Below are 230,686 nucleotides of genomic sequence, written 5' to 3'. Positions count from 1 at the left end.
TTACGACGGCGAGACGTACTACTTCTGTTCGAAGCGGTGCGAGCGATCGTTCGCGAACAGTCCCGCTGCGTTTGCACAGCACCACCCGCAGGTGTCAGGGGCGGAAGCTTCGCAAAGTCATGAGCATCACTGAACGCCGTGGGTCGGTCCCCGTTCGCGTGGCGGGGGTGAACGGAGTCTTGCCCCGAATAATCACAACTGGTACAGCGCTGTCTCGCCAACAAGCGGGTATGACCAAGCAAGCCAGAGTGAGGTGGGGAGAATGAATCGACGCCGGGCCGACACAGTCGTCGGACTTCTCGTTACTGCCATCCTCCTCGTCGGCGGTGCGCTCAGCTGGCAGGCGTACCAGCAGCAGCGAGCCTTCGAGCAGATGGGCTCGATGATGGGGACGTCGATGGGAGCAGTCCACGGGACTAATCCGCTCTGGTACGTCCTCGGGACACTGTTCGTCGCCGCGGTCGTCGGGGGTCTCTATCTCACCGTCCGTGACGATCTCTCGGTAACTGATGCGAGTGCCCAACCGGAGCTGAACGAGTCATCGAGCACGGCCAGCGAGGAGGTCGACGGCTCGCTGCAGCGTCACGCCCAATCGGATGGCGCAATCAATCCAGAAGAACAGCCTCGAGCCCGTGTTCTCGACCTCCTGCCGGACGACGAACGCCGAATTCTCGAACCCGTCCTCTCCTCGCCCGGCATCACACAGGTCGAACTACGGGATCGCTCGGATTTCTCGAAGAGCAAGGTGAGCCAGACGGTGAGTGCCCTCGAGAAGCGCGGCCTGTTGTATCGCGAGCGGCAGGGACGGACGTATCGTGTCTATCCGAGTGACGACTTGCAGCAGAATCAGACGCAGTAGCATTCGTCACTGCAACTCCACATCGCTTGGAACCGTGGTGTCGTGGGTACTGAACGCGAGGCGGGATACGTTCATGTGGCCCCGTTCTTACCACGAGGCCTATACCGGACGACCAAAAAACGGGTATATGCCCTCCTCAAAGCTCTCCCGCCGACGTATGTTGAGATCGAGTCCCATCGCACTCGTCGGACTCGCAGGCTGTCTGTCCCAGCCCAGGTCGTCAGACCCATCGACGAACACCTCACTACGGTCACCGACTACTGGCGGGACGAACACCAGGACGCCTCATGACGACAACGAAACGAGTGTCGCGTCCGTAGACGTCGTCGACTTCGTACTCTCTCCACTCGCGGGTGTCCATCCCCACGTTCATCGCCAGGCCCACATCCAGTACGTTGTCGTCCGGCTGACAACCTCGAAATCGGGGGACGCGCTCCGAAATCGACTGGCGCTCACACTCGACGGGGGGACCGTTCCGCTGGCTGAACGCCAGCCTGTCCCACGGGAACACGATACCGTCGATCTCGCGTTTGCCGTCCCGAAAACCCAGACGTTCGACCAGGGACGAGTCGTGTTCGAGCAGACAGAGCTTTGCTCACTCTCGGAATCGACAGTCCGTCGTCTGAACAGCCCACCTGCGTTCGAGGTCTCGGATGTATCCGCCTCTCCCTCCGAGATTCAGGCCGGAGAACGTGGGACTGCGACGGTTCGGTTCGTCCTTGCGAACACCGGTGAAGGACGTGGAACCTTCGGTGCCAGCCTCAACGGGAACTTCGTCTCGGGATATCATACAGTGACCGCAACACTCGACAGCGGGGCACACCGCGATGTCACTGCGTCGACCGAAATTGTAGGAAATAGCGACGAAGCGGCGGTTCGTCTGGACTGGGGCTCTGACGAGTGGTCAACCCGCATCTCGGTAGTTGAAACCCCGACCACTACTGAATCGGCAAGCGAAACATCCTCTTCGTGAGCGGGATGGGGTACGAATCGGACGGACGCTCAAAGGTAGACCCGTTTCGACTCGAAAGAACAACTGCAATCAACCCTACCGTCGTAGTGGATGCTATGAGAACGGACTCCCTCCTGCCCGTTACCACGGACAATAGCCGTGGTGAAACAGGTCCTCAACACGGGTTACCAGCAGCACTCGTACGGATAACGACCTGGTGCGTGTACGCGCTCATCACGGGAATCGTCCTTATGGGACTGTCCTTTCTCACGAATCCGGTCCCCGATCCGTCATTCCCATGGGCGACTCTTCCCGACTCTCTCAGAATCGCCTACACGCAACCCCGAATCGAACACTGGCCGGTCACCTACACCGTAGGCCTGTGGGCGATCGTCTTTACGCTCCCGCTCGTGCTGTTGCACGCCTACCACTGTTGCGGGTCACGGCTCTCGCTTCGGCCGAGTACGTGGCTCGCAGCGCTCCCCGTGACGGTGATGCTCGCGCTCACCACCTACTGTCGGTTCTTCTGGCCCAAACTCCGGCCACCGACGTGGAACGCCCCTTCCTACACGCTCGTCTGCTGGGGCTACTGCTCGACGTACGATCCGTTTTGGAGCAACCTTGCGTACGCAGCGACAGTCGTCGGTGTGGGTGCCACGTACCTAGCCTATCGAGAGTCGTCGTACGCGAAACACGCACTGGCGACGTTCGGAGTTCTCTCGTTTCCACTCGGTGTACCCGCCCTCGTGGACGCCTATCGTCGGCACGTCTGACCGACGTGTATCAGCGAATTCGAGCACCCAACTCCAAAATCGGTGAGCCACTGACAAGAAACGTACTGGGATGTCATTCAGCGGCGTGAGCGTGTTCGGTCGAGGAATCGGCTTCCGGTCTCTGGAAAACCGAACTGGGGAGATGGTCAAAAGTGGAGGTGGAGTCCGGAGACGCGTATCACGTCCGTCGCTCGTCGTGCGCGGAGAAACTCGTCGAGCAGTACGAATCCCCGAAACAGGCAGCCGACGAATAGACGCGTTCGTCTGAATCGGGGCCGTGTCCGCTGTTACAAACCACGGATTGCTCAGCCTGCTACTTCGGATTGTGAAACGACTGGAGCGCCAATTCGCTCCGACGTGAGGTCATACGCTGATTCCTCTACGCACCAGATGACCAATATCTGCCTTTTCGGGCCCCTGAGCGGACAGGACAGAATCGCTCGTTCCTCGCTTGGATCGGTAGCCACAACTCACGAAAAGGAGTCGGTCGTAGTACCGAACGCGATGGCTCAAATCAACGAGTTGCTCGACGATTCGACCCGCGAGTGTATCGACAACTGTCACGAAGCCGTGAAGGCCTGCGCCCACTGCGCTGACGAGTGCATCGGTAAGGGCGAGGAGATGGCGGAGTGCCTCCGGCTCTGCCGCGACGTAGTCACGGTCGCGTCGACGTGCGCTCAGCTCTGTGCATCGGGCTCGCAATTCAACGGCGACATCGCGGAGACGTGCGCAGACGTGTGTGAGTCCTGCGCCGATGAGTGTGAACAGCACGACCACGACCACTGTCAGGCCTGTGTCGAGCCGCTCCGCCAGTGCGCGGAGTCCTGCCGCTCCATGGCCTGAGCCACCCAGCGCAGTACACATCCGACGTCGATATTTTTAGTCGGTCCACGACGATGGCCGACGGATTCCCGATACGACAGTCCGACCGGTGGTCCGCAGCCGAACTACCTACCGTCGTGGTGGCCCTTCCTCTGACGCGATGCCGCCGATATTCCGCATTGCACGCGCGCTTCACGGCCCACAACTTCAACGACAGCGCCCACCTGGCCGCAGCCTGCGCCGGTGCCTGTGAGGAATGCGCCGAGGAGGGTGAGCGTCATGACGCCGACCACCGACAGACCCGCGCTACAGCCCGAAATTCGCCGAGAGCTGTCGGAGCGTGGACGCCGTATTCAGCCCTAAAAAGCGCTCAATCCAGTATCGAGCCACGGATACCACTCACTATAGAGTGTGGCAGCAGAGTTCCCGAGAGAACGTGCTGGAACCGGAACGAATCAAAATAGCAGAACTGCGTCAGAGCTCAGGGATTGCTGTGAAGAGCAACACGAATGCGTTCACAGTCAGCAGTCCAAGCACGACCCATTGGAAGATACGTTCGGGGATGTTGTCGAAGATGTAGACGCCAACCCAGGCGCCAAGAAACACCATAGGGACCGCGACTACAGCTTCGAACATTAGCGGCGTCGTGACCGCCCCCGTGTACGTGAGGCTTCCCAGTCGATACAGCATCAGCGCCCCGAAGAAGGCGGTGAACGTCGCCTTCATCTCTTCGTCGCTCCAGAACCCGCTGGCGGACATGAACGCACCGTAGACGATCATCGGCGGACCGGGGACCGCGACGGCACCGCCGAAAATTCCGGCGAGGAGACCGGCCGTCGCGCCGACGACCTTCCCCGGTCGGTAGTCCCGTGCTTCGATCCAGTCGGTGACCACGTCGAGTTGCTGGGTCGCCCCGACGATGATGACCGCTAACACGAGGACGGTTCCGATGGCGACGCGCATCTGTGCCTCGTTGAACTGGCTGAACACGTAGATGCCGAGCGGCATGCCGACGACGAGTCCGCCGACAGGAACGACCCACTTACGCCAGTCGAACGCGTCGCGGACGCTCCACCAGACGCGGGCGTTGCTTACGACCGCTGTCGCCGTGAAGATGATAGAGGCACTCGAAGGCGACCGAAACAGCGGCATCAGGCCCATCGACACCTGTGCGAAGCCGAAGCCTGCGATACCGTGAACAACAGACGCGACCAGGATGACGACCGCAGAGAGGCCGGTCGTTATCCAGTTACTCGTCATCAGTTCGACTCTCCTTCACGACCACTCAGATGCATTATCCGACTCGTAGTACGGTGTACCAGTATATTGCAGTTGTTGCTTCGCTGCAGTTGGCGAACCGGCGCTTAGATTTGTAATATATTATTCTGGTAGGATAATTCGTATTCTAATCCATTATCGGGGCAATAATCGGAATATTCGTTCAATCGTCCGCGATTGCAGCAGTCAGTCCTTGTGCGGAGTTTCGACTATCACCCACAACACTTGAGTGTCGAGTAATCGTACGAGTTCACCGTTACTATGAACGGCGTACAGACGGCGGCTGGGGAGTGGCGACGGCTCGACGGGAGCGTTGTCGAGGATGAGGGGAGAGAGCCGGATCTCGTATTCACGCACGTCAGTGACCTCCACGGGCAGTTGGTGCCCAGACACCAGATATACTACGACAACGAGACGTCGAGGCCGGACATGGAGTTCGGAGACGCGGACCACACTATCGAGCGGGCCGGCGGCGTGCCAGTACTCGCGGCGAAGCTCGCCGAACTCCGGGACGACTATGACGTGTGTACGCTGATGAGCGGTGATACGTTCCACGGCTCCGCCGTAACGACGTACACAGATGGGCAAGCGATGCTCGAACCGATCAACGAACACGTCATCCCGGACGTCTACGTCCCGGGTAACTGGGACTACTCAAACGAGGCCGCCGAAGACGGGAACTTCCGCGACCTGATGGCCGCACTCGACGCGCCCGTCCTCGCGACCAATCTATTCGACTGGGAGACGGAGGAGTTGCTGTACGACCCGTACCGGCTTCTCGACGTCGGTAGCCTCTCGGTAGGCGTCGTCGGGATGACGAACGTCTACGTCGACCGGATGGCCCCCGCGTTCTACGAGGGGAAGTACCGGTTCGGGAAACACCCCGCACTCCTCGAAGAGGCCGGCCACGCCGCCCGCGAGGACGGCGCTGATGTCGTCGTGGCGGTCACCGAAATCGGCCTGCCGTGGATGGTCCAGGCTGCGAAGGACTGTACGAATATCGACGTGATGTTCAGCGCCCACACCCACGAGTACACGTACGACCCCATCGTCGTCGAGGAGACCGAGACAGTGGTCGTCGAGTCCGGCATGGGTGAAGCGCTCGGCCGCGTCGACCTCCGCGTTCGAGACGGGGAGGTGCAGTTCAGACACCACCTCTACTGCCTCACCGAAGACGGCGAGTACACGCCGGACCCGGACGCCGATGCACAGGAGACCGTCGAGTCGGTGCGTGCGCCGTTCTTCGAAGAAAACCCAGACTTCGAGCGCGGAGCCGGCACGCTCGGTCGTCCCCTAGATACGGTCGTTGGGCGGACGGAAACACCGCTCTACCGGCAGTCGTTCCTCGAAAGTGCCTGGAACACGCTGTTCAACGACGCACTGCAGGCCCACTTCGGTACCGACCTGGCCGTCTCACACGGGTTCCGGTACGGGACCGCGATACCTCCGGGTGACGTCACGCTCGACCAGTTATACACGTTCTTCCCGATGGCGACGCCCGTCGCCCGCGGCGTCGCGTACGGCCAGCAACTCACGAGCCACATGGAGGAGTTTCTCGAGGACAACTTCACGCCATACCCCTACGACCAGGAGGACGGCCGCGTCCGGAACTTCTCCTCGAACGTCGAGGTAACGGTCGACCCGACCGCCAAGCGCGGCCGTCGCCTCGTCGAGATGCGAATCGACGGCGAACCGGTCGATTCGGAAGAGACGTACTCGGTGGCGACGTTCCGCCGTCCTGGCGACCCGGAGCGCGACCTCGGTAACTGCGGGTTCCCGTTCCAGGACGTTGAGGTCGACGACGGGACGATTCCGGTCGACGTCATCGTCGAGTACCTCGGAGAACACTCACCCGTCGACTACGAGGTGACGGGGCTAGTCGAGACCGCAGACGACGGTGGTCGAGCCCAGAACACGCCCGCCGACGGGCCGTATCCCTTCATCCAACCGGGCGTCGACTATCAGGGCGGTGAGGCCTACTGCGAGACGTCGATGATTCCCAGTGGGAACGTTTTCCCCGAAGAAGGGCGTAACCGAAAGCGCTAGAGAGCGTCGGCGCACGCGACAGATCCAACGAACGACAAACCAGACACGACACGGGTGAGATACGATGGTCAAAAACATCACTGCGGAACAACTGGCGGACAAGATCGACTCTGACGAACAGTTCACACTCATCGACACGCGTCCCGAAGACAGCTTCGACGCCTGGCACGTCCGTGACGCGGAGAACGTCCCCTACGACCCTGACGAGGGATTGAGCGAGGGCCAACTGAACGAGGTGAACGCGCTAGTCGATGGCCGGCCGGTCGTTGCTATCTGTGGCAAGGGCCTGACGTCGACACCGTTCGCGTTCGACCTCGACGAACACGGTTACGACGACGTTTCAGTCGTCACCGGCGGGATGGAAGAGTGGAGCAAGCTTTACGAGGTCGTCCCTATCGAGACGTCCAGCGACGACCTCGTTGTTCGGCAGGTCCAGCGCCGGGCGAAGGGCTGTCTCGGCTACGTCGTCGGCTCGAGCGAGGCAGAAGAAGCGGTCGTGGTCGATGCGACCAGACAGACCGACCAGTTTAAAGTCGCCGCACAAGACGCCGGACTCGCGATTGCACGCGTCCTCGACACACACGTCCACGCCGACCACATCTCCGGGTCTCCGACGCTCGCCGACGAGATTGGCGTCCCCTATCACCTCGGCGACGGTGCCAGTGAACGTGGTGTCGAGTACGAATACGACCCGCTATCGGACGGCGACGTCGTCGAAATCGGTAGCATCGAGATCGAGGCGCTCCACACGCCGGGGCACACTTCGGAGATGATGAACTACCTCGTCGACGGCGAACTCCTGTTGACGGGTGATACGTTGTTCGTCGACTCCGTCGGGCGGACGGAACTCCAGTTCGGCGAGGACGACGCCGCTGGTGGGGCCGAACTACTGTACGATTCACTCCACGAGACCGTCCTCGGCTTACCGGACGATACGAAGATACTGCCGGGTCACCTCACCGTCACCAGTGACGGGCGCTACGAGAACGGCTCACCGGGCGACCCCCTCGAAGCCCGACTCGGCGACCTGCGCGAGGAACTCGACCTTCTCGGACTCGACCGCGACGCGTTCGTCGAGCAGTTGGTCAAGAACGCCCCGGAGAAGCCCCCGAACTACGAGCGGGTCATCGCCATCAACACCGGTAGAGAGACTGTCACCGACGAGGGAGAGGCGACGGAACTCGAACTCGGGCCGAACAACTGTGCCGCCTAGAGGACGGAGACCGCTCTCCCCTGGTGGAGGTCAGACCGACACGTAGTCGATCGATGGACAGGCGTATCCCGACGCCGACCCGCTCCAGATTCGACCGGAGAACACGTCCGGATTCGGATGACCAACCAGAGTCGTCCATCCGATGCACCTTCACGGCCACTTTTCCGGGTCGGCAACGCAGAGACACGGTCATCGTCCCCTGACACAGAGGGCAGTAACGCTAGACTTCCACGCGGACAACCCGGGCCGGTAGTTGTTCCACTGTCACAACCAGTACCATCTCGATGCCGGGATGGCGCGTGTCGTGAGCCACGCCGAACAACTCAGGGGCGGGATTCGGCTCAGACGACGGTCAGCGTTGCTCGTACGACCGGACTCGGCTTCGCCGTCTGGGGCGAACACTGGAAGAAGTTCACGGACGATACAGAACCCAGCGGTCGAACACCCGCCACCGAGAAGTCAGGTGCAACCCGTCGTACGCTCTTGGTGTAGCCACGAAGCGAAGTTCGGTGTCTCGACCATGCTCGAGAGTGGGGCGTTCAACCCTCACCGAGAAACTGGTTGGCTCGAGTACGAGCGCCCGTCTGAAGTCACTCGGTACTACTCCTCCCACGCCCCCGGCCACTGGCGCGCGTCCGCCCGGATTACCCCGTACATGGTCCGACGTCGAGTTTCCAGTTCGTCGAGCGCGTCCTCAAACACCTGGTCGGATACGGTCGGGACACCGGCCTCACGGAGGGCGGTGAGGTCGGGCGAGGGCGGCGACTCGTCTGCCGGTGTCGAGAACGTGCCGACCGTGTTGAGGTAGTTCTGGACGCTTGAGCGCGCGTTTTCAAGGACGGAGTTGCCGGGCCTGTTCTCCTCAGGCGTCGCTCGCTGCCAGAGGGTCAAGGCGTCGTCAAGACTGGCGACGCTCAGCACGGCGGCGGCCTCGCGGTCGTCGGTGTAGAAGTAGTGCAGGATGGGGTAGGCCTTGTGATTGGCCGTCAGATCGTTCAGCGCAGTGGTGATACTGTTGAGTGGGAGCGCGATGTCGTCGAATCCGTCATCGTTCCAAGCGGTAGCGACGATGGATTCGCCATCCGGTCCGAGTCCACTCACGTTCTGTGCAAACGAGCGTTTCTGCGTGACTGCATCGAGGACTGAGAGGACGTAGGTGATACTCAGGGTTACCAGCAGCATTCCGCTCGCGGTCATCAGTGCAGTCAACACCTGCCAGAGACCATCCTGGGGCGCGAAATCGCCGTTTCCCATCGTGAACATCGAGTACCCTACGAAGTAGAAGCGCTCGACCCAGGAGATGGGGCCCGCGTCGACGGTGTCTCTCAGAGCGTTGCCGGCACTCCCGAAGACGAACATCCACCCGCCCCAGAGCAAGGCGATCCACATCCCGAGCCCGAGGACGAGAACGAGTGGACCGGCGAGCGTCCGGATGCGGGGGCTGTATGTCCCGAAGCGTCGTAGCAGCTTCCACGTCCCCCTCATCAGGCGTGCGGTGAGGGGCCCCGCCCCGCCCTCGACCCAAAGGGTCGTCCACAGGAGGTCGAGCGCAGCCACGACGAGCAGACTCACGCCCAAGCCGAAGTAAAGATAGTTCACTGGTCTGTCGTTCCCTCCGAAGCCGGATCAAACTGCGTAGGTGCCTGCGGCGAGTTCATCGTCGACGATGGTGGCGGCTGAATCATTGTTGTGAGGTGCGATAGTCGGCGGCCTGTGCCTGTCGGCCGCTCTGTCTCCTCTCGGCCGGATTCTCCACACCTTCCTTGACGCCGAAGGGGACCAAAACGGCGTTGACCGGGAACGCGCAAACGAGCCCAACGGACAGTGAGAACGTCAGCGTCCCCCAGAACAGGAGATCGCCGGTGCGGGCCTGACTGGCTATCAGTAGGTCTGTCCCGATAGCAGCGATCTCCATGATTGTGATGCTCGGCGTCTCGCTGTAGAGGGCGTCGGGCATCGTCTCGCCGAATCCGACGCCCTTCTGCATCAGTGGACCGACGGTGAGGGCGTAGCCGAACAGATACGCGAGCGCGAACGTCCCGACGGTGACGACAGCACACTCTGGAGTGCGAGCAGGCCCGCGAGGAGCGCGAACCCAAGAACTTCGCCGGCGCCACTGCCGGAGTAACAGTGGGCGGTCGAGCGGAAGTCACACCGAGTCGGTGCGGATCTGGGGGCGGCCAGAGTACCAGTAGACGGTGAGACCGAACGGGCCGGGATACAGTACGACGAGCGTCCGGACGCCTTTCATCAGCGACGGCAACGCCCGATTCCGCTCGCGGATGTCCCACCAGAGAGGGTGCCGACGGACGCGAAGACGAACAGCGCCCAGACACCCATCACGAGCGGGTCCGACAGGATCGGTTTCATCACGTACCGAACCGGTGCGAGCGCGTGTTCGGCTGTGTGGGGGGTCCTTGGAGTGGCATAGTCCACGGGTAGCTGATCTCATTAGAGGCTGTGCGCTATCGTCCGCCGCTCGATGAATCGCTACACGACTTAGTTGGGGAGGAGAACATTCTGCAGTTGTGGTTACCATTCTAGAGTGGGCCGGGTCACCGTTCTCGGCTCTCACCGGTTCCAGCAGTTCGGGGCGTGCCAACCCACTCTCCCGACAGATTCGGTGGAGATGAACGATTCTATTCCTGAAAGACGATTAGAACACCCTATACACGTTCTCGAACGTTCTCCTGTGTTGATTCACATCCACCGTGCCACCCAGTGTGAAGACGACGAGGTGTTCGTCTGCGAGCACTGCGGCCTCAGCTGTCACCGCCACAGTATGGAACAAGACGAGACGGAGGTCTGTCCCCGGTGCGGGGGCGAACCGATGATCGGGGCGATCGAATTTCAGGGTCACTACCCTACACGCGTACCGGAGACAGCCGGGAATCGGAGCGCTAGCTGTTCGACTGGCGAAATGCGTTTTTAGCTCGTGCCCGTAGCGCAGGTATGTCCACGACCGTCGAAGTTCCCGACGCCGACGAGGCCTGTGCGTACTGCGGGTCGCGCATCTTCGACCACGACCCGATCTGTGTCCGCGACTGCAACGACGACTGCGGGTCGCCGACGTACTTCTGTAACCACGCGTGTCTCTCGGCGTACGTGGACGACAACGGTCTGACGACGGGCGACGCGTGCGAGTGGTCGCCCGACGAACCCGACCCCTGCTGAGTGCACTCAGCTCGGCGAATACACGGAGCCACGTACTTAGAACAGGTACGCACCGGGGCCGAGTCGAACTCCGCGGTCGGAATCACGGATGCGATCGACAGCCCGCTCCTCTCTCCCCACCAAACGTGACGACGGAGCTCAATTGCTTGGGTGCCGGTGCGAGTCGTCGACATCGCGTGACCGGGTGCCATCGGTGAATCGGTCGAGTCGTGGCCAGACGACCGCGATTAGGGCCCCGAGTGCGACCGCCGTGAGGATGCCGGCGTCGGACGCCCCGACGAGCATCGTTGGTGTGTTCATGAACGCGTGGATACCGATTGTCACGAACAGGTTTCCTGTCCGGTAGTAGACGACTGCCAGCAGTGTCCCCCAGACGAATAGCAGGAGGAGTGTCGGGCCGAGTTGCCCCAGCGTGAGTCCCTCGCCAACGAGCCGGTTCGGCACGTGGATGAGCGCGAACACCCCCTGTGAGGCGACGAGTGCGAGGAGTATCGACAACCGCGGGGCGGTCGTGAGTCGCCGTTGGAGCTTGTGACGGAACTGGTTGAGGAGGAACGCTCGGAAGACCACTTCCTCGTAGAGGGCGTTCCCGAACAGCTGGGCGACGAGTGCGCCGATCGTCGCCAGCGCGCCTCCCGTCACCCAGGTCCCGTTGAGCTGGACCGGCTCGCCAATCCAGAGGAGGACGGCGACGCCGACGACCTGCATGAGCAGCCACACGCCGACCGTCACGACCACGCCCGCCCTGAGGTCCCCGCGGCGAAGGCTCAGATCACGGAGCCGGAGACGGGCGGCCCAGAGCATCACTCCGCCGATCACGAGCAGCAGAACCGGCAGGTACAGGAGTAACGTGGGCTGTACGAAGCCGCCAGTCACAGTGACGATTGGCCGGGTAACGGTGAGGACGAACTCGCGGTTAGACCAGATCAGAACCGGATATCCGGCTGCCAGGAGGACGACGGCGGCGATGACGAGCCACGACGCTTCCCTGATTCCCGTCAGGTCAACTCGCCAGCGACGGAGCGGAGAAGGGGTGGTGGAAGACATTGCTGTTCACGTATCCTAGTACGCGTTCCGAAATCGTTAATCGAAGAGACCGTTCTCGGCCGGTGAGAACGACGTACTTCGTGTGATATCCCCAGTTCACCTGGCACTCGTCGTTCGGTCACCGGGTGTTCTACACGAAGCCGTACACGTAGAACACCAGCAATCCCAGCGAGGAGCAAAGCCCGGCGAGAGCCGTTATCGAGAGGCGCCCAACCGTCAATGGGGCCGTGAAGCCGGCGCGAGCGTCCGGTGCGTCGAACCGCAGTTTCAGGAGCGCGCTGTTGACGAGGACGAACACGACGAGGAGGCCGCCGTTAGCGAGCCCGGCCACCTGTCCGAGATCCCGGAGCAGCGTGAACGGGACCGTGACGCCACCGGTGAGAGCGATGGCGAGATAGGGCGTCCGGCGATCCGTGTGAATCTGGGCGAAGAGCGCGGGAAGGACCGGTACTCCGATTTCGAGACGCCGTACACCAGCCGCGAGGTCGAGACGAGCAGTATCAGGACCGTGTTGGCCGTCGACGTGAGTGCGATCGCCCCGACGAGTGCTGCTGCCGTCTCCCCGCCGGCGGCCCGTGCGACCAGGGCCAGTGGCGAGGCCGAGTCACCGAGCGTCTGCCAGTCGACCACGCCGACCGCGGACAGCGCGACGAGGACGTAGAACACCGTCGTGACCCCGATGGCGATGAGAATGGCTCGCGGGACGGTCCGCGTCGGGTTCTCGGTCTCCTCGGCCACGTTGACGATGGACCCGAAGCCGAGGTACGCGAAGAACGCGAGAAACGCACCCTCGACGACACCGGGGGCTCCGAACGGTGCCTCGAAGACCGCCACGGTCCCCCACGCCCTCCGACCGAACCAGATCACGATCGCGAGTCCCGCGACCTCCGCGACGGTGAACAGCAGGTTGAGCTTCGCGGAGACGTCTATCCCCCAGAAGTTGACGGCGGAGGCGAGGACGACCAGTCCCACGGCCACCGGGACGGTGGGGCCGCGGACGAACATCCCGAGGTAGCCGGCGAACGCGAGCGCCACGGCGGCCGCCGAGACGGCGCCGACGAACACGCGCATGAACGCGACCACCTCCGCGAGCCGCTTGCTCCCGAACGCTTCGCGGACGTAGACGTAGTCGCCTTCTCCTTTCGGAAACCGCGAGGCGAGTTCCGCGTAGCTCAACCCGGTGAACGAGGCGACGACCGCGGCGACGACGAACGAGAGAGGTAACGCTTCGCCCGCCACGCCCGCGGCCTCGCCGAGCACTGCGTAGATACCGGCGCCGAGGATGAGCCCGACGCCATAGACGGCCACCTCGAACAGACCGAGGTTTCGACGTAACGTCGGGACAGCCGCCTCAGTCGCTCCCGTGCCATCGGGCGTACTCATCCTTCGTTAGCCTCGAAATGTCCGCAATACAATGACGTCTACGCTTCGTGCCTCCTCCGACAATCACCCATCGGGCTATCTATCTGGCTCAAGTAACGTCACCGCTATGCTGACGTCACGAAGTCGGTGACAGCCCGCCTGATCTGTCCCCGTGGTCGAACACGAGATGACCACCGGTCCCGTACGGCTGGAATCCGGCGTCCGGAATCCAGTCACCCGTTCGTCGTTGACGATGCCCGCGTTTCACGGGTCGACGGGGACCAGCGTGTCGAGCAATGCGTCGACTCGGTGGCGTGTTTCGGGCGACGCGGACCGGTAGTCGTCCCTGTCGATGCCGAACAGTGCCTGGAAGGCCCGGGTGTGTGGTCCACGAGGAGCCAAAACACGGGGGTTTGCAGGAGAGCGTGCAGCACCTATTGCAGCGAGCAGGACAGGTGTTCACCCCACGTTCGAAACGCATCAGACCACCTTCTGGAGGCGACGACTGGCGTGTGTGACGACGTCTCTGGATACGAGGGTCGGAGTGCCGCCACGGGAACGAAGACGGGACGGCGTTGACCGGACCCCACGGCCCGGACAGGAGCATTCCCGCCTGAAACGCCGGGTGGTCCACGAGGGCTGTCGGCGACTCCTGCGCCGTAACGCTCAACGCTCCCATCGCCTACGACGCAGGGACCGAAGTGCAAGCGAGTGTGATCCCCGGAGTGGCAATGGGTACGAACTTGCTCTCCGGACGCTGGCGGTCACACCGGAGCGATCGTTCGACTGTGACCGTGTCCGGACGACGTTTGCCATAGCCACCTCTCTCTCCACCAACGACCAGCGGTTGACCGGAACAATGAACGGCCACGACTCACCCAAGAGCACATCCTCATCGAACCGATTGCCTGAATCTACTGTGCAAACCATCTCCCCCGACGCCTCTGCTATTAGGAACTGACCGGATACCCCTCAAGCGCGTCCTCGTCGGGTTCACAGCCCCAGCCAGGCTCTCTGGATAACTGGAGTTTCCCGTCCTGGTACTCCGGGGCGGTCGTGAACAGTTCGTCGTCCCAGGGAAGTCGGTCGATGTCGGTCTCCATAATCCGTAGGTTCGGTACTGCGGCCGCCCAGTGGGCGTTCATGAACGTTCCCAAGTGACCGTAGTAGTTGTGCGGGGCGACGTGGAACTGGTGGGCATCGACCATGGATGCGATCTTCGTGGCCTGCTGGACGCCGTTCCAGAGCGCGTCGATGATGACCACGTCCATTGCTCGCTCGTTCAAGAAGGGGACGAACGACTCGTGGGGGACGACGGCTTCGCATGAGGCGATGGGGTGGGGGCTCTCGCGTCGAACGTCTGCCAGCGCTTCCGCACTGGGAGAGTCTATCTCGACCCAGAACAGATCGAAGTCGGACAACGCTCGCACCATGCGGGTATACCCCTCCGGCTTCAGGTTGTAGTTCAGGTCAAGGAGGATATCTATGTCGGGTCCAGTGCCCTCCCGGAGGGCCTCGAGATACTCCCGCTGGGCCTCCAGTTGGTCGTCCTCGATTGTCAGCGAGGGGTGTAGCGGCTCGCCGAAACCCGGAGCCCAACCATGGGGTTCGTCGCCACTGAAGTCGAAGATATTCGTCTTCAGCGCGTCGAACTGACTGTCACGGACTTCCTCGCCGAGGGCGACTACATCGTCCAAGCTCTCGATCGGATCGTAGTACTGCGGGCGGCTGATTCGGTAGCTGCCGCAGTGAGACCAGTAGACGGGTATCTCTTCGCGGACCGCTCCTCCGAGGAGGTCCACACAGGGCACGCCCAGTGTCTTAGCCTTCGCGTCGAGGAGGGCGTTTTCGATGGCTCCGATAGCCATCGCCCCGACCCCAGTGTAGGATTGGCGCACTCGGGGGACGAGCTTCGACCGGACGCGTTCGACGGCCATAACGGGTTCGCCGACAACCGTCTCGGCCATGTCCTCAACGACTGGGGTGATGCCCGTAGCCCCCAAGTTTTCATCGAACTCGCTCCAGCCCACGATGCCGTCGTCGGTGGTCACGCGAACGAAGTGGTAGTTGCGCCATCCCGCGTCGCAGTGTCTCGTCTCGACCGATTGGACCGTGTTCATGGACTCACCGCAAAGAACATACACGCACTGATATAAAACTCCTCGACTACTACTCTGCCGCTCGAGATCACAGGTCGTAAAGAGAACGTTGTCTATCCGAGCAATCCGGACATCAGTCGTTATTATGACTATTCCACACGTAGAGCAGGGTATAGACGTCCAGAAGCGTCGGGGCCTTATCGTTTAGCCCACTTCGTAATTCGGCCAGAACCTGGTTTTTACAGGCGAGATTGGGCTTCCAGTACTGATTGGGATTGTATCCGGTTCGAACGTTACAATCGGCATACGTACCGAAGAATCCACTCATGAGGCTATACTTATAGAAGACGTACTCGCGAGGGTAGACGAACGTCAGCAAGACGGTCGCCAGAGACAGACGTGGGCCGTCTGTTGTGTCAAGAGCCGAGTGAAATCGCATAAACCGGTCGAGCCGAAGCGTGAGATCAGTCTCCTCGTGAAATAGATAGGAGAGTACGTCGGCCGCTTCAGCCGAATTGGCCTCGGAATACTCTCTGAACTCGTTCCAGAGTATTCCCCTGGATCTGCCGCCCAGCAAGTACGTCGGGATCGGACTACGTAGCGTCGTGCTTTCCGTCAGATCATCTACGAGGGGACCGACGTCAGATTCGGATAGGCTCGCTAGAGGTGAACGATGTCGCTATCTCTTATGACCTGGTATACTTAAACCAGAGTCCAAGAGAACTCTTCCTTCATCAGGTCGTCGGCAATTAGACGTGGGAAGCTACATCACCGAGATCAAACTGTTTTACATCGTCACGATCAGACACTGCATCACGAACTGGTTGAGTGGCACCGTTTCGCGTGACGAGTCCGTGCTCCGCTGTTCACTCGCCACCCGTATCCGGCGACCGCGGATCTCGTCTGCGTTGGGTCTCAAGCGACGTGAGCGCGCTGTAGTCGAGGGATACGTTCGTGATCTTACCTCGCCGGCGCCAGCATGCCGTCTACTGTGCAGCCGACGAGGTCCACCTCGTATTCGTTGTACCATCACCGACCGGCTGTGAATACGCGATTGTCGACAAGCCCCCGACGGCTCGGTTACGTAATACCTCGTTGCGACTCCAACAGCGGAACACGCGCTCGTTGACGAACTGGTCGACGCCGTACTTGATTCTACGACGACCTCTCCAGCGTCGATTCGACCCTCTATCGAGAGGAACGGTGACGTACCCTCCGATACAGTTCTTCCACTCGTCAGATCGTCACTCCGTCCGGCGCAGCCTGAATCGTCACCCTCACCCATCATACCGGATACGCCGCCGGCCCACAGACAACGGCACGGGTTGTAAAACGGGAAATTGGTCGCCTGGTATGGGCGGGGGAGGGAGCGATAGCGGGATTACGATGGGAGTGCAGACGCAAGCCGCGGGCCTATTCTTCACGAAAGAGTATAAAAAAGTGCGATGAACAACGACTCGTCCTCAGTCGGATCGGTGGGAACCGACAGAGAACGTCTCCGGTCTGGGATGGACCAAGAGCGACCGGCCGAACAGGAGGACGCTACGCCACTGGTAGACGACCTCATCGTCGTCTCGAACAGACAACCGTACCGCCATCGCAAGGAAGGACCCGACGGCGCAGTTACGGTCAACAGTCCTGCTGGGGGGTTGACTGCCGGACTCGATCCCGTGATGAAGCAGATGGAGGGAACCTGGATCGCCTGGGGTGACGGCGACGCCGATCGGGCTGCGGTCAATGATGACCAGCAAGTGTCGGTACCTCCCGATGCCCCCCAGTATACGCTTGAACGAGTCTGGTTGACCGATGAGGAGGTAGACGGCTACTACAGAGGCTACAGTAATCAGGCACTCTGGCCGTTGTGTCACGTTGACTCGGCGAAGGCAACGTTCGACACCGATCACTGGCGTCAGTACCGGGACGTGAACCGAACGTTCGCGGAGAGGGCCGCCGACCGCGCGGACAGCGGGTCAACCGTCTGGTTTCAGGACTACCACCTCGGACTTGCGCCGCGTCTTGTGCGAGAGCAACTCCCCAGTGAGACGTTCCTGATGCAGTTCTGGCACGTACCGTGGCCGGTACCCGACGTGTTCCGCATCTGCCCACAGCGGCGCGAACTACTCCGCGGGCTTCTCGGTAACGATCTGCTCGGGTTTCACACCTCGCGCTACTGTGTGAATTTTCTCAACTGCGTCGATGCGATTCTCGACGATACAATCGTCGATTGGGGCGAACAGCGTGTCCACTATCAAGGTCACGCGACGACAGTACGACCGTTTCCGATGGGCGTCGACGCCGCGGAAGTCCGACGCCGAAGTCTCGAAGCCGACGGGACGTTCATCCGGAGGTTTGAACGCGAACACGACATCGACTCCGAGACACGGGTAATCTTAGGTGTCGATCGACTTGACTACACCAAGGGGATTCCGCGGCGACTGGAGGCGCTCGAACGGCTCTGGGAGAGCCACCCGGAGTGGCGTGGCGAGTTCACGTACGTCCAGAAGGGGTGCGATAGCCGGTCGTCTATCCCTGCCTACCGAGAGCTACAGCAGCGCGTTCGAGACGGTGTCGACCGACTCAACCGGCGATTTGGAACCGACGAGTGGCGGCCCGTTGTCTCCGCAACCGAGATGTTCCCCCGCGAGCAGCTATGTGAACTCTACCGACACGCCGACATCGCGCTGGTCAGCCCGCTCCGCGACGGGATGAACCTCGTCGCCCAAGAGTACGTCGCCTCACAGGTCGAGAACGATGGCGTGCTCGTCCTCAGTGAGTTCGCCGGTGCTCACGGCCGACTCGGAGACGAAGCACTCACGGTCAATCCGTACGACACGGGAGAATTCGCAGCGACCATCGCCGACGCACTGACGATGGACCGCGACGAGCGAGCGGAGCGCATGGCTACACTCCGCCGCCGGGTCCACGCCGGGAGTATCGATATCTGGATCGAAGACGTGCTATCGACTGCAACGGCGGTCAAGACCGACAAGAGAGATCAAGAACACACCCTCCAGCGCATAAGCTAGCGGTTTGGGTATCGCTCCTTCTTAGCGTTGGTCACAGCCCGACGTATCGGACGTGGACAGGAATGACATCTTGAGAGGGCTGACGATGGTGTACTGCAGTGTGAAGGTTGCTACATAGGTACTCGCGGATTGGTTCGATGTAGAGATGGATGACTGAGGACGAACCCGTGGAGGGATTCACCGGTTAGTGAAATGGGCTCGCTGAGAATTATCGCTCGTTTGGTTCGCTAACGTTCCGCATTTCCCCGCCACAGTCGGGGCACTCTCCGGACTGGTCCCGGCAGCACCGGCCTGATGATCTACACTATGTATAACCCTGCGTGTTTTTACCTCTCTGTTGTATCAGTTCACTATCGATGACCACGGCACACGTCGCCAACCCGTTCTGGGGCGAGACAATGACGGTTCTCCGTCACAGGGAGTTCCAGAAAGGGATACAGCGTTACGGTACTGGGGTAGTACACAATGCCCAATAAGTACGACGTCATTGTTGCTGGTGCAGGGCCGGCTGGAGCACAGTGCGCGAGAGCTCTCGCCCAACGGGATTACGACGTGGTCGTCCTTGAGTCAGAGCCCGAGGACGAGTTCCCGCGGCAGTCCAACAAGTCCACAGCGGGTACGTTCCCGTCGATGATGAGTGCGTTCGGGATTCCCGACGACCTGGTGATGCAGTTCACTAACACGGTCGTACTTGAGTCTCCGAACGAGCACTTCGTGAAACAACAGCCGGGTGCCGTCTTAGCGTTCGCCGACTTTAAGAGATTCCTCGTGCGGGAGGGCCGCGAGCACGGCGCGGAGTACCTGTTCGGGTCACGCGTCCACCAGCCAATCATGGAGGGTGGAGAAGTCGCTGGCGTCCGTTACGCGGGCGATGAGGAAGTGTACGCCGACATCGTCGTCGACGCGACGGGGCCGGCGGCACCGCTCGCGAAGAAACTCGGTGTGAACGACCTGAAGCGCCAGAGTCAGGCGATCGGCCTCGAATGGGAGATGGAGAACGTTCACGTCGACTACGAGGGATATGCCGACCTCTCCGATGCGATGATGCTCCGCCTCGATCACGAACTCGCGCCTGGGGGCTACTCGTGGATCTTCCATACGGGCGCAGATACTGCGAAGGTGGGATTGTGTTACATCCAAAACGAGAGCTACCAGCGTTTCGGGGAGTCAAGCATGAGCATCGACGACTACCTCGACCGCTGGCTCGATACTGATCCTCGGCTCGCAGACGCCGAGAAGCTCAACGGAAAGCAACATCGTGGCTCCGCGCATATCCAGATGCCGTCCCAGCTCAGCACGGACAGCTTCATGGCCATCGGCGATACTGTGCCGACCATCGACCCGCTGTGGGGGGAGGGCATCCACAAGTGCATGGAGTCCGCACGCGTCGCAGCCATCACCGCCGATCACTGCCTCACCACGCGGGGTCGGGACACGTCTGCCGAGCGGATATCGGTGTACGATCAGCTCTGGCGCACCCGTGTCGCGCCGAACATGCGCTCCCGGCTCGCGATGACCCAGTTGCTGTACCTCGCGCCGAATGACCGCTACGACCGTCTGCTCAGCGACCTGAACGACGCCGACCAGGATATGCTCGCGAAGGCGAATGGGGGAAGTTGGCGGGCCCTCTCGAAGCTCTTTCACGCGCGCGACCTACCGCTGCTTGCGCGGTTCACACACGAACGGCTCGCAGGATGATACTGGATGCGCAACATCTCTCGGGGCACACAAACAGAATCTTCTCTCGAACAGGATTTAATACGGGGGGTGGTAGAGGAACGGAGGTAACACCTTCCAACAGTCACCACGAGAAGATGAGCCTCTCAGATACGCTTTGCGGGACCCTCGGAACCGAGATGTCGACCCTGTGGGAGTGCCGACCATGCGGGCATACTCTCTCAGAGGATGCCGACGAATGTCCAAGTTGCGGTGCTGAGGATATCGCTTGCTACCAGTTCTAAACAGTATGGATCGTCTCTCCTATCAGCGACGCCAGCCGTGACGAGGTACCAAAGGCCGGCTGGAAAGTAGATAGGACTACAGCCACAGGAGAGGGAACTCTGACGCGTGATTACGAGCGAATCGGAAGGTGAGAACAGCTCGGTTTCTCTCTATCCGTGATTGATTCAACGCGCCAACTGACACTTGCTCAGTCGTCGTTGCTGAGCCAGCGCTGCTACTTACTGACGGGCGATCTCTCTAAAGGCTCTATCCAGCTCCAGCCTGCTCCTTTAGCAGCGTGAGAGCGGTGTTCGCCGTCACTGCTGGCAAGTACTCGTGCTTGCCAGTCAATTCAACTTGAACGCGTGAGTCGATCGCACGCCACCTCGGGTACAGTAGGCGGGCGAAGGTGAAGTAGGAGAACCGCAGTACGAAACTCTTCGACACCGTCGCAGCCATGAACCACTTGTGCCCTTGTAGCTGCTTTCGATCTTCCAACGGTGGCCATACTCGGTGAACTGTCCACGTTCACAACCCTCCGTGCATCGAGAGTACCAGTCTCAATTACCGTTCTACCCTCCATGACGCGGACTCTTCGATGATAGATGTTCGTCAGAGTCGTTAGCGAATCGCTCCCGACCGAGAGTATCGCCGCTCACGAGGCACGATCGATGCTGGTACGGGGATGAGAACGGCCCACGCGTTGCGCTCGCCGTGGGTACTGAGGATGTTGATATCGCTGCCGATGGTGGCTGTCCTCTTCTTATTCGGCCGTCACCCGTGTGATAGACGAACGTCTCGTCGCCGTCCTCTCTTTTGGTGGAACGAGGGCAGAACTGTCTACCTAACAGGTGAGAGCCCCCTGTGCGGCGGCAGTGATCAGATCGCTTGACTCATCCTCACGCGCCCGCGTGAGAAGCGCCAGCTCGCGCTCGCGTACGATTCCAACAAGGGCGGCGAGCCGATGGATGAGGAGTCCGCGTGCCCTGGGCTCGTGGGATATCGTCTGCCCTGTAGGAGTAGTCCATCGCGGGTACGACGATAGTCGGTCGTCGTGATTGAGAGTAGCATTTGAGACGAGTTGAGGGAGGTGATTGCAGAGCGCGGTGGTTGATTGGACGGCTGATTGGGCGATCCACGTAGTGGCTGATCCCTCGTCTGCGCCCCTGCATGGAACGAGGCCGGTCGTACCTTCTATTGAGTCAATGGGAGCCGAGACTGTGCATTGAGGGCACCAGTCTCAACTTCTGTCGGTGGTGTCGAGAAAGAACTGTGCATCGAAATATCCGGGCTCTGCTGGTGTAGCGTTCAAGACCTACGAGTCCGAGCGCGACCGACTCGTCGGCTCGTAACAGGGTATTGACTGTGAGTCTGAGTAGCAAAGTCTTATCAGCCTTGACAACGAACCTCTTCAGTACGGAACTACGACTGCGCACTATGTGTTCGCTCCCATCAGGGGGGCGTTTGAATCGGGATACCCGGTCGAGACGGCAGTCTCCTCGTTCTCCTCGCGTGGCGGTCACGCGGGACGCATCACACAGCACACGCGTTTCCGCAACCCAACCCGCCACGAATGACAGTATCCAAACACATCACCCGCAGAACGCTCGCCATACCCCGGCTAACGGATAGGCCGTCGACCATCCACTCAGTCACCGCTTGGGGGAGTACGTCCCGATGAGCGTCATGCTTGAATTTACGATTCCCTCGGATTCGTTCCCGTTCGGACGGTCCACGAGCGGGGATCCGGGCGTCCGGGTACAGATCGAACGCCTCGTCCCGTTCAACGAATCCCGCATCCCCTTCCTCTGGGCGACCGGCAAAGACTTCGAGCAGTTCGAACAGCATCTTCGAGACAGCGACGTGGTCGAACACGTCGAGGCCGTCACGCGACTCGGCGATAGCGTCCTCTATTACGTCGAGTGGGATACGGACAAGGAAACCTTCCTGAACGGCCTCAGTGACCAAGACGGGTCGATTTTGGAAGCCCACGGCAACTCTAGCTGGTCGTTCACCGTCCGTTTCAGCGACCACACCAAGCTCACAGGGTTCCACCAGTTCTATCAGACTCACGACTTTCCGGTTCACATAGACCGAGTGTACGCCCCCGACGACATGCCCCGAACGGAGTACGGCTTCGGCCTCACACCCGAACAGCGTGAGACGCTGACTCTGGCCGTCGAGAAGGGTTACTTCTCCGTTCCCCGAGGCACGACGCTCAACGAGATCGCCGACCAGTTGGGAATCACTAAACAGGCCGCTTCCGAGCGCGTCCGGCGCGGGGCCGAAACGGTCCTTCAAAAGGCACTGATCGGCCTCATCGCTGAGGACTTCGAACCGACAGACGAGGAGCAACACCGGGCCAATTAAACCGGCTTTCTATGTCCGACACAGGTGAGGCGCCGAGAATATGTCTACCCGATAGTTGAACCCCACAGGATGATTCTGAGTGGGTATGGGAGCAGAAAATACCAGTTCGAATTCGGTAGTTCCGTGCCTCACCCCCGAGCGGCGGCACACTATCGACTTCTCCCGGGCCAACGTGGGCGGGACAGTATCGCTCGACGCTCTCGTTGATGCGTCGACGCTCGAAGCCACCCCCGATACCGTCGTCGGCGGTGGTCGGGTAGAAGACGGACCAAGAGAGCGTATCCGTCGATGAGCGACGAATCAAACCAACCGGCCGACTGCAGGGAGTTATCCGGACATATGGAGCAGGCTACCGAGCCAATGCTCGACGTCGATCCGGTGCTTGACACGCTACGGAATCGCCGCTGTCGGTACTGCTGTTATCACCTCTCGGCACTCGATAGCGGCGAGACAGCCGTCGAACAGCTAGCGGCCGAGGTAGCGGTGATGGAATCCGAAGTCGACGGAACCGACCTGTCGGTCGGACATTACGACCGAGTCATACTTACTCTCCATCACCGCCACCTCCCGAAGTTAACAGACGCGAACATCGTCGCATACGACTCGGAGACTAGGACAGTAAGCTACCGACCAGATCCAGTCGTAGACGAGTTCATAGACCAGATTCGAGGGGAAGAACTCCCCTCGACTCGGGAGGCCCCATGAGTAGTACCATTAAAGAACCGGAAGTAGAGGAGTCGGCGTCGATCGTGAAAGCCGAGATATCGGCCGACGAGTTCGCGCTCGCGGAGACGTTCTCTGCGATGCCCGAGGTCACCTTCCGATCCGAGCAGGTAGTCGAGACGGGAGGGCAGATCGTGATGCCGCTGCTTTGGGCATACGGGGCCGACAGAGAATCGCTCGAAGAGGCACTCGCGGACGATCCGAGCGTCACCACCGCCTCGCTGATGACGGCGTTCGACGATAAACTCCTCTACCGGATCGAGTGGGACGACACCGTTCATCTCGTATTCGACATCATTACGAACTCCCACGCGACGATCCTCGATCTTCACGGAGACGCCGGAAGGTGGACGCTTCGGCTGCTCTACCCCGATCGAGAGTCGTTCTCAAACACGCATCGCTTCTGCGATGACCATCAGATGAGATTACACATACGATCTATCTGTGAGATGGACGACGAACACGTCGGACAGTTCGGACTCACGTCCAAGCAGTACGAAGCACTCACGACTGCATACGAACGGGGTTACTATCGGATCCCCTGTGAGACTGACCTTGAGGAGTTAGCGGCGGAGTTAGATATCTCCCATCAAGCACTGTCCGAACGCCTTCGCCGGGCGACGATGATACTCATCGGAGAAGGATTGCTGGCCGGTTCTCCCCCATCGGATACCTCAACGTAGCCACGGGTTACAATCTGAATCTACGTACGCGAAACGGCAGGCATCACAGCAGCGCGATTACGAGGTCAGATACGGCAGACGAACCGAGCAACTGAAGGACCAGATCCGGGCGATGTGCGAAGACGGCTTCGACGGGGCCTGTCGTTCGCGACGGGTACGAGACGCCAATCTCGAAGGAACTCAGAAAGCCGCGGCGTTCGATCGCCGAAGCAGGGCGGGCAGCGATGACGATTCGACGAGAACGCCGGTCTTACCAACTCAACTCCTCTATCCGTCGGCCGGCATTGGTTGACGAGAGGCACCGAGCAGCGTCGCGAGCGCCTCTTCCTCAGACCCCTCTCTTCTGTCGACAGATCAGGGAACATGTCAGCCGCTCCCGTCCTCTCGCCGGCGTAAAAGCGGGCCACCACACCGGAGTCGAAGGGGTCACGTGCTCACTCCCTCACGCCCGGAGGCATCACTCCCGTCCGGTCTGGAGGGTGTCAAGCCTGCGTGTCGGGCTGTGACTGTAACGGGGTCAAGCAGCGTGAAGGTGCTCCATGCTTCTGTAGGTGGTCCGTTACTAGATAGTAGGACCCATCGTGTGTTCGGTCTGCCATCGCCGGGGCGATAACGGGCGAGCATGATTCGACTATCGGCCCTTACGGAGAGAACTCAATCTGACTTGTTCCCCTTCGGTGTCGAAAAGACCCGAGTCCGGACGGTTGACGCAAAATACAGGTTATCGCCGCGAAGGGCAGGTACGACAGCCCGCCGACGGCTTCACGCCCGTCGTTCGGGGGTGGATGGTCGCTCCGACTCGCTCGACTGGTGACCGAGCGGCGTTACTTTCTTCGCTTCAGAATAAGCATTCCGTCGTTCGTCGTCACCTCGTTGACCTCGTCGGGTAATTCGAATTCGAACTGATCATCGCCTGTAACGACGATCGCCGTATCGCCAACGATATCGACCGAGAGGTCGCCCGCGGCGGGACCGAAACCCACGGTGAGGATGATCTCCTGCTCGTTCTCCTGTTCGTGGACATTAATCTCCCTCTCGTCAGTCGCCGTCCGTAACTTCCGTGGGATTTCCATGGTTCTTACTTAGCACGCTCAACAGAAGTACTGTCTGCAAGCACAGGCCGAGACGGAGTCGACGGGAGACTCGCGGCAGCGCCCGGCCGCCTTACTCATGCGGACGCGGCGGAATCCGGAGTTCCTCACCGACCTCGTAGAGATATCCCTTCAGGCGGAGCCGTTCGAGTTGCCAGTGAGCCTCGTCCCGTTCGAACCCGCTGTCGGTAAGACGCGAGACTACGATCTCACGCGTCAAGACGCCCCCGTCACCTCTCGCGTCGACGTACCCCTCGATACGATGGAGGACGGTTTGATTGGTCGGATTCAGCGGCGTCCGCGAGTGCGGCATTGTTCGTGTTATGAACGCCGCACAGTAGGTTATTGGGGTGCGTCAGACGAACTCGACCGGAACGGAACCCGGATTCCGCGTTCGGTCGTGTCTGCACGGTCGTGCCAGAGACGATATCTCCGAAGTGACGACACGATGCCTTGGTCGCTCTCTATCGGGCGAGACGGCACCCGTCACGGGCCGACACACGACTTAATGAGCTGGCGTATGGATACTATTCGATGACAGACGAAGCCGCTGAAGGCGACGGTAAATACACCGGTGCCGACCTATTCGTCGACGCGCTCGAGTCGTACGGCGTCGACTACGTGTTCGGCAACCCGGGCACGACGGAACTTCCGGTGTTGGAGGCGATCGGCCGGAGCGGCCTCGAGTACGTGCTAGGCCTCCACGAGGACATTGCAGTCGGGATGGCCGCGGGCTACGCCCAGACGCGACGGTACCACGCGCACCACGACGAATCGGTCACGCCCGTCGGCGTCGTGAATCTCCACATCACGCCCGGACTCGCGCACGGACTGGGGAACCTCTACGCGGCCGACCGGGCGGGCGTACCGCTCGTCGTCACTGCAGGCAGTCACAGCACCGACTTCCGACACGAAGAACCAGCTCTAGCGGGTGATCTCACCGAGATGGCCGACCAGTTCTGTAAGTGGTCCGATGAGGTGCTCGACGTCGACGCACTGCCGGCGATGCTTCGGCGGGCGATCCGGGTCGCGCTGACGCCGCCGACCGGTCCGGTCTTCCTCAGTCTCCCGCTTGATGTGACGATGGCACAGACCGACACCAACCCCGAGCGACTGGGCGAGATTCCGAACGCGGGTAGCGGTGACCCGGCGCAAATCGAACGTGCTGCCGATTTACTCGTCGATCCTAACGATGAAGATGTTGCGATGGTCGTCGGCGACGGCGTCGCCCGCGCAGGTGCGGACGCCGTCGCAGCGGCGGTCGAACTCGCGGAGTCGACTGGCGCTCGCGTTCACGGCGAGATCCACACAGGCGAGATTAACTTCGCAACCAACCACGACCAGTGGGTTTCGTATCTCCCGCCGGACGAGGAGTTCGCGTCGGCGATGCTTGATGCCGATACGATCCTCTTCGTCGGGACGTCGACGAATACGACGTTGACGCGCCACGAGGAACCGCTGGTGGATCCCGATACGACCTGCATCCACGTCGGTGACGACGGCTGGGAAGTCGGCAAGAACCATTCTGCCGACGCAGCTGTCGTCGGCGACCCTGGGCTGGTACTGGAGGGACTCACCGAGCGCGTTCGACAACAGATTTCCGAGGAGACGGTGGCGGCCCGCCACGGGACGGTACGCGAGGTGAAGGGGAAAGTCGACGAGATGTTGGCGGACGTTGGTGAGGGTAATGCGAAAGACGACCCTCGCGCGTCGAAGGCGGAACTCATTGAGGCAATGAAACGGACCGCGGCAGACGCCGCCGTCATCAACGAAAGCGTCACGGCGAAGTTCCCGATCATGACCCGCTGGGACTTCGCCCCCGAGCAGTTCATCACCAACAAGGGCGGCGGCCTCGGCTATGGTCTCCCGGCGGCGATCGGCGCCGCCCTCGCAGAGAGTCGCCGAGAGGAGCCGCGCGACGTACTTGGCTTCGTCGGTGACGGCTCGTATCTCTACTACCCAAACGCGATCTACAGCGCGGTTCGGTACGGCCTTGATCTCACCGTCGTCATCCCCAATAACCGCAACTACCGGATCCTGAAGGACAACACGCTCGAGCTGCTCGGCGGCGACGAGGAGGACTACGAGTTCGTCGGCATGGATTTCGATCCGCCCGTCGATATTGTACGGAACGCCGAGAGCCACGGCGCACGCGCCGAACGTGTGGAAGATCCGGACGAGATCGAACGAGTGCTCGGAGACGCACTCTCCCACAACGGAGTCGACATCCTAGACATGGCGGTTCACGATTGAACCTCGGTGCGCGTTCGCTCGTCGATGGCGCTCAACCCGTCACGTCGAAGGACTACACAGTTAGGACCGACGAGACGGCGTAGAAGCCCGACGGACTCGGGTCCGCGACTGACGGACGAGTGCCTCGCTTGAGCCGCGCAGACTACTGACACGGGCGGCTGGCGTCTGGATACTATGAGGGCTACGAGCGGCCGCCTGGTGGCGGTTACGAGGAGTCGTCGCCGAGGTCTTCGTGACAGTGGGGGCAGCGGTCGTAGCGCACCTCCGTGCTCGCTTCGTGTACGGATTCGAGCGCAGTCCTCACGCGCGCTTCGGCGGCACCCTCTCGGTCGTGTGGGAGTTTAGCGCCCTCGGCTTCGAGGAGGAACTTCGCCACCTCCGTCGCCTCGTACGTGATATCGTCCATCTCGTCCGCTGTGAAGAATCCGCTGTAGGCCCCGTACAGGAACGTCGCTCCCGCCTCGCGGACCTTCTCCTCGAACGACCGCCGCGCCTGATAGACGGACTGTCTCGTGTAGGGATCGTCCATGAAGGGCACGAGTTCGGGCAGGTTTTCGCCGATCGTCTTCATCTCGACGCCCGTCTTCGTCCGGAAGTCCGCACACAGTCTGGCGAGGGCCCACTCACGGGGCGTGAACGCGACGTACTCGCGGAGGAACTCGCTCACGCGGTCGTAGTCGGCGCCCTCCAGTTTCTCAAATCGGCGGTACTCGGTACTCTCGTTCTGCGGGGATGTCTGTGGCTCTTCGGGCATGGTGTTTTCGTGCGGTTGCCCGCATCGAAAGGCGGGTCCCGATAGGCATAACGCCTTCCCCTCACCGGGACTCGGGCACGGAGTCAAGGAGGAGCTGCCGTCCATGTGCCTCGAGTCGCAGACCACCGCGTGACGGTGATCGCCGGCTATTGCGCGGACGACGCTTTTACGCCTACACGACGAATTATCTCGCATGAAGGACCTGTGGCGGGACCTGCGGGAGGCGTGTGAGCATATCGATCCGGACTCGGAGCTGATAACCCCCGTCTCGGAGCGGCGCTTCAGAATCGAGGCCACGTTCGACGACCGGATAGTCGTCCGGTTCCGGGACGGCGACGAGGATCGTTCACTTCACCGCGAACAGTTTCAGGTACTCGCAGACCGCCTCGTGAACGGTCCGATCTCGCTTGGGAGTCTGCCGCCGGGCGTCGAACCGTATGCGACGGTGTTGAGCGTCTCCGGCGAGTACGCCTCTGAGGATGGAAGCTTGTTCGAATCGAACGACGCGGCCCGTGGGGAGAGCCCGCACCTCGTCCCCCCGGAGGAGACGCGGACTCCCCCGGAGCGCGTTCACGACGACGCGCTGTTGCTCGCGGACCTGATTGACCGTCTCGACGCGGACGATCCAGCGTCGATCGATACGGAGGCACTGACCGATCTATACGTCCTCCTGTCTGACGTCCAGCGCGGCGCGGATCGGGTACGTGGGACCGTTGGGGAGTCACTCTTGGAACGTATCGGCGCCGATCAGCAGTTGCACGGTCGGTTCGGGACGGTCCGGCGGACGACGCGCGAACGGCGGCGGGCGAAAGATGACGAGGCGGTGCTCGACGCACTCGACGAATACGGGATCCCGCACGAGTGGGTACTCGGCGTCGACCCCGATAAACTCGATGTCGTACTCGCAGTTACAGACCTCTCCGAGGAGGAGGTCTACGACGTGAATGAACAGGTGTACGTCCAGAAGACGGGCATTGAGGAGGGGGAGAAGTTCTCCCGACTGCAGGGATTAGCAGCTCGGCTCGGCGAGATCGACGGCGGAGGAGACCTCCGAGACGATCTCTCCGAATTCGAGCGCCGCCTCGACGAGATGCTCTCAGCGGGCTGACCGCGCCAGTGACCGGAGCACGTCGGGTCCGCGTGTAACGTCACTTCGATTGGGGGCGAACTTCGCCGTTCATGCACAGAGTCCACAGCCGTCGTAGACGAACTGCGGTTGCGACGACGATGCTGCCGTCCAAATCCGGGAAAGCCCGATAGCACACGTCATCCTTGACCGAGGAACTTCACCAAGTCCACGTTCTAGATAGCGGCTCGTCGGCTCTGGGAACGTCGCCTTGTTCCTCGGTCAGTTCGCGGGATCGCCCCTGGTCGCGCACGACGCGTCATGCTTTAGGATTCCTCCGACAGTCGCCTCCCATTACGATCCACGAGTGGCTGAGTCTATCGGTCGAGCACCGTGGCCAACTTCGGCAATGAGACTCTTGACGCTGGTCGCCGTACGCACCGCCATGATCGAGTACGATCTGCTTGTACTCGGCGGTGGTACGGGGAACGTCGTCGCCTCGGCGGCCGCCGACGAGGGGCTCGACGTAGGCATCGTCGAACGGGATGCGCTCGGTGGGACCTGTCTCAACCGCGGGTGCAACCCCTCGAAGAAGCTCATTCACCGGGCGAACGTTATCGAGACGGTTCGTGAGGCGGAGTCGTACGGGATCGACACGTCACTGAACGACGTCGACTTCACGGGCATCGTAGGCGAGGTAGCCGCCGAAATCGACGAGGAAGCCGAGGAGAAAGCAGCCCAGGCGAACGAGCACGACAACATAAACTTCCACCGAGCGGAGGGCCGATTCGTCGACGAGCGGACCGTCGAAGTTTCGACCGACGACGGCGAGACCAAATTGACCGCCGCCGACGTCGTCCTGGCGGGTGGGTCGCGGCCGCTGATTCCCGACTCTATCGACGGGACCGAGGACGTGCCGTTTCTCACCAGCACCGAAGCGCTTCGCCTCGACGAGTGCCCCGACCGTCTCGTCATCGTCGGCGGCGGATACATCGCCGTCGAACTCGGTCACTTCTTCGGCGCGATGGGGTCGGACGTCGTCATCGTCGGCCACGGGGACGTGCTCGCGGCCCGCGAGGACCGCGATGTTGCCGAGCGGTTGACCGACGCCTACGCGGAGCGATACGAACTCCACCTTGGCTACGAGGCCACTGCGCTCAAGTCCGAGGGCGGCGAGAAAACCGTCGCCGAGACGATTCACGTCCACCCGGCGCTCTCGGAAGTCATTCAAGGGGCCTTCCGGGACGTTCGAGACGTCGCTCCGTCGGGCATCTGAACACTCCCGATGTTCGGTGGACCCTCTCCGGGTTATCCTCTGTCACCGCCGTAGCCAATAGGGCTCGGTGTTCTCCGCGCTCTTAGATACGCTACGCGATCCGTAGTCCACATCGTTTCGGGGGGCGAGACCGAACGGGAGAGCGCACTCAACATCGTCAGAAGTCTCTCGGAGGACGAGAGCGTCTCGTTCAAGGCCTGTAGCAACATCCTAGAGGTGAAGGAGCTACGGGGATCCGTTTCGTTGAGGGCGTCGGGACGGCGCCCGAGGGCGCGGTGGGGGTCACGGACTGGGGAACGACGGTTACCCGCGTATACGGCCGTAATATGTGACGAGTGCCCGCCAGCGACCGACCTCGGAAGCAACCGCTCCAGCCGCGGTCTCGCTTTGAGCATCACCCGGGCGGCGGTATGCACCAGTACGACGCACTGTCCAAGTTAGTCACCGATGGCCCGCCGCGGCTCCGCTGTATCCGAACGGTAGCTAGAAGCGCGTTTATTCCGTTGTTGACCGTGTCCTCGCACATGGACACGTCCGACATCCAAGAGACCGAGGAGGGCGACGAATACGTTCATGTGCGCTTCCTCGACCTAGACGAGTTTGACGATGTTCGCACGCCGGACTGGGCACAGGAGCCCGCGGAGTCGGGTTCCGACGGCTCCGAGGTCCGGACCGGTCACGAAGGAGACGGCGACGACTGGGAGATTCAGAGTGTCCTAGTTAAGAAGACCGTCGGCACTGAGAAGGCGAAGGAGCAAGCGGTGGAAATCACGGCGAAGGTCGAATCCTGCGCCGTCGCGGACCGGTTCGAACAACTGTTCGAACTTCGCGGCGAATCCGCTTCGGTCACCAGTCGATTGAGCGAGCATCGGTTCGTTTCCGGCCACGTGTGCCATCACATCCCACGGATTCTTCCGCTCGAGAGTAATCGAGGTAAAACCCGATAGAGGCGTTGGAGGCCCCTCGCTTGGGACGGTACCGCGGACGCTTCAAGGACTGCTAGTCACTCCCTTTCGAAGGCAAGGCCAATTACAACGGTATATTTGTAATCGTAGCCAAGAATAGTATAAACGAACCGAGCGGGAGGGAGAGATAGATGTGATTTGCAGTCCGAATACAATTGTCCAGAGTAAGTATGATTACGCACTACTACAATCTACTGTAGGAAGTGGAAGTTTCTACCTTATATTTAAAGTGGATATTTGTCTACTATTCCGGTGGTGTACCCGCCGACTGTGCTCTGTTCCGTCCTCGGTGTGGTTCCCCCCGTCGCAGGTATTCCGGGAGGGAGAGGAGGTCCCCCTCATCGAGTCCGAAGGCATCGATATCGTTGTGGTCGGTGACGTTCGACATCTCCAAGGCTCGTGCTTGGTCGACACCGAGCGGAATCACGGAGATTGGATCGACTATTCGAAGCCCAATCTTCGCGAGTTCCATCGGTACCGAGAAGATCTTGACTGGCTTTCCTTCCGCCTGGTAGAGCATCCGTGTCACCTCGCCGAACGACAGCACGTCCGGGCCTCCGAAGTCGTATACCTCGCCGACGTGTTTGTCGTCCTCGATCGCATCGGCGGTGATCGTCGCCATATCACCAACCCAGAGCGGCTGGAACGTCGGATCGTCGCCACCCTCTGGGAGGACCGTCACGTACGGGGTAGTGTACTTCTTGATGAATCCGATAGTCTCGCTTCCCTCTCCGAAGATGAATGACGGACGGAGGACGACCCAGTCAAGATCCGAATACTCGACAACCAAATCGCCGAGTCCTTGAGTTCGCCAGTACGCGATCGGGCTGTCCATCTCCGCCCCGAGCGAACTCATCTCCACGTACCGATTGAGGTCGTGTTCACTCGCTGCATGAGCGGCGTTTACTGCTCCCCCGATACAGACTGTATCGTGGAACGTGCCGGGTTGCGGCTGATGGAGTGGTGGGAGGGCCGTCAGATTGACTGCGACGTCCTTCCCCTCGAATTCCCCCTCGATCGAATCGTAGTCCGTGACATCACCAGTTACCGTCTCGACTTCGTCCGGCAACACGTCTGGGTCCGGTGACCGAGAGAGTGCCGTGACCGTGTGGCCCCGGTCGACGAGTTCCGCACAGAGGTACCGGCCGACGAACCCGTCTCCACCGCTCACGAGTATGTCCATACTCATACACGCGGTACGAAGGGTCACCGTGTAAACCTTGAGGGCGCTTCCCTAGCGAGAGCCGAGACGGGGGTGTGGGCCTCTCCTCCCTCGAAAATCACATTTTGACCTCGTTGAAACCCTCCACCGTCGGGAGCCGACAGGGTCACGCCACTCGGCACTCACGATCAAAGTGGGGAGCTCACCTACCAGACGAAATCGCACGGCGTGGGGGGGTTTCGACAGATCCGATATTTTCACGAACTCGGCGGAGGGGGTGGTAGTCTCGTTCGACTGGTTCACTCACGAAACGGGAAAGACGAAGGGAGTCACCTCTTTCTGGATTTCGGTTCTCCTCAGTAGACCCGTCTTCGAGGACCGCGCTCGACGGGAGGAGCTCCCTTATAAAATACCACGGTAGGGTTCTGTCCGTCATCGAAGTTCTCCTGCGTAGCTAACTCGTCACAGTTCACTGCAACAGTGCGAAGTTGTTCCCCACCTAAGATGAGTGGTCGGTCGCGTTAGAACTGCTGGTGTTCAACGCTGTCCTCGGTTCCAATATAGAGATCATCGACAATCTCGACGAACAACCCGTGTTCTTGCACACCGGGAATCGACGCGATCCTATCGGCGCGCTCGACCGGGTCGAGAATCGGGCCGAATTCGCAGTCCAGGACGAGATTCCCGTTCGCCGTAAACAGCGGGCCGTCCTTCGCCTCCGCGTACCGCAACTCCGGCTCACCGCCCTGCTCACACACCCAGTTTGCGGCGAGGGTTCGGGAGTCCGGAAGTATCGAGACGGGCACCGGGTGGTCGAGCGGGTCCGCCTCTTTGGTAGCGTCGGTCGCGACGACGAGTCGATCCGCCGCAGTGTCGATCACTTTCTCGCGGGCGTGTGATGCGCCTCCCCCTTTCACCACGTGCGGGCGTTCGGCAGAGTACTGGTCGGCACCGTCGATCGCTACGTCGAGTCCGGTCACTTCGTCCAAGTTGACGAGTGAGATTCCCGCTTCCTTTGCGAGTTCGTGTGACTGCAGCGATGTTGCCACGCCGCGGATATCGAGGCCGTTGTCGACCCGTTGTCCGAGTTCCGCTATCGCCCACGCAGTCGTACTCCCCGTTCCGAGCCCGATGTCCATCCCGTCCTCAACCACCTCAGCCGCGCGTTCGCCGGCACGTCGTCGTCGCTCGTCCAGCACGTCGTCCGCGCTACTCTTGATCCGCCGCGGCGAGGGAATGACTCGTATCTGCTCACGGACTTCATCGGGCTCCGCCGACCGACCGTGGTCGTGGAGGTGATCGCGGGCTACTCCGATGAGCGTCTCTTCGTCTTCGGTCCAGTCAGTGAACGCACATCCGTCTTCTGGGCACTCGAATTCTCTTGCCATGAGTAGTCCTCTTAGATCGTGTCTCGGTCGTTATCCTCTTGTTCGAGGTGGTACCGGGACGTATTCTCGACCCTGCTCGTCTCCCGCTCCTCCGCGATGTACTCGTCTTCGCCAAACGGGTGGTCACCGAACCCGTGCCGCATCAACGCGACGGCGCGGTAGGCGTTGTCCTGCTGTCCTCGGGATTTGAACAGTTCCATGACCGACTGGGAGATCACGGGGATCGGCGTTTCGCTCTTGACAGCTTCCTGTACCAGCCAGTTCACCTCGCCCGTATCCTCGATGTAGTTCGGCACCTCACCGAGCCGTCGTTCGCGCAATTGCTCCTCCATCAACTCGACGAGCCACCCCCGGATCACGGAGCCGTTCGACCAATTGTGGAAGACGTCGGCCAACTCGATATCGAACTCACTGTCTTCGAGGAGTTCGACCCCTTCGCCGATCGCTTGGAGCATGCCGAACTCGATGCCGTTGTGAACGAGTTTCACGAAGTGACCGCTTCCGGACTCGCCGACGTGGACGTATCCTCCATCGACGGACAGTTCTTCTAGGATGGGCTCGACGAGTTCAATGGCTTCTTTGTCGCCCCCGGCCATGAAACAGGCCCCGTGGCGCGCGCCTTCCCATCCGCCGCTGGTGCCGCAGTCGAGGAAGTGAACCCCTTCGTCGCGAACCGCGTCTGCTCGCCGAATCGAATCTCTGAAGAAGGAGTTCCCCCCATCCATCACGACGTCGCCCTCGTCGAGGCGGGGAACGAGTTCGTCCAAGGTCTGGTCGACTGGCTCGCCCGCCGGAACCGAGAGGTACACTACCCGCGGTCGGTCGAGTTCGTCGACGAATTCGTCGTACTCCTCGACGAGTTCGACTCCTTTCTCCCGTAACTCGGGCTTGTCGCTCGAGTGGATCTTCCCGACAACACGTATCTCCTTCTCGACCGCCTGTTTCGAGAGGTTCCCACCGATCGTTCCGAGACCGATCACGCCGAACTCTGGATTCGATTCCATGGAAAATCGTCCCCGTGGAACAGAGGGGATGGATTGGGTTAAAACCCAGACTGGAAAATGACGGGTCCGTCTTTCTCGGAGTCGGGCAGCGATTCGGTTCTCGTTAGCGACGACCGACCTCACTGCTCATCGTGAAAAGACCCGCCCGAACCACGCTCGACGGTTCGCGCCGAAGCGATAGGCCGCTTCGCGGAACGCGGAATAGCCCGGAACGTGACTGAGTACTCCGAACACGGGATGGAGAGCGGGGTACACTCGGGCGAGCGTCTGTTCTATCGCCCGGCCACAGGAATAGACGGTACCGTCGACGAGGAGGTGCGCGCACGTGTCGTAGTCCGACGGGAGGCGGGCGCGTTGACGAACGGATAGTTCGGAGAAGCCGACGAGAGTGACGTCACTTCGATTGGCAGCGAACTCCGCCGCCCACGTACAGAACCCGCAGTCGTCGTCGTAGACGAACTGCGGTCGCGACGGGGCTGTCGTCCACAGCTGGGAGAGCCACGAGAGCATACGTCGTCCCTGAACAGCGAGCCTCATGAGATTCCCGGTTTGGAAAGCGGATCGTCGGCCGGGGACCCAACTCACTAATCGGACCTCTGTGACCCGTCGAACTCAGGTGATTGTTCCGCCTCGCCCGCGTCTTCGCTATCCGAAACGTTCATTCGTGCGAGCAGTGCTCCGACGAGCACGAAAAGGGCGGCCCCCGCCGCGAGTAACTCTTTCCGCTTCGTTTCTGCCCAGAAGACGTAACTGTGATCCCGTGCCTCGTCGTCGAACCGTCCGTGGGCACCGTGGTCAACGTCGTCGTCGACCGGTTCCCAGAGATTGTGCTCGCGGTCGGGGTCCTCGGGTTCATCCACCATCTGGGAGTCCCACCCCGAACGAGCGAGCAGTTTGTCGAGATGTCGCGGGATGATTCGGTTTCCGACGATGGCCTTGACCGTCGACCGGCCGACCCACACCTCGTCGCGGTCGTTGCGGACAGCCCAGACGATTGCGTCGGCCGCGACTTCCGGCTGGTAGATCGGGGGAACCGGCTGCGCTTTCTTCGGGAGGCGACTCTTGACCCAGTCGAACTGCGGCGTGTTGAGCGCCGGCATCTGGACCATCGACAGTTGGACGCCGCTGTCGTCGTGGAACAACTCGGTTCGGACCGACTCAGTGAACCCCTGGATGGCGTGCTTCGAGCCGCAGTACGCCGACTGAAGCGGGATACCACGGTAGGCGAGCGCCGACCCGACCTGGACTATCGTTCCCTCGTCGCGCTGGCGCATTCGGCCGAGTGCAACCCGTGTGCCGTAGACACAGCCCAGGTACGTGACTTCCGTCACTCGGCGGTACTCGTCGAGTTCCATCTCCTTCGCCTCCGAGAACACCGACGCCATCGCGTCGTTCACCCACACGTCGATCGGGCCGAACTCCTCCTCGACGGCGTCGGCCGCCGCTTCGACCTGCTCCGGATCGGCCACGTCGGTCGGTACCGTAAGCGCTGCGCCGCCCGCGTTTTCGACGTCCCGACGCGCCCCTTCGAGACCGCCCTCGCCGCGTGCGAGCAGTCCGACACGCGCTCCCTCCTCTGCGAAGGCACACGCTGTCGCGCGCCCGATACCTGCCGATGCGCCCGTTACTACGACGACTTCTTCGTCTGTCTCACTCATGTGAATCGTCCTCCTTGGATTCGAGTTACCGGATGTACTTCGGCCACCAGTACCCGTACTGGTCGCGGATGGTCCCACGCGGAATGCTGACGCCGGCGATCAGCGCCCCAGCGACGGTAGCGTTGAGTGCCGAGATTAGTGGCGCACCGCTCACCCACGGTGCGACGACGATCGCCGCTCCCAGCAGAATGTTTACGTAGCGGAACGCTCGAACCGGTTCGGCGGTCGCGATCACGGAGAACGACACCACCAGCGCACCGACGAGGTGGTTCGCGTCGGCGAGCATTCCCTCCGTTCCGAAGACAGTCGGTGAGAGCATCAGCCAGAACCCGAGTGCCATCGCCCCGAGGAGATACCAAGGGGTCGAGACGCCCCAGAACATCCCCGCAGGGCGGTCGCGGTCCGACCGAGTTTCCCCCTCGATGCCGGCGTCCTCCTCCGAGAGCTTCCCGCCCATCCAGAAGGCGTGCCACAGCGACACGCCCTCGTCGGTCCGCCGCTTGAGGAGTTGTCCCATCGCGATGACCTCGTCGAACGACAGCGATATCATCCAGAGCATGCCGAACGCCGACAGCAGACAGAGCGTACACCACGCTCCGACCAGCAGCGGCTGGGAGATGACCAACAGCACCTGCACGAATCCGAGCGGGATCACGACGATGCCGAAGAACGTCACCATCCACGGCATCGTCCGCCATCGAGTTTTGTCCCCCATGAACCCCATTAGCCCTTCAATGGCGTATGCGACCGCGCCGAGCCCCGCGTCCGAGACGGGGAACGCCTCCGACACCCGCGATTCGAGGATCTGGCGCGTTCCATCGCCGAATACGGGGTCCCAGACGGTACTGATATATCCGAGTTGATACGCACCCATGTACCGCGAGGCGATGAAGCCGAAGATGGCGAGCGCGATCAGCGGGGCGCGCTGGGCCGCCGTCGAGGGGTTGTACGACCACCCCTCCGGGACCGCCCCCCCATCCATCTCCATACGCATCATGATGATGATCGAGAAAGTGATTACCAGCACGCCGACGAGCGTGTTGTTGAGGTACGCCGCCGCCGTCGGGGCGTGGAACACGAGCGGGGCCATCAACAACCAGAAGCCGACAAAGCCGTTCGCGTAGGAGGTCCACGGGTTGTCCCACCGTACGGTGATCGTGCTCAGTATCACGAGTACGGTGCCCGTGACGACGTCGCTCCACGTCATCCAGACGCTCTCGTACCCGAACGTCATCGGACTGAATACGAGCCACAGACCGAGCGAGATGACACCATATTGGATCCACGGTTCTTTGAGAGGATGAGTGAGCATCATCTCTCCCGGTTCCTGCTCATCACCGCTATCTGCTTCCGCTGTGTTTGACATACTCATTGTGTCGGAGTTTGATTATCGGTCGTTGTGTTCTAGTGGGTTGCGCGTGCCAGGGTACGTTGTGGACTGTTCGGACGCGTTCGTCGAGGGGAAGTCATCCGAGTCGGCATCGATGTTCACGCCCTGTTCTGTCAGGGTGATCGCGCTGTTGATGAGTCCGATCTGACTGAACGCCTGCGGGACGTTCCCAAGTTGTTCTCCCGTGTCCGCGTCGACTTCTTCTGCGAGGAGACCGAGTGGGCTGACAAACCGACAGACGTTCTCGAAGAGCGTCGTCGCCTCGTCGGCGCGTCCCCCGAGGGCGAGCGCGTTGATCAGCCAGAACGAACAGACGACGAACGCCCCCTCCTCGCCCGGCAGTCCATCGTTCCCCTCGATGCGCGTCACTAACCCCTCGGGGGTCGTCAATCGGTCGAGGATTGCATCGATCGTCCCCTGGATCCGCGGATCGTCTGGGGGGAGGAAGTCAACCACGGGGAGGCGGAGCGTCGCCGCGTCGAGTTGGTCGGTCGACCCGAACGAGCGAACGAAGCTGTCTAGCTCCTCGTTGTACCCCCGCCGAAGTACGGCTTCGCGGACTTCCTCGCGCGCCTCCTCCCATCGTTCGACTGGTCCGTCGAGTTCGGTTTCGTCGACGAGTTTGATGCCCCTGTCGAGGGCTGCCCAGCACATCACCTTCGAGTAGACGAAGTGTTCCGGGCTGTCTCGAATCTCCCAGATTCCGACGTCCCGTTCGTCCCAGACCGAGGCGACGTAGTCAACGATGTTGCGGATCAGCTCCCAGTGACCCGACTGGAGACCCGTACCGTACTGGAGTATCTTGTAGACACCCACGACGAGTTCGCCGTACACGTCCAGTTGCTGCTGGGACACCGCATCGTTCCCGACGCGAACGGGCGCCGAGTTCCGATACCCCGAGAGGTGGTCGAGTGTGCGCTCTTCGAGTTCAGTCGCCCCGTGAAGGCCGTAGACGGGTTGCATTTCGTCCGGCGTTCCCTGACTGCAGTGGGATAGACAGAGGGTGAAGTAGTCCCGTGCCTCTTCGATGTGACCCAGTTCGGCGAGCGCTTCGACGGTGAACGCGGCGTCGCGGATCCAGTTGTACCGGTAATCCCAGTTCCGCACGCCGCCAATCACCTCCGGGAGCGACGTTGTTGGTGCCGCACAGATCGCCCCCGTCTCTCGGTGGGTCAACAACTTGAGCAGGAGTCCCGACCGGACGGCCAGGTCGTGCCAGGGACCGTCGACCGAACAGGACGACCGGTCCGAACACGAGTGAACCCACTCACGCCAGTACTCGACGACTGAATCGAGTCGCTCTTGATGCCTGTCCGGTTGGTGGGGTACCCGTCGGTCGTACCCGAGGACGAACCACCGGGTCTCGCCGTCGCTCAGCGTGAATGACGCCGTGGCAGTCCCATCGGCGGTAGTGAACGGGACCGAACCCGAGAGCGACACCGACTCGCCGTCGCCATGAGCGTCTACTCCGTGGTCGATAGTTTCGATCGTCGGTATCGTCTTCGCGTAGTCGAATCGAGGAGCGAACTCCGCGACGAGGTCGATCGCTTCACCGACAGCAGTGACTCGTCGATAGATAGCCCGGTGACCGTCCGGAGCCGTCCGCTCCGGGACCGGCATGAAGTCGGTCATCGCCACTCGACCGGTTACCGTCCGAAACTCCGTCTGTAGAACGTTGGTCCGGTCGAGATACGCCTGGCTTGCCTCGAACGCCTCGGACGGGGAGAGGGAGAAATGGCCTCCCCGGTCGGCATCAAGGATCCGAGCGAAGACACTCGACGACTCGACGTGAGGGAAGCAACACCAGTCGATCGCTCCGTCGCGTCCAACGAGTGCTGCCGTCTCAAGATTTCCGATGATACCGTACTCTTCGAGTGGTTTGTACGCGTCTCGTTCGGCCTGAGACGCTCCATCTGACGTAGTCATCGGCTCACCACCGGGGGCTCACGGAGTGGCTGTCTGGTCCGCTGACGGGAGAATAGACTTCGGGTCATCGAAACACACCCTTCGTTCGATTCGAGCAGTCGATTCTCGAAGCGGGATACTGAGTACCTCTCGTCTGTGTAGGTCCTCCTGAATTCCACTCCTCGCCGGCGAACTCCCGCTCTGGTGCGTACAGTTGTCTGTGTGACGTCATCTCGATTTGTCCCTGAGACCTCCCTCGTAGCTCTGTCGTCGCTTCGTGAGGGGGTATATCGATGACATACGAGGGGCTGGTTTTCCCCTTTTGTGGCTACGGTCGTTAACTGAGAGAGGCTGTTCGATTTGGGAACCGTTCTTCGAAACGCCGGCCGAGCTCGGACTTCCCTCGTCTCACGCGGACGCCATCGTCCGACAACTCTCCGCACAGTCGCGGAGGACGTCCGCACAAGTCTGGCAGTGTTCCTCGTCATGCTGGTCGCATTCATCGGCACACTCCTCGCACATCTCCGCGCATTGCTCTGCGATCTGACGGCTGTAGCGTGAGTCCCGAGCCATGAATCGCGCGTGCATCGCGAGGTGATCGGCGACGTCCCGACAGAGACGAAGACACTCGGTCATCTCTTCGCCTTCACCGGCGCATTCATCCGCACACCACTCACAGACGGCAACGGACTCGAAACAGTCCTCGAGACACTCACGCCCCTCATCGCTCAGATGGTCGATTTTCGACAGCGTATCCTGTAATGCCATTGCAGGTGAGAATCGGCAAGATAGAAGATAACCCGTCTGCTTGAATGTGCCGTCTCTTTATGAGACCAGAATTGGCCGGTGTTGTGAATACCGAGATTCGTTCTATCTTCTCGATAGACGGGATTCGCAGACAGTCGATACACGGGTGAACGTCACCCGAGGCCCACGAGAAGCCTCCCATACATTGTACCTATCCTGATAAAAGTGGTTGGGTGTGCGCGCTCGGGGAATTCCATCTTCCAACGGAGAAATTTGGATGGCTGATCCAGTGCCTGAGAGATAACAGGAGGTGCCTATCCGGAGTTACAGGTTGTTATCACACTACGGTCACATGGTCTGTTGTGATGAAGCTTCCTGTTGGTCTTGTATCGCGTCTTGGACGAGTCCGTTCGCGAACGACGCAGCGGGCGGGAACTCCTCCGACCGAATCGTTTCGTGTTGCTCAAGTTGTAACTGCTCGGCCACGTGGTCGGTTGTGATGGAGGCCCCCATACCGGTGTCCAAGAATCCCTCGATCAATGTCGGAGTACTCGCTTCGATTTCGGTCGATTGGTGAAACGTGGTCTCAGCCATAGGTCTATCGAAGCATGATTCGCTTTGCACAAATTCTCATGGTGTATTCGAATTCTAGACGTGAGCAGTTCCTGTTAGAATTATTCTCCCCAGATACGAGGTGACTCGATCTCAGGAAACGATAGGGCTAGAGACGAAATCGATCGGTAGTGAAGTATTCGCGTGATCGTTCCACAGTACTGCCCCCTTTTGTGGGTTCGCGTTTGACGTGCCCGTAACGAAACAATAGGCCTGTATCCGTTCCCTTGGATGGGAATACATGGTGCTATCGACCCAATTGAGACGCCCCGTCGACTGGCTGCTCCTCACTGGAAAGCGACGGTTTGTCGCGCTCGTCCTGTTCGCCGTTGTGTTCGCCGCGCTAGTCGTGTTCGGCTCGGTTGCAGCGGGGGAGATGCGCAATCTCCTGAGCGAGGAGAACACCGTCCAGATGCTGTTCAATACACTGTTAAGCGGCATCATCCTACTCGTGTCGATCGTCGCGTCGGTCAACTCACTCGCCGTCTCCCAAGAATTGACGCCGATTGGCGAACAGTACGAGCGCATCTCGGAGTCGTGGAACTTCCGCGACGAGACCATCACTCAGTACGGCTCTGAAGCTCCGTCCGGGCGGCCGAACGTGTTCCTCACCTCGCTCGTGGGCGGGACTCTCGGACGACTCGATGATATCAGCGCTCCAGACACGTTCGACGAGGAATCCAATCAAGAGTTCGAGAAGTTCATCGAACAGACCAAGACGGCGCTCGATCAGACGAAGACCATGCTCGACTCCTCTACTGGGTCGTTCGACGTCGCCCTGTTCACTCCGAGATATGACCCCACCAGCTATATCGACGAGGCCCGACTCATCCAAGCAACGGGATCCGATATCCCGGAGGAAATCGACGAGAAGATCGAGGCGGTGGTCGACGCGCTCCAGCATTACGCGACCGCCCGGGAGTACTTCAAGACAGTTTTCTATAAGCGAGAGTTCTCGTTCCTCTCACGGGACCTCCTCTACGTGGGACTGCCGGCGATCTTGGTAGTTTCGTACGTCCTGTTAGCAGTCAATGCGGAGTCGTTCGCAGGGACCACGCTCGGCGTCGCCAACCTGGTGTGGTTCCTCGGGCTGGCGTATGCCATCGCACTGCTTCCGTTCATCGTCCTCACGTCGTACATCCTGCGTGCGGCCGTCATCGCCGAGCACACGACAGCCTCGGGCGGCTTCATCTTGGACGAACGGAGTCACAAGCCCCTCTCGGAGTCGCGCGCGTCCATACGCTGTCGTCAGAGGTGAGGTTAGAGGACGACTGACCTGACTCCCTCGAGGGCAGCAGTGGTCTACTGTCCTATCTTTATCACCACTTCTGCGGTTGGCGTTGATGACGTACTGGGGTCGTTTCCACCCGCTATGGAGAGCGTCTCTCTCCGGGTGACTGGGCTGCTTCCGCGCTTCCTGAGGAAGTTGCTCGGAGCGGTCGTCCTGCTGTTCACCATGCGCCTGAACGAGACACAATTAAAACCGATAGAGCTCGCTGCCGTTCCGGCTGACTGTACTACCCGTCGTCGGCAACCGCAGAAGTAGAGGACAAAGAGTAGAGTGACGCATCGTCGCTTGGGGAGTCAGACCCGGCGGTATCTCGCCGGTGTGAGTCCTGGTGAATCGCCGCCGCGGTGTCGGTGTGGTCCGGAATGCCTGCCAAGAGCGAGGCCCCCAAATTCCGACAGCGACGGCAGGCCGAGGGTCCGGTGAGCAACGACCGACTGAGTGAATGCTATTCCCTAACAATCCCGGTAGTGTAATTTCTACTGGAGCGTCCACAGTGGCTAGATACGAACTCCTCGACCCGCCGTACGAGTACGATGGACTCGAACCGCACACTGATTGACGCATTATGGGACTGTACCACGACAAACACCCCTAGGATACGTCGATGGGGGAACGCTGCACTTGACCGGCTCGAAGTAACGCATGAGTGCGTTGATTTCAACGGTATCAAAGCCGCCAAGCGCGATTTTTTCGTTCAATCTTCCGAGCGCGTGAATTATTTAGTATTCTGGGGGGAATACGTCACCTGACGCTGGTGGCGAACCAAGCGGTTATCTTGCGGTCGATCGAGACAGATTTTGATCCGTTCGGCGCGTTCGAGGACGACTTTACTGCGGCTGCGCCGAACGTTGAAGAATCAGCTGAGGGATGCTCGTGTAGGAGAACGTCGCTGATCAACTGATGGTCATCTAAGCTGAAACCATAACAATCGCGCCGTCCAGGGATCGAGACCGCTCCTCGCACTTGACGTCCGGGAGCACGCCTACTCCTTACAGTACGGGAACAACAGCGGCGAGTATATCGACAACTGGCGGAACGTCGTCGACTGGGGCAACGTAGCCATGCAGTACGAGCGTGCTCGGGAAGGTCACGGCGCCTGAACCAACGAATCTCGAGCGCTTTCTTGACCGTACTAACGTAGACCCTGCTTAGTTGCGCTGTAACCGTCTCTTTCTATCGAAGTGATGGATACCGAAGTTCGGATGACTGAACGGATGAGCATCCGGTTTGATAGTGTGTCCGGCTCACGCCAGGTCACGTTTCCGGCGAAATGCGTCCACCTCGTTACGAGCCTCACGTAATGCCGCTTCTGTTTCGCCGCCTGTTTCATCCATCAACCCGCGGAGCTTCTCTTCGATTTCTTCAAACCGTTCCTCCTCAGCGGAGGTATCGCCGCCGCTCTTAGTCTTTCCTTCCTCAGTCAGTTCCATGAGGCCCTCATCAAGAGAGAGCAAGTTTTCGCGGACTTCACCATCGACGGTCTCGCTGGCTTGCTGAATGTTCTCTCGGGCACGTTGTAGATGGTCTGCCATGCGATTAGTCTGGACGCTTAGTGAGTTAGAGATGGTGGCCAGATCTCGTCAGGTATAATGATGACTTCGTCCGACACTGGTTCCCGTCACCGTACGTGTGAAGGAGTACAGACATGAGTCTCCTGACGTGCTGTTTTACCTTCGTTCGGCTCCCCGACTGACCACTCTCGTTATGAATACGAAATCAGTGGACTAGACGGGTCAAGTACCTCAAAAACGATTTCATATCCTGAAGATACGGATCGACACTTTCGGCTGGAGAGACTCTCTGCAGTCGGCGACCGCTTAGCACCTGCTTGGACGAACACCGACCAGAACCCGGCAAAAGACCGCATCCGGTATTGGCAGACGATACTTAAAGCCGGTAACGCAGAGTATTCTTCTCTCATCCTACAAACAGCAGTGACAGTGATCGACCCGATCATCGTGTTCGTCGTTAGTTTGCTCATCGGGGCATTCGGGCTCTACGTGGGAGCACGGCTTATCGCGAAGGTGGAAGATTACACATATGCGATCATTACAGCACTCGGTGGAGCAATCGTCTACGCCGGGGTCACGTTCCTCGGCCCGTTTGGATGGCTCGGGTCGCTCTTGGCGTTGATCACGTATCTCGCGGTGGTCAATTGGCGATATCTCGGCGATTGGGGAGAGGCTATCGACATCACACTCGTTGCGTGGATCGCAGTAGAAATCGTCGTGTGGATTCTCGGTGTCGTCGGCATCGTCGCGCCCGAGGTAACCGGAATCCCATTCGTCTGATCGAGGGCTCGGTGCAGCGAGCATCGAGCTTCGGACTGGGACCACTGAACCCGACAGTTGAGTACTGAACCCAGCCTGAATCACGGGGAACTCTTCTCATCCCAACGAACTCAGATGTTCGTCTTAGCGAACTCCACGATGTCGCTTGCAGTACCAGTGTCTGCCGTGTTGGTATAATACGTGGCACAGGCGTTACCACAGGCGAGGGCCAGATCCCAGTCCCAGCCGTTCGCTAACCCGTATCCCAGCCCGCCAGTGAAGTGGTCACCACCCCCGGTGTGACGCTTCGGCCGGTCAATCTGAAGGTTCTCAACAGTCGCTTGCACATCACTCGTCGAAACAGCGGCTTGGTCCGTGGCGTGCATCACGACAGCTTCGATTCCCGTTATTTCTCGAATTGCGTTGAGTCGGGGGATGTCATCCGCGGGCGGATCGGAGAGCGTCGAAGCGGTCGCTCTGATCTCCTGTCGGTTGGCGTTGTAGACCACGTCGAACGTCCCCTGAAGCGCAGATAGTGCCTCCCGGAGTGTAGTGATCTCCTCTGGCGTGGATCCGACGAGATCACCCGGATCAAGGATGAACGGAACCCGGGGAAGGTCCTCGGTTCTCAGCTGCTGAAAAGCCGCCTCCAGTCCGGGAAACGATACCCAGTTGCCACAACAGATGACGTCGGCGCTGAACACTTCAGAGAGATCGGCAACTCTGTCTAACTCAGCGAGTGTCCAGTCAGCGGTCGTCGAATCCTCGGCAAACATAATATCACCATCGGGGAAGTTGAACGCGTACACGAGCGTTGGGTCGCCCATCGATACGGTTTCGAAGGGGAGTGCATCGAAGACGGGAGCGTCGAGGTGACCGTAGCAGGTCACCTCACCGTCGAGTGCGTGGAGTTGTTTAGCGACGTTGACGGCTTGTCCACCGGGTTCGGTGGCTTCGACACGCATCTGAAACGACGAGCCGGTATCATTAGCGATCTCACGCGCGAAGGACTCTCGCGTCTCAAGCGCGCTACTACCGCCGGAGGAAATCGTACAATAGCGGTCGATGCTTCCGTCCGGAAGCGTCGCGAACGTCGGTGACTCTCCCTCGACGAGACGCTGTCTGAGGCGATCGTATGGCACTAGGACTGGTATACGCCTCGTACTCAAAAAGATGTACTCACCCCGGTTCTCCCATCACACGGAATCATCGCTCCTCTTTCTCTCATTAATACCCCCGAAACGGACAGAAATAGACGTATATGTGTGTTGTGGTTGCGTGGTCGTTCATCCGAGATCTGCACTGTAGCCGCTCTAATCCCGGTTATCGGACGATTCTAAACCACTACTAATCAATAATTACGAATTTCCTTAGTGGATTACACTGGTATCTCTGTAATCACTGGCTGGTAGAGCCAGTCTTTATTAGCTCCACCCAGTACGAGACAAGGTACACTAGTATCTAGGTATATTATGCGTTCGAGATAAAGACGAATCAACTATCATTTGAACAACCTACAATTTAATAGCATCAATTGATTACTTCGAAGTATAAAGTGGTAGGTTAGTCACGTCGCTCCTCACGATCGACCTTTTGTAGGATAGACGCGGACGCGATCCATACAAGTCACTTACAGATCGTTACTCTACTTATTCGCGTTCTGTCCGTTACGATTCGATCTTCTTTATGATCTCGCGGGCTTGTTCCCGGGCCTTCTCCTCGCCGACGTTCTTCTTAATCAGCACGCTTGTGATCTCCCACTCGTCCTCTCCTTTAACCTTCCCAGTCCTCACCTCACTACCTTCGGAAACTGACTCGGCTGGGTCGTCCGCCCAATCGGGGGTCCGGATCTCATCATACTGGTCGGGGTCACGAAAACGAACGTGGATGTATTCGTCTTCCGTCTCTACGGCCTGAATATCTGGAACGGTGGCCATAGGTGAAGCACACCCCGTACGAGCCTAAAGTTTGGGCCTGACCCTGCCGTATTGTAGCTGATCGCCGTTTCGGTTACCGGTCTCCCACTCGACGAGAGCGGTCAAACATCTCATGAAAGAGCCTCTTCGTACTCCCATTCAAGTAGTGACCGCACCCGTGATCACCCGTCCGCCGATCTGAGGATTTCGGTAACCGTGTGTGGCTGATGGATCAGGGTCGGCCATACACCCATACCAAAGGATATCTGCTCTTCCAGCCGTGCTCATTTTACGTCCTTGCATCGGTTATAGTGACAATAGTTCTCCCTTCTACGTCATCTCGTCTAAACTGCGTGAGGAGGCAGCTGTTTTTACTAGAATGTATTTCTGACAGGTGTTGTCAGTACTACCGCAGTGATGAAACCTCAACTACCACCGTATCAACCGTGGCCATCGAGTTCGGGAGCGAACGAGGTCGATGAAATACCTTTCCCACAAATCGTGGTGATGGGCGACTCATCGACCAGCTGTCTGACCGTCTCGAACTGCGCATCGCTCATCGACTCGTTCGGTTCGAAGGGGACGTCCTGTGCGCCTTCGATGTTCCACGCCTCGTAACCATCTTCGCGTCGAGTATCGATAAGCGTGAACGGCTCATCCGTGTCCAGTCGAGCCGTGAGTTCCTCCGCGGTGAGTTGTTAATCACTCTCTTGTCTCCGAAGCACTACCTTGTGACGAAGCCGAAGTGCTTGGTCGTGCTGTATCTCGTCTCCTTCGTACAACGGCTCGAGAGAATTGCCGACTATCGGCCCCCACAGACCAGTCTTGGGTGGCTGGTGCGTGGTGATCGTCACCCCTCTGTGTAGCGTTCGTTTCGTTGTCCATGTTTGGATCCCGCTCCTCTCCGGGGAACCTCATTGGCCAGTCACAATTCATACTAACCGCCCTCGCTTCGGCCGACTGCAAGAAGCGAGGGGCGTCGCCCGGCGTGATATAGTCGACTAACTTCACGACTGTGTCCCCTCGCGGCCCCTCGTCAGCCGCCTGGTGGGATTCGGCAACGGGGCAATGCTTTTGCTTTTCGCCACACCGAGTGTGTCATACCCGGGAGCCGGGCATTTGATTGACGAGAGTGATAACCATGAATCTGCTACCTGCATACGCGTGATGAGTGCCTTAGTCTGAATCCGATGTGGGTAATAGTAGGCTCGCCAAGAGCACCGTATTCCCACTCACGAGAGAAATGCTGTGGCGGGTGACCTCCTCTCAATACCCAGCCGAGACGGAGGTCAATCCTGAGCGACCTACCGAGATTCCGAACGCGGGCGACAGCGACCGAACCCAACTCGGCCGCGCCGCCGACCTGTTCGGCGGCGACGGAGTAGACTACGAGTTCGTCGGCATGGATTTCGACCCACCCGTCGATATTGTACGGAACGCGGAAAGACACGGCACACGCGCCGAGTAAGCGGGGAACCCCGACGAAATCGGATGAGTAGTTAGGGATGCGCTCGCGCGGGGTGGGGTCGGTGCCCTTGACGTGCTAGTCAACGACTGAGCGGTCAAGTGTGCGTCCGCTTTTCAACGCTCGTCAAGTAGCGTGCCGATAAGTCGTTGTGATCGATGATCTGGAAAGACTCTCGTACCTTCTCGGTCGCTGCCGGGATTAGCTCACCGGTAATCAAACACGTGGTCGACGGCAATGGAAGATTTGCACGTTGGGCATGTGTACTGGATCTGTACGTAGCCACCAACTTGAATCACGTCAGGGATGTATCTACCCTATCTATCTCGCGCGCGCAATTCAGCACGCCGGCGAACGCGCCTGTTCAACGCTCGGGATGCCGGAGGAATCCCGATGAGTGAGAGCGACGAATTAGCTGACAAGAAGGATGATATGCGGCAGGCAGGAGAAGTACAGAAATCTCCACAGACGATCCTCGCTCAAGAGATCGAGGAGGGACTGGTCGAACTGCACCGACCCAGTAGCGGACTGTTCCTCTCCGGGTTGGCTGCCGGCCTCGACATCGGGTTTGGGCCGTTCCTTATGGCGGCAGTGTTGACCCTCCCGAAGGAGGGACTGCCGGCGCCGCTCCTCGAATTGCTCGTCTCAGGCGCCTACTCCGTGGGGTTCCTGTTTGTCATCCTCGGCCAGTCTGACCTGTTCACCGAGCAGACCACGCTCGCGACGCTCCCGGTAATCCACGGGCGAGCGTCATGGCGACAACTCGCGAAGGTCTGGGGCGTCGTCTACACGTCGAACCTCCTTGGCGTCGTACTGTTCGGCGCATTCGCTGTCGTCCTTGGCACACGGACCGAGATTGTGTCGCCGACCGTCCTCGGTGAAATCGCTCACGGGATCGCCCGATATCGGTGGTGGGTGACCCTGCTCGGTGGAGTACTTGCTGGGTGGTTGATGGGACTGCTCTCGTGGCTCGCGAGCGCGACACGCGACACCGTGAGCCTAATCCTGATCGTCCTGATCGTGACTGGCGCGATCTCCTTTGCTCATCTTCCCCACTCGATCGCGGGCACGATGGAGGTTCTCCTCGGCGTCTTCAGTGGACAGACCCCGTTACGGGCGTTTGTGATATTCCTCATCTGGTCGACAGTAGGAAACGTAATCGGCGGAACCGTGTTCGTAACACTTCTCCGCCACTCCCACGCGCAACGTGGGGGAGGATACGAGCCCGAAGAAATCTCCGTCGGGGATGACGACAGCACCCGATCGTAGTTTCGACCGCCACGTCATCTGACATCACGTTCGGACGTCGAAACGGTGAGAAGCCCGGAGTTGGGCTGCGGACCGAAGTGACGGCGCTCTTCACTAACTCTGACCCACATCTCTCATATCGGACACCAACCATCTTTCACGCGATCGGACTCGATTCGCCCTTCACCCCCCTGTGAGCCATTCGTCTTGATCGGGAGGTGGTCTATCTGAAGGTGGTGCTGATTACTCCGTCACACGTACATTTGGCTGAAGAAGTCACTCTCCCGTAGAGGCGTTCCATCGACAGACTAAGCACTCGGTTTCGACACGTCCGTCAGGAGTCCCATATCCTCTTAGTTTCGAGCCGACCTTTATTCGAGCGCAGCTTCTGTCGTTGGGGCAGAAGTGATTTGAAACAGAATTAACAGTAATATAAAACCATTTGGCAGTCGATATCAGGCGCGAGACGTGGTGCGTGTTGTCCGATCCGGTAATCTCTATCATCAATTCAACTCCACCTCGGGACGAGGTGTCCGTCTCGTCTCCGTGGCGTCAATTGAGCGAGCAATCGTCTCGCCGAGTTCTTCGAGTGCCGTCCCGTCCCCCAAGCGCGTTCGATGTATCCCAGTACAGGTTTTGAACGCCGTAGAGCGGCGGTATGTAGACGAGAGGTCGCTCAGTCTGTCAGGCTACACGGACTCGGCCAACAATGTCTCTCGGACCAGCGTCGTGGTCGCCCGCCGGAGGCGTTCGGAGAGGGCTTGGTGGGAGACGTTCAGCTCCTCGGCTAACATTTCGAGGTCGGTCTCGCGAGGGACCTGGAAGTACCCCCGTTCGCACGCGGTCGTTAGTGTCTGGTACTGCTTCGACGTGAGCCCGAAGCGGCCGACGTCTCTTCCCTCGGCATCCAGTTCGCGTATGGAGCGGACGTCCAATTTCAGACTGTGATCGTCGCAGAACTCATGCGTGCGCGAAAGCGATTTCCGGTCCGGATAGAGCACCTGGAGCGTCCACGTTCCGTCGGCACCGTGGAGGTCAAGTACCGTCGACCGTGCGTTCGTGATTATCCCGATCAGGAGTCTGACGTGGTCGCTCCACTCAACTCGGTAGAGCAGTTTATCGTCGAACGCCGCGGCCATCGAGGCAGTTTCGATGCTCGGGTCCTGTTTGAACGCCGCTTCGAGCGGTTCTTGGTCGGCATCGTACACCCAGAGTAATGGCATCACGGCCTGCTCACCGCTCTCGACGATTCGCTCGCACTGGAAGCTGACGTCCGATACCGCGGCGAACGTCTCCGCGAGAGCGAACTCGTCGGCCGATAGCTCGGCTCGCATGATGGATGCGAATTGTTCTACTTCGGTCTCCTCCAATTGACTACCGATCATGTCGAATCCACCGCACGTGTCTCCCGCTGACACGCCTGTTCGAACCATTCGTCCAGCGGCGACTGCCGTCTGTACGCCACCGTGTCCTCCTCCGGATTGTAAGCGATGATTCCCGCGTCCGCTAACTTCGGGAGGTGACAGTGACGAAGACTCAGTGCGGTACGGTCGTAGTAGTCGTCGTCCGGGTCGACGCCATCAGCGTCGGCCTCCATCAGGACTACCTCAGCGGTCAACTTGTCGACGGTCGTCCTCTCACTGTCGAGCGCTGAAAGATAGTAACAACAGTGCCGACGAAGACGGTTCTCGAGCGCACTGAACACCGCGTCCAGTTCGAATCCGCCTCCGCCGGCCCGTCGGTCCGTTCGAACTGACTCCCTATCGGCGTCTGGTTTCCTGTCGCTTCCGTCGGTCACTGGTAGAGGGCTCCCATCGGCATCCAGTCGTCTATCCGATGTCGAATGTTCTCGCTACTCACTTCTCTCTCGAGTCTGCGGGAGTCACCTTGGAATGTTCGCTGTGACGCTCCCGTTCTTGGGCCGGCACCCATCTGCCCTCGTGTACGTTTATGCGGTCGGACTGCACCCGAATCGTAGATGGCACTGTCGCGTGTCATCCTTTCTGCCGCCCGTCGATGATAGATGGGACAGCGAAGTCGACCGCCCCACTGTAGGTCGCCATCGAGAGTCCAGAGGAGACAGACCGATTGGAGTCGGGACGGTTCCCGTTCGTCGGCCCGCGGCGAAAAGCAATCCCTCAGATCGAGGAGTGGGTCGACTGGAGCAAGTCGACTAGCTGCCCGATATGAGTGAGCGTCATCTCGACGATTCGGGGAGGTTCCGCCGTATTCCCTCGATAGACGGAGCGGTTGGTCTACCACGACTCTTTTCTCAGCTTCGAGTTACTATTGACGACGCAGTACGTCTACTGCCTTTTCCCATGTCTAACGTAACGGTCGAATCTAATTTTATTGTTTCAGGAACACAGTTGGTTGGAAAAAGCGCATCTGTTCTTATCGGATCTGGTCGCTGAAGGCAGTTCGGTCAGTCCGATGTACTCGCTCCGACACGTTCGATATCGTGCCGCGTATGCTCGCGAGTCCGGACATCGTTCCGTTACGACTCTCACCAAGAGTACGTCCCCGCTCTCACCTACTCCCGGGCCTCTGTTATCCCACGCGAGCCGCGTTTGACGTACACTCACCTCGATAACGACACCGTATCGAGAAGGTTCGTGAGCGCGGCGAGAACCCATCGACACCTACCGTCGACGATTACATCTCCCTTGAGTCGCGGCATCGCGTTCTCCTGGTTCTCTTCCCCCTTCTGTCGGGGGTGCCACCTATCGAGGGGTTCTCCCTCGCGGTATCGGATGGGGAGATTCGTGGATCGGTCTGGCTGTCGATGGCCCCCATCGTTCGTGACGGCGAGGGCGTTAGCGGTTCGCGAGGGACAGATCCTTCCCTCCGCACCGGCGGCACATCGATACCCGCCCCGGCCTCTGAGCGTACTGGGTGTGTTGCTCGTTGATTCCATCGGTCGCTGTATCCAACATGTGAATCTCGATTCTGTGAGTCGTTTCCCGACCGCACGCGTCGCAGTATTCGACCCGTGTCGTCACCGGCTGGTGTGGATGTCGGTCACTCATATCGGAAGTATCGCTATCGCGGTGGCAATGAGTACCCCTCGCCCGGGCTCTCCTCTAGCCAACCCGCGACGCTCCCGTCTTCTCGATACCGAACTGTGCGGCTCCGCTTGTCGTACTCAAGGAGCCCTGCGTCCGCCAATCGAGGGAGGTGAACGTAGTACAAGGAGACGGCGGCGTTCTCCGCTGTAGTCTGTCGGCGGGAGGGTCCGCGCCCCGCGAGGTGGTCGATGAGTTCTACGAACGATGCTGTGTTGTCATCTTTTCGGTGGAGGTACGCAAGGAGAACCTGACGTTGCTCGTCGGCGAGGACGTCGGCGTATCCTGCCGGCGGACGGACGACTGTGGCTCGCGCGTCATCAGTACTACCACCGTCCGGAAAGTCTCCTTCGGCTCCGTCAATACTCCCGCTAGTTCCCATGTTTTCTCATCTCGTCTAACGAGACAAACTGGAGATAGACCGTTCGCCTCAGAGATGAGCCCTTTATCTCACGAAAAGAGAGCTAGGACCCGTCGGTCCACGATGATTGTGTTACTTGAGAAATTGGCACCCACATCAATGCCACGCGGTCTCCTCGAAGGCGAGCGGCCATCCACCTCGTCCGTCAGGCAAGCGGTTTCACACCGTGTTGTTTTCCCACGTTTTGCCGACGATACGAGGAACCCAGCTGTATATCCGTCACATAGTGGTATGTAACGACAACCCGAGGATACACAGCACCTCCGCTTGGAGCCGAATTTTCCCATCTGCGAACCTCGACACCTCGAGAGGTCGTGACGCTTAGTGGTACGTAATGAGTCGTTCTGCTGCACTTAGGAGCGCCGCTTCTGTTTCGACGTCCGTTTCGTCGCACAGCCCCGGAGTTTCCTTCTATCTCCCCGAAGTGGTCCGCCTCATTGGCAGGCTCTCCCCCCGTTGTTCAGTTGTTCGAAGGGCCCGAACGCCTCGTCAAGCGAGAGGCAGTTCTCACCCGTCTCCCCAGCGACGGAACCGCTGGGGTTTTGCGCCGTTCCCAGACGCGTTCGAGGTGACTCTTCCGTACCAACTCCCGCAGCCAATACCGATTGTTCTCCCAACTCAAGTCTGCTCAGACAGGTTCCAGCCGTTTTTCCTCGACTCAGCGTCGTCGTTCAAGAGGTCACGTTCGGCCTATGGCTCTCCCGAACCCAGGTTCAATCTCCAGATTCACGGCCGAATACGCGTGTCGGGTGCGGCTTCGGGCAGGTAGACGGTCTTCTGACGACCGAACTGGACGCGGATTATCCGGTCCTGTTCCTCCAACTTCGCGAGGACAGCCGAGACACGGGACCCCGACCAGCCAGTCAAGTCGATGACCTCCTGTTGTAGAAGTTCCCCGCCCGACTGTCTGAGTACTCGCAGAACGTACTCACTCGGCCGTAGTCCCGTTTCAAGGACGAAGTCTGCCAGGTGACGCCGTCCGAACCCAACTGCGGAATGTCCGCATCGACGGACGCCTGTTCGGCAGCCTTGTCGTAGACCATACAGCAACGTCTCTTTCCGGCGCCAAAGGGGACGCACAGTACTTGTAGTGGCTTTTTACCGAAAGACGGTGGAGATCGAGTTCCACCATCCATGATGCGCCGGAGGCTGGTGAGGACTTTCACCGATGCGACTTCGCCAGCGGAACCCGAGCGGTCTCGCGAGTCTCGCGTAACGAGAAGGCTATACGCTACGGGCGGTAGTCTGGTGATTGTCTCTCGATAGTATCGGGGATGTTATCGAGTCGCTCGCCGACCGTCGCGATGAGACCGTCTAGTTGACGATGCCGACCGACGAACCGTCGTCGTCAACGGCTGGTAGGCGGCGAACGCCGTGTTCACCGAACTAGCCGACGATATCTCCGTGATGCTCCCGACTGGTTCTCCTCGTCAACGACGACGACGGGCCTGCGTTCTCCGAGCGCAGTTGCTCCGTCATATTGCCGACGGAGTCGTCTCGACTTGCCATTACGACATCTTCTGATGCCGTGTCTTGGACTGGCATACCACGTTGTTCACGTACGATTTCCCTCGATATACTGCTCGCATACCCAAGATCACCCATCGAGAGGATACGCCTTCACGCACCCTACTGACTAAACTGCCTCGGCTATCAGAAAGAGCGCTGTGAGCGAGACGGATAATCTCTACCCAAGGGAGTAGATCAGCGATTGACAATAGCTCAGGTCTCGTCGGCTCCTCTGATAGCGCGAACTACCTCACCGAGCCGCTGTACCTTATCGCTACCTCCTACTCTGGGAGAATAACCGTGTACTTGTACGGATGGGGGCATCTTCGCCAACTTCGGATGATAGCGAAGGACCCCGAACGCCTCGTCCTCGCCGTTCCAGTCAAGGTCGCGAAACCAGAACGCGATATCCCCGTTTGTGAGATCGTCTTCGGCTTCCGAGGTGAATTTCGGAGTCATCATCGCCTCGACACGCATCACTATCTCCTCGGCCCCATCCCGACAGACAAGCGTAAATCGAGCGCCCTCCCGTACAGCCTCGAACAGTTGGCCGATCGATTCAGCACTTTCGGCGGCGTCGGACCAGTCTTCCACCGTATTTTCGGTCATCGGATGTCTCCGCTATCGAAGTGGATTCGCATCTACTTGAAGAAACGGCAAGCAGAGTTCGATACCGGGGGTGCAGTCGGCCCGAGGAGGCATTCCGTTACCGAAACCCGAACCAGAACACACGGAAGAAACGGACTTCTAATCTATCTTGGAGTCGATGCCGATACCCGTCGGCTGACCGATCGTGACGGTGTTGTTCAGGAGGTTCGTCTGTGCGCGCCTGAGCCGTTCGGACGCCGAGTTCGTCGAGACTCCGAGTTGGTCCGCGATCTCGTTGAGCGTCGATTCGCGCGGGATTTCGAAGTATCCCATCTCCAAGGCGACGACGAGCGCCTCTCGCTGCTTCTCCGAAATATTGAACTGCCCCATCTTCGGCTCGATCATAGTGAACAGGCGAACCAACCGGAAGTCGATGTCGTTCTCCTGGCAGCACTCTCGGAGGTCGCCGAGTTCGTCACGAGACGGCAGTCGGAGTTTGAGCAGCCACTCGCCGTCCAACGACTCCGACTGAAGCACCGTTACATCGCTAGCCCTGAGCCACTCGAAGAGGGTATTCCCGTCGCCACGGCAGGCCCAGTCGATCTTGTAAAGCGCTCCCGTAGAGAATCCCGCGATCCGTTCGACGTATTCGATCGTCGGGTCGTTCTCCGCCGCCTGCTCGAAGGTCGCTCGGTCGGTATCCGTCGTCCAGAGGTACGGGAGTGATTCGCCGTCGGCGGGTACGAACTGTTCGAACTCGACGACGCTGTCCGGGACCGCTTCGAGCGTCGACGCGAGGAGAAATTCGTCGGACGGCACCGCGAACTCGAGAATCAACCGTTGTTGCTCCCCGTCGTTCGTATCCTGTTCGCCGGTCGTCTCTTGGCCGCCCTGAGCGGGTGACATGTTCTGGTCGGTGGAACGCGCGAACACCGTGATGTATTCCGCGTTTCGACGATACGAACACCCTACCGCCGGCACGAACCGGGATATCGGCTCCCTTTATATTTGGAGCGCGAACACATACTGGAGTTGGGGTTCCACCGTATAAACGGGTTCGATATGGATAGTCTTTTTGGGTCCGGCCCTCGCCTCGAGTGTACGCTCCGTCAGCGTACTTCTATCCACAGCTTGTACCTTCTGCTAAGCGCGTGTATTCGCCTCCGAACCTGAATAGCTGGCAGGACTGTGCAACCAGTAAACTTTGGTATCATCGTGCGGAGCCATAAATATGGCAAAAGAGGACCCCTACGAAGAGGAGCCGCCGTATACATACGAGTGCGTAGATTGCGGGCATCGAACGGAGGCGGACAGCCAACCCGGTGAATGCCCGGAGTGCGGTGGGGAAATGCGGAACATCAGCGAGCCAAGCGAACGATAGCCCTCAGGCGCCTGTCGTCTGTTTGCACACACCCCTACTCCGAGATGAGAGTGAGCGATGGCTGAGCCTGCCATCACTTGCTATCGAAGTTCCGTCTCACCCACTCATTCCCGGCGACTCGCTGCAGCTCGGCGAACGACGCGAACTCGGTGTACTCTCGTACGAATCCATCGACTTCGTTGTCGGGAATCGCCTCAAAGTCGTCTCGCGCCTCCATTTCCCAAGGACTCTCCTCAAGCATCTCGTCACACGACGCGAACACGGTATGGGCCTGCAGGAACGCTGGAGGGAATAACTCAGCGAGGGAAACAGTAGTCACGCCATCCAGTCGTTCGGCGTTTCGCTGTAGCTCCTTCGATTTCTTACCGTAATTATTAAACACATTCATCAAGTATCCCATCCACAATCGGTAGTCGTCCAAGATAATATACGCTTGGCCACCCCTCATCAGTCATGCCGCGCGGTGGGGTCGGATGCGTCACAAACAGAGGTAGAGACGATTGAAGTGCTGTCTCCCGTATCTAGGCCGACACTTACTGCTGTGAGGTGGTCACCGTGCTTCTGGCGAGCATTACTGCCCGACGTTTTCTCACCGGTCCGAACTGCCCTCGATGAGCGGCGGGTGTGGGTAGGTTACTACTCCAATGCCCGGGCCGGGTCAGGTACGTGCTCACTCGGGGACGAGACCGAATACTGTACGAAAGCCACCCGACTGGAACCATTCCATTACACCCGTACTGATGTAATCGGGGGCGAAATATCACTAAACGGCCGCAGACAGGACCGGTACTCGACGAGATACGGCTTGTAGCCTCACTCGGTCTCAGTCGAAGGCGCCCTGGATCCGTACCGGGATAGTACTCTCGACCATCCTACTGTGGATCTGGGGCATGTATACGAACCGTCCCGCTGGCGTGGACGACCACCCGAAACCCCTCGAACGGAAACGCGACCCGTCCCTCGGCCCGATCCGGTTCATCCGTTGGCCGAAACAACGCGTTGAGGGCGTCCGGGTCGATACTATCAGAGAGCGATTCGAGTTCTCTCGGGTCCATCTCCGCGACTGCCGCGGTCGCAGAAACGACGGTAGCGGCGAGGGGTCGCGACCCGGCCCAATCATGCTGGGTTCGATATGTGTGAGATTCGGCGTCGCTGTGCGATCCGTTTCTCGCCTCGCCGCAGCACTGAGGTGGCGTATCGTCGTCTAGCAGTTCGATATCGGACTCCCGGGACGCTTGAGCGTTGTACTGAGCCGGACTGTACGGTGAATATCTCTCGTCTTCGGTACGAGACGAATCAGATGGGCACAGAACGATATCCCCATCGGCGTGGACGGTCACATCCCACTCACCACCGGGGAACGAAATCCAACCAACAGAGCGTAATCGATCTACTCCGGAAGGGCGAAACAGTGCGTTGAGCGCGTGCGAATCGAGCGTAGCTCCAATAGTCACGTTCTCAGGGGACTGTTTACCCGTAATCGCCGCAACGACTCTTCTGATCGAGGAAGCGAGTGGGATCGAATCCGTCCAGTCGTGTTGTGCGTGATAGGTGCCCGTAATCGGATCGAACCCGGTCCGATCTTCGACCCCACCCAGTGCCGATTGTGACTGAGCCGCGACGGCTCCGGAAGTCGAGTTCTGTATCGGTTCTATGCGTCCCTTTGACTCGATTCCGTGTCCCGTGTCGACGAAGTGGTCAATGGCACGATAACTACACTCGGCCCTCGAATGGCCCTCCGCTGTGCTCACCGACCAGTCACAGACGACACAGTACTTTTTCACGAATACGTCCCTCCGATACTGCCGAACTGTGAAGCGTTCTCTGTTACGGCGAGGAGGCGGCAGGGACTACGGGCACTCTGAACTGTTCCATCCCGATCGCGGGTTTCTCGACTCGTATCCAGCCGAGACTCACAGATGCTCCCGGTAGGTATCCGACCCTCTGGTTGAATCGTTATCAGTTGAAACGTCGAGTCGGTAGTCGTGTTTCGTCTACCGCCGCTGTCTGTTCGGGAGGGATTCGAACGGGGTACTCGACCGCTCCGGTCCACTCGCATCACTGGGTTAGTAGTAGCCGTACGGCCGAAAACCTACTGCGTTCATATGAACGTCCTTCGCTGGGCAGCCTCCGCCGTAGTACAGCAGCCCCTACTCGGCCGAGCGTCGTTACTTTGCGGTGTCTCTCATCACCGTCTCTGCGATGAGATTCCTTAGCCCGCGTGCGAGGCGCCGGGCGAACGATTGGCCGGTGATGTCGAGCGTCTCTCCGAGTGCCGCGAGTGTCGTCTCGCGCGGTACGGAGAAGTAGCCGTCGGCGAAGGCTACTCTCACTGCGTCGTACTGTTTCCCGCTCAGTCCATAGCGATTCACATCCGGGTCGTTCGGATTCCAGACGCGGTGTACGTCGAGGGGAATTCCGTGGTCCTCGCTCGTCTGTCGAAACGCTGTGAGGTTCTCTCGGGCGGGGCTGCGGACGCGGAAGCGCCACGACTCAGGAGTCCCTGTCGCCTCCTCAACGATGAGGTCGTGCTCTTGAAACGCAGCGAGCAAGCCGTCGACCTCGGTCGCCCACTCGATCTTGTAGAGGGCTCTATCCGAACCGTTGTCCAGTTCGGTGAGACTTTCGACGTTCTGGTTGACCCGGACGGATCGCTCGAACCCGCCGAAATCGTCCGTCTCGACCCAGAAGTACGGGACGAGCAGTCCACTCGTCGGGACGAATTGCGTGACTTCAATGTGGATGTCCTCCCCGTCTCGGAGTACCTGTCCGATGACGAACGCATCGCTCGGCACGGAGAATTCCGCTACTACGACGCTCATTGCCCTCTCCTCGTCGCCTGAAACCACGTTCTACTGCGGGAAGGAGAATTGGAGTCGCGGTGTCGGACAGCGAAGTCGGGGTAATGGGAGTTGGATTTAGCGGGACGTGGATGTGTCATTAGTGGCTGGCGCCTATTGCGGAACACATGTACACTGAGTACTGTACTCCAGATAGCGGTCACGCGAATGAATGGTGTTACCGTGACGGGCCAGTCGCATTCATCGTCCCCCGTCCTGATAGAGGACGACCACGTGCTGTGTGCTATTGAGTCCCGTAACCACCGTTGACGATGGAGGATGATAAAGGCGTTGCCACCAAGTGGGTGAAAACCAGTTGCGATACTGCTGTAACGACAACAGATTCTACCGTTACGCCTTGTCGATTGAACTGAGCATCGCCGAGACGAGTTGCCTTTGGGCGCGGCGAAATCGTTCAGAGAGCGCCTGGGGGCCGATGTCGAATCCCCCCGTTCGTTCATCACCGGTAGATATACTGACGGCTGCCTCGGACGAGAGACCTTTTCTCGATGCATCTAATCACATGAATCAATAATTGAGGACTCAAGAGCCGGCCGACGTCTCCGCGAACGACCAGTTAGTCGGACAGTCACGACCAAATCAGTTATACGGGGATGGTTATCTTCTCCAGAATGAACATCCGACTGGCTAGACGTAGAATGGACGCCCACAGACACCTGGTACGCTCCAGTTCGACCGGCGGAGCTCGGATGCTCAGTTCGAAGAGACTGACGGGAACAAGTACCCTCTCAGAGACAACCGTCAAGGGGCGAGATGACGACTACTGCGGATACTTCGGTCACCGATGAGGGCTTCGCATTCGGGTGGGCACTAGGAGCCGTCGGGGATCTCGAAGTTGACCTCGACTAGATGGTACCCATGGGCGAACCCGCGCTCCCGTACTTCTGGGTCCCCTCCGGCAGAAGCGATGGGGTCGAAGCGGAGTTGTGCGCCAGTGATAACGCCGGAGAGGTCAACCGAGTCGACGAGGTAACTGATAGGGTCTTGTTCCGCGTTGAGTGGGGGCCGGATGCAAACGGCTTCGTTGAGACTTTCTCGAGTTCGACGCGGGGGTGGCGGATGGACGGCGACACGACGAGACGTGGCTCCTACGGTTCCAATTCGAATCTCGAGAGTCTCGGGATTCTACGAGGCGTGCGTTGAACGAGGGTTCGAAGTCGGAGCAATCGCCGTACACGGTCGGCGACAGCCGGACGGAGAGACAGACTCGGACGACGGAACACGCGTCGGTCTGACGAGCGTGCAGGTTCGGACCCTCCAAACGGCGCTCAGTGACGGTTGTTTCGCCGTGCCGCGCGAGACGACACTCGTAGAACTGAGCACGAAACTCGGCGTCGCCGACTCGACGGTCTCAACCCGGTTACGACTCGCCACTGGGGCGCGTATCGAATCAACGACATCAGTCAACGATACCGCAGACATGAAGCGATTCCCCACGAGATAGTCGACACTCGGTACGGATGCGACGAACACTTCGCTCCCGGTCATCCGTATGACCGATTAGGTAGGGAGTCGACAGTCCTCGTCGAAAAGACCGACTACAGATTCCGCGGCCCCGATCGACGAATCCATCCTGCAGTGAGAGGTGAATTTGAGTACAACGACTGCTCTCCCTAGCGCCGATAGAATCATCTTCCCAATAGGAGAGATGGAAGGTATGGCCGAAAACCGAGCGGACATCACCATTCGAGGAATCGAGTCCGATAGCGAAATCCAGAAGATTCGAAACGAATTAGACGATCTGGATGGGGTGATGGGCGCAGAAATTGATGAAGACGGGACGGCAGAGATCCGCTACGACTACGACATACTCTCCGAAGAGAAGATCAAGCGTACCATCCGCGAGCTCGGGTACGAGCTCGGATAGCTAGGGTCCGACCGGTTGCTCGTTCACGGGGGCAAAAGGGATAGCGAAAGCAACTAAACGCAACCACCATCGTCGATGGTAGGTTGTCTGTCCCACGATCCGATTGCCGTCACTCTGGTCTCAACCCCGTGGAATCGTGGAATCGATCTAAACGTCGTCAACGAGCGTCCCCACCCGGTCGAGGGGGAGCGCTTCCATCGTTTTCGTGTCGAGTCCGTGACTCTCGATGATCTGAGTCGCTTGAAACGCTTCGTCGCTACTGTCGACAGTGAACTCGACGTGGAAGTCGTAATCCCCCATGATAGCGTACGTATCGATGAGTTCACCACCGATCTGCTCGACGTCTTCACGGATTGTTCCCCAGACGGCGATGAGTTCTTGAGGGTTCTGAAACTGATCCTCTGTTACGTCGACTTGGGCAATATACGTTGGCACAGTACTCGTCCGTGTATGAGCGAGGACGCTATCGTAGATTACGGCACCTACTTCCGGAATACGACAAATAATCGAAACCGATGAATTCGATTCATACCTGCCGGAGGATTCTCGTGTTAGTACTTCTTACGGCGAGTGGCTCGGACTTACGCCTTGTCGTGGTAGCGAGATGTGGACCTATACAATGACTATCCGAGAAATCGCGGAGACCGATGTCGTAACTGCTACCCGAGAGACAGCCATCTCGAACATCGTTGAGAAGGTGGTCGACGAAAACGTCGGGAGCGTCGCTATCGTTGAGGATGAACGCCCAACCGGGATCATCACCGACCGTAAAATCGCACCGAGGCTGCGTGACACGCCCGATATCACCGACCAACAGGTCATGGGGCTCATGACGGATGAAGACGAACTCGTCACCGTCACCCATGACGCTCGTGTTCTCGAAGTGATCCGAACGCTAGGCGACGTTGGGATTCGACGTGTCCCCGTGGTAGATGACTACGAAACCCTCGCAGGGATAATTTCGCTAGACGACGTTCGCATCATGCTCACGTTCGAATTGGACAACTCCGTGGCGTGATCGATACACAGTCCCCACGATTTTGCTCAGGTGAACACGGTCGTCACAGCCGCTCTCGAAAAACTGGCCTGTGCTCCCGAGCGATTACGCGTACTGCTCGATATTTTCTTCGAACTTGTCCTCACACCCTTCTCCACAGAAGGTGTACGTCTCACCCTCATATTCTGTCTGTGCTGGTGGATCGCTGTCGTCGACGTCCATTCCGCACACCGGACACTCTGACATTGATGAAACCCACACAGGCACACGGGAGTAACAGGAGTAACCCCTCTGATTGCTTGGGACGGGTTTCGAAGTCGGTTATAGTAATAATGGGCGCTATGAGAACAGCCCTGCCAGCCCTCGAACACCCCAATTTACATGACACGTATCACATTCTGGCCATCAAAACCAATCGTGTGTACTTCTTTGTCTATTCCATGTCAAGAGAGACTGCATCATCCGATGAGTCGGTTCCACTTGAGACGGGAACCGTTGTGTACGACCACGCAGGCAACGAACTGGGTGTGATAGCTGGACTGACGAGCGAAGGGTTCGAAGTTTCCATCCACGAAGATATTCAACACGTGAACGAGGAGGGCCATGCTACAGCTACAGACTCGGATGTCGAGGGGAGTCAAGTGACAGAGGCCGACGAAGAGAGCCCTAACACGTCGGACCAAGAGCAGGACCCGGGTCAAGAGTTCGGAGAGGGGTACATCATGTGGCGCTGTAATAACTGTGGAGAAATGGGAGAACTCGAGGACGGATTCCCGTCGGAGTGTCCGAACTGCGGATCCGAAGACGTCTACAAATGGCGAGAGGATTAAAGACTCGGAAGGGAATGTTCGATGCTCGCCGTAGCTAACGAAGTCCCCGATAGTAAACGTAGTTTCTATCTGTCATCTTCGGCGGTCAAGGCCTACTCGCGAGCCCCGAGTTGCACACGACATTCGTTTCGAAAGAGAGCGGTGGAGACACTCATCGAAATCCCCGCGAGTTCGTCCTGAATGAGGTCACGCATCACGTCGGCGCGGGCCCGTCATCGCGCTCATTCATCGAGGTAGTTTCGTTCAGATACTGAGACGTCTCGGGGTCCCTCCGCGGCCGCGACGGCTACCGTCGCTCGCTTAGTTTCGCCGTCTGAGTGGCTCTCGTGCAGGACTACTGGCGCACGAATCTGGCAGCTTCGGAGGTACAGAGCTCAAAGTTGAGACCACGGGTCTCAACGCATGGAGAGTAGACGCGACGCGCCAGCCCGACCACTCCGACGACCGGTTCCACGACCGTTTTTCTCGCTGTACCGCCTCTACCCCATATGCGCGAACTCGTCTTCGCCCTCGAATACGCCCCCCACACGAATGCGGTCGCAGATATTCTCGCCGCCAATCCCGAGACGACGATTCGGTCGCTCTCGTGCCACGTGACGTCCGACAACCTCTGGCGCGTCGACCACGTCAGCGGCAACGAAGACGCGCTCGAAGCTCTCGCGGAGACAGTCGCGAACGCCGAGTACTACACCGACTGTCTCGCACGCCGCGATTGTGAGGCCGACTGGGAGACACAGGTACTCGATCGGACCGGCGACACGCTCGTCCTCTACTCCTACTGGATGCGGACTCCCTCGTGTGTCTCCATCCCGCATCTCGCGCTCGACCACTTCGGTGACGGCCTCATCTTCGAGACGACGTGGACCGGTCGTCGCTACGAGTGGCGAATCATCGCACCCGGCGATACGACCTATCACGCCTTCCGGGAAGCCATCGTCGAGGAGATCGACGAGACGACCGGCGTCGACTTCGTCCGCGTCGGTGGCACGTCCGACGGACCAACGAGCACCGACGAGGACGCTCTCACACCCGAGCAGGACGCTGCAGTCCGGGCCGCGGTCGAGCGTGGCTACTACGAGACCCCCCGAGCAGTCGAAACCTACGAGTTGGCCGACGAACTGGGTATCCCGGGATCGACGCTCTCGTACCGCCTGCGCCGCGCCGAAGCCAAGTTGGCGGCCGCGTACGTCGACGACCGCCCCTTCTCTTCGCGACTCCCTACACCCGACGCCTGACCCGGCGTTTGGTGTACACCAACCGAAGCGGTTTGTCCTCTACCGCTCTCTCTACGAGTAATGACCACTCCATCTGAGGAAGCGAACGGGACGCCCCCCCGAACGGTCGAACTCGACGTGCCGGGGATGGACTGTCCCTCCTGCGCCGAGAAGATAGTCACCAGCGTCTCCACGCTCGACGGCGTCGTCTCCGTCGACCCGCAGGTGATGACCGGTGCCGTCCAGATCGAATACCTTCCCGAGACGGCTGGAGTGGACACACTCGTCGAACGGGTTCAGGCCGCCGGCTACGACGTCGAATCGAGGAGCGACCTCCAGACCGAGCGGTTCTCCGTTCCGACGATGGACTGCGCGTCGTGTGCAGGAAAGATCGAAAACGCGCTCGACGGCGTCGAGGGGATTCGAGAACGCGAGACGTTGCCGGCGACCGGCACCGTCATCGTCACCTACGACGCCCGCCACACCACTCGCGACGACCTCGTCGCTGCCATCCGGAGCGCGGGATACGAGGTCGAAGAGACCGATACGGAGACTGACGAGGTGAACTCCGTCGAAGAGAGTCGTGCGAGAGACATCTGGACGAGCCGACGAGCGCTCAAGACGTGGCTCGGGGGCGGACTGTTGCTCTTCGGGCTTGTCTTCGAGCTCCTCCTGTCCGGGTTCGACGTGACGGTCCTCACGATTCTCGGTCGGGAGTTGGGTACGGTGGAGCTCCTCTATCTAAGCGGTGCGGTGATCAGTGGGGAAGAGATCCTCCGGAACGGCTACTACTCGCTTCGTACTCGGTCGCTGGACATCGACCTGCTGATGAGCCTCGGCATCCTCGGTGCGGTCGCAGCGAGTCTCGTCTTCGGCGAGGCGCTGTATCTCGAAGCCGGGATGCTCGCGGTGCTGTTCAGCATCGCGGAGTTGATGGAGGAGTACGCGATGGACCGCGCCCGCTCTTCGCTGCGCGAGTTGGTGGACCTCTCACCGACGACTGCGACCGTCCGCCGTGACGGCGAGGAGACGACCGTCCCCGTCGAGGAACTGCGCATTGGCGACCGCGTGGCCGTCCGGCCCGGTGACCGCATCCCGGCCGACGGCACGGTCGTCGAGGGTGAAAGTGCGGTCAATCAAGCACCCATCACCGGCGAGAGTGTACCCGTCGACAAGGTCGAGGGCGACGAGGTGTACGCCGGCACCATCAACGAAGCGGGCTATCTCGAAGCGGAGGTCACCACGGAGGCCGAGGACAGCACGCTCGCGCGGATCATCGAACTCGTCGAGGACGCCCAGCGGGACAAGACCGAACACGAACGGTTCGTCGACCGGTTCGCCGGCCAGTACACGCCGGTCGTGGTCTCGCTCGCGGTGCTGATCGCGGCGGTGCCGCCGCTGCTCATCGACGGGACGGTGACCGTCGGCGTCGGTGGATACTCTCTCCCGTTCGCGGGCGACTGGGCGACGTGGTTCAAGCGCGGGCTGGCGCTGCTCGTCCTCGCGTGCCCGTGCGCGTTAGTCATCAGTACGCCCGTCAGCGTGGTCTCCGGCATCACGAGCGCCGCGCGTAACGGCGTCCTCATCAAGGGCGGAACCCACCTCGAATCGGTCGGGACCGTCGGGGCCGTCGCGTTCGACAAGACGGGAACGCTCACCCACGGTCGACTCACCGTCACCGACGTCGTGCCGGTCCGGGGAGAGTCCCGCGAGGGTATCTTGGCACTGGCGGCGAACTTGGAGTCACGGAGCGAACATCCGATTGCACAGGCCATCGTGGAGGCCGCCGAGGAAACGGGCGTCCAGTCCACGGACGTATCGGCGTTCGAGAGCCTCACCGGAAAGGGGATCCGCGCCGACTTTGACGGGGAGACCTACTACGCGGGCAATCCCGCGCTCTTCGAGGAATTGGGGGTCTCACCCGATAGCGTCCGGGTCGCGTCCGATGGTGGCGTCGCACTCGATGCGTCCGACGACCACGATAACTCGCAGACTGAGGGGGATACGATCGCCGACCTACGAGCCGAAGGCAAGACCGTGATCCTCGTCGGTACTGAAGAACGCGTCGAGGGCGTCATCGCGGTCGCTGACGAGGTGCGGTCGGAGGCGCGACGGACGGTCGAACGTCTCCACGAACTCGGTGTCGAGCGCGTTGTCATGCTGACCGGTGACAACGAGACGACGGCACGTGCCGTTGGTGAGACAGCCGGTGTCGACGAGGTTCGCGCCGAGTTACTTCCCGAGGACAAAGCGGACGTGGTCGCCGATCTCGACGAGGAGTACGGCGGTGTCGCGATGGTCGGAGACGGAGTCAACGACGCACCAGCGCTCGCGACGGCGACAGTCGGTGTTGCGATGGGGGCGGCGGGGACCGACACGGCGGTCGAATCCGCGGACGTCGCGCTCATGGGCGACGATCTCCGGAAACTCCCGTACCTGTACGCGCTGTCGAAGAAGGCCAACGGAGTGATCCGGGAGAACATCTGGGCGAGCGTCGGCGTGAAGGCGCTGTTGGCGGTCGGTGTGCCGTTCGGACTCGTGAACGTCGCGGTGGCAGTCGTCGTCGGCGATATGGGCATGAGCCTCGGCGTGACGACGAACGCGCTCCGGTTGGCGCGGATCAAGCCCGACCGGGTCGAGTGACTGCGACGCCTCTGCCGGGTGACTCGGCGGCGGCTACTCCCCCTTAGACTCACGCTCTCTCCGGACGTCATGTTCCGAGCCCAGTGTTAGACCGTTTTATTGCCGGACGTGATGAGAACTGCATAGAGAAGGCGATGACACGCTCCGATGATCCCTACCGCCTGCAACGGTTCGTCGAGGCCCAAGACCCCGTCATAGAGGAGGTCAAAGAGGAACTGCGGTCGGGCCAGAAGCGCACACACTGGATGTGGTATATCTTCCCGCAGATGAAAGGGCTCGGCCGGAGTCAGATGGCTCAGCGCTACGCGATCGTGTCACGCGAAGAGGCCGACGCCTATCTGGCACACTCGATACTTGGTCCGCGACTGCGCGAATGCACGGAGATCGTGAACGCCGTCGAGGGACGCTCTGCGAACGACATATTCGGCTCACCGGACGACCTGAAGTTTCGCTCCTCGATGACGCTCTTCGACGCGGTTGCGGACGACCCGACCCCGTTCAGAACGGCTCTCAAACGGTACTACGACGACGAACCGGATCCGAAAACCATAGGATTGCTCGAAGACGCCTGAAACGAGACCTCCGAGGCCCGTGAGCCACTCTGTTCGGCTCGAGTCCGCTGTCTCGCGTTTTCCTGCGCGCGATCGGAATAGTGCTCACGAGGGTCCTTCCTAGTGCAGTAGGACTAACCGCCAGAGTCGAGTAAAGTGAACGTCCGACGTACGAGAGCGTACGTATCCACGTACTATACGACGACCCTCGGGGGGTGGTATCGACGCCCGACTCCTACTCGGGGGGAGGGTCGATCTAACTATACAAACGGATGTCTATCGCCCAGTCACACGTCTTAGACGGGAGTTCAGTATCGCTTCCACAGTGGAAAAGTACGCGTGGAATCCGGACGATATTCTGCTTCGAGATGGCCTCGGAGGGTGCTCCTCGGGGTGCTTCTCCTGGTGCCGTCAGGATGGGCTATCGGCGTGTACGCGCTCGCAGGTCCACTGGTGGTCCCGCTTCTCGGGGGGCTACTCGGGTACGGTATTTGGACTCGATCATGTGCCGCAGTCGACGGCGCCTAGCAGGAGGTTCTCGATGCAGTCGTCAGTGAGGTGCGTTCGAGCGAACACACACAGGTTTGGATTTCCGAGCCAGAGGAAACGGGCAGACAGCGTGGTCTCGAACTGCCCAGGAATACGTATTTACTCGCGTCGAACGCGCCCCCGAGTACACCGCGATCTTTGCCACGAGCGGTCCACAACAGCCACCCGTGCACGAGCCGACGACCGCCGCGCTCCCGGCGGTTCCCTCTACTATCTCCGCTTGTTGCTCGGCCCGCCACTGGTAGGTGATGAGCGGACTCGGCGAGGCGACACTCTGAGCGGTCAGGCGACCGGCTGGAGGAACATGAGGTTCACACGTCCGACTGCGTCGAAGTCACGGAGCTGGTACACGAGTTCCCGGATCCGGTCTGCCTGACCCGCACAGAAGATCGTCTCGAGACACCACTCTCCGCGGTGCATGTGGTGCGTCGTCTCGATGATATCATCGAACTCGTGTTGGACCGTGTGGAGTTCTCCGATGACGAGCGTATGCTCGTAGTCGAACGCGATCGCCGCGACCGCCTCCCCTTCGACTTGTTCGAGTTGGGTGTGGCGCTCGATGTACTCCTGCATCGCCTCCCGAGTCGCCCGTGAGCGTGATTCCATCTTCTCCGATTTCCACGTCTCGTCGAAGGAGTCGAGGACCTCCTGTGGAATGTTGAGGCTCGTTCGCATACTCGCTCTTGTCCCCGAGCGCCACTTAGACCTCGTTATTACGGTTTCCCAGGTTCGGTCATAACAACCTCTATCCCGACCAATTGCCTCCGTTCGAGACGATGCTCCACACGGAGGCCTTCGGGCTGTTGGTCGGGGCCGTATTACTCGGCGCGGTCCACGGCATCGAACCAGGTCACGGCTGGCCGGTCGCCGCCGCGTACGCACTCGATCAGACCAACAAGTGGATATCCGGGTTCGCCGCGAGTTTCATCCTCGGCGTCGGCCACCTCGTCAGCAGTCTCGTGATGGTCGCCGTCTTCTTCTACGCGAAATCCTATTTCAGTCTCACACAGGTCAACGAGCCCATCCCCATCGACCTGTTCTCGATGACTATCTTCCTCGGTGGACCAGTGAGTCTCGTCGCCGGTGTCCTCCTGATCCTCCTCGGAGTCCGCGAGTACTACGGCGGTCACTCGCACTCCCACGGGGCGGGTCACAATCACGACGACCACGACCATTCACACGAGGAGCACGCGCACGACCACGACGACCACTCGCACGGCGACAGCGACCACGCCCATCACCACGGCGACCACGCCGAGTCGGACGGGGGGGAGGGATGGGTCGCGCGACTGAAAGGGTTCGTTCCGTTCGTCGGCGGGCACTCACACGACCACTCTCACGGCGACCTCGACGAGGCGGCCGAGCGGGGGCTGTTCGGAATCGCGTGGTTCGCGTTCCTCCTCGGGTTCGCCCACGAGGAGGAGTTCGAGATCATCGCGCTGTGTGCCGGGTCGACCCACTGTCTCGAACTCATGAGTGCGTACGCGCTCACCGTTATCGTCGGCATCGTCACGCTGACGATGCTCTTGATCGCTGGCTACCACAGTTACGAGGATCGAGTGAAGAAGTACACACCGTACCTGCCCGCGTTCTCGGCGGCCGTCCTCATCATCATGGGCTTCGGATTCATCACCGGGGCCTTCTGACCCGAGCGCACCGGGGTGCCCCTCGATTAGTACGGTCTCACGAGACGGTGGTAACGGAACACAGTTGAAGGCCGCTCGGTGACCTCCTCGAGATGGGCCGACTCTATCGATACGGGACGCGGGGAGCGGGGCGCGGGAGCGTCCTGAAGTACTACCTCTACAAGTCGACGAAGGCGGTCGAGTTCTACCGGCCTGTTATGTACCTCTTCTTTCTCGCACAGGGGCTCGATTTCACACAGATCGCGATTCTCGAAGCGCTGTACAACCTCACGACTCTCTTCGGCGAGATTCCGACCGGCTACATCGGCGACCGGGTCGGGCGCCGGAACAGCCTCCTCGTCGGGACCGTCCTGATCGCCGTCACCCTCCTCGGAATCGGTCTCGCCGAGTCGTTCCCTGCGCTGGCGGTTCTGTACGTCTGCTGGTCGGCAGGGTACAACTTTCGCTCGGGCAGCGAGGACGCGTGGCTCTACGACACGCTCACCGACGACCTCTCCGAGAGCGAGTTCGCCCACGTTCGGGGGCGTGGGGAGTCGGCAGCACTCGCGGTCGGTGCGGGCGCGGCGGTCGTTGGGGGGTACCTCGGCAGTATCGACCTCTCGTACCCGTGGTTCGTCGCCGCCGCCGTCACCGGAATCGGTGCGGTGGTACTCCTCACGCTGGACGAACCAAAGACGTACAAAGAGACCGATACGGATGACCTGAGCCTCCGTCGAACGGTCGGTATCGTCAGGGAAGCGCTCTCGCGCCGGACGCTCCGGTCGTTCATCCTCTACTACTACGTGCTGTACGCTGCCGTCACGTACCTCGTGTTCGTCTTCCTCCAGCCCATCTTCGAAACCGTCGTCGTCGACCTCGGCGTGGCTCCGCCGCAGGTGGAGTCGCTACTGGGATGGTTCTACGCGGCGTACAGTCTCGTCGGAGCGGTACTCAGCTACTACACGGGGGCGATAAAGGAGTACGTCGGGGTCCGAACGTGGTTTCTCGCGTTGCCGTTCGTCGTCGGTACGGCGCTGGTCGGGATGTACTTCGTCCCGCTACTCGCGCTCCCGACGTTCCTCCTCGCGCGGGGGCTCTCGGACGTGACGCGGTCGTTCGCGGGCCAGTACGTCAACGACCGGATCGGCACGCTCGGCCGGGCGACCGTGTTGAGCGCGATGGCGATGGTCAGCGGGGTGGCCGTCGTCCCGTTCCAACTCGGGAGCGGCGTCGTCTCCGACTCCGTTTCGCCGCTGTTCGCACTCGCCGTCGCGGGTGGGATTCTCATCGTCGGGTCCGGGGTCATCCTCCTCTGGGAAGCACCGATCGCCCAAGGACGTCTCGCCGATAAACCTCGCTGACTGACACGACGGCGCCGGTATTCGGGAGGAATCTGAGGAACGAGAGATCGGGGATCGTCCATTCGAGTACAAGGAACTGCCACTTGACGGCCGTGCCGGGGATCTACCGACGAAACGCAGTTCGCTCGGTCGCTACCAACCACCTGTCGCGCCACTGGCCGTCCTCGGTCGTGGATGGGCGGCCGCCCACGGCGACCACGTCGTCAGGGCTGATGAGCTTTACCCAACAATCGCTGGTCTCGTCTCAGAGCCGACGTGTGGGCAATGTGGCGCAGCGCTCGCGGGTGATATTCGCGTCGGTGTACAAGGGAGCTGTTCGTCCGCCGTGAGTCCGTCCGGTAGGTTCGCGAGAACGCGCCCTGGTCGTGCACCGTCTTTCATACCGAGCACCGGTTAATCGGCGCTCAGAGCGGATTTCCCCAGTGAGGAACCCGCTCGTTGGGCGGGGCGGACTCGCTCAGTGAAGCATCTGGACCGGTGACGACTACGCGGTCTCGGCTTCGAGTCGGTCGACGAGTCCGTCGCGGAACATCTGCCGAGTTCCATCGGGGCCAGTGACGGTCAACACCGCCTCCTCGTACGGCGGCGTGACCGTGATCTCGTACTCAGCGAACGCGCAACACTGCAATTCCGACGCGACGAACTGCGCGACCGCGGGAAGCGACTCGTCGGTTCCGTCGAACCGAACGGCAAGGCCTCCTTCCGTTTCCTCGTACCCGACGTAGTGGGCGATGAGACGCGAGCGGACTTCCGCACTCCGTTCTCGTTCCTGTTCCTCGGTCAGTGTACACGCGACCTCTCGTGACGAGTCGTTCTGACTCATTGTCCACTATTACTTTGTACGTAGAAGTACTTATACTGTCAATTCCGAAGTATCGAACCTGGTGCAGTGTGCGGAAGCGTTGGAAGAGGCATCAGTTCCGGCAGCTAACGTGGCCGATACCGATGCTCGGAGGTTAGATAGGTGAGACGTAGCGGTACGCGATCAGGGTCACGGTGAGGACGAATACGACGGCCGGAACCGCGAGTTTCGACAGTGGGTCACCGATACGAAGATGAGTCACCACTGCTCCAGCTATGACCCCACTCAGGAGAAGTCTACCCACCATCGACAGTTCCGGTCGCCACAACAGCCCCACGAGTAGTCCGATCCCAGCACCGACCTCGAGAGCGCCGGTCAACACGCGAAACCATTGTGGATACCCGTACCGCTGGAACTCTTCGATCTGGTCATCCTGGTGGGTGACTTTCGCGCCCCCCACTCCCAAGCCGACGAGGCCGAGGAGGATTTGCGAGCCGAGGACTGCGAAGTTCGCGAGGCTAGTCTGCGGCCTCCATCGGTGACGGCGCCGTCAGGGCAGCGGCGATGGGCACGCCAGCGTCGAACGGGATGCCGACCGTGGTGGCAGCCACGTCCGTCGCCCAGCGCTCGTACTACCCGCGAGTGTGGAACTCCTTCACGCACGGACAGAGGGCCCCGTAGACGTCCTGCGCAGTCGGGCCATCGTCAGCGGGGATCCCGCGATCAGTGGCTACGCCGAAGGACATGACCGCGCCCGGCGGCGTGACGTCGACCTCGCTGTCGGGGGACACCTTCATCTCGATCACATCGTTCGTGGGTGTCTCCGTCCGTATTTCGACCTGTTCGTCCGCGAGACGAGCCAGAGCGAGTCCGTCGTAGGAGCACCGGAAGTAGTACGTCTCGTCAGCAGTCTGCGCGTAGGGTGGGTGTCTCCGCCTCGACGTGGCAGAGTTCGTCGACCGCGATTCCATCGCCGTCGACCACGGTCCGAATCGCCGAGATCATACCGTCGAACGTCTCGAGCGATTCGCCGAAGAACCGACCCACGTTGTCCGCTATGGTTTCCGGGAGTCGCGCAGTCCTCACCGGCTGCTCCGCAATCCACCTGTCTTCGTTCGTTGCCTGTTCGGGTACCTAGTCGACCGGTAAGTCGCTGAAGTTGCAATTTGCGCCCGACATGCCTCGTTTCCTTCAATCGCGAAGTATTAATGCTGTTAAGTCCGAAGTAGCGTATCAACTGCGGTGCGTGAAAGCGATGGCAGAACCCCCCGACACGTCCCTTGACGCTCCTGACGTCCAGAGTTGCGAGATCGACTGCTACTGTCCACTAGGGGGTGTAATGGACCTCCTCAGTCGGAAGTACGCGATGCAGGTGGTCTGTGTCGTCGGCGCTGTCGGCCCAGTCAGGTACGGCGATATCGAGGGCGCGTTCGGCGACGTGAGCAGTTCGACGCTATCGACGCGACTCGACGATCTCGTCGACGCTGGCTACCTCTCCCGAGAACAGTACGACGAGATTCCGCCCCGCGTCGAGTACGACCTCACCGAGACGGGGACGGAACTCTGTGAGAGACTCGAACCGCTCTTGGAGTGGGCTGAGGCTCACGAGACGCCGTAACTCACGCCGACCGGCTGAACCACCTCGCGAGGCCCGCGCTCGTGGTCATCTCGACGACCCCGAAGACGATCGCCGGAAGCGTCGCGGCCGGCGGAAAGCCGGCTCCGACCAGAAGGGCGGCCGCGACGGCGAAATCACGCATCCCTATCGACAGGGTGGCCGCGATTCGCTCTTCGCGTGTGAACCTCCCACCGACCAGCCAGCCAGCGACGTACCCGGTCCCGTTGAGAACGATCGCACCACCTGCGACGACCAGGAGTACGGGTCCACCGTCACGGATGAGTGACGCGTTCGCCGCCGTGACGATACCGATGACGAGGATCACCATCAGCCCCGAGACGGACGGGTACAGGTCGTCGTACCGTCCGATGCGATCGGACCACCGATAGCGGAGCGCGACCGCGAGCGCCATCGGCAGGATCACCGCGAGCAGCAGTTGCTCGATGATGATGAGCGGATCGACGCTGACAGACGTTCCCAGGAGTACTGTGACGGCGCCGGGGACGACCGCGAGTGTTCCGAGACCGACGGCGACGAGGACGACCGTCGCGAGCGCCGTGTCGCCCCCGCTGAGTTCGGTCATCGTCGGCGTGACGAGTTCGGGTGTGACCGCACCGAGAATCACGAATCCCGCTGTAAGCGCCGGTGAGAGAGTAAGCGCCCGAGCGATCGCGAACGCGAGGAGCGGCATTCCAGTCTGAACGAAGAGAACCGTGACCAGCACTCGCTTGTCGAGGTGCCGAAACTGTTCGAGCGTGAGTGTGAGTGAAACCGCGCCGACCATCACGGCGAGGATCGGAGTCGACAACGGAGTCAGAATCGCGAGCGACGGTACTGCAACCCCAGTTGCGACCGCAAGAAGGATCCAGAGGAGGAGATACTCGTCGACGAGAGCGGCGACCCGCGCGACGACGCTCCGTTCCATCTGAGGAAGTAGTCTCTCCCACTGGCTTTGGACCTTCGTATTCTTCTCGGGCGCGACGTTCGGCCTCCTCGTCTACGTCTTCTGGACCGCGGTACTGGGGCGGTGATCGGCGTCGCAACGTTCGTCTGCTCGGTCGTGACGGGTTCCGTCGTCCACTTCATCTTCCTCGGGTTGGGTTCATGCTCCACCGCTCCGGTGACACCGGGGGTTGGGCAAGGGCGGTGACGGTCGACGACGGACTACGGTAGCACTGAGAGTTCTCCTTTCTCCGTGAGTATTCCCCGTCCCCTGCGGTCGACGGAGAACGAATTTGAGAGCGGTGGATCGAGCGAGGGAGGGGATTCCTCTACGTCGATTCTGTATAGAGGGTCGCCTTCAGGGCGTCTTCGGACTGGGGAACCTGCTCGGATCGCTTCACGATGCTTTCCGTGATTTCCGGAGCGAGTTCGTCGGCACGAGGGTAGTTGAGTTCGACTCGGTTTCCGCTCGGGTCCCGGATGTACGTCTGGACCGAACCGTCGGGGAGTTCGTACACGACCGGGACGGACTCCTCGACGTACTCCTCGAACACGTCCCGTTCTACGGCGATGCGGTAAACACGCTCGAAGTCGTCGACGTGCACGGCAAAATGGTGGTAGGGGGGCGCATCGACGTCACGCTTGAACAGGTGGAGTTGGACGTCTCCGTATCGGAGCCACTCGACGGGGACGTCGAAATCTGGCGACGGAATCCGTTCCATCGCGAGCAACTCGGTGTAGAATTCGACCGACTCCTCGAGGTCGTGTGAGCAGATACTGACGTGAGTGAATCCCGCGGGACACATTGACGAGCAATATTCTCGACCCGGTGATAAAGGTACGTATCGGTGTTCTTCTGCCCGGGCTAGCGAGAGGGAACTCGTCCGTCGTCCTGTAGTGGACGGGCGAAACCGGTCTGGCGGGGGCCTCCGACACGAGTCCTCGATGTCGTCTCTCCTCGCTCGTTTCGTGAGCGGGCGTTTCCGGGATTCCAAATGCGCTGACGAGTACCGTCTGCTGCCGCACTGTGAGCGTGCACCAGATGGAGGGGTGGTATCCGAACCAGAGTAAGGTAATTCGTCTGTTACAATGTTCTCACAAGTATTCGCTATGTTATTACTCTGTACTTATTCTATAGGTACATCGTAATCGGTCGGAGGGTTGTGAGTGAGGTGAAAGGCGTAGTACCGTCGCCGATAGCATCGGTCGGTGCCGGAAACAGGTCGATCCGGCGACGGTCTCGGGCCGTCCACTGCGGCCGAGGGACGAACGGCGAAGGGACGTCACCGCGAGTCGTTCGGGTCCGGCATCCGCCACCCATCTAACCGCCGTGGCGTGGACCGCTGCCCCTTTCCGTCAGGGTTGGGTCGGAACTCCAGCGGTTCGTCGTCTTCAAGGTGGTTCTCATCGGGAGGGTTCGACCCCAGAAAACTATATGAGTAATAAATATTGATGTATGGACGGAATGCCGAACGACAACCGCGAGCCGAGGTCGGTTGACAGTATTGACCGTCGACAGCTCCTCCGGATGATGAGCGTCGGAGGTGCCGTCGGGATTGCTGGCTGTAGCGGCGGTGGCAGTGGGGGTGGTGGCGGCGCTGGGGGTGACGGCGGTAACGGGACCACCGGTGACGGAGGTAGCGGCGGGACACCCCAAGGCGAACCGCTCGCCCCCGAGCGGATCGGGTATCCCTCGGCGTCGAACACCATGGACTACTGGACGCAGGAGGACTTCATCCATACGGCGGAGAACTCCGCACTTGGGGACATCCATTCTCAGTTTCTCACCGCGTGGGCGGAGGAACACCCCGACTGGCAGTTGAACGTCCAGATCCAGACGAACCTCGAGCAGTTCAAGACGAAACTACTGCAAGCCAACGCCAGCGGTAACGCCCCGCCGATGTCCGAGTGCGACTCGTTCTGGGTACCGCAGTTCTACGGCGACCTCCAACCGGTCGACGAGGCCATCGAGAACCCTGACGACTGGTACCCGTTCGTGACGGACGTCGCCAAGAACGACGGGAGCTGGCGAGCGGTGTGGCAGAACACGGACTGCCGCGCCCTCTACTACCGACAGGACCTCATCGACGAGTACAACGACGGCAACCCCCCGGAGACCTGGGACGAACTCGTCGAGGTCGGGTCGGCCATCGTCGAGAGCGAGGACATGAACGGGTACATGTACAACGGTGGCCGGTGGGAAGCGACCACCTTCGACAACCTCGCACACTTCTGGGCGATGGGCGGGACCCTCGTCGACGACGAGGGCGCGCCCGTACTCGACGAGAGCGAGAACAAGCAGGCGCTGATCGAGGTGTTCAACTGGTTCAAGCGAACCATCGACTCCGGCATCACTCCCCAGCGGGTCGCGAACATCACCGACTACGTCCAACTCCGCGAGGCGGCGCTCAACGACCAGACGGCGATGTTCCTCGGCGGCAACTGGCAGATTGCGACCATGCAGTCACTGGTCGACGAGGAGGTGTGGTCGAACTGGAAGGTCGCTCGCATCCCACAAAAGAGCGCGGACATCAACGCCACGGGCGTCGGTGGGTGGACGAAGGCGGTGTTCACCGACGACGAGGAACAGCGTCAGGCCGCCGTCGACCTCTACAGGCAGTTCGTCACCGCCGAGAACATGGCCGAACGGTGCAAGGCCGGTGGCTTCCTGCCGACCCGACCGTCGGTCTTCGAAGAGGAGGAGCACTTCTCCGAGGACCCGTACTTCCAGGTCTACTCCGACCTGTTGGAGGCGGGCACTGCTCGTCCCGGTTACCCGATCTACACCACCATTTCGAGCGAGTGGCAGATCGCCGCCGGGAAAGTCATCACTGGCCAGGCGCCGCCCGAGGCCGCGGTCAACACCATGATCGACAACGTCAACAGCGAATACTCCGGGTGAACGGTCTCGGTTCAACGTCTGGACCGCACTGACGACATTTTTCGGTCCTTCGACCGGTCGGCCGGCGGGCCGACGCCGGGTTCGACGCATCTTCGCGGGTTGGCGGCGAAAGCGGACTATTCGACCGACGTCCGTCCCGGCGTATATCGTCTATTCTAGGCAAATTTTTATACCGTCTGGTAGTGCGTATCCCTAGCATGGATCTGGAGACGGATAGCGGACGAGAGGACGCCGTGACTGCTGGCGGGGCGAAGCGGTTCCGAGCGGCCTTCGCTCCACTGACGCGGGTCCAGGAGCACCCGTTGACGTGGTTGCTCCCGGCGTTGACGGTCCTGTTGGCATTCAGGCTCTATCCGCTTGTCGAGGTGTTCCGGATGAGTTTCACCAACATAAGTCTCGTCGCGGATTCGTATCAGTACGTCGGCATCACCCAGTACGTCGACGTCCTCACCGCGCCGGGATTCTGGACGATGGCGCGGATCACGCTGATCTTCGTCGCCGCGAGCGTGGTGGGACAACTCGTCCTGGGTATGATACTCGCACTGGCGATCGACTACGGGGTGAAAGAGCACGTATACGGCAGCGTCTCCACGCGGGTCGCCGTCCTCTCGGCGTGGGTCATTCCGGGCATCGTCATCGGCATCATCTGGCAACTGATGATGATCGAAACGCCGTACGGGGTGCTGAATTTCTTCCTGACCCGACTCGGCTTCGACGTCGTCTCCTGGCTTTCGGACCCCCAGATGGCGCTCGTATCGGTGACCACGGCAAACACGTGGCGCGGAACCGCCTTCTCGATGATCATGCTGTACGCCGGACTGAAACAGGTTCCCCAGCAGTTGTATGCCGCGGCGAAGATCGACGGTGCGTCCGCTGTCCAGCGGTTTCGGTACGTCACTCTCCCACAGATGAAGCCGGTCATCTTCATCAACCTCGTACTGATCACCATCTACACCCTGAACACGTTCGACATGATCCTCAGTCTCACGGGCGGCGGTCCCGGGCGGGCGACGGAGGTGCTCGCACTGTTCATGTACTTCAAGGGGTTCCAGTCGTTCAACCTCGGCGAGGCGGCCGCCATCGCAGTGGTCATGCTGCTCGTCAACGTCGTCATGACGCTCGTGTACATGCGGTTCCTCATCGAGGAGGAGGAGGTCTGACATGGCGACCTCGTCGCGGTCGGGCCGGTTCGATCTGGACCGGTACGAGGTGGCGACGTACGTCATCTACCTCTTCGCGCTCGCCTTCTTCATCTTCCCCGTCCTGTGGGCGATTCTGATCAGCGTCCGCCCACGACAGGCGGTCATCGCGGTCCCCTTGGAGATCATCCCGGACGAGTTCACCTTCGAGGTGTACCGGCGCATCCTCTCCGAAAGTGACATCCTCCGCTGGGTGTGGAACTCGCTGAAGATCGCGCTGCTGGAAGTCGCCGGCATTCTCATCCTCGTGACGCCGGCGGCGTACGGGTTCTCCCGATTCGACTTCCGCGGGAAGCGCCTGGCCCTCCTAGGTATCCTGCTGTTCCAGATGATCTCGCCGGTCGTCATCGTCATCCCGCTGTACAACATGATGGTGAACTTCGGGCTGTTGAACACGCACCTGGGGCTGATCGCGCTCTACATCGGACTCCAGGTCCCGTTCTCGCTGTGGCTGTTGAAGAGTTACTTCGACACCATCCCGCGCGAACTCGACCAGTCCGCCCGCATCGACGGCTGTAACCGTCTGCAGACGCTGTGGCACGTCCTCTTGCCGTCGGTGATGCCGGGACTCGCGGTCGTGAGCATCTTCAACTTCGTCTTCTCGTGGGCGGAGTTCGTCATGGCGTTCACCGTCCTCAACGACTCTCGGCTGTTCACCATCTCGATGGGCGTCTTCTCGTTCCAAGGACAGTACACGACGGACTACCGGGCCATCGCGGCGGCCAGCGTCATCGCCATGATCCCACTGTTGATCATGTTCCTCGCGCTCCAGCGGCAGTTCGTGAGCGGCCTCACGGAGGGTGCGGTCAAGGGATAGACGACGCGGACTCCCACCCCGGCGGTCTCGACCTTCCGAACGGAGGAACTATGCTCGCGGACGCGTTCGCGCTCGAGCGGCCTCGAACGGCCGCTACCGCGCCCGCTCCACTCCGACGCACCCATCGGAACGGCGGTCCGAATGGCAACCTTTAGACGCGCCACAGAGAGAGGGAGTGACATGGTCGACACCGTCGTCGGGCTGTTCGGCGGGGGCGCGGCGTCGCTGATGGCGGCGCTCGTCTTCGCGTTCGACGACTCCGTCCCGTTCCCCGTCTCGGTCGTCCTCGCTCGGGTCCTGCCCGGTGAGCCGACGGAGTACTACTCACTGGGACTCGCAGGGACCTTCGCGTACGGACTGCCCGCGGGTGCGGCGTACGTCTACGTCTTCTCGCGGGTGCCACTGTTGTCGGTCACGTCGATACCGGGCGGTATCGTCTACGGAACGCTCTGGTCGGTCGGTCTCACCCTCCTGTTCGTCGGTCTGATCGGCGAACGGCGGACGGCCGGGTACGACAGGTACCTGCTCACAGCCCACCTGCTGTACGGGTTGACCCTGGGCGGATTCGTTCTACTCGGCCCGACCGACCCGACCGCGACGCCCGGACCGGTCGGCGGATACTGAACCCACCCGTGCCGTCGGCCCACGGTCACGCCTCGGCGACTCACTGCCGGACTTACGAGGTAGGTCACTCCCATCGCTCCCGACTATCCCCGGACAGCGTGGCCGTTCGACGTCGAGTCGGCGGGAATGGCTGGCGCTCATCACCCGTGCATTTAATATATCCACCTTCTATTAGTGACGCCATGTCACACCTCGTCTTGGACCACTTGACGAAAGTGTACGACGACGCGAGCGGCGACGGGATCGTGGCCGTCGACGATCTCAACATCGAACTCAGTGAGGGTGAGTTCCTCGTTCTCGTCGGTCCCTCCGGGTGTGGGAAGTCGACGACACTCCAGTGTATCGCCGGTCTCGAGGAGGTCACCGACGGCGAGATCCGAATCAACGGCGAGGTCGTGAACGACCAGACCCCCGAAGAGCGCGACATCGCGATGGTGTTCCAGAACTACGCGCTCTACCCGCACATGACGGCCCGAGAGAACATGTCGTTCGGGTTGAAGATGGCGACTGACCTGTCCAAGAGCGAGATCAACCAGCGCGTCGAGGAGGCGGCCGCGATGATGGGAATCGAGGACCTCCTCGAGGACAAACCGAAGGCGCTCTCGGGGGGACAACAACAGCGCGTCGCGCTCGGGCGTGCGATCGTCCGCGAGCCCGAGATATTCCTGTTGGACGAACCCCTCTCGAATCTCGACGCGAAGCTCAGGACCAAGATGCGGACGGAGATCCTCCAGCTCCAGCGACGCCTCGACGTCACGTCGGTGTACGTTACGCACGACCAGACGGAGGCGATGACGATGGGCGATCGTATCGCCATCCTACGGGGCGGCGTGCTCCAGCAACTCGGGACCCCGTTGGAGTGTTATCACAAACCGAACAACCGATTCGTGGCTGGGTTCATCGGCGAGCCCGCCATGAACTTCTTCGACCTGCCTGTCGGCGCCGGACAGTCCGCCAGCGAGACGCTGGACTACAACCTGTCGGACACGCACGCGGAACTGGTAGAGGGGCACGACGCAGTCGTCTTGGGGATCCGGCCCGAGGACATCGAGTTCGCGAACTCGGAGGGACCGCACTCCGTCGTCGGCACCGTACAGGTCGTCCAACCACAGGGAGACGTGAATCACATCGTCGTCGAGATCGACGGTATCGAGGCGGACGTCGAGATGGAGGGCGACGTCCACATCGAGGAGGGGAACCAGGTCCGGTTGGAACTCCCCGAGAGTCGAATTCACCTGTTCGACGGCCAGAGTGGAGACGCGATAGTCAACAGAGAAGAACCCGAAGATACGACGCCACCGGCGGTGCTGAACCAGTGAGTACCGAACCACGCTAGTCTCGGCTCGACTCCCGGAAGAACTGTTTCCCCCGTCAGGGGTCGACGCTCGAATTGTCCACAGAGAGTAGAAGATAACTCTCCACGGTGGGGGGTGGAAGGTTTTCTTCGGGATCGTTCCTCAGTTAGAACGGCAGGGCCCGTTGTCGACCTACAGGTCCTTCGGCTGGACCCTCTTCCGACGTCGTCCGTCGCCCGCTGAGCGCCTCGTCGAGGAGTTCCGCGACCGTCTCGTCAACCGCATCGCAGGAGTCACGCGCCACGTTCCGGTCGTCGAGGTATTCCATGACGGCGGGGCTCTCCGGGACTGAGTTCGCCGAGGATCTATCTGAACTCTCCGTGGAGCAGTTCAAGAAGTTCATCGTCGATACCGCGACGACGGACTCACGGCCGCCCTCGATTTTCCGGTCCGGAAAGCATCACGTTCGGGACCGACGTGCCGTCCGACGCTGTAACCAGTTCGTATCTCCCGACTCTGTATTTCGAGGGGGAATAGCGACGAAATCAGCTGTTTCGGGGACTTCAGTCCCACTGCGTACACAGTGATGCGCAGTGAATCTGACCACCGCCACGCTGTGAGAAGAACGAACCAAGGGTGACCTGAGGACGACAGCACAGCCGGAACCTCGGTTGAGAGCGCCGTCGAGACGTCAGAACACGTGACTATACGACAGTCACACACAATATTATAAAATCGTGATGTGGTTCGAATAGTCACGGGACCAAATGTGTGAACGGCCGCCACGGTCGGGGCAGCGGGGGGAGTCGTCAGGTCGGCGGGTCGAGACGGAGCACATACGCGTGCTCGAGGTCGCTCCGAGGTGGCAGACTTATCCGTAGGAGTCCGGCGTCTTCGTCGACGCACCACTCGGGGTCACTGTCCCCGCCCAGCAACGCGACGTGCTCTGGCTCGACGGGCTCATCAGCACGGTTTCGACCCGTCAGTCGCCGGTGGAGGCTCGTCTCGAGTGCGACCTCGTTGTCGTCGGGCCAGTCTAGCAGGATCGCGTACCCCGGATTACCAGGCGCACCCCGGACGAAGCGGACGTCCTCACCGGTGAAGCTAATCGAGGAGGCCTCCTCGAACTCCGAGGACGTAACGTCGGTGGGTCCCTCACCGAAGACCCACCAGGGACGCGAGCCGTGAATCGCCTCCTCGTTCGTCTCGAGCCACTCACCAACACCCCGCAGGCGGTCTGCGGCATCTTCCGGGATCGTCCCGTCGGGGCGCGGCCCGACGTTCACGAGCGTCTTGCCGTTCTTGCTCATCCGGTCGACGAGCCCAGTCACGAGCGTCTCGACGGACTTGTAGTCAGGGTCGGAGACGTATCCCCACGACTTCCGGTCGACGGAGGTATCGGTGAGCCACGGCTGGTTCGCAAGGTCCTCGCGGCGCGAGCGTTCGTAGTCGAGGATTCCGACGCCGACGGGGAGATTGCGCTTGTGGGCGATGCCGACCTCCTTGCCCCACTCGTCGGCCATATTGTAGTACCCGGCGACGACCTCGCGGCGGTACTCGTCGTGTGCGGCGAACGGCCCGATACCCCACCCGAAGTCGAACCACGCCAGGTCGGGGCGATACGCTTCCATCACCTCGAGAGTCTTGTCCCGCCAGTCAGCGTAGTACGACTCCGGAGGGTCTTCGTCCTCCTCGTGTGGTGGACCGTACAGCCCGGCATACTCGGGGTCCGTGGTGTCGTACTCCGCTTTACGGGGGTAGTACCACCAGTTCCACGCGTGGTGGAAGGCCGCGACGAACTTCATGTCACGCTCCCGAACCGCCGCGGAGAGTTCGCCGACGACATCGCGTTCCGGTCCCATATTCGTCGCGTTCCACTCGGTGATATCCGAGTCCCAGAGCGCGAACCCGTCGTGGTGGATGGCGGTGACGCCGACGAACTCCGCGCCGGCGTCCACACAGAGGTCTGCCCAGCGTTCCGGGTCGAATTCATCGCCGTGGAATTCGGGAATGAACTCCCGGTATCCGACCTCCTCCGGGCGGCCGTACGTCTCTACGTGGTGTTCGTACGCATCGCTCCCTTCTCGGTACATGTTCCGGGGATACCACTCCGTGTCGTAGGCGGGCACCGAGTAGGGTCCCCAGTGAAAATACACACCGAGGGTCGCGTCACGGAACCAGCCGGGTATCGGGTGGGACTCTACCGAGTCCCACGTCATCTCGTAAGCCATCTATCTAACTGGAGTTTTCGTGCTCGGTTAATAATACCAACCACCTAGGTGAGACCGTTTCCCGACTCGAGGCTGACGACCGTGTGGCCGTCGTGCGACTCGAAAACTGCCTGTATCGGGCCCGAACGGACAGTCGAGCGAGTGCTGGGGTGGTGTGGCAGGCGAGTGGGGGGCGGTACGCGGGGTCGTGTTATAAGCCACTCGTGGGTAAAGGACGACCGTGCCACTGGAGTACGACCACACCCCCGTCACGGTCGCGGAGAAGTCCGCGGTCGTGATCGGCGGGACGAGCGGTATCGGGAGAGCTATCGCATTGGGATTCGCCGCCGAGGGGGCGGACGTCGTCGCCGCGAGTCGGACCCGCGAGCGCGTCGAACGGACCGCCGACGAGATACGCGACCGCGGAGCGAGCACCGTCGAGGTGACCTGCGACGCCACGGACCGCGAGTCGCTCCGGTCGCTGCGAGACGAAGTGCTCGACGCGTTCGGTGGCGTCGACACCCTCGTCTACGCGCCGAGTTACGTCGCGCGACAGGGAGTGGCCGAGGCGACGGACGCCGAGTGGCGGAAGGTGTTCGACGTCCACCTCGACGGGGCGTACCGCGCGATGCAACTGTTCGCCCCGGAGATGAACGGCGGTGGGAGCGTCCTCCACGTCGCGTCGGCGTCGGCAGTCGGGGCCATCCCCAGCCTCGCCGCCTACTCCGCGGCCAAGGGCGGGGTCGACGCGCTCACGCGGGTCGCCGCAGACGAGTTCGGCCCCGACCTCAGAGTGAACGCGGTCCGTCCCGGGTTCGTCGTCAGCGACCAGACGGAAGGGACGTACACCGAGGGAACACCGAGGTTCGAGACGATCGAGTCACGCACCTGTCACGGCCGACTGGGCCGCCCGGAGGAGATGGTCGGCGCGGCGATATACCTCGCGAGCGACGCCGCGAGTTACACCACCGGGGAGATACTCACAGTCGACGACGGGTTCCTCAACCACACCTTCGAGGCGTGACTGCCCGTCGACGTTCGACGACCGATTCGGACGAGCGCCGACGACCCCGATGGTCTCCGAACCCACCGTCCGCCGGTGGCGTCGGACGGACGAACGGTCGCTCGGGGGGACGTCAGCAAGGTTCGCTCTCGCCGAGTGAGCCGTGACCTCCCACCTCACGGGGGGCTGGCCCTCCGAAGCGAACGGCGGACCCGACGACGTGTCCGGTCGCGATGGGCGCGTCCGCAACACCGCCTCACGCCTTCGTTCGCCACCACCGACCGGAGGTGGAGCCGTGTTCGGTGAGGACGTTCTCCTTCGTGTACTCCGCGGCTTCCGACGCCGTCAACGTTCTCGCCCACGCCACCCGTTCGTCCGCCGTTTCCGCCCCTGGCCCCCTGTTGTCGTACTCTGCGTACTCGGCCGTTCGCTCCGCTTCGGGGCGCGACCAGTTGTCCCATCCGCCTGGGTGGATGTGGTCTCCCAAGTGCGACCGGATGAACGCGGTTCGCGCGTGGTCCCGCCACGGCCGTCCGAGATACGCTTCGGTGACTTCGGAGTCGGCGGTCAGCGTACAGTCCGAGAACACGTAGCCGAAGCGTTCCCCGTCCGGTGTCGAGGCGGCCGTAATGTACGAGTCCGCCTTCGAGTGGAGTCGACAGCCCTCGAACACCGCGGTAGCGTTGCCGAAGACGAAGTCCGTCGTGCCCTCCACGTAGCAGTCCTTGAAGTACTGCCGCGTCCCTTCGCCGGCGGAGTAGACGGTGTCTTGGTGCCCCACGAGACGGCAGTTGTCCAGCCGTGCTCTGGTGCTCTCGACGTGTAGCGCCACGGCCTGTCCCACCGGGCCCGCGTCGTTGCGGACGGTGAGGTTGCGCGCACGGAAGTCGTTTCCCCGTATCTTCATCGTGTAGGTGAAGAACGTACTGTTGCGTCCTCGGTCGATTCTGTCGAAGTGGTCGTCGTGCGTCACGACCGTCCCCTCCTTGCTCTCGCCGACCAGCGTGATCCGCGGATTCCACGAGTGGACCGTTACCTTCTCCTCGTATACGCCGTCCCTGACGAGAATGGTGATCCGCTCGGGTGGGAAGGATTTCGCCCCGTCGATAGCCGCCTGAATGCTCTCGTAGTCGCCGTTACCACCTTGATCGACCACGTAGTCGTAATCGCTTCCCCCTTCGGAGCCAGGACCCATCACGTCGGTGTCGACCCCGTTCGAGTAAATGAGTGGCGGTCAGTTCTCGTCAGCGGATATCATGCGCGGTTACCTACTCCCGAATCAACCGCTCTCCGGGTCGAGACACCAACTGTGCCTCAGGCCGCGTTGACCGACTCCCTGTACTGTGCATTTCTGAGTACGGCACACCCACTCACCTACGTCACGCGATCCGTCCGGCGAAGCGCCTCACTGTCAAAACGGAGCGAACGAGGTGCACCGGTCGGATCACATAAGAACCCACCAGACAGTAGGATAAGTACTGATATGAAATGTCCTCGAACGAGTGCTTTGGAAATGGGACTATCATCTCTGTCGAGGCTTCGAGAGTCACGCTCGGTGGTATTTCTAGTGGACGAGACAACCCCGACAAATATATAAGTAATATACTCACGCGGCTACTTCTCCTGGAAATCGGACCCGTGCGCGGTTGTAAGGTGCTCTTACACCCGCGGTAGGGTCCGCGGTTCGTCGGCCCGATTAGCCCGTTAGCTGACACCACATCCGAAGTGGTCGATTACGAACTCGTAGAAACCCGACTCCCGGCTGAGACATCGCGTCTCGTGTGTTCGTACCGTCGTGCGGGTCGCGTATGACACCCCGGCCCGAACCGAGACCCCCCGAGACTGCTGACTCTCGGAATCCAGGAACGAGAGGTACTCTTGATGCATCTAGCCCGCGAATAGAGCGTATGAGTTCGTACGCTAACACAGAGAAACGTGCTGATTCCGGCCGGTCGCCGCTCCCGGCCTACGGCCCTATCGACGCCGTCCTCGGCTACGTAGTGTTCTACGTGTTCGTCGACCGCGCGACACCCACCGTCGTCGACGTTCTCACCACCGCCCTACCGGACGTGACGGCATCCGTGGTTCGATTCGGACTGGCGGTAGCGCTCTGGTTCATCCTCGCTGTGACCCTCCTCGACCAAGTCCGTCGTCAACTCGCTGCACTCGGCGTCGGGAACCGCGACGACGTCAGTCGTGCAGAGCGGTCACGTGCCACTCCCACCCGACTCCAGGTTGTGTGGTATCTCGTCGTCCTCCTACTCGGAGGTACCATCGCTGTGTGGACATTCGAACCGGCTGTTCGGAGCGGAATCTCGCTGATCTGGATCGTCGGAACGCTCGACTTCACCCGGTTCGTGCTCCTCGAGTTCGCGATGATGGTCGTCTTCTTCATCTCCTTCGCCGGTGCGACCCGTGCTCTGGACCGGCTGATTGTCGGGAGTATCAGGAGCGCCTTGACCGACTGAAGGTGCTCTCTCCGTCTTCACCACGGCTTCGTCTACTCCGAGTACGGCCCCCTTTAACAAGTGCATCATCCCACCGTACGAGGAGGGTCGGAGGTTCTACGGTCGCCGAGAGTCGGCTGCGAGCACCGCATCCCGGAGAGGTACGGGTCGCCGTTCTCACCATCCCGGTCTCGACTCGAAAATGGACGGCGAAGCCCGGTACGGGCGCAGTCCGTTCACACCGGGTCGGATCCCGCTCGTCACCGAACCGTTTCCGTTCGTCCCGGGCTACGCGGTCGTCGGCGTCGGTGACGCGATCGGCGACGGCACCACCGGTGTCACGGAGGGCGACCGAGTCGCGGCGCCGACGGTACACGGTGGCTACTCGGAGTACGTCTATCTCGACGAACCGGAACTCGTCTCCGTCCCTACCGGTTCCGACTCAGTGAAGGTGGCGCCGCTCCCTATCGATACCTCGTCGCCTACCAGACGCTCCGCGTCCGCACGGGTCGAACACGGAGCCCGTCCGAAAAACCCGACGAGACGGCGACGCTCGCTCGGGGGAGCGCTCGTCTCCGTGAGGGCGTCGAGACGGTCCTCCTCGCGTCCGAGAAGTCCGGCGGTCGACTCCGGCACGCCCGATTCGGTGTCGAGAGGGAGAACCCCGCTCATACAGCGTCCATTGCGTTTTTACATGGGAAACACCACCCCATCGACATGTGCTGAGATCGTCGGTGGCTCCCTTCCTTCGGCCGGGTTCGGTACCGGAGGGGGAACAGGGGATGAGTGTCACTATTGATACCACGTTCTAATTATCATATTACGGATGACGGTCGATTAAGTTATATCTTGGAAAGCGAACCTACGGGTAGATGTCAACAGACCGTCGCCGGGGGACGACGGTTCCGGCGCCACAGGACCTCTGCAGCCGTGAACTACCCCGATCTATCGAACGCCTCGTCGACCAGTACGAGACCGCATTCGGCTGCCGCGACCGCTACATGTGGGGGTGGCTCGACGCGGTCCTTCCCCAGTTCCGACTCGATTCCGTTCCATTCCAGTACCGGGACCTCGCCGACGAGGGTCGACTCCTCGTCAGTGTGTACGTCACTGCGCTCAACGACCTTTCGGACCGCCGCTCGGATTACACTGCGTTCGAGACCGCCGCTCGAATCCCGTTCGACGGACCGCCCGAACCGGGGAGCCTCGCGGACGACCCAGGCGTCCGACTCGCCGCCTCGGCGTGGGAGAGGCTCGTCGACCGACTCGCCGGCACGCCGAATTTCGAGTACTATCTGGCGACGCTCCGAGACGCGCTCGCGGACAGCGCTCGCGCTCAGCGCCACTCGGTAACTGTCGCCGAAAACCCCGGGGCGGCCAGCTACGAGGAGTGCTTGACTGTCCAGTCGGCGACGATGTGTATGGACGCGCTCGCGACGGTCGACCTGATGTGTTCGCCCGAGTTCGACCCGAACGACGAACCGGCACTCAGGGAGGCGATCCGACTGGTCGAGCCGTTGGGTCGAATCGGCAACTGGCTGACCACGTGGGAACGAGAACTCTCGGAGGGTGACCTGGCCAACGGAGTCGTCGTACGGGCAGTCGAGGAGGGCGCCGTTTCGCCGTCGGACGTGACCCGCGCTCGAACCGACCCGGGGTTTCGTCCCCTCTTCGGCGAACTGGTTCGTGAGGCCGGTATCGAGCGGAGGATCGACCGCGAACGCGAGCGACGCTACCGGTGTGCCAGCGAACGCACGTGGGACGCGGATTCGATCGATCTCGACGCGTTCGTGAGCGCGATGGACACCGTCTGGTCGTACCACGAGGCGAGCCACGGATACAAGTAGTCGTTCTCTCGTCGCGCTCCCGGCTTCTCGTCGTCTGCTGTGTCTCTCGCGTCTCGTCGGTAGCGCGAACTCGCTCCGCGACGGTGTCGCATACGAGGACGTCTCTCGGGCCGGAGTTACCGCTCGTCGGTCTGTTCGAGTCTGGTGAGTATCTTCTCACAGAACGCGACTTGCTCTCTCTCACCGTTCTCCTCGAATCGGTTCTGCAGATTGACCACGATGTGGTAGTCTTCGTCAGCGAGTGGCGCGGCCATATACGTTTCACTCGTGGTAGGAAGGAAAAAAGATGTCGGCCCAATGTTCAACGTTGATTCTGCGAGAATGGACTGGAGCGACCGGGGCACTCGGCCGGATTCGACGGTGAGACGCAGGACACGGACCTGGAGGACGACGGCGGACCGGCCGGACACTACTGTGTGGTCCTGGATAGTCGCGCATCCTACCGCCGCGTACTCGTCGTCGCTCCAGCCGCTCTCCCTGCCGGTACCCGCGGCCACGAGGACGCCGACGCCGCTGTCGATGAGCGTTCGCGCGACCGGTGGAACGAGCGCGACGCGGGTCTCACCCGCCGCCGTCTCGCTCGGGACGCCGACCTTCATCAGGTGCGTCGCAGCGTCACGACCCCGGGCGGGGTACACCCTGCCTGGGTACCGTTCACCGCCGACTCGTCCACCCGCCGTCGCCGACGAGCGACTCGCCGGCGACGTACCCCGCCAGGTCACTCGCGAGGAACGCCGACGACGCGTCGGTCGTGTCTACCATCGCGTCGTGCGTCGGCTGGCCCCCTTCCTTTGGATGTGTCGGGGAACCAGTGTAACCAGGCTCCCTGGAACGTGATCTCGTTTCACGTGTTTCGCCACCTCGAGATGGCGGTCGACAGCCGATGAGTCGCCGTGTGAACCCCTACGACGCCAGAATACATCTCCAGGACCCGCCGACCGACGACTCGTGTCCTGATGTCGGACCCGAATCGACACACCCGCACGACGTTACAGCGACGGGGGTCGTCACTGTCGGTCGGGAAATCGACGACCGCTGGGCAGAGAACAGATCCGGCGTAGACCAAACCCCTCACTGACCGATCGAATCCGAGGTTCCGTACCCCGTGGGGAGAGCTACTCGGAGTATCCTGTGACAGTGGGCCAATCGTCGTCCACTCGCTCGGCGTCTGCCGGTCGACAGTGGACACAGTAACAGATCTGCTCGCCCTGTATCTCGTAGACGTGCGTCCCGTGGGGTGTTCCACATCGTGTGCAGGTGCGCACGCCTCCTTTTCGAGCCTGATCGGCTTAGCCGCACGACCGGCGGGTGCTGGGGTATGAAAGCCCGAGTGGGTGTTCTCTCCTCGCTCCGTGGCGGTCCGCAAGCACGGCCGGTGGACTTACCGCTCGTTCGCCCGTCGACAGACGAGAGGAATCACCGCTCATGCAGTACGTCACCACACACGGCGTTGAGGTGCCAGCGCTCGGCATCGGGACGGCCCGGTTCGACGCGAACGATCGGTGTCAGGAGGCAGTCGAAATCGCTCTCGACGTCGGCTATCGGCACGTCGATACCGCTCAGATGTACGGAACCGAAGGTGCAGTCGGTAGCGCGGTCGCGGCCGCCGACGTCGACCGCGAGGAGATCTTCATCACGACGAAACTCGACAACGGCAATCGAGACCACGACTCCGTCATCGAGTCGACCCGGGAGAGTCTCGACGCACTCCGAGTCGACACCGTCGATCTGCTGTTGATCCACTCGCCGAACAATACGGTCGCACTAGACGAGACCGTCGGTGCGATGAACGAACTACAGAGCGAGGGGAGTGTCGCGCACATCGGTGTGAGCAATTTCTCGGTGAAGCAACTCCGTGACGCGATGGAGATCTCCGAGACGCCGATAGTCACCAACCAGGTCGAGTATCACCCGCACAAGGACCAGTCGAGGCTGCTTGAGGTCTGCGTCGACGAGAACGTGATGCTCACAGCGTACAGTCCATTCGACGTCGGGGACGTACTGGACGAACCGGTTCTCTCGAAGGTCGGTGAGGGGTACGGAAAGACGGCCGCGCAGGTGACGCTCCGCTGGTTACTCCAACAGGAGATGGTATCGGCCATACCGAAAGCTGCCGACCCGGAGCATATCCGGGCGAACTTCGACATCTTCGATTTCGAACTCACCAGCGAAGAGATGGAGAGGGTCTTCGAACTGCGCTGAGTGAAAGAGTCCAGCGTACACGGCCGGAGTCACCGATGGACGGTCCTCCACTGTGCAATCAGTGGTCCGTGATTGAGAATTGCTCCACGTCCGAGCATGGAACTATCGGCTGTCACGTGTCTCGCTCGGACTGGGCGACGGGACGCTCGGGATGAACGAGGCGTATCTCTACCGGAGCCGTCGGTACATCGGTATCCGCTAAGTCTCGGTGGTCAGACAGTGACATCTGATACACACTCACTCATATACATTTATAGACTGAGGAGTCGTCCGAGTAGCCGCGGTCGAATAGACCGCAGCCTCGGTTGTGGTCGCCGAGTTCCGGGCCGGTGGGAACTGCGTGGTGGATCCACCGCCACCACGCAGCAGTCGGCTATCGGGGAACTCGATTCGACCCGTTGGTCAACGACGACCTGTTTCTCGCTACGTGCTATCAGAGACGTCGTTCATCGACCGCCCGAGCACACACCGAATACCAGCGGGGCGCACGCCCCATCAACTCCTACTGGCTTCCCCTGAACCGGGTCCGGACCGACACCGCACACGGACGAGAGGATGTCGACGCGGCGTTCACGACGCTCGTCGAGGGCGGACCTTCCGGGTTCCTCTGGTCGTCGAGCACGACGGGACGACGTACTACTGGCTCTCCAGCGAAAGCTAAACCGGGTGGATTTCGAGCGGGTGCGCAAACGGAACTGGGCACGTGCTCGATGGTGGGGCACGCCCGGTGAACTGGGTGTATCCAGTTCGCTCTGGCGCGGTCCGACGTCCCCTACAACTCGATAACAGAGGTCGAGTACACCGAGTTACAGCGTCGCCGCTCGGGGGGTCGAGGGAATACAGCGAAGCCGCTCGGGGTGATGAGCACCGGTCGAATTCCCATCCGACTGCCGGTACAGGTCAGCGGGGTCCCGATGGACGCTTCGGTTCGATAAAGAGGCATCTGATTGTGTAGAGTCGGTATATCCCTCGTCGTGTTCGACTGTCACGGCCGTGTCCCAGTAGTCCCGTCGGGGACCGACCGGAGTTCGTGCTCGGCCCTGGCGTCGGTTCGGAAATTTACCGAACACGACCCCGCTGTTCGAGGACTTGGAGACCGAATCGCCGAGTCGCAGACCAGAACTACCGAGCCGTTTCGATAGCCCGCTCCAAGTCCGCGATGATGTGGGCGGGGTCCTCGATTCCGACGGACAGGCGGACCAGATCGTCGGTGACGCCGGAGGCCTCCTTCTCAGCGTCGGTCAACTGTTGATGCGTAGTGCTCGCGGGGTGGATGATGAGCGTCTTCGCATCGCCGACGTTGGCGAGCATACTCGCGAGTTCGGTCGACTCGACGGTCTTGCGAGCGGCCTCGTACCCGCCTTTCAACCCGAACGTGAGCATCCCGCCGTAGCCACCCTCGAGGTACTCGCTAGCGGCCTCGTGCGTCGGATGCGATTCGAGTCCGGGGTAGGTGACCCAGGAGATAGCTTCGTGGTCTCGCAGATATTCGGCGACGGCCATCGCGTTCTCGCAGTGACGGTCCATCCGGAGCGGGAGCGTCTCGAGGCCCTGGAGTGTTTGCCAGGCGTCGAAGGGCGCCTGCTGATTGCCGAGGTCACGCAGTCCACGGGCGATAGCGGCGTACGTGAACGCCGCCTCACCGAACGTCTCAGCGAAGTTTACGCCGTGATACGCCGGGTTGTCCTGTGCGATCTCGGAGTACTTCTCGGCGTGGTCCGCCCACGGGAACGACCCGCCATCGACGACGACGCCGCCGATGGTCGTCCCCGACCCGTGAAGCCACTTCGTCGTGGAGTTCCAAACCAAGTCCGCCCCGTGTTCGAGGGGGCGACAGAGATAGGGTGTCGCGAAGGTGTTGTCGACGAAAAGCGGAACCCCGTTTTCGTGAGCGACGTCTGCCACCTGCTGGATATCGGGTGTGTCGAGCGCGGGATTGCCAATCGTTTCGAGGTGGACGTACGCCGTGTCGTCGTCGATAGCCTCCTCGTACGCGCCGTAGTCCAAGGTCTCGACGAACCGTGTCGAGATCCCTCGCCGCTCGACGGAGTGCGTGAGATACGTGTACGTCCCCCCGTAGAGCGAGGAGGACGAGACGATGTTGTCACCGGCCTCGGCAAGGATGAACGTCGTGAGGTCCAATGCGGCCATTCCAGAGCCAGTAGCGACCGCACCGACACCACCTTCGAGCGCTGCCATACGCTCCTGAAGCGTTTCCACGGTCGGGTTCATCAACCGCGAGTAGATGTAGCCCGGTTCCTCGAGCGCAAACTGTGCGGCTGCATCCTGTGAGTCATCGAACACGTACGAAGTAGTCTGATACAGCGGTGGCGCACGTGCGCCGGTGGATGGGTCTGGCTGCTGTCCAGCGTGAAGCGAATCGGTCGCGATCGAGCGGTCGGTCGAATCGTCGCCCATGGTGGTCCGTCACGACTCTCCCGTATTATTGTGCAGTTCGTGACTGAATCTTGCCCCCAGGATGCGTGGCGTCGAGCGGGCACCCTAAATCAACACACAGGTCCTGGTTTAGATGCGGAACAATAGCCCGTTCGGTCGCTGGTGACGCTACGAATCGGCCGTCCGACCGAACTCCGCGAGCACCCTCGCGTTTGCGGCTGTTCGGAAAGACCGAGTGGACCCTGGATCGACGAGCGAATCATCGGAACCTCGACGACGTGCTCCCACAAGAGCGGGTTGCCGAGACGAGGCTCGAGTCCGATCGACCGTCCCTCTGGTAAGGGATACTGCCGGGTCGAACTCGTTGCCGTTTCCCGCACGGCGCGACGAACGCGCTCACACCGTAGCACAGGCGTCTGACGCACCCAAATAGCCTAGTGTGAGGCGCACGTAGTACGGCTCATGCCGAACTCGCGGACGCCCCTCAGTCCGACCAATCGGGACGCGCTCCACCGTCTCGAGGAGTGCGTCGAGACGCTCGACGAGGAGGCCACCCTCACCCGCGAGCTGGCGATAGACTGCCTCGGGGACGGCGAGTTCGAGCGGACCGAGGCGAAGCGACAGGTCGAACAACTCCTCCTCAAGGGCTACCTCTACGAGGTTGGCGACGAGATCCGAATTCCACCGCGCCTCTACGACGGGTGACCAGCCGGCTTCCCGCAAGCGGTCCTTCTCTTCTCGAGAGCCCGCGTGGTGCGCCTCGACGGAGACTGACCACTGTGCCGAGTCGACCGGATGGACGGGGCGGAATCCGGACCGCACCGACGACCTCGTAGAGGTGCCTTCGACCAGCAGTTCCTCCGTCCCGTGGCGGGCGTCCCGGTTGGTCGGACTCGACGGCAGCCGCTCGTTCGACACGACCGACGACTGCGGGCTCTTGGTGAGCTACCGGGGTTGTGGGACGTTGCGGAACGATACCCGAGAGGACCGGTCCGAGAAACCGTCCGGTCGGCGAGATGGTTCTGACTGTTCGTCAACGACCTGCTCGCAGCCGTAGCAACACCGTCGAACGCGGCGACCTCCACACCCGACGAGCGCGAGCGTAGTCGCGCCGAGAGAGCAGCCGGAGACCGGAGCGGGCACCACCCGACCGGTCGGCCGCGTCAGTACCAGCCCGTCTCCGGGTCCACCGGATTCGTCGGCGGGTCACCGCGGAGCACGCGCGCGACGTCCGCCGAGACGGTCCGGCTGAGCTCCGCCCGCGACTCCTCGGAGTACCACGCCGTGTGTGGGGTGAGCAACACGTCGTCGCGGTCGTGCAGCGGAGACGCGTCCGGCGGTTCCTCCTCGCGGACGTCGAGTCCCGCCGCCGCGAGGGGGCCGGTCTCGAGGGCGTCTACCAGCGCCGCCTCCTCGACGACCGGCCCTCGGGCCGTGTTGACGAGAATCGACTCGTCCCGCATCGCTTCGAACGCCTCGGCGTCGAACAGTCCTCGCGTCTCGTCGGTCAACGGCGCGTGAATCGAGACGTACCGCGACCGCTCCAGCAACTCGGCGAACTCGACGCGCTCGACGCCGAGTTCCGCCATCTCCTCGTCGGACACGTAGGGGTCGGTCGCGACCACGTCGACGTCGAACCCCTGGAGCTTCGCCGCGAACCGGCGCGCTATCTCCCCGAACGCGACGAGACCGACGGTCTCGTCCCGGAACCGGTGAATCGGCGCGCCGAGCGACCAGTCCCACTCCCCCCGTTTGACCGCGCCGTCGTACGCGCCGAGCCGCCGGAGGCAGGCCAGGAGCAGCCCGAGCGCGTGGGTCGACACCTCGTCGATCGAGTACGCCGGGACGTTCACGACGGTGACACCGTTGTCGGCCGCCGCGCCGACGTCGATGTTGTCGACCCCGATGCCGCCGCGTCCGACCGTGTGGAGGGAGTCGACCCCTTCCAGCACCGCCGCCGTGACCTGCGTTCTGGAGTCGACGATGAGCGCGTCGGCACCCCGAGCGACCTGCAGCAGTTCGTCGGGCCGCTTGGCGTCCGTGACCTCGACTCGAGCGCCGATCGACTGCAGCGGGTCGCCGTGCGTCTCGAGGTCGAGCACCTTCGTGTCGGAGACGAGCACGCGAAACGTCATCGACGCGAATCTCTCCGCGAAGCGGTAAAAATACCGAGGGGCGTCCCTCCCGACCGGATCGGGGAACTGGAGGGAAGGGACACCGGACAGCTGCCCTGCCGAGCGACCGACGGAATCGAGACAGCCCACACTGAACCGGGGTCGGAGCCGTTGACCGACTCGCGCCTCCTCGGTGAGCGGAGTGCGGCCGTCGCGTCGCTCGTCGGTGACGCTCGTGGGGTGTCGTCGTGGTCTGTTCACGTCCCCGAACTCGGCCCGTAGGTGAGTCTGCGGCGACGCGGAGAACCGCGCGGCTGGTCCAACCACGCCATCCGGCTATCCGAGGCGTCTCGAAAAGCAGAGTGCAATGTCAGACCGGAGTCGGTCACCCGTCGTCAGTGACCAGTCCTGTACAGTTCTCCGCTCGCGTCGTACCGCGCGTCGACGATACGCTCGAACTGCTCGTCGGAGAGGTCGACGTCGAGCGCGCCCACGTTCTCCTCCAACTGGTCGACCGTCCGGGCGCCGACGATGGGAACGCACGTGAACTCGGGTTGGTCGACGAGCCACCGGAGCGCGACCTGCGCGGGCGTGGCGTCCACCTCGTCGGCGACGGTTCGAATCTCGTCGAGCACGTGCCACCCCCGCTCCGAGACGTAGAAGCGCTCGAACCGGTCGTCGAGTGCCGCGCGCGTCCCCTCCGGTGCGTCGAGGTCGTACGTGCCGTCGCCGACGCGCTCGTACTTGCCGGTGAGGAACCCGCCGGCGAGCGGCGAGTACGGACAGACGGCGAGGTCCTGGTCGGCACAGACGTCGAGGTACTCCGCCACGTCCTCGTAGTAGGCGGCGTGAAACAGCGGCTGCGTGACGCTGAACGCCTCGTAGTTGTTCACGTCGGCCTTCCAGAGGCCCTTCGTGAGCTTCCAGGCGTCCGCCGTCGACAGCCCGACGTGCTGGACCTTCCCCTCGCTCACGAGGTCGTCGAGCGCGCGCAACGTGTGTTCGATGGGCGTCCCGTCGTCCCAGCGGTGGAGGTAGAGGACGTCGAGGTAGTCGGTGCCGAGTCGGTCGAGCGACCCCGCGACCTCGGCCCGGACGTTCTTCTTCGAGAGGTTCTCCTGAAAGCGCGAGACGGTCGACCAGAAGCACTTCGAGGCAACGACGTACTCCTCGCGGTCGCGGCCGGCGAGCCACTCGCCGATCCACTCCTCGCTCTTCCCGCCGCCGTACCCGTTCGCGGTGTCGATGAAGTTGCCGCCGCGGTCGGCGTACGCGTCGAGCAGTTCGTGCGCCTGCTCCCGGTCGGTCTCGACGACGCCGTTCGATTCCTGCCCGAAGCGCCACGTGCCGAAGCAGATGGGGGACACCTGCACGCCGGTCGCCCCGAGTCGTCGATACTCCATGCAGAGTGGGACGAGCGCGCCTCAATAAGCGTTGAGTTGTCGGTCGGGGGGATTCGCGATCGGACTCACACGGCCACGCGAGGCGCTAGAGGGAAAATACCAGTATGAGACGTTATCATATATTTTTGGTAGATGAGGGACTAACTCTCGAGCCACCGAACCGTTCGACCGCGATGGCCGTCCTGAATCCCTGAACCACGAATGAATCGCTGAACTTAGCGATGCCGGTAACGATACCCCAACCGTTTAATTCGACAGCACCCTATTGCTCGGCTGCCGTGATCTGGGACTTCGAACGGGTAGCTGGACCGTACGAAATGACCGAGGGCCCCGCTTGGGACGGAGCCGGGGTACTATTCACGGATATTCCATCCAGTCGAATACTTCGGTACGATGTAGCCGACGACGAGACGAGCGTCTTCGCGAGCGATACAAACGCATCCAATGGCCTTACTTTCGGTCCCGATGGAGCGCTGTACGCCTGTGAACGCGACGGACGCAGGGTTGTACGATACGAGGACGATGGATCACGGACAACTATCGCGGACAGGTACGACGGTGATCGGCTGACAGCGCCCAATGATCTAACGTTCGACGAGTCCGGCACACTCTGGTTCAGCGATCCGGATTACATCGACCGCGGCACGGAGAAGGAGTTAGACCACGATTCCATCTACCGCGCAAGTCCCTGCAGTGATGGCGATTGGGAAGTGAATCGGGCGACGTACGACACGACTCGGCCGAACGGGCTACTCGTGTCCCCCGACCGGTCCCGACTGTACGTTGCCGAGAGTAAGTATGGAGAGGGGAACGACCGTGAACTCCGGTCGTATCCGGTCCACGAAGACGGGACACTCGGCGAGTACGAGGTCCTGCACAACTTCTACCCGCACAGAGGCATCGACGGGATGCGCTTCGACGCCGACGGGGACATCGTCGCCACTGCAGGGAGCGGCGAGAGCGGGCCCGGTCCGATGCTGTACGTGTTCACGCCCCAAGGCCGTGTGCTCGCAACCCATCCGTTCCCCGGCGGGGCACCGACAAATTGTTGCTTCGGTGACGAGAACTTCCGGTCACTTTACGTGACGAGCCACGACGGGTATCTCTACCGAGCCCGGACCGATCGAACCGGGTACCCCGGGCCGGCATGTGAATCCGATCCCCAGAGCTGATTCAACTCGTTCAGTCCCCGTGGAGGCGGCTCACCTGACCACGACGTCGCCGTCAGCGATCCGGTGGGCCGTCCCACTCGTAAGCGTTGTCCCGTGGGTCGTACCCGATAACGTCTTTCGCGTGTTCGATATCCATCCAGCTCCGATCGTTATCGCTCACGCCGTAGAACACGTCGAAGGTTACACTGTCGTCTTGAAGGCAGCAATCGACTAGGTGGGCGATGTCACGCCGGGACTGCCACGTCGTCTTCATCCGTGCGACTGCTTCGTCGTAGGCTTCGCTGTCTCGCTCGAACGAACCCGACTGGGCTCGCCGCTCGGCGTCACCGTACGGGTGGTCCCATTCGGACGACCGAACACTGCCGATCCGAAGCGCGTAGAAGCGAAGACCGTGTGCGTCCGATGCAAGCCGACCGAGCCCTTCGGCGAACAACTTCGCGACCGCGTACATCGAATCCGGCCGCGGTTGAACGGCCTGGTCGACGACGAGGTCGGATTCCGGGGAGTGGATGTCGGGCGAGTTCTCGCTCTCGTACATCCCGACCACGTGATTCGAAGAGGCGAGAACGAAGCTATCGACGCCGGCGTCCACGGCTGCGCGAACGACGTTGGTAGTTCCTTCGAGGTAGTCAGCTAGAAGTCCCGACCACGTGATCTGGGCCGATCCCGGCACCAGATCGGCGGGAATCGCTAGATGGATAACGGCGTCCTGATCCGTGAACGCAGGTCGTATGGCATCGTAGTCCGTGATATCCTTGACGACGGTTTCACGCTCGGGATGGTCGGTAACGTCGAGACAGGTGAATCGGTAGTCGTCTCTCTCTTCTAGCCGGTCCAGTATCGCAGTACCGATGTTTCCGTTAGCGCCCGTCACGAGAACGTTCATAATCTCTCTCCGCACCGGTCGGCTTCGTTCGTATACGGATTCATGTGTTGGGTGAATGACCACCGAGAATAATACTCTTGTTGAACGTTGCCGCGGACAGTTTCGGTCCCCGTCGCTCGACTCACGCGAGCGCAGCTTCTCCCGTCGTCGCTTGCGCTTCGTATCCGGTTTTTCACCTGTTTCGCGGGACGTGAGCGCCCACCCTACCACCGGCCCTGACGCTGCGGGAGCGGGTCGATAGTCTGTGCCATCCGATTCGAGAGCCGCTCGAGCATCTCGAGTTTCACCGCCCGGGCGTCTGGGTCGTTCCAGAGGTTGTTCGTCTCGTCCGGATCCGCCGATAGATCGTATAGCTCGCCGGTCTCCAGGCTGTGGAAGTGCACTAGCTTGTACCGGTCAGTCCGCACCATCGTCGCGTAGGGGAGGGCCGTATTCTCCTGGCGCTGGAGGTCGTCGTGGAACTCGGGTTTCACGTCAGCCAGTTCGAGCCACCGGTGAAAGCCGGAGTCGACGTCGGGAGTGTGCGTGTCCCCGTAGAACTCGGGCCGTTCGAGCGCATGGTAGTACTCACAGTAGACATCGTCCCGGTGTGTATTCGGGCCGCGCTCGCCGGTGAGGATCGGCCACAGAGAGTCGCCCTGCATTCCTCGATACCGGTCGAGGTCGACCGCGTCGAGGAGCGTCGGCGCCAGGTCGACGAGTTCGACCAGCGCGTCGCTCACCAGCCCCTCCTCGACCTCTCCGGGCCAACTCACTACGAGGGGGACGCGTATCGCCTCCTCGTAGAAGAACGGGCCCTTGAGGTACAGCCCGTGGTCGCCGAGCATCTCGCCGTGGTCCGACATGAATATTACCAACGTGTCCTCGCGCTGGCCGGTGCGTTCGAGCGCGTCGAGCAGTCGGCCGACCTGCTCGTCGATGAGGTCGACCATCGCCCAGTACGCCGCTCGGATCAGCCGGTGGTCCTCGGCGTCCATCTCGTCGAAGGGGAAGCTGCTGCTGTCTGATGCGCCGGGGAAGGCTTGCTGAAACGCGGGTTTGTCCTCGAGTTCCCCCTCGGTGTGCTCCGGAAGCGGGACCTCCTCCAGTCTGTCCAGGTAGCGTTCGAGGTATTCTTCCGGCGGGTCGAACGGGACGTGCGGGTCGAACATGTTGACGGAGAACAGCCACGGATCCTCCGGCGAGCGGTCGAAGCCGTCCAGCGCGTAGTTCTCACTCCGAAATTCGATGAAGTTGATGGCCTTCTGGACGGTCCAGGTCGTTTGGTGGTCCTCGGCGGGCATCGAGGTACTGACGTACTCCGAATCGTCGTAGGGGGTCGCCTCGTACTCGAGGCCCTTCTCCTGGAGCCAGTCGGCCTGATACTCGTTGCCGAGGAAGCGCTGGCGCGAGGCGTGCGACCAGTGGAACACGCCGTAGCCATCGTCGCTGCGTCGCTCCGCGTGGCGAACGGGCTTTTCTGCCGTCGGGTCGCCCGGAGAGAGGTGAAGCTTGCCCGAGAGGCCACAGTCGTAGCCCGCATCGGCAAGCAGCCGGGTGATCAGGCGCTCGTCCTCGGGGATCGTCTGACCGTTTTGTCGGCACCGGGTCGTCCGTGGGTACCTGCCGGTGAGGAAACTCGCTCGACTCGGGGTACAGACTGGACTCTGAGCGTAGGCGTGGGTGAATCGCGTCCCAGAATCGGCCAGTCGGTCGATGTTGGGCGTCTCGACGAACTCGTTGTCGTAGCAGCCAAGCGTGTCGAAGCGCTGCTGGTCCGTACAGATCCAGAGGACGTTCGGTCGTGACATGGTGAGACAGGACGGCACTACTCCGAAGTTTCACATAATAGTACGCCGCGTGTATCGGGTACCGATGCGCTCTCCGCGAAGCGGGTGTGGACACGTTCAAACACCGGCTGAGTAGAGCGCGTCGATCCTGTCACCGCTCTTCCCGCTCTTCGTTCGGATCACCCTCCGTTATCTCCTGGAGTCGCCGTCGTTGATCTCTTCGTGCCATCCTGTCGACGCTGTCGGGGTCGACGACGTCTTGGAGCGTGGACGCCAGTTGAGAGCGAACTTCCTCGTATTCGGGGTCGTCGGCGAGATTGTCGACTTCTCTCGGATCTGCCTCGAGATCGAACAGTTGATCGGGATTGTCCGGGTAGTACACGTACTTGAACGACCCCCGTCGCAGCATGAATATCCCTCGGCTCGCTCCGGTAGCGTGATACTCGCTGAAGACGGGCCGGTCCGGGTTCTCCTCGGCGGTCCCCTCCACGAGCGGTAGCAGAGACTCGCCGCGCCACGTCGGGTCGGGGTCGACGCCGACGGCATCTGCGATTGTCGGAAGGAGATCGAGCAACGTGACCGGTTGGTCGACGGTGTCTCCGCCGTCGATTCCCGGGCCTCGGAGGATCAGCGGAATCCCGACCGATGGTTCGTGCATGGTCCCCTTCCACCAGAGTTCGTGATCGCCGAGTAACTCACCGTGATCGCTCGTGTAGACGACCAGCGTGTCCGCTGCCTGTCCAGTCCGTTCGAGCGCCTCAATCACCCGCCCGACGTACTCGTCGACGGAAGTGCACAGCCCGAAGTAGGCCGCACGCGCCTCGCGAAGCGACCGGTCGTCGAGCCCACGGCCGTCGTAGTGGTCTCGGAATTCGTTTAGAATCGGATGGTCGTCGACCGCAGGATGGTCGACCGGGCGGCCGACCGCTTCGAGGGGATACCGTTCGTAGTACGACCGTTCGACTTCGAGGGGGAAGTGCGGGATGAGATAGTTCAGCCACAGTACCCAGGGGGAATCGTCGCCCGAACGCGATTGCCCCTCTAGGAACCGAACGGCCTCCCGGGTTCGCCGTTCCTCCTGCTCGGCGTACCACGCTTCACCGTCGACCGGTCCCGCAGAGAGGATACGTTCGCGCGCACCTTCACGAACCGGTGGTGGCTCGCGGCGGACGTGGAGGTTGGACGGATCGGGTGGGTCACGGTGTGTCGCCAACCGCTGATCGTCGAACCCGTCGTTACCGCTCGGTGTGAAATCTAACTTCCCGATCGTCGTCACCGAGACGTCCCTGTCGTCGAGATACCGGCCCCAGCTTTCCGGCGTTTCGTCGTAGGATGTCGCGTTGTCCCAGATCTCGTGCTCGTGGACGTAGCGCCCCGTCGCAAAACTCGCACGAGATGGCGCGCAAATCGGACTCGGACAGTATCCACTCGAGAACCGAACCCCGCTTTCGGCAAGTGAATCCAGCGTCGGTGTCTCGACTACCGGATGTCCCGCTGCACCCGTGGCGTCGGGCCGATGCTCGTCCGTCATGATCAACAGTACGTTCTGTTCACTACTCATCGTGTCAGGATCGCTTGTTGGCACCGTCTAGCCGAGGCAGTTTGAGAGGTGAGCAGGCCGTAGTGAGTGGTTCCTAACATAAGAACAAATAGTTGTTATCTGGAGGTGTGGCGAGTAGGTCACGTGAGCGGCGTGGACGAGCGGTTCTCCGTAGCACACGACTCCTAGACCTCCCAGCGGGGCGGCGAGAACAGCCCGACGAACGCAGTATGACTATCGGTCGAGATCTCGAGACTCTCCGACGGCGACGAGACGATGGCCGGTCCACCTCCGACGGCGTGAAGACTCGGACGACTGAGTGAGGCTGGTCCATCGGTTGGCGTGGCGACGCGAGTCGTCTATCGTCGAATGAACAGGCGTCCGTCCTCGACTTCGACGTCGTACGTCGGAACGGCGTACCGTTCGGCGTCGATGTTCTTGCCGGTCGTTACGTCGAACGTCCATCCGTGCCACGGGCACAGGATGTTTCGTTCGACATCGTCGTACTCCCACCGCCCGTCGTCTCCGACGGTGACGCGACCGCTGAGTTCACCGTGACAGAGCGGTCCGCCCTGGTGGATGCAGTAGTTCGCGACCGCGTAGTACTCTCCGTCGACCCGGAACACGCCGACTTCGACGCCGTCGACGTCGACGATGACCCTTGACCCGTCGGCCCGAAAGTCCTCCTCTCTCGCGACTTCGTGGCGCGTCATGAGCGTACACTCCACGCACCCGACCAAGAGTGTTCGCGTCACACAACTCACCAGTCGTGTAGAAGCCGGCCGGAGAGCGTTCGTACGGCCGCCAGTGCCGGCGTAGTCGACCGAAATCGAGACCGCCCCGTACCCGAACAACACGGCGCGTCGGACGCGACCGGTCCCGGACCGGGACGACGGGTGAGACCCCCGACGGTCGGTCGCGCTGTCAGCCGTCCGCCCCGTCCCCACAGCGCGGAGCGGTCACTGCTTCGGGTCGTCGGTGGACGCGACCACCGCCGCCTTGACGCGCGCTTCGAACTCCGCTCGGTCCAGTTCGAACACGCTGTAACCTTCGGGAGAGCGCCGGTATCCCACCGTCCCGGCCGGCGTCGAGTCGACGTAGATAGTCCAGTCGTCCCGCTCGTCGGGGGTGACGCACGCGAGCGATATCTCCACGTCGAGTTCGCGCTCCAGTCGGTCGACGAGTTCGTGTTTGAGGGTTCCGTCCGCGAGGCGCGGCGGCCGGTACGGACGGAGGCCGTGGTCATCGAACTCCCGAATCGCCCGCCGCCACCAGCCGGGGAGCCGACTCACGTCGACGTCGGTGTACGGGTCGAAGGGGTCCTCCCCCGGCGAGCGGTGCTCGAGCCGGGCGATTCGAGACCGGTCCCTCTCGTCGCTCATACCGAATCGTATCGACTACCCATCGAATAATCCTGTCGACCGACGGTGCCGTCTCGGCCGTATCGTCGTCAGCGGCCCGTTCAAGACGAGAGTGGCGGCCCCGGTCACTCGAGCGGGCGGGGGAACGCTCGATGACCGCTGGAGTCACCGACCCGCCGAGAAGCGTGGCGTCGGAACCGCTATGTGGTGTCCGTGTGAATAACACGCATGACCTCGGATACCGCGGCGAAGCGGAGATCGATTCAGGACCTCGTCGTCGTCGACATGGACTCGCACGTCGGAGAGGACGTCGTGGAAGACCTCCTCCCGTATATCGACGAGAACCACCGGGCGGTGAGGCGGTTCATCGACGGAGCGTCGAGTATCCGAGGACAGATATACACGAGCACGCGCGCGACGCCCGAGTTCAACCAGAATCGTGGAAACGCCGTCGAGGGGGAAGCGGACATCGTCACCAAACCGGCGCGGGACCCGGAGACGAAGCTCGCCTTGATGGAGAAGTTCAGCCTCGACTACAGCGTCCTCTCGCCGGGAATCAATCTGAACCTCTCGAGCGTGAATCACGAACAGATAGCGATGGCGCTCGCGTCGTCGTACAACTCGTGGATGATGGACACCTTCCTCGGCGTCGACGGGCTCAAGGCGACGGTGCTCGTGCCGAACCAGAAGCCGGACTGGGCCGCCGAGGAGATCGACCGGTACGCGAACGAGGACGACATCGTGGGCGTGCAACTCCCGGCGACGGGACTCGTTCCGCCTGCGGGCCACGAGTGGTACGACCCGATATACGAAGCGGCCCAGCGACACGATCTCCCCGTGTTGATGCACAGCGGGAACTCGGCTGCGACCGCCGCGTTCCCCGTCCAGCGGAACTGGAGCCAGACCTTCGTCGAAGACCACGCCTTCACCTTCCCCGTCGAATCGATGTGGCACCTCATCTCGATGGTGTTCCGCGGGGTGCCGGAACGGTTCCCGGACCTCGAGTTCGTCATGCAAGAGGCCGGTGTCGAGTGGCTCCCGTGGATGATGTGGCGTCTCGACGACCACTACCTCCAGAACTCGAGCGACGTTCCCATCCTGACGGACCTCCCGAGCGAGTACATCAGGGACAAGTTCTACTTCACCACGCAACCGCTCGGTCACACCCACAACACCGCCCACCTGGCCTCGGTCATCGAGATGGCCGGCGGAGCGGAGACAGTCATGTTCGCCACCGACCATCCCCACGCGGACTTCGACACGCCCGAGGAACTGCTCCGTCCGATTCGACCCCACCTCGACTGGGAGACCATCGAGGGGATTCTGGGAGGGACCGCGGCGGAGTTGTTCGGACTCGACTCTTGAGCGCGCCACTGTAACGCCCTCGCGTACTGGGGACACCGCGTGATGCGACCTCCCGAACGGTCTATCCGAGTCCACTCGCGACTCCGGTGATTCGTCGGAGCGTTTCTCACGGTGCCGCTCCGCGCCTCAGAGACTGTCGTCCGTGACAGACGAGGTGCGGCGAAACGACGGAATCCGCGTCGTCCGCCACTGATTCCACTGGTCGAAATCTGAACGACTTGCGGTCTCACTGGTGGTTCGACCTGAATCGGCCGGTCCAGCGATACCCTACCGGGCCGGATTGGGACACGGCGACGGCCCTCCACACTATACTCTGCATTTGTGTTCAAAGGCGCAGTATCACTCAATTCGGTTCATTTGCAGAATTTCACCGTCACGACGTCTACACCGGGGGGATACGGTATTTTAAATCACATACTGATATATAGAACCCGCCCCCGACGGGACCCACTCGGACTCCTCGGGTCGGCCGGACAGGGTCGTACACGTCTCTCCGGGAGTCGACAACCGAGTTCGTCCACAGACTGAGACGCGGGTTCAACTCGGACCGGGAGCGTCGCCGAATCCCGTCCCCCATTCGTGGAACAGTGTGAGAGGTCAAGCGTATCGTCGGCCGATCGGGGACGCGACGTCGGCTCAACTTACGCACCGTAAACATATATATCTGATATATCATATATTATCTACCGACTATCATTGCTGGTATATAGATAGAGATAATCAGTTCGAAATCTCAGGGATGAACGGCGCCAGATAGCGGGTTGTTTCGAGAGGGTGGTCCCCACGAATCGAGAATTCGACATTTTCTATAGGAAGTATCGAACGATTTGTCATTAGCAAGTATATAGCGAGAGAGATATGGATTCAGCCAAAGATGATAAGAGGAACTGGCGAACCGGGAGGCGATTCGTCCGACGGTGGAGTGGGCCGCCGTTGGAACCGCCGGGCCGATGCGACCGATGGCGTGGCGCCCGCGTGTCGGCCGAAGTCGCCCGAACTCGGCGCCCAACACGACAGATTCTCCGCCCCCGAGGACGCGGCGTCCGTTTCGTCAGTATGAACAGGTTTTTCACAGGTAGGAACGTACCCGGGCGAACACGCATGAGCGCGAATCCAGAAACGATCCAGGCGTCCGCGACGACCCTCCGGATACTGGAGGCGCTCAAACATCTCGACGGTGCGGGGGTCACCGAACTCGCGGACCACCTCGGGCTGCCGAAAAGTACGGTGTACAACCATCTGCGAACGCTGATGAACGCGGAGTTCATCGTGCGCGACGGCGACGTGTACCGGGTCGGGCTTCGGTTCCTCGACTTCGGCGCGTTCGTCAGCGACAGGGTTGAACTCGTCCGCGCGGCGGGTTCGGAACTCGAGCAGTTGGCGACCTCGACTGGCGAGCTGACGAACCTGATGGTAGAAGAGCACGACCGGGGCGTCTACGTGGACCAAGCCGAGAGCGACCGAGCCGTCAACACGAGCCTCCACGTCGGAAAGCGCGTCTCGCTTCACCAGACGGCCACCGGGAAAGCGATTCTGGCACACCTCCCCCGGGAGCGTGTCGAGGAGATTATCGAGAGGCGGGGACTGAACCGGATGACGGACAACACGATCACCGACCGCGAGCGCCTGCTCGACGAACTCGACGAGACGAGAGAGCGGGGTTACGCGGTCGACGACCAGGAGTGGCACCGGGGGCTCCGCTGTGTCGCTGCCCCGATTCGGAACCAGAACGAAGAGGCGCTCGGCGCCGTCGGCCTCGCCGGACCGATGAGTCGCGTTCAGGGGGAACGGTTCGAACAGGAACTGCCCGACGCGGTCCTGAGCACGGCGAACGTCATCGAGTTGAACGTCGAACACGCCGACCAGCCGTACCGACGGTAAGCTATTTGGTGGCTCTCCGTCGACCTTTCGAGCGTGCGAACCGGTATCAACCTCTTCACGCTGCGCGACGTCGAGGGGTCGCTCCCCCGGGTGCTCGACCGCGTCGCCGACGCCGGCTACGACGGGGTCGAGTTCCTCCACCGGCTTCCGGACGCCGACGTCGACGCCGTGGTCGAGACGCTCGACCGGACCGGCCTCGACGCCCCGTACGCCCACCTCGGTCCGTTCGTGGACCTCGACGAGAAGGCGCGAGTGCTCGACGAGTCGGTCGGTCTCTACGAACGGGTGGGCTGTGACGCCCTCGCCGTCTCGGTCGGCGATGACCGGCTGGGCGACCCGTCCGCGATACGGACGGCCGCCGACCTGCTGGAGTCGATGGCCGACTCGGCCGCCGAACGCGACATCGAGTTGCTCTATCACAACCACCACTGGGAGTTCCGGCCGCTCGACGCGCTCGACGGCGCGACTCCGTTCGAGCGACTCCTGGCGACGACTGACGACCGGGTCGGCGTCGAGTTCGACGTCGGGTGGGCCGCGGCCGGCGGCGTCGACCCCGTGGAGTACGTCCACCGACTCGGGGGCCGCCTGGCGGTCCTCCACGTGAAGGACGTAGACACCGACCGGACGGCGTCGGTGGAGGTCGGTACGGGTGACGTCGACCTCGGGGCCTGCATCGACGCGGCGAAGGCGGAGGGCGTCGAGTGGTTCGTCTACGAACACGACGAACCGACCGACCCGCTCGCGTCGCTCGCTGCTGGCTCCGACTTCCTCGACGGGTTCCGGTAGCGACCGCCGCTCCTCGGCGAGGCGGTGCCCGAGTCGCGGCGGACCGACCCGTCACCGCCGTTCGTCGAGTGGACCGTCGGGACCGTACGCGCGGGGTTCGTACACGTTCGACGCAGTCGGGCCCGTTCGTCGCTTCGAAGACGACCCGAATCAGCCGGCCTCGACCCGGTCGGGCGCTCCGGTCTCGTCGTGCGGGGCGGATGACGTCCCGTCGGCCTGGTCGTTTCCCGGTGGCGGAGGAGACGAGGAACGAACTCGGAGTCCTGCGGAGGCCGCTGGACGGCGGTCGGCACGACTCGGCTACGGCGTCAGGTCGAGGTCCGGGCCGACCGGGACGCGTTCGCCGGTCCGGGCCGAGTCGTACGCCGCCGCGGTGAGCGCGACCGCACGGAGCGAGTCGCGCGCCGTCGCCGGCGGGGGGGCCGTGCCGTCGAGGGCGTCGACGAACGCCTCCACCTTCGTTCGCTCGTCGACTCCGTCGAGGTTCGGACGCCGCTCGTTCCCGTCGGCGTCGACGGACACGAGGTCGTTCTCGTCGAAGTACACCCCCTCCGCCTCGGTCCAGACGTGCAGGTGTTCGGAGAATCGCGGCGTCCGCCCGGAGACGGAGAGCGACCCGACGACCCCCGAGTCGAACTCCACGCTGAGCGTGGCGGCGCTGTCGACCCGCTCTGCGTCGTCGTCGAACGACATCTCGGCCGAGACGGACACCGGAGTCAGTCCGGTCGTCCACAGCAGTCCGTCAAGGAGGTGGTTCCCGGTGTCCAGTAGGACGCCGCCGCCGCTCAGGTCGGGGTCAGTCCGCCACGTCCCGCCGAACGACTCGACGTACGGCTGGGTGATCTCGGCGTCGACGTGCGTGATGTCGGCGGCGGCGATGCGTTCGCGAGCGGTGCGGTAGGCGGCGTTGAGGTGGCGCTGGTACCCCACCGCGAGCGTCCGGTCCGACGACTCGACCCGGTCGACGAGCGCCGCCGCCTCCGCCGGGTCGATGCAGAGCGGCTTCTCACAGAGCACGTCCAGCCCCGCGTCGAGGGCGGCGTCGACCTGTTCGTGGTGGAAGACGTGGGGGGTCGTCACGACGACCGCGTCCAGGTCGGCGTCGTCGACGAGCGTTCGGTACTCCTCGAACAGCGCCGCGTCGGCCAGCCCGAGTTCCTCGGCCGCCCGCGTTCGCGCGTCCGTCGAGACGTCGGCGACGCCGACGACCGACGTCCGGTCGTGGGCCCGCGTCTGCCTGGCCAACTCCGTCCCGAGCCAGCCGAACCCGACGATTCCGAGTCGATACTCCGCCGAAGCGCTGTCGCGTCCAGTCACGCCCTGCGCGTCGGCCGGTGTGCGATTAAGCTTTCTGAACGGTCCGACGACGTCGGCACGCCGCTACGCCTCGACCGACTCGGATTCGTAGGCGTCGAACAGCGTCTCGTACCCGTCGAGGTGGTCGCGGAGCTCCGCGTACGTCGGCGGCTGACCGTGCCGAACGAACCAGCCCGCGAGGGCGCTCCCGAGCAGGAGGCGTCCGCCGGCGTCGACGCCGGCCAGTCGCGCCGTGACGAGTCCGGCGTTGAAGTGGTCCCCCGCGCTCGTCGTCATCACCGGCTCCGGCTCGTGCGGGATGTCGACCCGGTACCGCCCGTCGACCGTCGAGAGTGCCGCCTCGCTCACGGCGTGGACCACTACCTCCGAGACGTCGAGGCGGGCGCGGAGCGCGTCGGCGACGTCGAGCACCGGCGTCTCGTCCACCTCGTCGCCGAGCAGTCCGGCGAGTCGGAGCGCCTCGGCCCGGTTGGCGCTCACGGTCACGGGCACGACGTCGTCGAGCGCGGAGAGCGCGTCGACGCCGTCGACCAGGCGCTCGTCGGTGAGGCGTCTGATGTCTGCCGGGTCGACGAGCACGCACTCGGGCGGGTCCCGGAGCCGCGGCCACACCTCCTCCGCGAGCCCCGTCCAGATGGAGGGCATCTGCGGAATCGTCGCCCAGTAGCCGAGCCCGAGCACCTCGGTTCGGTCGATGGACGCCGCCAGCGAGTTCAGCCCCACGGTCGAGCGAACCGTCTCCCAGTCTAGACTCGCCAGCCGACGGGTCTCGCTCAGGAGCACCTTCCCGTCGTCGAACTCGACCGCGTCGGTCTCCGGGGCGGTTCCCACCGAGACGAGCGTCGTCCGCTCGTACTCCTCGGTGAACGCCTCGCGGGGCGGGTCGCCGAACGTGCCGATGATGGTCGGCCGGTAGCCGAGTCGCTCCGTCGCCCGCGCGAGGTGGGAGGTGTGCCCGCCCGCCCGCGTCCGCTCGCTGAACCACTCGATGCTACAGGAGGTGTCGAGGGCGGCAGCGTCGGTTATCCGGGCGCCGAACTCCCGGAGGGAGGTCATCCGCTCAAACTCGTCGGGACCGTGTCGGGTTCCGACGACCGTTCGAACGCGGTCGACGACCCCGTCGAAGCCGAACGCGACTTTCCGGGACTCGACGGTCGAGGGGAGCTGGCGTCTGCAGGCGGCGAGATGGTCGAGAGTTTCACTGTCTGGAGGCATACTCGTCTGGGAAACCGTTGTTCGTCAATCGCAACCGACTCACTAAACCGTTGCGACGGCGGCCGACGAGTCCGACCCGGCGAGACGGGAGGTGTGGCCGGCGAACGGCACCGGACGCGCCTCCTCGAACCGCCGCCATCGCGGCCGGGGGAGCCGACCCAAACTGCTTTCACGGAGCCTCTCGAACCCGCGCTCACCCGCATGCGTTCAGTCAGCGACTCACCGGTCACGAGAGACGACCGTGCGATAATCATCGCCATGGACCACGGGCTGGAGCGCGGCCCGACCGTATTCGAGTCCGTCCCGGAGCGGGCGGACCCGTCGAGCGTCTTCGAACTGGCGACCCACGACGCCGTCACCGGGCTGGCGGTCCACAAGGGGGTCGCCGAGACGTACTACCCGTCGTACGAGGACGAGGTGACGCTGGTCGCGAAACTGAACGGGAAGACCAGCCTGGTGATGGGCGACCGCTACTCGCCGCCCATCTGGACCGTCGAGAACGCGGCGGAACTCGGCGCGGACGCGATGGGGTACACCGTCTACGCGGGGTCGAACCGCGAGGCGGACATGTTCAAGGAGTTCGGTGAGGTGCGCGACGCGGCCCACGAGCGCGACCTCCCGGTCGTCCTCTGGTCGTACCCGCGAGGGCAGGGGGTGAACGACCACAACTCGCCGAAGACGACGGCGTACGCCGCCCGAATCGGGCTCGAACTCGGCGCGGACATGGCGAAGGTCAAGTTCCCCGGAACGGGCGAGGCCGTCGAGTGGGCCGCCCACGCCTCCGGCGAACTCCCCATCCTCATGAGCGGTGGCGCGACCACGAGCGAGGAGGCGTTCCTGGACGACGTGTACACCTTCGTCGAGGCGGGCGGGCGGGGTCTGACCGTCGGCCGGAACATCTGGCAGCGCGAGGACCCGGTCGCGATGCTGGACAAACTCGAACGCATCGTCTACGGGGACGCGACGCCCGAAGACGTCCGCTGAGCGGCGTCGGCGCCGACAGCGACGGCAAGCGGTACTCCCCGAATCAGCAGCTATTTGTGTCACGGTACCGACTCACGCAGATATGAGCGAGCAAGCCACGGCCGGCCAGTCGCCGGAGCGGGCCGAGCGGATGCCGGCGGTCGTCAACTACGAACCGGAGGCGGTGGAGATGCGCGACGTCCCGGTTCCGGACGTCGAGGACGGTCAGGCGTTGATTCGCGTCGAGGCGGTCGGAATCTGCGGGAGCGACATCCACCAGTGGCACGGGTCGAACAGTTGGGAGGTGAACTACCCGTGCACGCTCGGCCACGAGTTCGGCGGCGTCGTCGAGGAGGTGCGCAGCGACGACGACGAGTTCGAACCCGGCGACCGAATCGTCTGCGAGACCGCGGCCGAGATAGACGAGAAGTCAGCGCTCAGTCGACAGGGGCTGTACAACCTCGACCCCGACCGCCTCGGCTTCGGCTACGGCGTCGACGGGGCGATGACCCGGTACGTGGCCGTCCCGGTCCGCTGTCTCCACCACGTCCCCGACGACCTCGCGTTCGAGCGCGCCGCGCTCACCGAGCCGTGCAGCGTGGCGTACAACGCCGTCTGCGTCAACGCCGACGTCGACCCCGGCGACCGCGTCCTCGTCGTCGGTCCCGGCCCCATCGGGCTGCTGTGTACGCAGATGGCGGCGCTGTCGGGCGCGAGCGACGTCGTCGCCAACGGACTCCCGGCCGACCGGGAGCGCCTCGACGTCGCCGAGGAGATGGGTGCCACCGAGACAGTCGCGGGCGACCCGGCGGACGTGGTCTCGGGGCTCGGCGACGGACTCGGCGTCGACACCGTCATCGACGCGTCGGGCGTCTCCGCGACGTTCGAGACGGCGATGGAGGCGGTCCGCCCCGACGGCCACATCACGAAGGTCGGCTGGGGACCCCAGCCGATGGAGTTCAGCATGGACCCCGTCGTCCAGAAGGCGGTCACCGTGCAGGGGAGTTTCTCGCACACGTGGGCGACGTGGGAGAAGGTCATCACGCTCCTCTCGACCGGCCAACTCGACGTCGACCCCGTCGTCGACCGGGTCGCACCGCTCGAGGAGTGGCGGGAGTGTTTCGAAGGCATGCACGACCGGGAGTACATCAAGTGCGTCCTGACGCCGAACGCATGAACGGCGAGTGCCTCGGTGGGCGCGGACGGAGCCGCGACGGCGGGCGTGTCGGGGAGGGAGCCTGACGTGCCGCTCGCCGCCTTCCCCAAGTGCTACCTCGACGCGCTCGTCGACGGCGAGATGGCACTGGAAGAGTGGTTCGACGTGGCGAGCGACATCGGCGTCGACGGCGTGGAGTTCTACTGGGGCACAACGCCCGCCGACGACCCGGCCGAACTCGACCGACTCCGGGAGGGGGCCGCCGACCGCGGTCTGTCGCTCCCGATGATGTGCTACTCGCCCGACTTCACCGCGCCCGATCCCGCCGACCGGCGCGCCGAGGTGGAGCGGGAGAAGCGGGCCATCGAGGCCACCGCCAGACTCGGCGGGGAGTACTGCCGCGTCCTCTCGGGACAGCGCCGACCCGACGTGTCTCGCGACCGGGGGCTGACGTGGGTGGCGGAGTGCATCGAGGAACTGCTCCCGCACGCCGAGTCGCACGGCGTCACGCTCGTCCTCGAGAACCACTACAAGGACGACTTCTGGGAGTACCCCGAGTTCGCACAGGAGATGGACGCGTTTCTCGACCTGCTCGACCGACTCCCCGAGCACGACCGCTTCGGCGTCAACTTCGACCCCTCGAACGCCGTCATCGCGGGCGACGATCCTATCGAACTGCTGGAGGCGGTCGCGGACCGCGTCGTCACGATGCACGCGAGCGACCGATACCTCGAAGGGGGCACGAGAGAGGACCTCCGCGCGATGGAGACGGAGGGCAACGAGGGTACGCCGACATCCTCCAGCACGGCGTCGTGGGGGAGGGGATGATAGAGTACGACCGGGTCTTCTCGATTCTCGCCGACCACGACTTCGACGGCTGGATATCCATCGAGGACGGCTACGACGCGGAGAAGGGCCGCGACCACCTGGCGCGGTCGGCCGACTTCCTGCGCGAGAAGATGGCCGCCTACGACGTCGGCTGAGTCGACGCCGCATCCGTCGCGTGAGTACGCCGCCCCCCCATCACCTGTGACCACCGACCCTCACCGCGACGCCGGGTCCTCGGCGTCGGTCAGCCGGACACGAGGTCGAACATGCACTCCTGAGCGACGTGGTGGACCGGGACGTTCGGGAAGGTCGCGTCGAGGAACCGCGCGAGGAGGGCCACGCTCCACAGCTCCGCTGTCGCGTGGTTCACCACGACGACGGGAACCCCCGCGTCGAGCGCTAGCGCGCCGTCGCGCCAGTAGGTGAACCCGTCGTCGCTGCAGACGACGAGGTCCGGGTCGTACTCGTCGAGGATGCGCGGGAACGGCGTGATGGCGCCCGTCCCGACGACGACGCGCGACACCGGTTCGCCGCCGTGGCCGACGAGTTCGACCGCCTCCTGTCCGAGCGGGCGTGTGGCCCGGGCGACCTGTCGAGCGACCTCCCGAGCGGGTCGTGTGTCGACGTCGTACGCGCGGATGTATCCGGGAGTACCGCCGTCGCTCCCGCCGCCCGTCGTCTCACCCGTCGGCGCGTCGAGCGCGTCGCGTCGGTCGAACCCGAGTAAGCGCCCCCAGGCGTCGGGGACGCCGAGTTCGGGGTACTGGTCCCAGAGGTCGTGACACCGGACGACGGCGACGTCGAGGTCGGTGACGAGCGCGGCCTTCTCTCGGATTCGGGCGGCGACCGCGGGGCGCTCCTTCTCGGGCGTCGGCGGTCCGTTGTCGTAGAACGTGGGTTCGTGCGAGACGAAGGCGTCGCAGCCGAGCGCCGCCGCGCGTTCGAGCGCGCTCGTGTCGCTCATCCACCCGACTGCGAGACCGCCGACGGTAGCGTCGGGGTCGCCGACGACGACGCCGTCGACCGTCGACTCGGGGTCGACCCAGCCGTCGTCGAGGGAGGCGAGGTGCGCGACGACGTCGCGCACCCGGAGCGGGTCGACGTGTGGTTCGGTCGTGGGCACGACTCGACCTGCGAGCCGGGGTCACATGACCGTTCGGGGAACCGACGGAGTCGGCCACCGGCGGAACGCTTAGGGGATAGCGGGCGGAGGAGAGACCACCCGTATGGAGGTACATTCTCACGACGTCGTCGTCGTCGGTGCCACGCCGAGCGGCGTGACGGCGGCTACGCGGGCGGCACGGGCTGGACGGGAGACGTGTCTCGTCGCCATCAATGACCGTCTCGGTGGGATGATGGCGAGCGGACTCGGGATGACCGACACGCTGCTCGGGCCGGGGACGCACCGGGCGCCGCTGCTCGCGGAGTTCTTCGAGCGAGTCCGGACCCACTACCGCGAGACGTACGGCGAGGACTCCGAGCAGTACCGCACCTGCAACCGCGGGATGTTCTTCGAACCCCACGTCGCGGAGGCCGCCTTCGAGGCGATGGTCGACGAACCGGACCTGACGGTTCGGCGTCGTTTCCACCCGGCGAGCGCCGAGCGGGATGGCTCCCGGCTCCGGAGCGTCCGCCTCGACCCGTTCGACGACGCCGACGCGCCGGTGCGGGTCGAGGCGTCCGCCTTCGTCGACGCGACGTACGAGGGCGACCTCGCGGCCGTCGCGGGCTCACCGTACCGGGTCGGGCGCGAGTCGCACGAGGAGTACGGCGAGCGCTACGCGGGGCGGGTGTTCGTCGACGCGGGCGACGACGCCTCGCTCCGACCGGGGACGACCGGGGTCGGCGACGACGCGGTGCAGTCGTACAACTACCGACTCTGTCTCTGCCGCGACCCGGACAACCGACGCCCCCCGGAGGAACCCGACGGGTACGACAGGCGCGAGTACCTCTGGATACTCCGGTCGTGGGACGAGATGGAGTCGACGCTCGAGGAGGCGGCGGTCGAGGACGGAATGGCGTTCGGTCTCGGGTCGCGGACGTCCGACGACCTGGCCGACGCGATGGCGCGCTGGGTCGAGAGCGACGGCCCGGCGGTGGTGAGTGACGACGCCCGGTGGGTCCCCCTCGACGAGGACGTCTACCGGTCGGCCGACCCGGCCGAGACGGAACCGCTGCCCTGCCCGGCCCAGACCTCGCTGCTGGAGCGGTCGGGGAGGGAACTGCTGGGACTGTTTCTCGGGGACGAGGAGGGGTTCCAGTGGGGAAAGCTCCCCAACGACAAGTACGACCTGAACACCTGCGACCTCGTCGGCGAGTCGGACGCGTACCCGGAGGCCGACTGGGATGAGCGAGTCGAAATCGCGGCCCGTCACCTCGACTACGTCGTCGGGTTCCTCCACTTCCTCCGGACCGACGACGCGGTCCCCGCCGAACTCCAGGAGCGGGCGCGCGAGTGGGGACTCGCGGCCGACGAGTTCGAGGAGACGGACAACCTGCCGTTCCAGTTGTACGTCAGGGAGGCGCGGCGCATCGAGGGGCGCGAGACGTTCACCGAACACGACGCGACACTCGCGGAGGGACTCGACCGCGCGCCGGTCGACGACGCGGCGGTCGCCATCGCGGAGTATCCGCTGGACCCCCACGACGTCAGGCCCGTTCGCCGTACCGGGACGGCCGCCGACGGCCGCTTCTTCCTGACGGACCTGACCGTCCCGTCGCAGATTCCGTACGGGTCAATCGTCCCCGAGGGGGTCGACAACCTGCTCGTTCCCGTCGCGCTGTCGGCCAGCCACGTCGGCTTCCAGACGGTTCGGCTCGAACCGACGTGGATGCACCTCGGTGAGGCGGCGGGGGTGGCGGCGGCCGAAGCGCTCGACCGGGGAGTCGACCCGGCGTCGCTCGACGCGGCCGCGCTCCAGCGACGGCTGGTCGAGACCGGAAGCACACTCTCGTATCTCACGGACGTCGACGCGGCCGAGGACCCGTGGGGGCCGGCCGTCCAGTTCCTCGCCGCGAAAGGGTTCTTCCGCGGGTACGAGGCCCGACCGACGGCCGCGCTCGACGGGGAGACGGCGACCGAGTGGGCGCGAACGACCGCCACCCTGCTGGCGGTCGACCCGGACGACGACCGGAGCGCGACTGGCCGGGCGCGCGCGCTCCCCGAAACACCACGGGACGGCGAGGTGACGGTCGACGCGTTCGTCGACGAACTCCGCGGCGCGTGCGAGCGCCGGGCGACGGCCGGCGCGCCCGACCCGGCGTTCCGGGAGGCGACGGAACCGCTCGACTCGACGGGAGGCGACCCGATGACGCGCGGCGACGCCTGTCGGGTCGTCTATCGGCTCCTCTCCGCGACGACGGCCTGACGAGACGGAAGCGCTAGTCGGTGCGCGCGCGCCGTTCGTACTCGTGTGCCACGTCGAACAGCAGGGCGTCGTCGTACCACGCGCCGACGAACTGCATCCCGACCGGGAGCCCCGCCGCTTCGCCGCAGGGAACGGTCAGCGCCGGGTGGCCGGTCACGTTCGCCGGCGTGAGCGACCCGTTCGGCGACGGCATCTCCTCGGTCCCGAACGCGCCGAGTTCGAGCGCCGTCGTCGGCGTCGTCGGGGTGACCAGGACGTCGGCGTCGGTCAGCGCCTCCGCGAGTGCCTCGGTGATGGCCGTCCGGAGGTTCTGCGCGCGGACGTAGTGGCGCGCGCCGTGGGTGTACAGCAGGTGCGCGCCCAGCAGGATGACCTCCTTCGGGACCGTCCCGATGTCGGCGCTCGACCCGCGGCGGACCCGCTCGAACCCGGTCGCCATGTTCTCGATTCCGGGACGGCGGCGCCAGAGGCCGACGTCGTTCGTGAGGTACGCGGCCGCGAACTCGACGGGGGCGATGCCCCACCAGGCGGCCCCCACGTGGTCGAGTTCGGGGACCTCGACCGAGGTCACGCTCGCCCCCGCGGATTCGAGGTCGTCGACCGCCTCCTGGACCGTCCCCGCCACCGCGTCGGTCGCGAACCCCTCGAAGTACCGGTCGAGGACGCCGACGGTCACGTCCGAGAGGTCGGTCCCGAGGTCGGCCGCGACCGACTCGCGGTCGGGCGCGACCGGCGTTCCGCCGGCGACCGGCCCGTCGATTGCGTCCATCGTCGCCGCCGTCGTCTCGACGTCGGACGCCATCGGACCCACGTCCTCGAGCGAGTCGCCCTGCGTGACGAATCCGCGCTTCGGAACGCGCCCGTGGGTGGGCTTGAGACCGACGACGCCGCAGTAACTGGCGGGGATGCGGATGCTCCCACCGGTGTCGGACCCCAGCGCGACGTCGACGTCGCCCGCGGCGACGGCCGCGCCGCTCCCGCCCGACGACCCGCCGGCCACGTGCCCGTCGTCGTGGGGGTTTCGCGAGGGACCGAACGCACTGCTCTCGCTCGTCGGTCCCATCGCCATCTCGTCGAGGTTCGTCTTCCCCAGCAGCCGCCCGCCCGCGTCGAGCAGGCGGTCGACCACCGTCGCGTGCGCGTTCGGGACGAACCCCTCGAACCCGTGAGAGGCGTTCGTCAGTTCCGCCCCGCGGACGGCGATGTTGTCCTTCACGCCGACGGTGACCCCCGAGAGCGGCCCGGTCGCACGAGGTCGCACGAGGTCGAACCGCGTTATCCAGGCGTTGTACGGGTCTTCCTCGTCGCCGGGTCGGTACGGCGCGGAGTCGAAGTGGTCGGCGTCGTCCTCGCGCCGGGTGAGCGCCTCGACCGGCGCCGCCTCGAGGTCCTCGTACACGTCCGCTTCGGAGTACGACGCGGCGGACGCCGCCTCGCCCTCCGTGAGGTCCATCCCGATTCGCTCGGCGAGCGCCGCCATCCCCTCCTCGGAGAGGCGTCGATACGTGGTCATCGGCCGTCAGTCGGCCCACTCCGGCGAAAAACCTTGTGGTGTCGTAACAGACGTCCGGCGAGCGACGCGCGGCCGGACCGCGCTCGTGCCGTTCGGACGACCTTCTCAGCGGTCGACGTCGAGGTCGACCTCGACGCGGTCGCCGGACCAGGCGGCCTCGTAGGCCGCCTCGGTCACGGCGGTCGAACGGAGGCCGTCGCGGACGGTCGCGGGCGGGTCGCTCCCCTCCTCGACCGCCTCGATGAACGCGTCGGCCTTCGGCTTCACGCTCCCGCGAGCGCCGTTCGGGTCGGTGATGTCGCCGTCGGCGTCGATTTCTGCGTACTCGCGCGGGTTCCACTCGCGGCCCGTGATGGTCGTCGCGCCGTCGTCGCCCCATATCTGGATGCCCTCGTTGACCCGCGGCGTGTCCCCCGAGACGGCGATGGTCGCGACGGCGCCGTTCTCGAACCGGACGGTGACGCCCGCCTGCGTGTCGACGCGTTCCTCGTCGTCGTGGAACTCCATCTGGGCGGTCACCGAGGACGGCTCCAGTCCCGTGACCCACAGGACGGAGTCGACGAGGTGGCTTCCGGTGTCGTACAGTTGCCCCCCGCCGCTCAGGTCCGGGTTCGCCTTCCACGACCCCTCGACCTCGTCTATCCAGTCCTGGGTCACGTGCGCGTTGACGAAGGTGGGGCGCTCGTCGCGCTCCTGCCAGTACCGCCTGGCGGCGCGGAACGCGCGGTCGAGGTGTCGCTGGTAACCGAGCATCACCGTCCGGTCGCTCGACTCGACCCGTTCGACGAGCGCCTTCGCGTCCGCCAGGTCCGTACACATCGGCTTCTCACAGAGGACGTGCAGGTCGTGGTCGAGGCCGGCGTTAATCTGTTCGGCGTGGAGCGCGTGGGGGGTCGTAATGACGAGACCGTCGAGCGCCTCCGACGCCAGCATCTCCCCGTAGTCCTCGTACAGCGACGCCTCCGGCACCGCCAACTCCGCGCTCGCGCTCTCGAGATTGTCCGGATTCACGTCCGTCAACGCGGCGACGTTCCCCCGGTCGTGACGGTCGAACTCCCGTCCCATCGCCATTCCGAGGAACCCCGTCCCGATAATCCCGACGCGAAACTCGTCCGTGGCACTGGTGCTGGTCATCTCTCGCTCACGTGGTCGGGGCGGGCAATTAAACATTTCGTGACTAGAGACGTCCGGTCCCCCACTCCGTCCGTATCGTGCGTCCATCCCGTGGGTCGTCGGGTGGGAACCTATATGCGCCCCGGCCCGGTCAGTCGTCGACATGGCGAGGGTGAGAGAGATTCACGTGGTCCACCACAGCCACACTGACATCGGGTACACGCACGACCAACCGGTCGTGTGGGACCTGCACCGACGGTTCATCGACCGAGCGCTCGACCTCGCAGACCGCGACGCCGAGGAGGACGGTCCGAGCGCCTTTCGCTGGACGGTGGAGACGACCGCTCCGTTGCTCCGCTGGCTGTCGACGGCGCCAGACGAGCGAGTCGAGCGGTTCCGCGAGTTGGAGGCGGCCGGCCGCGTCGAGGTGACCGGTCTGTTCGGGAACCTGACGCCGCTGTACGACCAGGCGGAACTGACCGAGTCGCTCCGCCCGCTGCGGTGGCTCCGCGAGGAGTACGGGCTGACGGTCCGACACGCGATGAACGGCGACGTGAACGGGCACAACTGGCCGCTGGTCGACCGCCTGCTCGATGCCGGCGTCGAGGGGTTCTCGATGGCGCCGAACCGCCACTGGGGGCGGGCGCCGCTCCCACGGCCCGCCGCGTTCCACTGGGAGGGGCCGAGCGGTCGAACCCTGCCGACGTACGTCGGCTTCCAGTACGGAGGGGGGTACAACCTCGGCATCGGCCGCGACGCCGACGCGCTCCGGAACCGCTGGTGGCCCCGGGTCGAGCGCGTCCTGGACGACGTCGGCTACGACCTCCCGGCGCTCATGGTGCAGACGACGCACCCATTCTTCGACAACAACCCGCCTCTGGCGTCGCTCCCCGGGTTCGTCCGCGAGTGGAACGAACAGGCGGCCGTCGCGGACGGGGACCTCCCCTCGCTCCGGCTGTCGACGCCGGCCGACTGGTGGGCAGTCGTCGACGACCACGCCGACGACCTGCCGACCCTCGCGGGCGACTGGACCGACTTCTGGAACTTCGGCTCGCTCAGTAGCGCGGCCGAGACGGCCACGAACCGCGAGAGCCGGCGACGCCTGAAGACGGCCGACGCGTTCGAAGCGACACTGACGGGGATGGGCGCCAGCCGCGACGACCGCGACCCGACGCGAGGGGCACCCGCGCGACGGCGGGGGGAGGCGTGGTGGAACCTCCTGCTGTACGACGAACACACCTGGGGCGCCGACGTCTCGGTCGGTCGCCCCGAGGACGAGGACTCGCGGAGTCAGTGGCACCACAAAGTCAAGACGGCCTACGAGGCGCGGAGCGCGAGCCTCCTCGCGCGGCGCGACGCCGTCGCGGAACTGTCACGGCGGGTCGCTCCGGGAGGAAGCGGGGGAGGCGAAGGTGCGGACGGCGGGAACGGGAGCAGGGAGGCGGACGAATGAGCGACGACCGACCAGACGTGGTCGTGACGAACCCGCTCCCGTGGGACCGAACGGTCTGCGGTCCGGTGTCGAAGTACGCCACGACCGCCCGAGGGGAGCCGACGGACCCGACGTCCGCGCGCCACTGGCAGGACCGGACCCTCAACGGCGACCGGTTCCTCCTCTCCCCGACCGACGTTCCCGGGTTCGGGTACGCGGTCGTCCCGGGCGACGCGCTCTACCGCAACGCGGACTGGCCGACGGACGAGCGCCGCACGGTCGAGACGGACCGCTACCGCGTCACCTTCGACCGCGAACGGGGCGGCGTCGACCGCCTCTACGACCGGCACCTCGACCGGGAGTGGGTGGACGCCGACGCCGACTACCCGCTCGCGGGGGTCGTCCGCGAACGCGTCGCGGACGGGGCGAGCGACGCGCCGCGCGACCTCCTGTTCCGCGCCCCGGGAGCGGGCGAGGACAACCCCAACGGCCTGTGGAACGCCGCGCCGGAGGTGGTCGAACCGCTCCTCGAACCGGACGCACCGAACGTCGAGTCCCGGTGGGGGTACCAGCCGGAGTGGCACGCCGAGCGCACCGGCCCGTCCCGGGTCGCCCGCCACCGCGTCACTCGGACGCCGCTCGGATTCGACGTCGACCAGACGCTCGTCGTCCCCGGACTGGAAAGCGACGTCCGCCTCTCCGTTCACGTCCCGCACGACGGGGCGAACCTCGTCGTCGAAGCCGAGTGGGAGCAGGAGCGGGAGACGCACCCGACTGCGACGTACCTCGCGTTCCCGTTCGCCGTCGACGACCCGACCGTACACCTCGACGTGGGCGGGCAGGCGATACGCCCCGGCCGAGACCAACTGCCCGGTTCGAATCACGACTACTACACGACCCAGCGCTGGGTCGACCTCTCGGGCGACGACGCCGGGATGACCGTCGCCTGCCCGCTCAACCCGCTGGTGTCGTTCGGCGGGTTCCACTTCGGCGACGCGCGACGGGAGTTCCTCCTCGACCGCGCGTTCCTGCTCGGGTGGGTGGCGACGAACTACTACGACACCAACTTCCGACCGTTCCAGCCGGGGCGCGTGCGGGCGCGCTACTACCTGCGTCCGCACGGCGGCGGGTTCGACGAGTCGGCCGCCCACCGCGTCGGACTGGAGGCGGAACACCACGCCCCGCTCGCCCACCCCCGGTTCGAGGAGCCGACGGCCGACGCCCGCGGCCCGACGGCGGCGTCGCTGCTCGACCTGCCTGCGCCGCCGGTGCTCGTGGTACAGTTCCGGCCGGCCACGGGCGGGCCGGCGGACGTCCACCCGGCGGGCGGCGCGCTTCCTTCGACCGCTAGCGGCGACCGGACCGAACTGCGACTCCTGAACGCGAGCGACGAGTCGCGCGTCGCCGGGGTCGGGTCGGGGGTGCTGACGCTCGCGGGTGTGAGTCGGGTCGGGTATCTCGGCGAACCGGACGAGGACGCCGACGAGGTGGAGGTGGCCGACGGCCGCCTCGAACTGGAGCTCGCGCCCCGGGAACTGGCGACGCTCCTGCTGTCGTTCGAGTGAACCACCGGTTCGACGGAGCGTCGGCGTGGCGGTCGTTCCGTGGTCCGCCCCCGGATGGGACCTTTTTTCATGCGTGCGAGCGTGGTCGTCGACGATGGTCTCGGTTACAGTCTGGAACGAACACCGGAGCGAAACGAAACACGAACGCGGGCGCGAACTCTACCCCGACGGCATCCACGCCGAACTCGCGGGAGCGCTCGAGGAGCGGAGTCACGACGTCCGAACCGCGACGCTGGAGGAACCCGAACACGGACTCACCGACGACGTCCTCGACGAGACGGAGGTGCTGCTGTGGTGGGGCCACGAGGCGCACGACGAGGTGAGCGACGACGTCGTGGAGAGGGTCAAAGAGCGGGTCCTCGACGGGATGGGACTCGTCCCGCTCCACTCGGCGCACCACTCGAAACCGTTCAGGGCGCTCCTGGGGACGACCGGCTCGCTGAAGTGGCGTGACGTGCGCCTGACGCAGGGCGAGCGCGAGCGAGTGTGGGCTATCGAACCTGGACACCCCATCGTCTCGGGACTCGACTCGGAGTGCATCGAGATACCGCAGGCCGAGATGTACGGCGAGCGGTTCGACGTCCCCGCGCCGGACACCCTCGTGTTCGTGAGCTGGTTCGAGGGCGGCGAGGTGTTCCGGTCCGGCTGTTGCTGGAATCGAGGGAAGGGCCGCATCTTCTACTTCCGGCCGGGCCACGAGACGTATCCGGTGTACAAACAGGAGGACGTGCTGACCGTCCTCGACAACGCCGTCGAGTGGGCTGCGCCCACCGACGGGCCGGACCCCGAGTTCGCCGACCAGCGCGAACCGCGCGAGGAGATCGAGGAGGGCATCCCGCCCGAACTGCAGTAGCGTCGCTGCACCCGCCGGGTTCGACCCGCTTCTCGGGCACCGGACGATTTTTCACGCGATGCGCCGAACCGACGCTCGAGTCGAACCAGCATGGCTCGGACATCCCCACGCCGGGAGCGGCGCGCTCACGCGCCGCCCGGTCCCCCCGCACCGACGCATCGCACCGACCCGTCCCGACCCCCGCCCATCGCCGCCGCGGCGACGGGAACGTCCCGGGTGAGACGATGACCGACGGTAGTGACGACCACGTCGTCGAGAGCCCCGACGGGAGCGTCGTCGCCCGACTCGCACTCGGAGACGACCGCCCGACGGTCGCCGTCGAGACGGACGGGACGACCGTGGTTCGTCCGTCTCCCCTCGGGATTCACACGCTCGAAGCGTCGTACGCGACCGACCTCTCGGTCGAGTCGACGGACCGAGGCACCGTCGAGACGACGTACGAGACGCCGGTGGGTAAACGCCGCACGCACCGCTACCGGGCGAGCGAACTGACCGCGCGGCTCCATACCGCGGGTGACGACGCCCTCGATATCGACGTCCGCGTCTCGGACGACGGCGTCGCCTACCGGTACCGACTCCCCGGACGCGGGTCGGTCGTCGTGACGCGCGAGGAGAGCACGTTCCGCCCCCCGGCGGACGCCGAGGCGTGGCTCATGCCGTTCGAGAAGAAACACGAGGGCGTCTGGCGTGGGACGTCGGTCGCCGACAGCGAGGGAGCGTACGGCTACCCGGCGCTGTTCGAAGTCGACGACCGGTGGGCGCTCGTCACCGAGACGGACGTGGACGGTCGGTACGCGGCCACACAACTGGAGGTCGACGGGTCGGCGTTCCGGGTCCGGTTCCCCGACTCCGAGGTCCACCGACTGGAGACCGAGCCGGAGGAGGTGAGTTCGGAGCGGCCGCTCGCGACCCCGTGGCGGGTGGTCGTCGCGGGCGACCTCTCGACGGTCGTCGAGTCGGACCTCGTGACCGACGTGCTCGACGCGCCGGCGCGGGGCGGCGACCCGTGCCGCCTCTCCGACGCCGACTGGGTCCGGCCGGGTCGGGTCGCGTGGTCGTGGTGGTCCGGGGGGGTCGGCTCCGCGAACCTGGACACGCAGCGGGAGTACGTCGACTACGCGGCCGAACGCGGGTGGGAGTACGTCCTCGTCGACGCCGGCTGGGAGGCCGCGTGGCTCCCCGACTTGGTGTCGTATGCGGACGAACGCGGCGTCGGCGTCCTGGTCTGGTCGCGGTGGTCGGACCTCGACACGGCCGCGAAACGCGACGTCCGGCTAGACCGGTGGGCGGACTGGGGCGTCGCCGGCGTCAAGGTCGACTACATGAACTCGGACACGCAGACGATGATGGGGTTCTACGACGAGTTGGCGGAAGCGACGGCCGAACGCGAACTGCTGTTGAACGTTCACGGCTCCATCACACCGAAAGGGCTGCGCCGCCGCTGGCCTCACCTCCTCACGTACGAGGGCGTCCACGGGGCGGAGAACTACCACCCCGTCCCGAACACGATTCCGCCGGAGCACAACGTCGTCCTCCCGTACACGCGGAACGTACTCGGGCCGATGGACTACACGCCGGTCACGTTCTCGGCCGAGACCCGGACGACGACCGCCGGCCACGAACTCGCGCTCGCGGTCGTCTTCGAGTCGGGCCTCCAGCACTTCGCGGACGGCATCGAGAGCTACGCCGACCGCCCGCTGGCCGAGCAGTTCCTCGAAGCCGTCCCGGCCGTCTGGGACGAGACGCGGTTCGTCGGCGGACGGCCCGGCGACGTCGCGACCGTCGCGCGCAGACGGGGCGAGCGGTGGTTCCTCGGGAGCGTCCGGGCGGGTCCGGCCACCTCGGTCGACGTCGAGTGCGGGTTCCTCTCCGGGGGGAGGTACGACGCGACGGCGTACCTCGACGACAGCGGAGGGGAATCGCTCGTCGCCGAGGAGTTCTCGGCGACTGCGGACACGGTCCGGTCGTTCGACGTGCCCGAGAACGGCGGCGCTGCGGTCGTCTTCGACCCGCGAGTGTAACCGGGGGGGAACGCCGCGGCCACCGCCCGCGACACCGCAGCACAAGCTATTTGTCCCGACTCGTTCAGGTACGGGCGATGAATCGCCGCAAAGCCCTGCGGAGCGTCGGGAGCGCGACCCTCGGCCTGTGCCTCGCCGGATGTGGGGGGACCGGTACCCCCGCCGGCGGGGCGGGTCGTCCGTCCGGAACCCCGGAGTCGGCGTCGGCGGAGACGTCGACGACGGCCGCCACCGGGGGCGCGGCCCGGACGGCGGAGGAGACGGGGACGGGGACCGAGACCGCAACGCGGACGCCACCGCCCGGCGAGTACCTCAATCCGGTCTTCGAACCGGTGCTCGCGGACCCGACGGTGGTCCGCGCGTCCGACGGGACGTTCTACGCGTACGGGACGGAGGACGACTGGCGCGACGGCGAAGGGCCGCGGCTGGTCCCCATCGTCCGGTCGTCGAACCTCGTCGACTGGGAGTACGTCGGCGACGCGTTCCGGTCGAAACCCGACTGGAAGGAGGAGGGCGGCCTGTGGGCGCCGGACGTTACGACCATCGACGGAACGTACGTCCTCTACTACTCGTACTCCACGTGGGGCGACGAGAACCCCGGCATCGGCGTCGCGACGGCGGACTCGCCCGGAGGACCGTTCACCGACCGGGGACCGCTCCTCCGGAGCGACTCCATCGGCGTGACGAACTCCATCGACCCGATGTACTACGAGGACGACGGCGACCCCTACCTGTTCTGGGGGAGTTTTCACGGCATCTACGGCGTTCCGCTCGCCGCGGACGGCCTGTCGCACGCCGGCGCAGAAGCGACGTTCCAGGTCGCCGGTCCCGGTTTCGAGGCGCCGTACCTCGTGAAGCGGGACGGCCGGTACTACCTGTTCGTCTCGGCCGGCGCCTGCTGTGAGGGGGCCGCGAGCACGTACCGCGTTCTCGTCGGCCGGTCGGAGTCGCTGGAGGGACCGTACGTCGGCGCGAACGGCGAGAAGCTACTCGACGGGGACGCGACGCTCGTCCTCGAACGGGGGAACGGGTTCGTCGGTCCGGGCCACAGCGCGGTGGTTCGAGACGACGGCGGAACCGACTGGACGCTGTATCACGCCTACGAGGAAATGCAGGCGTACCTCGAACGGGACGGCTACCGCACCCTCCGCCGGACGCTGATGCTCGACCCGCTGACGTGGGCGGACGGCTGGCCGACGGTCGAGAACCAGCGGCCGAGCGTACACGAGGAGCGCCCGGAGACAACGTAGTCTGACCCCGTCGCCGCACGGCGGTAACGCGGCCACCGGCCGGGCCGCCGCCGGTTACCGACGCGCGGCGCGCGCCTCCTCCAGTTCGGCGGCGACGTCGACGGTCGTACCCTCCTCGACCGCCCGGTAGGCCGCCTCGGTCAGGGCAGTCACCTGGAGTCCGACTTCGCCGGGGACCTGCAGTTCCGCCTCCCCGCGAACCGCGTCGACGAAGTTCGAGAGTTTGGCAGTGAACACCGTCTCGAAGTCGGTCCCCTCCGACACCTCGGCCACGTACGCGTCCCTGTTCGTGCCCTCCTTCTCGACGACGGTGACCCGACCCTCGTCGTACTCGACTCGTCCCTCGGTCCCCCAGACGACGAGACCCTCGGACGTGCCCGGCGACTCAGGCCCGTCTCCCGTGACGCCGACGCTGGCGAGTAGCGTCCCGTCGTCCCGTTCGAGTCGCGCCGAGAGCGCCGCGTTCACGTCGACGTCGTGGTCGCGGTACTCCATCAGCGCCGCGACCTCCACCGGACGGGAGTCGGTCACCCAGAGGAGTGCGTCGAGCAGGTGCGAGCCGGAGTCGTACAGTTGCCCGCCCCCCGAGAGCGACGGTCGAACACGCCACGCGCCGTCCGTCGACTGGGGGGCGATCCAGTCCTGGCCGAGGTGACAACTCGCCATGTGGACGTCACCGATGCGGCCGCTGTCTACGACACGCTTGAGTTCGCGATAGCCGGCGTGGAAGTGGCGCTGGTAGCCGACCTGGAGCAGGAGCCCGCGCTCCTCGGCCGTCTCGACCACGTCGACGGCGTTCTCCAGACCCGTGACCATCGGTTTCTCGACGAACACGTGGAGTCCGTGGTCGAAACACGCCATCATCTGCTCGTAGTGGAGGGTGTGGGGTGTGATGATGACGGCCGCGTCCGCGTCGTCACCGTGCGCCGCGAGGAGGTCGTCGGCCGACTCGTAAGTGGGCGTGCCCATCTCGTCCTCGAACGTCTCGCGCGCCTCCGGTACGACGTCCGCGCCCCCGACGAGTTCTACACCGTCGAGTCCGACGAGATACTCGTACTCGATGCGGGCGATGCCTCCCAGACCGATGCCGACGACTCGAATCGTCACGGTCCCGGATAGGAACACCGTGTAATAAAGCTACGGAACGCTCGACCGGCGCACCCCCGGTACGCGGCCGGACGGCGAGGCCGAAGGGTTATGTCGTCGCTCCCGGAATCGCCGGTGATGACGTTCGAACAGCTACTCGACGAGTTCACTCGACGGGATTGGGAGACACCGATTGATCCGGAACCCGCCGATCCGCTCCGGTTCGCCCTCGTCGGTCTCGGGTGGTTCACGAGGGACATCGTCGTTCCGGCGATCGAGGCGACCGAGTCGTGTACGACGACCGTTCTGGTGAGCGGGTCGGCGGAGAAGGCGGAACGACTCCGCGACGACGCCGCCGCGGAACGCGCCCTCTCGTACGACCAGTTCCACGAGGGGGTCGGAGCCGACGCGTACGACGCCGTGTACGTCTGCACGCCGAACGCGCTCCACCTGGAGTACGCGGAGACGGCGGCCGAACTCGACAAGCACGTTCTGTGCGAAAAGCCGATGGAGGCGAGCAGCGAGCGTGCAGAGCGGATGGTCGACGCCTGTTCGGACGTCACGCTGATGATCGCCTACCGGATGCAGTTCGACCCGACCGTCCGGCGGGCCCGCGAGCTCCTGAACGCGGGCGCTATCGGAGAGCCGGTTCTCGTGGACGGGGCGATGTGTCAGGACATGTTCGACGTGATCGGCCCGGACCCGGACCAGTGGCGTCTCGACGCGGACCTCTCCGGTGGAGCGGCGCTCATCGACCTGGGAATCTACCCGCTCAACACCGCCCGGTTCGTCCTCGGCGAGGAACCGGTCCGCGTTCGGGGGGAGACCGTCAGCACGCACGATGCGTTCGACGAGGTGGACGAACGCGTGAGCTTCTCGGCGACGTTCGAGTCGGGGGTCGTCGCCTCCTGTTTCGCCAGCCAGCGTGCCCGGACGCGCAGCCACTTCACCGTCACCGGGACGGAGGGACGCCTGACGCTCGACCCGGCGTTCATGGGGGAGTCGGCTCTCGAAATCGAGTCCGACGCCCTGCAGTCACGGTTCGACCCGCAGGAGGTGGACGAAGTCGCGGAGGAGTTCGCGTACTTCGCTCAGTGCGTCGAGACGGGCGAAGAACCGACCGCCGACGGCGTCCACGGACTGCGCGACATGCGTCTGGTCGAAGCCATCTATAACTCCGCCGAGGACGAGGCTGCGCAAGACGTGTGAGTTCACCCAGCCCGCTGCGGGGTCGTTCAGCTCTGCTGAACGGACGTGTTGACAGCCCGAACCGACCGCATCCCCCTACCGGGCGAGCGGCTCGAATCGGTGGTGAAGCCGTCGAGTCGGTGGATTCGTTCCCCAGGACGCCGGTGAGAGAGAGAGGATGGGATTACACAGATACCGTTGTAAAGTGATTGGCGAGATAGTGCCGCTGTGGCGATAGATGATGGTTCTACCGTTCGGTCGTTCCGAACGGAAGGTGACGAGACGGTCGATTCGCAGACGTTCGCACATCCGGTTTTCGAGCCTCTCGGCCGCGTTCGTTTGTCGAGAAGTCTGCTAGTCGGCTTCCTCCTGTCTGAACGGTTCGGTCGTCCGTCCCTGTAGATTCCGGGTGGTTTTCCGCGACTAAAATCCGAGAGTACTAGGACTCGACCAGCGCCGGGAAGCACTGAAGCGGACGCGGGGGTCGAGGCCGAATCTCCGTCCGAGACGTCCGAGGCCGTCTCCCGCGGGTACACTGCGCGTCCGGGCTACCGCCCGCTGGGTCGGCGTGGGAAGTGACCCCGTCGCCTCGTTCCCCGGTCCGTGGACGGCGCCGAGGTAGATTCATGGGGGAGGAACGTGAGGGGGACCACGTGACCCGATACGTCGAGTTCTGCCGAACGAACGTCGACGAGGCGGCGCGTGCACGCCTCGACGCCCTCGACGCGACGACCGTCGAGAAGTGTTGCCTGCGGCGGTGCGGCGTCTGCTACGAGGGGCCGTTCCTCGTCGTCGACGGCGACCCGCGGCGGGGGGAGAGCCACGAACGACTGGCCGCCGGGGTCGAACGGGAGGGGCGGGGGGCGACCGCCGAGTGAACGTCCTGTTCGTCTCCATCGACAGCCTCTGTCGCCACTTCCTCGACGCGTACGACCCGACGGTCGACCTCGACGTCGAGACGGACAACCTCGACCGGTTCGCCGAGCGGGCGGCGGTGTTCGAGCGCCACTACGCCGGGAGCCTCCCGTGTATGCCGGCCCGCCGGGAGTGGCTGACCGGCACCCAGGAGTTCCTCTGGCGCCCGTGGGGGCCCGTCGAACCGTTCGACGCGACGCTCCCGCGGACCCTCCGCGGGGAGGAGGTGATGACGGCGCTGCTCACCGACCACTACCACTACTTTCAGCACGGGAGCGACGGTTACTACCAGGACTTCAACGGGTTCGAGTTCGTCCGTGGCCACGAGTACGACGCGTGGCGGACCGCCCCGAGAGACCCCGAGGGACGCGCGCGTGACGGGTTGGGATTCGAGTCCCCCGACGACCGGTACGGGTACGGCTACCTCAACCCCGTGCAGTACCCCCGGAACGTCGCGGGGTTCGACGAGGACGACGAAGAGTCGTTCTTCGCCCCGAAACTGTTCTCGGAGACGGCCGACTGGCTCGACCGGAACCGGAAGTGGGACGACTGGTTCTGTTACGTCGACAGCTTCGACGTGCACGAACCGTTCCACGTCCCGGAGCCGTACGCCTCAATGTACACCGACGAGGACCCGACCGACTCCGACCTGACCTTCTGGCCCCCGTACGGGCGGGTCGACCGGGGGGAGAGCGAGCTCTCGGAGCGGGAACTCGACTTCGTCCGCACGCAGTTCGCCGGCAAACTGACCATGACCGACCGCTGGTTCGGGCGTGTCCTCGACGCCCTGGACGAGAACGACCTCTGGTCGGAGACGGTGGTCGTCGTCACGTCCGACCACGGGTTCTTCCTCGGCGACCACGGTTGGGTCGGCAAGCCGTACGAGGCGCCGCTGTACGACACGCTGGCGCACACGCCGCTGTTCGTCTGGCACCCAGAGATGGAGCGAACCGGCGACAGAATCGACGCGCTCACCGCCGCGGTCGACCTCAACGCGACGATACTCGACGCGTTCGGGCTCGAAGGGGAGCGCGGTCCGCACGGCCGGAGCCTCCTGCCCCTGCTATCCGACGAGTCAGAGTCGGTCCGCGACTGGGCGGTGTACGGCTACTGGGGGTCGAGCGTCAACGTCACCGACGGCCGCTACACGTACCTCCACCCCTGCGAGGACGACGTCGACGCGGAGTGTTACTCGACGCGGATGATGAACCCCCACTCGTGGTTCACACCCCCGGAACCGCAGTCCGGTGCAGAGTCGGGCGAGTTCCTCCCGTACGCCGACGTCCCACTCTGGCGGTACGAAGCGCCGTCGTACTCGCGCCACGACGACCCGCTGTTGTACGACACGGCGGACGACCCGTGGCAGGAGACCGACGTCGCGGACACTTCCGAGGAGGCCGGGCGGATGCGCGACCTCCTCCGAACGGCGCTGTCCGACCTCGACGCGCCGGAACGCCAGTACGAGCGGCTGGGTGTGACGCCGCCGAAACCGGAGTGATGATCGCCGTCAACCGCCGCGGTTCGGACGCGGCGGACGAAGGCAGATTTATCACGGTCCGTCGAGAACAACGCTCACGAAATGAATACCGCGGACGAAACGGAAGGCTCCTCGTTCGGGGACCGGTTCAGAGAGTACGTCGACAATCACCGGCTGGTGACGTACTTCCTCGCGGTGGAGGGACTGTTCGTCGTCGCCGCGTGGTACCTCGACACCTGGATGTCAATCACCCTGAGTGACGGCGGTCCAGACCTGTCGGACATCATGGCGGGCCTGTTCGGCGGGTGGGCCGTCCTCTTCGGCCTCATGGGTCTCGTCGGACTCGGGGTGTTGTTCGCCTCGCGGCTCTGGTTGCGCGTCGGGCGCCGCGACCGCGGGTCGGCCGGGTGACCGCTGCGCGGCTCCCTCGGGGACGGACCCATCGTTACCAAACGAACAGGAACATTTTTCACGCGGGTACTCCATCCTTGGGCTAGAATGGCGGACGATAGTCAGTCTCACGGACGGCTCATGGAGCGCCTGGCATCCCGACGACGGTTCATCCAGGGAGTGGGTGCGGCCGGCGTCGCGGGCCTCGCCGGGTGTCAGGGCGATACGACCGACAACACAACTGCCACCGAGGCCGAGGGCGGAGACGGCGAGACGACCGCCGGAGGCGGCGAAACCGACGCCGGTGGGACGGAAACGTCGGCGGAGGGAGACGCCGCCGGGAACCCGGTCGACCCCGAGTTGACGCTCGACTCGCTTGGCGTCCCCGCGAGCGACGTCCAGTGGAACGAGTTCAACTTCGCGAACTACAAGTGGATGGTCCAGGCGCACGTCATGGACCCGTTCGCGGTGTACGACCCGGTCAACAACGAGTTCGTCGGACTGCTCGCCGAAGACTGGACGGTCGACGTGGAGAACCAGAAACTGACCATCAACCTGAACCCGAACTACAAGTGGCACGACGGCGAGAAGGTCACTCGGCCGGTGCAGGCGAAGGACGCCGTCACCCACTTCCAGATGGAACAGTACATGGGGTGGTCCTCATCCGAGTACGCCGAGTCCATCACGGAGGTCGACGAGTCCACCGTCGAGTTCGCCCTGAAGGGTGGGTACACGAACAAGGACTTCATCCGGTTCAACCTCCTCACCAACGTGCTCTCGCACGGGCTCCCGCAGTACGAGGAGTGGGTGAGCAAGTTCGAGGACGCGGGCGGGCAGGACGCCCGGGACCAGGTCGCGAAGGACCTCGGCGGGTTCAGCATCTCGAGCGAGGAGATGTGGTCGTACGGCCCGTTCGCGGTGAAGGGCGCGTCACAGCAGGAGCTGACGTGCGTGAAGAATCCCGGACACCCGGCCGCGGACGGCATCAACTTTCCCAATCTCACGTTCCTCTACGTCGGGAGCAGCCAGAAGCTCTGGCAGTCGCTCTCGAACGGGCAACTCGACGGCCACGTTCGGATGAACGTGCCGAAGGACGTCGAGACGAACTTCCCCGACCACGTCGAGAACACCACCTACTCGAGCCTCGGCGGACTGTCGCTCGCGTTCAAGTGGAACGACGACGTCGTCGGGGACCCGCTGGTCCGGCAGGCGCTCGGGTACGTCATCGACGCGAGCGCCGCCGCGGAGAACGCGGGCGCGGAGACGCACAAGCCGGTCACGCTCAACACCGGGCTGGCTCCGGACTACAACTCGGACTACCTCGAGACCGGCCAGTACATCGAGTACGGCAAAGACCAGGAGAAAGCCACACAGATGCTTCAGGACGCCGGGTTCAGTAAGTCCGGCGGCACCTGGCAGACTCCCGACGGAGAACCGTTCGCACCGAACATCAAGACCGGAACCACCGGCGGCCCCGGACTCCTCGCCCTGCAGACCGTCACCAGTCAGCTCAAGCAGTTCGGTATCGACACCCGCCTGGAGACGATGGAGGCCACGTCGTTCCAGGAGAACATCTGGAACCAGGGCGACTTCAAGATCGCCAGCGCCCCGTGGGGTGCCGACTACCCACAGCCGTACGCGTGGTACAACAACACCTTCGTCGAGAACCGCGACAAGATGGGAATCCCGGACGAGGTGTCGCTCCCGCCGATCGGTCAGCCGGACGGGTCACAGGACGCCATCAGTATGAACCTGGACACGGCTATCAACAACCTGACCAAGCTCAGCGGAGAGGAGTTCACCCAGCAGGTGCGCGAACTCGCGTGGGCGTTCGACTACATGGTCCCGCAGTTGCAGGTCTACGAGTCGCGGACCCAGACCTGGTTCACCAACGACGACTGGAACTACCCGGCGCTCGACAGCGACATCATGCAGCGCACGTTCTACACCCCCTTCCACTACATCCTGAAGACGGGGGAGTTCACAGCGAAGACCAAGTAGGGGTCAACCCGGGGGCCGGCCGACGCCGACGGCGCGGGAGCCACCGTCGGCGTCGGTGGTCGACGGAGCGGCGTTCCGGACGATAGACGGTGAAAGACACCGCAGGGTTTACAACCTCCGACTGAGTTCGAGGTGGTATGCGTTGGCTCGCCAAGAGAATCGGACAGTCGGTCTTCACCCTCTGGGCGATCGTGACTATCTCGTTCACGCTCATTCGTTACCTGCCGGGCGGCCCCATCGACTACCTGGTCGTCCAGTTGCGCGAGCAGGGTATCCCGGAGAGCCAGATCGACAACTACGTGGAGAACTACATCAGCTTCCAGCCGGACCAGCCGCTCTGGATGCAGTACATCGACTACGTGGCGTCGGTGATGCAGGGCGACTTCGGGCAGGCGTACTTCCAGGACGGGATGGTGTTCGACATCCTCGCACAGGCGCTCCCGTGGACCATCTTCCTCGCGGCCATCGGGACGTTCGTGACGACCGTCGTCGGCATCGCGGTCGGCGGGTTCATGGCGTACACGGAGGGGAGCAAGTTCGACTCCGGCGTGACGCTGTTCTCCACCATCGTCGGCGGCATCCCGTACTACGTGCTGGCGATTGGTCTCGTCTACCTCTTCGGCTACCGCTGGCAACTCTTCCCCACCGGCGGACAGGTCGCGAGCGGCCTCCGGGCGGGGTTCAACTGGCCGTACGTCAGCAGCGTGCTCTACCACGCCGCGCTCCCCATCCTCTCGACGACGCTCGTCGGGTGGGGAGGCGCGGCGCTGTCGATGCGCGGGAACAGCATCAGCGTCCTCGGGGAGGACTACATCCGGGTCGCGCGCCTCCGCGGCCTCTCCCGGCGTCGAATCGCACTCCGGTACGTCGCGCGCAACGCGATGCTCCCGATGTACACCGGTATCCTCCTCTCTATCGCGTTCATGCTGGGAGGGTCGGTCATCCTCGAGCAGATCTTCGCGTACCCGGGCGTCGGGTTCTACCTCTTCAAGGCGACCGTCTCGCGGGACTACCCGCTGATGATGGGCGGGCTGGTGATGATCTCGACGGCGGTGGTCATCGGGGTACTCGTCGCCGACCTCACGTACAGCAAGATCGACCCGCGTGCGGCGGGCGAGGGCGAGCGGGAATCCTACTGAACGAACCATGGCATCTCAACAATCGGACGGCGAGACGGCGGACGAACTCCCCTTCAAGACGACGGCGGACACGTCGGTATCCCGCAGGGAACAGCTACGGTACGCCGTGGACCGGACGCTCGTTGCGCCGTTCCGCATCCTCTGGAGCGACTGGCGCGCCAAGGTCGGCTTCGTCATCATCGTGGCGTACCTCGTGATGGGAACCGTCGGCGTCCTCGTGAATCCGGTCCCGTTCTCCGGGATGGGTGAGCGGTACCTCCAGCCGTTCCACGACGGCTGGCTGACGTTCGGGCCGGCGACCGTGGCCGGCGTCTCGCTCCCGGTCGCGCCGCAGTTCAATCTCGTCCTCGGGACCGACGCCCTCGGACAGGGCATCTGGTCGCAGATCGTCCACGCGACGCCTCCCATGCTCAAGATGATTCTCGCGGGCGCCGTGTTCTCGACGGTCGTCGCGACCGTGCTCGGGACGCTCGCCGGGTACAAGGGCGGGCTCACCGACCGGACCATCATGACGATGTCGGACATCACGATGACCATCCCCGGACTCCCCCTCGTCATCATCATCGCCGCCGCCCTCCAGCCGGAGAACCCGTATCTCATCGGGTTGATACTGGGCATCAACAACTGGGCCGGCCTCTCGCGGTCCGTCCGCTCGCAGGTGCTCAGCGTCCGGGAGCGGAACTTCGTGGAGGCGTCCCGGGCGATGGGGCTGTCGACGCCGCGCATCCTCCTCGACGACATCATCCCCGACCTGATGTCGTACATCTCCATCCACTTCGTCACCGCGGCGCGGGGGATCATCTTCGAGTCGGTCGGGCTCTACTACCTGGGCATCCTCCCGTTCACGACGCTGAACTGGGGCGTGATGATGAACCTCGCGTACACGACGTCGGGGGCGCTCTACACCTGGGAGTCGGCCCACTGGCTGTTCATCCCGATGATAACTATCACCGTCCTCTCCGTCGGGTTGATCCTGTTCTCGCAGGGGATGGACCGCATCTTCAACCCACGGGTGCGAGCGCGACACGTGAAGGTAAACACCGGCGACGAAGACGACGAGGACGTGACCCCGATGGCGAACGTCCCGACAGAGTGAGGTGACAGAGATGACGACACACAACGAATCCACCGGCGCGACGGGGCGAACGGCGAGTGAAGACGTAGTGCTCGAAGTCGACGACGCGAGCGTCACGTTCGACATGGAGCGCGGCGAGTCGAAGGTCCTCGACTCGGTCTCGATCGACGTGTACCGGGACGAGATTCTGGGGGTGGTCGGCGAGTCGGGGTCGGGCAAGTCGATGTTCGCCTCCGCGCTGCTCAACGCGGTCGTCCGGCCGGGGCAGTTGACGGGCGACGTGACGTACTACCCGGACGAGGGCGACGCCATCGACCTCCTCGAACTGGACGAGCGAGGCATCAAGCGGCTCCGCTGGGAGGAGATATCCATGGTGTTCCAGGGGGCGATGAGTTCGTTCAACCCCACCATGAAGATCGGGAACCACTTCGAGGAGACGCTCGACGCCCACCAACAGAACCGCGACGAAGGGATGGAACACGCCCGGAACCTGCTCTCGGACCTGTACCTCGAACCCGAGCGCGTGCTCGACGCGTACCCACACGAACTCAGCGGCGGGATGAGCCAGCGTGCACTCATCGCGCTCTCGCTCGTGCTCGAACCCAACGTGCTGGTGATGGACGAGCCGACGGCCGCGCTCGACCTGCTCATGCAACGCTCCATCCTGACACTGCTCCAAGACCTCCAGGAGAAGTACGACCTGACCGTGGTGTTCATCACACACGACCTCCCGCTCGTCGCGAACCTCGCGGACCGGCTGGCGGTGATGTACGCGTTCGAGTTCGTCGAGTTCGGACCGAGCGACGCCATCATCCGCGACGCCGCGCACCCGTACACCCGGTCGCTGCTCAAAGCGGTGCCGAACCTCGACGCCCCCCTCGCGGAGATGCGACCCATCGAAGGATCGGCTCCCGACCCTGTCGACGTGCCGCGGGGGTGTTCGTACCACCCGCGGTGTCCCCTGTCGACCGAGGAGTGCGTCGAGGTCGATCCCGACTACTACGACGTCGGTCCCGACCAGCGGGCCGCGTGTCACCACTGGGACGAGTCGGCCGAGGCGATCCCCTACTCGGTGAGTACGAGCGGTCGGGCGGACGACGGGGAGGTGGGGGCAGAATGAGCGACTCCGACCCGCCGCTACTCCGTCTGAACGACGTGGAGGTCCACTTCGAGCAGAAACAGGGACTCCTCGACAGACTCACCGGAACGCGCGGCGGGGACCCCGTCCAGGCGGTCGACGGCGTGAGCCTCGACATCGAGGAGAACGACGTCGTCGCGCTGGTCGGCGAGTCCGGTTGCGGGAAGACGACGCTGGGCAAGACGGCCATCGGTCTCCAGCGACCCACCGGTGGGTCTGTCGAGTACCGGGGACAGGACGTCTGGGAGGCCAAGGACGGAGAGGGGGACGGCGACATCCCGTACGCGGAGATCCGCCGGTCGCTCCAGATAATCCACCAGGACCCCGGGAGCAGCCTCAACCCGAACAAGACCATCATGAAGAGCCTCCAGGCGCCGCTGAAGAAGTGGCAGCCCGACCTGTCGAACGACGACCGGCGGGCGCGCGTGCTCGGGATGCTCGAACACGTCGGGATGACGCCGCCGGACGACTACGCCAGCCGGTTCCCTCACCAGTTGAGCGGCGGGGAGAAACAGCGCGTCGCGCTCGTCCGGGCGCTGTTGATGAACCCGGACGTCATCCTCGCGGACGAGGCGGTGTCCGCGCTCGACGTCTCGCTCCGCGTCGAGACGATGGACCTGCTCCTCGACCTGCAAGAGGAGTTCAACACGTCGTTCGTGTTCGTCTCGCACAACCTCTCGAACGCGCGGTACCTCGCGCAGAAGTCGGGCGGGCGCATCGGCGTGATGTACCTCGGACGACTCGTCGAACTCGGCCCAGCGGAGGAACTGCTCCACGACCCGAGACACCCCTACACGCAGGTCCTTCGGTGGGCGACGGCCGAACTCGACCCCGACGCGGTCGAGGCGAGCGAGCCGCCGGTCCGGGCGGTCGACATCCCCGACCCGGCGAACCCGCCGTCCGGCTGTCGGTTCCACACGCGCTGTCCCGTCGCCCACGAGGTCTGTGCCGGCGAAGACCCGGCGCTCGTCAGCCGCGCGAGCGACCCCGACGACCACGTCGCCGCCTGCTTCCGCCAGTACCCGGAGGGCGAACACGAGTACTGGGAGTCACCCCCGCTCGAGGGGGTCGAGGACTCGCGCGACGCGCTCCCGAACGAGGGGCGCGCGGGCGACGACTGACGCCGGGGCGACGGCCGGGGGCCGGGTGTCGTCACCGGTACTCGTACGGGTCCAGTCCCCGCCAGTCGAGGTAGAGGAGGACGCTGACTATCGCGAGCGTCACGAGGATGACTCCGAGACTGAGCACGGCGGCGACGTACGGGCCCGTCCCAGGTTCGACGACGGTGAACGACATCGCCAGGAGCGCGAGCAGGACCATCTGGACGGCGAAGACGAGACGGAAGAGGTCGCGCATGCCCCCACGTTAGACGGTGACCGTAATGAGCGTGCCGTCCGCGGTCCGTCGCTCGCGTCGAACCCGTTCACGGCTATCGACCGCGCCAGGCGGTCGAATCTCAGGACAGCGAGTAGACGCACGCCTCGTACGGCCGGAGCGTGACCGACTCCCCCGCGAGTCCGCCCGGATTCCGGGTCGCGCCCACGTCCGGCCCTCGGCCGAGGTCGTCGTAGTTCGAGTAGCGGCGCTCGACCGACCGGGGGTCCACGACCTCAGAGAGGTCCAGCCGCGGCGACCCCTCGGAGACGTTGAGCGCGACGAGTAGCCGGTCGTCGTCTCCCCTGAGGTAACAGAACAGGTGGGGGTGGTCCGGGAGCAGCAGTCGGAAGCGACCGTCGACGAGCACCGGATTCTCCTCGCGGAGGTCCATCAACCGGCGGTAGTGGTGGAAGACGGAGTCGGGGTCCTCGCGGGCCGCGGCGACGTTCACCGCGTCGGCGTCGTCGTTGAGTTGTATCCACGGGTCGCCATCGGTGAAGCCCGCGTGCGCCCCGGCGGTCCACTGCATCGGCGTCCGCGCGTTGTCGCGCGTCCGGCGGTTGACCTCGTCTCTCACCTCCGCGAAACTCTCGATGGCTCCCTCGCGTATCGCGTGCTCGACGCTCCGGCGGGTCGCGACGTCGCGTATCTCGTCGAACGACTCGAAGTACGGGTTCGTCATCCCGATCTCCTCCCCCTGGTACAACACGGGCGTCCCCCTGAGCGTGAACAGCAGCGTCGCGAGCATCGTCGCCGACTCCCGGCGGTACTCGCCGTCGTCCGCGAACCGGGAGACGGCCCGGGGTTGGTCGTGGTTGTTGAGGTAGAGTCCCTGCCAGGCGTCGCCCTCGAGGCCCGTCTGCCACCGCTCGACCACCTCCTTGAGCTCCGGGAGCGTCCAGTCGCGCGGCGTCCAGCGCGCCCCCTCGCCGCGGTCGAGTTCGACGTGTTCGAAGCTCAAGAGGAGGTCGAGCCCCTCGTCGCCGGCGTACGCCGCGGCCTGGTCGACCGTGAGTTCGGGGAGTTCGCCGATGGCGACGAGGTCCCCGTCCGCCATCGTCCGCTCGCAGAGTTCAGCGAGGTACTCCGCGACGCGCGGGCCGTTCGCGACGGCGTTCAGCCCCGTGAGCCCCTCAGTCTCGGGGTCCGCGTCCGGGAGCCCGTCCGGCTTCGAGACGAGGTTGATGGAGTCGAGCCGGAACCCGTCGACGCCCTTCTCGACCCACCACTCGACCAGCGTCGCGACGTCGTCCCTGACCGCTGGGTTGTCCCAGTTCAACTCCGCCTGTTTCTCGTGGAAGAGGTGGAGGTACGACTCGCCGGTCGCCTCGTCACGCGTCCAGGCCGGACCGCCCCACACGGACCGCCAGTTGTTCGGCGGGTCGTCGCCGTCCCCCTCGCGCCAGAAGAAGTAGTCGCGGTACTCGCTGTCGCGCGACGTCTGCGACTCGCGGAACCACTCGTGTTCGTCCGACGTGTGGTTGACGACCATGTCCATGACGAGTCGAATCCCCCGGGCGTGGAGCGCATCCAGTAGGTCCTCCCAGTCGGCCATGGTTCCGTACTCGTCCGCGATTGCCCGGTAGTCGCGGACGTCGTACCCGTTGTCCACGTTCGGTGAGTCGTAGACGGGACTGAGCCAGACCGCGTCGACGCCCAGGTCGTCGAGGTAGTCCACCTTCTCGACGATACCCGGGATGTCGCCCACCCCGTCTCCGTCGCTGTCGTTGAAGCTCCGCGGGTAGATCTGGTAGATGACCGCGTCCTTCCACCAGGGCGCGTCGTCACCGTCGTCGCTTCCCTCGGCTGTGTCCACGCTCTCTCCGTCGGCGGTGCCGCAGAAATAGTTACTCCCGACGCGGATGGCCGGGCGAACGGCCGACGTCGTCTCTCGTCGGCACCCGTCGGAACCGCGCTCGACTCACCAGTCCGTCGCACCGTCCCGTGCGCGAACGAAGTATCGTTCGCCGCCGAGTTGACCCCCCTTGAGCGCGATTTCGAGGCCGTCGAATCGCGGGGTCGACGCGTGAGCCGAACATATCGGGCTTCCGGGCGCGAGCGGGAACCGCGTCTCCAGCGCGTAGACGTCGAGCGCGGGGGTCACGCGCCCGCACGTGTCGCCGCCGGCGACCACGACGCGGTCGACGGCGGCGGCGTCGAGGACGGCCCTGAGGAGCCCCCCCTGCTGTTCGGCGACGTACCGACCGACGTCGGTCGGCGGGTCGGCCAGGCGGGCGGCGCGGCGCGCCGTCGCCTCGATGGCGTCGTCGTCCGGCCCCCGCGCGGCGTAGACGACGACGCTGTCGCCGGCGGCGAGCGCGTCGAGCGACTCGGCGACGACCCGCTCGCGCTCCTCGGCGGCGGTCGACGGGTCGACGAGCGCCGCCGTGTCGACTCGGACGCCGACGAACCCCGCGTCCACCGCCGCGTCGATCTGGGTCGCGGTCAGCGGCGACGCGCTCCCCGACATCACGACGACCCGGTCGGCGGGGGGGAGCGACTCGAACGCCGGGTCGCCTGCGACCACTCCCGCGGTCGCCCAGTGGTCGGCCAGCGCGTACTGGAAGCCAGACGACCCGACGACGAACGACGGCGAGGGGCCGTCCGCGCCGACTCCCGTCGCGTCTGGTTTCTCCGCCGTTGGTCCGGGCGCTCGCGCGTACCGCCGCCAGACGGCACCGCCGACCGTCCGTGCGTCGGCCTCGTCGATAGTGTCGAAGAGGACAACGCCGGGGTCGTCCGTGAGCGCGTCGTCGAGTCCCTCGACGGCCGCCTCGACCCCGTCGCCCAGCGAGCGGACGTCGACCAGTCCCATCGAGCGGTCGGTCTGGTCGGCGAGGTGGCGGCGCAGGTCGCTCTCGTCCATCGGCGTCACCGGGTGGTCGCGCATGGTCGGGTGGCGGTCGAGGCGGTAGACGTCGTCGACGTCGGCCGCGAACATGTTGCCGAACGCGACGTATCGTCCGAGGGGCGGCGCCGCGGGAACGACCGGGACCGAGTCGGTCCCGAGCACGTCGCTCCCGATGTCGATGGCCCGTCCGATGCTCCCCACCTCGGGCGCGGAGTCGAACGTGGAACAGACCTTGTAGTGGACCAGCGGCGCGCCGAGGTCGCACAGCGCCGAGAAGGCGGGCGGGAGCGCCCGGTCCATCTCGTCCGGCGTCATGGACCGACTCGTCCCCGCCACGCCCACGACTCGTGCCCCGGGGAACTCCGTCGACACCGTCTCGGCGTCCGGCGAATCGAGGAACAGCACCGTCTCGATGCCAGACCGAGCCAGCGCGTCCATCGCGTCGGTCGACCCCGTGACGTCGTCGCCGTAGAACGTCAAGATGAGCGAATCGCCGGAATGCTCGGCCGACTCGGTCACGACGCTCTGCCTCCTCGCTCGCGCGTCGGTCGTACCGCACTCCACCTCACCGGCGCTCCGCGTCGTCGCCCGGCCAGAGCCATGGTCGGTCCTCGCGGCACGACCTGTTAAATCTCCTGTTCACCCCGTCGCGCTGGCGGCCGGCCCGGCGACCGACGTCGGACTCGACGAGCCAACGCTTATCACGTCCGTCGCCGGTAGGACGACACATGACGGACGAGACACCGCTGCGAGCGGAGCGGGAACGGGTCGGCGACGTCGGACGCGAGATGCTCGCGCAGGATCTGACCAAGGGAACCGGGGGGAACGTGAGCGTCCGGAACGGCGACCGGTTCGCCGTCAGCCCCTCGGGCGTCCCGTACGAGGACGTCGACGCCGACACGACCCCGGTCGTCGGCCTCGACGGCGAACGCGTCGCCGGCGACCTGAAACCGTCGAGCGAGACGCCGATGCACGCGCTCGTCTACCGGAACCGGCCGGACGTCGGGGGCATCGTTCACACCCACTCGCCGTACGCGAGCACGTTCGCGAGCCTCGGCGAGTCGATTCCGGCGTCACACTACCTCATCGCCTACGCGGGGACGGAGATACCCGTGTGCGGGTACGCGCCGCCGGGCACCGAGGAACTGGGACGGCTGGCGGCCGAGGCGATGGGCGACGACCACGACGCCGTCCTGTTGAAGAACCACGGCGTCATCGCCGTCGGTGACACCGGCGACGACGCGCTGACGGTCGCGATGATGGTCGAGTTCTGCGCCCGCGTCCACTACCAGGCCCGCGCGATCGGCGACCCGGCGGTGCTCCCGGACGAGACGGTAGGGGAACTCCGGCAGATGTTCGGCGAGGAGTACGGACAGACCGGGGAGGAGTAGCCGGACGGTCGAGCGGGCGCGCGAGGAGAAACCCTTTGTAGGCGGACCCGAATCGTACGGTCGGACCTGATACCTTCATGAGCGCTCGCATCTGCTTCTTCCACACGGTCGCCGGACTGTCGGACCGGTTCGACGAACTGGCCGACGAGTACGTTCCCGACGCCGACCGCTTCCACGTCGTCGACGAAAGCACGCTCCAGGACGCGCTCGCCGTCGGCGAGTTGACGCCGGGGATTACGAGACGACTCTGCACGCAGCTCTCGCTGGCCGAGGAGGCGGGAGCCGACGTCGTCCTCGACACCTGTTCGAGTACGTCGCCCGCGGTGGACGTCGCGCGGGAACTCGTCGACGTTCCGATTCTGAAGATAGACGACCCGATGACGGAGCGGGCGGTCGACCTCGGCCGTCACGTCACCGTCGTCGCGACGGCCGCGTCCACGCTCGGACCGAGCACGGCGTTAGTCGAGCGGAAGGCGGAGCAGGCAGGGAAAGACGTCACCGTCGCGTCCGAACTCGTCGAGGGCGCGCTGGAAGCGCGGGAATCCGGCGACATAGCCGAACACGACCGCCTCGTCGGCGACCGCGTCGCGGACGTGGCGGCCGAGACCGACGTGGCCGTCCTCGCGCAGGCGTCGATGGCGCACGTGGAACGCGACCTGGCCGAACGGGTCGACGTGCCCGTCCTCTCCAGCCCCGACCTGGCGATGGAAGCCGTGGCGACCGAGGCCGACCGGGTCGACTGAAGCCGGCGCTCCGGCCCGGAGCGAAGCCCGGCCCCGGTCGCCCACCGGTCGCGGTCCACGGCTTCTCGGGAACGGTCGGTGTCGAATCGACTCACGGACCGACGGGAGGTTCCGTCGAACGGCGGGCGACGTCGGTTCCCGCTTCGAAGCGTTCGTTCGAGAGCGCGGACGATGGGCGGGGTAACGCGTCTACAGGTTCCACCGCGCGTACCTCAGTAGGAGAGAGAACAGGCGGTTCTTGAACCGACGACGGGGAGAAGCGGCAGTTTACGGCCACGGGAGGCCGCAGAGTGACGCGGTGGGCAGCGACGCGTCGACGAACGACGGTACGCTCGGGTGGGTATCGAGACCCTGGCTGGAGGGAGTCTCGCCGGTCCACGTCAGTATCCTCGATCCGTGTGTCGGCCACTGTAGGACGGATGACTCCGCCTCCGTTCCCCGAGAACACCACAGCCACCCCCCGGATTTCGGTAGGCGAGGACGTCGGAGCGCTCCCCTCTCCAGAGAACAAGTTGCGTATCTGAGGTGAAGTCAAACACAAAATAGTACATATACTAGCGTATGAACAAAATACACAGGCGTGGGATGCCGGGGTGAGCGGTAGCACTCCTGTTTGACCGGAGAACGTCCAGCCGAAAACGTCACGATCAAGTTCGGGTGTAAACATATCGAACTCGGTTACTGACCTCGATTCCGCCAGTCAGGGCCGAGTCGACTTCTGCATGGTGTGTCTACCCGTAAGCAGTGCGCCTATTCAAAGAAAAATTATAAAAATTTCCAGTATATAGATTTCTGTTATTATTATCGCTCAGATGACTGCCCTCGACTCCCGCTCCCGAAAGAGGCTGCCGATAACTCACACGGGTTACGAGACAAAGGGGGGGCGTACGACGGGGCCCATCACGTTCGAATCCAGGCCACGACGGGCTGGCGACGGCCGTCAGCCTCGACGAGGCCGACCCTCACGTCCACGTCGGACAGAGGAGGCGAGGGAACGGCGGTCTGCGTCGACGCACACTCGCTTCGGGAAGCGAAAGGGCGGTTCCCTGACGGTCGTATCGCCGAGACACTCCCCGGCCGAACTGTCACCTACCTCGTCCAGTAACACCTCGAGGGAGAACGGGACGTCGCAGTTCCGGAGGCGACGCCGTCTCCCACGCGCCTGAGCGGACGAGATCGTCCAAACTCGGGTTCCCCGACCCGCGTACTCGTGCAGAGCGTGATAGTTCCATCCCTTCCCACCCGGCTAGAGGGCCACCGGGGACCCAAGACCGGAAGCACTGTTCCTGTTTCGAGAGCGGGCGGCAAGTGAGCGTCCCACTTGCCGTGATACCGGTACGGAGAGGGAAACCGACCCCGGCCAGAAGCTGAACTCGGTTTCCGAGTCGCAATTACAAACATACACCTGTAATCAGATGGTCCAGTCGCGGTCGGCTTCGATTCGGGGGAAAAGACCGGTTGAGCCCGAATCGGGCCGGTCGAGATATCGGCACTGACGACGGACCGGCGCGCATATGTGACAACACTGAGTCGAGGACATCCGCCGTCACCGGAAGGCTGGAGCCACCACGGAATCCGTCCGTCCTAGACCGGGACGACCGTCGAGGGGTTCGCTCCACCGGTTGCGCCCCTCGAGAGAACCGGAGTCTCTACGGGACGTATCCGTGACTGCGCATCTCTGCGTCCGTTTTTCGCTTCCGCTACACGAGACCGTTCTTTCGCGGGTCACCTGTCGTCAGTGGAATCTGCTTCACGGGTCCCCTCCACAAAACACCGCCGACTGACCCTTCGATATCCGGCGGTGGCGGACCGGCCGGCGTTCCCCCGCCGAGTTGAACGGTCGACGGACCGATGGAACGACGGTCGGCTACCGGACCGTCGTCCCGGGCGGTCTCCACTTGTCGAAAATACTATAGAGCGGTGCGACCACCTACCGGTCGAGGCACCAAGATGGAGTTCAGCAAATCCGAATCACGAGCGCGACTCGAGGAGAGCGTCGACGCAGGCGACCCAATCATCGGCGCCGGCGCCGGGACCGGTATCTCCGCGAAGTTCGCCGAGCGAGGCGGCGTCGACCTCATCATCATCTACAACTCCGGGCGCTACCGCATGAACGGCCGCGGCTCGCTCGCCGGCCTCCTCCCGTACGGCGACGCCAACGAAATCGTCCTCGACATGTCCCGCGAAGTCCTCCCCATCGTCCAGGACACCCCCGTCCTGGCCGGCGTCTGCGGGACCGACCCCTTCCGCGAGATGGACGTCTTCCTCGACGAACTCAAGCGCCTCGGCTTCTCGGGCGTCCAGAACTTCCCCACCGTCGGGCTCATCGACGGCCAGTTCCGACAGAACCTCGAGGAGACCGCCATGAGCTACCAGCAGGAGGTCGACATGGTCGAACTCGCCAACCAGAAGGGACTGCTCACCTGCCCGTACGTCTTCGACGAGGACGACGCCCGCGCGATGGCCGCAGCCGGCGCGGACGTCATCGTCGCCCACATGGGCCTCACCACGAGCGGCGACATCGGCGCCGAGACCGCCTTCGACCTCGACGAGGCCGCCGACCGGGTGCAAGCGATCCACGACGCCGCCACCGACGTGAACGACGACGCGCTGGTCATCTGCCACGGCGGCCCCATCGCGTGGCCCGACGACGCCGAGTACGTCCTCAACAACACCGAGGGCGTCGTCGGCTTCTTCGGCGCGTCCAGTCTCGAACGGCTCCCCACCGAGGAGGCCATCGAGAACCAGGCCCGCGAGTTCAAATCCATCGAATTCTGAACCGACCCGCCCAGCCCGAGTTGGGCCGGTCCGCCTCCCAACCCGAAACGGCGTTCGCCGCGACCCGACTCGGCTCAGGTAGTTTCGGTCATGTACTCGTCGAGTTTGCGGGCCATCGCCACTGCGAACTCCTCGTCGTTGATGTCGGTGTCCATCTCGACGAGTTCCACGCCGTCGGAGAGGGTCTCGCGGAGCGCGTCGAACAACTCCCGGTCGGCCTCGGGGTCGTAGAAGTCCTCCCCCTCCACGTCGAGCATCGAGACGCCCTGCAGTGGGAGGAACAGCGCGGTCGGCCCGGTCGCCTCGTTCAGTTTCCCGGCGATGATGCGGCCGAGTTCGGCGTTCTCCTCGGGCGTGGTGCGCATGAGCGTGACCTGCGGGTTGTGCTGGTGGAACGTGCGGCCCTCGAACTCCTCGGGGACCGAGTCGGGCGTCCCGAAGTTCACCATGTCGAGCGCGCCCGTCGACACCACGTGCGGTACGCCCATCCGGCCGGGAGCCTCCAGTCGGTCGGGGCCCGCGCTCAGGACGCCCCCCACGAGTTCGTCCGCCCACTCGGTCGTGGTGATGTCGAGGACGCCGTCGATGATGCCCTGCTCGACCAGGTTCTCCATCGCGCGCCCGCCCGTCCCCGTCGCGTGAAACACGAGCACTTCGTAGCCGTTGTCTTCGAGCCACTCGCGCGCTCGTTGGGCGCACGGCGTGGTGACGCCGAACATGGTGATGCCGACGGTGGGGTTGTCTTCGACGTCGATGTCGGGTTCGTTCGCGACCATGCCGACCATCGCGAGCGCGGCGTTCGAGATGATGCGCCGGGTGAGCTGGTTCAACCCCTCGATGTCGGCGACCGAGTACAGCATCATGATGTCGCGCGCCTCGACGTACGGGCGCACGTCGCCGGAGGCCATCGTCGAGACCATGAGTTTGGGTACCCCGTAGGGGAGCGCTCGCATCGCGGTCGTGGCGACGGACGTGTTGCCGGACCCGCCGAGGCCGAGCACTCCCTCGAGGGTCCCTTCCTCGTGGAGGTCTCTGGCGATAGACGCGGCGCCCCTGCCCATCGCGTCCATGGCCTCCCCCCGGTCGGCCTCCTCGCGCAGGTGCTCGAGGGACGTCCCGGCCGCCTCGGCCACCTCGGCCGCGCTGGTCTCCGGGTCTCCCTCCGGGTCGCCCACGACGCCCGTATCGACGAAGTGGACGTCGAGTCCCTGGTCCTCGATGACCTCCCGCGCGAAGGAGAGTTCCTCGCCTTTCGTGTCGAGCGTGCCGACGATTACGATGCTCATCGGGAGTCCATACAGTGTCGTCCGACATATCGCTACTGATTCATTTCGTCCAGTTCTCATACACGTTTGGGACCGCGACTCCACTCGCAGCGGGGGAGCGGAGCGGAGAGGACTCCCACCGGAACCGCGACGGGGCGCCGTGCGTGCGCAGAAACGAGCGAGGACGGGAGGGAGTTCGATACCGCTCCTCGCTACTGGCGAGCGTCCGCCGTCCCGTCGTCCGTCCCGACCATGTCCTCCAGTTCGGAGAGCGAGCGGTCTCTGAGTTCGTACGTCGTCGGTCGGCGCTCACAGGGGTTGCCCTGTACCGTTCGAATCCGCCGCTCGCCGCCGACCAGGACCGCGGAACTCACCGTCGTCGACTCGGCGTGTGCGTACTGGTCACCGTCGGTCGTCGGGTGGCGACAGATGGAGTTGGGACCCGGTCCGTGGCGGTGGTCGCGCGCGACGTCGTCGAGGGTGTCGGTCGAGACTTCCGACTCGACGTCCTCCAGGAGTTCTCGCAGACGTCTCAACCGGAGCGCAGAACTTCGACCGCCGTCGGTCTCGCCCGGAAAGTGATTCGTCCGGGCGGTGAGACCGTCCGCGACGCGCTCTACGCGGTCACCGGACGGGTCGATCTCGAGGACCTCCGCGTCGGTCGCATCGGCCAGGAAGAGCGTGAGCCCCTGATTCCGCTCGACCGGAATCGAGGCGGCGCGCTCGAGCGCCTCCTCGACGGAGTCACAACGCTCCAACACGTCGCGGACGACGACGCCGTTCAGCAGGCGGTCCTCGGTCGAGACGCCCTCGGCCGCGCGGTCGACGAACGTGTTCGCCACCGCGAGTCCCGCGGTGTTGACGCCCTGGTAGACGAACGCGTTCCCCGCCGTCGTCGTGGTCAGGAACCCGTTGTAGGGGCCGAGCGCGGGCGCTTCGAGGACGACCTGCGGACGGACTCCTCGTGACGTGATGTCCCGGTTCTTGAGCACCAGCGGGACTCCCGTCGCCGAGCGCTCGCCGGGAACCAGGACGTTCGAACACCCCTCGTCGGGAGCGGTCGGGCCGGAGACGCCGGCGGGCGTCAAGGCGTCCTGGAACTCGCTCGTTCCGAACACGTAAGTCCGGAGGTCGCTGTCGGGGACCCCGAGTACCACTGCCATCCCGTCGACTTCCGCCCCGTACCGTCGCGGGACCGACGCCTCCACCCGGCGGGCGGTTTCCGCGATCGCGGCTCGGTCGGCGCGCTGGCGGGCCAACTCCCCGGCCAGGCGGCCGACGGCCGCCTCGATGGTCTCTCTGTGCTGAGACGCCCGAACGCGGCCGAATCGACGGAACATCTCGACCGTCTCGTCCGAGATGGGCGCGTCCCCCCACGGTCGCTCGGTCATGGACGGACAGAGCGGGACCACGAGCAAAACTCCGGGGAGACCGGCAAACGAGTCCATTCCGAGCGGGACAGACGGAACCGAACTCGCGGACACTGCCGAGTGGGACTGCGAAACGTGCGTCCACGCGAGACGCGCGGCTGACTTGCGCCCGGTACTCGACGGGTGTATCGAACCGGGGGGGCCGAGTGCTCGGTTCCGGGATACCTCTCCAGCGCGAGGACGAGTACGCAAATATGTACTTCTTCCGTACTATCAGAAGAGATAACACTTAGATCTAGGTGGGCGTTCGACGAGCCGTCCCGGTTCGTGGCAGTCGGACAGGGGAGACCGGCCAGGAGGGACGGCGCAAGTCGGCGATACACGCGACCCCGACATGGAGAGAGCTGGTTCCGTGCACTCCGTCCCCGTTCGGTCCGTTTCCGGCACCGCGAGACGACTCGACGAGCGGAGGAACGGCCCCCCGGGACTCCCACCTCCGTGCTCGGTCTTCAGAACTCTGACTCCGTTCGTTCTCCGTATTCGTCTCGATAACTACCTTCGAAGTGTAATAATCATTTTTCAGTTAGTTTTCCCCCTAGTGACTGTTTCGGACAGTCACCCCCAGGGGTACACTTTCAGTTTCTCCACGTGCTCGGGGGGGACGGGAACGTCGCCGTCTAGCAGGGGGTCGTCGGTTCGGGTGAGCCAGTCGTCCAGGCGACTCTGGAGGCGGTCGGCCACCGCCGCGTAGTCGGGGTCGTCGACGAGGTTGTCCTCTTCGAGCGGGTCCGCCTGTAGGTCGTACAGTTCCTCTCGAGGCCGTTCCTCGGTGTAGTACCGCTCGTAGAGCGCTCGTCCCGACGGCGACTGTAAGATGTCGAGTGGCAGGTACACAAGCGGGAGGTCCCCGAAGTTGCGGACGTACTTGTACCGCTCCGTCCGGACGCCTCTCGTCGGGTTGTACTTGTCGTGGAACGTCTCCTCGAGGAATATCAGGTCGCGTTCCTCGTACTCCTCGTGCGCCCCGCCGGCGGCGTCGGCAGCGCCGCGGTCGGTCAGGAGCGGCGCGAACGAGCGGCCGTCGATGTCGTCGGGGACGTCCCCGTCCACGAGGTCGAGTAGCGTCGGGAGCAGGTCGACGTTGCTGAGCAGTTCCCCGCGTCGCTCCCCCGACGCGAGCGCCGGATGGCGGACGAGGAGGGCCGTCTCGATACCGGCGTCGTACAGCGTTCCCTTCGCGCGGGGGAACGCGATGCCGTGGTCGGTGGTGAACACGACCAGCGTCTCGTCGCGCAGGCCGGCGTCGTCGACGGCGTCGAGGATGCGGCCCGTGGCCTCGTCGACCGCCCGGACCATCCCCCGGAAGGCAGCTAGCTCCTCCCGCACCGGTTCGACGTCGGGGAGGTAGGCGGGAACGTCGACGTCGGCCGGGTCGGGCGCGTCGTACCGCGGCGCGTCGAACCGCCAGCCCTCAGTCCGCCCGAACCGGTGCGGTTCGAAGAACCCCACCGACGCGAAGAACGGGGCGTCGGACGAACGGCCCTCGAGGAACCCGGTTGCGGCGTCCGCCACCTCCCGGGCACGCTCCGTCTCCGTCCAGTGGTCGTCGTAGCCGAGTCGCTCGGGGTCGCTCGCTTCGTGCTGGACGCCGAAGAGGTGCGTCGAGTAGCCCTCGTCCCGGAACCGCTCGGGCATCGCTACCTCACCCTCGTCGAGTTCCCACCCGAGGTGGACGAGTCCCATCAGGCCGTTGTTGTGCGGGTACTTGCCGGTGACGATGCTCCCCCGACTCGGGGAGCACTGCGGCGCGGTACAGAAGTAGCGGTCGAACTGGACCCCCTCCCGGCTCAGCGCGTCGACGGCCGGCGTCTGGACGCGCTCTCCGTAACAGCCGAGGTGACGACCCAGGTCGTGTCCGTGTATGAGCAGGACGTTCGGGCGTCGGTCGAGCGTGGATTCGGACATCACGGACGGTACGTCCGGACCGACCGGTATAACGGTTCATTCTCGCGGGTCCGCACGAGACGGCGGCCGGGGTATCCCGGCGGCGTTACCACCGAGGCGTGCCTCGACGTCCTGTTCGACGACGCCGCGCGCGGCTGGCGATGGCACCGACCGTCCGGTAATCGTGTCTTCGGTCGTGACCGAACCTTCGTCGTCGGCCATCTTCCACGTGTCCCCGTCGCTCGTTCGGGTTCGCGTCCGCGCGGAACGCGACTCGGAAACAGCCCGCCCCGATTCGCGTCTGTGAGGGGTCACGCCGCGTCGACGACGCACCGGAACCCGATGTTCCCCGCGCCCGAGTCGGGGTCGTTCGAGGAGCGCGCGGCCACCCGGTACCGGTTGCACCACGACCGGTGACAGAGGTACGACCCGCCGCGCATCACGCGCGCGTCGCCGTCGTCGGGCCCCAGCGGGTTCTCGTCGGGGGTCGGCTCGTACCACTCCGGCGAGAACCAGTCGCGACACCACTCCCAGACGTTCCCGGCCGGGTTGTACAGGCCGTAGTCGTTCTGCCGGAACGCGTCGACCGGGGCCGTCCCGTAGTAGCCGTCCTGTTCGGTGTTCCGCTCGGGGAACGACCCCTGCCAGATGTTGCACCGCCACTCGCCGCCGGGTTTGAGGTCGTCCCCCCACGGGTACGTCGCCCCGTCGAGGCCGCCCCGGGCGGCCTTCTCCCACTCGGCCTCCGTCGGGAGACGCTTGCCGGCCCAGTCGGCGTAGGCCGCCGCGTCTCGGTAGGAGACGTGGACGACCGGGTGGTCGAGGCGGTCCTGGATGGAACTGCCCGGGCCCTCCGGACGGAGCCAGTTCGCCCCGTTCACGCCCAGCCACCACGACGCCTCGGGGACGTTCCCGCGGACGTACTGCTCGTTCTCCTCCGGGAGGAGGTCCTGAAAGACGAACGACCAGCCGAACTCCTCGGCCTCCGTGGTGTATCCCGTCTCCCTGACGAACTGGTAGAACTCGGCGTTCGTCACGGCGTGCTTGTCGACGTAGTACGCGTCGAGGAAGACGTCGTGCGCAGGTCCCTCGCCGTCCTCCGGGAAGCCCGCGTCGGAGTCGGTTCCCATCGTGAACTCCCCCGCGGGCACCTTCGCCATCCGACCCGTGTCCACCTCGTCGACCGACGTCGATCCCGGCGGCGGAGCGGCCGAGGCCGACTCGCTGGCGACGTCGGCCGCGCCGTCCGCGTCGCGCCCGGGGTCGGTCCGCGACCCGCCACAGCAGGGCGCGGGGTCCGCGTGTCCGGTCATACGCACTCGTGGGTTCAGGCGACATACAAGCTTTTCCCACTGGACGACTCGCTCGGTCCGTGCGTCAATCGGGTCGAACGGCCGGGTTCCACTCCGTCTCCGGGTCGAGCGGGTAGACCGGTCGCGGAACGTGCTCGGAAGCGCGCCTCCGCGAATCGGTCGTCGGTCGCATGGACGGCGTCGTCCGACCCCTCCGAACGAATCCGTTCGGAGGGCCGTGGACGGAGCCATCGAGAACTACTCGGGGGGCGTACACTTTTACCCGGAGTCGACGAGCATCCCCCGTGAACCCGACCTGCTCGCTCGTCGACGTCGACCTCCCGACGTTCGGGACGCCGGACCGTCAGCCGGCCCTCCCGGCCGACCGCTACCGTCGGCGACTCCGCCGCCTCCGCGACCGTGCCGACGAGCGGGGGTACGACTCGGTCGTCGTCTACGGCGACCGCGAACACTTCGCCAACCTCGCGTACCTCACCGGCTACGACCCGCGCTTCGAGGAGGCGCTCCTCGTGGTCGACGTCGCGGACGAGTCGGCCGCGCCGACGCTCGTCGTCGGAAACGAGGGCGAGGGGTACGTCCCGGACAGCCCCGTCGCGGAGGAGTTCGACGTGGCGCTGTTCCGGAGTTTCAGCCTGCTCGGCCAGGAGCGGAGCGAGTCGGACGACCTGGGACGCGTCCTCCGACGGGGCGGCGTCGCCCGGGGCGACAGCGTCGGACTCGCCGGCTGGAAGCACTTCTCGGCGGTCGAGTTCGACGACCCGGAGACGACCCACGAGGTGCCCGCGTACGTCGTGGAGGCGGTCAGGGCGCGGGCCGGCGGGCGGGCCGCCGTCCGCAACGCGAACCCGCTGTTGATGGACGCGACCGAGGGGATGCGCGCGACGAACGGCGTCGACCAGATAGCCCGCTTCGAGTTCGCCGCGAGCCACTCGTCGAACGCCATCCGGGACGCCGTGGTGGCCGTCGAGCCAGGGATGACCGAGTTCGAGGTCGTCGCCCAGATGGAGACCATCGGGCTCCCGCGGTCGTGTCACCTGATGCTCTCGGCCGGCGAACGGGCGTCGATGGGGCTCCCCTCGCCCTCGGACCGGACGGTCGAGCGGGGCGACCCGTTCACCACCGCGTACGGCGTCTGGGGCGCGCTCACCTGCCGGGCGGGGTTCGTCGCCGCGGAGCGTGGCGACCTCCCGGACGACGTCGACGACTACGTCGAGCGACTCGTCGCGCCGTACTTCCGGGCGGTCGCCGCGTGGTACGAGACGGTCGGCGTGGGCGTCGCGGGTGGCGAGGTGTACGACGCGGTCCACGAACACGTCGGCGACGAGTTCTTCGGCGTCGACCTCAACCCCGGTCACCTCATCCACCTCGACGAGTGGGTCGACTCGCCCGTCGACGAGGGGTCGACCGCCGCGTTCCGGTCCGGCGCGGCGGTCCAGATGGACGTCATCCCGGCGACCGGGACGCGGTACTTCACGAGCAACGCCGAGGACGGGGTCGTCCTCGCCGACGCCGACCTGCGCGAGCGGTTCGCGGCGGCGTACCCCGAGGCGTGGGAGCGAATCCAAGCCCGCCGCGCGTTCATGTGCGACCGTCTCGGCATCGACGTCGGCCCCGACGTGCTCCCGCTGTCGAACCTCGCGGCGCACCTCCCGCCGTACCTCCTCGCGCCGGACCGGGCGATGGTGCTCGAGTAGGGGTCCAGCGAGTCGACGGGGAGGGAGACGCACGAGTTCCGTCGACTGCGCGGATCGGTCCGCGGCGCTCGCTCGTCACTCGTCGGTGACCCCGGGGTCGTCGAGCGCGGCGAGCAGTCGACTCACCCCGTCGTCGACGGCCCCCAGCACCGCCGCGAACGCGCGACGCTCGGAGGGGGGCTCAGGAAAGCGGTCGAGGGACTCCTCGGCCGCGTGTATCGGGCAGCGGGCGCGTCGTACGCGACGTAACCGAAGGATGCGTCGTCGTCGTCGAGGCTGCACAGCGACCCCCGAGTCCGGCAGTCGGTGACGGTATGTACGCCGCAGTGTGCGACCGGTCGCCGGGGTCGGCCGGTCGCCGCCTGGGAGTATCACTATCGGATAATCGGGGCAGCACGTTTATGACTCTCGTCGGTCACGTGTCTATCATGGCTGCATCACTCGCCGACAAGGACTACCACATCGTCTCGGCGCTGCACGACCAGTTCCGGGAGAAGGGGGCGGACGAGCAGGCGGCGTTCTGCGACCAGATACTCGCTCGGCTCGAACGGTCCGACGAGAACTGAGGCAGACCGACGCCGCCGGTCGACAGTTGAGATACTCGCGGGCGGGTTTTCTACGGACGTTGGCTCGGCAACGGGAAAAGCGAACGTCGGGGGGAGGAAAGTAGTGCCGAGCGTACGGCGAGAGACGGCTACTTGTGACCGTAGCTCGCCTCGTGGAACGACCAGACGGTGTCCATCGCGCTCACGAACGCGTCGAGGTCGACCGAGCTCACGTCCCACGTCCGCTCGCTAGCGCGCCGGAAGCGGCGCTCGCGGTCGCGGTCGATCATCCGCTCGATGCCGGCCTCGCGAATCTTCTCACCGAACAGGGGGCGGAACTCGGAGTCGCTCCGCGCTCGGTGGACGTCCGACGGCGTGACGGCCCCCTCCTCGAGGGCGCGAACGACCACGCCGTTGGCGAAGTCGCCCTCGGCGAGTTCGCGCTCCCACGTCGTCAGCCAGTTGCCGACTCGCCCCAGCGGCTCGACCAGTCGAATCGCCTCCCTGAGCGCCGGTTCGTCGTTCGGGTCGAACTCGGGCGAGCAGACGAGGTCGACCGTCGCGAGCGCGTCCATACACATCGTCGACGACTGGGCGGTCAGACACTCCTCGTAGTCGGCCGAACCCGGATTGTCGGCCACATCGACGGAGTGGCGCTGCGCCTCCGCGGTGGTCTCGAGCGCGTCCCGGAGCGTCGCCAGGTAGTCCTCGAAGTTCGGCGCGCCGGCGAGTCGGTCGACGAGCGTCTCCCACGCCGAGGCGGCGAGTCGGACGCCTGGCTCGTCGGCCTGGTGGCCCGGTTCGGGTGGTCCGTCGAACGGGACCCGCGCGGCCGCTTCGAACGCGCGGTAGTCGGAGCGTCTGTCCGAGAGGTCGTTCAGCGCCGTGACGTAGACGCTGACCAGCAGTCGTCCCTCGTGTGCTACGTTCTGATACCGGGGCGGGACGCAGACGAGCTGGAACGTCGGGAGCACCGCGTCCAGCCACCCCCACATGTAGCGGTCGCGACAGCCGAACGCCGACTCGTACTGGTCGACGAGTCGTTCGACCGACCGTGGTAGTTCGCGGCTGCGCACCTCCTCCGGGGCTGGTGCCGTCGTCCCCCCGCGACGGTGTGTTGACATCTGGTCGAGAGTTCGTCTTTTCTTTTCGGTCTTAACTTAACCGCCCGTCGTGCGAGATGTGATAATTGGAATACGCCCCGTGCGGAGGCCGCGGGGAATGATCGTCGTCCGTGCGTGTCTGCGTACGGAACCGCGGTCACGAGAGGCGACACTGGAGAGTGTCCCCGTCTGAGAACGGGCAGCGATAGGAGCGAGGGGAGATCCGTCAGATACTCGACCGACGGAACGGGAGGCGACGTCACTCTGCCGGTGAGTTCCCTCGTCCCGGTTCCACTCTCGCCGACTCGGCGGACGACAACGGTCGGCGTCTCCGCCGTCCTCGGCTGTCATCCCATCGGCCCCCGGTCACTGTCTTCGTCGACGTCCGCACCACGCGCTTCTCCTCGGCGAACCGGCGGACGGTGAAACGGAGCGAGTGGGAGTCCGGCCGGCGAGGGAGTGGCTACCTGCTCGAACTACTCCATCTATTCAATCGATTTGTAATATTCTACAATTTGTGCTATTCATTCTATTTCGTAGTCCTCACTAACGAAGACGCCTCTACGGAGAGAAAGAAGGGATAGCGAGAATAGGAGTCGATTCGGTAGATTTTTACTATTCGTACTATTCCCGAATCGAGTCCTCTCGAGCCTGTTCGAACCGTTCGGCGACGTCGTTCAGGAGGTCCTCCTCGACGACCGTCCGCAAGAGCGCGTCCGTCATCTCGCGGACGACGATGTTCTGATAGCCGCGCTCGCTGAGTTCCCGTTCGAGTTCGTAGTTCAGCCAGGAGTCGAACGCCTCGATGGTCGCGTCGCGAGCGTAGAAGGGACGCTGATGGGCGTCCTCGTAGCTGAAGGCGCTCTCGACCAGGGGGTCGCGCTCGTCCCCAGGGTCGTCGGCCGCGGACCGTTCCGACGGGGAATCGTCCGGGTCGTCGGCCGTTCCCAGCGTCTCGCCGAGGTCCGCGAACGGGTCGTCTTCACTCACGACGGACCACCTCTCCGACCTCGGTGATGTGGGCGAGTTCGTCGAAACACGCCAGTTGGTCACAGTCCGGGTCGTAATCGAGCAGGGGTTGGCGTTCGCCGTACGCCTTCGTGATGCTGGCGCGGTCACGAATGCCCGGGGAGGGAGCGGTCTGCCCGCTGTCGATAGCCTCCCAGTCGGTGATTCGGGCGAAGTTCGGGATACGCTCCTGGAGGCTATCGTGTGAGTTCAGGCGCTCGAGAAGCTGTCGGTCCTGCGTCCGCTGGTCGATCCGCGCGCTCAGCATGTTCGGGACCAGCGCGAGCACGTCGACGTCCATGTACTGTCGTAGCGGGGCGATCTGCCGCTCGATGGTTCGTTCGAGTCCCGCCATCGCCTCGTTGCCCGGTGCGAGCGGGAGAATCAGGTTCGACGTCGCGACGAGTGCGTTGTCGGTGAGTCGCGAACGGTACGCCGGGGAGTCGGTGACGATGTAGTCGTACGTCGACTCCAGCAGGGGGTCGACGACCGTTCGCTTGAGCAGCGCGGACGGCTGGAAGACGTCGCCGACGACTATCTCGCGTTCGACCCGTTCGAGGTCCTCGCTCGACGGGAGGAGGTCGAACTCGTACCCGGTGTCGTAGACGAGCGACGACGGCTCGGCGTCGTCGAAGAACGCGTCACCGATTCCTTCGTCCGTCTCGTGGTACTCCTCGTCGAACCCGAGTCCGACGGACGCGTGTCCGTTCGGGTCGAGGTCCACGAGGAGGACGTCGAAGTCGTGCGAGGCGAGCTGTCGAGCGAGGTTGACCGCGACGGTGGACTTCCCCACCCCACCTTTGAGCATGCAGACGGAAGCGGCGCGAGGGCGCCGCTCGAGCGTCCCGGCCGTGTACGGGGTATTTGGGCTATTTAATCTCTCTGTGCTATCTACGCTATCCGAAGTTGTCATTCTCTCCCTGAAGAGCGTCCCCCTGTCTCAAATAACCACCGGCGATCACGAGGGAGCGGTGGGTCAAATACGAAAATAGTAAAGATAGCAAAGATAGCCGTAATAGAACGGATAGTAGGGTATTCGGGGGTAGAACCAGTCCTTCATAGGTAGCTCGGCTCGGAAAGCGGGTCGTCGCCGGCGTGTCTCCCCCTGGCGACCTCTGTCAGTCCCGTCGTCCGGAGCAGGTTCTAGGGTCGCGGACCAGAGCGTGCCCGAGTAGAACCCCCGGTGCCGGCTCCTCGAGATGGACGCCGTCGGCGGGGCGGAGAGGCGGTCGTCCGAGATTCGACTGCGACCGATACCGTCGGAGTGGCGACCGTCGTCTTTCCCGGGTGAATCCCGGAACTCGGGTCGACCCGACGCGAGGGTTAGGAGCTACCAGGACCACCGGGAGTCCGCCCGACGAGCCGCGGTCCGTCCGACGCCTCCCACCCGCCGACGGTGAGCAGATGCTCCTCGCGTTCGAACCGGACGAGCCACGACCCCGCGTTGGGGGGCGGAAGGCGCTTCTCGTCGGGCAGGCGACCTCTGAGGCGCTCCAGCGCGTCGGACGCGGGTGCACACTCCTCGTATCCGCCGTCGACCGCCCGTCGCACGATGGCGCGCTCCCGTTGCGAGAGGTTGGCGAGGCGCACCGCGTACTCCGACGCGGCAGCCTCGAGAGCGTCTGCCCCGGTGTCGGCCACGCGGTCGACCCGGTATCGGCGCACGCGACGCTCCGTGGTGGTCGACTCCCCGACCTCGACCCGGTACACCCGGTCGTCCCACGATACCCAGACCACGCCGCCGCCGACCAGTCGCGAGGCGTCCCCGCCGTCCGGGTACGGCGCCGGGAACTCGTAGACACCCATCGACTCCTGCGGGAGACCGTTCGGTTCGTCGCCCACAGAACCGCCGACTCGACTCTCCTCCCCACCGTGGACGGCCAGCCTGAGCGCCGACCGGTCCACCTCGGGGAGCGCGGCGAACGCGACGCTCGTCGCGCCGGCGGGCGCCCGCTGGCCGCGCTCCCACGAGAGGCTGAGTTCGTAGGCGGGCACCTCCGTCGTCGTGACCGAGTAGGTCGTCTCGTAGAACGTCCCGTCGTGTTCGACGAGGACGCCGTCCGCCAGGGGGGTCTCCCCGTACGAGACCAGGTCGACCGTCCCGTCGTCGACTGCCCCGGCGACCAAGGCGCGCTGGTCGTCGTCGAGTTCGACCGTGATGGTACCCGGGGTGACCGGTCGGGCCTCGACGACGAACCCGCCGTGACAGCGGGTCCGCACCGCCGTAGCCCCGATAGAGTCGGAGGCGCCCGACGGGGGTGACGCGGGGAAGCCGCCACCGATGCACCCGCCGGTGAGCAGGGTCGCACTCGCGGCGAGGAGTCGACGACGGTCCATGAGAGACGCTGTGCACCACCGGCAGATAGCAGTTGGCTAGACTCAAACGTCGCTTTTAGTGACGCCGCGATGGGCGGGGGCAAGGGACCGCTCCCGTCGTGAGCGGACAGACGGCACGGGGTCGCTCCGTCGATGAGGATGACAGCCGGGGCCGCCGTTCGACGACTCGAATCGCCGTTTCCCGGCCTCTTAGCGGTCTTCGGTGTTCGAGGACGCCCACAGCCCCGCGAAGGATTGAAACGGCCCGGGACGAAACGGTCGAGCTATTGTGGTCCGTATCGGCGACCTGACGATCCTCGTCCCGGTCGACGTCTCGGAGGCGGAGCCGCCCCCCCTCGACGTCCTCGACCACCTCGGCGCCGTCGAGGTGGTCCTACTCGGGCATTTCCCGGTCCCGGACCAGGCCGAACCGGCACTGCTCAGGGACCAGTACGGTCCCGAGGCCGCGGACCGACTCGACGCGGTCGCCGACGCCCACGGCGGCCCTACCGAGGTGCTCGTGTTCACGCACGACCGCGAGGCGACTATCGACCGCATCGCGGACGAGTACGACTGTGACGCGGTGTTGACGGCCGGTCGGTCGACGGCCGTCGACCGCGTCCTCGTCCCGCTGCGCGGGGACGTGAACCTCGACCGAATCCTCGCTGTCGTCGCCGACCTGCTACTGGCGGGCGACGAGACCGCCACCCTGTTCCACTCGGTCGCGGAGGACGCCGACCCGAGCCAAGGGGAACTCCTCCTCGTGGGTGCCATCGACCGGCTGGTCGAGTACGGAGTCGACCGAGACCGGATCGACTGGCGGCTCTCGGAGGGTGGTGACCCGCGGACCGACATCGTCGAACTCGGAGCGGAGTACGACCTCGTCGTCCTCGGCGAGACCGATCCCTCGCTCCGGGAGCGTATCATCGGGGACGTTCTCTCGGAGATCGTCGACGCGCTCGAGGTCCCGGCGCTCATCGTGAGGGACGTCGAGTGAGCCCACAGGCCACGAGACGGAGGAGGGACGCGTGAGCGTCCAGGACGGCGAACTCGAGCGTACGCTCGGGTTCGTCGAGGCGATGACGCTCGGCGGGGGGACGATGATCGGCGCGGGAATATTCATCCTCCCGGGCATCGCCGCCGAAACCGCCGGTCCAGCGAGTTCGGTCTCCTACGCCATCGCCGGCTTCGTCGCACTGCTCGCGGCGCTCTCGCTCTCCGAACTGGCGACCGGGATGCCCATCGCCGGCGGGAGCTACCACTACGTCAACCGCGCGCTCGGCGGGCTTTTCGGGGCCGTGGTCGGCTGGGGCATGTGGACGGGGCTGATGTTCGCGAGCGCGTTCTACATGATCGGCTTCGGGCAGTACCTCGTCGAACCGATTCCCTTTCTCGACGGGCGGGTCTTCATCGTCGGTCTGGGACTCGTCGGGCTGGTCTTCCTCCTCGGGGTCAACTACTACGGCACCGAGGAGTCGAGCGCGTTTCAGAACGTCACCATCGGGATCGAGACCGCCATCATCCTCGTCTTCGTCGCCGTCGGCGTGTTCTTCATCGACCCCGGGAATCTCGAGCCGTTCGCCCCCTTCGGTCCCGGTGGTATCGTCGCCACGACCGGCATCGTCTTCATCTCGTTTCTCGGCTTCGAGATCATCGCCACCGTGGCGGGCGAGATCAAGGACCCCGGTCGGATCATCCCGCTGTCGATGATCCTCTCGGTGGTGCTGGTGACGATCCTCTACGTCGTGGTCATGCTCGTCAGCACCGGGGTGCTCCCCTTCGAGTCGCTCGGCGACTCGCCCATCCCCGTCTCGGACGTCGCCGTCACGTACCTGGGTCCGGCGGGGGTGGTCGCCATCGTCTTCGCCGCCATCATCGCGGCGATATCCAGCTCGAACTCCTCGATACTCGCCGCGTCTCGGGTCATCTACGCCATGGGCAGGGACGGGGTCGTGACCGACTGGTTCAACGTGAGTCACCCCCGGTTTTACACCCCCCACCGAGCGATCGCGGCCACCGGCGGCGTGACGGCGCTGCTGATCCTCGTCGGCCTCGAAGTGGAGGCCATCATCGCGCTGCTCGCAGAGGCGGCGAGCTTCAGCTTCCTCGTCGCCTACTCGCTCGTCCACGTCTCGCTCGTCGTCTTCCGGCGGGCCGACCCTGACGACTACGACCCCTCGTTCGCGCTCCCACGACCGCTCTACCCGGCCGTCCCGGTACTGGGGGTGGTGCTGTCGGGCGTCGTCGTCTCGCAGATGGCGACCGTCGTCGTCGTCATCGGGTCGGGCATCGTCGCCGTCGGGATCGGCTGGTACGCGACCTACACCCGCGGGCGCGTCGTCAGCGAAGGGCTCCTCGGTGAGGCGGTCCGCGGGAGACCGGCCAACCCGTACCGCGTGGTCGTGCCGGTAGCGAACCCGGCGACACAGCACGGACTCCTCCGTCTGGCGGCGGCCAGCGCGCACGCCAACGAGGACCGGGGGACGCCAGAACTCGTCGCGGTCAACGTCGTACCGGTCGCACACCCCTCGCCGCTCCAGAACGTCGAGGCCGACCGCGCCGAACACCAGCACGACCTCCTCGAGAACGCCCACGAAATCGCGACCGAGATGGACGTCGACCTCCGGACGCGAGCGGTGGTCGCTCCGGACGTCGGCGCGGCGATACTCGACGTACTCGAGGAGGAGACGGCCGACGAAGTCGTTCTCGGCTGGGACGGGACACTCGAACGCGACGGCCACGTCTTCGGCGCGACGGTCGACCCCGTGGTCCGGAACGCCCGCTGTGACGTCTCGCTCGTCGACCTCAGAACCGAGACCGTCGGTAGGCCGGTGGCGCTCGTCGCCTCGGGCCCCAATGCGCCGGTCGTCGCACACCAAGCGGTCGAGTTCGCGGCCGTCGACGGAACCGTCCCGGCCCTGTTGAACGTTCAGTCCCCCCGAGGGACGGGCGACTCGGACGCCGAGGAGCGGGGGCGGTCGGTCGTCACCGACGCCGCCGAGGCGGCGGGACTGGACCCCGACGAGTACGACGTTCAGGTCGTCGTCGCCGACGACGTCGGGCGGGCGGTCGTCGAAGCCGCAGACAGGTACGACACCGTCTGCGTCGGCGTCTCGGGGCGGGCCGAGGGACCGCGTATACCCTTCGGGACGGTCACCGAACGGATCGTGCACGACGTCTCGGCCAACGTCGCCCTGATTCGTGGCTCGTGAGGCGACTGGACCCCCTCTTGTTCGGAGGTGGCTACTACCGGCGGCGGCGCTCCCGGCGGTCGCGTTCGGAATCGTCGAGATGACCGGCGAGTACGGGACTCGCGAGGTGGATTACTCGGAGCAGACGAACCCGATTCTGACCGTGGAATCCTCGTCACCCCGGACGGCGTGGACACCGAGTCGCTACGCATTTCCGGGTTGGCTGTGGTCTACCGGTATGACCGAAGGTGCCGACTCGGTTCGCGTCTGGCTGGTCGAACGGACCTACTCGGACGACGAGCAGAACGTGATCATCCTCACGTACGCGACTCCGGACGGCGAACGGGATTTCCGGAAGGAACGGGCGCTCACGAGCTTCGGCGACGTGCGCGACACGACGGCCGCCGTCGACGTCGACCCCGGCAATCTCGGGTCAGTCGACGGCCCCGACCGGCGAGAACAGTACGCGGCCGAAGCACGACGGATGGAGGCGCAGCACGACCCCGACGACGTCATCTGAGCACGTCTCATACCGTGGCGGCCCGTTCACTCCGGCGAGAGCGACGTCGACGCGTTCTTCGACGGGACGGGATCGGCCGTCGGTGACAGCGCGCGACTGGAACACTCGGACCGAGAGAGTACGGCGGCGGGCCGGTCACGTTCACCGCCGAAGAATCGCTTTCCCGACGTCTCGCTCCCCGTACTCGTCCGGTCTGGCCGAGTCATCTGCTGTTCGACCTCTCGACCGACGAACGTCGGACCCCTCTCGGAGAGAAGATTTATCTCGGACTTGCCCGACCACGGCACGTGATTCACGACGAGACGGTGCTACCAGACGAACTCGTCGCTCGATTCCCGCGGCCGACGGCGGAACGGGCGACGCGCGTCGCGGTCATCGGCGACCCGCACGTTTCGACCCGCGGTGAGGGTGGCCACCGGTTGCCCGAACGCTCCGAGGAACACTTTCGTCGGACGGTCACGGACGTCAACGAGCGAGACGTCGACGGCGTGGCCTGCGTCGGGGACCTCTCGGCGAACGGCGGCCCGTGGGACTTCGACGCCGTCGACGGACTGCTCGCGGAACTGGACCCGCCGTTCGTCGGTATCCCGGGCAACCACGACGTTCCGGCCACCTCGGGCGCCGAGCACGAGGTGCTCCCGCAGGCCGAGTTCGAGTCGCGGTACTCCGGTGGCAGCGTCCCGTTCGTCGAGCGATTCTCCGACGTCGAACTGGTCGGTCTCGACAGCATGCGTCTGCGAGGAGAGTCGGACGAGGGCGACGAAGACGACCAGATTCGGTGGCTCGACGACACGCTCGACCGGTTGACCGACCCCATCGTGATGCTCCACCACCCGCTCCCCGGGATGAGCGAGTGGCTCAGGCGCTACGAACGTCGCGTCGAGGGCATGGATGTCCCCGTGCTCTGGGACGACCCCGGTCCCCTCCTCGACGTGCTCAGCACCCACGAGGTGTCGCTGGTGTTGAGCGGACACAAACACACCCCCGGAGTCGCGTCGACCCGTGGCGTCTGGGAGGTGATGGCACCGTCGACCACCCTGTTCCCGCAGGGGTACCTGCTCCTGGACGTGGATTCGGGCGGCACGGACGTCTCGTTCGTCCCGATCGCCGACCACGAAGAACTGCAAGAGGCCTTCCTCCGACGGTACAACACGCACGTGAAGTCCCGGGTACACGCGAGCGCTGGTGCCGTCTTCCTCTCCGGCCCACCCGTCGACGCCCGATAGCGCGACCGCGCGCGACGATTCGGAGATTCGCGGGGGGAGTTGCGGATCGCCGCCTCGACGTCCGGCGCGTCAATTATATTCGTCGGTCCGTCCATGGGCGGTCGTGACTGCTGTAATGTTCGACATGGACGGCGTCGTCGTCAACTCGGTCTCGTGCAAACGGGACTCGTGGTCGCGCGTGCTCGCCGACGACCTCGACCTGGAGCACGTCGACACGGCGGACTTGGTCGGGCTGAACTCGAGCGACAAGTACGACTACCTCGTCGAGACCGCCGGACTGACCGTCGACGAGGACGAGTTTCTGGACCTGTTCGACAGAGGCGTCGAGCGCGTCTACACGGAACAGGTAGACCTCCTCCCGGGCTTCGAGTCGGCAGTCGACTGGCTCGACGACCGGGGCGTGGAGGTGGGCCTCGCGTCGGCGTCGAGTCGGGACCGGGTCGAACTGGTGGTCGATCGATTCGGACTGGCGGAGGCGCTCGGCGCCGTCGTGAGCGCCGACGACGTCGCCGGTCCGAGCAAGCCCGACCCGGCGATCTACGAGCGCGCAGCGTCGATAGTCGGCGTCGACCCGTCCGCGTGCGTCGCCGTCGAGGATTCGACCCACGGCGTCGCTGCGGCGAAGGCCGCCGGGATGTCCTGCGTCGGATACGCCCCGTCCCACCATCCGCCGCAGGACCTCACGCGTGCCGACGAGGTGGTCTCGTCGCCGGAAGAACTGTACTCCCGTATCGAAGCTCGTGTCGGTGTGGAGTGATGGAAGGCCGAGAGGGGTGTGCTCGGAGAGCCTTCGACGAGCGTACACCTGACGGGCGCCGACCCGGCATCCTCCACTGTGCGGTTCATTCAGGAGATGGCGGCCGAGACCCGCTCGGGGTCGCGTTCGGTCATCTAGACTACTGCTACCACCGCTCGCGAGGGACGACTGGGCCGGTACCCCTCAGAAGACGTACTCGTCGTCGGGCGGGGGGAGTTCACCGTGTTCGAAATCGCGCGTCCACGCTCCTTCGGTTCCCTCGACGAGCCCCTGGCTTCGCAGTTCGTACAACTGGTCGAGAACGACCGCCTCGTCGAGACGGAGTCTGGAAGCGAGTTCGCTCTCGGTGAAGACTTCGAATCCCGAGACCTCTTCGAGGATTACGTCGCCAACCGACAGCGACTCGCCAGTCTCACTCTGCCCGTAGTCGGCTCCGGTTTCGAACGGGTCGTCGATGTCCCACTGTCCGTCGGTCATGGCTGGTGCTCCCAGGAGTGAGTAATAATCCTTCCCGCCAAAATCCCACACTTGAGACCCATCAGACGTCGATATCTCCCGGTCGGCGTGTTGGCTTGGTAGTCGCGCCCAGACGCTACCTCGCTACGGGATGCGCTCCGAGCGCGAGAACCGAACGGGAGAGCCCACCGGGGATGTTCGTCTCGCACTCCGGTCGTAGACGATGCCGGGGTCGTCCTCGGAGAGCCCGTACCGGACTCCCTGTGCTCTCTGGGGCAGTCCGTCGCTTCAGAGCGGCGAACGGGCGAGGCGGCGGCTCTGCCGCGAGCCGAGGCGTCTCACGCCATGCCGTGCTTCCAGTCCGTTCCCACCAGCCACGCGTTCATCGGGTAGGTGAACACCCACCCGACGAGGAGACCGAGCGCGCCGAACCCCCAGAACGCCGCCGTATCGGGGTCCGGCGGCGGGTGTCCCACGACGGCCGGTGTGACGTACCGCATCACGAGGCCCATTCCGACCATCACGGTGACCATCGAGAAGAACTCCGCGCGCGTCCCCTTCCAGAGCGCTTCCCCCAGCCGACGTCCTCCATCTTCTTGAACGAGACCGCCTGAAAGAGGAACACGCCGAACGCGAACCCCGCCACGTACTCGACGGCGAACTCCACCCAGAAGGAGGCGTTCAGCAGGCGCATCCCCGCCATCGCGGTGACGATACCGAGTCCGTCGCCGCCGACGCAGTGGATCACCGAGCCCGTGACCTTCCGATGCGACTTCGAGACGTAGTCGCTGTGTGCGTCTCTCGCCTCCTCGCCGGTCTTGTCCGCGATACCCGGGGGGCGGCAGGTCACCCAGTAGAGTGCGAGCCCGATCACGGAGAAGAAGAACACGATGATCGGCCACGCGCCCTTCAGCGCCGTGTTCACGTTCGTGTTGACGCGGAGCGTGTCGTACACCACCCAGAGCGCGCCGAGTACTCCGACGGCGTACCACGGGACGACGAACAGCGGATCAGCGAGGAAACCGAGGAATTCGAACGTCATGTGTCGTATTGTGCCGAGTTGTGCGTGAGCGATGTCTTGGCCTGTCGTTCATTCGAATACGAGTTCTTCGAGTGCGTCGGATCAGTCCATCGCGTGGCCGTGTTCGCCGTGGCCGCCCTCGCCCTCACTCCCAGCGGCCCCCGACCGGTGGAGCCAGTAGAGGAACAGGAACAGCCCGGTCGCGAGCACGTTGAGTACCATCTTGTAGTTCATCTCGATCGATACTTCCGCGATCTGCACGCTCGACGGGTCCGGTATCACGCCGGCTGCGAGGAAGACGAAGTGGATGACGAACCCCGTCACGACTGCCGAGACGAAGATCATACCCGAGAGGATCGCAGCGAACTTGGTTCCGTAGTACTCCCGGTAGGCGTCCATTATCGGCGGGACGATGAGGTCGGCGTAGATGTACGACAGCACCGACCCGAACGGCAGCCCGTTCGAGAACAGTACCGCCCCGAACGGGACGTTCCCGACCGAGCAGACGAACGTCGCGACGCCGATCACCGCGCCAAGCACGGCCGTCCAGAAGACGTACACGGGGAGACCGAACGTCGCGCCCGAGAAGACGCTCGTCCACACCTGCTCGGGGATGAACCCCGCGATGAGACCGGCGAAGACGAACCCGATGGCGATCTCGTCCCAGAGCATCCCCCACTCCTTCCACTGCTTGTCCGCGAGCGCGCGCCACCCCGACATCGAAGTCGCCTGCTCGGCGATGGTCGTCTCGGCCTCCTCGGGGTCGAAACTCTCCTGACACGACTCCGAGCAGAAGTAGTAGGTCTCACCGTCGACCTCGGTCGAGAACTCGGTCTCGTCCGGGTCGACCTCCATCCCGCAGACGGGGTCCTGGACCACCTCGGAGCCCTCGTCCTGGATGTTCTGCCGGGCCTGCTCGACCACCTCGTCGGGGACGAGGTACGTCAGGCCGACCGCCATCATCCCGATGAGGACGAACCCGCCGACGATGTCGGCCAACAGGAACTGCCAGCCCAGCAGTATCCAGATGACGGCGCCGATCTCGATGACGAGATTGGTCGACGCGAACATGAACGCGCCGATGGTCGCGGCCGCCGATCCGCCCTTCTTGAAGAGGTTCTTCGCCGTGGCGATGGCGGAGTAGGAACACGACGAGGAGACGAACCCGAACAGCGAGCCGTACCCGATCTCGCGGAGGCCGTGACCCTCCAGCAGGTCCGCGACCTGTTCGTCAGAGGTCCACGCCTCCACCCCGCCCGCGATGGCGAACCCGACGACGAGCGCCCACCACGTGATCCACGCCATCGCGACGGTCGTGGTCGCGAACTGTCGGGTGCTCTCGACGAAGAACTGTCCCAGCGGTTGATTCGTCGTGAACACGCCGATGCCGACCGTGATCGCCGCGATGACTAGCAGGATCGCGTACTCCGTCTCGTCCATGGATGTACGACTACGGGCTACCCACCTAACCTGCTTGTGACTCGGATCGTATCGTCTCGGCCGGGTTTTTCTTTCGAACGTTAACCGCTACAGCTCACGACACCGAACTGTCCCCGGCGAGACGGCCGACGCCGTGACCAACCGCTCCAACGCCTCCGTCGGCCCCGCCGGGAGCGCCCTCACGACCGGAGCCACAACCGAGGAAAAGCAGGCATCCCAATTAGGGGACGCAACGTCCCTCGAAGACACGCTGTCGAACGTCGATCACCTGGACGAAGAGAGCCGCGAGTGCGTCGAGATATGTTTCGAAGCCGCCGCGACGTGTGAGTGGTGCGCCGACGAGTGTCTCGGTGACGAGGAAATGGAGCAGTGTGCCCGACTCTGTCGGGACGTCGCCGACATCGCCTCGCTGCACGCGCGGTTCATGGCCCGCGAGTCCAACTACAGTTCCGTTCTCGCCGAGGCGTGTGCGGGCGCTTGCGAGGAGTGTGCCGAGGAGTGTGAACGCCACGATGCGGAGCACTGTCAGGCCTGTGCCGAGGTGCTCCGGGAGTGCGCCGAGAGCTGCCGCAGCATGGTCTGAGCGGTCGGAGCAAGCGACCCCCACCAGTTCCGGAAGCGGCCTCGGATTCAAGTATCCATTCTTTCGCTCCACTCCCGCGCTCAAGGACGAGAGAGGAAACGGCCACAGCACCCACGTTCGACCGGGTCGTCCGGAAACACGGGCACGAGAATACCCATCAACCATGACAGGACTACCGAAGATACTCGACATCAGAGACGACCTCCGACGGGCACAGGACGCATCGGAGACGGATATCAGCGACGAGCGGCAGAACATCCTCCGGTTGCTCGACGAGTACGCCGCCCGCGACGTGAGCAGCGACGAAGGGAAACTCGACGAGGCCGACGAGGAACTCCTCCGACTCCAAGAGCAGGGGACCGACGAGGCGGACGAGTACTTCCAATCGGCGCGGAACCGAATCCGACTCTTCCGGGAGTCGCTCAACGGCGAAGGCGAGGAGTTCGTCGTCGTCACCACGCGTCCCGGTTCCGACGACGCCGACGAGACGCTCGACGTCACCGTCGTCAACAACACCGGCGAGTCAACGAGCGGACGCGTGACGGTAACGTTCTACGACGGGGACGGGAACGAACTCGAGACGACGACGTCCGAGGCGACCGAGTTCGACCCGGACGAACAGCGGACGGTGCCGGTGTCGAGCGACCGGCCGGAAGAGAGCGAGCAGTACGTGGCGTCCGCCGAGCGAGCCTCCTGAGTGCTCGCCCTCCAGGGGGCGCTCGAACGGCCTCGCTCGAGCGCTTGCCGTGGACGCCCTCGCGAAGCGACGCAGGTCATAGCGAGCGGTCGTCCCGCACGGTCAGTTCGGACTTGGTCGGGGCACGTCGCGAGGGACGACCGGACCGGGGCACGCCTCACTGTCCGGAGAGGCGACGCCGGCGGGACTCGTACTCGTCGTCGTCGATCTCGCCGCGGGCGTACTGTTCGCGCAGGCTCTCCATCGCCGGGTCGGACCGAGACGACTCGCGTTCGGTGACCACCCAGTAGACGAACGCCACGGGGAGTGCGACGAGTAGGACCATCCAGAGGAGGCCGACGAACATCATCCCGAACCCCCACGCTCCCACACCCATCCAGCCGCCGCCCATGTGGGGCATCCACCAGCCGCCAGCCGTCCGGCCCCCGGCTCCCATCGCGAGTGCGAACGCGAGTACGGTCAGCACGGCGAACGCGCCGACGAGCCACCCGAGTAACCGCTTCGTCGAAGTCATCTCTTCTCACCTATCCATAGATAGGTGCGGCACGGGGATATACCGTGGGTCCGGTTCTCCGAACCCGAGAACCGAGTGAGTTTCGTCGCTCGACACGAATCAATCCGAGTCGACTACCGGTACTCGAAGACGCGGGCCATCCCCGCGTGGAGGTGGTAGAGGTTGTGACAGTGGAACAGCCAGTCGCCGGGGTTGTCGGCGACGAAGTCGAACGTGACCTCCCCCATGTGACCCGGAACGAGCACCGTGTCCTTGACCGCGTCCCCGACCTGGAAGAAGTGGCCGTGGAGGTGCATCGGGTGCAATACGGGGCTCCGATTCACCATCCGGACGCGGACGTGGTCGTCCCGTGCGATCTGGAGGGGGTCGGCGTCCGGGTACGCCTGTCCGTCAATGGTCCACGTGTACGACCGGCCGCCCCCCGCCGCGAGCGTCAGGTCGAACGTCCGGTCCGGCCGCCCGTCGATTCCGTCGAGCGGCGACCGGGCGCGGAGGTCCGAGTACCGGAGTCGGTGGCCGAACGACTCCACCGGCGTCGGGGAGCCGTCGCTCCCCTCGTAGCTGAGCACCGCCCTCGCCGGACGCTCGTTCCCGTCGACGGCCGCCCCGCGAATCTCCCAGGTGCCCGGTGCGTCGGCAGTCACGATCGCGTCGTACCGTTCGCCCGCGCCGAAGACGAACGAGTCCACCCCGACCGGCGCGACGGGGCGGCCGTCGGCGTGCGAGACCAAGAGTTCGTGACCGGCGACGGCGACCTGAAACGTCGTGGCGCTCGACGCGTTGACGAACCGGAGTCTCACCCGCTCGCCCTCCTCGACCGACAGCGAAGGCGGGTCCGACGGCACTCGGCCGTTCACGAGCAGGCTGTCGTACGACGGCCGCACGTCGCCCATCATACCGCCGCCCATCCCGCCGGGTCCGCCGCCCATTCCACCACCGCTACCGAACCCCTCCGGGGGCTCCGGTTCGCTCGAGAGGAAGTCGTCGAAGACGAGCGTGAACTCGCGGTCGTACTCGACGTGCGGGTCGGACTCCTCGACGATCAAGGGGCCCGAGAGCCCGCGGTCGAGTTGGAGGCCGACGTGGCTGTGGTAGAAGTACGTCCCCGCCGGTTCCGCTCGGAACGTGTAATCGAACGTGGACCCCGAGTCGATAGGCGCCTGCGTGAGGTTCGGCACTCCGTCCATCGCGTTCCGGACCGGGACGCCGTGCCAGTGCACGGTCGTCCCCTCGGGGAGGTCGTTCGCGACGGAGACGCCGAGAACGTCACCCTCCGCGACCCTGAGTTCGGGACCCGGGAGTCGACCGTCGTACGTCCAACTACTCGCGGACGACTCGTCCCCGACAGCGGGCGCGTCCGTCGTGGCCCGAAGCCGGACCGTCTCGTCGGGAGCGAGCGTCTCGGAGGGAGAGGTCGTCCCGTTCGGCGAGGGCTCCGGACCCGACTCGGGCGAAACCACCGACGAGCACCCAGCGAGAGCGAGCGCCGCCGCACCGACCACCGAGCGGAGAACTCGTCGACGCGTCGGTCCGACCGAGCCGCGTGGTTCGGTCGTATCGACCGCGTCTCCGGAGCGGTCACGCGAGTGAGACGAACGCTCGTCGGTCTCGATTGGCATCGTACTCTTCAATAGAATATTGTGCGGTTAAAGCATTACTACCTGAGCCGCTCGCAGGGTAGGTTCTTCGGATGCAACCCGAATTGAGCGGGGTAGAACGACCGGAACCGGCCCAGAGGATAACAGCCACCGCAGTACCTGCTCGAGTCGAGTTGGATTCTGCCGTAGTATTGGGTACCGACTTCAGAATCGAAGCAACAAGCGGAATAAACGATGCGCGAGAACGTACACGGAGAGATGAGACACGTCACCGGAATCGAGCCGATACTCGCTCAATCGACTGGTGACCGGAGCGGATTCGCCGCACAGCTGGAAGGGTGGTTCGAGCCGGCTCGCGAGGTGCTCGTCCCCCTCCTCTCAGACCCGCTCGTCGTCGGAGGATGGGCACTGCTGGTAGTCGTGTGTCTGGCCGTCCTCTGGTGGGACCTCCACACCAACAACCAGAAACTCTCCTCGATGATGAAAGCCGTCTGGGCGCTCGTCGTACTCTACTCCGGCCCGTTCGGTCTGGGCGTGTACTGGTACAGCGGTCGGACACAGATCCCACACGACTCGCTGTGGCGACGCGGCTTCCGCTCGACGAGCCACTGCTACTCCGGATGTGGGGCGGGGGAAGTCGTCGGCATCACACTCGCACAGGGCGTCCTGGCGCTCAGCGTCGGATGGGTGGCGGCGGTCACGTTCGGGTTCGCGTACCTGTTCGGCTACGCGCTCACGATCGGCCCGCTGATGCAGGACGGCGTCGGGTTCAAGCAGGCGACGGAGGCACACATGGGCGACCTGCCGTACTGGTCGGCGCTCGCGTTCTCGCTGTCGATCGGCTTCCTCGTCGCGTGGCCGGTCAACGTCCTGGCCGTCAACTACGGAGTCAAAGAAGGAATGAGTGACCCCAGTGCGATGAACGGAACTGCATCGGGGGGCGACTGACCACCGATGTCGTCGTTCGACGAGACCGACCGACGGATCCTCGAACTCCTCCTGGAAGACGCCCGGCGCTCGTTCCGCGGAATCGCAGACGACGTCGGACTGTCCGCGCCGTCGGTCTCCAGTCGAGTCGACAAGCTTCGAGAACGAGGCGTCATCCGTCGGTTCACCGTCGACATCGACAAGTCGACGTTGGCGACGGACGACGGCAGTCTCCTCACAGTACACGCGTCGCCGGCGAACGCCGAGTCACTCACGACAGAACTCGCGGACCACGACGCCGTCGAACACGTACATCGCGGGGTCGATGGGCAGATCGTGGCAACGGCCCGGATGAACGCGACCGAACTGGACGAGACGCTCGGCGAACTCTCGGAGACGTTTTCCAGTGCGGAGTGGGAAGCTAAACCGCTCGCCAACTCGGAGTGGAAGCCCCGACTCGGAGTGACGGGGGCGTTCGGTCTCGTCTGTACGGTCTGCGGGCAGACGATTACGGACACGGGTGAGATGGTCGAGATCGAGAGCGGTGACCGACACGCGGTCTGCTGTTCCGCCTGTGCGACGCAGATCACGGACGAGTACCAACGCTTGGCATCCGAGCAGTAGTCGCGTCCCCTCCCGAGACGGAGGAGAACGGGGTTGCTCTTCCGGCCACGAACCGGTGGTGAGTTCGCTCGCCGATACCGTATTACGCAACCGAGAGGGCGCGACTCGTCTTAGAATCCAACGGTCCAGTCGGACCACGCCGATGATTCGAAAGGAAAACCCGCATAAGGTAGCCTTCCGTAGTGGAACGTGTGACGACACTCACCGTCGAAGGAATGTCGTGCGGGCACTGCGAACAAACCGTCGAGGAGGCGCTCCGCGGTGTGAACGGGGTCACCGACGCGAGTGCCGACAACGAAACCGGGGAAGCAACCGTGACAGGGAACGCGGACGTGTCCGAACTCGTCCGAGCGGTCGAGGATGCGGGTTACTCGGCTCACGCCTGAGCGGGGGAGAGCGGGATTCTCGAAACCGGCTGTCGACGCGTCGGAACAGTGTACACGTTCGTTCCTGGCGAGTGGACACTCCTCGTAGTCGAACGAATCGCGAAGCGACGGGCGCCGAGTCGGTGAGCACCAGCGACCCCGCTCGTACTGTCAGGTGTATCGAAGGGGAGCGAGGGAGTCGTCGAGCAGTTTCGCGGGTCACGAAAACAGGAAGGCATACCCTCCCTACCCGAGAACGGCCGACACACATGCAGGCGTACCTGTTCGTTCACTTCAAGGAGAAACGGACACCGGACGGTGAGCAGGTGTACTTCGGGATAAGTAGGGACGGGTTCCGCTGGGAGGCGGTGAACGGAGGCGACCCCGTCCTCTGGAGCTACGAGGGCGACAAGGGCGTCAGGGACTGCACGATTATCAGAACGGAGGAGGGGAGGTTCGTGATACTGGCGACGGACCTCAGTCTGGCGTACGGGATGCCGAATCAGTACGACCACTCGTGGGGGGAGATCAGCCGTCACGGGAGTAACTCGCTGGTGATGTGGGAGTCCGAAGACCTGGTAGACTGGTCCGAACAGCGGATGGTCGAACTCGGGGACGAGCGCTTCGGCTGTCTCTGGGCGCCGGACGTCGTCTACGACGGGGAGAACGACGGGTACATCGTCCACTGGTCGTCGTCACACAGCAGCAACGATTTCGGCGACAAGGCGATATACTACGCGAGAACCGACGCGTTCGACGCGTTCTCGGAACCGGAGCTGCTGTATCGGAAAGACGACAGCGGCGTCATCGACTCCGCGATGTACGAGGAGGACGGGGCCTACTACTGTTTCCTGAAGAGCGAAGCGAACCCCGCCCGAATCGTCCTTCTGAAGGGTGAGCGTCCCACTGGGCCGTTCGACCGGGTGACGGCGTTCGACCGGAGCATGGAGGGGTTGGAGGAGGGACGGTACGAAGGGCCGACCGCCGTACGACTCGAGGACGGACGGTGGTGTCTGTTTCTGGACTACTACGGCGGCCGTCCGGAGACACAGGGCTACGTCCCGTTCGTCGCGGATTCCCTGGAGGAGGAGTTCGTGCGTGCCGACGACGAGTTCACGTTCCCCTACAGGTACAAACACGGCACGGTCCTTCCCATCACGACCGAAGAGTACGACCGACTCGAGGCGTACGAGAAGGCTCCGTCGGAGCGGTAGGCCGCGACTCGCTTGGGACCGTCTCGCGGCGAGGGAAACCGGTGGACCCCCGGTCGGCGTCTCCGAGACGACGCGTGGGACCGAAGAACCCGTCCGCGACCGCCGGTTCGCTCACGAGGCGAGTACCGTCACGCCGTGAGGTCGACCCCCGCGAGCCGGCGAGCGTCGACCGCGACGACGATTGTCGACAGCGACACGCACACCGCTCCGACCGCCGGCGAGAGCAGAATTCCGATCGGCGCGATCACGCCCGCTGTCAGCGGCAGGGCGAACACGTTGTACCCGGTCGCCCACACGAGGTTCTCCTGCATCGTTCGGTAGTTCGCCCTCGAGAGAACGGACGAGTTCGACTTCGTCGACGACGCCGTCGGCCCTCACTGGTCCCGTCTCGCGGTCGAGGTGCACGTCGGTGACGCCGCCCACCTCACGGACTGCTTCCTCGACGGTCCGTTCGCAGTGTCCGCACGGCATTCCCTCGACGGTGACGACGGTCCTCATACCCGTTCGATACGTCCCGGAGTTTCGTTCGGATTTCGCCTTCGATCGTTCGTCGAGTGAGCCGTCGTGCTGTGGGATACAAGGTCAATCCACCAGCGTGCTTTTGGTTGTGCGCCCCATCGAAGCGGTATGCGCGACCTCGACGAGACAGACCTCGAGATCCTCCAGTTACTGATGGCGGACGCGCGCCGTCCCTACAGCGAGATCGCGGAGATCGTCGACCTCTCGCCGCCGGCGGTCTCCGACCGCGTCGCTCGGCTCCAGGAGACGGGCGTCGTCCGTCGGTTCACGCTCGACATCGACCGCTCACAGCTCCAGGAAGGCGTTCCCGTACTGGTCTCGCTTCCGATTCCAGCGGGGCAGTCCATCGGGTCGCTCAAGCAGACGTTCCTCGACACGGGCGCGGTCGAACACGTCTTCACCACCGCGACCGCGGACCTCGTCGTCTACGCCCGCGTCCCCGACACGGACGTGGCGGACTGGCTCGCCGACACGCTCGGCGACGACGCACCCGTCGAGTTCGAGGTGACGCTCCTGTCGGGCGCCGACTGGTCGCCGACGCTCGGCGAGACGGCGTTCGCGCTCACCTGCGTCCAGTGCGGCAACACGGTCGACAGCGAGGGGACCGCCGCCCACATCGACGGCGACCTCTACCAGTTCTGCTGTCCCTCGTGTGAGACCCGGTTCGAAGAGAAGTACGAGCAACTCCAGCAGGGAGCCGACTGAATCGTTCGACAGAGACGAAGCGCCACGGGGGTTCGTGTTCGAAGGTATTCTCCCCCCGTAGCTGTGGTATCGAAAGGACAAATCGGTTGAGTAGGGAGTACGTATAGTCCAGTAATGAGTCAGCGCCGAAGCCGCATCGATATTCGGGGGATGAGTTGTGCGAACTGTTCCCAGACGGTCACAGATGCCACGGAATCCCTCGACGGTGTCTCGGAGGCGAACGTCAACTTCGCCACCGACGAGGGGACCGTCGAGTACGACCCGGACGTCGTCTCGCTCGGGGATATCTACGTCGCAATCGAGGACGCGGGGTACTCGCCGGTCGAGGAGACGGTGACTATCGGCATCACCGACATGTCGTGTGCGAACTGCTCGGAGACCGTGCAGGGCGCGCTCGAAGAGACCCCGGGCGTCGTCGGCGCCGACGTCAACTTCGCCACCGACGAGGCGCAAGTTACGTACAACCCGGCGGAGGCGACGCTCTCGGAGCTCTACGACACCATCGAAGAGGCCGGCTACTCGCCCGTCCGCGAGGACGACGATACGAGCGAGTCGGCCGAGGACAAGCGGGACGCCGCTCGAAAAGCCGAGATACGGAAGCAGCTCCGGCTCACGCTGTTCGGCGCGGCGCTGTCGGTACCGCTGCTGTTCTTCCTCGTCGAGAAACTCCTCCTCGGTGGGTCGGTCCTCCCCGAGACGGTGTTCGGTGTCGAGTTCGGTTGGGTCGAGTTCGCGCTCGCCACCCCCGTCCAGGTGGTGCTCGGGTGGCCGTTCTACCGGAACTCGTACAAGGCGCTCGTGAAGAACCGGACGGCGAACATGGACGTCCTCATCGCGCTGGGGTCGTCCACGGCGTACGTCTACTCCCTCGTGGCACTGCTCGGCGTGCTCGCGGCCGAGGGACTGTACTTCGACACGGCCGCGCTCATCCTCGTGTTCATCACGCTGGGCAACTACCTCGAGGCCCGCTCGAAGGGCCAGGCGAGCGAGGCGCTCCGCACCCTCCTGGAGATGGAGGCGGACACCGCGACGCTCGTCGACGACGACGGCACCGAACGCGAGGTCCCCATCGAGGACGTGGACGTCGGTGACCGGATGAAGGTCCGTCCCGGCGAACAGGTCCCGACCGACGGGGTCGTGGTCGACGGCCAGAGCGCGGTCGACGAGTCGATGGTGACCGGCGAGTCCGTCCCGGTCGAGAAGAGCGAGGGCGACGAGGTGGTCGGTTCGACCATCAACGAGAACGGCGTGCTCGTCGTGGAGGCGACGAAGGTGGGAGAGGACACGGCGCTCCAGCAGATCGTCCAGACGGTCAAGGAGGCGCAGTCGCGCCAGCCCGAGATTCAGAACCTCGCCGACCGCATCTCGGCGTACTTCGTGCCCGCCGTCATCCTGAACGCGCTGTTCTGGGGCGGCGTCTGGTATCTCTTCCCGCAGGCGCTCGCAGGGTTCGTCGGCTCGCTCCCGCTGTGGGGGCTCGTGGGTGGCGGCCCGGCGGCGCTCTCCGTCTTCGAGTTCGCGGTGGTCGTGTTCGCGTCGTCGGTCCTCATCGCGTGCCCCTGTGCGCTGGGGCTGGCGACGCCCGCGGCGACGATGGTCGGAACGACCATCGGGGCACAGAACGGCGTGCTGTTCAAGGGCGGCGACGTGCTCGAACGCGCGAAGGACGTCGACACGGTCGTCTTCGACAAGACGGGGACGCTCACGGAGGGTGAGATGAGCCTCACCGACGTGGTCGCGTTCGACAGCGTCGCGTCGGAGACGCAACGAGCAGACGGAGGCTCCGTCGACGGCGATGGAGAACCGCTCGCCGACGGCGGCGAGACGGCAGCCGACGGCGGACGGATGGCCACTCGAGAACAGCGTGAGGTCGACGAGGACGAGGTACTCCGCGTGGCCGCGAGCGCCGAGCGCGGGAGCGAACACCCGCTCGCGAAGGCCATCGTCGCCGGAGCGGAGGAACGCGGCCTCGACGTCGCCGACGCCGAGTCGTTCGAGAACGTCCCGGGTCACGGCGTCCGCGCGACCGTCGAGGGGGAGGAGGTACTCGTCGGGAACCGCAAACTACTCCGGGACGAGGGCGTCGACCCCGAGCCGGCGGCCGGGACGATGGAGCGTCTCGAGAACGAGGGCAAGACCGCGATGCTCGTCGCCTACGATGGCGAACTCGTGGGCGTGGTGGCCGACGCCGACACGGTCAAGCAGAGCGCGAAAGAGGCCGTGACGGCGCTCCGTGAACGCGGGACGGACGTGATGATGATCACGGGCGACAACGAGCGGACCGCCCGCGCCGTCGCGGAGCAGGTGGGTATCGACCCCGAGAACGTCCGTGCGGAGGTGCTCCCCGAGGACAAGTCGGACGCGGTCGAGGCGATCCAAGACGAAGGGCGGAAGGCGATGATGGTGGGCGACGGCGTCAACGACGCGCCCGCGCTCGCCGTCGCGTACGTCGGGACCGCCATCGGGTCGGGGACGGACGTGGCCATCGAGGCGGCGGACGTGACGCTGATGCGCGACGACCCGGTCGACGTGGTGAAGGCGATCCGGATCAGCGAGGGGACGCTCGCGAAGATCAAGCAGAACCTGTTCTGGGCGCTCGGGTACAACACGGCGATGATCCCGCTCGCCTCGCTGGGTCTGCTCCAGCCGGTGCTCGCGGCGGGCGCGATGGCGTTCTCGTCGGTGTCGGTGCTCATGAACAGTCTACTGTTCCGGCGGTACACGCCGGACCACGACTACGAACTGCTCGGACGACTCCGCTGAGCGCGTCCCCACCCGTCCGCTCTGTTGTCCCGCACACCGGACGCGCGGCGCCGTTTCGCGGCATCGCCGAGGGGGTCGGACGCTCCGTATCCACGGTTTCGAACCGGGTCGAGCGGCTCCGCGAGACTCGCCGAACGGGGCGCCGTCGAACACGCCCACCGGAGCGTCGGGGGAACCGTCCTGACGGTCGTACACATGGATGCGAGCGAACTAGACGAGTCGCTCGCCGACTTCTCCGCGGAAGGTTCCGACGCGAGTGGACGGTCGAACCGCGCGCCGAGCCGCGGTGGAGCCCACAGCTCGGGATGACGGGGACGGTCGGGCTCGTCTGTACGGTCCAGGGGAACACCGTCAGCGACGACGGCGGGGCAGTCGAAGTCGAGAACGGGGACTGTCACGTGGTCTGCTGTTCGTCCTGTACGACCCGGATCACCGAGCAGTACGAACGGCTGGCGCGCGAGGAGTAAACGACCGACGCGACCGTTCACCGGGAGCGACGGTGGAACGGAGACGCGCGGCTGTCGACGCTCGGGTCGAAGCGGACGTTCTCCTCCGCAGGACGCCCCGGAGGCGCTGACGGGACGGCCACCGCCGTCAAGCGGAGGTCGCGCGGACACTGCGAACACGACCGTCGAAGGGGCAGTACTCGACGCACGGGGAGGTATACCGGTCGTCTGAACCGACGCACGAGCCGACGCGACAGTGGGCCGGGTGTCACAGAGGACGCGGCGGTCCGCACGTCGCCGTACCGGTGTCGAGTCACTTCTGCCCTCACCGGAGCGGCCCGAGGGTGTCCAGTCCCTCGCCCGCTACTCGGACCGGCCGACCCGCGGTCCCTCCTCGCGGCCGACCATCGACTCGAGGAGCGGTGCGATGTCGTCGAAGTTCGGTCCGCGACGAACCGTCTCGGCATCGGGGTCCCACTCGATGTAGCCGTCCTTGGCCAGTCGGGGGAGATGCGTGTGGATCAACTTCAACTGGAGGACGTCGGGGTCGTCGTCGTTCAACTCGCCGGAGACGAACGCGTCGGTCGTCATCTCGTCCCCGGTCAGCGGGTCGTGGTCCGAGACCGCGAGCAGAACGCGGCGGCGGTACGGACTCGTCAGCACCTCACGTTCGGCGTCGAGGTACGCCGAGTCGATGGACCGAGACATACCCACTTGGAGACGTTCACTCACTATTGTAGTACACTCACTACCGTCCGTTTAGGCAGCGGTTGAGCGTCCGGGTCGGAGTTAATTCATTCCCTATTCCGGGAAGCAATCGAAACGTTTCGAACGTTTTCGCGGGCCGAATCGGGGCTGGGCTCCGCGTTCCTCGTACAACAGCGGCAATCGACCGGGAACGAGTCCCGGGTCGCACGGTCTGGCGCGCGGGTTATACGGGCCGAGCGCCACCTACCGGTAAGGCGACCCGCCGACTCCCGCTCGCGTTCTCGGAGGGGAGGGCGCGGACGTTCGACGCACCTGATGAACCCCCACACCCGTCTCCGGTCGCGGCCCCGGCAGCCCCTGTCCGACGCGACGGTAGTCGGCACGCCACGAGCGCCCGGAGGTCGTTCGCCCCGCGCCGGTGCAGGAGGAAACTCGCAGTGACGGAGCGCGCGGAACCCAACCCGTTCGACGCGTACCGGGGAGAGGACGACCCGATGGTCAGACTGTTCGGGGTCTACGGGCGGTCCGACATCCACCTGTTCGTCGTCGGGTTGGTGACGAGTCTGTTCGCCCGGTCGGTCGCACTCGTTCCCCCGCTGGTGCTCGGAGTCGCCATCGACTCCGTCTTCAACGCCGACGCGCCGTTCCGGTTCCCGCTCGTACCCCACGAGTGGCTCCCGGTGACGGCGACGGGGCGACTCTGGCTGTCCGTCGTCACCATCGTCGCCGCACTGGTCGCGAGCGTCGCGTTCGGGTGGACGCAGGGGGTCAGCCTGTCGCTGTTCTCGAACCGCGTCCAGCACGCCGTCCGAACCGACGCGTACCGCAAACTGCAGGGGCTTGACATGGCGTTCTTCGACGACAAGCAGACGGGGCAGGTGATGAGCGTGCTGAACAACGACGTGCGGAACCTCCGCTCGTTCCTCAACGGGACGGTGAGCGGGGCGGTTCAACTCGTCGTGACCGTCCTCGGCATCGCCGGCGTCCTGCTGTACCTGAACTGGCAGCTCGCGCTCGTCACGCTGGTCGCCGTCCCCCTCCTCGCGGCGTTCACGCTCTGGTTCATGCGGACCGTCCGGCCGCTCTACCGGGCGCTCCGCCGGAGCGTCGGGGACCTGAACACGCGCCTGGAGAACAACCTGAGCGGGATGGAAGTCATCAAGACCACGAACACCGCCGTCTACGAGGACGGCCGGGTCACCGACGCCTCCTGGCAGTACTACCTCCGGACGTGGGCGGTTGCGAGGCTCGAGTACTTCTACCAGCCCGGGATGGACTTACTCGCCGGCGTCGCGTTCGCGGCGACGTTCCTCGTCGGGGGGTACTGGCTGGTCGCCGGCCCGCCGCCGTTCCTCACCGGGGACCTGCTGGTCGGGGAGTTCGTCACGTTCCTGTTCATGACCCAGCGGTTCGTCGACCCGCTCGCGGGCATGGGTCGGCTGGTCGACTCCTACGAGAACGCCCGCGCGTCTGGCGAGCGCATCTTCGGGCTGATGGACCTTCCGGTCGCGGTCGACACGCCCGCGGACGCGGTGGAACTCGACCGCGTGACCGGTCGCGTGGAGTACGACGGCGTGGGGTTCGCCTACGCGGACGACCCCGTGTTGACCGACCTGACGTTCACGGTCGAACCGGGCGAGACGGTCGCGTTCGTCGGTCCGACCGGCGCCGGGAAGTCGACGGCCGCGAAGCTCCTGCTCAGGCTGTACGACGTCACCGAGGGCGCGATTCGAATCGACGGAGTCGACGTCCGCGACGTCGCTCCCGGAGTCCTGAGAGACCACGTCGGCTACGTCAGCCAGGACGTCTTCCTGTTCGACGGGACGGTCCGGGAGAACGTCGCCTACGGGAGCTTCGACGCGACCGACGCGGACGTCGTCGCGGCGGCGGAGGCGGCGGAGGCGGCCGAGTTCATCGCGCGGCTCCCGGACGGCTACGAGACCCGAATCGGCGAGCGGGGCGTGAAGCTCTCGGGCGGGCAGCGACAGCGGGTGAGCATCGCGCGGGCGATGCTCCGCGACCCCGAGATTCTCGTCCTCGACGAGGCCACCAGCGCCGTCGACACGGAGACCGAGTTGTACATCCAGCGGTCGCTGGAGCGGCTGACCGCCGGCCGGACGACGTTCGTCATCGCACACCGGCTGTCGACGGTCAAGCACGCGGACCAGATACTCGTCCTCGAAGGCGGGCGCATCGTCGAGCGCGGGACGCACGACGAACTGGTCGCCGGCGACGGACTGTACGCGACGCTCTGGAAGATACAGTCGGGGGACGCCGACGCGGTTCCGGAGCGGCTCATCGAACGGGTGACGGGCGAGGGCGGCGTCGCTCGGTCGGACACCTGACCCGGGACGGGTCGTCGGAGCCGTCGGTCGGGAACGCGGACGGGGGTCCCACCCGCGCGCTTTATCGAGGATGCGGTCGATAGCGCACCATGGACGAGTCACCCCGGACGAACGGACTCCGCGAGCAGTTGCACGCCGGCGACGTCGCGCTCGGCATCCTCGACAACACGTACAGCCCCACGCTGGTCGAGTTCTACGGCGAACTCGGCCTCGACTTCGTCTGGCTCGACTTCGAACACGGCGGGCCGAGCCCGTGGGACGCCGAGACCCTGGAGGGACTGCTCCGCGCGGCGGAGTTGACGGGGACGGAACTGCTCGTTCGCATCCCCGTGACCGAACCCGCGCTCGTCCGGAAGGTACTCGACGCGGGTGCGCGGAACGTGTTCCTGTCGCGCGTGGAGACGGCCGAGGAGGTCCGCGAGGCGGTGCGGGCGGCGCGGTTCCGGTACGACGGCGACGCCGGTCGACGCGGCATGGCGAGCCCGCGCGCGAGTCGGTGGGGGCGGACGGACGACTACGTGACCACCGAGGACGAGGAGGTCGTCCTCGGCGTCACCGTCGAGAACCAGCAGGCCGTCGACGACCTGGACGCGATTCTCGACGTCCCCGACCTCGGGTTCGTCTTCGTCGGCCCGCTGGACCTCTCGGTAGCGCTCGGTCACCCGGGCGAACCGGACCACCCGGCCGTGCAGGAGGCCGTCGAGACGGTCAGGGCGGCGGCGGTCGACGCCGGCGTCCCGGTCGGCGGACTCGGGTTCGGGATGGAGGACGTCAACGAGAAAGCGCGAAACGGGTATCAGCTGTTGAACCTCGGGAGCACGACCGGCGCGCTCCAGTCGTCGGTGACCGGGTGGCTGGACGAGTTCGACGTCGAGTGAGACACGTCGGAGGCGGCTCGACCGGAGCACCGGGGCGGTCCGGATGGCGCGTACGGGCAATCCGCGGTCGGTGAGAGCGGACGAAGCCCCGTGTTTCGCGCGGAGGTCAGGCTACTCGGTCGACGTGTACGGCTCGCACACCATCCGGATTCCCTCGTCGAACGCCACTCGCGGCTCCCAGCCGGTCGCCTCGCGCATCTTGCTGGGGTCCGCCTTGGTGTCGTGGACGAACAGTTCGTCCGGAATCGGATTGTCGACGTACTCGGGGGTGATGTCGGTACCGAGTTCGTCGTTGAGCATCTCGACGACCCGGTTGGCGCTGTAACTCTCGCCGGTACCGAGGTTGTAGACGCCGGTCAGTTCGTGGTCGGCGGCGAGTTCGATGCCACGGACGATGTCGGACACGTGCGTGAAGTCGCGGGTGTGCGAGCCGTCGCCGTAGATGACCGGCGACTCGCCGTTCGCGAGGTCGTCGGCGAACTGGGCGATGATGTTGGCGAACTCGCCCTTGTGCTCCTCGGCGCCCCGCATGCCCTGGTAGACGGAGAAGAACCGCAGACCGGCCACGTTCATGTCGTGTGCGTTGGCGTAGTACTCCCCGTAGCGTTCCCGTGCGAGTTTGGAGGCCTCGTACCCCGTCCGGGCCTCGACTCGTTCGTCCTCCGAGGAGGGGTCGGTTCGCGACCCGTATATCGAGGAGGTGGTCGCGTAGACGACCGTCTCACACCCCGTCGCGCGGACCTGTTCGACCGTGTTGACGAACCCCTCGACGTTGACGCGCACGCCCGCCTGGGGGTCCTCCTCGTGCATGGTCAACGACGAGAGAGCGGCGAGGTGAAAGAGGACGTCGACGTCGGCGGGGAGGTCGTCGTCGAGGACGCTCGCCTCGACGAACTCGACGTCGTCCGAGAGGTTGTCCGGCGTCCCCAGGTAGAGGTCGTCGACCGCGACCACGTCGTTGGCCTCCGCGAGGTGGTTCGCGAGGTTCGACCCGATGAACCCCGCTCCTCCGGTCACCAGTATCCGCTTGTCGTGCATCGACTAAGTAAATCGGACGGGACAGTAAAGAATTGCCGATGGATGTTTTTTGTCATGTGTGGGTTGCGAACTCAACCTGCGAGGCCACCAGCTGACCCCACCGACGAGCGCCGGACGGTGATAATCGGCCCATTATCGCGCCGCGGAGCACGCCCCAGCCGTCGTCTACTTCGCCGACGGAGACGATAATCTCCAGAGCCGACAGGTGGTGCGTCCCGCTCTCACTCCTCCCGTCTCCCTAGCGGACACCGAACGGTCGACCGCCGATACGTCGTTGCCGGTCGCCGGTCAGTACGCGTCGACGTACCGACGCACGGCGCTTCGACGCCGGAGCGGTGGACGCGGACAACGACCCTCCTCGCTCCCCGGCGTCCGCCGTAGTCGCGTCGTTTCCGGGATACAGTATAGCGCTATGCGATATACCGAGTATCGTCGACCGGGAGACTCCGGACTGGCACAATAGCGGGAGGTGACATCAGTGTACCACAACCGTGCGCGTCGCCGCTGTGAGTATCGTATTTGAAAACTATTGGCCAAGATATAAATCAAGTCGGCGGTGAGAACGTATTCAACTGGGTGCACGAAGCGGCGGTCGGTTCGCGGATGGAGGCCCGTTCGGGGCGACCGCCGGTCAACCTGGTCACTACACCCCATCATGAAACTAGGCACGATCGGTGTCGGTAACGCCGGCAGCAAAATCGTCGACAAGATGGTCGAGTTCGAGACGCTTACCAACCGGAACCTCTGCCGGGACGCGCTGGTGATAAACACCGCGCGGACGGACCTCACCAAACCGGACCACGTTCCCGAGGACCGGCGAATCCTCATCGGCGACACGCACCAGAAGGCCAAAGGCCACGGCGTCGGCGGGGACGTGGAGGTCGGCGCGGAGGTCGCTCAGAACGACATCGACGAGATTCGACGCGCGTTCGACGACGTGGACATCCACGAGGTGGACGCGGTCCTGGTCTGCGCGTCGCTCGGTGGCGGCACCGGGAGCGGTGCGGGTCCGGTGGTCATCGACGAACTCCAGAAGATGTACGACGAACCGGTGTACGCGCTCGGCGTACTCCCCGGGAAGTACGAGGGCGGCCGGCCCGCGCTGAACGCCGCCCGGTCGCTCCAGTCGTTCGTCACCAACGTGGACAACTTCATCGCCTTCGACAACGACGCCTGGCGCTCGAAGAACCAGACGGTCGGCGAGGGGTACGAGGGGATGAACCGGGAACTGGCGACGCGCATCGTCACCCTGCTCGGCGCCGGGGAGTACGACGAGCCGACCGTCGCGGAGAACGTGATGGACGCGAGCGACATCATGCGGACGCTAGACGCGAGCGGGGTCTCCTCTATCGGCTACGCGTCGACGTCGGTGGAGGGAGCCGACGACCAGGACGGTCTCCTGCGACGGTTCCGGAACGAAGAGGAGGTCGAGAGCGGGTCGACCCCCGCGGCGAAGATCAACGGACTCGTCCGGCGGGCCGTCAACTCCCGGCTCACCCTCCCCTGTGAGGCCTCGAGCGCCGACCGCGCGCTGATCGTCCTCTCGGGGCCGCCGTCGGAGCTCTCGAGGAAGGGACTCGAGAGCGCGCGCGAGTGGATCGAGAACGAGGTCGACACGGTGGACGTGCTAGCGGGCGACGACCCGCGGGAGGACGCCACGGCGCTCTCGGCGGTCGTGTTGCTCTCGAACGTCACCGAGACGCCCCGCATCGACGCAATCCAGGAGCAGGCGGTCGACGCGCAGGACAAGATCGCCGAACAGGACGCTGTCAGAGAAGAGGAGATCACCGACCTGATCACGGACGAGCAGGGCAAGATCGACCCGGTCATCTGACAGTGCTCTCCGCCAACCGTCCGGGCGGACGCCCCGCCCGGGGAGCGCGGCCGTGAAGCTGGCGGCCGTCGGCGTCGGGGCCGCCGGGAGCCGCGTCGTCAATCAGCTCCTGACCCTCGAAGCGTCGTCCGGTCGTGACCTCTGCCGGGGGAACGCGCTGCTCGTCAACTCGAAGGGACCGACGTTTCACGCGGCCGAGCGCGTGCCCCAACCGCGCCGGTTGACCATCGGCGACGTCCACGAGGCGGTCGACGGGTCGGGCACCGACGGCGACCCCGACCTCGGAGCCGACGTCGCCCGGACCGAGCGAAACGAACTCGTCCGCGCGTTCGACCGGGTCGAGTTCCACGAGGCCGACGGCGTGCTGGTGGTCGCCGGACTCGCCGGCGGGACCGGGGGTGGCGCCGGCGCGGTCGTCCTCGACCGGTTGCAGTCCATCTGTGACGAACCGGTGTACGCCGTCGGCGTGCTCCCCGCCGCGTCGGAGGGGCAGCGGCGGGCGCTCACCGCCGCCCGGTCGCTCCGGTCGTTCGTCGAGACGGCGGACAACGTCATCGCCTTCGACAACGACGAGTGGAGGCCAGGCGACTCGTCGGACCCGGAGACCGCCGACGCGACGGACAACGGCGACGAGGACGGGGAGGACGAGGACGCACTCGCCGCGGAGTTCGAGCGCGTGAACGTCGCGCTCGCGGAACGGCTCTTCGCCCTGTTCGCCGCCGGCGAAGGCGACGGGGGGTCGGCCCCCGAGACCCGGCTGGACCCGAGCGACGTGATACGGACGCTCGACACGGGGGGCGTCTCGTCCGTCGGATACGCCTCGGTCGAGGTGCCGCGGACCGGCCGCCTCCGCTCGCTGGTTCGCGCGGCGCGAGACCTGCTCCCCTGGGCGTCCGGTCGCGAGGCCGACGACGTGGAGGGCTCGACCGACGCCGCCAGGCTCAACCGACTGGTCCGCCGGGCGGCCCGGTCGAAGCTGACGCTGCCGTGCGAGATATCGAGCGCCGACCGGGCGCTCGTCACCCTCTCGGGGCCGCCGCGGGAACTCTCGCGGGAGGGGTTCGAGACCGGCCGCTACTGGCTCGAGAACGAGGCCGACGTCGTCGACGTGCGGGCGGGCGACGAGCCGAACGGGCGGGCGACGACGCTCACCGTGGTGGTCCTGTTCTCGAACGTGACCGACGTCCCCAGAATCGACGCGATGCAAGCCCAGGCCGTCGACGACCGGGAGCCCCTGAGCGCCGAGTGGGAGCGCTTCGACGCGGCCGAGCCTCGGTAAGCGCCGCGCTCTCCCCCCGCGTGGACGCCCAGAACCCGCCGGACGCCCGGTGCCGCCCGGTACCCGCCGACTCCGATTCCCCGGACCCGGCCGGCGCACCCGCCGGCTCGCGGCGCCGCGCCGCGAGGGGGCCACACGGTTATTGTCGTGCGCTCCACACACCTTCGCATGGAAACCCGACCACTCGGCGAGACCGGACACGAGAGTTCGCTCCTCACGTTCGGCGCGATCGCGCTCAACTACCTCGAACAGGAGGCGGCCGACGAGATGGTCGAGTCGGTGCTCGACGCGGGCGTGAACCACGTGGACGTCGCTCCCTCGTACGGCGACGCGGAGGTCAAACTCGCGCCGAAGCTGAACGAACACCGCGACGAGATCTTCCTCGGCTGCAAGACGCAGGAACGGTCGTACTACGGCGCGTGGGGGTCGCTCGAACGGTCGCTCGAACGGCTGGGCGTCGACCACATCGACCTCTTCCAGTTCCACGCGGTCACTCGCTACGACGAACTCGACCGCATCACGGGCGAGTCGTCCCGCGAGACCGGCGAGGGGAACCACGGCGGCGCGCTCGCCGCCTTCGAGGAGGCGAGAGAGGAGGGGATAATCGACCACATCGGCCTGACGAGCCACGGCGACCCCAGCGTCATCCGGACGGCGATACGGCGCATCCCGGAACTGGAGACGGTCATGTTCCCGTTCAACGCGACACTCGACGCCCGAGAGGGGCCGGAGTACGACTACCGCTCCGTCCTCGAGTTCGCGAACGAACGCGGTCTCGGGACGCTCTGTATCAAGGCGTTCGCGAAGCGACCGTGGTCCGACGACGTCCCCGAGGACGACCGGCCGTACAACACCTGGTACGAACCGTACGACGAGCAGGACGACGTCAAACGCTGTCTCCGGTACGCGCTCTCGCAGGGAATGACGACCATCCCGAACGCGGGCGACCCGGAGCTGGTTCCCGCGATTCTCCGAGCGGCCGAGGACTACGAACCCGTGTCGGCTGACGAGGCCGAGCGACTCCGAACCGAGCGAGCGGACGACGACTCCCCGGTCCCGGCGCCGTAACGCCGCGGAGGCTAAGTTCGACGGCCGGCGACGGAATTCGACGAACGCCGACGCAACACGAAACCGTGTGAGTGATACCACTCGAACTCGTGACGCGGTGCATGGACGGCGTCGAAGACGAGAACGGGTGGTCGGTCGCGAGCGACGAGGGGTTTCGGGAGGCGCTCTCCACCCTCGTCGACGAGGCCGCGTCGAGCGGCGTCGACGTTCGCGGGCGCTGGCAAGCCACCGGTGACGACGCGGACGACGGCTGGGAGGTCGAAATCGCCGACCCGTCGGCACGCTCCGTCGTCGACGCGACGGACGAGGGCCTCAGCGTCTCGTCGATAACCGAGGCGATAACCGCTCGAGAGGGGGTCGAGACGACCGACCTCCCGCCCCTCCACGACGCCGTCGACCCGGAACTCATCGAACTGCTCGGCGACGCCGGTGGCGAGAGACCGAACCAGTACCTGACGTTCGAGTACGCCGGCTACCGGGTCACCGCCTGTTCCGACGGCTCGGTCGTCATCGACGGGTAGCGAACCCGGAGCGCCCGCACACGCAGGTCCGTTCGTCACGTCCGGCTCGGTGTCCCCGACTCCACCCGCCACCACTCGGCGCGAGGATATATCGTGACCGGGAGCGTGGTGCCCGTCTGTGTCCGTACTCGACTCGTTCAGACTCGACGGGAAGACCAGTATCGTGACCGGCGGGAACCGCGGCATCGGTCGGGCCATCGCGGACGCCCTGGCCGACGTCGGCTCCGACGTCGTCGTCGCGAACCGCGACGAGGAGTCGGGAGCGCAGGCGGCCGAGGAGATCGCGGCCGAGACTGACGTCGAGACGCTCGCCGTCCGAACCGACGTGACCAGCGAGTCCGACGTGCGGGCGATGGTCGAGGCGACCGTCGAGGCGTTCGGCGGTGTCGACGTCCTCGTCAACAACGCCGGAATCGTCCACCACGCCGCCGTCGAGGACAAACCCGTCAGCGAGTTCGCGGACACGCTCGACGTGAACCTGACCGGCGCGTACCGCTGTAGCAAGTACGCCGGCGATGTGATGAAGGCGGGCGGCGGCGGTGCGATACTCAACGTCTCCTCGATGTCGGCGTTCGTCGCCAACTATCCCCAACACCAGGTGGATTACCAGGCGTCGAAGGGGGGCCTGGAGGCGTTCAAGACCCAGCTAGCCTCGGAGTGGGCCGAACACGGAGTCCGCGTCAACAACGTCAATCCCGGGTACGTCTTCACCGACAACATCGTCCACGGGGAGGACGTCGTGGAGACGTGGCGCTCGGAGATGCTGGTCGACGAGTTCGCCCACCCGGAGGACATCGCACCCCTCGCCGTGTACCTCGTCAGCGACGCCGCGTGGTACGTGACGGGCGAGTCCGTCGTCATCGACGGCGGGTACACGGTGCGGTAAGCGGGGCAGCCCGAGCGTGGATAGGAGATATTCGTACTACCTATGCTACCTCAGCTATTTCTCCTATTCTTTCTATCTGTACTATCTGGGCTATTCGTGGCCGAACACCGGGACCGGGTGGTACGGCTCTTCGAGGTACTCCACGTCCGAGTCCGAGAGGTCGACCGACAGTGCGTCGACGGCGTCCTCGAGGTGCTCGACGCTCGACGTGCCCACGATCGGCGCGTCGACGTTGTCGTTCTGGAAGTGCCACGCGAGCGCGATCTGCGCCATCGTGACCCCCTTCTCCTCGGCGAGTTCCTCGACGCGGCCGTTGATATCCTCGCTGGCCGGCCCCTCGTGGTAGGGCGTCCCGTAGTCGACTTCGTGTTCGGCGCGGGTCGTCGTGACGAACTCGTCGTGCGGGCGCGTCAGGTAGCCGGCCCCGAGCGGCGACCACGGGATGACGCCGACGTTCTCCCTGTCGCAGACCGGGTACATCTCGCGCTCCTCCTCGCGGTACGCCAGGTGGTAGAGGTTCTGCATCGTCTCGAAGCGGGCCAGCCCCTCCCGGTCCGAGACGTGGAGCGCCTGCTGGAACTGGTTCGCCCACATCGAGGACGCTCCGATGTGTCGAACCTGCCCCCGGCGGACGGCGTCGTCGAGTGCGCGGAGCGTCGTCTCGATGGGCGTGTCGTCGTCCCAGCGGTGAATCTGGTAGAGGTCCACCGTCTCCATCCCCAGTCGGTCGAGCGAGTGCTGGAGTTCCTGCTCGATGGTCTTGCGCGAGAGCCCCTCCGCGTTGCGGTGCTCCTTCGCGCCCGGCCAGCGGACCTTCGTCGCCACCACCTGTTCGTCGCGGTCGTACTCGGCGAGGACGTCGCCGAGAATCTCCTCGCTCTCGCCCGAGGAGTAGACGTTCGCGGTGTCGAAGAAGTTGATCCCCAGGTCGATGGCTCGCTCGACGAGTTCCCGCCCCTCGTCGGCGTCGAGCATCCAGTCGTCCCCGCTGCCGAAGCTCATACAGCCGAGACAGACCTTCGAGACTTCCATCCCCGTCGAGCCGAGTGTCGTGTACTCCATTCCGAACTGGTGGACGGAGAGCGGTCGGATATGTCTAACGTCCGTTTCGTGATACGTCGAGGGCCGAGGGGATCGGCGGCTCCTTCCCTCGCTCTCGTCGCCGGTGAGCGAGGCGACTCACTCGAGTTCGAGCGGCCGCCCGCAGTCCGGGCACTCCTCGTCGACGATGCTGACCGCCGCGTCGCAGTCCGGACAGAACTCGCGGTAGCAGGCGCGGTCGCCCATGGCTCGAGAGACCGGACGCCGGCCTCATAAACCCGCGGTCGCGTCGGACGACGAGCCGTCCGGTGGGGCGTCCCGGAACGCGGCCGCCCGGCGGAATCGGGAACCGAAACCGAGCGCGTCGTCTACCCTGCTCTCGCTACTCCAGAGCCACGTCGTCGGGGTCGATGTCGACGAAGGACCCGTCGCTGCGGGCGGACTCGTACGCCGCCTCGGTGACTGCGGTCACGCGGAGGCCGTCGATCGCCGTCGCCACGGGTTCCTCGCCGGTCCGTATCGCGTCGACGAACGCCTCTGCCTTCGTCGGCTGGTCGTGCCGCGAGAGCCGGGGGCGGTACTCGCCGCTCTCCTCGTCGATCTCGGCGTACTCGTTCGGCTCCCAGTCCTGACTGTCGAGCGTGACCGCCCCCTGTTCGTCCCACATCCGGACGTGCTCGCGCATGCACGGCGTCTCGCCCGACAGCGAGAACGAACCCGTCGCGCCGTTGGTGAACCGGACGGTGACGTTCGCCCGGCCGTCGACGCGTTCCGCCTCGTCGACGAAGTGCATGTTGGCCGAGACGGCCTCGGGCGTGAGTCCCGTGCTCCACAGCACGCCGTCGAGCAGGTGGCTCCCGGTGTCGTAGAGGTAACCGCCGCCCGAGAGGTCGGGATTCATTCGCCACGCGTCCTCGAAGCGGTCGACCCAGTCCTGCGACACCTCGGCGGTTATCCAGCGCGGCTCGCGTCCCTCCTCGTTCCACAGGTCGCGCGTCTCGACGAACGACGGGTAGAGGTGACGCTGGTAGCCGACCATCAGCACCTCCTCGCGGTCGTCGTCGCGTTCGACGAGGTCGCGCGCGTCGTCGAGGTCGGTCGTGAGCGGTTTGTCACAGAGCACGTGCAGGTCGCGCTCGAACGCGGCGACCACCTGGTCGTAGTGGAGGGTGTGTGGGGTCCCGATGAGCACCGCGTCGAGCGACGCCGAGTCGAGCATCGACTCGTAGTCCGTGTACCGCCCGTCCTCGTCCACTCCCAGTTCGTCCGCGGCCTCCTCCAGGGTCGACTCGTCGATGTCCGCGAGCGCGACGACGCGCGCATCGTCGTGGTCGACGAACCCCTCGCCGACCGTCGTCCCGATGTACCCGCCGCCGACGATGCCGACCCGCAGGGGGTCGGCCTCGGCGGACGCCGTCGTCTGTTCCTCGTCGTCTCCCACGGTATCGCTCATGTAAGGGGCGATTTCCGGCCAGCAGATAAGTGCTGTCGTTCGCGTAAGTGACTCGTCGTTGATAGAGGCTCTCACCGTGGACGGTCGGGTGGCGGCGGATGGGGAGAGCCGACAGCGACGCCGGCCGCCGGTGACGCTGGCAGGCGGGGCGGGTGGGACCTCCCGGGGCCACCCCGCACCGCAGGGTTCGGTCGCGACGACGCGATTCCTCGGCGGTAGAGGGTGCCCATAGTATAATTTCAACACACATAATCGAATCTCGTCTTGTGTTCGAATCGATAGCTGAAGTCCAAAACACCGGAGGCGACACTGGACCGCTGGTGCCCGGACGACCGACGGCGAATCGAGGAGTCAACGGCAGAGACCGACGGTCGGATGCCGGACACTGATGAAATCCTCGACGCGTCGGTCGACAGGTCGGGCGGACGCCCGGCGGCGATTCTGGGGATAGGAGGGTCGTCGTCCGCTTCCGCTCCAAGATGGGGGTCTAAAGATGTATACTACTGTTATTAGATGTATAGATAGACCACACACATATTATGATTTCACGGCCGATGCCGCGGGAGGATGACGGCGGTCGACGCTTCCGTAGGAGCGTCCGTCGAACCGAACGACGACGGGGAGACTGACGGAGAGACGAAGCAGCGACGCGGTCGGCCTCCTCGTCGACACCCCCCGGTCCCGGACCGGGACGGCCGGACTACACCCCCGGCGAGACGAGTACCGACGTGGGCGCAGCACACCGACGGTCCTCGCTCGGCGAGCGAGCGGACCGCCCAGCGTGAAGGTTTACAACGGAGTCGCGCGACCGTTCAACCCATGCTGATAGACGCGCACACGCACGCGTGGGGTGCCGACAGCGACGAACTCCCCTGGGTCGCCGAGATGCTCCCGCCGGGGTGGGAGGGTCGGTACTCGCACGCCGACCTGGTGGCCGACATGGACCGCGTCGGCGTCGACGAGGCCGTCATCGTCACCACGCCGCTGTACGGGCGCGGCGTGCGCGCGAACGAGTACACGATGCGGAGCATCGAAGCCCACCCGGACCGACTCTACGGGGTCGGACTCGTGGACTTCTTCGGCGACGAGGAGACCGTCCGAGGGGACGTCCGCCGGGTCGTCGGCCACGACCGGATGCTCGGCGTGCGGTTCCACGCCGCCCTCGAGTACGGCGCGATTCCGGGCGACGTCGACCGGACGGGCGACTGGATCGCCGACGAACGGCTCGAACCGGTGTGGGAGGAACTCGCCGCCGCTGGCGCGTGCGCGTTCGTCTTTCCGAAGGCGGAGCAACTCCCGCTGGTGACCGACCTCGCGGCCGACCACCCGGACGTGACGTTCGTGGTCGACCACATGGCGTGGCCCGACGAGACCACCGCGCCGGACGAGGGGCCGTGGACCGCCTTCGCGGACCTGGCCGAACACGGGAACGTCGCCGTGAAGGTCAGTTCCCTCCCGCGCTCCTCGGATGAGGGGTGGCCGTACGAGGACCTCCACGGCTACGTGCGGAACCTGCTGGAGTGGTTCGGACCCGAGCGGCTCCAACTCGGCTCCGACTACCCGTGGATGGACAGCTGGGCGCCCTACGACGACTGCCTCTCGTGGGTCGACGCGATGGAGGGCCTCTCGCGGCGCGACCTGGCGTACCTCTCGTACCGCACCTTCCGCGACCTCCACCGCTGAATCGGGACCCGGCGGTCGGAGTCGACGAACCGGACACCCGGTACCGACGGCGGCGCGGTCCGCGCGACGAATCGGCTCGCCCGGGACGGGTCGGGACTACGCCCGCGGGTTCTCCACGCCCTCGATGCGGACGACGTAGGCGTGGTCGTGGTCGGGCCGCGCGGGCAACTCGACGCGGAGCGTCCCGCCCGAAACCGTCGTCTCGCAGTCGGCGTCACCGTCGGCGGTCAACAGGGCGGCGTCGGACGCGTCAGTCAGGTCGACGTGGTCGGGGACCGAGAGCGTCAGGTCGTCGCCGGGCCAGTCGAGTGCTGTCGCGTAGAGGTCGCCGTCCCGGTGGGTGTACCGCACCTCCACGTCGGCGCCGTCGTCCTCGGCGACCGCCCAGGGACGGCTGGCGAAGACGGCGTCGCCGTTCACCGTCAGCCATTCGCCCAGGCCCGCGAGCGGTGTCCGCTGGAGGTCCGGGATAGTGCCGTCCGCGCGGGGGCCGACGTTGATGAGGAGGTTCCCGTTCTTCGAGACGATGTCGACGAACGAGTGGACGAGTTCCGCCGCCGAGAGGTGGTCGTCCTCGTCTTCGACCTGGTTGTAACCGAACGAGTGGCCGATGCCGCGGCAGGCCTCCCACTTCCCGTCGCGAATCTCGTCGAACGAGGCGTACTCCGGCGTGACGAAGTCGCCGTGGGTCTCCTCGTTGTCGCGGCGGTCGCCGTCGGGGTCGATGGTCGGCCCGATGGCGTCGGTCGCCGCCCGGTCGTTGACGACCACCTCCTTGCCCCGTTCCGCGGCCCGGTTGTAGTAGTCGGCGATGAGTTCCGTCGCGTGCGCGTGCTCGCTGTCCGCCTTCGGCACGTCGAACCACAGCAGGTCGGGGTCGTACTTCCGGACGAGTTCGCGGTGCTTGGCGTTCATGAAGTCGACGTACTCCGACCCGGGGCCGCCCTCCTCCTCGGCGGGTCCACCCGGGTCGAAGTCCGGGTGGCCGAACCGACCCTCGAACCCGGGCTGGTAGTAGTTGTAGTTGGCGTGGTAGGAGGCGGCGAACCGCAGCCCCCGGTCGCGGACCGACTCGCAGAGGTCACCGACGACGTCGCGCTCCGGCCCCATCGCGGCGGCGTCGTACTCTGCGTAGTGGGAGTCCCACAACGGGAACCCGTCGTGGTGTTCGCCGGTGAGGACCACGTACCGCGCGCCGACGTCCGCGAAGAACTCGGCCCACTCGGCGGGGTCCCACTCGGCGGCGTCCCAGTCGTCGATGAAGTCGGCGTACTCGACGTCCTCGCCGTACTGCTCCAGGTGGTACTCCCGAGTCGGAGAGCCCTCCTCGTACATGTAGTACGGGTACCACTCGGCGTACGGGGAGGCGTTCGCGCCCCCGATTTCGGCGTCGGTCGGCGCCCACGCCGGGACGGAGTACACCCCCCAGTGGATGAAGATGCCCAGTTTGGCGTCGTGGTACCAGTCGGGGACCTCGTGCCGGTCTAACGACTCCCAGGACGGTTCGTACTCTGGCATGGTGGTCGGTCACACACGTTCGACAAGAATCCTCGGTAGGCGGCACGCGTCGCCGCTTCGGACGGGGAGGCGTGCGGCCCGTTCGCGGCCGGCGGACGGTGGCGCCGAAACTACCTCACTGGAGGTTGCCGCCGCCGCTGATGCGGAGGATGCTCCCGACGACGTACGACGCGCGGTCGCTGGAGAGGAACAGCACGCCGTCGGCGATGTCGGACGGCCGACCGAGTCGCCCGAGCGGTTCGGAGTCGCCCCACTCCCGGAGGACGTCGTCCGCGGTCCGGTCTGGGTCGTCCTCCGCGAGCATCTCGGCCTCGTAGCGGAGCTGGTAGCTCTCGGTCATGTCCGTCGAGACGGCGTTCATGCGGATGCCGTGGTCGGCCAGGTCGTGCGCCATCCGCCACGTCAGCCCGTTTATCGAGGTCTTCGAGACGCCGTACAGTCCGCGCGGCCCGGACCGCCGGTCGCCGGTCTGGCTGGTGTGGTTGACGATGCTCCCCTCGATGCCCTCGGCGATCATGTGCTCGGCGACGAGTTTCGACGCGTAGAACTGCGCGCGGACGTTCACGTCCATCGCGAAGTCCCAGTCCTCCAGCGTCGCCTCGACCATCGACTCCTCGCGGGGCCACACGGCGGCGTTGTTGACCAGAGTCGTCACCCGGCCGAACTCCTCGATGGCGGTCGAGACGAGTTTCTCGATGCCCGCCGGGTCGGAGACGTCGGCCGCGACGCCGATCACTCGTCCCTCCGCGTCCCCGTTCAGTTCCTCGACGGCTCGCTCCACGTCGTCTTCGGTCCGGGCGTTGATACAGACGTTCGCGCCGGCGTCGACGAACCCCTCGGCGATGCCGCGACCGATTCCCTTCGTCGACCCGGTCACGATGGCCGACTCGCCGGCGAAGTCGTAGGAGGTGGTTCCGACCATACTCCCACATTCTCGAAACCGTACTTATAACTACGCAACCCGACGCCGACCGACGAACGCGGTTCGAACCCGGTGCTCCGACGACGAGAGCGAATCCGAGCCGAGGGAGTCACAGCAGGTGGTGGTGGGAGGCGGGCCACGAGAGGGCGACGACTTCGTCCGGGCTGGCGCGCCGACCCTCGGGAACGGCGAACGTGACCGTCCCCACTCGGCCCTCCTCCGCCTCGAACGAGGCGTCGAGTTCCTCGCCGGTACGGACGAGACGGACGTCGGTCGGGTCGGGAACGTCGCGCACCTCGACCGGGCCGTCGTGCCCGTCGAGGACGTGGACGAACCAGACCCCCTCCCGGCGCGTCACCGGAACCGGCGCACGTGCGGGCCACGGCCCTCGCTCCACGCCCCGGACGGTGTGACCGCTGTGGTCCATCCACTCGCCGAGCGCCGCCATCCGTTCGTACGCCCCCGGCGGGAGGTCGCCCGCGGCGGTCGGCCCCACGTTGAGCAGGAGGTTCCCGCCGCGGCCGACGGTCTTCGAGAGCAGGTCGAGCGTCCAGTCCACGCCGCGGTACCGCTCGTCCTCGTGGTAGCTCCACCCGGGGACGGCCCAGACCTGACAGAGTTCCCACCAGCCGTCCATGGGTTCGTCGGGCAGTTCGTTCTCCGGCGTGTCGTAGTCGCCGAACGGGGTGTAGTCCTGCCGGCCGTTCACGACGACGTGGGGCTGTTCGGCGCGGACCAGCGAGTACAACTCGCCCATCCGGTGGTCGACCGACCGGTCCCAGACCGAGAGGTCGAACCAGAGCAGGTCGATGCGGCCGTAGCGGGTGAGCAACTCCTTCACCTGCGCTTTGGTGTACGCGAAGTGGTTCTCGAAGCGCCGGAGTTCCTCGACGTCCTCGACCGGCCGGTGCCGGCGCGAGGCGGCGTAGTCGTCCCACGTCTCCGGCCGGGGGAACTCCGGGGAGCGCCAGTCGGGCAGCGAGAAGTAGAAGCCGACCCTGACGCCCTGCCGTCGACAGGCGGCGACGAACTCCCCCACGAGGTCGCGCCCGTCGAGGTACTGTCTCGTCGAGAACTCGCCGTGTTCGCTCGGCCACAGCGCGAACCCGTCGTGGTGTTTCGTCGTCAACACTGCGTACTCCACGCCCGCCCCCCGTGCGGCCGCGAGCCACCGGTCCGGGTCGTACGCGTCCGGGTCGAACTCCTCGGCCAGCCCGAAGTACTCCTCCGGGGGCATCTCGGCGTCGACGAGTTCCTGCCGGTCGCCCGTCATCCCGTCCTCGTCCTCCCAGGGTTTGTCCCGGACCATCCCCCACCCGATTTCGACGTCGCCGGCGACGCTCGACAGGCCCCAGTGGACGAACAGCCCGAACCCCGCGTCGTCGAACCACTGCGCGTCCGGATGCGTGTTGGTTGCCATCGTAATCTCAGCCATATCGCGCCGGTATGCTAGCTCGTCGCATAAAACTGCGCGTCCAGGAAACGCGCCCGCTCGCTCCTCGCGACGGTCACGCGTCGTCGGCCTCGAACGACCAGACGTGGTCCATGAGCGGCATCGACCCCTCGTCGACGTCGACGCCCGACCGCTTGAACTCGCCGACGCGCTCCTCCCACTCCCGGCACTCGGGGTCGTCCATGTACTCGTCCTGGAAGGCGTCGAAGTCGTCCACCTCGATGTAGCCGATGGAGAGGTCCCCCTCCACGAACAACTGGAACTGGCGGACGCCGCCGCGTGCCATCGCCTCCGAGACCGCCGCGGGGACGTCCTCGTGTGCCTCCAGGTAGTCGTCGACTCGGTCGGGGTCGAGTCGCTGAATCATGGCGATACGCTCGACGTCGTCTCTGTCTCCCATGCCACCGGGTCCCGCTCCGCGACCAATACTGTTTTTCTCGATTTCAGACACGTCACGACCGCCCCCCGCTACACCCGGTCGCAGCGGTAGAGCGGAACGGCGAGGCCGACGAGGGTGACCGAGAGGACGAGGAGGTTGACCTGCAAGACGACGTACGTCGCGGACGCGGGGGGAACGAAGAGGAACGAGAACAGCGTGAGGAGGAACAGCGTGACCGCCAGCGAGAAGCCGATTCGGACGGCGCCCCGGAGGTGACAGATGGTCTCCCAGAACCGCTCTCGGCGTCCCGCGCTCGGACTGCCCATACCCCCACCAGCGCGAAACGACTAATCAATCTGTCGAGCGCCGGCGGGGCGGGGGTCGGAGAGGGCGCCACACAGACGCCCGAGTTGTCCCCGAGTGTTCGGGGTCCCCGAGCTAGCCAATCGTCGAGGGAGAGGTGGTGTCCTCGGCGGGGTCCGAACTCTCGACGTCGGCGGCTCCCGTCTTGTGTCTCGCCCGGATGCGGGGGTTGAACAGCCGCTCGGTCCCCTGCGCGAAGAGGATGAGCCCCACCGTGATGAGGAGGATAGTGACCAGCGGTGCGACGACCCAGTGGATGCCGCCCCAGTAGTAGAGCGCCCCCTTCTGGTACGCCATGTTGAGGATGACGCCCCAGTTGAGCTGGCTGAACGGGAGCGCGCCGATGAAGTACAGCGCCACGGAGTTGAAGATGACCCGCCGGCCGGAGGCGACGAAGTTCATCAGGATGTACGGCATCAGGTTGGGGAGGAGGTCGTCGGTGATGATGCGGTCCGTGGAGACGCCCATCGTGCGCGACGCCTCCACGTAGTTCGACTCCCGGAGCGTGAGCACCTGCGACCGGATGGAGCGCGCCAGCCCCGCCCACGCGTTCGTCGAGATGATGATGCCGACGAGCAGCGGGTTCCGCGGCGAGAAGATGACCGCGAGGACGATGATGAGCGGCAGGCCCGGGATGCTCATCATGATGTCGCTGACGATCATCAGGACCCGGTCGACGACCCCGCCCTTGTACCCCGAGAGGGTGCCGACGGCCGTCGCGAGGACGGTCGTGAACACCGCGCCCGAGGCCAGCATCAGCAGCATCGACGGCGTCGAGTGGACGATGAGCGCGAGGATGCTCTGACCGAGCGCGTCGGTCCCCAGCGGGTACGCCATCGTCTGGAACGGCAGCGCCATCTGCGGACCGCTGGTCGAGGGTACGTCGACGACGTAGACGCCGACCGTCCCCATCAGGACGTACAGCAGGATGATGGCGAGGCCGACGCGCGCGCGGACGTCCTCCCAGATGACGCGCGCCGGAGTCAACACGACCGCTTCCAGCCAGTTCCGGTAACGGTCGCGCTTGGAGAAGTTCGTGTCCGAGACGATGTCGAACGGCGACTCCCCGGAGAGGTCCGACTCGGACCCGGAGACGCTCCCGCCGTCCGGGAGGCGGTCGGCGTCGGGACCGTCGTCAGTAGGACTCACGCGACCCACCTCCCCCGGCCCGCGGGTCGAGCAGACCGTACGTCAGGTCCGCGACGAAGATACCCACCACGACCGCGATGGTTATCATGACGAAGATGCCCATCATCAGCGGCGTGTCCCGCGTGTTTATCGCCTGGTACATGTAGTAGCCGGCCGCGGGATAGCGGAATATCATCTCGAGGATGATGGACCCGCCGAAGATGAACCCCAGGTCGATGAGCAGGCGGGTGTACATCGGGAGCACCGCGTTCCGGCCCACGTACCGGAGCGCGATGCGGTTCTCGGGGACGCCCCGCAACCGCGCGACCCGCAGGTAGTCCTCCCCGAGGACGCTGATGGCGTTCCCCCGCATCGCCAGCGCCAGGCCGCCCATCGCGGTGATGACGATGGAGAGTATCGGGAGCGCCGCGTGGTAGAGGACGCCCGTGACGAACTCAACGGTCACCGCGGGTTCGACGCCCGTGGGCGTCTTCCCGCTCGTCGGGAACATCCGGAGCCAGTACCCGAAGACGAACAGGAGGATGAGCGCCGCCGCGTAGTAGGGCACCGAGTTGAGCGAGATGGACGTGACCGACCCGAGCGTGTCGAACGTGCCGCCCTCGTAGTACGCGAGTAGTGCCCCGAACACCACGGCGAGGCCGTACGTGACGAGCAGGGCGATAGACGCGTAGAAGATGGTCCACGGGAGCGTCCGGGCGAGGATGCCCGCGACCGGTTCGCCGTAGTAGATGGAGACGCCGAAGTCCCCCTGCAGTACCGCCGAGAGGTAGTCGAGGTACTGCTGCCAGACCGGTTTGTCCGGCTGGAACGAGATGTACTTCTCGACGACGACCATCGCCTGCTCGAAGCTCATGTCCGCCGACATGGAGAGCTTCGCCAGGATGTACGCCGCCGGACCGCCCGGCAACGCCTTGACGAGGCCGAACGAGATGGTGAGCACCGCGAAGACGGTGAGTACCGACTGCCCGAGGCGATAGGCGAGCCAGTTGTTGGTGAGACCCATCCTAGACCCTCCTCACTGTTTCGGCGCGAGGGCGCCGACCTTGGGCATCCAGTTCAGCGGGTTCGGGACCTTCATCTCGGGGTCGCCCTCCTCCGGAACCTGCCACTTGTCGGTCCGAATCATCGCCACCAGGTGCCGTTCCGTGAGGCGGACCTGCGGCATCGTCTGGTTGTATATCCACGCGAGTTCGTTGACGAGGCGGGTCTCCTCCTCGCCGGTGACCGTGCCGAGGTCGGTTATCTTCTGGTCGATGTCGACCTGCTGGGTCGAGCCGTCCGTCTGCCCCGGCGGCCACGGGACCTCCGGGGTGAGGTTCGCCTGGGTCCCCTTCGCCCACGGGCTGGAACTCGGGAGCCAGGTGAGACTGTAGTCGCCGAACGGGTGCTGTTGCTTCCAGCCGCTGGCGGTCCAGAGCGCGATCTCGAAGTCGCCGTTCGGGACGGTGACGCCGAAGAACCGGCTGTTCTCGACCGTGCTGACCTGCACGTCGACCCCGAGCGCGGCCATGTTCTCCTTGAACACCTGCGCCCAGGGCACGCGTCCGCCGATGGTCTTCAACTCGACGGAGAACTGCTCGCCGCTGGAGTCCACGAGTTCCTCCCCCTGTTTCTCGAAGCCCGCCTCCTCCATCAGCGACTGGGCCGCGTCGAGGTCCACCGGGGCGTAGTCGACGAGGTTCGAGCTGACGTCGTCGGTGAGGTAGTCCTCGAAGTAGTAGTTCGACATCCCCGTGAACAGCGAGGCGGCCTCCTCGTGGCCGTAGTCGATGGACGCCATCTTCGCGTGGTCCGTCGCGTACGCCAGCGCCTTCCGGACGCGCGGGTCGTCGAAGGGTTTCGCCGTGTGGTTGATGTCGATGCCGAACCCGTTGAACGTCGGCACCTTCGGGAAGACCGGACTCCCCGGAATCCGGTTCATGAAGTCCTCCTGAATGCCGCCGGTGATGGTGGGCGCGCCGTCCAGTTCGCCGCCGACGAGCGACTGCTTCTGCACCTGCGGTCGCGTCTCCCAGAACGTCGGGACGAACTCGCGCTTGAAGTTGATCTGGTCGTACGCCCAGTAGCCCTCCCACGGACTCGCGGCGATGCTCTGGGGCGTGACCTCGTCGATCTTCCAGGCGCCGTACCCCAGCGGTTCGTCGAACGACGTGTCGAGGAGTTCCTGCGTGACCGACTGTATCTCGTCGTCCGACGACGCGTCCTCGTACTGCTGGAGGAACGACTCGTACCGCCCCTCGTGGACGAACAGGACGTCCTGGTGGAACGCGGTGTTGATGAAGATGTCCGGGTTGACGTTCGAGTCGAGCGTGGCCGTGAACGTGCGGTCGTCCTCCGCGACGACCTCGGAGGTGTACTTCCAGAGGCCGGTGTCCTCCCCGTACACGTGCTTGTCTATCTGCTTCTGGGCGACGATGTCGCCCGCGGTGACCGGCTTGCCGTCCCACCACTTCAGCCCCTCGCGCAGCGTGAGCGTGACCGACTCGCCCTGCGTGAACTCCCAGTCCTCCGCGAGGTCCGCGACGAACTCGTTCTTGCCGGGGTGGTACTCGATGACCGGCGACCAGAACGCGATGGTGATGGACTCGTCGCCCATCGCCGTCCGGTTCGGGTTGTAGTTGTTGAACTGGTACTGGGTGGGCTCCTTCTGGAGGCCGCTGACGAACACCTGGTCCGAGAGCTGTTTCCCCTCCGTGCTCTCGCCACCCCCGTCCCCGGTGGTGCCGTCCCCGCCGCCGCTCTCGCCGACGGTGGTGCTTCCGCCCTCGGTGCCGCCTCCGCCGTCGCCTCCGCCGGCGCACCCGGCTATCCCCACCGCGCCGCCGACGCCGAGCATGGTCAGCAGTTCTCGCCGAGACAGGTCTTCCGGTCTGAGTGGCTCAGTCACCATTGTGGGGTGAAGATAATTATGTTGCTGTAATAACTGTGTCGGTAGTTACCTCACCGCAGAGTGAGAGGAAGAGTCGCGTCCGCGGGCGCGGCCCCGTCAGTCCACGAACTCGGCGGCGGTGATCTCGACGACGAGGGGGTTGGGCCACTTCACGTCGTCCGGCGCGTCGTCGTACGTCTCGGGGTTGTAGACGCGGTGGGCGTTCGTGACCGTCAGGTAGAGCCGGTCGTCCCCCTGCGTCCAGCTAGCCTCGGGGGTGAGGTCCGGCCGGTACTCGAAGACGCGGCCGGACTGGCCGAGGACGCCGACCTCCGTCTCGTCGGTCGCGCGGACCGACGCGAGCGAGACGGTCCGCGGCTCCTCGTCCATCGGCCACTGTGTCCCCGTGACGGCGGCGTAGACGGTCGTCGGCTCCTCGTCGGCCGCCCGGGTGAGCCACACGTTCCCCTCGCGGATGCGCGGGCAGGGGCGCGTTCCGACGACGGCCTCGCGGTTCAGGAAGTTCCACAGCCCGAGTTCGCGGAGGCGGTCCTCCTGCGTGCGGGGAATCGTCCCGTCGGGTCGCGGCCCCACGTTCAACAGGAGGTTCCCGCCCTTTGCGCGCGTCTCGACCAGCGTCTCTATCAGTTCGGTCCCGGACTTGTACGACTCGTTGCCCGCCTTGTAGCTCCACTGCGAGCCGACGGTCATGCACGCCTCCCACGCCTCGTCGAGCGGTTCGGTACGCAACTCCTGTTCGGGCGTCTCCATCGCACCCCGCGTGACGACGATGTCGGGCTGGAGTTCCCAGGCGAGTTCCCGCAGGCCGACCGCCTCCCCGTCGAGGAACAGGCACGCGACCGGACCGTAGTCGGTGAGCAGTTCCCGGAGTTGTTCCTTGTTGTGCTCCATCAACTCGGGGTTGTTGCTCGGCTGTGCGTCGTCGCCGTCGCGGGTTATCTCCGTTCCCTGCTGCCGGAGCAGCCAGAAGTCGTCCGGCGAGAAGTAGAACCCCACCGGGACGTCCCACGCGCGGAACGCGTCCGCGACCTGTCGGACGACGTCCTCGCCGTAGGGGGTGTTCGTGACGTTGAACTCGGTGGTGTCGGTGTCCCACATCGCGAAGCCGTTGTGGTGTTTGGTCGTGAAGACGACGTACCCGAACCCCGCGGCGCGCGCCAGCCGCGCCCACTCGTCGGGGTCGAACCGCGCCGGGTCGAACGTCTCGGGGAGGTCCTCGACGTACCGGTCGAGGTACGCGTCGGACGCGCCGACCATCGAGTGGCTGATGACCGACCCGAGTTGGGAGTCGACGGACCAGTGGACGAACAGCCCGAGTCCGCGGTCGCGGAACCACTCTAGCCGGTCGGGGTCGTTGCCGTGCGTCTCGGCCGCTTCGGTGTGGCGTTCGGACATCGTCTCACGCCTCCCCCGGGAACCCCTCGCGCTCGATGCGGTCGCCGACCGCGCGCAGGACGTCGGTGTCCTCGGGGTCGAGCGACCCGTCCGGGAGCGGCCCGGTGTTGAGGAGCAGGTTGTACCCCTTCGACCGGACCTCCCCGAGGAGGTCCCACACTTCCGCCTCGGTCTTGTGTTTCCCCTCGGCCTCCGCGAGGTAGCCCCACGAGTGGCGAATCTCGTCCTCGTACTCCTCGCTCGGGAGCATGCACGCGCACACCTCGCCGGGCGTGCCCGACTCCTCGCCGTGCGACTCGTAGTACAGTTCCGGCGCGACGAAGTCTTCGCTCCCGGTGACGCCGTCCTTGAACGAGACCAGCGTCTCCGGCCGGGCCGACCGAATGGTGTCGTACAGGGCCGGCAGGTCGAACGGCTCGGGGTCCCACCCCGCCTTCCCGGGCTGCGTCGAGAAGACCGCGGGGTCGAACCAGATGCCCGCCGGGTCGTACTCCAGCAGTTCGAGACACTGCGCCTCGACGTAGTCGAGGTACCGGTCGAGGTCGTGACCCGCGTCGGCGTACGCGCCCGGCCGGGTGTCGTAGTCGGGTCTGGCCGGGTGACCCCAGTCCTCGCGGTTCGGCGCGTGGGGGTGCCGCCAGTCGATGCCGACCGAGTAGTAGCAGAAGAACCCGAGGCCGGCGTCGTGGCAGGCCGCGGCGAGTTCGCCGACCAGGTCGCGTCCGGCGGGCGTCTCCGTCGAGTTGTACCCCGTCTCGTCGGTGTCGAACAGGCAGAAGCCGTCGTGGTGTTTCGTCGTGAGGTTGACGTACTCCATCCCGGCGTCCCGCGCGAGTGCGACTATCTCCTCGGCGTCGAAACGCTCGGCGGTGAAGTACTCCCGCAAGAGCGCGTACTCGTCGGGCGGAATCTCCTCGTAGTACTGCACCCACTCGTGGTTGGCGAGCAGCGAGTAGAGGCCGTAGTGTAGGAACAGCCCGTATCGGGCGTCCTCGAACCACTCGACCGCCGCCCCGCGCGGGTCCGTCTCGTACCTCTCCTCGTACTCCGCGAGGTAGGGGGGAATCGTACCCATGGCCCCCGTGAGACGCCCGGGGTGATATATGTTGGCCCACGACAGGGACCGACGCGGACGCCGACCGACCGCGGTGAAACGGGACGGAGAACGGGCGTCGCGCGAGTTCAGTCGTCGGCGCTCTGGGGTGGGGAGTCGCCCGACTCGATGTCCCCGAGCGAGGCGTCCTCGTCTCCGACGATGGAGGGACTGTCCCAGTAGTCGTGGTCATCGCCGTACGCCCGGAAGCAGGCGGCCCGCTGGGTTCCCTCGACGGTCCCCCCTTCCAGCGTGGGCGAGCGCTGCCGGCAGACCTCCCGCGCCTCCGGACAGCGGGTGTGGAACCGGCACCCGGAGGGCGGGTTGGTCGCGTCGGGGATGTCGATCTTCCGGACCGGCGGGTCGGAGATGTCCTCCGCGTCCGGGTTGAGGTCGGGCGTCGCCCACATCAGCACCTTCGTGTACGGGTGCTGGGGGTTCTCGAGGACCTCCTCGGCCGACCCGATTTCGATGACGCGGCCGAGGTACATGATGCCGATGCGGCCGTCGGTCTTCTCGGTCAGGTATCTGGCGTTCGAGAGGTTGTGGCTGATGAACAGGAACGAGGTGTCGAACTGCTCCTGGAGTTCCAGCAGCAGCCCCATCATGTCCACCCGGAGCGAGACGTCGAGCGCGGAGACCGCCTCGTCCGCGAGGATGAGGTCCGGGTTCATCAACAGCGCACGCACCAGCGCCACCCGCTGCTTCTCCCCCCCGCTCAACTGGTGCGGGAAGCGACCCGCGTAGTCGTCGGCCGGCTTCATCCCCACCCGCTCCAGCATACCGTAGATGCGCGCCTGTCTGTCCTCGGCGGTCATGTCGGGCTGCCAGGTCTTCATCGGTCTGGCGAGGGCGGCCTTCACCGTCTTGTTCGGGTTGAGGCTGCTCCCGGGGTCCTGGTGGATTATCTGGAGCGCGCGGCGAATCTCCTCGTGCGGGATGGTGACGTCGCCGTTCCCGTCCTTCGCCTCCCAGACGTCCTGTCCGCGGTATCGCACGCTCCCGCCGGTGGGTCGCTGGAGACCGATGGTCGTCTTGCCGAGCGTGGTCTTCCCACAGCCCGACTCGCCCACCAGCGCCACCACGTCGTTCGCGCCGATGTCGAGGTCGACGCCGTCGACCGCCTCGACGGTCTCGGGGTCCGAGAAGAAGTCGAACAGGCCGGTTCCCTGCTCGAAGTGGACCTCGACGTCGTCGAGCGACACGATGGGGTCGTCGGACGCCGAAGACGCCGAGGACGCGCCCCCGGTCCGGGCGGTGCTCGCTCCGGCCGCCTCCCGCTCCTCGGCCCCCTCCGGGGTCGCGCCGACGTCGAACTCGGTGATGCTGAGCGGAATCTCCTCGTCGACCTGCTCCCAGTAGTGGCACGCCGCGAACTGCTCGCCCGCGGTCCGTGCGAGCGGCGGGTCGTCGGTCCGGCACCGCTCGTCCGCGAGCGGACACCGCGGGTGGTACGAGCAGCCCTCGGGGACGTTGACCGGGTCGGGGCTCTCGCCGGGGATAGGCCGCATCCTGTCCACCGGGGTCTCGAGGTTCGGGGTGGCGTTGACCAGCGACCGGGTGTAGGGGTGTTTCGAGTCGAGCAGCACCTCCCGCGCGGGACCCGCCTCGACGAACTCGAAGGCGTACATCACCGCGAGCCTGTCGGCCAGGTCCGCGACCAGTTCGAGGTCGTGGGTGATGAACACCATCGTCAGGTCGTACTCGCGCTGGAGGTTGTCCAGCAGCGCGATGATGGAGCGCTGCATCAGGAGGTCGAGCGCGGCGGTCGGCTCGTCCATCACCAGGACGTCGGGTTCGAGCACGAGCGAGAGCGCGATGAGCGCCCGCTGTTGCATGCCGCCCGAGAGCTCGTGTGGATACGACGAGAGCACGCGCTCGGGAGAGAGGTAGAGGTCGGCCAGAAGCCGGTGGGCGCGCTCCATCCCCTCCGGTACGTGGGCGTCGTGGACCTTCAGCGTCTCCCGGAAGTGGTCCTCGATGGTCATCGTCGGGTTCCACGAACTCATCGCGCCCTGGAACACCATCGCGATCTCCTCCCAGCGGAGTCGCCTGAGTTCCTCGTCGGTCAGTCCGAGCAGGTCGACCTCGCCGCCGTCCGCGGGGTAGTAGGTGATGTCGCCCGAGAGGATACCGGGTCGAACGACCGCGTCGAGCAGCGCCGACGCGAACATCGACTTGCCCGACCCCGACTCGCCGACCACCCCCAGAATCTCCCCCCGGCGGATGTCCAGGTCGACGCCGTCGAGGACCTTCGAGTCACCCCGCTCCATGTCGAAGCTGACGCTCACGTCGCGGACGCCGAGTACCGGGTCCTCGTCGCTCTCGGCCGTTCGGTCCGCCGGACCGGCGTCTTCGTCGCTCATGGCTGGTGGTCCGAGACCGTCGGCGGGGCGGACAGCGACCCCGACTGCGGTCGTCGCGTACTCCGGTCGCCCCGTCCGAACTCTCCGGCGAGTGCGCGCCCTCTGCTACCCCTCGCACCCCGTCGCTCGGCGTCGCGGTCGAGCGGACGGCGGGTCGCGCCGCCGGTCGCGGTACTCGGGTCGACGGCCCGCCGCCTCGTTACGTCAGTCATTACCGTGCCACGGTTCGGCACAGTGGGTAATGAATGTTTCCTCGAGACCGCGCCCGCGCGCTCACCAGGACGTTATCTCGATGTCGCGCAGGGGCCGGTCGAGCGGAATCTCGACCTGTCCGCCGGTGTAGTGGGAGACGTAGAAGCCGACGATGATTTCGAGCGAACGCAGCGCCTCGCGTCCCGTCGACGCGTTGGCGGCGTCGCCGTCGAGGAGCGACTGGACGTGGCGGGCGGCGTTCTCGAACGCGCCCCGGTAGTCCTCGTCCCACGTCCACGCTCCCTCGATGCCGGGGAGCGGCGTCTCGACGTGGTCGCCGTCCTCGAGGCGCCAGTAGCGCCACTCGCCGTCGTCGTTGTTCATGTAGAGTTTCCCCTCGCTGCCGACGAACTGGAGCGTCATCGACGAGTCCGCCCGCGGGACGGTGCAGTCGACCGTCGCGAACGTCCCGTCGTCCATCAGCACGAACCCGCCGCCGGCCGAGTCGTCCACGGCCCGGTCAGCGTCCAGCGAGTCGACCGCCTCGTTCTCGCCGGAGACGTACCCGCTGACGCGCTGGGCGCGCGAATCGAGGAGATAGACGAGCGTGTCGAGCAGGTGCGTCGAGTTGCGAAGCAGTTCCATCCGGAACTGCGTCGAGACGGAGTGGACCTCGCCGAGCAGCCCCTCCTCTCGAACGAGCGCGTGCAGACGCTGGAGTTTGCTCGTGAATCGAAACGAGTGGTTGACGACGAGTTCGGTGCCGGTCTCGTCGCACACGTCGATCATCTCCTCGGCGTCGGAGACCGACGAGGCGATGGGCTTCTCGCACCAGACGACGGCCGGACTCGCGTCCGAGCGTGCGGCGCTGACGACGTGGTCGTGGTGGTACAGCGACGGCGTGCAGACGGAGACGACGTCGAGGTCCTCCTCGGCCAGCATCCGCTCGTGACCCAGGTACCGCCGTTCGGGGGGGATGTCCCACGCGTTCCCGAACGAGTCCAGTTTCTCGGCGTCGATGTCGGCCACTGCGGCCAGTTCGATGTCGGACGTGGCGCCGTAGCCGCCGGCGTGACTGGCGCGGATGCGCCCGTTCCCGATCTCGTCCGCGTCGTGCATCCCGAGGATGCCCATCCCTGCGATACCACCCGTACCGATGATCCCCGCACGATAGCTCATTGCGTGACTCGACTACCTCGTTCCGGAGGAGACGTTATCAAGATTGCGTCGCTTCCGCTTGAATCGACGGACTCCGGGCGAGTGCCCAGTAGTTCTGGACGAAAGTTTATTATTAGTCAAGAGCGAAGCGCGACGCATGGGCGAGACGTCCGACACCCCACCCGTCAAGACCGCTCGAACCACCTTCCGGATTCTGGAGGCCATCAAGGCTCGCGACGAGGCGACGGCGACGGAGTTGACCGAGGCGATTCCCCTCTCGAAGAGCAGCATCCACAACTACCTGAATACGCTGGAACGCGACGGATACGTGGTCCGAGAGGGGAACAGCTACCGGGTGGGACTTCGACTCCTCGACCTCGGCGGGTACGCACGACACAAGGAGCGACTCTACCAGAGCGCCAAGGACGAGGTGAGGAAACTGGCCGAGGAGACGGGCGAGATGGCGAACCTGCTCGTCGAGGAGCACGGGCGCGGCATCTACCTCTACCGGGCGAACGGGGAGAACGCCGTCACCTCCGACTCGTACATCGGCCACCGCGTCTACCTCCACAACACGGCGCTCGGGCACGCGATTCTGGCCCACATGCCCCGCGAGCGAGTCGAGGCGGTCGTCGACAGACACGGTCTCCCCGCGGAGACGGAGAACACGATTACCGACCGTGACGCGCTCTTCGAGCGACTCGAACGGGTTCGAGAGGAGGGAGTGGCGTTCGACGACGAGGCGCGCCTCGTCGGTCTCCGGTGCGTCGCGAAACCGATAATCGACAAACACGGCGTGGTGGAGGGTGCGATCAGCATCTCGGGCCCGAAGAGTCGATTCCAGGGGGACCGGTACCGGGTGGGCCTCCCGGAACGACTGGAGAGCGCCGCGAACGTGATAGAGCTCAACATCAACTACACCTGACCCACGGACGCCCACGCGCTACTCCCACCGACTGTTTCCGCCCAATCCCAGTATCAGTAGCACGGCCGGGTCGCCCGTCACCGATGCCGGTTCTAAGAATACTTCACGCTCCTCCAGCAGAGTGATCGGTTCCACAGCAATCCCACCGGATTATCCAGTATCACTAAATAATAGTTCAGAATAACGCGGCGGGAGGGTGATAGCATTTACGACCGTGATGTTTACGGCCCGTCTCGGTCGCGGCCCGAGTCCGACAATCGACCACCGGAACCGGAGATTGCGTGACATGGTACCAAATGTCTCTGATGATGTGTGGGTTCGATGAGTCGAGTAATTCTGCATCTTAGTTCAGGTTAACTGGAGGGAGGGAGTCGCGAGAGGGCACGCCGGAACAGCCATTACAACGGTATCTGTGTAATCGAGAAGCGGTGCCGGAACCGCAAGAGGAACCGTCGACCGACCAGCGCGCGCCGAGATGCGGGGTCGACCACCGAGACGGGTGACGTCTATCGGACGGCGCGGACGAAGACGAGAACCCGAGACTAGTACGTCACGCGCTCCGCCGCGTACCGGGGGGAGGTTACCGGATGAAGCCGGACGAACTGGGTGTTCGGTTCCATCCATCAGATACCGGAAACGAGAGGGTTTCGCTCGTCCGGTCGAGTCGATTCCAGTCCGAACCCGAATGCGGGTGTCGATACGCGTCTCGGAGCGCACCGGGGGCCGAACGCTGTCACGGACGGTGGAGCGGACCGCTCGCGCGGAGGCGTGCGGGTCGAGCGACGAAACGGACGACCGGTCTCGGCGACCCGACTCCTACCGTGAAGCCTCGGTCGGCGCATATCTGGTGACTTCGTGTGATACCTGTACCGTTTACAGTTCCGACCGAACCCGCTCCACCCAGAGGGGAGGAGCGGTGTGCTCCGTCGGCGTGCGGACGAGACGGGAGCAGGGGCGGTCCCGCCACCTCCCACCCGAGCGGGCCGCTGTCGAGTCGACCGCTGACGGGACGAGCGTCCGACCCACTTATCTGTCCGTCGGTCCATCGGTACCGGTATGAGCCGAAACGAACTCGTGGTTCCCGAAAGCGCGGTCCTGGACGCCTGCGGGGACGTGCCGATACCGGAGATGGGGGTCATCGAGCAGGTGTGGGAGACGGACCCGATTCCGACGACCGAAATCGCGGACCGTGCCGCCGCGGCGGTCCGGTCGCTCTCGTTCGACGACGTCCCCGACGGGGGAGAAGTGGCGCTCGGAGTCGGGAGCCGCGGTATCGCGAACCTGGCGACCATCGTCAGCGGCGCGGTGGCGGGCGTGAGAGCCGCCGGCTACGAGCCGTTCGTCTTCCCGGCGATGGGGAGCCACGGCGGTGCGACCGCGGAGGGGCAAGTAGAGATGCTCGCGGAACTCGGCGTCACGGAGGAGTCGGTCGGCTGTGAGATTCGGTCGAGCATGGACGTCGTCGAGGTGGGACGCACCCCCGAGCGCGACGTCCCCGTCGTCGTCGACGCGAACGCCGCGGGCGCGGACGGAATCCTCCCTATCAATCGGGTGAAGCCGCACACCGACTTCGACGGAGCCGTCGAGAGCGGTCTCTCGAAGATGCTCGTCATCGGGATGGGCAAACAGCGCGGAGCGAAAATCGCGCACGAGTGGGCGGTCGACTGGTCGTTCAGGGAGATGATCCCCGAGATAACCGAACGACTCCTCGCGTCGCTGCCCGTCGTGGGCGGGGTCGCCGTCGTCGAAGACCAGCACGACGATACGGCTCTCGTCGAGGGCGTCCCCCCGAGCGGGTTCCTGGACAGGGAGCGCGAACTCCTGCGGCTGGCGTACGACATCATGCCGAAACTCCCGTTCGAGGACCTCGACGTCGTCGTCGTCGACCGGCAGGGGAAGGACGTCAGCGGGCAGGGCATGGACACGAACGTCATCGGTCGTCGGCCGTTCTCGATAAACGAACCCGAACCCGACGCGCCGACCGTCAAACGCATCTACACCCGCAGCCTGACCGACGCGACCCACGGGAACGCGATGGGCGTCGGGTCGGCGGACGTCGTCCACGCGGACGTCGCGGCGGACGTCGACGCGACGACGACGCTCATCAACGCGCTCACCGCGAGCACCATCCGCGGCGTGAAACTGCCGCCGGTCGTGGAGACGGACCGTGCGGGACTCACCGCCGCGCTGTCGACCATCGGCGTCGTCGACGACCGGACGGTCCGCGTCGTTCGGGCGACCGACACGATGCGGCTCCACCGTCTGTACGCGTCGACGGCGCTTGTCGAGGAGGCTCGCGAGCGCGACGACCTCCGAGTGGTCGAGGAACCGACCCCGGTCGAGTTCGCGGACGGCGAGTTCTCGTCGCCGTCGCTCTGAGTGACCGGCGCGGCGGTCGCGCAGACCCGAGTCGGGACCGACTCGGCCCGGCGCGGTGGGCCCGAGCGACGCGCTCGGCGCGTCTCGTCGGGTGTTTCCTTCGACGGGAGGCGACCGAGTGAAGAGAGTCACGAGTGGTGAACCGGGGTCGTCTCGTTCGGGTGCCGGACCGGGAGAACTGACCGACTGGTTGCGTCGAGCGAGACCGTTAATACCCCGTTGGGAGTCGTCCGACTCGTGAACTCCGAGTTGCGAGTGCGGACCGTCGACCGGCGGACGGTCGAGGTTCCGTTCCGAGCGGGAGTCGCTCCGCACATGCGGCGGATGCTCCCCGACTGGCGGTTCTTCGAGGTGTGCGAGGTGGAACTCGCCGACGGCACCGTGGGTCACGGCGAGACGATGCTGTTCTACCCGTGGATAGAGACGACGGCGGACGCCGCGGCCCGGGTGGAGGGTGAGAACGCCGCCGGACACCTGTGGGACGACTCGCTGGGCGACGGTCTCCAGATGGCGCTGTTCGACGCGGTGGGCCGGTCGCTGGGCGTCCCCGCGCACGAACTCCTCGGGGATGCGGTCCGCGAGTCGGTGCCCGTCTCGTGGTGGTGCATCGATATGCCGGCGGACGACTGGGTCGCCGAGGCGACCGAGGCCCGGTGTCGCGGTTACGAGAGCCTGAAGGTGAAGGCCCGCCCGTGGTGGGACCTCCGCGAGACGGTCGGAGCGCTCTCCGAGGAACTCCCCGACTCGTTCCGCGTCGGTCTCGACTTCAACACGACGCTCGTTTCCGCCGACCGGGCGCTCCCACTGTTGACCGACCTGGCCGAGTACCCCCAGGTGCGGGCGTTCGAGGAACCCATCGACCGCGAGGACGCCGCGGACTACCGTCGGATACGCGAGACCACGGACGTCGCTATCGCGCACCACTTCAACTACGAGGACCCGCTCGGCGCGCTCGCGGCCGGCACCGCCGACGAGTTCGTCCTGACCGCCGGCGCGACGGGGATGCGGACGGAGGCGGCGACGCTCGCGACGGTCGGCCGGCCGCTGTGGTACCAGCTCGTCGGCACCGGTCTGACCGCGGCGTGGGGACTCCACGTCGCCGCGACGCTCGACGCCACGATGCGTCCGGGAATCAGCTGTCACGAGGTGTTCGACGAGACGCTCCTCGACGCCGAGATTCCGGTCTCCGAGGGCCGGATACCCGTGCCCGACGGGCCGGGGCTCGGCTACGACGTCGACGCGGCGGCGGTCGACCGGCTCGAGGTCGACGTGACCGAGACGACACCGGACCCCGAGCGCCTCCTCGCCGTCTCGTACCCGGACGGGCGGACGCTCTACTTCGCGACCGGGCGGCAGCTCAGGTCGTACGCGCAGGCCGGGAACCTGCCGGTCGACCGGCGAGGCGTCGAGACGCGGGTCGTCCCCGACGACGGGAGCGACTGGTGGCGGGAGACGCGCGACCGTGTCGCGTCGAACCCGGGTGCGGAGCGGTAGCCGACGGGCGGTCACCGCCGCGTGCTGCGACCGCGTGTCGGCCCCGAGTCAGGCGAACGCCTCGGACAGCCAGTCGAGGTGCGTCTCGGTCATGAACCCGTGGTTGTAGACCGAGAGCTGGTCGACCGACTCGCCGTCGATCGCGTCGACGAGCGCGCGGAACTGGCCCTCGAGCTCGACGATGCTCGGGTCGAGCGTGATGCCGGCGTCGACGGGACAGGAGACGCTCCGGCGGAGCGTGCGGATGCGGTCGCGCGCCTCGTTCGGGTCGGAGACGTAACACATCGCCATCATCCGGTCGAGGACGCCGTCGAGGTCGGTGATTCGGAGCCCGTTCGGCCACCGGCTGTCGGGCGAGAACCCGCCGACGTACGCGCTGAGGCGGGCGCCGTCGGTCCGGTCGGCCATCCGCTCGGCGAGGTCGGTGATGACCGCGCCGCGGAGCGCGAACAGGTCACGGAGTTCGGCGTGCTCCTCGACGAGGTCGCCGAGCGGCAGCGGGTCGACCGTCGGGTCGCGGAGCGTCTCCGCGAGAACGTCTCTGACCGTCTCCTCGGCGGCGTCGATGTCGACGCCGCGCTCGCGCGCCTCGGTGCGGCACGCGTCGCAGAAACACTGCGAGAGGAGCGTGCTCTCGGCCGCCGTCAGGTCGAGTTGCCCCTTGTCGTGGCCGTGGTCGACCCCGTGGTCGTGGAAGGCCGACTGGTAACGGAGCGCCTCGAGTTGAATCTCCGCGACGCCGCGGGCGTCGAGCGCCTCGACGAGCGCCGCGTAGTAGGTCCGGACCTCGTCGTGCGACGGACAGAACGCGTGGTCGTGGGCGTCGCCGAACGCGCTCTGAATCCGGTACTCCGGGTTGGCGGCGGCGAGTCGAGTGCCGTGGAAGCAGACGGTCCACCCGTGGACGTCCATCCCCTGTGCGGCCGCCGCGTCGACCACTTCCGCGACCGGGTCGTCGGCGCCCGCGACGTCGTTCGGGAGGGGGTCGATGGGCGTCCCGGAGAACCGCTCGGGGTCGGGGTCGAAGTAACAGCCGGCCGGATACTCCACGAAGAGCGATTCCGGGAAGCGGGGCTGGAGCGCTCGAATCGAGTGGTAGTGGCTCGCGAGGTTCACCGCGCCGACGCCTCGGGACGCGAGGTCGCCGAGTGAGTCGTCGAGTCCTTCCTCGTAGAGGTTCCACGGGTACGTCCAGACGGAGTACATCTACCGGTCCGGTGACGGAGGAGCTACATAGCTCTTTCCGCGTCCCGGCCCTCCCTCCACCCCGAGACGGTGCCGGGACGCGGCGGCCGTCGGTTCACGAGATGTGACTCGGGCGGGCGGGAAACACCTCGCCGCCCGGCCGTCGGAACGGGGCCGGCCGGGCCCGGCGAGAGAGCGGTTCCGAATTACAGACGTACGTGCGTAATCGATAAAGGACGAAACAGGGGCACCGTACACCTCCGGCGTCTCCGGGAGTAGCGAGGGTGCTCGGGGCTCTCGACTCGACTCGTAGTAACGAGGGGTGAACTGCAGAGCGGCCTCGCCGCCGCCGAACGAACTGCGGGCGCGAGACGGAAGGACGTCGGCCGGTGAGCGCGCCCACCTGCCCGGCCACCGCTCCTCACGAGGGCGAACCCCACCGGCCTGTCGTACCGCCCGTTCCGAACACCTCGAAAGTTCGTTCACGTCACGTGACCGATATCACCTCGACGGCGGAACGGACGGCGGAGGACGGGGGCGACGGCCGGTCGTCACTCCGTCGTCGTTCGGGCCACCTGTCCCCGTGCACTCACCTGCCGGTGACACTCGTCGAGGCGGGTACGAGCCCGTTCACCGAGCGTCGACAGCGGCGGTATCGGGTCCCCCACGTCCCGACCCGACTGGCCGAGGAGGTACTTCAGGCCCGACGCGGTCGGGACGGATTTCGTCGCGGCGACGACGGGGTTCGAGACGGCCCGCCAGACGTCGACGGCGGCGTCGCGGTCATCGGCCCGGTGCGCCTCGTAGACGCGAGCGAGCGCTTCGGGGTACACGTTCGCCGGACCCGCGACGAACCCGTCGGCGCCGATGTCGAGCGCGGCGACGGCGAGTTCGGCCATCCCCTGTAGGACGGCGAACGAGTCGTCGGTCGACTCGACGAGTCGCTGGTGGTGGGCGACGTCGCCCGTCGAGTCCTTGATGCCCACGACCATCTCGTTGTCGGCGAGTTCGGTCACGGCTTCCACCGGCAGGTGATTGCCCGTCAGCGACGGGATGTCGTACAGGATGATGGGCAACGGCGTGTCCGGCAGGAGGAGTTCGTAGAAGTCGACGAGTCCGTCGGCGGACGCGTCGAGGTAGTACGGCGTGACGACGACGGCCGCGTCCGCGCCCGCCTCCGCCGCGTCCGAGATGAACGCGCGGACGTCGCCGACGCTGGTACCGCCACAGCCGGCGAGGACGGGGACGTCGCCGGCGTGGGCGACGACCGTCTCGACGACGAGCGAGCGCTGTTCCCGCGAGAGACTCGAGAACTCTCCGATGGAGCCACACGGGAAGAGCGAGTGGACTCCCCCGTCGACGAGGAACTCGGTGAACGATCCGAGCGCCTCCGTGTCTACGTCGAGCGTCCGGTCGGTGACCGGGGTGACCATCGGTGGAATGGCTCCCCCCAACTGCAAGGGTTGCATGAAACTGTATACCGCGGCACACCTTTAAAAAGGTTGGTGGCGAGGTGGGTACCCGGTCGTCAGGAGTCGAGGCCGAAGAACTCCACCTGCTCGGACGGAGCCCGCATCTCCCGGAGTTCGGTGCGGAGCGCGCGCCGCATGCGGGCGGCAGTCTCGGGGTCGTCGTCGGCCAGGTCCTGCTCCTGGCGGGGGTCCTCGCGGGTGTCGAACAGGAGCGGGTCGGTCCCGCGTGGGTTCGACTCCCCCGGGTACCGCCAGACGGGACAGTCGGCGTAGGGAACCGTGTCGGGGACCGCCTCGGACTGGGGTTCGGGCGTGTCGAACCAGTCGTTCGGCCGGAGCATCGCCGTCGAGTAACAGTAGGGCGTCGCGTCCGGTCTCGGCGGGTGGTGGTAGGTGTACCGCCCGTCCGTGACGTTGACGCTCGACCCCCAGTAGCCGTAGAGGGCGTACTCCCGGTGGGTCGACTCGTCCCCCGTCACCAGGGGCTGGAGACTCCGGCTGTGCGGCGCGGACGACCCGACGCCGAACGCGTCGAGGACCGTCGCGTGGAGGTCGACCGCGCTCGTGAGCGCGTCCACCCGCGCGGGCCCGCCGTCGGGGTGGTAGACGAACAGCGGCGTGTGCGCGAGCACGTCGTATATCGGCGCGCCGGCGGGTTTGCCCATCCAGCCGTGTTCGCCGAGGTAGTGGCCGTGGTCGGAGGTGACGACGAGGAGCGTGTCCTCCCACGCCCCGGTCCGGTCGAACGCGTCGAGCAGGCGGCCGAACCACCGGTCGACCATCGTGAGTTTCCCCGCGAACTGCGAGCGGACGAACCGTACCTGCCGGTCCGTGAGCGCGCTGTCGCCCGCGTCGATGCGGCCGTACAGCGGCCAGTTCGGGAGGTCGGGGTCCGTCGGGTCCTCGTCGGTGTACATCGACGCGTACGGCTCCGGACAGTGGAACGGCTCGTGAACGTCGAAACTGTCCACGTAGAGGAACGAGCGGTCCAGGTCGCGGCTCTCGCGGAGCCACGACGCCGCGCGACCGAACACCTTCGGGGCGAAGAAGTCCGTCTCGTCGAGTTCGTCGAACCGCTCGACGTTGCGGGCGTATCGGGCGCGGTTCCGGCCGGCGTCGCTCTCGGGGTCGATTGCCGGCCGGGTCTGCGCGAGGAGTCGGGCGTCCGGGTCGGCGGGGGTGGTGCGCCACCGGTCCGTCTCGTGGCCCCTGACGAAGTCGAACCCGTCGAAGTCCTCGTAGTAGCCGGCGCTCCCGTGCTGGAAGTAGTGGTAGTGGTCGGTCACTAGCTGGCTCGTCACGCCCGCGTCGCGCACGGCGGCCGGGAGCGTCGTATCGAACGGTTCGACGGGCCCCCACGGGCGCCAGAGGAAGCCCATCGTGCCGGTCAGCCACTCCCGCCGGGCCGGCATGCACGGGAGGCTCCCGGCGTAGTGGCGCTCGAACACCGCCGCCCGCTCGGCGAACCGGTCGAGGTTGGGCGTCCGGAGGTCGACGTCGAGGCCCCGGTCGTACGCGCTCAGGAAGTGGCGATTGAGGCTGTCTATCGAGACGAGGACGACGTTCTCGACTGTCATGGCTACCAGTCCCGCCCCGGCGTAAAGAATCCACCCCCGGGGAGCGGAGGGTCGCCGCGACACGCGGCGCCCGTTCGGCGACCCGACCGCCTCGCCCTACTCGTCGTCGGTCCGCCTTAGCGCCCCCGCCCGGAGGGACGCCCATTCGTCGCTCCCGTCGTCGGGGACGAGTCGGGTGTCGACGCCCCGTTCGTACAGGGGCACGTTCCCCGCCTGCGCGTGGCTGCGGAGGTGGTGGCCGCTCGCGAAGTGTTCGATCGAGCCGTCCGCCCACGTCACTTCGAGGAGGCGGGCCGGGTCCGGTCGCTCGGACGGCCGGTCGACCGCGTACCGCGCGAGCGCGTCCCGGTCGAGTTCGACGCCGAGACCGGGTCGGTCGGGGACCGGCGTCGTCCCGTCGGAGACGGGGAGCGGGTCGACTAGGACCGAATCCGCGTACAGCTGGTGACACGTGACGGCCGGCCAGACCGCGGCTTCGGTGACGGCCCCCAAGTGGACGCAGAACGCCGCCGTCAGTTCCGTCCCGACCAACTGGAGCCACAGCGGGACGTCGGCCTCCGCGCAGACGGCGACCTCGCGGCGCGTCTCCGCGGCCCCGCCGGTCAGCACGTAGCCGTCTGCGACCCCCTCGGTGAGCGCCTCCCACGGCGGTTCGTAGCCGTAGTGGTGCGCGAGGCTCGCGTCGACCGCGTCGCGGATGCGGCGGTTGTCGGCGTACTGCTCCTGGAGCACCGGCTCTTCGAACGCCTCGACGTTGTCGTACGCGTCGAGGTCGCGGAGGACCGGAATCGCGGCGTCGGCGTCGGGGAACGTCTTGTTGAAGTCGATACCGACGCGGAACGACGGCGACAGTCGCGACTCGACCGCCTCGAGTTGCGCGCGGACGTCGAACCACGGCCGTCCCTTGAACTTGAGGCGCTCGTACCCCGCGTCGGCCGCCGTGGCCGCCTCGGCCGCGAGCGCCTCCGGCGGCATGTCGATGGCCCACCACGCGAGCGGCATCTCGTCGCGGACCGCGTCCCCGAGGAGTTCGTGCGCGGGGACGCCCAGCGACCGACCCACCGCGTCGAACAGCGCCATCTGGAGGCCCGCGCCGAGCGAGTCGTCCCAGAGGTGGCCGGCGGGGTTGGCGCCGGTCAGACGGTCGACGGCCGCGTCGGTGACGTGTTCCCACGTGTAGTACAGCATCGTCTCGCCGACGCCGACGGTCCCGTCCGTCAGCTCCACCTCACATATCTCGAAGTAGGGCCAGTGGGGGAGCTGACGGTGCATGTGCGGCTCGACGTGCTCGCGGAACGGCAGTTCGACCACGGTTCGCGTCACCTCGCGGACGCGCGGGGCGTCGTCCGTCACGGCGGCCCCTCCGGGTTCGGTGGTGAGCACGGGTCGCTCGTCCGTGGGAGCGAGTGGAGCCGCGTCCCGTCCGGAACGGTGAGAACGTTCGCTGGCACGTCAGCGGGTTTCCCGCCGCCTCGAATAACTCTGTCGCCGGGTCGGGTGACCGTCAGAGGTGCGAGTCGGGCGCCGGCTTCCGGCTGATGAGCCGCCCGCCGTCGCAGTTGATGGTCTGGCCGGTGATGAAACTGCTCTCCGGCGAGGCGAGGAACGCGACGGCGTTCGCCAGGTCGTTCGTGCGCCCCCAGCGGCCGACGAGCGTCAGCGCGTCCGCGTCCACCTCCGGCGGTACCTGGTCGCGCGCCTCCTCTATCGGGACGGCCGCGTCCTCGTCGGTCCCCTGCCGGTAGGCGCCGACGTGGAGCGTGTTGGCCGTGATGTCGGCCTCCGCGGTGTCGGCCAACTCGAGCGAGAGCGCGCGGACCAGCCCCTCGAGCCCGGCTTTCGCCATCGCGTACGTCACCGACCCCTTCCACGGCGAGTGCGCCTGTATCGCGCCGACGTTGACCACGCGCCCGTAGCCGCCGTCGAGCATGTGCTCGTACGACTCCTGCGCGAGACGGAGCGGCGCGACGAGGTTGACCGCGAGCGTGCGGTCGATGGTCTCGCGGCTCATCGACGCCGCGGGTGCCTTCGAGGGGTCGACGGCGTTGTTGACGACGACGTGCGGCCCGCCGAACCGCTCGTTCGTCGCCTCGACCAGCGCGACGATGTCGTCGTCGTCCGCCAGGTCGGTTGGGACGTACGCGCCGCGCGAGCCGAGTTCCTCGACGCGGTCGATGACGGCCGCCGAGCGGCTCTCGGACCGCTGTGCGATGACGACGTCGGCCCCTCGCCGGGCGAGCGCCACGGAGATGGCGGTCCCGGTGTTGCCGGCGCCGCCGGTGACGATGGCGGTTCGACCGCTGAGGTCGTGTTCCTGCATACGCCTCCCCATTCCCCCGTCCCGGTATAAATCTCCCGTCGGTTCGGCGGGAATCCGCCGAGAGGGCGGAGGAACGTTTAATTTCTCCCCTCTCGATGCACCCACCGTCGATACGCGATGCCCACGGACACTCCACCCGACGACGAGTTCACGAACCACATCTGGGTCGGCGGCGGCGACTTCAAGACCGACGCGTTCCGCCGGAACATCCTCCCGTTCGCGAAGCGCCACGACTTCACGCTCGCGCTCACCGACTACTCGATGGACCCCGACGCCGCGGGGGTGGAACGCCGGCCCGTCATCGAGCGACTCCACGGCGAGGGAATCGACGTCTGGCTCGGAACCGGCATCATCCCCGGCGGGCACGGCGGTCCGAACGACGGGCCGACGTTCACCGACGAGGACCTCCTCGCGGACGAGTCGAAACTCGACCACTTCCTCTCGTGCATCCGGCAGTCGGCCGCGGCCTACGAGGAGTTCTACCCCGAGGGGAAGGTCATCCTGATGCACGAGGAGCCCATCATGAGCAACTGGGCGGGCGACACGTACCGCGAGCGTGCCGAGAGCATCGTGGAGAACGGCCCGCAACTGTTCGAGGCGATGAAGGGCGCGGTCAAGGAGGTGAGCGAGGACCTCCAGGTCGGCTTCTTCCCGCACGACATCGTGATGGCCGACCGGGACCACTCGACCGTCCCCATCTGCGAGCGGCTGATGCCGAAACTCGAGGAGCGCGGTGCGCTCCCCGACTTCGTCTACGTCGACTCGTACCGCGGCTGGTACGAGTGGGCGACCGGCCACGAACCGTACAACCAGTTCGTCGAGAGCATCCTCACGAACCTGAAGGAGTACACAGGCGGCCGGCCGGTCTACTACCTGGGTGCCGCACACAGCATCAACAACAACTACACTCCCTCGAAGCAGGCCATCGCCGGCAACCTCCAGACCACGCTCGACAACGACGTCGACGGCGCCGGCTGGTACTTCCGGACGCGGTACAAGCGGACCAGCGAGCGCAACTACGACCCGTACGTGCCGAACCTGGGCGAGATCGACGACGAGTCGCAGTTCACGTCGTTCACGGGGAGCCGCGACCGCCTCCTGTTCGCGAACCTGCTGCTCGTGGAGCGCCGGGACTCGTTCGACCCCGCCGACCGGTTCGACCTCTGGGTGTACGGCGAGGACTTCGACTTCTACGAACACGGCCTGTCGCTACGGACCGCCGACGGCGACTGGGAGTTCGTCGGCGACTTCAACGGTTACAACGACGGCGAGACGCCGTACGCCGGCGCCGACCGGCGGAAGGCGTCCGTGTTCCACGCGCTCGACCGCGACCGGTTCCTCGACGGCGGCGAACTCTCGGTGCGCGTCGAGGGCGGGGGCGACGGGGGCACCTTGGAGGCCGTCTACGCGATGCCGTACTTCGAGACGGACGTGTACGTCACGGAACTGGAGGCGACGGACCTCGTCGAGACGGACGCGACCGACGGCTACAGGCTGGGCGCGTGGGAGGGGGTCCGCCCCCTCGACCCCGGCGAGACGTTCGAGACCACCGTCTCGGTCTCCGAGCGAGCGGGGCCGCTGGAGGAACTCGTCCACGGCGACCAACCCGAGGCGTTCCGGCGGATGCGCGCGCTCGAGGCCGACGGGTCGACCCGCGAGTACTTCGACCTCTGGGTCGTCGGCGACGACCTGACAGGCCTCACCGCGCGCGCGAACGGCGAGGCCCTGCGCGCGTACGCCGACGACGCGGCCGCCGGGGCGTTCGACGGGGGCGTCCGCGCGGTGGCGTACCGCGGGATACCGAAGTCGGAGTTCCTCGACCCCCACGCCGGGGGCGAACACTTCGACCTCGAACTCGACGGCGACTGGGGACGAGTCACGGGCGCGTACGCGATGCCGTGTCACGGCGCGACGGCGTTCAAGACCGACCGCGAAGTGGCGGCGACCGTGGCGCGCGACTACGAGGGCGCGGGCCAGATACAGACGTTCGCGCTCGGCTGCCGGACGTGGCCGGACGGCGCGTCGCTCGCCGACGGCGTCGAGACGTGGATCCACGTCCCGAACCGCCGGTCGGTGGGCGGCGCGCGTCACTGAGTCCGTGCGAGGTGTTCGTCCGCCGCGGCCCGACTCGGGTACGGCAGGGATGCTGGCTCCCCCGGCCCGGCGACTCAACCGTCGGCGGACTTCGACGCCGTCTACGCGGTGCCGTACAGCTGGGAGCGACAACTTCGGAGCGGCCGTCCGGTCCGCCGAGCTGATGGTGACGGACGACCTACCGCCGCGAGCAGCCTCCCCCACCGCGACGGCGTGTAGCTCCCCGCCGACTGCGGACGCTATCGAAGCGCCGCGGCGGGGTCCTCGTCGAGCGAGCGCTCGATACCCGCCAGCCGGTCGAGCAGTTCGCGCCGCTCGGTCGCGTGGTCGGGGTGGTCCCAGAGGTTGTCGGCGTCGTCCGGCCGTACCGTCCGGTCGTACAGTTCGTACGCCGGATTGCCGTGCGGGTCTTCACCGCGAATCAGTTTGTAGTCGCCGTCGACGACCGCCACGCCGCTGCTGTGGTCGACGAACGTCCGTCCGCTGACGTCGGCGTCCGGGTCGCGACACAGCGGCGTCAGGTCGCGGGACGGCGTCGGGACGTCGTGGTCGACGTCGCACCACGAGAGCACGCTCTCGAACAGGTCGAGCGTGTTGACCACGCGGTCGCACGTCTCGCCCGCGGTCCCCGAGGGGTGGTCGACGAGCAATGGGACGCGCGCCGACCCCTCGTACATGGTGCTCTTGAAGAACCAGCCGAACTGACCCGCGTGGTCGCCGTGGTCGGCGGTGAACACGATTGCGGTGTCGTCGCGCAACCCCTGCGCGTCGAGTTCGTCGAGGACGCGACCGACGCTGTGGTCTATCATCTCCACTTGCCCGTAGTAGGCCGCCAGCACCTCCCGGTACCGCCGCTCGTCCCAGCCGTACCGCTCGAAGTGGGTGAACACGCCGCCGGCCTCGGCCTTCTCCTGTGCCACCGGCTTGTCGTCGATGGCGACGTCGAGTTCCGGCGGGAGCGGTATCTCGTCGGGGTCGTACCGGTCGGCCCACCGACCCGGCGCCCGCATCGGCTGGTGGGGGCCGAAGTAGGACGCGAAGCAGAAGAACGGCTCCTCGCGGTGTTCGCGCAGGTACTCGCGGGTCTCGTCGCCGACCCACGTGTTCGAGTGCTCCGCCTCGCTCCGCCAGTCCGACCCGAGGAGGAACCGCAGCATGTCGCGGTGCTCCCCGTACGCCCCCTCGTCGGCGCTGGCGCGTCGCACCACCTCGGAGACGTCGCCGCCGTACGACTCCTCGGCCAGCCACTCGACGTAGTCCGAGAAGTACGGCTTCTCCGGGTAGTAGAGGTCGTTCATCGAGTCGTGGCGCCGGGTGTACTCAAACCCGTGGGCGCCGTGGGTGGGGACGAAGTGGAGTTTGCCGACGAGCGCCGTCTGGTAGCCCGCGTCGGCGAGCAGGTCCGGGAGCAGCGCGACGCCGTCGTCGAACGGCTCCCAGTTGCCCTCGACCCCGTTGTTCCGTGGGTACCGCCCCGAGAACAGTGCCGCGCGCGACGGGCCGCAGACGGGCGACGGACAGTACGCGTCGGTGAACTGGACGCCGTCCTCTGCGATGCGGTCGACGTTCGGCGTCTCGACGACCGGATGGTCGGCACAGCTCAGCGCCCGGTAGTGGTGCTGGTCGGTACAGATCCAGAGGACGTTGGGCCGGCTCACGTGCGGGTCCATACGCCACCCGATAATAAAATCGCGGGCGAGGGGGGTCGGGACGACCGCTCGCACCCCCGCTTACGCCTGCGCGCCGTTCACCTGGACGACCGTCGCCGTGTTCTCGAGGACCTCCGGAATCTCCTCGTAGAGGTGTTCGCCCTTCATCCGCGAGATGGGACCGGCGACGGAGATGGCGCCGAGGAGGTCCCCCTCCGTGCTCTCGACAGGAACCGCCGCACACCGGAGTCCGCGGAGTATCTCCTGGTCGTCGAACGCGACGCCGCGTTCCCGGATGGCGTCGAGTTCCGCCAGCAGTTCGTCGCGGTCGGTGATGGTGTGTTCCGTCTGTGGCGGCATGCCGCGCCTGTCGAGGATGTCGACGACGCGCTCGTCGGGGAACGACGAGAGGATGGCCTTCCCGACGCCCGTGCAGTGGAGGTGCTTCCGGTCGCCCACGTACGAGGCGGTCCGGACGGCGTTCTCGCCGCGCGCCTTGTGGACGTAGATTCCCCACCCGTGTTCCTCGATCATGAACTGGGCGAGTTCGCCCGTCTGTTCGGCCAGTCGGTCCACCTGCTCGCGCACCACGTCGTAGACCGGGACGTTCTGCTTCGCGTACTCGCCGAAGTCGAGGAACCGGAGGCTCAGCCGGTACTCGTCCCCCTCGCGCGTGACGAGTTCGTTCTCGTACAGCGTCGCGATGTGGCTGTGGACCCCGGCCTTCGAGACGTCGAGTTCGTCGGCGAGTTCCGTGACGCCCGCCCCGTTGAGCCGCCGGAGGGCCTCCAGGACCCGGACCGAAGTGTTCACCGCGTCGATGGTCCGCCACGGTCCGTCCCGCTTGTTCGTCTGCGCCATGTCCCCTGATTGGAGTAGGGGTAGTTAACTGTTCGCCTCGTGTGAACACGAGACGGGGAAGCTACCGGGTCGTCAGCCACCTCGATTCGGTCCCTGGGGGCGTCCCGGACGTTCGCGGGGAGCGAACGTCCGGCGCCCGACTCCCCGCCGTTCCCGTCCCGCACACTCATGTGGGACCCCGTTCAGTGGGGTGGTATGTACCGGCCGAACGTCCTCCTCGTCACCACCGACCAGCAGCGCGGCGACTGCCTCGGCGCCGACCCGGCCGTCCCGCGCGACGAACACGGCGACCCGCTCGTCTCCACGCCGAACCTCGACGCCCTCGCCGGCGAGGGCGTCCTGTTCGCTCGGAACTACACGCCGGCACCGTCGTGTATCCCGGCGCGTCGCTGCCTCCGGACGGGACAGACGCCGGCGACGAACGGCTGTCCCAACTGGACCACGGACGCCTGGGAGTTCGACCACACGCTCTCCGGAGAACTCTCGGAGGCGGGGTACCAGACGGCGCTCGCCGGCAAACTCCACTCCCAGCCGTCGCGGAACTCGCTCGGATTCGACCGAATCGACCTCCAACCCGGCGCCGAGTACGACGCCGCCCTCGGCGAGCGACTCCCCGACGGCATGGACGAGTACGACCACGGACTCGGGCCGAACGACTGGCTCGCGCGCCCGTGGCCGTACGAGGAGCCGCTCCACCCCACCGTCTGGACGACGAACCGGGCGGTCGAGTTCCTGGAGCGGCGCGACCCCACCCGCCCGTTCTTCCTCAACCTCTCGTACCTGAAACCGCACACGCCGTTCGACCCGCCGCGGGACTACTGGGAGATGTACGAGGACGCCGCGATACCGGACCCGGCCGTCGGCGACTGGGTCGAGGAGACGCACGGCGACCTGCTCCCGTCGCACCCGCCGACGGACGCGTGGTGTGGCGACCTGTCGACGCGGGCGAACCGCCGGGCCAGGGTCGGCTACTACGGCCTCGTCACGCACGTCGACCACCAGGTTCAACGGGTGTTCGACGCGCTACGCTCGCTCGGTCTCTGGGAGGACACCCTCGTCGTGTTCACCTCCGACCACGGCGAGATGCTCGGCGACCACCACCTCTGGCGGAAGTGCTTCGCGTACGAGGGGTCGGCGCGCGTCCCGCTCGTGGTCAAACCGCCCGCAGGAGTCCCGGTCGACCGCGGTCTGGTGGTCGACCGCCCGGTCGGGCTGGAGGACCTGATGCCGACGGTTCTGGACGCGACCGGGGTCGCGATTCCGGACACCGTCGAGGGGTCGAGTCTCCTCTCGCTGCTCGACGGCGGGTCGGCCGACTGGCGCGAGGCGTACCACGGGGAACACGGTCCCATCTACCACCCGGAGAACGCGACGCAGTTCCTCGTCGACGGCCGGTGGAAGTTCGTCTGGAACCCCGTGACCGACGACCGGCTGCTGTTCGACCTGGCGTCGGACCCTCGCGAGGAGACCGACCGGAGCGACGACCCGGACGCCGCCGACGAGCGGGAGCGACTCGAGTCGCGCCTCGTCGAGCGTCTCGCCGACAGACCCGAGGGGTTCGTCTCGGACGGGGACCTCACCCCGACCGACCTCCGGTTCGCCGGCGGCCACTACACGGGCTACCGGGAGTCGTAGCGGGGCCGGCCGGTCGTCGCCGGTCCACGCTCACCGACGCCGGAACCGGTTACACCCGGGCGATGGCCTCGATCTCCACCTCGATGTCGCCCGGGAGGCGGGCCACCTCGACGCAGACGCGCGCCGGCGGGTCCTCGTCGAAGAACTCGGCGTACGCCTCGTTCATCGCGTCGTAGTCGTCCATGTCCGCGAGGTACACCGTGACCTTCACCACGTCGTCGAGCGACGCGTCGGCGCCCTCGAGGATGCCGGCGATATTCCGTATCGTCCGCTCCGTCTGCGCGCCGATGTCGCCGTCGACGCGCTCCATCGTCTCGGGGTCGGTCGGCCCCTGCCCGGAGACGAACACGAAGTCGCCGCTGACCACCCCCTGCGAGTACGGGTTGTCGTTCTGCGGTGCCGCCGCCGTCGAGACCGGACGCTTCCTGTCTGACATGCGTTCGCCCGGTCGGGCCCCCGGAGCATGAAGCTTGCCGCGCCGGGGCGGGTCCCGTACCGGGTCGGGCTCCGGGCCGCCGCACCTTCCGCGCGCCCGTCACCACGCGCCCGCCCGTTCGGGGAGCGGGTCGACCGTCCGCGCCATCCGGTCCGCGAGCCGTTCGAGCAGGTCTCGGCGGACGTCGGCGTACGACGGGTCGTCGGCCCGGTTGACGCGTTCGGGTGGCTCGCCCTCCAGGTCGTACAACTCGTCGGGGCCGTCCCCGTGGTGGCGGACGAGTTTGTACCGGTCGGTCCGGACCATCGTCGCGTACCGGGGCGGGTCGTGCCGCCGGTTGGCGTTGTAGAACTCGCAGTAGACGTCCTCGCGGTGGCGGTCGAGCGACTCCTCGCCCGCGAGCCGGGGCCAGAGCGACCGGCCCTGCGTCCCCGGGGCGCGGTCGAGGCCGGCGGCGTCCGCGAGCGTCGGCGCGAGGTCCGCGAGTTCGACCAGCGCGTCGGTCTCGCGGCCCGCCGGGAGGACGCCAGGCCACGAGCAGACCAGCGGCACCCGGACGGCGGGGTCGTAGAAGTACAGCCCCTTCCTGTAGACGCCGTGGTCGCCGAGCATCTCGCCGTGGTCGGAGTGGAAGACGACGAGCGTCTCCTCGCGCTGTCCCGTCCGGTCGAGGGCGCAGAGCATCCGCCCGACCGCCTCGTCGACCAGGTCGACCATCGCGTAGTACGCTGCCCGGACGAGGCGGTGCTCGCGGTCGGACAACCCCTCGGCGGTCAACCCGTCGCCGCGCGCCGCCTCCCGCTGGACCGCCGGCTTGTCGTCGAGTTCCGACGGGTCGTAGTTCGGGAGGGGGACGGCACCGAGGTCGTCGAGGTATCGGTCGAGGTACGCTCGCGGCGGGTCGAACGGGTGGTGGGGGTCGAAGATGTTCACCGAGTAACACCACGGCGCGTCGGCGTCGGCCATCGTCTCGACGAACCGCTCGGCCGTCCGGGCGCACCACGTCGACTGGTGGTACTCCGGCGGGACGGACGTGGACACGTGTGGGGAGCCGTCGACCGGCGTCCGCTCGTACTCGACGCCCTGCGCGCGGAGCCACTGGCGGTACTCGTTCGCGGGCCGGTCGTCGCCCGGCGACGCGGACCACGCGAACGCGCCGTAGCCGTCGTCGAGGCGGCGAGCCGGCTCCTCGTGGACGGCGGCTCCGGGGTCCGCGTTGGTCGGCGAGAGGTGGAGTTTCCCGACGAGTCCGCACTCGTAGCCCGCGTCGGCCAGCCGACGGGGGAGGAGTCGTTCGCCCCGGGGCATCGGCTGGCCGTTCTGCCGGCACCGCGTCGTCCGCGGGTAACGGCCGGTGAGGAAGCTGGCTCGACTCGGCGTGCAGACGGTGCTCTGCGTGAAACACCGGTCGAACCGGACTCCGTCGGCCGCCAGCCCGTCGATGGCCGGCGTCTCGACCAGGTTGTTCCCGTAACAGCCGAGCGTGTCGTAGCGCTGCTGATCCGTGCATATCCACAGGACGTTCGGTCGGTCGCACTCCATTGTCTGGGGACTCGCGGCCGTCCCCCAATACTCTGGGGGTGGACCCGGAACCGGCTCCCGACCCCGCTCACCCGAACACATAATTGCTTCCTCCCGGTAGCACGCGTATGCTCGATTCAGAGCGACCGGAGCGAGCGACGGACCGTTCGCGCGTCGAGGTGAGGTCGCCGTGACGGACGGCGGCGCCGACCGGCCGAACGTCCTCGTCGTGCTCACCGACCAGCAGCGCTGGGACACCGTCGGCGCGTACGGGAGTCCGGCCGGCGTCACCCCGAACCTCGACCGGATGGCGGCGGAGGGGACCGTCCTCGAGCGGTCGTTCACTACCCAGCCCGTCTGTGGTCCTGCGCGCGCGTGCATCCAGACGAGCAGACACGCGACGGAGAACGGCGTCTGGAAGAACGCCCGCCGCCTCGACGACGGCGGTCCGACGCTGGCCGGACGGTTCGCAGACGCGGGGTACGACGTGGGTTACGTGGGGAAGTGGCACCTCGCGAACGCGGGGACCGACCCGGTACCCCCCGACCGCCGCGCGGGGTACGACGGCTACTGGCGCGCCGCGGACGTGCTGGAGTTCACCTCCCACCCCGACTCGGGACACGTGTACGACGAGGACGGCGACCGCGTCGAGTTCGACCGGTACCGCGTCGACGCCATGGCCGACTTCGCCGTCGACTTCGTCCGGCAGGAGCGGGAGTCGCCGTTCTTCTGTTTCCTCTCGCAACTCGAACCCCACCACCAGAACGACATGGAGGAGTACGTCGCCCCGGAGGGGTACGCCGAGCGCCACGCCAACCCGTACGTCCCGCCGGACCTCGAGGGGCGGCCGGGCGACTGGTACGAGTCGCTGCCCGACTACTACGGAATCTGCGAGCGCATCGACGAGACGCTCGGCCGACTCCTCGAGGAACTCGACGCACAGGGCCTGCGTGACGACACCGTCGTCCTGTTCACGTCGGACCACGGCTGCCACTTCCGGACGCGCAACGGCGAGTACAAGCGGAGCGCGCACGAGGCGTCCGTCCGCGTGCCGGCCGTCTACCGAGGCCCGGGGTTCGACGGCGGCGGGCGCGTCCCCGAACTCACGACGCTGCTCGACGTCGCGCCGACGCTCCTCGACGCCGCGGACCTAGACGTCCCCGACGAGATGACCGGCCGGAGCGTGCTCCCGCTGGTCGACGGCACCGCCAAGGACTGGCGCGACGACGTGTTCGTCCAGGTGAGCGAGTCGGCCGTCGAGCGGGCGCTCAGGACCGACCGCTGGAAGTACGCGGTCTACGCCCCCGAGAGGGAGGGGTTCGAGGACCCCGCGAGCGACGCGTACGTCGAGCGCTACCTCTACGACCTGCGCGCGGACCCCCACGAGCAGGTCAACCTCGTCGGCCGTCCCGACTACCGGGACGTGGCCGACGGTCTCCGCGAGCGGTTGGCGACGCGCATCGAAGACGTGGAGGGCGCACCAGTGACGATACGCCCGGCCGAGTACCACGCGTAGGCGCGGCGACGAGGCGGAACGTCCGGACGGGGGCCTCGGGCCGGTCGACGGGGCGACCGCGAGCCCCGGTAGCTTCTTGCGTCACGGTCGCGAAGCGGGCGAGCGATGACGTCGACACCGGCAGTCGCGCTCGTCGGCGCGGGGAAGCGCGCCCGACGGCACGCCGAGAACCTGCGCTCGATACGCGACCTGTCGTACCTCTCGAAGGCCGACGGCGCGCACCACTCCGAGGACGCCTACGCCGTCCACGCGAGCACGGCGCCCGAGTGGGGCGCCGACGTCGCCGACCTCGCCCCGCGCGTGACCGCCGTCGTCGACCCCGACGGGGACGAGCGGGCGCGGACGGTCGAGGAGTGCCGCGCGGGCGGCGACGACCCGGCCGGCTACGACGCGCTCGACGACTGTCTCGCCGAGGAGGCGGTCGACGCCGCCGTCGTCGCCGCGCCGAACGACACGCACGTCGGCCTCGCGGAGCGACTGTTCGACGCCGGGGTCGACGTGCTCTGCGAGAAGCCGCTGGCGACGACGCTCGCAGACCACGACCGACTCGTCGACGCCGCCGACGCGTTCTCGGGGACGTTCTACCCCGCGTTCAACCTCCGGATGTCGCCGTTCTACCGGCGCGTCCGGGACCTCGTCCGCGACGGAGTGGTCGGCGACCTGGGGATGGTGACCTGCTGGGAGGTGCGCCAGCCGCTCGTCCCCGGGTTCCGCTACGACGCCGATCGGAGCGGCGGCGTCCTCCTCGAGAAGAACGTCCACGACTTCGACCTGTTCAACTGGTACGTCGGCGCGCACCCCCGGCGGGTGCAGGCGGTCGGGAGGCGACACGTCCTCGACACGGACACGGGTATCGACGACCAGATGGCCGTCCACGTCGAGTACGGCGACGGGACTATCGCCACGCTGGAACTGTGTCTGTACGCGCCGTGGGGGCAGCGCGGCCGGACGTACGAACTCCGGGGGAGCGACGGCCTGCTCCGGAGTCCGGAGGAGTCGCTGGCCGTCGACCACTACCACGCGGAGGGGCGCGACAGGTACCGCGCCGACGCGGCGTCCGCCGGACACGCGGGCGGCGACCTCCTCCAGTCGTGGCGGTTCCTCCGGTGTCTGACCGGCGACGCCGAACCGCCGGGAACGCCCCGGGAGGCCAAGGCCGCCGCGGCCGTCGCCATCGGCGCGCAGCGCGCCGCCTCGACGGGGACCCCGCACCGCATCGACGACGGCTACGACGTGGCGCCGGAGTGACCGGGCGGGACTCACGTCGAGTCAGACGACCGTCGCATTTATCTCACCACCAGCGGAGAGGGTTGGTATGCCCAGTCAGACAGTCGTGGTTACCGACCACGACTTCGACGACCTGTCGGTCGAGCGGTCGGTCCTCGGCGACGTGGCGCGGGTCAGGGACCTGTCGGCGGGGGTCGGGTCGACCACCGCTACCGAGGCGGACCTCCGCGAGGCCGACGCGCTGTTGAACCTCCGTGCGGAGATAGACGCCGAGCGTATCGCCCTCCTCGACCGCTGTCGGGTCATCGCCCGGTACGGCATCGGCGTCGACAACGTGGATATCGACGCGGCCGCCGAGGCCGGCATCCCGGTGACGAACGTCGCGGAGTACTGCCTCGAGGAGGTAGCGACGCACGTGCTGGCGCTGAGCCTGTCGCTGCTCCGGAGCGTCAAGCGGTACGACGCGTCGGTCGCCACAGGGGAGTGGGACCGCGAGGTCGGCGAGCCCATCCACCGGCTGTCGGAACTCACGGTGGGCGTCGTCGGCTACGGCGCCATCGGCCGCGCGGTAGGCGAGCGGTTCGCGGCGCTCGGGGCGACCGTCGTCGCCTCCGACCCGTTCCTGGACGAGTCGGACCTGGCC

The 230,686-nt window shown here is 65.0% G+C and carries 199 protein-coding genes and 7 pseudogenes (2 of these 206 cut by a window edge); 102 read left to right on the top strand and 104 right to left on the bottom strand.

The genetic code is table 11. The annotated features are described in order from the left end of the window. The 6 genes from AC6RUA_RS17435 to AC6RUA_RS17410 all read left to right on the top strand — a co-directional run. On the top strand, window positions 1-133 hold the 3' end of the coding sequence (locus AC6RUA_RS17435; RefSeq protein WP_499815612.1) for a hypothetical protein. The gene continues 269 nt to the left of window position 1, outside the view; 133 of the gene's 402 nt are visible here — the last part of the coding sequence; its start codon lies off the left edge, out of view; it ends in the stop codon at window positions 131-133. A 129-nt stretch (window positions 134-262) separates the two neighbouring features. Then, on the top strand, window positions 263-859 hold the full coding sequence (locus tag AC6RUA_RS17430; protein WP_499815611.1) for a helix-turn-helix transcriptional regulator: 597 nt from the start codon (window positions 263-265) through the stop codon (window positions 857-859). Between the two features lie 127 nt (window positions 860-986). Next, a complete protein-coding gene (locus tag AC6RUA_RS17425) occupies window positions 987-1,832 on the top strand; it encodes a hypothetical protein (protein ID WP_499815610.1) in 846 nt (281 codons plus the stop codon). 200 nt (window positions 1,833-2,032) lie between these two features. After that, window positions 2,033-2,584: a hypothetical protein gene (locus tag AC6RUA_RS17420; protein WP_499815609.1), complete on the top strand. Its 552-nt coding sequence runs from the start codon at window positions 2,033-2,035 to the stop codon at window positions 2,582-2,584. Window positions 2,585-3,088: 504 nt separating this feature from the next. Continuing rightward, window positions 3,089-3,427, top strand: a complete 339-nt coding sequence (locus AC6RUA_RS17415; RefSeq protein ID WP_499815608.1) for a four-helix bundle copper-binding protein — start codon at window positions 3,089-3,091, stop codon at window positions 3,425-3,427. Window positions 3,428-3,480: 53 nt separating this feature from the next. Further along, complete coding sequence (locus AC6RUA_RS17410) at window positions 3,481-3,870, top strand: four-helix bundle copper-binding protein (protein WP_499815607.1); 390 nt, start codon at window positions 3,481-3,483, stop codon at window positions 3,868-3,870. A gap of 10 nt (window positions 3,871-3,880) precedes the next feature. Here AC6RUA_RS17410 and AC6RUA_RS17405 read toward each other — a convergent pair whose 3' ends face one another. Further along, window positions 3,881-4,666 carry a sulfite exporter TauE/SafE family protein gene (locus tag AC6RUA_RS17405; RefSeq protein ID WP_499815606.1) on the bottom strand — a complete coding sequence of 262 codons (786 nt, stop codon included), beginning with the start codon at window positions 4,664-4,666 and terminating at the stop codon, window positions 3,881-3,883. A gap of 279 nt (window positions 4,667-4,945) precedes the next feature. Between AC6RUA_RS17405 and AC6RUA_RS17400 the strand changes: the two genes are divergently transcribed. Together AC6RUA_RS17400 and AC6RUA_RS17395 are read left to right on the top strand one after the other, a co-directional pair. After that, window positions 4,946-6,730 (top strand): bifunctional metallophosphatase/5'-nucleotidase, encoded by a 1,785-nt coding sequence (locus AC6RUA_RS17400; protein WP_499815605.1) that lies wholly within the window; start codon window positions 4,946-4,948, stop codon window positions 6,728-6,730. A gap of 64 nt (window positions 6,731-6,794) precedes the next feature. Continuing rightward, a complete protein-coding gene (locus tag AC6RUA_RS17395; protein WP_499815604.1) occupies window positions 6,795-7,943 on the top strand; it encodes an MBL fold metallo-hydrolase in 1,149 nt (382 codons plus the stop codon). A gap of 600 nt (window positions 7,944-8,543) precedes the next feature. On the opposite strand, the gene AC6RUA_RS17390 is transcribed toward AC6RUA_RS17395, so the two are convergent. The 3 genes from AC6RUA_RS17390 to AC6RUA_RS17380 form a co-directional block, all read right to left on the bottom strand. Next, window positions 8,544-9,542 carry an ion channel gene (locus AC6RUA_RS17390; protein ID WP_499815603.1) on the bottom strand — a complete coding sequence of 333 codons (999 nt, stop codon included), beginning with the start codon at window positions 9,540-9,542 and terminating at the stop codon, window positions 8,544-8,546. Window positions 9,543-9,624: 82 nt separating this feature from the next. After that, window positions 9,625-9,963: a DUF4396 domain-containing protein gene (locus tag AC6RUA_RS17385; RefSeq protein ID WP_499815895.1), complete on the bottom strand. Its 339-nt coding sequence runs from the start codon at window positions 9,961-9,963 to the stop codon at window positions 9,625-9,627. A 636-nt stretch (window positions 9,964-10,599) separates the two neighbouring features. After that, window positions 10,600-10,803 (bottom strand): hypothetical protein, encoded by a 204-nt coding sequence (locus AC6RUA_RS17380; RefSeq protein WP_499815602.1) that lies wholly within the window; start codon window positions 10,801-10,803, stop codon window positions 10,600-10,602. A 92-nt stretch (window positions 10,804-10,895) separates the two neighbouring features. Here AC6RUA_RS17380 and AC6RUA_RS17375 point away from each other — a divergent pair, with 92 nt between their 5' ends. After that, window positions 10,896-11,117, top strand: a complete 222-nt coding sequence (locus AC6RUA_RS17375) for a hypothetical protein (RefSeq protein ID WP_499815601.1) — start codon at window positions 10,896-10,898, stop codon at window positions 11,115-11,117. Window positions 11,118-11,255: 138 nt separating this feature from the next. Here the strand turns inward: AC6RUA_RS17375 and AC6RUA_RS17370 are convergent, their stop codons facing one another. The 3 genes from AC6RUA_RS17370 to AC6RUA_RS17360 all read right to left on the bottom strand — a co-directional run bounded on the left by AC6RUA_RS17370 (window position 11,256) and on the right by AC6RUA_RS17360 (window position 15,646). Then, complete coding sequence (locus AC6RUA_RS17370; RefSeq protein ID WP_499815600.1) at window positions 11,256-12,164, bottom strand: CPBP family intramembrane glutamic endopeptidase; 909 nt, start codon at window positions 12,162-12,164, stop codon at window positions 11,256-11,258. A gap of 267 nt (window positions 12,165-12,431) precedes the next feature. Then, window positions 12,432-13,547: an APC family permease gene (locus tag AC6RUA_RS17365; protein ID WP_499815599.1), complete on the bottom strand. Its 1,116-nt coding sequence runs from the start codon at window positions 13,545-13,547 to the stop codon at window positions 12,432-12,434. Window positions 13,548-14,476: 929 nt separating this feature from the next. Continuing rightward, on the bottom strand, window positions 14,477-15,646 hold the full coding sequence (locus tag AC6RUA_RS17360; protein WP_499815598.1) for a mandelate racemase/muconate lactonizing enzyme family protein: 1,170 nt from the start codon (window positions 15,644-15,646) through the stop codon (window positions 14,477-14,479). A gap of 1,424 nt (window positions 15,647-17,070) precedes the next feature. On the opposite strand from AC6RUA_RS17360, the gene AC6RUA_RS17355 reads away from it, so the two are divergent. After that, entirely contained in the window at window positions 17,071-18,651 is a 1,581-nt protein-coding gene (locus AC6RUA_RS17355; RefSeq protein ID WP_499815597.1) for an alpha,alpha-trehalose-phosphate synthase (UDP-forming), read from the top strand. Window positions 18,652-19,116: 465 nt separating this feature from the next. Then, window positions 19,117-20,349, top strand: coding sequence for a digeranylgeranylglycerophospholipid reductase (locus AC6RUA_RS17350; protein ID WP_499815596.1), 1,233 nt, complete (start codon window positions 19,117-19,119; stop codon window positions 20,347-20,349). 510 nt (window positions 20,350-20,859) lie between these two features. On the opposite strand, the pseudogene AC6RUA_RS17345 reads toward AC6RUA_RS17350, so the two are convergent. After that, window positions 20,860-21,116, bottom strand: a pseudogene (locus AC6RUA_RS17345) (transposase); the annotation flags it as partial. Between the two features lie 1,153 nt (window positions 21,117-22,269). Between AC6RUA_RS17345 and AC6RUA_RS17340 the strand changes: the two are divergent. The 3 genes from AC6RUA_RS17340 (at window position 22,270) to AC6RUA_RS17330 (ending at window position 24,368) form a co-directional block, all read left to right on the top strand. Further along, the gene (locus AC6RUA_RS17340; RefSeq protein ID WP_499815595.1) at window positions 22,270-22,962 is read left to right on the top strand and encodes a helix-turn-helix domain-containing protein; all 693 of its coding nucleotides are present in this window, start codon (window positions 22,270-22,272) and stop codon (window positions 22,960-22,962) included. A gap of 288 nt (window positions 22,963-23,250) precedes the next feature. Continuing rightward, complete coding sequence (locus tag AC6RUA_RS17335) at window positions 23,251-23,667, top strand: DUF7344 domain-containing protein (protein ID WP_499815594.1); 417 nt, start codon at window positions 23,251-23,253, stop codon at window positions 23,665-23,667. After that, window positions 23,664-24,368 carry a helix-turn-helix domain-containing protein gene (locus AC6RUA_RS17330; protein WP_499815593.1) on the top strand — a complete coding sequence of 235 codons (705 nt, stop codon included), beginning with the start codon at window positions 23,664-23,666 and terminating at the stop codon, window positions 24,366-24,368. Before AC6RUA_RS17335 ends, AC6RUA_RS17330 begins: the two co-directional genes overlap by 4 nt. A gap of 824 nt (window positions 24,369-25,192) precedes the next feature. Here AC6RUA_RS17330 and AC6RUA_RS17325 read toward each other — a convergent pair. Next, window positions 25,193-25,441 carry a DUF7127 family protein gene (locus tag AC6RUA_RS17325; RefSeq protein WP_499815592.1) on the bottom strand — a complete coding sequence of 83 codons (249 nt, stop codon included), beginning with the start codon at window positions 25,439-25,441 and terminating at the stop codon, window positions 25,193-25,195. Between the two features lie 91 nt (window positions 25,442-25,532). Then, the gene (locus AC6RUA_RS17320; RefSeq protein ID WP_499815591.1) at window positions 25,533-25,772 is read right to left on the bottom strand and encodes a hypothetical protein; all 240 of its coding nucleotides are present in this window, start codon (window positions 25,770-25,772) and stop codon (window positions 25,533-25,535) included. A gap of 221 nt (window positions 25,773-25,993) precedes the next feature. Between AC6RUA_RS17320 and AC6RUA_RS17315 the strand changes: the two genes are divergently transcribed. Next, a complete protein-coding gene (locus AC6RUA_RS17315; protein WP_499815590.1) occupies window positions 25,994-27,712 on the top strand; it encodes a thiamine pyrophosphate-binding protein in 1,719 nt (572 codons plus the stop codon). 205 nt (window positions 27,713-27,917) lie between these two features. Here AC6RUA_RS17315 and AC6RUA_RS17310 read toward each other — a convergent pair whose 3' ends face one another. Further along, a complete protein-coding gene (locus AC6RUA_RS17310) occupies window positions 27,918-28,466 on the bottom strand; it encodes a DUF5806 family protein (protein WP_499815589.1) in 549 nt (182 codons plus the stop codon). A gap of 193 nt (window positions 28,467-28,659) precedes the next feature. On the opposite strand from AC6RUA_RS17310, the gene AC6RUA_RS17305 reads away from it, so the two are divergent. The 3 genes and pseudogenes from AC6RUA_RS17305 to AC6RUA_RS17295 form a co-directional block, all read left to right on the top strand. Then, complete coding sequence (locus AC6RUA_RS17305) at window positions 28,660-29,574, top strand: DUF7983 family protein (protein ID WP_499815588.1); 915 nt, start codon at window positions 28,660-28,662, stop codon at window positions 29,572-29,574. 325 nt (window positions 29,575-29,899) lie between these two features. After that, window positions 29,900-30,808 (top strand): FAD-dependent oxidoreductase, encoded by a 909-nt coding sequence (locus tag AC6RUA_RS17300; protein WP_499815587.1) that lies wholly within the window; start codon window positions 29,900-29,902, stop codon window positions 30,806-30,808. Between the two features lie 524 nt (window positions 30,809-31,332). Next, window positions 31,333-31,596: pseudogene (locus AC6RUA_RS17295) on the top strand (hypothetical protein); the annotation flags it as partial. Between the two features lie 421 nt (window positions 31,597-32,017). Here AC6RUA_RS17295 and AC6RUA_RS17290 read toward each other — a convergent pair. From AC6RUA_RS17290 to AC6RUA_RS17250, 9 genes are all read right to left on the bottom strand, one after another. Continuing rightward, entirely contained in the window at window positions 32,018-32,962 is a 945-nt protein-coding gene (locus tag AC6RUA_RS17290; protein WP_499815586.1) for an NAD(P)H-binding protein, read from the bottom strand. 494 nt (window positions 32,963-33,456) lie between these two features. Beyond that, window positions 33,457-34,323: a ribose-5-phosphate isomerase RpiA gene (rpiA, locus tag AC6RUA_RS17285; RefSeq protein WP_499815585.1), complete on the bottom strand. Its 867-nt coding sequence runs from the start codon at window positions 34,321-34,323 to the stop codon at window positions 33,457-33,459. Between the two features lie 11 nt (window positions 34,324-34,334). Then, window positions 34,335-35,327 carry a phosphogluconate dehydrogenase (NAD(+)-dependent, decarboxylating) gene (gene gnd, locus AC6RUA_RS17280; protein WP_499815894.1) on the bottom strand — a complete coding sequence of 331 codons (993 nt, stop codon included), beginning with the start codon at window positions 35,325-35,327 and terminating at the stop codon, window positions 34,335-34,337. A gap of 126 nt (window positions 35,328-35,453) precedes the next feature. Then, window positions 35,454-35,837 carry a DCC1-like thiol-disulfide oxidoreductase family protein gene (locus AC6RUA_RS17275; RefSeq protein WP_499815893.1) on the bottom strand — a complete coding sequence of 128 codons (384 nt, stop codon included), beginning with the start codon at window positions 35,835-35,837 and terminating at the stop codon, window positions 35,454-35,456. 74 nt (window positions 35,838-35,911) lie between these two features. Next, window positions 35,912-36,985 carry an SDR family oxidoreductase gene (locus AC6RUA_RS17270; protein WP_499815584.1) on the bottom strand — a complete coding sequence of 358 codons (1,074 nt, stop codon included), beginning with the start codon at window positions 36,983-36,985 and terminating at the stop codon, window positions 35,912-35,914. 25 nt (window positions 36,986-37,010) lie between these two features. Further along, window positions 37,011-38,351, bottom strand: coding sequence for a vitamin K epoxide reductase family protein (locus AC6RUA_RS17265; protein ID WP_499815583.1), 1,341 nt, complete (start codon window positions 38,349-38,351; stop codon window positions 37,011-37,013). Between the two features lie 21 nt (window positions 38,352-38,372). Further along, window positions 38,373-40,301, bottom strand: coding sequence for a glycoside hydrolase family 15 protein (locus AC6RUA_RS17260; RefSeq protein WP_499815582.1), 1,929 nt, complete (start codon window positions 40,299-40,301; stop codon window positions 38,373-38,375). Window positions 40,302-40,688: 387 nt separating this feature from the next. Next, complete coding sequence (locus AC6RUA_RS17255) at window positions 40,689-41,048, bottom strand: four-helix bundle copper-binding protein (RefSeq protein WP_499815581.1); 360 nt, start codon at window positions 41,046-41,048, stop codon at window positions 40,689-40,691. A gap of 327 nt (window positions 41,049-41,375) precedes the next feature. Beyond that, window positions 41,376-41,621 (bottom strand): PAC2 family protein, encoded by a 246-nt coding sequence (locus AC6RUA_RS17250; RefSeq protein WP_499815580.1) that lies wholly within the window; start codon window positions 41,619-41,621, stop codon window positions 41,376-41,378. Window positions 41,622-41,880: 259 nt separating this feature from the next. Here AC6RUA_RS17250 and AC6RUA_RS17245 point away from each other — a divergent pair, with 259 nt between their 5' ends. Continuing rightward, window positions 41,881-42,897: a DUF7972 family membrane protein gene (locus AC6RUA_RS17245; RefSeq protein WP_499815579.1), complete on the top strand. Its 1,017-nt coding sequence runs from the start codon at window positions 41,881-41,883 to the stop codon at window positions 42,895-42,897. A 962-nt stretch (window positions 42,898-43,859) separates the two neighbouring features. Beyond that, window positions 43,860-44,030, top strand: a pseudogene (locus AC6RUA_RS17240) (Fe-Mn family superoxide dismutase); the annotation flags it as partial. A 144-nt stretch (window positions 44,031-44,174) separates the two neighbouring features. Here AC6RUA_RS17240 and AC6RUA_RS17235 read toward each other — a convergent pair. After that, window positions 44,175-44,462 (bottom strand): DUF7553 family protein, encoded by a 288-nt coding sequence (locus AC6RUA_RS17235; protein WP_499815578.1) that lies wholly within the window; start codon window positions 44,460-44,462, stop codon window positions 44,175-44,177. Between the two features lie 408 nt (window positions 44,463-44,870). Between AC6RUA_RS17235 and AC6RUA_RS17230 the strand changes: the two genes are divergently transcribed. Continuing rightward, window positions 44,871-45,221, top strand: coding sequence for a hypothetical protein (locus AC6RUA_RS17230; RefSeq protein WP_499815577.1), 351 nt, complete (start codon window positions 44,871-44,873; stop codon window positions 45,219-45,221). A 110-nt stretch (window positions 45,222-45,331) separates the two neighbouring features. Here AC6RUA_RS17230 and AC6RUA_RS17225 read toward each other — a convergent pair whose 3' ends face one another. The 3 genes and pseudogenes from AC6RUA_RS17225 to AC6RUA_RS17215 form a co-directional block, all read right to left on the bottom strand. Next, a complete protein-coding gene (locus tag AC6RUA_RS17225; protein ID WP_499815576.1) occupies window positions 45,332-46,342 on the bottom strand; it encodes a PfkB family carbohydrate kinase in 1,011 nt (336 codons plus the stop codon). Window positions 46,343-46,867: 525 nt separating this feature from the next. Next, window positions 46,868-47,137, bottom strand: a complete 270-nt coding sequence (locus AC6RUA_RS17220; protein WP_499815575.1) for a hypothetical protein — start codon at window positions 47,135-47,137, stop codon at window positions 46,868-46,870. 419 nt (window positions 47,138-47,556) lie between these two features. Then, window positions 47,557-47,796, bottom strand: a pseudogene (locus AC6RUA_RS17215) (rhodanese-like domain-containing protein); the annotation flags it as partial. Between the two features lie 575 nt (window positions 47,797-48,371). Here AC6RUA_RS17215 and AC6RUA_RS17210 point away from each other — a divergent pair. Beyond that, the gene (locus tag AC6RUA_RS17210; protein ID WP_499815574.1) at window positions 48,372-48,584 is read left to right on the top strand and encodes a hypothetical protein; all 213 of its coding nucleotides are present in this window, start codon (window positions 48,372-48,374) and stop codon (window positions 48,582-48,584) included. A gap of 390 nt (window positions 48,585-48,974) precedes the next feature. Continuing rightward, entirely contained in the window at window positions 48,975-49,850 is an 876-nt protein-coding gene (locus AC6RUA_RS17205; RefSeq protein WP_499815573.1) for a formate/nitrite transporter family protein, read from the top strand. A gap of 668 nt (window positions 49,851-50,518) precedes the next feature. On the opposite strand, the gene AC6RUA_RS17200 is transcribed toward AC6RUA_RS17205, so the two are convergent. From AC6RUA_RS17200 to AC6RUA_RS17170, 7 genes are all read right to left on the bottom strand, one after another. Beyond that, entirely contained in the window at window positions 50,519-51,199 is a 681-nt protein-coding gene (locus AC6RUA_RS17200) for a helix-turn-helix domain-containing protein (protein WP_499815572.1), read from the bottom strand. A gap of 11 nt (window positions 51,200-51,210) precedes the next feature. Beyond that, window positions 51,211-51,627: a DUF7344 domain-containing protein gene (locus AC6RUA_RS17195; protein WP_499815571.1), complete on the bottom strand. Its 417-nt coding sequence runs from the start codon at window positions 51,625-51,627 to the stop codon at window positions 51,211-51,213. Window positions 51,628-52,645: 1,018 nt separating this feature from the next. Then, window positions 52,646-52,858 carry a DUF7835 family putative zinc beta-ribbon protein gene (locus tag AC6RUA_RS17190; protein ID WP_499815570.1) on the bottom strand — a complete coding sequence of 71 codons (213 nt, stop codon included), beginning with the start codon at window positions 52,856-52,858 and terminating at the stop codon, window positions 52,646-52,648. Between the two features lie 13 nt (window positions 52,859-52,871). After that, the gene (locus AC6RUA_RS17185; protein WP_499815569.1) at window positions 52,872-53,276 is read right to left on the bottom strand and encodes a DUF7344 domain-containing protein; all 405 of its coding nucleotides are present in this window, start codon (window positions 53,274-53,276) and stop codon (window positions 52,872-52,874) included. 765 nt (window positions 53,277-54,041) lie between these two features. Beyond that, window positions 54,042-54,395, bottom strand: coding sequence for a helix-turn-helix transcriptional regulator (locus AC6RUA_RS17180; protein WP_499815568.1), 354 nt, complete (start codon window positions 54,393-54,395; stop codon window positions 54,042-54,044). Between the two features lie 642 nt (window positions 54,396-55,037). Next, window positions 55,038-55,433 carry a hypothetical protein gene (locus AC6RUA_RS17175; RefSeq protein WP_499815567.1) on the bottom strand — a complete coding sequence of 132 codons (396 nt, stop codon included), beginning with the start codon at window positions 55,431-55,433 and terminating at the stop codon, window positions 55,038-55,040. Between the two features lie 138 nt (window positions 55,434-55,571). Then, complete coding sequence (locus AC6RUA_RS17170) at window positions 55,572-56,318, bottom strand: helix-turn-helix domain-containing protein (RefSeq protein ID WP_499815566.1); 747 nt, start codon at window positions 56,316-56,318, stop codon at window positions 55,572-55,574. Window positions 56,319-56,643: 325 nt separating this feature from the next. Here AC6RUA_RS17170 and AC6RUA_RS17165 point away from each other — a divergent pair, with 325 nt between their 5' ends. After that, window positions 56,644-56,793 carry a rubrerythrin-like domain-containing protein gene (locus tag AC6RUA_RS17165; protein WP_499815565.1) on the top strand — a complete coding sequence of 50 codons (150 nt, stop codon included), beginning with the start codon at window positions 56,644-56,646 and terminating at the stop codon, window positions 56,791-56,793. Between the two features lie 73 nt (window positions 56,794-56,866). Here the strand turns inward: AC6RUA_RS17165 and AC6RUA_RS17160 are convergent, their stop codons facing one another. The 3 genes from AC6RUA_RS17160 to AC6RUA_RS17150 all read right to left on the bottom strand — a co-directional run bounded on the left by AC6RUA_RS17160 (window position 56,867) and on the right by AC6RUA_RS17150 (window position 59,615). Next, window positions 56,867-57,193 (bottom strand): hypothetical protein, encoded by a 327-nt coding sequence (locus AC6RUA_RS17160; protein ID WP_499815564.1) that lies wholly within the window; start codon window positions 57,191-57,193, stop codon window positions 56,867-56,869. A 472-nt stretch (window positions 57,194-57,665) separates the two neighbouring features. Further along, a complete protein-coding gene (locus AC6RUA_RS17155) occupies window positions 57,666-58,544 on the bottom strand; it encodes a HalOD1 output domain-containing protein (protein ID WP_499815892.1) in 879 nt (292 codons plus the stop codon). 417 nt (window positions 58,545-58,961) lie between these two features. Then, window positions 58,962-59,615 (bottom strand): bacterio-opsin activator domain-containing protein, encoded by a 654-nt coding sequence (locus AC6RUA_RS17150; RefSeq protein WP_499815563.1) that lies wholly within the window; start codon window positions 59,613-59,615, stop codon window positions 58,962-58,964. A gap of 1,048 nt (window positions 59,616-60,663) precedes the next feature. Here AC6RUA_RS17150 and AC6RUA_RS17145 point away from each other — a divergent pair. Both AC6RUA_RS17145 and AC6RUA_RS17140 read left to right on the top strand, forming a co-directional pair. Then, window positions 60,664-61,098: a helix-turn-helix domain-containing protein gene (locus tag AC6RUA_RS17145; RefSeq protein WP_499815562.1), complete on the top strand. Its 435-nt coding sequence runs from the start codon at window positions 60,664-60,666 to the stop codon at window positions 61,096-61,098. Between the two features lie 213 nt (window positions 61,099-61,311). After that, window positions 61,312-61,521 (top strand): cation transporter, encoded by a 210-nt coding sequence (locus tag AC6RUA_RS17140; RefSeq protein ID WP_499815561.1) that lies wholly within the window; start codon window positions 61,312-61,314, stop codon window positions 61,519-61,521. Between the two features lie 147 nt (window positions 61,522-61,668). Here AC6RUA_RS17140 and AC6RUA_RS17135 read toward each other — a convergent pair whose 3' ends face one another. Continuing rightward, window positions 61,669-61,956 (bottom strand): GYD domain-containing protein, encoded by a 288-nt coding sequence (locus tag AC6RUA_RS17135; protein WP_499815560.1) that lies wholly within the window; start codon window positions 61,954-61,956, stop codon window positions 61,669-61,671. 184 nt (window positions 61,957-62,140) lie between these two features. On the opposite strand from AC6RUA_RS17135, the gene AC6RUA_RS17130 reads away from it, so the two are divergent. Further along, complete coding sequence (locus AC6RUA_RS17130) at window positions 62,141-62,539, top strand: CBS domain-containing protein (RefSeq protein ID WP_499815559.1); 399 nt, start codon at window positions 62,141-62,143, stop codon at window positions 62,537-62,539. 84 nt (window positions 62,540-62,623) lie between these two features. On the opposite strand, the gene AC6RUA_RS17125 is transcribed toward AC6RUA_RS17130, so the two are convergent. Beyond that, entirely contained in the window at window positions 62,624-62,740 is a 117-nt protein-coding gene (locus AC6RUA_RS17125) for a YHS domain-containing protein (RefSeq protein WP_499815558.1), read from the bottom strand. Between the two features lie 26 nt (window positions 62,741-62,766). Between AC6RUA_RS17125 and AC6RUA_RS17120 the strand changes: the two genes are divergently transcribed. The 4 genes from AC6RUA_RS17120 (at window position 62,767) to AC6RUA_RS17105 (ending at window position 67,777) form a co-directional block, all read left to right on the top strand. Next, window positions 62,767-63,348 carry a TFIIB-type zinc ribbon-containing protein gene (locus AC6RUA_RS17120; protein WP_499815557.1) on the top strand — a complete coding sequence of 194 codons (582 nt, stop codon included), beginning with the start codon at window positions 62,767-62,769 and terminating at the stop codon, window positions 63,346-63,348. Window positions 63,349-63,836: 488 nt separating this feature from the next. Next, window positions 63,837-64,583 (top strand): helix-turn-helix domain-containing protein, encoded by a 747-nt coding sequence (locus AC6RUA_RS17115; protein WP_499815556.1) that lies wholly within the window; start codon window positions 63,837-63,839, stop codon window positions 64,581-64,583. Between the two features lie 60 nt (window positions 64,584-64,643). Beyond that, window positions 64,644-67,205: a heavy metal translocating P-type ATPase gene (locus tag AC6RUA_RS17110; RefSeq protein ID WP_499815555.1), complete on the top strand. Its 2,562-nt coding sequence runs from the start codon at window positions 64,644-64,646 to the stop codon at window positions 67,203-67,205. Window positions 67,206-67,339: 134 nt separating this feature from the next. Continuing rightward, window positions 67,340-67,777 carry a DUF1810 domain-containing protein gene (locus tag AC6RUA_RS17105; protein ID WP_499815891.1) on the top strand — a complete coding sequence of 146 codons (438 nt, stop codon included), beginning with the start codon at window positions 67,340-67,342 and terminating at the stop codon, window positions 67,775-67,777. 810 nt (window positions 67,778-68,587) lie between these two features. Here AC6RUA_RS17105 and AC6RUA_RS17100 read toward each other — a convergent pair. Further along, complete coding sequence (locus AC6RUA_RS17100) at window positions 68,588-68,980, bottom strand: CopG family ribbon-helix-helix protein (RefSeq protein ID WP_499815554.1); 393 nt, start codon at window positions 68,978-68,980, stop codon at window positions 68,588-68,590. Between the two features lie 101 nt (window positions 68,981-69,081). Here AC6RUA_RS17100 and AC6RUA_RS17095 point away from each other — a divergent pair, with 101 nt between their 5' ends. Together AC6RUA_RS17095 and AC6RUA_RS17090 are read left to right on the top strand one after the other, a co-directional pair. Beyond that, window positions 69,082-69,951, top strand: a complete 870-nt coding sequence (locus AC6RUA_RS17095) for a hypothetical protein (protein ID WP_499815553.1) — start codon at window positions 69,082-69,084, stop codon at window positions 69,949-69,951. A 92-nt stretch (window positions 69,952-70,043) separates the two neighbouring features. Next, the gene (locus AC6RUA_RS17090) at window positions 70,044-71,291 is read left to right on the top strand and encodes an MFS transporter (RefSeq protein ID WP_499815552.1); all 1,248 of its coding nucleotides are present in this window, start codon (window positions 70,044-70,046) and stop codon (window positions 71,289-71,291) included. A 484-nt stretch (window positions 71,292-71,775) separates the two neighbouring features. Here the strand turns inward: AC6RUA_RS17090 and AC6RUA_RS17085 are convergent, their stop codons facing one another. The 3 genes from AC6RUA_RS17085 to merB form a co-directional block, all read right to left on the bottom strand. Next, window positions 71,776-72,114, bottom strand: coding sequence for a Zn-dependent oxidoreductase (locus AC6RUA_RS17085; RefSeq protein ID WP_499815551.1), 339 nt, complete (start codon window positions 72,112-72,114; stop codon window positions 71,776-71,778). A gap of 133 nt (window positions 72,115-72,247) precedes the next feature. Continuing rightward, the gene (locus AC6RUA_RS17080; protein WP_499815890.1) at window positions 72,248-72,580 is read right to left on the bottom strand and encodes a DoxX family protein; all 333 of its coding nucleotides are present in this window, start codon (window positions 72,578-72,580) and stop codon (window positions 72,248-72,250) included. A 145-nt stretch (window positions 72,581-72,725) separates the two neighbouring features. Next, a complete protein-coding gene (gene merB, locus AC6RUA_RS17075; RefSeq protein WP_499815550.1) occupies window positions 72,726-73,064 on the bottom strand; it encodes an organomercurial lyase in 339 nt (112 codons plus the stop codon). Window positions 73,065-73,432: 368 nt separating this feature from the next. Here merB and AC6RUA_RS17070 point away from each other — a divergent pair, with 368 nt between their 5' ends. Then, window positions 73,433-73,711, top strand: coding sequence for a winged helix-turn-helix transcriptional regulator (locus tag AC6RUA_RS17070; RefSeq protein WP_499815549.1), 279 nt, complete (start codon window positions 73,433-73,435; stop codon window positions 73,709-73,711). Between the two features lies 1 nt (window position 73,712). Here AC6RUA_RS17070 and AC6RUA_RS17065 read toward each other — a convergent pair whose 3' ends face one another. Continuing rightward, window positions 73,713-74,636 (bottom strand): bile acid:sodium symporter family protein, encoded by a 924-nt coding sequence (locus AC6RUA_RS17065; RefSeq protein WP_499815548.1) that lies wholly within the window; start codon window positions 74,634-74,636, stop codon window positions 73,713-73,715. 346 nt (window positions 74,637-74,982) lie between these two features. Next, on the bottom strand, window positions 74,983-75,459 hold the full coding sequence (locus AC6RUA_RS17060; RefSeq protein WP_499815547.1) for a VOC family protein: 477 nt from the start codon (window positions 75,457-75,459) through the stop codon (window positions 74,983-74,985). A gap of 725 nt (window positions 75,460-76,184) precedes the next feature. Between AC6RUA_RS17060 and AC6RUA_RS17055 the strand changes: the two genes are divergently transcribed. The 5 genes from AC6RUA_RS17055 to AC6RUA_RS17035 all read left to right on the top strand — a co-directional run bounded on the left by AC6RUA_RS17055 (window position 76,185) and on the right by AC6RUA_RS17035 (window position 81,514). Continuing rightward, on the top strand, window positions 76,185-77,555 hold the full coding sequence (locus tag AC6RUA_RS17055; RefSeq protein WP_499815546.1) for an extracellular solute-binding protein: 1,371 nt from the start codon (window positions 76,185-76,187) through the stop codon (window positions 77,553-77,555). Between the two features lie 197 nt (window positions 77,556-77,752). Beyond that, window positions 77,753-78,715, top strand: coding sequence for a carbohydrate ABC transporter permease (locus AC6RUA_RS17050; RefSeq protein WP_499815545.1), 963 nt, complete (start codon window positions 77,753-77,755; stop codon window positions 78,713-78,715). A 1-nt stretch (window position 78,716) separates the two neighbouring features. Next, window positions 78,717-79,571, top strand: a complete 855-nt coding sequence (locus AC6RUA_RS17045; protein ID WP_499815544.1) for a carbohydrate ABC transporter permease — start codon at window positions 78,717-78,719, stop codon at window positions 79,569-79,571. A 180-nt stretch (window positions 79,572-79,751) separates the two neighbouring features. Next, window positions 79,752-80,195, top strand: a complete 444-nt coding sequence (locus tag AC6RUA_RS17040) for a hypothetical protein (RefSeq protein ID WP_499815543.1) — start codon at window positions 79,752-79,754, stop codon at window positions 80,193-80,195. A 182-nt stretch (window positions 80,196-80,377) separates the two neighbouring features. Then, the gene (locus AC6RUA_RS17035) at window positions 80,378-81,514 is read left to right on the top strand and encodes an ABC transporter ATP-binding protein (RefSeq protein WP_499815542.1); all 1,137 of its coding nucleotides are present in this window, start codon (window positions 80,378-80,380) and stop codon (window positions 81,512-81,514) included. Window positions 81,515-81,656: 142 nt separating this feature from the next. Here the strand turns inward: AC6RUA_RS17035 and AC6RUA_RS17030 are convergent, their stop codons facing one another. Both AC6RUA_RS17030 and AC6RUA_RS17025 read right to left on the bottom strand, forming a co-directional pair. Next, window positions 81,657-81,893: a hypothetical protein gene (locus AC6RUA_RS17030; RefSeq protein WP_499815541.1), complete on the bottom strand. Its 237-nt coding sequence runs from the start codon at window positions 81,891-81,893 to the stop codon at window positions 81,657-81,659. Window positions 81,894-82,299: 406 nt separating this feature from the next. Further along, window positions 82,300-83,709 (bottom strand): alpha-L-fucosidase, encoded by a 1,410-nt coding sequence (locus tag AC6RUA_RS17025; RefSeq protein WP_499815889.1) that lies wholly within the window; start codon window positions 83,707-83,709, stop codon window positions 82,300-82,302. A gap of 232 nt (window positions 83,710-83,941) precedes the next feature. On the opposite strand from AC6RUA_RS17025, the gene AC6RUA_RS17020 reads away from it, so the two are divergent. Then, window positions 83,942-84,724, top strand: coding sequence for an SDR family NAD(P)-dependent oxidoreductase (locus AC6RUA_RS17020; protein WP_499815540.1), 783 nt, complete (start codon window positions 83,942-83,944; stop codon window positions 84,722-84,724). A gap of 235 nt (window positions 84,725-84,959) precedes the next feature. Here the strand turns inward: AC6RUA_RS17020 and AC6RUA_RS17015 are convergent, their stop codons facing one another. Continuing rightward, window positions 84,960-85,898 carry a pectinesterase family protein gene (locus AC6RUA_RS17015; RefSeq protein ID WP_499815539.1) on the bottom strand — a complete coding sequence of 313 codons (939 nt, stop codon included), beginning with the start codon at window positions 85,896-85,898 and terminating at the stop codon, window positions 84,960-84,962. 712 nt (window positions 85,899-86,610) lie between these two features. On the opposite strand from AC6RUA_RS17015, the gene AC6RUA_RS17010 reads away from it, so the two are divergent. Together AC6RUA_RS17010 and AC6RUA_RS17005 are read left to right on the top strand one after the other, a co-directional pair. Continuing rightward, a complete protein-coding gene (locus AC6RUA_RS17010) occupies window positions 86,611-87,171 on the top strand; it encodes a hypothetical protein (protein ID WP_499815538.1) in 561 nt (186 codons plus the stop codon). A gap of 851 nt (window positions 87,172-88,022) precedes the next feature. After that, entirely contained in the window at window positions 88,023-88,997 is a 975-nt protein-coding gene (locus tag AC6RUA_RS17005) for a terpene synthase family protein (RefSeq protein ID WP_499815537.1), read from the top strand. A gap of 116 nt (window positions 88,998-89,113) precedes the next feature. Here the strand turns inward: AC6RUA_RS17005 and AC6RUA_RS17000 are convergent, their stop codons facing one another. Then, window positions 89,114-89,596, bottom strand: a complete 483-nt coding sequence (locus AC6RUA_RS17000; protein ID WP_499815536.1) for a hypothetical protein — start codon at window positions 89,594-89,596, stop codon at window positions 89,114-89,116. A 296-nt stretch (window positions 89,597-89,892) separates the two neighbouring features. Here AC6RUA_RS17000 and AC6RUA_RS16995 point away from each other — a divergent pair, with 296 nt between their 5' ends. Both AC6RUA_RS16995 and AC6RUA_RS16990 read left to right on the top strand, forming a co-directional pair. Further along, window positions 89,893-90,075, top strand: a complete 183-nt coding sequence (locus AC6RUA_RS16995; RefSeq protein WP_499815535.1) for a hypothetical protein — start codon at window positions 89,893-89,895, stop codon at window positions 90,073-90,075. A gap of 347 nt (window positions 90,076-90,422) precedes the next feature. Further along, on the top strand, window positions 90,423-91,199 hold the full coding sequence (locus AC6RUA_RS16990) for an aldo/keto reductase (protein WP_499815534.1): 777 nt from the start codon (window positions 90,423-90,425) through the stop codon (window positions 91,197-91,199). A gap of 1,122 nt (window positions 91,200-92,321) precedes the next feature. On the opposite strand, the gene AC6RUA_RS16985 is transcribed toward AC6RUA_RS16990, so the two are convergent. Continuing rightward, a complete protein-coding gene (locus tag AC6RUA_RS16985; protein ID WP_499815533.1) occupies window positions 92,322-93,617 on the bottom strand; it encodes an O-acetylhomoserine aminocarboxypropyltransferase/cysteine synthase family protein in 1,296 nt (431 codons plus the stop codon). 441 nt (window positions 93,618-94,058) lie between these two features. Here AC6RUA_RS16985 and AC6RUA_RS16980 point away from each other — a divergent pair, with 441 nt between their 5' ends. Further along, window positions 94,059-94,301 (top strand): hypothetical protein, encoded by a 243-nt coding sequence (locus tag AC6RUA_RS16980; protein ID WP_499815532.1) that lies wholly within the window; start codon window positions 94,059-94,061, stop codon window positions 94,299-94,301. A gap of 458 nt (window positions 94,302-94,759) precedes the next feature. Here the strand turns inward: AC6RUA_RS16980 and AC6RUA_RS16975 are convergent, their stop codons facing one another. Then, a complete protein-coding gene (locus AC6RUA_RS16975; RefSeq protein WP_499815531.1) occupies window positions 94,760-95,731 on the bottom strand; it encodes a C-terminal binding protein in 972 nt (323 codons plus the stop codon). Window positions 95,732-96,105: 374 nt separating this feature from the next. Then, window positions 96,106-97,113 (bottom strand): aldo/keto reductase, encoded by a 1,008-nt coding sequence (locus tag AC6RUA_RS16970; RefSeq protein WP_499815530.1) that lies wholly within the window; start codon window positions 97,111-97,113, stop codon window positions 96,106-96,108. A gap of 278 nt (window positions 97,114-97,391) precedes the next feature. Between AC6RUA_RS16970 and AC6RUA_RS16965 the strand changes: the two genes are divergently transcribed. Next, window positions 97,392-98,285, top strand: coding sequence for an SMP-30/gluconolactonase/LRE family protein (locus AC6RUA_RS16965; RefSeq protein WP_499815529.1), 894 nt, complete (start codon window positions 97,392-97,394; stop codon window positions 98,283-98,285). 52 nt (window positions 98,286-98,337) lie between these two features. Here the strand turns inward: AC6RUA_RS16965 and AC6RUA_RS16960 are convergent, their stop codons facing one another. From AC6RUA_RS16960 to AC6RUA_RS16940, 5 genes are all read right to left on the bottom strand, one after another. Further along, on the bottom strand, window positions 98,338-99,171 hold the full coding sequence (locus tag AC6RUA_RS16960) for an NAD-dependent epimerase/dehydratase family protein (protein WP_499815528.1): 834 nt from the start codon (window positions 99,169-99,171) through the stop codon (window positions 98,338-98,340). Window positions 99,172-99,374: 203 nt separating this feature from the next. Next, entirely contained in the window at window positions 99,375-100,961 is a 1,587-nt protein-coding gene (locus AC6RUA_RS16955) for a sulfatase family protein (RefSeq protein WP_499815527.1), read from the bottom strand. 130 nt (window positions 100,962-101,091) lie between these two features. After that, entirely contained in the window at window positions 101,092-102,501 is a 1,410-nt protein-coding gene (locus tag AC6RUA_RS16950; RefSeq protein WP_499815888.1) for a sulfatase family protein, read from the bottom strand. 338 nt (window positions 102,502-102,839) lie between these two features. Further along, a complete protein-coding gene (locus AC6RUA_RS16945; protein ID WP_499815526.1) occupies window positions 102,840-103,193 on the bottom strand; it encodes a Rieske (2Fe-2S) protein in 354 nt (117 codons plus the stop codon). A 246-nt stretch (window positions 103,194-103,439) separates the two neighbouring features. Further along, complete coding sequence (locus AC6RUA_RS16940) at window positions 103,440-103,862, bottom strand: hypothetical protein (protein ID WP_499815525.1); 423 nt, start codon at window positions 103,860-103,862, stop codon at window positions 103,440-103,442. Between the two features lie 207 nt (window positions 103,863-104,069). Here AC6RUA_RS16940 and AC6RUA_RS16935 point away from each other — a divergent pair, with 207 nt between their 5' ends. The 3 genes from AC6RUA_RS16935 (at window position 104,070) to AC6RUA_RS16925 (ending at window position 107,873) form a co-directional block, all read left to right on the top strand. After that, window positions 104,070-105,206 carry an amidohydrolase family protein gene (locus AC6RUA_RS16935; protein ID WP_499815524.1) on the top strand — a complete coding sequence of 379 codons (1,137 nt, stop codon included), beginning with the start codon at window positions 104,070-104,072 and terminating at the stop codon, window positions 105,204-105,206. A 1,101-nt stretch (window positions 105,207-106,307) separates the two neighbouring features. Beyond that, on the top strand, window positions 106,308-107,087 hold the full coding sequence (locus tag AC6RUA_RS16930) for an IclR family transcriptional regulator (protein WP_499815523.1): 780 nt from the start codon (window positions 106,308-106,310) through the stop codon (window positions 107,085-107,087). A gap of 33 nt (window positions 107,088-107,120) precedes the next feature. Continuing rightward, entirely contained in the window at window positions 107,121-107,873 is a 753-nt protein-coding gene (locus AC6RUA_RS16925) for a sugar phosphate isomerase/epimerase family protein (RefSeq protein ID WP_499815522.1), read from the top strand. A gap of 300 nt (window positions 107,874-108,173) precedes the next feature. Here AC6RUA_RS16925 and AC6RUA_RS16920 read toward each other — a convergent pair whose 3' ends face one another. Both AC6RUA_RS16920 and AC6RUA_RS16915 read right to left on the bottom strand, forming a co-directional pair. Then, window positions 108,174-109,190: a Gfo/Idh/MocA family protein gene (locus AC6RUA_RS16920; RefSeq protein WP_499815521.1), complete on the bottom strand. Its 1,017-nt coding sequence runs from the start codon at window positions 109,188-109,190 to the stop codon at window positions 108,174-108,176. Between the two features lie 63 nt (window positions 109,191-109,253). After that, window positions 109,254-110,405, bottom strand: a complete 1,152-nt coding sequence (locus tag AC6RUA_RS16915; protein WP_499815520.1) for a PfkB family carbohydrate kinase — start codon at window positions 110,403-110,405, stop codon at window positions 109,254-109,256. A 201-nt stretch (window positions 110,406-110,606) separates the two neighbouring features. Here AC6RUA_RS16915 and AC6RUA_RS16910 point away from each other — a divergent pair, with 201 nt between their 5' ends. From AC6RUA_RS16910 to AC6RUA_RS16900, 3 genes and pseudogenes are all read left to right on the top strand, one after another. Continuing rightward, window positions 110,607-111,389 carry a class I fructose-bisphosphate aldolase gene (locus tag AC6RUA_RS16910; protein WP_499815519.1) on the top strand — a complete coding sequence of 261 codons (783 nt, stop codon included), beginning with the start codon at window positions 110,607-110,609 and terminating at the stop codon, window positions 111,387-111,389. 82 nt (window positions 111,390-111,471) lie between these two features. Further along, window positions 111,472-112,545, top strand: coding sequence for a zinc-binding dehydrogenase (locus AC6RUA_RS16905; RefSeq protein ID WP_499815518.1), 1,074 nt, complete (start codon window positions 111,472-111,474; stop codon window positions 112,543-112,545). Between the two features lie 66 nt (window positions 112,546-112,611). Further along, window positions 112,612-113,507, top strand: a pseudogene (locus AC6RUA_RS16900) (sugar phosphate isomerase/epimerase family protein). An 89-nt stretch (window positions 113,508-113,596) separates the two neighbouring features. Here the strand turns inward: AC6RUA_RS16900 and AC6RUA_RS16895 are convergent. Next, window positions 113,597-114,475: a Nif3-like dinuclear metal center hexameric protein gene (locus AC6RUA_RS16895; protein WP_499815517.1), complete on the bottom strand. Its 879-nt coding sequence runs from the start codon at window positions 114,473-114,475 to the stop codon at window positions 113,597-113,599. Between the two features lie 103 nt (window positions 114,476-114,578). On the opposite strand from AC6RUA_RS16895, the gene AC6RUA_RS16890 reads away from it, so the two are divergent. Beyond that, complete coding sequence (locus AC6RUA_RS16890; RefSeq protein WP_499815516.1) at window positions 114,579-116,720, top strand: FAD-dependent oxidoreductase; 2,142 nt, start codon at window positions 114,579-114,581, stop codon at window positions 116,718-116,720. 13 nt (window positions 116,721-116,733) lie between these two features. Here the strand turns inward: AC6RUA_RS16890 and AC6RUA_RS16885 are convergent, their stop codons facing one another. Both AC6RUA_RS16885 and AC6RUA_RS16880 read right to left on the bottom strand, forming a co-directional pair. Further along, window positions 116,734-118,233: an amidase gene (locus tag AC6RUA_RS16885; RefSeq protein WP_499815515.1), complete on the bottom strand. Its 1,500-nt coding sequence runs from the start codon at window positions 118,231-118,233 to the stop codon at window positions 116,734-116,736. Window positions 118,234-118,338: 105 nt separating this feature from the next. Beyond that, window positions 118,339-119,367, bottom strand: a complete 1,029-nt coding sequence (locus AC6RUA_RS16880) for a Gfo/Idh/MocA family protein (RefSeq protein WP_499815514.1) — start codon at window positions 119,365-119,367, stop codon at window positions 118,339-118,341. 142 nt (window positions 119,368-119,509) lie between these two features. Between AC6RUA_RS16880 and AC6RUA_RS16875 the strand changes: the two genes are divergently transcribed. From AC6RUA_RS16875 to AC6RUA_RS16855, 5 genes are all read left to right on the top strand, one after another. Further along, on the top strand, window positions 119,510-120,799 hold the full coding sequence (locus AC6RUA_RS16875) for a glycoside hydrolase family 38 N-terminal domain-containing protein (RefSeq protein WP_499815513.1): 1,290 nt from the start codon (window positions 119,510-119,512) through the stop codon (window positions 120,797-120,799). Then, the gene (locus AC6RUA_RS16870) at window positions 120,796-122,343 is read left to right on the top strand and encodes an alpha-mannosidase (protein WP_499815512.1); all 1,548 of its coding nucleotides are present in this window, start codon (window positions 120,796-120,798) and stop codon (window positions 122,341-122,343) included. Before AC6RUA_RS16875 ends, AC6RUA_RS16870 begins: the two co-directional genes overlap by 4 nt. A 94-nt stretch (window positions 122,344-122,437) precedes the next feature. After that, on the top strand, window positions 122,438-123,196 hold the full coding sequence (locus AC6RUA_RS16865) for a ThuA domain-containing protein (protein ID WP_499815511.1): 759 nt from the start codon (window positions 122,438-122,440) through the stop codon (window positions 123,194-123,196). 224 nt (window positions 123,197-123,420) lie between these two features. Then, window positions 123,421-125,217, top strand: a complete 1,797-nt coding sequence (locus AC6RUA_RS16860; protein ID WP_499815510.1) for a glycoside hydrolase family 97 protein — start codon at window positions 123,421-123,423, stop codon at window positions 125,215-125,217. Window positions 125,218-125,294: 77 nt separating this feature from the next. Further along, window positions 125,295-126,467 carry a family 43 glycosylhydrolase gene (locus AC6RUA_RS16855; RefSeq protein ID WP_499815509.1) on the top strand — a complete coding sequence of 391 codons (1,173 nt, stop codon included), beginning with the start codon at window positions 125,295-125,297 and terminating at the stop codon, window positions 126,465-126,467. Window positions 126,468-126,521: 54 nt separating this feature from the next. Here AC6RUA_RS16855 and AC6RUA_RS16850 read toward each other — a convergent pair whose 3' ends face one another. Continuing rightward, window positions 126,522-127,574 carry a Gfo/Idh/MocA family protein gene (locus tag AC6RUA_RS16850; protein WP_499815508.1) on the bottom strand — a complete coding sequence of 351 codons (1,053 nt, stop codon included), beginning with the start codon at window positions 127,572-127,574 and terminating at the stop codon, window positions 126,522-126,524. Between the two features lie 117 nt (window positions 127,575-127,691). On the opposite strand from AC6RUA_RS16850, the gene gfo6 reads away from it, so the two are divergent. The 9 genes from gfo6 (at window position 127,692) to AC6RUA_RS16805 (ending at window position 137,997) form a co-directional block, all read left to right on the top strand. Next, entirely contained in the window at window positions 127,692-128,762 is a 1,071-nt protein-coding gene (gene gfo6, locus AC6RUA_RS16845) for a D-xylose 1-dehydrogenase Gfo6 (protein WP_499815507.1), read from the top strand. Between the two features lie 605 nt (window positions 128,763-129,367). Continuing rightward, complete coding sequence (locus tag AC6RUA_RS16840) at window positions 129,368-129,619, top strand: DUF1450 domain-containing protein (protein WP_499815506.1); 252 nt, start codon at window positions 129,368-129,370, stop codon at window positions 129,617-129,619. Beyond that, the gene (locus tag AC6RUA_RS16835) at window positions 129,616-131,154 is read left to right on the top strand and encodes a sulfatase family protein (RefSeq protein ID WP_499815505.1); all 1,539 of its coding nucleotides are present in this window, start codon (window positions 129,616-129,618) and stop codon (window positions 131,152-131,154) included. The genes AC6RUA_RS16840 and AC6RUA_RS16835 overlap by 4 nt, the downstream gene beginning before the upstream one ends. Before the next feature lie 81 nt (window positions 131,155-131,235). Further along, on the top strand, window positions 131,236-131,544 hold the full coding sequence (locus AC6RUA_RS16830) for a hypothetical protein (RefSeq protein ID WP_499815504.1): 309 nt from the start codon (window positions 131,236-131,238) through the stop codon (window positions 131,542-131,544). A gap of 87 nt (window positions 131,545-131,631) precedes the next feature. Then, on the top strand, window positions 131,632-133,524 hold the full coding sequence (locus tag AC6RUA_RS16825; RefSeq protein ID WP_499815503.1) for an ABC transporter substrate-binding protein: 1,893 nt from the start codon (window positions 131,632-131,634) through the stop codon (window positions 133,522-133,524). Between the two features lie 137 nt (window positions 133,525-133,661). Next, window positions 133,662-134,663 (top strand): ABC transporter permease, encoded by a 1,002-nt coding sequence (locus tag AC6RUA_RS16820; RefSeq protein WP_499815502.1) that lies wholly within the window; start codon window positions 133,662-133,664, stop codon window positions 134,661-134,663. A gap of 7 nt (window positions 134,664-134,670) precedes the next feature. After that, window positions 134,671-135,759: an ABC transporter permease gene (locus tag AC6RUA_RS16815; protein WP_499815501.1), complete on the top strand. Its 1,089-nt coding sequence runs from the start codon at window positions 134,671-134,673 to the stop codon at window positions 135,757-135,759. Between the two features lie 10 nt (window positions 135,760-135,769). Next, a complete protein-coding gene (locus AC6RUA_RS16810; RefSeq protein WP_499815500.1) occupies window positions 135,770-136,858 on the top strand; it encodes an ABC transporter ATP-binding protein in 1,089 nt (362 codons plus the stop codon). Beyond that, a complete protein-coding gene (locus tag AC6RUA_RS16805) occupies window positions 136,855-137,997 on the top strand; it encodes an oligopeptide/dipeptide ABC transporter ATP-binding protein (protein ID WP_499815499.1) in 1,143 nt (380 codons plus the stop codon). Before AC6RUA_RS16810 ends, AC6RUA_RS16805 begins: the two co-directional genes overlap by 4 nt. A gap of 31 nt (window positions 137,998-138,028) precedes the next feature. Here AC6RUA_RS16805 and AC6RUA_RS16800 read toward each other — a convergent pair whose 3' ends face one another. From AC6RUA_RS16800 to AC6RUA_RS16790, 3 genes are all read right to left on the bottom strand, one after another. Beyond that, on the bottom strand, window positions 138,029-138,232 hold the full coding sequence (locus tag AC6RUA_RS16800) for a hypothetical protein (RefSeq protein WP_499815498.1): 204 nt from the start codon (window positions 138,230-138,232) through the stop codon (window positions 138,029-138,031). A 100-nt stretch (window positions 138,233-138,332) separates the two neighbouring features. Next, window positions 138,333-140,069 carry a glycoside hydrolase family 13 protein gene (locus tag AC6RUA_RS16795; RefSeq protein ID WP_499815497.1) on the bottom strand — a complete coding sequence of 579 codons (1,737 nt, stop codon included), beginning with the start codon at window positions 140,067-140,069 and terminating at the stop codon, window positions 138,333-138,335. A 105-nt stretch (window positions 140,070-140,174) separates the two neighbouring features. Beyond that, window positions 140,175-141,623 (bottom strand): four-carbon acid sugar kinase family protein, encoded by a 1,449-nt coding sequence (locus tag AC6RUA_RS16790; RefSeq protein WP_499815496.1) that lies wholly within the window; start codon window positions 141,621-141,623, stop codon window positions 140,175-140,177. A gap of 209 nt (window positions 141,624-141,832) precedes the next feature. On the opposite strand from AC6RUA_RS16790, the gene AC6RUA_RS16785 reads away from it, so the two are divergent. From AC6RUA_RS16785 to AC6RUA_RS16775, 3 genes are all read left to right on the top strand, one after another. Continuing rightward, window positions 141,833-142,495: a class II aldolase/adducin family protein gene (locus AC6RUA_RS16785; RefSeq protein ID WP_499815495.1), complete on the top strand. Its 663-nt coding sequence runs from the start codon at window positions 141,833-141,835 to the stop codon at window positions 142,493-142,495. A gap of 77 nt (window positions 142,496-142,572) precedes the next feature. After that, window positions 142,573-143,238: an aspartate/glutamate racemase family protein gene (locus tag AC6RUA_RS16780; protein ID WP_499815494.1), complete on the top strand. Its 666-nt coding sequence runs from the start codon at window positions 142,573-142,575 to the stop codon at window positions 143,236-143,238. A gap of 1,950 nt (window positions 143,239-145,188) precedes the next feature. Then, window positions 145,189-146,016, top strand: a complete 828-nt coding sequence (locus AC6RUA_RS16775) for a phosphoenolpyruvate hydrolase family protein (RefSeq protein WP_499815493.1) — start codon at window positions 145,189-145,191, stop codon at window positions 146,014-146,016. 74 nt (window positions 146,017-146,090) lie between these two features. Here AC6RUA_RS16775 and AC6RUA_RS16770 read toward each other — a convergent pair whose 3' ends face one another. The 5 genes from AC6RUA_RS16770 to AC6RUA_RS16750 all read right to left on the bottom strand — a co-directional run bounded on the left by AC6RUA_RS16770 (window position 146,091) and on the right by AC6RUA_RS16750 (window position 151,908). Further along, on the bottom strand, window positions 146,091-147,302 hold the full coding sequence (locus AC6RUA_RS16770; RefSeq protein ID WP_499815492.1) for a Tm-1-like ATP-binding domain-containing protein: 1,212 nt from the start codon (window positions 147,300-147,302) through the stop codon (window positions 146,091-146,093). 191 nt (window positions 147,303-147,493) lie between these two features. Then, window positions 147,494-148,672: a C45 family autoproteolytic acyltransferase/hydrolase gene (locus AC6RUA_RS16765; RefSeq protein WP_499815491.1), complete on the bottom strand. Its 1,179-nt coding sequence runs from the start codon at window positions 148,670-148,672 to the stop codon at window positions 147,494-147,496. A 594-nt stretch (window positions 148,673-149,266) separates the two neighbouring features. Then, entirely contained in the window at window positions 149,267-150,559 is a 1,293-nt protein-coding gene (locus tag AC6RUA_RS16760; protein ID WP_499815887.1) for a sulfatase family protein, read from the bottom strand. 93 nt (window positions 150,560-150,652) lie between these two features. After that, on the bottom strand, window positions 150,653-150,817 hold the full coding sequence (locus AC6RUA_RS16755; protein WP_499815490.1) for a hypothetical protein: 165 nt from the start codon (window positions 150,815-150,817) through the stop codon (window positions 150,653-150,655). A gap of 89 nt (window positions 150,818-150,906) precedes the next feature. Beyond that, window positions 150,907-151,908 (bottom strand): formylglycine-generating enzyme family protein, encoded by a 1,002-nt coding sequence (locus tag AC6RUA_RS16750; protein WP_499815489.1) that lies wholly within the window; start codon window positions 151,906-151,908, stop codon window positions 150,907-150,909. A 284-nt stretch (window positions 151,909-152,192) separates the two neighbouring features. Here AC6RUA_RS16750 and AC6RUA_RS16745 point away from each other — a divergent pair, with 284 nt between their 5' ends. Next, window positions 152,193-153,602: a M24 family metallopeptidase gene (locus tag AC6RUA_RS16745; protein ID WP_499815488.1), complete on the top strand. Its 1,410-nt coding sequence runs from the start codon at window positions 152,193-152,195 to the stop codon at window positions 153,600-153,602. A gap of 428 nt (window positions 153,603-154,030) precedes the next feature. Further along, window positions 154,031-154,168, top strand: coding sequence for a hypothetical protein (locus AC6RUA_RS16740; RefSeq protein WP_499815487.1), 138 nt, complete (start codon window positions 154,031-154,033; stop codon window positions 154,166-154,168). Window positions 154,169-154,296: 128 nt separating this feature from the next. Here AC6RUA_RS16740 and AC6RUA_RS16735 read toward each other — a convergent pair whose 3' ends face one another. The 4 genes from AC6RUA_RS16735 to AC6RUA_RS16720 all read right to left on the bottom strand — a co-directional run bounded on the left by AC6RUA_RS16735 (window position 154,297) and on the right by AC6RUA_RS16720 (window position 158,595). Then, window positions 154,297-155,271 carry a hypothetical protein gene (locus tag AC6RUA_RS16735; RefSeq protein ID WP_499815486.1) on the bottom strand — a complete coding sequence of 325 codons (975 nt, stop codon included), beginning with the start codon at window positions 155,269-155,271 and terminating at the stop codon, window positions 154,297-154,299. A gap of 603 nt (window positions 155,272-155,874) precedes the next feature. After that, window positions 155,875-156,240 (bottom strand): DUF7970 domain-containing protein, encoded by a 366-nt coding sequence (locus AC6RUA_RS16730; RefSeq protein ID WP_499815485.1) that lies wholly within the window; start codon window positions 156,238-156,240, stop codon window positions 155,875-155,877. Then, window positions 156,233-157,066, bottom strand: coding sequence for a ParA family protein (locus AC6RUA_RS16725; RefSeq protein WP_499815484.1), 834 nt, complete (start codon window positions 157,064-157,066; stop codon window positions 156,233-156,235). Before AC6RUA_RS16725 ends, AC6RUA_RS16730 begins: the two co-directional genes overlap by 8 nt. 515 nt (window positions 157,067-157,581) lie before the next feature. Then, window positions 157,582-158,595: a hypothetical protein gene (locus tag AC6RUA_RS16720; protein ID WP_499815483.1), complete on the bottom strand. Its 1,014-nt coding sequence runs from the start codon at window positions 158,593-158,595 to the stop codon at window positions 157,582-157,584. A 268-nt stretch (window positions 158,596-158,863) separates the two neighbouring features. Here AC6RUA_RS16720 and AC6RUA_RS16715 point away from each other — a divergent pair, with 268 nt between their 5' ends. From AC6RUA_RS16715 to AC6RUA_RS16695, 5 genes are all read left to right on the top strand, one after another. After that, the gene (locus AC6RUA_RS16715; RefSeq protein ID WP_499815482.1) at window positions 158,864-159,571 is read left to right on the top strand and encodes a hypothetical protein; all 708 of its coding nucleotides are present in this window, start codon (window positions 158,864-158,866) and stop codon (window positions 159,569-159,571) included. 31 nt (window positions 159,572-159,602) lie between these two features. Next, window positions 159,603-161,786, top strand: a complete 2,184-nt coding sequence (locus AC6RUA_RS16710) for an amino acid permease (protein ID WP_499815880.1) — start codon at window positions 159,603-159,605, stop codon at window positions 161,784-161,786. A 217-nt stretch (window positions 161,787-162,003) separates the two neighbouring features. Further along, entirely contained in the window at window positions 162,004-162,285 is a 282-nt protein-coding gene (locus AC6RUA_RS16705; RefSeq protein ID WP_499815879.1) for a DUF7967 family protein, read from the top strand. 287 nt (window positions 162,286-162,572) lie between these two features. Then, window positions 162,573-163,511: a metallophosphoesterase family protein gene (locus tag AC6RUA_RS16700; RefSeq protein WP_499815878.1), complete on the top strand. Its 939-nt coding sequence runs from the start codon at window positions 162,573-162,575 to the stop codon at window positions 163,509-163,511. Window positions 163,512-163,626: 115 nt separating this feature from the next. After that, window positions 163,627-164,268: an HAD family hydrolase gene (locus AC6RUA_RS16695; RefSeq protein WP_499815877.1), complete on the top strand. Its 642-nt coding sequence runs from the start codon at window positions 163,627-163,629 to the stop codon at window positions 164,266-164,268. 183 nt (window positions 164,269-164,451) lie between these two features. Here AC6RUA_RS16695 and AC6RUA_RS16690 read toward each other — a convergent pair whose 3' ends face one another. The 3 genes and pseudogenes from AC6RUA_RS16690 to AC6RUA_RS16680 all read right to left on the bottom strand — a co-directional run bounded on the left by AC6RUA_RS16690 (window position 164,452) and on the right by AC6RUA_RS16680 (window position 167,185). Further along, complete coding sequence (locus AC6RUA_RS16690) at window positions 164,452-164,745, bottom strand: hypothetical protein (RefSeq protein ID WP_499815876.1); 294 nt, start codon at window positions 164,743-164,745, stop codon at window positions 164,452-164,454. A 317-nt stretch (window positions 164,746-165,062) separates the two neighbouring features. Further along, window positions 165,063-165,766 (bottom strand): annotated as a pseudogene (locus tag AC6RUA_RS16685) (DUF4396 domain-containing protein). Window positions 165,767-165,847: 81 nt separating this feature from the next. Beyond that, window positions 165,848-167,185, bottom strand: coding sequence for a permease (locus AC6RUA_RS16680; protein ID WP_499815875.1), 1,338 nt, complete (start codon window positions 167,183-167,185; stop codon window positions 165,848-165,850). Window positions 167,186-167,435: 250 nt separating this feature from the next. Here AC6RUA_RS16680 and AC6RUA_RS16675 point away from each other — a divergent pair, with 250 nt between their 5' ends. Further along, complete coding sequence (locus AC6RUA_RS16675) at window positions 167,436-167,768, top strand: four-helix bundle copper-binding protein (protein WP_499815886.1); 333 nt, start codon at window positions 167,436-167,438, stop codon at window positions 167,766-167,768. A 163-nt stretch (window positions 167,769-167,931) separates the two neighbouring features. Next, window positions 167,932-168,465: a DUF7553 family protein gene (locus tag AC6RUA_RS16670; protein ID WP_499815874.1), complete on the top strand. Its 534-nt coding sequence runs from the start codon at window positions 167,932-167,934 to the stop codon at window positions 168,463-168,465. Window positions 168,466-168,622: 157 nt separating this feature from the next. Here the strand turns inward: AC6RUA_RS16670 and AC6RUA_RS16665 are convergent, their stop codons facing one another. After that, window positions 168,623-168,979, bottom strand: a complete 357-nt coding sequence (locus AC6RUA_RS16665) for an SHOCT domain-containing protein (protein WP_499815873.1) — start codon at window positions 168,977-168,979, stop codon at window positions 168,623-168,625. Window positions 168,980-169,092: 113 nt separating this feature from the next. Next, window positions 169,093-170,481: a multicopper oxidase family protein gene (locus tag AC6RUA_RS16660; protein ID WP_499815872.1), complete on the bottom strand. Its 1,389-nt coding sequence runs from the start codon at window positions 170,479-170,481 to the stop codon at window positions 169,093-169,095. A gap of 354 nt (window positions 170,482-170,835) precedes the next feature. Here AC6RUA_RS16660 and AC6RUA_RS16655 point away from each other — a divergent pair, with 354 nt between their 5' ends. The 4 genes from AC6RUA_RS16655 to AC6RUA_RS16640 all read left to right on the top strand — a co-directional run bounded on the left by AC6RUA_RS16655 (window position 170,836) and on the right by AC6RUA_RS16640 (window position 173,707). After that, window positions 170,836-171,525 carry a DUF4396 domain-containing protein gene (locus tag AC6RUA_RS16655; RefSeq protein ID WP_499815871.1) on the top strand — a complete coding sequence of 230 codons (690 nt, stop codon included), beginning with the start codon at window positions 170,836-170,838 and terminating at the stop codon, window positions 171,523-171,525. Window positions 171,526-171,531: 6 nt separating this feature from the next. Next, a complete protein-coding gene (locus AC6RUA_RS16650) occupies window positions 171,532-172,128 on the top strand; it encodes an AsnC family transcriptional regulator (RefSeq protein WP_499815870.1) in 597 nt (198 codons plus the stop codon). Window positions 172,129-172,319: 191 nt separating this feature from the next. Beyond that, window positions 172,320-172,514 (top strand): CopZ family metallochaperone, encoded by a 195-nt coding sequence (locus AC6RUA_RS16645; RefSeq protein ID WP_499815869.1) that lies wholly within the window; start codon window positions 172,320-172,322, stop codon window positions 172,512-172,514. 248 nt (window positions 172,515-172,762) lie between these two features. Next, complete coding sequence (locus AC6RUA_RS16640) at window positions 172,763-173,707, top strand: glycoside hydrolase family 43 protein (RefSeq protein WP_499815868.1); 945 nt, start codon at window positions 172,763-172,765, stop codon at window positions 173,705-173,707. A 128-nt stretch (window positions 173,708-173,835) separates the two neighbouring features. On the opposite strand, the pseudogene AC6RUA_RS16635 reads toward AC6RUA_RS16640, so the two are convergent. Continuing rightward, a pseudogene (locus AC6RUA_RS16635) lies at window positions 173,836-174,205 on the bottom strand (heavy-metal-associated domain-containing protein). Between the two features lie 129 nt (window positions 174,206-174,334). Between AC6RUA_RS16635 and AC6RUA_RS16630 the strand changes: the two are divergent. From AC6RUA_RS16630 to AC6RUA_RS16620, 3 genes are all read left to right on the top strand, one after another. Beyond that, on the top strand, window positions 174,335-174,931 hold the full coding sequence (locus AC6RUA_RS16630; RefSeq protein ID WP_499815867.1) for an AsnC family transcriptional regulator: 597 nt from the start codon (window positions 174,335-174,337) through the stop codon (window positions 174,929-174,931). A 114-nt stretch (window positions 174,932-175,045) separates the two neighbouring features. Then, window positions 175,046-177,694, top strand: a complete 2,649-nt coding sequence (locus AC6RUA_RS16625) for a heavy metal translocating P-type ATPase (protein WP_499815866.1) — start codon at window positions 175,046-175,048, stop codon at window positions 177,692-177,694. A gap of 305 nt (window positions 177,695-177,999) precedes the next feature. Next, a complete protein-coding gene (locus tag AC6RUA_RS16620) occupies window positions 178,000-178,161 on the top strand; it encodes a hypothetical protein (RefSeq protein WP_499815865.1) in 162 nt (53 codons plus the stop codon). A gap of 342 nt (window positions 178,162-178,503) precedes the next feature. Here AC6RUA_RS16620 and AC6RUA_RS16615 read toward each other — a convergent pair whose 3' ends face one another. Further along, window positions 178,504-178,848, bottom strand: coding sequence for a DUF7344 domain-containing protein (locus AC6RUA_RS16615; protein ID WP_499815864.1), 345 nt, complete (start codon window positions 178,846-178,848; stop codon window positions 178,504-178,506). 494 nt (window positions 178,849-179,342) lie between these two features. Between AC6RUA_RS16615 and AC6RUA_RS16610 the strand changes: the two genes are divergently transcribed. Both AC6RUA_RS16610 and AC6RUA_RS16605 read left to right on the top strand, forming a co-directional pair. Then, on the top strand, window positions 179,343-181,193 hold the full coding sequence (locus tag AC6RUA_RS16610) for an ABC transporter ATP-binding protein (protein WP_499815885.1): 1,851 nt from the start codon (window positions 179,343-179,345) through the stop codon (window positions 181,191-181,193). 89 nt (window positions 181,194-181,282) lie between these two features. Next, window positions 181,283-182,071 (top strand): HpcH/HpaI aldolase family protein, encoded by a 789-nt coding sequence (locus AC6RUA_RS16605; RefSeq protein ID WP_499815863.1) that lies wholly within the window; start codon window positions 181,283-181,285, stop codon window positions 182,069-182,071. Window positions 182,072-182,182: 111 nt separating this feature from the next. Here AC6RUA_RS16605 and AC6RUA_RS16600 read toward each other — a convergent pair whose 3' ends face one another. Next, entirely contained in the window at window positions 182,183-183,109 is a 927-nt protein-coding gene (locus tag AC6RUA_RS16600; RefSeq protein WP_499815862.1) for an NAD-dependent epimerase/dehydratase family protein, read from the bottom strand. Window positions 183,110-183,764: 655 nt separating this feature from the next. On the opposite strand from AC6RUA_RS16600, the gene AC6RUA_RS16595 reads away from it, so the two are divergent. The 5 genes from AC6RUA_RS16595 (at window position 183,765) to AC6RUA_RS16575 (ending at window position 188,697) form a co-directional block, all read left to right on the top strand. Beyond that, window positions 183,765-184,943 (top strand): tubulin/FtsZ family protein, encoded by a 1,179-nt coding sequence (locus tag AC6RUA_RS16595; protein ID WP_499815861.1) that lies wholly within the window; start codon window positions 183,765-183,767, stop codon window positions 184,941-184,943. A gap of 52 nt (window positions 184,944-184,995) precedes the next feature. After that, window positions 184,996-186,222 (top strand): tubulin/FtsZ family protein, encoded by a 1,227-nt coding sequence (locus AC6RUA_RS16590; protein ID WP_499815860.1) that lies wholly within the window; start codon window positions 184,996-184,998, stop codon window positions 186,220-186,222. A 168-nt stretch (window positions 186,223-186,390) separates the two neighbouring features. Beyond that, window positions 186,391-187,290 (top strand): aldo/keto reductase, encoded by a 900-nt coding sequence (locus tag AC6RUA_RS16585; protein ID WP_499815859.1) that lies wholly within the window; start codon window positions 186,391-186,393, stop codon window positions 187,288-187,290. A gap of 101 nt (window positions 187,291-187,391) precedes the next feature. After that, entirely contained in the window at window positions 187,392-187,811 is a 420-nt protein-coding gene (locus AC6RUA_RS16580) for a HalOD1 output domain-containing protein (protein WP_499815858.1), read from the top strand. A 118-nt stretch (window positions 187,812-187,929) separates the two neighbouring features. Then, window positions 187,930-188,697, top strand: coding sequence for an SDR family NAD(P)-dependent oxidoreductase (locus AC6RUA_RS16575; protein WP_499815857.1), 768 nt, complete (start codon window positions 187,930-187,932; stop codon window positions 188,695-188,697). Window positions 188,698-188,787: 90 nt separating this feature from the next. Here AC6RUA_RS16575 and AC6RUA_RS16570 read toward each other — a convergent pair whose 3' ends face one another. Then, window positions 188,788-189,759 (bottom strand): aldo/keto reductase, encoded by a 972-nt coding sequence (locus AC6RUA_RS16570; protein ID WP_499815856.1) that lies wholly within the window; start codon window positions 189,757-189,759, stop codon window positions 188,788-188,790. Window positions 189,760-190,120: 361 nt separating this feature from the next. Next, on the bottom strand, window positions 190,121-191,191 hold the full coding sequence (locus tag AC6RUA_RS16565; protein ID WP_499815855.1) for a Gfo/Idh/MocA family protein: 1,071 nt from the start codon (window positions 191,189-191,191) through the stop codon (window positions 190,121-190,123). 819 nt (window positions 191,192-192,010) lie between these two features. Between AC6RUA_RS16565 and AC6RUA_RS16560 the strand changes: the two genes are divergently transcribed. Then, entirely contained in the window at window positions 192,011-192,874 is an 864-nt protein-coding gene (locus AC6RUA_RS16560) for an amidohydrolase family protein (protein ID WP_499815854.1), read from the top strand. A 96-nt stretch (window positions 192,875-192,970) separates the two neighbouring features. On the opposite strand, the gene AC6RUA_RS16555 is transcribed toward AC6RUA_RS16560, so the two are convergent. The 13 genes from AC6RUA_RS16555 to AC6RUA_RS16495 all read right to left on the bottom strand — a co-directional run bounded on the left by AC6RUA_RS16555 (window position 192,971) and on the right by AC6RUA_RS16495 (window position 207,773). Beyond that, window positions 192,971-194,392 (bottom strand): alpha-L-fucosidase, encoded by a 1,422-nt coding sequence (locus AC6RUA_RS16555; RefSeq protein WP_499815853.1) that lies wholly within the window; start codon window positions 194,390-194,392, stop codon window positions 192,971-192,973. Between the two features lie 115 nt (window positions 194,393-194,507). Further along, window positions 194,508-195,314 (bottom strand): SDR family NAD(P)-dependent oxidoreductase, encoded by an 807-nt coding sequence (locus AC6RUA_RS16550; RefSeq protein ID WP_499815852.1) that lies wholly within the window; start codon window positions 195,312-195,314, stop codon window positions 194,508-194,510. 109 nt (window positions 195,315-195,423) lie between these two features. Further along, window positions 195,424-196,749: an alpha-L-fucosidase gene (locus tag AC6RUA_RS16545; RefSeq protein WP_499815851.1), complete on the bottom strand. Its 1,326-nt coding sequence runs from the start codon at window positions 196,747-196,749 to the stop codon at window positions 195,424-195,426. 73 nt (window positions 196,750-196,822) lie between these two features. Next, window positions 196,823-197,167: an L-rhamnose mutarotase gene (locus tag AC6RUA_RS16540; RefSeq protein ID WP_499815850.1), complete on the bottom strand. Its 345-nt coding sequence runs from the start codon at window positions 197,165-197,167 to the stop codon at window positions 196,823-196,825. A gap of 68 nt (window positions 197,168-197,235) precedes the next feature. Beyond that, window positions 197,236-197,472: a hypothetical protein gene (locus AC6RUA_RS16535; protein ID WP_499815849.1), complete on the bottom strand. Its 237-nt coding sequence runs from the start codon at window positions 197,470-197,472 to the stop codon at window positions 197,236-197,238. A gap of 112 nt (window positions 197,473-197,584) precedes the next feature. Continuing rightward, window positions 197,585-198,658, bottom strand: a complete 1,074-nt coding sequence (locus AC6RUA_RS16530; RefSeq protein WP_499815848.1) for an ABC transporter permease — start codon at window positions 198,656-198,658, stop codon at window positions 197,585-197,587. Further along, the gene (locus tag AC6RUA_RS16525; protein WP_499815847.1) at window positions 198,645-199,661 is read right to left on the bottom strand and encodes an ABC transporter permease; all 1,017 of its coding nucleotides are present in this window, start codon (window positions 199,659-199,661) and stop codon (window positions 198,645-198,647) included. The genes AC6RUA_RS16530 and AC6RUA_RS16525 overlap by 14 nt, the downstream gene beginning before the upstream one ends. A 12-nt stretch (window positions 199,662-199,673) precedes the next feature. Next, window positions 199,674-201,548: an ABC transporter substrate-binding protein gene (locus tag AC6RUA_RS16520; RefSeq protein ID WP_499815846.1), complete on the bottom strand. Its 1,875-nt coding sequence runs from the start codon at window positions 201,546-201,548 to the stop codon at window positions 199,674-199,676. A 96-nt stretch (window positions 201,549-201,644) separates the two neighbouring features. Further along, a complete protein-coding gene (locus AC6RUA_RS16515; protein ID WP_499815845.1) occupies window positions 201,645-202,943 on the bottom strand; it encodes an alpha-L-fucosidase in 1,299 nt (432 codons plus the stop codon). A 4-nt stretch (window positions 202,944-202,947) separates the two neighbouring features. After that, a complete protein-coding gene (locus AC6RUA_RS16510; protein WP_499815844.1) occupies window positions 202,948-204,018 on the bottom strand; it encodes an alpha-L-fucosidase in 1,071 nt (356 codons plus the stop codon). A 107-nt stretch (window positions 204,019-204,125) separates the two neighbouring features. Beyond that, the gene (locus AC6RUA_RS16505; RefSeq protein WP_499815843.1) at window positions 204,126-206,402 is read right to left on the bottom strand and encodes a dipeptide ABC transporter ATP-binding protein; all 2,277 of its coding nucleotides are present in this window, start codon (window positions 206,400-206,402) and stop codon (window positions 204,126-204,128) included. Beyond that, window positions 206,399-206,614, bottom strand: a complete 216-nt coding sequence (locus AC6RUA_RS16500; protein WP_499815842.1) for a hypothetical protein — start codon at window positions 206,612-206,614, stop codon at window positions 206,399-206,401. Before AC6RUA_RS16500 ends, AC6RUA_RS16505 begins: the two co-directional genes overlap by 4 nt. Window positions 206,615-206,675: 61 nt before the next feature. Continuing rightward, window positions 206,676-207,773 (bottom strand): Gfo/Idh/MocA family protein, encoded by a 1,098-nt coding sequence (locus AC6RUA_RS16495; protein ID WP_499815841.1) that lies wholly within the window; start codon window positions 207,771-207,773, stop codon window positions 206,676-206,678. 136 nt (window positions 207,774-207,909) lie between these two features. Here AC6RUA_RS16495 and AC6RUA_RS16490 point away from each other — a divergent pair, with 136 nt between their 5' ends. From AC6RUA_RS16490 to AC6RUA_RS16480, 3 genes are all read left to right on the top strand, one after another. Further along, complete coding sequence (locus AC6RUA_RS16490; protein WP_499815840.1) at window positions 207,910-208,677, top strand: IclR family transcriptional regulator; 768 nt, start codon at window positions 207,910-207,912, stop codon at window positions 208,675-208,677. A 1,056-nt stretch (window positions 208,678-209,733) separates the two neighbouring features. Continuing rightward, on the top strand, window positions 209,734-211,056 hold the full coding sequence (locus AC6RUA_RS16485) for a nickel pincer cofactor-dependent isomerase, group 22 (protein ID WP_499815839.1): 1,323 nt from the start codon (window positions 209,734-209,736) through the stop codon (window positions 211,054-211,056). A gap of 237 nt (window positions 211,057-211,293) precedes the next feature. Then, window positions 211,294-212,550, top strand: a complete 1,257-nt coding sequence (locus AC6RUA_RS16480; protein WP_499815838.1) for a mandelate racemase/muconate lactonizing enzyme family protein — start codon at window positions 211,294-211,296, stop codon at window positions 212,548-212,550. A 48-nt stretch (window positions 212,551-212,598) separates the two neighbouring features. Here the strand turns inward: AC6RUA_RS16480 and AC6RUA_RS16475 are convergent, their stop codons facing one another. The 5 genes from AC6RUA_RS16475 to AC6RUA_RS16455 all read right to left on the bottom strand — a co-directional run bounded on the left by AC6RUA_RS16475 (window position 212,599) and on the right by AC6RUA_RS16455 (window position 219,104). Next, window positions 212,599-213,756, bottom strand: a complete 1,158-nt coding sequence (locus AC6RUA_RS16475; RefSeq protein WP_499815837.1) for a hypothetical protein — start codon at window positions 213,754-213,756, stop codon at window positions 212,599-212,601. Window positions 213,757-214,286: 530 nt separating this feature from the next. Further along, on the bottom strand, window positions 214,287-215,204 hold the full coding sequence (locus AC6RUA_RS16470) for a dihydrodipicolinate synthase family protein (RefSeq protein WP_499815836.1): 918 nt from the start codon (window positions 215,202-215,204) through the stop codon (window positions 214,287-214,289). Window positions 215,205-215,263: 59 nt separating this feature from the next. Beyond that, window positions 215,264-216,784: a sulfatase gene (locus AC6RUA_RS16465; protein ID WP_499815835.1), complete on the bottom strand. Its 1,521-nt coding sequence runs from the start codon at window positions 216,782-216,784 to the stop codon at window positions 215,264-215,266. 96 nt (window positions 216,785-216,880) lie between these two features. After that, complete coding sequence (locus AC6RUA_RS16460) at window positions 216,881-218,137, bottom strand: mandelate racemase/muconate lactonizing enzyme family protein (protein ID WP_499815834.1); 1,257 nt, start codon at window positions 218,135-218,137, stop codon at window positions 216,881-216,883. 151 nt (window positions 218,138-218,288) lie between these two features. Beyond that, window positions 218,289-219,104 (bottom strand): SDR family NAD(P)-dependent oxidoreductase, encoded by an 816-nt coding sequence (locus AC6RUA_RS16455; protein ID WP_499815833.1) that lies wholly within the window; start codon window positions 219,102-219,104, stop codon window positions 218,289-218,291. A 117-nt stretch (window positions 219,105-219,221) separates the two neighbouring features. Between AC6RUA_RS16455 and AC6RUA_RS16450 the strand changes: the two genes are divergently transcribed. After that, on the top strand, window positions 219,222-221,198 hold the full coding sequence (locus AC6RUA_RS16450) for a hypothetical protein (RefSeq protein ID WP_499815832.1): 1,977 nt from the start codon (window positions 219,222-219,224) through the stop codon (window positions 221,196-221,198). A gap of 239 nt (window positions 221,199-221,437) precedes the next feature. Here AC6RUA_RS16450 and AC6RUA_RS16445 read toward each other — a convergent pair whose 3' ends face one another. After that, window positions 221,438-222,856, bottom strand: coding sequence for a sulfatase family protein (locus tag AC6RUA_RS16445; protein WP_499815831.1), 1,419 nt, complete (start codon window positions 222,854-222,856; stop codon window positions 221,438-221,440). Window positions 222,857-222,928: 72 nt separating this feature from the next. Further along, entirely contained in the window at window positions 222,929-223,708 is a 780-nt protein-coding gene (locus tag AC6RUA_RS16440) for an IclR family transcriptional regulator (RefSeq protein WP_499815830.1), read from the bottom strand. 195 nt (window positions 223,709-223,903) lie between these two features. Here AC6RUA_RS16440 and AC6RUA_RS16435 point away from each other — a divergent pair, with 195 nt between their 5' ends. Continuing rightward, on the top strand, window positions 223,904-225,343 hold the full coding sequence (locus AC6RUA_RS16435) for an arylsulfatase (RefSeq protein ID WP_499815829.1): 1,440 nt from the start codon (window positions 223,904-223,906) through the stop codon (window positions 225,341-225,343). A 49-nt stretch (window positions 225,344-225,392) separates the two neighbouring features. Here AC6RUA_RS16435 and AC6RUA_RS16430 read toward each other — a convergent pair whose 3' ends face one another. Both AC6RUA_RS16430 and AC6RUA_RS16425 read right to left on the bottom strand, forming a co-directional pair. Beyond that, window positions 225,393-225,779 carry a Rid family detoxifying hydrolase gene (locus tag AC6RUA_RS16430; protein ID WP_499815828.1) on the bottom strand — a complete coding sequence of 129 codons (387 nt, stop codon included), beginning with the start codon at window positions 225,777-225,779 and terminating at the stop codon, window positions 225,393-225,395. Between the two features lie 99 nt (window positions 225,780-225,878). After that, window positions 225,879-227,321, bottom strand: coding sequence for a sulfatase family protein (locus AC6RUA_RS16425; RefSeq protein ID WP_499815827.1), 1,443 nt, complete (start codon window positions 227,319-227,321; stop codon window positions 225,879-225,881). A 169-nt stretch (window positions 227,322-227,490) separates the two neighbouring features. On the opposite strand from AC6RUA_RS16425, the gene AC6RUA_RS16420 reads away from it, so the two are divergent. The 3 genes from AC6RUA_RS16420 to AC6RUA_RS16410 form a co-directional block, all read left to right on the top strand. Then, entirely contained in the window at window positions 227,491-228,816 is a 1,326-nt protein-coding gene (locus AC6RUA_RS16420; RefSeq protein ID WP_499815826.1) for a sulfatase family protein, read from the top strand. 105 nt (window positions 228,817-228,921) lie between these two features. Further along, window positions 228,922-230,064: a Gfo/Idh/MocA family protein gene (locus AC6RUA_RS16415; protein WP_499815825.1), complete on the top strand. Its 1,143-nt coding sequence runs from the start codon at window positions 228,922-228,924 to the stop codon at window positions 230,062-230,064. Window positions 230,065-230,131: 67 nt separating this feature from the next. Continuing rightward, on the top strand, window positions 230,132-230,686 hold the 5' portion of the coding sequence (locus AC6RUA_RS16410) for a C-terminal binding protein (protein ID WP_499815824.1). It continues 417 nt past the right edge of the window; 555 of the gene's 972 nt are visible here — the first part of the coding sequence; its start codon is at window positions 230,132-230,134; its stop codon lies beyond the right edge, outside the window.

The sequence above is a fragment of the Halorarum sp. SLYT50 genome (genome assembly GCF_059821265.1).
The sequence above is the reverse complement of the archived record's forward strand: the minus strand, read 5'-3'. Positions and strand labels throughout refer to the sequence as shown.

Excerpts from the sequence above, each read along its gene's own strand:
- AC6RUA_RS16455 (WP_499815833.1), bottom strand. The coding sequence starts at position 219,104 with ATGCAGGAACACGACCTCAGCGGTCGAACCGCCATCGTCACCGGCGGC.
- AC6RUA_RS17220 (WP_499815575.1), bottom strand. The coding sequence starts at position 47,137 with ATGGCCACCGTTCCAGATATTCAGGCCGTAGAGACGGAAGACGAATAC.
- AC6RUA_RS16885 (WP_499815515.1), bottom strand. The coding sequence starts at position 118,233 with ATGACCACGTATCGACGCCTCTCCGAGGAGGGGATGGCGGCGCTCGCC.
- AC6RUA_RS16975 (WP_499815531.1), bottom strand. The coding sequence starts at position 95,731 with ATGACGTTTCGCGTGCTCGTCTCCGACACGAAGGTGCTCGACCTCGAG.
- AC6RUA_RS17120 (WP_499815557.1), top strand. The coding sequence starts at position 62,767 with ATGAAACCCACACAGGCACACGGGAGTAACAGGAGTAACCCCTCTGAT.
- AC6RUA_RS16815 (WP_499815501.1), top strand. The coding sequence starts at position 134,671 with ATGGCATCTCAACAATCGGACGGCGAGACGGCGGACGAACTCCCCTTC.
- AC6RUA_RS17415 (WP_499815608.1), top strand. The coding sequence starts at position 3,089 with ATGGCTCAAATCAACGAGTTGCTCGACGATTCGACCCGCGAGTGTATC.
- AC6RUA_RS16865 (WP_499815511.1), top strand. The coding sequence starts at position 122,438 with ATGGTCTCGGTTACAGTCTGGAACGAACACCGGAGCGAAACGAAACAC.
- AC6RUA_RS16525 (WP_499815847.1), bottom strand. The coding sequence starts at position 199,661 with ATGGGTCTCACCAACAACTGGCTCGCCTATCGCCTCGGGCAGTCGGTA.
- AC6RUA_RS17320 (WP_499815591.1), bottom strand. The coding sequence starts at position 25,772 with ATGCCGCACTCGCGGACGCCGCTGAATCCGACCAATCAAACCGTCCTC.
- AC6RUA_RS16640 (WP_499815868.1), top strand. The coding sequence starts at position 172,763 with ATGCAGGCGTACCTGTTCGTTCACTTCAAGGAGAAACGGACACCGGAC.
- AC6RUA_RS17205 (WP_499815573.1), top strand. The coding sequence starts at position 48,975 with ATGAGTGAGAGCGACGAATTAGCTGACAAGAAGGATGATATGCGGCAG.
- AC6RUA_RS17375 (WP_499815601.1), top strand. The coding sequence starts at position 10,896 with ATGTCCACGACCGTCGAAGTTCCCGACGCCGACGAGGCCTGTGCGTAC.
- AC6RUA_RS17045 (WP_499815544.1), top strand. The coding sequence starts at position 78,717 with ATGGCGACCTCGTCGCGGTCGGGCCGGTTCGATCTGGACCGGTACGAG.
- AC6RUA_RS16490 (WP_499815840.1), top strand. The coding sequence starts at position 207,910 with ATGGGCGAGACGTCCGACACCCCACCCGTCAAGACCGCTCGAACCACC.
- AC6RUA_RS16595 (WP_499815861.1), top strand. The coding sequence starts at position 183,765 with ATGAAACTAGGCACGATCGGTGTCGGTAACGCCGGCAGCAAAATCGTC.
- AC6RUA_RS16430 (WP_499815828.1), bottom strand. The coding sequence starts at position 225,779 with ATGTCAGACAGGAAGCGTCCGGTCTCGACGGCGGCGGCACCGCAGAAC.
- AC6RUA_RS17290 (WP_499815586.1), bottom strand. The coding sequence starts at position 32,962 with ATGAGTATGGACATACTCGTGAGCGGTGGAGACGGGTTCGTCGGCCGG.
- AC6RUA_RS17245 (WP_499815579.1), top strand. The coding sequence starts at position 41,881 with ATGGTGCTATCGACCCAATTGAGACGCCCCGTCGACTGGCTGCTCCTC.
- AC6RUA_RS16765 (WP_499815491.1), bottom strand. The coding sequence starts at position 148,672 with ATGACCGAGCGACCGTGGGGGGACGCGCCCATCTCGGACGAGACGGTC.
- AC6RUA_RS16415 (WP_499815825.1), top strand. The coding sequence starts at position 228,922 with ATGACGTCGACACCGGCAGTCGCGCTCGTCGGCGCGGGGAAGCGCGCC.
- AC6RUA_RS17255 (WP_499815581.1), bottom strand. The coding sequence starts at position 41,048 with ATGGCATTACAGGATACGCTGTCGAAAATCGACCATCTGAGCGATGAG.
- AC6RUA_RS17355 (WP_499815597.1), top strand. The coding sequence starts at position 17,071 with ATGAACAACGACTCGTCCTCAGTCGGATCGGTGGGAACCGACAGAGAA.
- AC6RUA_RS17340 (WP_499815595.1), top strand. The coding sequence starts at position 22,270 with ATGAGCGTCATGCTTGAATTTACGATTCCCTCGGATTCGTTCCCGTTC.
- AC6RUA_RS16470 (WP_499815836.1), bottom strand. The coding sequence starts at position 215,204 with ATGCAACCCTTGCAGTTGGGGGGAGCCATTCCACCGATGGTCACCCCG.
- AC6RUA_RS16555 (WP_499815853.1), bottom strand. The coding sequence starts at position 194,392 with ATGCCAGAGTACGAACCGTCCTGGGAGTCGTTAGACCGGCACGAGGTC.
- AC6RUA_RS17330 (WP_499815593.1), top strand. The coding sequence starts at position 23,664 with ATGAGTAGTACCATTAAAGAACCGGAAGTAGAGGAGTCGGCGTCGATC.
- AC6RUA_RS16690 (WP_499815876.1), bottom strand. The coding sequence starts at position 164,745 with ATGACCGACGGACAGTGGGACATCGACGACCCGTTCGAAACCGGAGCC.
- AC6RUA_RS16985 (WP_499815533.1), bottom strand. The coding sequence starts at position 93,617 with ATGGGCGACGATTCGACCGACCGCTCGATCGCGACCGATTCGCTTCAC.
- AC6RUA_RS16785 (WP_499815495.1), top strand. The coding sequence starts at position 141,833 with ATGACGGACGAGACACCGCTGCGAGCGGAGCGGGAACGGGTCGGCGAC.
- AC6RUA_RS16505 (WP_499815843.1), bottom strand. The coding sequence starts at position 206,402 with ATGAGCGACGAAGACGCCGGTCCGGCGGACCGAACGGCCGAGAGCGAC.
- merB (WP_499815550.1), bottom strand. The coding sequence starts at position 73,064 with ATGGAATCGCGGTCGACGAACTCTGCCACGTCGAGGCGGAGACACCCA.
- AC6RUA_RS16610 (WP_499815885.1), top strand. The coding sequence starts at position 179,343 with ATGGTCAGACTGTTCGGGGTCTACGGGCGGTCCGACATCCACCTGTTC.
- AC6RUA_RS16750 (WP_499815489.1), bottom strand. The coding sequence starts at position 151,908 with ATGACCGGACACGCGGACCCCGCGCCCTGCTGTGGCGGGTCGCGGACC.
- AC6RUA_RS16465 (WP_499815835.1), bottom strand. The coding sequence starts at position 216,784 with ATGACAGTCGAGAACGTCGTCCTCGTCTCGATAGACAGCCTCAATCGC.
- AC6RUA_RS16515 (WP_499815845.1), bottom strand. The coding sequence starts at position 202,943 with ATGTCCGAACGCCACACCGAAGCGGCCGAGACGCACGGCAACGACCCC.
- AC6RUA_RS16860 (WP_499815510.1), top strand. The coding sequence starts at position 123,421 with ATGACCGACGGTAGTGACGACCACGTCGTCGAGAGCCCCGACGGGAGC.
- AC6RUA_RS17050 (WP_499815545.1), top strand. The coding sequence starts at position 77,753 with ATGGATCTGGAGACGGATAGCGGACGAGAGGACGCCGTGACTGCTGGC.
- AC6RUA_RS17325 (WP_499815592.1), bottom strand. The coding sequence starts at position 25,441 with ATGGAAATCCCACGGAAGTTACGGACGGCGACTGACGAGAGGGAGATT.
- AC6RUA_RS17085 (WP_499815551.1), bottom strand. The coding sequence starts at position 72,114 with ATGAGTCAGAACGACTCGTCACGAGAGGTCGCGTGTACACTGACCGAG.
- AC6RUA_RS16695 (WP_499815877.1), top strand. The coding sequence starts at position 163,627 with ATGTTCGACATGGACGGCGTCGTCGTCAACTCGGTCTCGTGCAAACGG.
- AC6RUA_RS16960 (WP_499815528.1), bottom strand. The coding sequence starts at position 99,171 with ATGAACGTTCTCGTGACGGGCGCTAACGGAAACATCGGTACTGCGATA.
- AC6RUA_RS17105 (WP_499815891.1), top strand. The coding sequence starts at position 67,340 with ATGACACGCTCCGATGATCCCTACCGCCTGCAACGGTTCGTCGAGGCC.
- AC6RUA_RS16540 (WP_499815850.1), bottom strand. The coding sequence starts at position 197,167 with ATGGGAGACAGAGACGACGTCGAGCGTATCGCCATGATTCAGCGACTC.
- AC6RUA_RS16770 (WP_499815492.1), bottom strand. The coding sequence starts at position 147,302 with ATGAGCATCGTAATCGTCGGCACGCTCGACACGAAAGGCGAGGAACTC.
- AC6RUA_RS16570 (WP_499815856.1), bottom strand. The coding sequence starts at position 189,759 with ATGGAGTACACGACACTCGGCTCGACGGGGATGGAAGTCTCGAAGGTC.
- AC6RUA_RS17040 (WP_499815543.1), top strand. The coding sequence starts at position 79,752 with ATGGTCGACACCGTCGTCGGGCTGTTCGGCGGGGGCGCGGCGTCGCTG.
- AC6RUA_RS17030 (WP_499815541.1), bottom strand. The coding sequence starts at position 81,893 with ATGAACTTCTTGAACTGCTCCACGGAGAGTTCAGATAGATCCTCGGCG.
- AC6RUA_RS16915 (WP_499815520.1), bottom strand. The coding sequence starts at position 110,405 with ATGCCTCCAGACAGTGAAACTCTCGACCATCTCGCCGCCTGCAGACGC.
- AC6RUA_RS16550 (WP_499815852.1), bottom strand. The coding sequence starts at position 195,314 with ATGGTCGGAACCACCTCCTACGACTTCGCCGGCGAGTCGGCCATCGTG.
- AC6RUA_RS16705 (WP_499815879.1), top strand. The coding sequence starts at position 162,004 with ATGACCGAAGGTGCCGACTCGGTTCGCGTCTGGCTGGTCGAACGGACC.
- AC6RUA_RS17350 (WP_499815596.1), top strand. The coding sequence starts at position 19,117 with ATGCCCAATAAGTACGACGTCATTGTTGCTGGTGCAGGGCCGGCTGGA.
- AC6RUA_RS17275 (WP_499815893.1), bottom strand. The coding sequence starts at position 35,837 with ATGCTCTCGTGGCTCTCCCAGCTGTGGACGACAGCCCCGTCGCGACCG.
- AC6RUA_RS17095 (WP_499815553.1), top strand. The coding sequence starts at position 69,082 with ATGCTCCACACGGAGGCCTTCGGGCTGTTGGTCGGGGCCGTATTACTC.
- AC6RUA_RS17130 (WP_499815559.1), top strand. The coding sequence starts at position 62,141 with ATGACTATCCGAGAAATCGCGGAGACCGATGTCGTAACTGCTACCCGA.
- AC6RUA_RS16930 (WP_499815523.1), top strand. The coding sequence starts at position 106,308 with ATGAGCGCGAATCCAGAAACGATCCAGGCGTCCGCGACGACCCTCCGG.
- AC6RUA_RS16970 (WP_499815530.1), bottom strand. The coding sequence starts at position 97,113 with ATGGAGTATCGACGACTCGGGGCGACCGGCGTGCAGGTGTCCCCCATC.
- AC6RUA_RS16805 (WP_499815499.1), top strand. The coding sequence starts at position 136,855 with ATGAGCGACTCCGACCCGCCGCTACTCCGTCTGAACGACGTGGAGGTC.
- AC6RUA_RS17395 (WP_499815604.1), top strand. The coding sequence starts at position 6,795 with ATGGTCAAAAACATCACTGCGGAACAACTGGCGGACAAGATCGACTCT.
- AC6RUA_RS17000 (WP_499815536.1), bottom strand. The coding sequence starts at position 89,596 with ATGAAGGTCGGCGTCCCGAGCGAGACGGCGGCGGGTGAGACCCGCGTC.
- AC6RUA_RS17015 (WP_499815539.1), bottom strand. The coding sequence starts at position 85,898 with ATGGGTCCTGGCTCCGAAGGGGGAAGCGATTACGACTACGTGGTCGAT.
- AC6RUA_RS17150 (WP_499815563.1), bottom strand. The coding sequence starts at position 59,615 with ATGAGCGTCGTAGTAGCGGAATTCTCCGTGCCGAGCGATGCGTTCGTC.
- AC6RUA_RS17165 (WP_499815565.1), top strand. The coding sequence starts at position 56,644 with ATGGCAAAAGAGGACCCCTACGAAGAGGAGCCGCCGTATACATACGAG.
- AC6RUA_RS16510 (WP_499815844.1), bottom strand. The coding sequence starts at position 204,018 with ATGGGTACGATTCCCCCCTACCTCGCGGAGTACGAGGAGAGGTACGAG.
- rpiA (WP_499815585.1), bottom strand. The coding sequence starts at position 34,323 with ATGGCAAGAGAATTCGAGTGCCCAGAAGACGGATGTGCGTTCACTGAC.
- AC6RUA_RS16440 (WP_499815830.1), bottom strand. The coding sequence starts at position 223,708 with ATGGCGCAGACGAACAAGCGGGACGGACCGTGGCGGACCATCGACGCG.
- AC6RUA_RS17010 (WP_499815538.1), top strand. The coding sequence starts at position 86,611 with ATGAGTTCGTACGCTAACACAGAGAAACGTGCTGATTCCGGCCGGTCG.
- AC6RUA_RS16495 (WP_499815841.1), bottom strand. The coding sequence starts at position 207,773 with ATGAGCTATCGTGCGGGGATCATCGGTACGGGTGGTATCGCAGGGATG.
- AC6RUA_RS17110 (WP_499815555.1), top strand. The coding sequence starts at position 64,644 with ATGACCACTCCATCTGAGGAAGCGAACGGGACGCCCCCCCGAACGGTC.
- AC6RUA_RS16670 (WP_499815874.1), top strand. The coding sequence starts at position 167,932 with ATGACAGGACTACCGAAGATACTCGACATCAGAGACGACCTCCGACGG.
- AC6RUA_RS16945 (WP_499815526.1), bottom strand. The coding sequence starts at position 103,193 with ATGACGCGCCACGAAGTCGCGAGAGAGGAGGACTTTCGGGCCGACGGG.
- AC6RUA_RS17190 (WP_499815570.1), bottom strand. The coding sequence starts at position 52,858 with ATGAGTGACCGACATCCACACCAGCCGGTGACGACACGGGTCGAATAC.
- AC6RUA_RS17140 (WP_499815561.1), top strand. The coding sequence starts at position 61,312 with ATGGCCGAAAACCGAGCGGACATCACCATTCGAGGAATCGAGTCCGAT.
- AC6RUA_RS17365 (WP_499815599.1), bottom strand. The coding sequence starts at position 13,547 with ATGAGTACGCCCGATGGCACGGGAGCGACTGAGGCGGCTGTCCCGACG.
- AC6RUA_RS16740 (WP_499815487.1), top strand. The coding sequence starts at position 154,031 with ATGGCTGCATCACTCGCCGACAAGGACTACCACATCGTCTCGGCGCTG.
- AC6RUA_RS16890 (WP_499815516.1), top strand. The coding sequence starts at position 114,579 with ATGGAGGTACATTCTCACGACGTCGTCGTCGTCGGTGCCACGCCGAGC.
- AC6RUA_RS16840 (WP_499815506.1), top strand. The coding sequence starts at position 129,368 with ATGGGGGAGGAACGTGAGGGGGACCACGTGACCCGATACGTCGAGTTC.
- AC6RUA_RS16825 (WP_499815503.1), top strand. The coding sequence starts at position 131,632 with ATGGCGGACGATAGTCAGTCTCACGGACGGCTCATGGAGCGCCTGGCA.
- AC6RUA_RS16580 (WP_499815858.1), top strand. The coding sequence starts at position 187,392 with ATGGACGGCGTCGAAGACGAGAACGGGTGGTCGGTCGCGAGCGACGAG.
- AC6RUA_RS16855 (WP_499815509.1), top strand. The coding sequence starts at position 125,295 with ATGAATCGCCGCAAAGCCCTGCGGAGCGTCGGGAGCGCGACCCTCGGC.
- AC6RUA_RS16625 (WP_499815866.1), top strand. The coding sequence starts at position 175,046 with ATGAGTCAGCGCCGAAGCCGCATCGATATTCGGGGGATGAGTTGTGCG.
- AC6RUA_RS16655 (WP_499815871.1), top strand. The coding sequence starts at position 170,836 with ATGAGACACGTCACCGGAATCGAGCCGATACTCGCTCAATCGACTGGT.
- AC6RUA_RS16720 (WP_499815483.1), bottom strand. The coding sequence starts at position 158,595 with ATGGACCGTCGTCGACTCCTCGCCGCGAGTGCGACCCTGCTCACCGGC.
- AC6RUA_RS16680 (WP_499815875.1), bottom strand. The coding sequence starts at position 167,185 with ATGGACGAGACGGAGTACGCGATCCTGCTAGTCATCGCGGCGATCACG.
- AC6RUA_RS17125 (WP_499815558.1), bottom strand. The coding sequence starts at position 62,740 with ATGGACGTCGACGACAGCGATCCACCAGCACAGACAGAATATGAGGGT.
- AC6RUA_RS17235 (WP_499815578.1), bottom strand. The coding sequence starts at position 44,462 with ATGGCAGACCATCTACAACGTGCCCGAGAGAACATTCAGCAAGCCAGC.
- AC6RUA_RS16600 (WP_499815862.1), bottom strand. The coding sequence starts at position 183,109 with ATGCACGACAAGCGGATACTGGTGACCGGAGGAGCGGGGTTCATCGGG.
- AC6RUA_RS16605 (WP_499815863.1), top strand. The coding sequence starts at position 181,283 with ATGGACGAGTCACCCCGGACGAACGGACTCCGCGAGCAGTTGCACGCC.
- AC6RUA_RS17425 (WP_499815610.1), top strand. The coding sequence starts at position 987 with ATGCCCTCCTCAAAGCTCTCCCGCCGACGTATGTTGAGATCGAGTCCC.
- AC6RUA_RS16910 (WP_499815519.1), top strand. The coding sequence starts at position 110,607 with ATGCGTTCAGTCAGCGACTCACCGGTCACGAGAGACGACCGTGCGATA.
- AC6RUA_RS16545 (WP_499815851.1), bottom strand. The coding sequence starts at position 196,749 with ATGGCTGAGATTACGATGGCAACCAACACGCATCCGGACGCGCAGTGG.
- AC6RUA_RS17175 (WP_499815567.1), bottom strand. The coding sequence starts at position 55,433 with ATGACCGAAAATACGGTGGAAGACTGGTCCGACGCCGCCGAAAGTGCT.
- AC6RUA_RS17090 (WP_499815552.1), top strand. The coding sequence starts at position 70,044 with ATGGGCCGACTCTATCGATACGGGACGCGGGGAGCGGGGCGCGGGAGC.
- AC6RUA_RS16620 (WP_499815865.1), top strand. The coding sequence starts at position 178,000 with ATGACGGGGACGGTCGGGCTCGTCTGTACGGTCCAGGGGAACACCGTC.
- AC6RUA_RS17170 (WP_499815566.1), bottom strand. The coding sequence starts at position 56,318 with ATGTCACCCGCTCAGGGCGGCCAAGAGACGACCGGCGAACAGGATACG.
- AC6RUA_RS17335 (WP_499815594.1), top strand. The coding sequence starts at position 23,251 with ATGAGCGACGAATCAAACCAACCGGCCGACTGCAGGGAGTTATCCGGA.
- AC6RUA_RS16500 (WP_499815842.1), bottom strand. The coding sequence starts at position 206,614 with ATGACTGACGTAACGAGGCGGCGGGCCGTCGACCCGAGTACCGCGACC.
- AC6RUA_RS16665 (WP_499815873.1), bottom strand. The coding sequence starts at position 168,979 with ATGACTTCGACGAAGCGGTTACTCGGGTGGCTCGTCGGCGCGTTCGCC.
- AC6RUA_RS17360 (WP_499815598.1), bottom strand. The coding sequence starts at position 15,646 with ATGAACACGGTCCAATCGGTCGAGACGAGACACTGCGACGCGGGATGG.
- AC6RUA_RS17185 (WP_499815569.1), bottom strand. The coding sequence starts at position 53,276 with ATGGGAACTAGCGGGAGTATTGACGGAGCCGAAGGAGACTTTCCGGAC.
- AC6RUA_RS16565 (WP_499815855.1), bottom strand. The coding sequence starts at position 191,191 with ATGAGCGATACCGTGGGAGACGACGAGGAACAGACGACGGCGTCCGCC.
- AC6RUA_RS17100 (WP_499815554.1), bottom strand. The coding sequence starts at position 68,980 with ATGCGAACGAGCCTCAACATTCCACAGGAGGTCCTCGACTCCTTCGAC.
- AC6RUA_RS16560 (WP_499815854.1), top strand. The coding sequence starts at position 192,011 with ATGCTGATAGACGCGCACACGCACGCGTGGGGTGCCGACAGCGACGAA.
- AC6RUA_RS17260 (WP_499815582.1), bottom strand. The coding sequence starts at position 40,301 with ATGACTACGTCAGATGGAGCGTCTCAGGCCGAACGAGACGCGTACAAA.
- AC6RUA_RS16935 (WP_499815524.1), top strand. The coding sequence starts at position 104,070 with ATGACCTCGGATACCGCGGCGAAGCGGAGATCGATTCAGGACCTCGTC.
- AC6RUA_RS16830 (WP_499815504.1), top strand. The coding sequence starts at position 131,236 with ATGAATACCGCGGACGAAACGGAAGGCTCCTCGTTCGGGGACCGGTTC.
- AC6RUA_RS17310 (WP_499815589.1), bottom strand. The coding sequence starts at position 28,466 with ATGCCCGAAGAGCCACAGACATCCCCGCAGAACGAGAGTACCGAGTAC.
- AC6RUA_RS17265 (WP_499815583.1), bottom strand. The coding sequence starts at position 38,351 with ATGTCAAACACAGCGGAAGCAGATAGCGGTGATGAGCAGGAACCGGGA.
- AC6RUA_RS16585 (WP_499815859.1), top strand. The coding sequence starts at position 186,391 with ATGGAAACCCGACCACTCGGCGAGACCGGACACGAGAGTTCGCTCCTC.
- AC6RUA_RS16435 (WP_499815829.1), top strand. The coding sequence starts at position 223,904 with ATGTACCGGCCGAACGTCCTCCTCGTCACCACCGACCAGCAGCGCGGC.
- AC6RUA_RS16735 (WP_499815486.1), bottom strand. The coding sequence starts at position 155,271 with ATGTCAACACACCGTCGCGGGGGGACGACGGCACCAGCCCCGGAGGAG.
- AC6RUA_RS16940 (WP_499815525.1), bottom strand. The coding sequence starts at position 103,862 with ATGAGCGACGAGAGGGACCGGTCTCGAATCGCCCGGCTCGAGCACCGC.
- AC6RUA_RS16630 (WP_499815867.1), top strand. The coding sequence starts at position 174,335 with ATGCGCGACCTCGACGAGACAGACCTCGAGATCCTCCAGTTACTGATG.
- AC6RUA_RS16870 (WP_499815512.1), top strand. The coding sequence starts at position 120,796 with ATGAGCGACGACCGACCAGACGTGGTCGTGACGAACCCGCTCCCGTGG.
- AC6RUA_RS16725 (WP_499815484.1), bottom strand. The coding sequence starts at position 157,066 with ATGCTCAAAGGTGGGGTGGGGAAGTCCACCGTCGCGGTCAACCTCGCT.
- AC6RUA_RS17405 (WP_499815606.1), bottom strand. The coding sequence starts at position 4,666 with ATGACGAGTAACTGGATAACGACCGGCCTCTCTGCGGTCGTCATCCTG.
- AC6RUA_RS17065 (WP_499815548.1), bottom strand. The coding sequence starts at position 74,636 with ATGGAACGGAGCGTCGTCGCGCGGGTCGCCGCTCTCGTCGACGAGTAT.
- AC6RUA_RS17270 (WP_499815584.1), bottom strand. The coding sequence starts at position 36,985 with ATGAGTGAGACAGACGAAGAAGTCGTCGTAGTAACGGGCGCATCGGCA.
- AC6RUA_RS16820 (WP_499815502.1), top strand. The coding sequence starts at position 133,662 with ATGCGTTGGCTCGCCAAGAGAATCGGACAGTCGGTCTTCACCCTCTGG.
- AC6RUA_RS16990 (WP_499815534.1), top strand. The coding sequence starts at position 90,423 with ATGCAGTACGTCACCACACACGGCGTTGAGGTGCCAGCGCTCGGCATC.
- AC6RUA_RS16485 (WP_499815839.1), top strand. The coding sequence starts at position 209,734 with ATGAGCCGAAACGAACTCGTGGTTCCCGAAAGCGCGGTCCTGGACGCC.
- AC6RUA_RS17410 (WP_499815607.1), top strand. The coding sequence starts at position 3,481 with ATGGCCGACGGATTCCCGATACGACAGTCCGACCGGTGGTCCGCAGCC.
- gfo6 (WP_499815507.1), top strand. The coding sequence starts at position 127,692 with ATGACGTTCGAACAGCTACTCGACGAGTTCACTCGACGGGATTGGGAG.
- AC6RUA_RS16980 (WP_499815532.1), top strand. The coding sequence starts at position 94,059 with ATGCCGAACTCGCGGACGCCCCTCAGTCCGACCAATCGGGACGCGCTC.
- AC6RUA_RS17035 (WP_499815542.1), top strand. The coding sequence starts at position 80,378 with ATGTCACACCTCGTCTTGGACCACTTGACGAAAGTGTACGACGACGCG.
- AC6RUA_RS16755 (WP_499815490.1), bottom strand. The coding sequence starts at position 150,817 with ATGGCCGACGACGAAGGTTCGGTCACGACCGAAGACACGATTACCGGA.
- AC6RUA_RS17160 (WP_499815564.1), bottom strand. The coding sequence starts at position 57,193 with ATGGGATACTTGATGAATGTGTTTAATAATTACGGTAAGAAATCGAAG.
- AC6RUA_RS17055 (WP_499815546.1), top strand. The coding sequence starts at position 76,185 with ATGAGCGTCGGAGGTGCCGTCGGGATTGCTGGCTGTAGCGGCGGTGGC.
- AC6RUA_RS16875 (WP_499815513.1), top strand. The coding sequence starts at position 119,510 with ATGGCGAGGGTGAGAGAGATTCACGTGGTCCACCACAGCCACACTGAC.
- AC6RUA_RS17250 (WP_499815580.1), bottom strand. The coding sequence starts at position 41,621 with ATGGCTGAGACCACGTTTCACCAATCGACCGAAATCGAAGCGAGTACT.
- AC6RUA_RS16780 (WP_499815494.1), top strand. The coding sequence starts at position 142,573 with ATGAGCGCTCGCATCTGCTTCTTCCACACGGTCGCCGGACTGTCGGAC.
- AC6RUA_RS17005 (WP_499815537.1), top strand. The coding sequence starts at position 88,023 with ATGTCAACAGACCGTCGCCGGGGGACGACGGTTCCGGCGCCACAGGAC.
- AC6RUA_RS17060 (WP_499815547.1), bottom strand. The coding sequence starts at position 75,459 with ATGTGTCCCGCGGGATTCACTCACGTCAGTATCTGCTCACACGACCTC.
- AC6RUA_RS16535 (WP_499815849.1), bottom strand. The coding sequence starts at position 197,472 with ATGGGCAGTCCGAGCGCGGGACGCCGAGAGCGGTTCTGGGAGACCATC.
- AC6RUA_RS17430 (WP_499815611.1), top strand. The coding sequence starts at position 263 with ATGAATCGACGCCGGGCCGACACAGTCGTCGGACTTCTCGTTACTGCC.
- AC6RUA_RS17115 (WP_499815556.1), top strand. The coding sequence starts at position 63,837 with ATGCGCGAACTCGTCTTCGCCCTCGAATACGCCCCCCACACGAATGCG.
- AC6RUA_RS17025 (WP_499815889.1), bottom strand. The coding sequence starts at position 83,709 with ATGACGTGGGACTCGGTAGAGTCCCACCCGATACCCGGCTGGTTCCGT.
- AC6RUA_RS17145 (WP_499815562.1), top strand. The coding sequence starts at position 60,664 with ATGCAAACGGCTTCGTTGAGACTTTCTCGAGTTCGACGCGGGGGTGGC.
- AC6RUA_RS17370 (WP_499815600.1), bottom strand. The coding sequence starts at position 12,164 with ATGTCTTCCACCACCCCTTCTCCGCTCCGTCGCTGGCGAGTTGACCTG.
- AC6RUA_RS17400 (WP_499815605.1), top strand. The coding sequence starts at position 4,946 with ATGAACGGCGTACAGACGGCGGCTGGGGAGTGGCGACGGCTCGACGGG.
- AC6RUA_RS16650 (WP_499815870.1), top strand. The coding sequence starts at position 171,532 with ATGTCGTCGTTCGACGAGACCGACCGACGGATCCTCGAACTCCTCCTG.
- AC6RUA_RS16775 (WP_499815493.1), top strand. The coding sequence starts at position 145,189 with ATGGAGTTCAGCAAATCCGAATCACGAGCGCGACTCGAGGAGAGCGTC.
- AC6RUA_RS16810 (WP_499815500.1), top strand. The coding sequence starts at position 135,770 with ATGACGACACACAACGAATCCACCGGCGCGACGGGGCGAACGGCGAGT.
- AC6RUA_RS17315 (WP_499815590.1), top strand. The coding sequence starts at position 25,994 with ATGACAGACGAAGCCGCTGAAGGCGACGGTAAATACACCGGTGCCGAC.
- AC6RUA_RS16450 (WP_499815832.1), top strand. The coding sequence starts at position 219,222 with ATGCCCACGGACACTCCACCCGACGACGAGTTCACGAACCACATCTGG.
- AC6RUA_RS16425 (WP_499815827.1), bottom strand. The coding sequence starts at position 227,321 with ATGGAGTGCGACCGACCGAACGTCCTGTGGATATGCACGGATCAGCAG.
- AC6RUA_RS17305 (WP_499815588.1), top strand. The coding sequence starts at position 28,660 with ATGAAGGACCTGTGGCGGGACCTGCGGGAGGCGTGTGAGCATATCGAT.
- AC6RUA_RS16615 (WP_499815864.1), bottom strand. The coding sequence starts at position 178,848 with ATGTCTCGGTCCATCGACTCGGCGTACCTCGACGCCGAACGTGAGGTG.
- AC6RUA_RS16880 (WP_499815514.1), bottom strand. The coding sequence starts at position 119,367 with ATGACCAGCACCAGTGCCACGGACGAGTTTCGCGTCGGGATTATCGGG.
- gnd (WP_499815894.1), bottom strand. The coding sequence starts at position 35,327 with ATGGAATCGAATCCAGAGTTCGGCGTGATCGGTCTCGGAACGATCGGT.
- AC6RUA_RS16475 (WP_499815837.1), bottom strand. The coding sequence starts at position 213,756 with ATGTACTCCGTCTGGACGTACCCGTGGAACCTCTACGAGGAAGGACTC.
- AC6RUA_RS16950 (WP_499815888.1), bottom strand. The coding sequence starts at position 102,501 with ATGAGTAGTGAACAGAACGTACTGTTGATCATGACGGACGAGCATCGG.
- AC6RUA_RS17070 (WP_499815549.1), top strand. The coding sequence starts at position 73,433 with ATGGACCTCCTCAGTCGGAAGTACGCGATGCAGGTGGTCTGTGTCGTC.
- AC6RUA_RS16520 (WP_499815846.1), bottom strand. The coding sequence starts at position 201,548 with ATGGTGACTGAGCCACTCAGACCGGAAGACCTGTCTCGGCGAGAACTG.
- AC6RUA_RS16905 (WP_499815518.1), top strand. The coding sequence starts at position 111,472 with ATGAGCGAGCAAGCCACGGCCGGCCAGTCGCCGGAGCGGGCCGAGCGG.
- AC6RUA_RS16800 (WP_499815498.1), bottom strand. The coding sequence starts at position 138,232 with ATGCGCGACCTCTTCCGTCTCGTCTTCGCCGTCCAGATGGTCCTGCTC.
- AC6RUA_RS16955 (WP_499815527.1), bottom strand. The coding sequence starts at position 100,961 with ATGTCACGACCGAACGTCCTCTGGATCTGTACGGACCAGCAGCGCTTC.